General features: G+C 60.3%; 179 protein-coding genes, 1 tRNA gene and 1 pseudogene. 96 read left to right on the top strand and 85 right to left on the bottom strand.

Translation table 11 applies throughout. The features are described 5' to 3' along the window. Window positions 1–110 precede the first annotated feature (110 nt). The 3 genes from QRN36_RS07770 to QRN36_RS07780 form a co-directional block, all read right to left on the bottom strand. A complete protein-coding gene (locus QRN36_RS07770) occupies window positions 111–707 on the bottom strand; it encodes a YceI family protein (protein ID WP_093468349.1) in 597 nt (198 codons plus the stop codon). Window positions 708–739: 32 nt separating this feature from the next. Beyond that, window positions 740–1,291 carry a cytochrome b gene (locus QRN36_RS07775; RefSeq protein ID WP_285423531.1) on the bottom strand — a complete coding sequence of 184 codons (552 nt, stop codon included), beginning with the start codon at window positions 1,289–1,291 and terminating at the stop codon, window positions 740–742. A 263-nt stretch (window positions 1,292–1,554) separates the two neighbouring features. Continuing rightward, window positions 1,555–3,330 (bottom strand): flavin monoamine oxidase family protein, encoded by a 1,776-nt coding sequence (locus QRN36_RS07780; RefSeq protein WP_285423532.1) that lies wholly within the window; start codon window positions 3,328–3,330, stop codon window positions 1,555–1,557. 234 nt (window positions 3,331–3,564) lie between these two features. On the opposite strand from QRN36_RS07780, the gene QRN36_RS07785 reads away from it, so the two are divergent. Beyond that, window positions 3,565–4,971: an adenosylmethionine--8-amino-7-oxononanoate transaminase gene (locus QRN36_RS07785; protein ID WP_285423533.1), complete on the top strand. Its 1,407-nt coding sequence runs from the start codon at window positions 3,565–3,567 to the stop codon at window positions 4,969–4,971. Between the two features lie 197 nt (window positions 4,972–5,168). Then, window positions 5,169–5,888, top strand: a complete 720-nt coding sequence (locus QRN36_RS07790; protein ID WP_285423534.1) for a 16S rRNA (uracil(1498)-N(3))-methyltransferase — start codon at window positions 5,169–5,171, stop codon at window positions 5,886–5,888. A 404-nt stretch (window positions 5,889–6,292) separates the two neighbouring features. Here the strand turns inward: QRN36_RS07790 and hydA are convergent, their stop codons facing one another. The 8 genes from hydA to QRN36_RS07830 all read right to left on the bottom strand — a co-directional run bounded on the left by hydA (window position 6,293) and on the right by QRN36_RS07830 (window position 14,108). Then, entirely contained in the window at window positions 6,293–7,729 is a 1,437-nt protein-coding gene (hydA, locus tag QRN36_RS07795) for a dihydropyrimidinase (protein WP_285423535.1), read from the bottom strand. A gap of 12 nt (window positions 7,730–7,741) precedes the next feature. Continuing rightward, window positions 7,742–8,638, bottom strand: coding sequence for an allantoinase PuuE (locus tag QRN36_RS07800; protein ID WP_285423536.1), 897 nt, complete (start codon window positions 8,636–8,638; stop codon window positions 7,742–7,744). A gap of 54 nt (window positions 8,639–8,692) precedes the next feature. Next, entirely contained in the window at window positions 8,693–9,565 is an 873-nt protein-coding gene (locus QRN36_RS07805; protein ID WP_285423537.1) for a MurR/RpiR family transcriptional regulator, read from the bottom strand. Window positions 9,566–9,582: 17 nt separating this feature from the next. Next, window positions 9,583–10,830, bottom strand: coding sequence for a cysteine desulfurase-like protein (locus QRN36_RS07810; RefSeq protein WP_285423538.1), 1,248 nt, complete (start codon window positions 10,828–10,830; stop codon window positions 9,583–9,585). 22 nt (window positions 10,831–10,852) lie between these two features. Further along, on the bottom strand, window positions 10,853–11,587 hold the full coding sequence (locus tag QRN36_RS07815; protein WP_093468325.1) for an amino acid ABC transporter ATP-binding protein: 735 nt from the start codon (window positions 11,585–11,587) through the stop codon (window positions 10,853–10,855). Next, window positions 11,584–12,261, bottom strand: coding sequence for an amino acid ABC transporter permease (locus tag QRN36_RS07820; protein ID WP_285423539.1), 678 nt, complete (start codon window positions 12,259–12,261; stop codon window positions 11,584–11,586). Before QRN36_RS07820 ends, QRN36_RS07815 begins: the two co-directional genes overlap by 4 nt. Before the next feature lie 52 nt (window positions 12,262–12,313). Beyond that, on the bottom strand, window positions 12,314–13,090 hold the full coding sequence (locus tag QRN36_RS07825; protein WP_285423540.1) for a transporter substrate-binding domain-containing protein: 777 nt from the start codon (window positions 13,088–13,090) through the stop codon (window positions 12,314–12,316). A 400-nt stretch (window positions 13,091–13,490) separates the two neighbouring features. Beyond that, the gene (locus QRN36_RS07830) at window positions 13,491–14,108 is read right to left on the bottom strand and encodes a hemolysin III family protein (RefSeq protein WP_093468316.1); all 618 of its coding nucleotides are present in this window, start codon (window positions 14,106–14,108) and stop codon (window positions 13,491–13,493) included. Window positions 14,109–14,271: 163 nt separating this feature from the next. On the opposite strand from QRN36_RS07830, the gene QRN36_RS07835 reads away from it, so the two are divergent. Then, entirely contained in the window at window positions 14,272–15,192 is a 921-nt protein-coding gene (locus tag QRN36_RS07835) for a LysR substrate-binding domain-containing protein (protein ID WP_093468313.1), read from the top strand. Between the two features lie 102 nt (window positions 15,193–15,294). Here QRN36_RS07835 and madM read toward each other — a convergent pair whose 3' ends face one another. The 15 genes from madM to pilG form a co-directional block, all read right to left on the bottom strand. After that, window positions 15,295–16,059 (bottom strand): malonate transporter subunit MadM, encoded by a 765-nt coding sequence (gene madM, locus QRN36_RS07840; protein ID WP_093468310.1) that lies wholly within the window; start codon window positions 16,057–16,059, stop codon window positions 15,295–15,297. A gap of 1 nt (window position 16,060) precedes the next feature. Next, on the bottom strand, window positions 16,061–16,504 hold the full coding sequence (gene madL, locus QRN36_RS07845) for a malonate transporter subunit MadL (RefSeq protein WP_285423541.1): 444 nt from the start codon (window positions 16,502–16,504) through the stop codon (window positions 16,061–16,063). A 67-nt stretch (window positions 16,505–16,571) separates the two neighbouring features. Continuing rightward, the gene (mdcH, locus tag QRN36_RS07850) at window positions 16,572–17,507 is read right to left on the bottom strand and encodes a malonate decarboxylase subunit epsilon (RefSeq protein WP_285423542.1); all 936 of its coding nucleotides are present in this window, start codon (window positions 17,505–17,507) and stop codon (window positions 16,572–16,574) included. Continuing rightward, window positions 17,504–18,139, bottom strand: coding sequence for a malonate decarboxylase holo-ACP synthase (locus QRN36_RS07855; protein ID WP_285423543.1), 636 nt, complete (start codon window positions 18,137–18,139; stop codon window positions 17,504–17,506). The genes mdcH and QRN36_RS07855 overlap by 4 nt, the downstream gene beginning before the upstream one ends. Continuing rightward, a complete protein-coding gene (mdcE, locus tag QRN36_RS07860) occupies window positions 18,133–18,933 on the bottom strand; it encodes a biotin-independent malonate decarboxylase subunit gamma (RefSeq protein ID WP_285423544.1) in 801 nt (266 codons plus the stop codon). Before mdcE ends, QRN36_RS07855 begins: the two co-directional genes overlap by 7 nt. Beyond that, a complete protein-coding gene (locus QRN36_RS07865; RefSeq protein WP_285423545.1) occupies window positions 18,930–19,781 on the bottom strand; it encodes a biotin-independent malonate decarboxylase subunit beta in 852 nt (283 codons plus the stop codon). Before QRN36_RS07865 ends, mdcE begins: the two co-directional genes overlap by 4 nt. Beyond that, window positions 19,774–20,073 carry a malonate decarboxylase subunit delta gene (locus QRN36_RS07870; RefSeq protein WP_093468293.1) on the bottom strand — a complete coding sequence of 100 codons (300 nt, stop codon included), beginning with the start codon at window positions 20,071–20,073 and terminating at the stop codon, window positions 19,774–19,776. Before QRN36_RS07870 ends, QRN36_RS07865 begins: the two co-directional genes overlap by 8 nt. Window positions 20,074–20,075: 2 nt before the next feature. Further along, on the bottom strand, window positions 20,076–20,966 hold the full coding sequence (locus QRN36_RS07875) for a triphosphoribosyl-dephospho-CoA synthase (RefSeq protein ID WP_285423546.1): 891 nt from the start codon (window positions 20,964–20,966) through the stop codon (window positions 20,076–20,078). Beyond that, window positions 20,966–22,642, bottom strand: coding sequence for a malonate decarboxylase subunit alpha (mdcA, locus tag QRN36_RS07880; RefSeq protein ID WP_285423547.1), 1,677 nt, complete (start codon window positions 22,640–22,642; stop codon window positions 20,966–20,968). Before mdcA ends, QRN36_RS07875 begins: the two co-directional genes overlap by 1 nt. Before the next feature lie 218 nt (window positions 22,643–22,860). Continuing rightward, the gene (locus QRN36_RS07885; RefSeq protein WP_285423548.1) at window positions 22,861–23,352 is read right to left on the bottom strand and encodes a chemotaxis protein CheW; all 492 of its coding nucleotides are present in this window, start codon (window positions 23,350–23,352) and stop codon (window positions 22,861–22,863) included. Then, window positions 23,345–29,329, bottom strand: a complete 5,985-nt coding sequence (locus QRN36_RS07890) for an Hpt domain-containing protein (RefSeq protein ID WP_285423549.1) — start codon at window positions 29,327–29,329, stop codon at window positions 23,345–23,347. The genes QRN36_RS07885 and QRN36_RS07890 overlap by 8 nt, the downstream gene beginning before the upstream one ends. A 54-nt stretch (window positions 29,330–29,383) precedes the next feature. Further along, window positions 29,384–31,420: a methyl-accepting chemotaxis protein gene (locus QRN36_RS07895; RefSeq protein ID WP_285423550.1), complete on the bottom strand. Its 2,037-nt coding sequence runs from the start codon at window positions 31,418–31,420 to the stop codon at window positions 29,384–29,386. A 57-nt stretch (window positions 31,421–31,477) separates the two neighbouring features. Continuing rightward, window positions 31,478–32,017: a chemotaxis protein CheW gene (locus QRN36_RS07900; RefSeq protein WP_093468275.1), complete on the bottom strand. Its 540-nt coding sequence runs from the start codon at window positions 32,015–32,017 to the stop codon at window positions 31,478–31,480. Between the two features lie 16 nt (window positions 32,018–32,033). Continuing rightward, window positions 32,034–32,399, bottom strand: coding sequence for a twitching motility response regulator PilH (pilH, locus tag QRN36_RS07905; protein WP_093468272.1), 366 nt, complete (start codon window positions 32,397–32,399; stop codon window positions 32,034–32,036). A gap of 46 nt (window positions 32,400–32,445) precedes the next feature. Further along, on the bottom strand, window positions 32,446–32,856 hold the full coding sequence (gene pilG, locus QRN36_RS07910; protein ID WP_268798442.1) for a twitching motility response regulator PilG: 411 nt from the start codon (window positions 32,854–32,856) through the stop codon (window positions 32,446–32,448). Between the two features lie 266 nt (window positions 32,857–33,122). Between pilG and gshB the strand changes: the two genes are divergently transcribed. From gshB to QRN36_RS07945, 7 genes are all read left to right on the top strand, one after another. Next, window positions 33,123–34,076 (top strand): glutathione synthase, encoded by a 954-nt coding sequence (gene gshB / locus QRN36_RS07915; protein ID WP_285423551.1) that lies wholly within the window; start codon window positions 33,123–33,125, stop codon window positions 34,074–34,076. A gap of 251 nt (window positions 34,077–34,327) precedes the next feature. After that, window positions 34,328–35,230: a TonB family protein gene (locus QRN36_RS07920; protein WP_373568717.1), complete on the top strand. Its 903-nt coding sequence runs from the start codon at window positions 34,328–34,330 to the stop codon at window positions 35,228–35,230. 348 nt (window positions 35,231–35,578) lie between these two features. Next, complete coding sequence (locus QRN36_RS07925) at window positions 35,579–36,148, top strand: YqgE/AlgH family protein (RefSeq protein WP_093468266.1); 570 nt, start codon at window positions 35,579–35,581, stop codon at window positions 36,146–36,148. Next, window positions 36,148–36,588, top strand: coding sequence for a Holliday junction resolvase RuvX (gene ruvX / locus QRN36_RS07930; protein ID WP_285423553.1), 441 nt, complete (start codon window positions 36,148–36,150; stop codon window positions 36,586–36,588). The genes QRN36_RS07925 and ruvX overlap by 1 nt, the downstream gene beginning before the upstream one ends. Before the next feature lie 90 nt (window positions 36,589–36,678). After that, entirely contained in the window at window positions 36,679–37,200 is a 522-nt protein-coding gene (gene pyrR, locus QRN36_RS07935; RefSeq protein WP_093468260.1) for a bifunctional pyr operon transcriptional regulator/uracil phosphoribosyltransferase PyrR, read from the top strand. Between the two features lie 12 nt (window positions 37,201–37,212). Next, on the top strand, window positions 37,213–38,217 hold the full coding sequence (locus QRN36_RS07940; protein ID WP_093468257.1) for an aspartate carbamoyltransferase catalytic subunit: 1,005 nt from the start codon (window positions 37,213–37,215) through the stop codon (window positions 38,215–38,217). After that, window positions 38,214–39,485, top strand: coding sequence for a dihydroorotase (locus QRN36_RS07945; protein WP_285423554.1), 1,272 nt, complete (start codon window positions 38,214–38,216; stop codon window positions 39,483–39,485). The genes QRN36_RS07940 and QRN36_RS07945 overlap by 4 nt, the downstream gene beginning before the upstream one ends. 115 nt (window positions 39,486–39,600) lie before the next feature. On the opposite strand, the gene QRN36_RS07950 is transcribed toward QRN36_RS07945, so the two are convergent. Next, the gene (locus QRN36_RS07950) at window positions 39,601–40,020 is read right to left on the bottom strand and encodes a TM2 domain-containing protein (RefSeq protein WP_285423555.1); all 420 of its coding nucleotides are present in this window, start codon (window positions 40,018–40,020) and stop codon (window positions 39,601–39,603) included. A 250-nt stretch (window positions 40,021–40,270) separates the two neighbouring features. Here QRN36_RS07950 and QRN36_RS07955 point away from each other — a divergent pair, with 250 nt between their 5' ends. Beyond that, entirely contained in the window at window positions 40,271–41,005 is a 735-nt protein-coding gene (locus QRN36_RS07955) for a C40 family peptidase (RefSeq protein ID WP_285423666.1), read from the top strand. A gap of 140 nt (window positions 41,006–41,145) precedes the next feature. Here the strand turns inward: QRN36_RS07955 and QRN36_RS07960 are convergent, their stop codons facing one another. Continuing rightward, window positions 41,146–42,180, bottom strand: coding sequence for a type IV pilus twitching motility protein PilT (locus QRN36_RS07960; RefSeq protein WP_093468246.1), 1,035 nt, complete (start codon window positions 42,178–42,180; stop codon window positions 41,146–41,148). Window positions 42,181–42,234: 54 nt separating this feature from the next. Here QRN36_RS07960 and QRN36_RS07965 point away from each other — a divergent pair, with 54 nt between their 5' ends. The 9 genes from QRN36_RS07965 (at window position 42,235) to QRN36_RS08005 (ending at window position 48,945) form a co-directional block, all read left to right on the top strand. Next, window positions 42,235–42,921, top strand: a complete 687-nt coding sequence (locus QRN36_RS07965; RefSeq protein WP_285423556.1) for a YggS family pyridoxal phosphate-dependent enzyme — start codon at window positions 42,235–42,237, stop codon at window positions 42,919–42,921. A 24-nt stretch (window positions 42,922–42,945) separates the two neighbouring features. Beyond that, window positions 42,946–43,764, top strand: coding sequence for a pyrroline-5-carboxylate reductase (gene proC, locus QRN36_RS07970; RefSeq protein ID WP_285423557.1), 819 nt, complete (start codon window positions 42,946–42,948; stop codon window positions 43,762–43,764). A gap of 10 nt (window positions 43,765–43,774) precedes the next feature. Next, window positions 43,775–44,365, top strand: a complete 591-nt coding sequence (locus QRN36_RS07975; protein WP_093468237.1) for a YggT family protein — start codon at window positions 43,775–43,777, stop codon at window positions 44,363–44,365. 193 nt (window positions 44,366–44,558) lie between these two features. Continuing rightward, window positions 44,559–45,698: a homoserine O-acetyltransferase gene (locus tag QRN36_RS07980; protein ID WP_285423558.1), complete on the top strand. Its 1,140-nt coding sequence runs from the start codon at window positions 44,559–44,561 to the stop codon at window positions 45,696–45,698. A gap of 7 nt (window positions 45,699–45,705) precedes the next feature. Beyond that, complete coding sequence (gene metW, locus QRN36_RS07985; protein ID WP_093468231.1) at window positions 45,706–46,326, top strand: methionine biosynthesis protein MetW; 621 nt, start codon at window positions 45,706–45,708, stop codon at window positions 46,324–46,326. 22 nt (window positions 46,327–46,348) lie between these two features. Next, on the top strand, window positions 46,349–46,795 hold the full coding sequence (locus QRN36_RS07990; RefSeq protein WP_285423559.1) for a DUF4426 domain-containing protein: 447 nt from the start codon (window positions 46,349–46,351) through the stop codon (window positions 46,793–46,795). Next, window positions 46,792–47,388, top strand: a complete 597-nt coding sequence (gene rdgB / locus QRN36_RS07995) for an RdgB/HAM1 family non-canonical purine NTP pyrophosphatase (protein WP_093468225.1) — start codon at window positions 46,792–46,794, stop codon at window positions 47,386–47,388. The genes QRN36_RS07990 and rdgB overlap by 4 nt, the downstream gene beginning before the upstream one ends. Then, on the top strand, window positions 47,385–48,599 hold the full coding sequence (gene hemW / locus QRN36_RS08000; protein WP_285423560.1) for a radical SAM family heme chaperone HemW: 1,215 nt from the start codon (window positions 47,385–47,387) through the stop codon (window positions 48,597–48,599). The genes rdgB and hemW overlap by 4 nt, the downstream gene beginning before the upstream one ends. Window positions 48,600–48,621: 22 nt before the next feature. Continuing rightward, window positions 48,622–48,945 (top strand): DUF3392 domain-containing protein, encoded by a 324-nt coding sequence (locus QRN36_RS08005; RefSeq protein WP_093468219.1) that lies wholly within the window; start codon window positions 48,622–48,624, stop codon window positions 48,943–48,945. A gap of 153 nt (window positions 48,946–49,098) precedes the next feature. Here the strand turns inward: QRN36_RS08005 and trmB are convergent, their stop codons facing one another. From trmB to QRN36_RS08025, 4 genes are all read right to left on the bottom strand, one after another. Next, window positions 49,099–49,812: a tRNA (guanosine(46)-N7)-methyltransferase TrmB gene (trmB, locus tag QRN36_RS08010; RefSeq protein ID WP_285423667.1), complete on the bottom strand. Its 714-nt coding sequence runs from the start codon at window positions 49,810–49,812 to the stop codon at window positions 49,099–49,101. 55 nt (window positions 49,813–49,867) lie between these two features. Then, window positions 49,868–50,662, bottom strand: coding sequence for a thiazole synthase (locus QRN36_RS08015; RefSeq protein ID WP_285423561.1), 795 nt, complete (start codon window positions 50,660–50,662; stop codon window positions 49,868–49,870). A gap of 70 nt (window positions 50,663–50,732) precedes the next feature. Then, window positions 50,733–50,933, bottom strand: a complete 201-nt coding sequence (thiS, locus tag QRN36_RS08020; RefSeq protein ID WP_093468809.1) for a sulfur carrier protein ThiS — start codon at window positions 50,931–50,933, stop codon at window positions 50,733–50,735. A gap of 124 nt (window positions 50,934–51,057) precedes the next feature. Beyond that, the gene (locus tag QRN36_RS08025) at window positions 51,058–51,441 is read right to left on the bottom strand and encodes a DUF423 domain-containing protein (protein ID WP_285423562.1); all 384 of its coding nucleotides are present in this window, start codon (window positions 51,439–51,441) and stop codon (window positions 51,058–51,060) included. A gap of 79 nt (window positions 51,442–51,520) precedes the next feature. Here QRN36_RS08025 and mtgA point away from each other — a divergent pair, with 79 nt between their 5' ends. Continuing rightward, window positions 51,521–52,231, top strand: a complete 711-nt coding sequence (gene mtgA / locus QRN36_RS08030) for a monofunctional biosynthetic peptidoglycan transglycosylase (RefSeq protein ID WP_285423668.1) — start codon at window positions 51,521–51,523, stop codon at window positions 52,229–52,231. A 76-nt stretch (window positions 52,232–52,307) separates the two neighbouring features. Here mtgA and rpoH read toward each other — a convergent pair whose 3' ends face one another. From rpoH to ftsY, 4 genes are all read right to left on the bottom strand, one after another. Then, a complete protein-coding gene (gene rpoH, locus QRN36_RS08035) occupies window positions 52,308–53,162 on the bottom strand; it encodes an RNA polymerase sigma factor RpoH (protein WP_093468210.1) in 855 nt (284 codons plus the stop codon). A 138-nt stretch (window positions 53,163–53,300) separates the two neighbouring features. After that, complete coding sequence (ftsX, locus tag QRN36_RS08040; protein WP_285423563.1) at window positions 53,301–54,326, bottom strand: permease-like cell division protein FtsX; 1,026 nt, start codon at window positions 54,324–54,326, stop codon at window positions 53,301–53,303. After that, the gene (ftsE, locus tag QRN36_RS08045; protein ID WP_093468204.1) at window positions 54,323–54,994 is read right to left on the bottom strand and encodes a cell division ATP-binding protein FtsE; all 672 of its coding nucleotides are present in this window, start codon (window positions 54,992–54,994) and stop codon (window positions 54,323–54,325) included. Before ftsE ends, ftsX begins: the two co-directional genes overlap by 4 nt. After that, the gene (gene ftsY / locus QRN36_RS08050) at window positions 54,991–56,562 is read right to left on the bottom strand and encodes a signal recognition particle-docking protein FtsY (RefSeq protein ID WP_285423564.1); all 1,572 of its coding nucleotides are present in this window, start codon (window positions 56,560–56,562) and stop codon (window positions 54,991–54,993) included. Before ftsY ends, ftsE begins: the two co-directional genes overlap by 4 nt. Before the next feature lie 452 nt (window positions 56,563–57,014). Here ftsY and QRN36_RS08055 point away from each other — a divergent pair, with 452 nt between their 5' ends. From QRN36_RS08055 to QRN36_RS08070, 4 genes are read left to right on the top strand one after another with little or no spacing between them, the layout of a single operon-like run. Then, a complete protein-coding gene (locus QRN36_RS08055) occupies window positions 57,015–58,367 on the top strand; it encodes a pitrilysin family protein (RefSeq protein ID WP_285423565.1) in 1,353 nt (450 codons plus the stop codon). Then, window positions 58,364–59,860: a pitrilysin family protein gene (locus QRN36_RS08060; RefSeq protein ID WP_285423566.1), complete on the top strand. Its 1,497-nt coding sequence runs from the start codon at window positions 58,364–58,366 to the stop codon at window positions 59,858–59,860. Before QRN36_RS08055 ends, QRN36_RS08060 begins: the two co-directional genes overlap by 4 nt. Next, window positions 59,860–60,480 (top strand): 16S rRNA (guanine(966)-N(2))-methyltransferase RsmD, encoded by a 621-nt coding sequence (gene rsmD / locus QRN36_RS08065; RefSeq protein WP_285423567.1) that lies wholly within the window; start codon window positions 59,860–59,862, stop codon window positions 60,478–60,480. The genes QRN36_RS08060 and rsmD overlap by 1 nt, the downstream gene beginning before the upstream one ends. Next, window positions 60,464–61,480: a hydrolase gene (locus tag QRN36_RS08070; protein WP_285423568.1), complete on the top strand. Its 1,017-nt coding sequence runs from the start codon at window positions 60,464–60,466 to the stop codon at window positions 61,478–61,480. Before rsmD ends, QRN36_RS08070 begins: the two co-directional genes overlap by 17 nt. A 33-nt stretch (window positions 61,481–61,513) precedes the next feature. On the opposite strand, the gene QRN36_RS08075 is transcribed toward QRN36_RS08070, so the two are convergent. Continuing rightward, the gene (locus QRN36_RS08075; RefSeq protein WP_285423569.1) at window positions 61,514–62,368 is read right to left on the bottom strand and encodes a sulfurtransferase; all 855 of its coding nucleotides are present in this window, start codon (window positions 62,366–62,368) and stop codon (window positions 61,514–61,516) included. A 62-nt stretch (window positions 62,369–62,430) separates the two neighbouring features. Continuing rightward, the gene (locus QRN36_RS08080; RefSeq protein ID WP_285423570.1) at window positions 62,431–63,117 is read right to left on the bottom strand and encodes a TetR/AcrR family transcriptional regulator; all 687 of its coding nucleotides are present in this window, start codon (window positions 63,115–63,117) and stop codon (window positions 62,431–62,433) included. 196 nt (window positions 63,118–63,313) lie between these two features. On the opposite strand from QRN36_RS08080, the gene QRN36_RS08085 reads away from it, so the two are divergent. From QRN36_RS08085 to ggt, 4 genes are all read left to right on the top strand, one after another. Then, window positions 63,314–64,738, top strand: a complete 1,425-nt coding sequence (locus QRN36_RS08085; RefSeq protein WP_285423669.1) for a coniferyl aldehyde dehydrogenase — start codon at window positions 63,314–63,316, stop codon at window positions 64,736–64,738. A gap of 95 nt (window positions 64,739–64,833) precedes the next feature. Beyond that, the gene (gene coaD / locus QRN36_RS08090) at window positions 64,834–65,313 is read left to right on the top strand and encodes a pantetheine-phosphate adenylyltransferase (RefSeq protein WP_093468178.1); all 480 of its coding nucleotides are present in this window, start codon (window positions 64,834–64,836) and stop codon (window positions 65,311–65,313) included. A 100-nt stretch (window positions 65,314–65,413) separates the two neighbouring features. Beyond that, complete coding sequence (locus tag QRN36_RS08095) at window positions 65,414–65,665, top strand: YfhL family 4Fe-4S dicluster ferredoxin (RefSeq protein ID WP_074752410.1); 252 nt, start codon at window positions 65,414–65,416, stop codon at window positions 65,663–65,665. An 82-nt stretch (window positions 65,666–65,747) separates the two neighbouring features. Then, window positions 65,748–67,490, top strand: coding sequence for a gamma-glutamyltransferase (gene ggt, locus QRN36_RS08100; RefSeq protein ID WP_285423571.1), 1,743 nt, complete (start codon window positions 65,748–65,750; stop codon window positions 67,488–67,490). Here the strand turns inward: ggt and QRN36_RS08105 are convergent. The 3 genes from QRN36_RS08105 to QRN36_RS08115 form a co-directional block, all read right to left on the bottom strand. Further along, complete coding sequence (locus QRN36_RS08105; protein WP_285423572.1) at window positions 67,472–67,810, bottom strand: multidrug transporter; 339 nt, start codon at window positions 67,808–67,810, stop codon at window positions 67,472–67,474. The genes ggt and QRN36_RS08105 overlap by 19 nt on opposite strands. A gap of 131 nt (window positions 67,811–67,941) precedes the next feature. Continuing rightward, on the bottom strand, window positions 67,942–68,754 hold the full coding sequence (gene mutM / locus QRN36_RS08110) for a bifunctional DNA-formamidopyrimidine glycosylase/DNA-(apurinic or apyrimidinic site) lyase (RefSeq protein ID WP_285423573.1): 813 nt from the start codon (window positions 68,752–68,754) through the stop codon (window positions 67,942–67,944). A 38-nt stretch (window positions 68,755–68,792) separates the two neighbouring features. Next, window positions 68,793–69,605 carry an HDOD domain-containing protein gene (locus QRN36_RS08115; RefSeq protein WP_285423670.1) on the bottom strand — a complete coding sequence of 271 codons (813 nt, stop codon included), beginning with the start codon at window positions 69,603–69,605 and terminating at the stop codon, window positions 68,793–68,795. A gap of 221 nt (window positions 69,606–69,826) precedes the next feature. Between QRN36_RS08115 and QRN36_RS08120 the strand changes: the two genes are divergently transcribed. The 3 genes from QRN36_RS08120 to ilvD all read left to right on the top strand — a co-directional run bounded on the left by QRN36_RS08120 (window position 69,827) and on the right by ilvD (window position 74,067). Beyond that, window positions 69,827–71,023, top strand: coding sequence for a class I SAM-dependent rRNA methyltransferase (locus QRN36_RS08120; RefSeq protein ID WP_285423574.1), 1,197 nt, complete (start codon window positions 69,827–69,829; stop codon window positions 71,021–71,023). A 462-nt stretch (window positions 71,024–71,485) separates the two neighbouring features. Then, window positions 71,486–71,947, top strand: coding sequence for a transposase (locus QRN36_RS08125; RefSeq protein ID WP_285423575.1), 462 nt, complete (start codon window positions 71,486–71,488; stop codon window positions 71,945–71,947). 272 nt (window positions 71,948–72,219) lie between these two features. After that, window positions 72,220–74,067, top strand: coding sequence for a dihydroxy-acid dehydratase (gene ilvD, locus QRN36_RS08130; protein ID WP_285423576.1), 1,848 nt, complete (start codon window positions 72,220–72,222; stop codon window positions 74,065–74,067). 91 nt (window positions 74,068–74,158) lie between these two features. On the opposite strand, the gene QRN36_RS08135 is transcribed toward ilvD, so the two are convergent. Next, the gene (locus tag QRN36_RS08135; RefSeq protein ID WP_285423577.1) at window positions 74,159–75,214 is read right to left on the bottom strand and encodes a haloacid dehalogenase-like hydrolase; all 1,056 of its coding nucleotides are present in this window, start codon (window positions 75,212–75,214) and stop codon (window positions 74,159–74,161) included. A 216-nt stretch (window positions 75,215–75,430) separates the two neighbouring features. Beyond that, window positions 75,431–75,943, bottom strand: coding sequence for a dihydrofolate reductase (locus tag QRN36_RS08140; RefSeq protein WP_285423671.1), 513 nt, complete (start codon window positions 75,941–75,943; stop codon window positions 75,431–75,433). Window positions 75,944–76,046: 103 nt separating this feature from the next. Here QRN36_RS08140 and QRN36_RS08145 point away from each other — a divergent pair, with 103 nt between their 5' ends. From QRN36_RS08145 to QRN36_RS08155, 3 genes are all read left to right on the top strand, one after another. Continuing rightward, window positions 76,047–77,426 (top strand): DUF2868 domain-containing protein, encoded by a 1,380-nt coding sequence (locus tag QRN36_RS08145; RefSeq protein ID WP_285423578.1) that lies wholly within the window; start codon window positions 76,047–76,049, stop codon window positions 77,424–77,426. Beyond that, window positions 77,419–78,804, top strand: coding sequence for a GTPase/DUF3482 domain-containing protein (locus QRN36_RS08150; protein WP_285423579.1), 1,386 nt, complete (start codon window positions 77,419–77,421; stop codon window positions 78,802–78,804). Before QRN36_RS08145 ends, QRN36_RS08150 begins: the two co-directional genes overlap by 8 nt. Window positions 78,805–78,945: 141 nt before the next feature. Next, window positions 78,946–79,401 (top strand): YkgJ family cysteine cluster protein, encoded by a 456-nt coding sequence (locus tag QRN36_RS08155; protein WP_093468145.1) that lies wholly within the window; start codon window positions 78,946–78,948, stop codon window positions 79,399–79,401. Between the two features lie 203 nt (window positions 79,402–79,604). On the opposite strand, the gene typA is transcribed toward QRN36_RS08155, so the two are convergent. Both typA and thiI read right to left on the bottom strand, forming a co-directional pair. After that, window positions 79,605–81,425 carry a translational GTPase TypA gene (gene typA / locus QRN36_RS08160; protein ID WP_093468142.1) on the bottom strand — a complete coding sequence of 607 codons (1,821 nt, stop codon included), beginning with the start codon at window positions 81,423–81,425 and terminating at the stop codon, window positions 79,605–79,607. A gap of 139 nt (window positions 81,426–81,564) precedes the next feature. Beyond that, window positions 81,565–83,019 carry a tRNA uracil 4-sulfurtransferase ThiI gene (gene thiI / locus QRN36_RS08165; RefSeq protein WP_285423580.1) on the bottom strand — a complete coding sequence of 485 codons (1,455 nt, stop codon included), beginning with the start codon at window positions 83,017–83,019 and terminating at the stop codon, window positions 81,565–81,567. Window positions 83,020–83,350: 331 nt separating this feature from the next. Here thiI and glnA point away from each other — a divergent pair, with 331 nt between their 5' ends. The 8 genes from glnA to QRN36_RS08205 all read left to right on the top strand — a co-directional run bounded on the left by glnA (window position 83,351) and on the right by QRN36_RS08205 (window position 91,808). After that, window positions 83,351–84,757 carry a glutamate--ammonia ligase gene (gene glnA / locus QRN36_RS08170; RefSeq protein WP_093468136.1) on the top strand — a complete coding sequence of 469 codons (1,407 nt, stop codon included), beginning with the start codon at window positions 83,351–83,353 and terminating at the stop codon, window positions 84,755–84,757. A gap of 216 nt (window positions 84,758–84,973) precedes the next feature. Next, window positions 84,974–85,525, top strand: a complete 552-nt coding sequence (aroQ, locus tag QRN36_RS08175) for a gamma subclass chorismate mutase AroQ (RefSeq protein WP_285423581.1) — start codon at window positions 84,974–84,976, stop codon at window positions 85,523–85,525. After that, window positions 85,522–85,950 (top strand): cupin domain-containing protein, encoded by a 429-nt coding sequence (locus QRN36_RS08180; RefSeq protein ID WP_373568718.1) that lies wholly within the window; start codon window positions 85,522–85,524, stop codon window positions 85,948–85,950. The genes aroQ and QRN36_RS08180 overlap by 4 nt, the downstream gene beginning before the upstream one ends. Before the next feature lie 45 nt (window positions 85,951–85,995). Beyond that, entirely contained in the window at window positions 85,996–86,520 is a 525-nt protein-coding gene (locus QRN36_RS08185; RefSeq protein ID WP_285423582.1) for a DUF4124 domain-containing protein, read from the top strand. 10 nt (window positions 86,521–86,530) lie between these two features. Next, entirely contained in the window at window positions 86,531–87,154 is a 624-nt protein-coding gene (locus QRN36_RS08190; RefSeq protein ID WP_285423583.1) for a DUF4124 domain-containing protein, read from the top strand. Window positions 87,155–87,460: 306 nt separating this feature from the next. Next, complete coding sequence (gene glnL / locus QRN36_RS08195) at window positions 87,461–88,546, top strand: nitrogen regulation protein NR(II) (RefSeq protein WP_093468121.1); 1,086 nt, start codon at window positions 87,461–87,463, stop codon at window positions 88,544–88,546. Next, on the top strand, window positions 88,543–89,979 hold the full coding sequence (gene ntrC / locus QRN36_RS08200) for a nitrogen regulation protein NR(I) (RefSeq protein WP_093468118.1): 1,437 nt from the start codon (window positions 88,543–88,545) through the stop codon (window positions 89,977–89,979). Before glnL ends, ntrC begins: the two co-directional genes overlap by 4 nt. A gap of 89 nt (window positions 89,980–90,068) precedes the next feature. Continuing rightward, window positions 90,069–91,808: an amidase gene (locus QRN36_RS08205; RefSeq protein WP_285423584.1), complete on the top strand. Its 1,740-nt coding sequence runs from the start codon at window positions 90,069–90,071 to the stop codon at window positions 91,806–91,808. Between the two features lie 150 nt (window positions 91,809–91,958). Here the strand turns inward: QRN36_RS08205 and mgrA are convergent, their stop codons facing one another. Next, entirely contained in the window at window positions 91,959–92,996 is a 1,038-nt protein-coding gene (gene mgrA / locus QRN36_RS08210; protein WP_093468115.1) for an L-glyceraldehyde 3-phosphate reductase, read from the bottom strand. Window positions 92,997–93,129: 133 nt separating this feature from the next. On the opposite strand from mgrA, the gene QRN36_RS08215 reads away from it, so the two are divergent. Beyond that, window positions 93,130–93,975, top strand: coding sequence for a LysR family transcriptional regulator (locus tag QRN36_RS08215; RefSeq protein WP_285423585.1), 846 nt, complete (start codon window positions 93,130–93,132; stop codon window positions 93,973–93,975). 21 nt (window positions 93,976–93,996) lie between these two features. Here the strand turns inward: QRN36_RS08215 and betT are convergent, their stop codons facing one another. After that, window positions 93,997–95,991: a choline transporter BetT gene (gene betT, locus QRN36_RS08220; protein WP_285423586.1), complete on the bottom strand. Its 1,995-nt coding sequence runs from the start codon at window positions 95,989–95,991 to the stop codon at window positions 93,997–93,999. A gap of 343 nt (window positions 95,992–96,334) precedes the next feature. Continuing rightward, window positions 96,335–97,279 (bottom strand): serine O-acetyltransferase EpsC, encoded by a 945-nt coding sequence (gene epsC / locus QRN36_RS08225; RefSeq protein ID WP_306470280.1) that lies wholly within the window; start codon window positions 97,277–97,279, stop codon window positions 96,335–96,337. A gap of 217 nt (window positions 97,280–97,496) precedes the next feature. Here epsC and QRN36_RS08230 point away from each other — a divergent pair, with 217 nt between their 5' ends. From QRN36_RS08230 to QRN36_RS08290, 13 genes are all read left to right on the top strand, one after another. Next, a complete protein-coding gene (locus tag QRN36_RS08230; protein WP_285423588.1) occupies window positions 97,497–98,498 on the top strand; it encodes a D-cysteine desulfhydrase in 1,002 nt (333 codons plus the stop codon). Between the two features lie 237 nt (window positions 98,499–98,735). Then, on the top strand, window positions 98,736–99,533 hold the full coding sequence (tcyJ, locus tag QRN36_RS08235; protein ID WP_285423589.1) for a cystine ABC transporter substrate-binding protein: 798 nt from the start codon (window positions 98,736–98,738) through the stop codon (window positions 99,531–99,533). Continuing rightward, window positions 99,530–100,198 (top strand): cystine ABC transporter permease, encoded by a 669-nt coding sequence (tcyL, locus tag QRN36_RS08240; protein WP_093468101.1) that lies wholly within the window; start codon window positions 99,530–99,532, stop codon window positions 100,196–100,198. Before tcyJ ends, tcyL begins: the two co-directional genes overlap by 4 nt. A 3-nt stretch (window positions 100,199–100,201) precedes the next feature. Next, window positions 100,202–100,945: an L-cystine ABC transporter ATP-binding protein TcyN gene (gene tcyN, locus QRN36_RS08245; protein WP_285423590.1), complete on the top strand. Its 744-nt coding sequence runs from the start codon at window positions 100,202–100,204 to the stop codon at window positions 100,943–100,945. Window positions 100,946–101,527: 582 nt separating this feature from the next. Beyond that, the gene (locus QRN36_RS08250) at window positions 101,528–102,262 is read left to right on the top strand and encodes a hypothetical protein (RefSeq protein ID WP_285423591.1); all 735 of its coding nucleotides are present in this window, start codon (window positions 101,528–101,530) and stop codon (window positions 102,260–102,262) included. Window positions 102,263–102,742: 480 nt separating this feature from the next. Then, window positions 102,743–103,984, top strand: coding sequence for an SfnB family sulfur acquisition oxidoreductase (locus tag QRN36_RS08255; RefSeq protein WP_285423592.1), 1,242 nt, complete (start codon window positions 102,743–102,745; stop codon window positions 103,982–103,984). 23 nt (window positions 103,985–104,007) lie between these two features. Then, window positions 104,008–105,240, top strand: coding sequence for an SfnB family sulfur acquisition oxidoreductase (locus QRN36_RS08260; protein ID WP_285423593.1), 1,233 nt, complete (start codon window positions 104,008–104,010; stop codon window positions 105,238–105,240). Beyond that, entirely contained in the window at window positions 105,240–106,604 is a 1,365-nt protein-coding gene (locus QRN36_RS08265) for an LLM class flavin-dependent oxidoreductase (RefSeq protein WP_285423595.1), read from the top strand. The genes QRN36_RS08260 and QRN36_RS08265 overlap by 1 nt, the downstream gene beginning before the upstream one ends. A gap of 168 nt (window positions 106,605–106,772) precedes the next feature. Next, window positions 106,773–107,567, top strand: a complete 795-nt coding sequence (locus QRN36_RS08270) for a MetQ/NlpA family ABC transporter substrate-binding protein (RefSeq protein ID WP_285423597.1) — start codon at window positions 106,773–106,775, stop codon at window positions 107,565–107,567. 2 nt (window positions 107,568–107,569) lie between these two features. Further along, window positions 107,570–108,697, top strand: a complete 1,128-nt coding sequence (locus QRN36_RS08275; RefSeq protein WP_285423598.1) for a methionine ABC transporter ATP-binding protein — start codon at window positions 107,570–107,572, stop codon at window positions 108,695–108,697. Then, window positions 108,687–109,331, top strand: coding sequence for a methionine ABC transporter permease (locus QRN36_RS08280; RefSeq protein ID WP_285423599.1), 645 nt, complete (start codon window positions 108,687–108,689; stop codon window positions 109,329–109,331). The genes QRN36_RS08275 and QRN36_RS08280 overlap by 11 nt, the downstream gene beginning before the upstream one ends. Window positions 109,332–109,522: 191 nt before the next feature. After that, window positions 109,523–110,149: a bifunctional 2-polyprenyl-6-hydroxyphenol methylase/3-demethylubiquinol 3-O-methyltransferase UbiG gene (locus QRN36_RS08285; protein ID WP_285423600.1), complete on the top strand. Its 627-nt coding sequence runs from the start codon at window positions 109,523–109,525 to the stop codon at window positions 110,147–110,149. 214 nt (window positions 110,150–110,363) lie between these two features. Then, window positions 110,364–110,810, top strand: a complete 447-nt coding sequence (locus QRN36_RS08290; protein WP_285423601.1) for a hypothetical protein — start codon at window positions 110,364–110,366, stop codon at window positions 110,808–110,810. 66 nt (window positions 110,811–110,876) lie between these two features. Here the strand turns inward: QRN36_RS08290 and QRN36_RS08295 are convergent, their stop codons facing one another. From QRN36_RS08295 to QRN36_RS08305, 3 genes are read right to left on the bottom strand one after another with little or no spacing between them, the layout of a single operon-like run. Next, window positions 110,877–114,014, bottom strand: coding sequence for an efflux RND transporter permease subunit (locus QRN36_RS08295; RefSeq protein ID WP_285423602.1), 3,138 nt, complete (start codon window positions 114,012–114,014; stop codon window positions 110,877–110,879). Beyond that, window positions 114,011–115,081: an efflux RND transporter periplasmic adaptor subunit gene (locus QRN36_RS08300; protein ID WP_285423603.1), complete on the bottom strand. Its 1,071-nt coding sequence runs from the start codon at window positions 115,079–115,081 to the stop codon at window positions 114,011–114,013. Before QRN36_RS08300 ends, QRN36_RS08295 begins: the two co-directional genes overlap by 4 nt. Continuing rightward, window positions 115,078–116,205, bottom strand: coding sequence for an efflux RND transporter periplasmic adaptor subunit (locus QRN36_RS08305; protein WP_285423604.1), 1,128 nt, complete (start codon window positions 116,203–116,205; stop codon window positions 115,078–115,080). Before QRN36_RS08305 ends, QRN36_RS08300 begins: the two co-directional genes overlap by 4 nt. Before the next feature lie 159 nt (window positions 116,206–116,364). Between QRN36_RS08305 and QRN36_RS08310 the strand changes: the two genes are divergently transcribed. Then, window positions 116,365–117,531, top strand: a complete 1,167-nt coding sequence (locus QRN36_RS08310) for an AAA family ATPase (protein ID WP_285423605.1) — start codon at window positions 116,365–116,367, stop codon at window positions 117,529–117,531. Window positions 117,532–117,995: 464 nt separating this feature from the next. Here QRN36_RS08310 and QRN36_RS08315 read toward each other — a convergent pair whose 3' ends face one another. The 4 genes from QRN36_RS08315 to QRN36_RS08330 all read right to left on the bottom strand — a co-directional run bounded on the left by QRN36_RS08315 (window position 117,996) and on the right by QRN36_RS08330 (window position 121,913). Then, complete coding sequence (locus QRN36_RS08315) at window positions 117,996–119,015, bottom strand: ABC transporter substrate-binding protein (RefSeq protein WP_285423606.1); 1,020 nt, start codon at window positions 119,013–119,015, stop codon at window positions 117,996–117,998. An 87-nt stretch (window positions 119,016–119,102) separates the two neighbouring features. Further along, a complete protein-coding gene (locus QRN36_RS08320; protein WP_285423607.1) occupies window positions 119,103–119,969 on the bottom strand; it encodes an ABC transporter permease in 867 nt (288 codons plus the stop codon). Between the two features lie 135 nt (window positions 119,970–120,104). Further along, on the bottom strand, window positions 120,105–120,986 hold the full coding sequence (locus QRN36_RS08325; RefSeq protein ID WP_373568719.1) for an ABC transporter ATP-binding protein: 882 nt from the start codon (window positions 120,984–120,986) through the stop codon (window positions 120,105–120,107). 30 nt (window positions 120,987–121,016) lie between these two features. Then, window positions 121,017–121,913: a TauD/TfdA family dioxygenase gene (locus QRN36_RS08330; protein WP_285423608.1), complete on the bottom strand. Its 897-nt coding sequence runs from the start codon at window positions 121,911–121,913 to the stop codon at window positions 121,017–121,019. 264 nt (window positions 121,914–122,177) lie between these two features. On the opposite strand from QRN36_RS08330, the gene QRN36_RS08335 reads away from it, so the two are divergent. Continuing rightward, a complete protein-coding gene (locus QRN36_RS08335; protein WP_285423609.1) occupies window positions 122,178–122,330 on the top strand; it encodes a hypothetical protein in 153 nt (50 codons plus the stop codon). A gap of 244 nt (window positions 122,331–122,574) precedes the next feature. On the opposite strand, the gene QRN36_RS08340 is transcribed toward QRN36_RS08335, so the two are convergent. The 4 genes and pseudogenes from QRN36_RS08340 to QRN36_RS08355 form a co-directional block, all read right to left on the bottom strand. Further along, on the bottom strand, window positions 122,575–123,363 hold the full coding sequence (locus QRN36_RS08340; protein ID WP_285423610.1) for a MetQ/NlpA family ABC transporter substrate-binding protein: 789 nt from the start codon (window positions 123,361–123,363) through the stop codon (window positions 122,575–122,577). A 208-nt stretch (window positions 123,364–123,571) separates the two neighbouring features. Continuing rightward, window positions 123,572–124,387, bottom strand: a pseudogene (locus QRN36_RS08345) (sigma-54-dependent transcriptional regulator); the annotation flags it as partial. Window positions 124,388–124,519: 132 nt separating this feature from the next. Next, window positions 124,520–125,101 carry an alpha/beta hydrolase gene (locus QRN36_RS08350; RefSeq protein ID WP_285423611.1) on the bottom strand — a complete coding sequence of 194 codons (582 nt, stop codon included), beginning with the start codon at window positions 125,099–125,101 and terminating at the stop codon, window positions 124,520–124,522. Between the two features lie 272 nt (window positions 125,102–125,373). Continuing rightward, window positions 125,374–126,456: a fatty acid desaturase gene (locus tag QRN36_RS08355; RefSeq protein WP_285423612.1), complete on the bottom strand. Its 1,083-nt coding sequence runs from the start codon at window positions 126,454–126,456 to the stop codon at window positions 125,374–125,376. Between the two features lie 111 nt (window positions 126,457–126,567). Between QRN36_RS08355 and QRN36_RS08360 the strand changes: the two genes are divergently transcribed. Beyond that, window positions 126,568–127,575 carry an AraC family transcriptional regulator gene (locus QRN36_RS08360; RefSeq protein WP_285423613.1) on the top strand — a complete coding sequence of 336 codons (1,008 nt, stop codon included), beginning with the start codon at window positions 126,568–126,570 and terminating at the stop codon, window positions 127,573–127,575. Window positions 127,576–127,587: 12 nt separating this feature from the next. Here the strand turns inward: QRN36_RS08360 and QRN36_RS08365 are convergent, their stop codons facing one another. Then, entirely contained in the window at window positions 127,588–128,265 is a 678-nt protein-coding gene (locus QRN36_RS08365) for a Crp/Fnr family transcriptional regulator (protein WP_285423614.1), read from the bottom strand. 137 nt (window positions 128,266–128,402) lie between these two features. Here QRN36_RS08365 and QRN36_RS08370 point away from each other — a divergent pair, with 137 nt between their 5' ends. Beyond that, on the top strand, window positions 128,403–128,939 hold the full coding sequence (locus QRN36_RS08370) for a DUF962 domain-containing protein (RefSeq protein ID WP_285423615.1): 537 nt from the start codon (window positions 128,403–128,405) through the stop codon (window positions 128,937–128,939). Window positions 128,940–129,008: 69 nt separating this feature from the next. Here the strand turns inward: QRN36_RS08370 and QRN36_RS08375 are convergent, their stop codons facing one another. The 6 genes from QRN36_RS08375 to dibA all read right to left on the bottom strand — a co-directional run bounded on the left by QRN36_RS08375 (window position 129,009) and on the right by dibA (window position 135,399). Then, window positions 129,009–129,998 (bottom strand): sulfate/molybdate ABC transporter ATP-binding protein, encoded by a 990-nt coding sequence (locus tag QRN36_RS08375; protein ID WP_285423616.1) that lies wholly within the window; start codon window positions 129,996–129,998, stop codon window positions 129,009–129,011. Between the two features lie 3 nt (window positions 129,999–130,001). Then, window positions 130,002–130,874 carry a sulfate ABC transporter permease subunit CysW gene (gene cysW, locus QRN36_RS08380; protein WP_093468025.1) on the bottom strand — a complete coding sequence of 291 codons (873 nt, stop codon included), beginning with the start codon at window positions 130,872–130,874 and terminating at the stop codon, window positions 130,002–130,004. Window positions 130,875–130,885: 11 nt separating this feature from the next. Continuing rightward, entirely contained in the window at window positions 130,886–131,707 is an 822-nt protein-coding gene (cysT, locus tag QRN36_RS08385) for a sulfate ABC transporter permease subunit CysT (protein WP_285423617.1), read from the bottom strand. Between the two features lie 189 nt (window positions 131,708–131,896). Beyond that, on the bottom strand, window positions 131,897–132,907 hold the full coding sequence (locus QRN36_RS08390; protein WP_093468019.1) for a sulfate ABC transporter substrate-binding protein: 1,011 nt from the start codon (window positions 132,905–132,907) through the stop codon (window positions 131,897–131,899). A 99-nt stretch (window positions 132,908–133,006) separates the two neighbouring features. Then, complete coding sequence (oscA, locus tag QRN36_RS08395; protein WP_081565193.1) at window positions 133,007–133,189, bottom strand: sulfur starvation response protein OscA; 183 nt, start codon at window positions 133,187–133,189, stop codon at window positions 133,007–133,009. Window positions 133,190–133,476: 287 nt separating this feature from the next. Continuing rightward, complete coding sequence (dibA, locus tag QRN36_RS08400) at window positions 133,477–135,399, bottom strand: phosphodiesterase DibA (protein ID WP_285423618.1); 1,923 nt, start codon at window positions 135,397–135,399, stop codon at window positions 133,477–133,479. Between the two features lie 177 nt (window positions 135,400–135,576). Here dibA and desA point away from each other — a divergent pair, with 177 nt between their 5' ends. Then, window positions 135,577–136,761, top strand: a complete 1,185-nt coding sequence (gene desA, locus QRN36_RS08405) for a delta-9 fatty acid desaturase DesA (protein WP_285423619.1) — start codon at window positions 135,577–135,579, stop codon at window positions 136,759–136,761. 298 nt (window positions 136,762–137,059) lie between these two features. Further along, a complete protein-coding gene (locus tag QRN36_RS08410) occupies window positions 137,060–138,037 on the top strand; it encodes a sensor domain-containing diguanylate cyclase (protein ID WP_285423620.1) in 978 nt (325 codons plus the stop codon). A gap of 48 nt (window positions 138,038–138,085) precedes the next feature. Here QRN36_RS08410 and QRN36_RS08415 read toward each other — a convergent pair whose 3' ends face one another. From QRN36_RS08415 to gabD, 4 genes are all read right to left on the bottom strand, one after another. Next, entirely contained in the window at window positions 138,086–138,526 is a 441-nt protein-coding gene (locus QRN36_RS08415) for a hypothetical protein (RefSeq protein ID WP_285423621.1), read from the bottom strand. A gap of 194 nt (window positions 138,527–138,720) precedes the next feature. After that, a complete protein-coding gene (locus QRN36_RS08420) occupies window positions 138,721–139,944 on the bottom strand; it encodes an HDOD domain-containing protein (protein ID WP_285423622.1) in 1,224 nt (407 codons plus the stop codon). A 154-nt stretch (window positions 139,945–140,098) separates the two neighbouring features. Then, window positions 140,099–141,379 (bottom strand): 4-aminobutyrate--2-oxoglutarate transaminase, encoded by a 1,281-nt coding sequence (gene gabT, locus QRN36_RS08425; protein WP_093467999.1) that lies wholly within the window; start codon window positions 141,377–141,379, stop codon window positions 140,099–140,101. Between the two features lie 297 nt (window positions 141,380–141,676). Continuing rightward, the gene (gabD, locus tag QRN36_RS08430) at window positions 141,677–143,119 is read right to left on the bottom strand and encodes an NADP-dependent succinate-semialdehyde dehydrogenase (RefSeq protein ID WP_285423623.1); all 1,443 of its coding nucleotides are present in this window, start codon (window positions 143,117–143,119) and stop codon (window positions 141,677–141,679) included. Window positions 143,120–143,460: 341 nt separating this feature from the next. Between gabD and QRN36_RS08435 the strand changes: the two genes are divergently transcribed. Beyond that, window positions 143,461–143,537, top strand: a tRNA-Arg gene (locus QRN36_RS08435). 292 nt (window positions 143,538–143,829) lie between these two features. On the opposite strand, the gene tagQ is transcribed toward QRN36_RS08435, so the two are convergent. From tagQ to tagH, 12 genes are all read right to left on the bottom strand, one after another. Then, window positions 143,830–144,759 (bottom strand): type VI secretion system-associated lipoprotein TagQ, encoded by a 930-nt coding sequence (gene tagQ, locus QRN36_RS08440; protein ID WP_285423624.1) that lies wholly within the window; start codon window positions 144,757–144,759, stop codon window positions 143,830–143,832. A gap of 84 nt (window positions 144,760–144,843) precedes the next feature. Next, window positions 144,844–146,523 (bottom strand): SUMF1/EgtB/PvdO family nonheme iron enzyme, encoded by a 1,680-nt coding sequence (locus tag QRN36_RS08445; RefSeq protein WP_285423674.1) that lies wholly within the window; start codon window positions 146,521–146,523, stop codon window positions 144,844–144,846. A gap of 43 nt (window positions 146,524–146,566) precedes the next feature. Continuing rightward, entirely contained in the window at window positions 146,567–147,769 is a 1,203-nt protein-coding gene (locus tag QRN36_RS08450; protein WP_285423625.1) for an ABC transporter permease, read from the bottom strand. After that, the gene (locus QRN36_RS08455) at window positions 147,769–148,485 is read right to left on the bottom strand and encodes an ABC transporter ATP-binding protein (protein ID WP_285423626.1); all 717 of its coding nucleotides are present in this window, start codon (window positions 148,483–148,485) and stop codon (window positions 147,769–147,771) included. Before QRN36_RS08455 ends, QRN36_RS08450 begins: the two co-directional genes overlap by 1 nt. Then, entirely contained in the window at window positions 148,485–151,508 is a 3,024-nt protein-coding gene (locus QRN36_RS08460) for a serine/threonine-protein kinase (protein ID WP_285423627.1), read from the bottom strand. The genes QRN36_RS08455 and QRN36_RS08460 overlap by 1 nt, the downstream gene beginning before the upstream one ends. 11 nt (window positions 151,509–151,519) lie before the next feature. Continuing rightward, window positions 151,520–152,251 (bottom strand): PP2C family serine/threonine-protein phosphatase, encoded by a 732-nt coding sequence (locus QRN36_RS08465; RefSeq protein WP_285423628.1) that lies wholly within the window; start codon window positions 152,249–152,251, stop codon window positions 151,520–151,522. Next, on the bottom strand, window positions 152,252–152,902 hold the full coding sequence (gene tagF, locus QRN36_RS08470) for a type VI secretion system-associated protein TagF (protein ID WP_285423629.1): 651 nt from the start codon (window positions 152,900–152,902) through the stop codon (window positions 152,252–152,254). Further along, a complete protein-coding gene (gene tssM, locus QRN36_RS08475) occupies window positions 152,899–156,402 on the bottom strand; it encodes a type VI secretion system membrane subunit TssM (RefSeq protein ID WP_285423630.1) in 3,504 nt (1,167 codons plus the stop codon). The genes tagF and tssM overlap by 4 nt, the downstream gene beginning before the upstream one ends. Then, on the bottom strand, window positions 156,399–157,712 hold the full coding sequence (locus QRN36_RS08480) for a DotU family type VI secretion system protein (RefSeq protein ID WP_285423632.1): 1,314 nt from the start codon (window positions 157,710–157,712) through the stop codon (window positions 156,399–156,401). The genes tssM and QRN36_RS08480 overlap by 4 nt, the downstream gene beginning before the upstream one ends. A 6-nt stretch (window positions 157,713–157,718) precedes the next feature. After that, window positions 157,719–159,053: a type VI secretion system baseplate subunit TssK gene (gene tssK / locus QRN36_RS08485; protein WP_285423633.1), complete on the bottom strand. Its 1,335-nt coding sequence runs from the start codon at window positions 159,051–159,053 to the stop codon at window positions 157,719–157,721. Between the two features lie 15 nt (window positions 159,054–159,068). Continuing rightward, window positions 159,069–159,572, bottom strand: a complete 504-nt coding sequence (gene tssJ, locus QRN36_RS08490; RefSeq protein WP_285423634.1) for a type VI secretion system lipoprotein TssJ — start codon at window positions 159,570–159,572, stop codon at window positions 159,069–159,071. 50 nt (window positions 159,573–159,622) lie between these two features. Further along, the gene (gene tagH, locus QRN36_RS08495) at window positions 159,623–160,984 is read right to left on the bottom strand and encodes a type VI secretion system-associated FHA domain protein TagH (protein WP_285423635.1); all 1,362 of its coding nucleotides are present in this window, start codon (window positions 160,982–160,984) and stop codon (window positions 159,623–159,625) included. Between the two features lie 392 nt (window positions 160,985–161,376). Between tagH and tssA the strand changes: the two genes are divergently transcribed. From tssA to QRN36_RS08565, 14 genes are all read left to right on the top strand, one after another. Beyond that, entirely contained in the window at window positions 161,377–162,393 is a 1,017-nt protein-coding gene (gene tssA / locus QRN36_RS08500; RefSeq protein ID WP_285423675.1) for a type VI secretion system protein TssA, read from the top strand. A 100-nt stretch (window positions 162,394–162,493) separates the two neighbouring features. After that, window positions 162,494–163,024, top strand: coding sequence for a type VI secretion system contractile sheath small subunit (gene tssB, locus QRN36_RS08505; RefSeq protein WP_285423636.1), 531 nt, complete (start codon window positions 162,494–162,496; stop codon window positions 163,022–163,024). 15 nt (window positions 163,025–163,039) lie between these two features. Then, entirely contained in the window at window positions 163,040–164,533 is a 1,494-nt protein-coding gene (gene tssC / locus QRN36_RS08510) for a type VI secretion system contractile sheath large subunit (protein WP_285423638.1), read from the top strand. Between the two features lie 72 nt (window positions 164,534–164,605). Continuing rightward, entirely contained in the window at window positions 164,606–165,094 is a 489-nt protein-coding gene (locus QRN36_RS08515; RefSeq protein ID WP_285423639.1) for a type VI secretion system tube protein Hcp, read from the top strand. 290 nt (window positions 165,095–165,384) lie between these two features. After that, a complete protein-coding gene (gene tssE, locus QRN36_RS08520) occupies window positions 165,385–165,897 on the top strand; it encodes a type VI secretion system baseplate subunit TssE (RefSeq protein WP_285423640.1) in 513 nt (170 codons plus the stop codon). Further along, window positions 165,894–167,753, top strand: a complete 1,860-nt coding sequence (tssF, locus tag QRN36_RS08525) for a type VI secretion system baseplate subunit TssF (RefSeq protein ID WP_285423641.1) — start codon at window positions 165,894–165,896, stop codon at window positions 167,751–167,753. The genes tssE and tssF overlap by 4 nt, the downstream gene beginning before the upstream one ends. Next, on the top strand, window positions 167,717–168,796 hold the full coding sequence (gene tssG / locus QRN36_RS08530; RefSeq protein WP_285423642.1) for a type VI secretion system baseplate subunit TssG: 1,080 nt from the start codon (window positions 167,717–167,719) through the stop codon (window positions 168,794–168,796). Before tssF ends, tssG begins: the two co-directional genes overlap by 37 nt. Then, a complete protein-coding gene (gene tssH, locus QRN36_RS08535) occupies window positions 168,789–171,467 on the top strand; it encodes a type VI secretion system ATPase TssH (RefSeq protein WP_285423643.1) in 2,679 nt (892 codons plus the stop codon). Before tssG ends, tssH begins: the two co-directional genes overlap by 8 nt. Window positions 171,468–171,527: 60 nt before the next feature. Continuing rightward, window positions 171,528–173,471, top strand: coding sequence for a type VI secretion system Vgr family protein (locus QRN36_RS08540; protein WP_285423644.1), 1,944 nt, complete (start codon window positions 171,528–171,530; stop codon window positions 173,469–173,471). A gap of 26 nt (window positions 173,472–173,497) precedes the next feature. Then, complete coding sequence (locus QRN36_RS08545; RefSeq protein ID WP_285423645.1) at window positions 173,498–173,932, top strand: DcrB-related protein; 435 nt, start codon at window positions 173,498–173,500, stop codon at window positions 173,930–173,932. 30 nt (window positions 173,933–173,962) lie between these two features. Then, window positions 173,963–178,333: an RHS repeat-associated core domain-containing protein gene (locus tag QRN36_RS08550; RefSeq protein WP_285423646.1), complete on the top strand. Its 4,371-nt coding sequence runs from the start codon at window positions 173,963–173,965 to the stop codon at window positions 178,331–178,333. Between the two features lie 9 nt (window positions 178,334–178,342). Continuing rightward, window positions 178,343–178,630: a hypothetical protein gene (locus QRN36_RS08555; RefSeq protein WP_285423647.1), complete on the top strand. Its 288-nt coding sequence runs from the start codon at window positions 178,343–178,345 to the stop codon at window positions 178,628–178,630. Window positions 178,631–178,825: 195 nt separating this feature from the next. After that, window positions 178,826–179,086 carry a hypothetical protein gene (locus tag QRN36_RS08560; RefSeq protein WP_285423648.1) on the top strand — a complete coding sequence of 87 codons (261 nt, stop codon included), beginning with the start codon at window positions 178,826–178,828 and terminating at the stop codon, window positions 179,084–179,086. A 171-nt stretch (window positions 179,087–179,257) separates the two neighbouring features. Further along, a complete protein-coding gene (locus tag QRN36_RS08565) occupies window positions 179,258–180,388 on the top strand; it encodes a mechanosensitive ion channel family protein (protein WP_093467984.1) in 1,131 nt (376 codons plus the stop codon). Window positions 180,389–180,460: 72 nt separating this feature from the next. Here the strand turns inward: QRN36_RS08565 and QRN36_RS08570 are convergent, their stop codons facing one another. Further along, window positions 180,461–181,948 carry a YdgA family protein gene (locus QRN36_RS08570; protein WP_285423649.1) on the bottom strand — a complete coding sequence of 496 codons (1,488 nt, stop codon included), beginning with the start codon at window positions 181,946–181,948 and terminating at the stop codon, window positions 180,461–180,463. 228 nt (window positions 181,949–182,176) lie between these two features. Between QRN36_RS08570 and QRN36_RS08575 the strand changes: the two genes are divergently transcribed. From QRN36_RS08575 to QRN36_RS08590, 4 genes are all read left to right on the top strand, one after another. Beyond that, entirely contained in the window at window positions 182,177–182,869 is a 693-nt protein-coding gene (locus tag QRN36_RS08575; protein ID WP_285423650.1) for an HAD-IA family hydrolase, read from the top strand. Between the two features lie 210 nt (window positions 182,870–183,079). After that, window positions 183,080–183,586 carry a sigma-70 family RNA polymerase sigma factor gene (locus tag QRN36_RS08580; RefSeq protein WP_285423651.1) on the top strand — a complete coding sequence of 169 codons (507 nt, stop codon included), beginning with the start codon at window positions 183,080–183,082 and terminating at the stop codon, window positions 183,584–183,586. Then, window positions 183,586–184,551 (top strand): FecR domain-containing protein, encoded by a 966-nt coding sequence (locus QRN36_RS08585; RefSeq protein ID WP_285423652.1) that lies wholly within the window; start codon window positions 183,586–183,588, stop codon window positions 184,549–184,551. Before QRN36_RS08580 ends, QRN36_RS08585 begins: the two co-directional genes overlap by 1 nt. Window positions 184,552–184,685: 134 nt before the next feature. Continuing rightward, complete coding sequence (locus tag QRN36_RS08590; RefSeq protein WP_285423653.1) at window positions 184,686–187,130, top strand: TonB-dependent receptor; 2,445 nt, start codon at window positions 184,686–184,688, stop codon at window positions 187,128–187,130. 126 nt (window positions 187,131–187,256) lie between these two features. On the opposite strand, the gene QRN36_RS08595 is transcribed toward QRN36_RS08590, so the two are convergent. Beyond that, on the bottom strand, window positions 187,257–188,222 hold the full coding sequence (locus tag QRN36_RS08595; RefSeq protein WP_285423654.1) for a LysR family transcriptional regulator: 966 nt from the start codon (window positions 188,220–188,222) through the stop codon (window positions 187,257–187,259). 309 nt (window positions 188,223–188,531) lie between these two features. Between QRN36_RS08595 and QRN36_RS08600 the strand changes: the two genes are divergently transcribed. The 14 genes from QRN36_RS08600 to QRN36_RS08665 all read left to right on the top strand — a co-directional run bounded on the left by QRN36_RS08600 (window position 188,532) and on the right by QRN36_RS08665 (window position 206,516). Further along, window positions 188,532–189,410 carry an amino acid ABC transporter permease gene (locus tag QRN36_RS08600; RefSeq protein WP_093467967.1) on the top strand — a complete coding sequence of 293 codons (879 nt, stop codon included), beginning with the start codon at window positions 188,532–188,534 and terminating at the stop codon, window positions 189,408–189,410. Window positions 189,411–189,446: 36 nt separating this feature from the next. Further along, window positions 189,447–190,211 carry an amino acid ABC transporter ATP-binding protein gene (locus tag QRN36_RS08605; RefSeq protein ID WP_285423676.1) on the top strand — a complete coding sequence of 255 codons (765 nt, stop codon included), beginning with the start codon at window positions 189,447–189,449 and terminating at the stop codon, window positions 190,209–190,211. A 22-nt stretch (window positions 190,212–190,233) separates the two neighbouring features. Further along, a complete protein-coding gene (locus QRN36_RS08610) occupies window positions 190,234–191,055 on the top strand; it encodes an ABC transporter substrate-binding protein (RefSeq protein ID WP_093467964.1) in 822 nt (273 codons plus the stop codon). Between the two features lie 229 nt (window positions 191,056–191,284). Next, window positions 191,285–192,460, top strand: coding sequence for an MFS transporter (locus tag QRN36_RS08615; protein WP_285423655.1), 1,176 nt, complete (start codon window positions 191,285–191,287; stop codon window positions 192,458–192,460). Window positions 192,461–192,693: 233 nt separating this feature from the next. Continuing rightward, entirely contained in the window at window positions 192,694–193,698 is a 1,005-nt protein-coding gene (locus QRN36_RS08620; protein ID WP_285423656.1) for an aldo/keto reductase, read from the top strand. 431 nt (window positions 193,699–194,129) lie between these two features. Beyond that, window positions 194,130–194,873: a GntR family transcriptional regulator gene (locus QRN36_RS08625; protein WP_285423657.1), complete on the top strand. Its 744-nt coding sequence runs from the start codon at window positions 194,130–194,132 to the stop codon at window positions 194,871–194,873. 172 nt (window positions 194,874–195,045) lie between these two features. Beyond that, window positions 195,046–195,801: an alpha/beta fold hydrolase gene (locus tag QRN36_RS08630; RefSeq protein WP_285423658.1), complete on the top strand. Its 756-nt coding sequence runs from the start codon at window positions 195,046–195,048 to the stop codon at window positions 195,799–195,801. A 729-nt stretch (window positions 195,802–196,530) separates the two neighbouring features. Next, window positions 196,531–197,307, top strand: coding sequence for a DUF3050 domain-containing protein (locus QRN36_RS08635; protein WP_093467950.1), 777 nt, complete (start codon window positions 196,531–196,533; stop codon window positions 197,305–197,307). A 48-nt stretch (window positions 197,308–197,355) separates the two neighbouring features. Continuing rightward, complete coding sequence (locus tag QRN36_RS08640; RefSeq protein ID WP_285423659.1) at window positions 197,356–198,300, top strand: diiron oxygenase; 945 nt, start codon at window positions 197,356–197,358, stop codon at window positions 198,298–198,300. Beyond that, on the top strand, window positions 198,297–201,749 hold the full coding sequence (locus QRN36_RS08645; RefSeq protein ID WP_285423660.1) for a non-ribosomal peptide synthetase: 3,453 nt from the start codon (window positions 198,297–198,299) through the stop codon (window positions 201,747–201,749). The genes QRN36_RS08640 and QRN36_RS08645 overlap by 4 nt, the downstream gene beginning before the upstream one ends. A 40-nt stretch (window positions 201,750–201,789) precedes the next feature. Then, window positions 201,790–202,278: an SRPBCC family protein gene (locus tag QRN36_RS08650; protein ID WP_285423662.1), complete on the top strand. Its 489-nt coding sequence runs from the start codon at window positions 201,790–201,792 to the stop codon at window positions 202,276–202,278. A 139-nt stretch (window positions 202,279–202,417) separates the two neighbouring features. Next, window positions 202,418–202,918, top strand: coding sequence for a sigma-70 family RNA polymerase sigma factor (locus QRN36_RS08655; RefSeq protein ID WP_285423663.1), 501 nt, complete (start codon window positions 202,418–202,420; stop codon window positions 202,916–202,918). 10 nt (window positions 202,919–202,928) lie between these two features. Beyond that, window positions 202,929–203,924: a FecR domain-containing protein gene (locus QRN36_RS08660; RefSeq protein ID WP_285423664.1), complete on the top strand. Its 996-nt coding sequence runs from the start codon at window positions 202,929–202,931 to the stop codon at window positions 203,922–203,924. A 168-nt stretch (window positions 203,925–204,092) separates the two neighbouring features. Then, window positions 204,093–206,516, top strand: a complete 2,424-nt coding sequence (locus QRN36_RS08665; RefSeq protein WP_285423677.1) for a TonB-dependent siderophore receptor — start codon at window positions 204,093–204,095, stop codon at window positions 206,514–206,516. Here the strand turns inward: QRN36_RS08665 and QRN36_RS08670 are convergent. Then, window positions 206,513–206,697 (bottom strand): hypothetical protein (locus QRN36_RS08670; protein ID WP_285423665.1); only part of this gene is annotated, 185 nt, incomplete at its 5' end. The genes QRN36_RS08665 and QRN36_RS08670 overlap by 4 nt on opposite strands.

The following is a 206,697-nucleotide window of genomic DNA, read 5'->3' on the forward strand; positions in this document are numbered from 1 at the left end:
ATTGGTTCCTCCTGAGGAAAGGTCAGAAGGTGTAAACCTTATTCAGGACGGGACAGCACTCACAAAAACGCCGACCCAAAGGTCGGCGTTTTTCATTGCAGCAGCCCGAATTACTTGGCTTTGACGCCTTCGAACGTGATGTCCAGGGTCATGGTGTCGGACTGTGGACCCAGGTCCATCATCTTGCCGAAATCAGAACGTTTGATGGTGGTGGTACCTTCAAAGCCTGCACGGTAGCCGCCCCATGGATCCTTGCCTTCGCCCAGGAAAGTGGTCTTGACGGTGACAGGTTTGGTCACGCCGTGCAGCGTCAGGTCACCCACCACGTCAGCCGTGGTCTTGCCATCGGCGTTCTTGCCGACGTTGGTGATTTTGGTCGACACGAACTTGGCGTCCGGATAGGTCGCGACGTCCAGGAAGTCCTTGCTGCTGATGTGCTTGTTACGTTCAGCATGGTTGGTGTCAACGCTGGCGGTTTTCACGTCGATGCTGATTTTGCTGTCTTCAGGCTTGGCAGCATCGAAGCTGAACGTACCGCTCCAGTCCTTGAACGTACCGTAGATGAAGCTGTAGCCCAGGTGGCTGATTTTGAAGTTGATGAAGGCGTGCTGACCTTCCTTGTCAATGGTGTAGTCGGCAGCCATCGCCTGACCAGCCGACAGCAGAGCGGTACCGAGGGCCAATGCAGCAAACGTCTTTTTCAACATGTGTCGTGTTCCTTCTGAGTTGAGAGTGAGCATCAGGCCTTGCGGCCAAGCATACGAACAAGGGTCGCATCACGATCGATGAAGTGATGCTTCAAAGCGGCCAGCCCATGGAGTACGGCAAAAATCACCAGGGTCCAGGCGAGGTACAAATGCACTTCACCGGCAACGTCTGCCTGGTCGGGCAGTCCGCTGATCAGCGCGGGCACTTCAAACAGGCCGAATACCGGAATCCCCACGCCTTCTGCGGTGGAAATCAGGTAACCGGCGAACATGACCAGAAACAGATCCAGATACAGGAACGCATGACCGAGTTTGGCGGCGACCCGTACGAAGCGGCTGTGATTGGCCGGTGCTGGTGGCGGCGGGCTGATGAAGCGCCAGACCACCCGAATCAACATGAACAGGAACAACGTGATCCCGATGCTTTTGTGCAGATCAGGACCCGCCTTACGCCAGGCGTCGTAATAACCCAATCCAACCATCCACAACCCCAACGCAAACATTCCGAAAACGGTCAGTGCGACGCCCCAGTGTAGGACGATGCTGACCCAGCCGTATCGAGAAGAAGAGTTGCGTAACTGCATGCTGAATATCCTGTAAGAGCTGAGTGAAAGACTAGCGTTTTACCTATCGAAAGAAAGCGCAAAATATTGCTTTGAAATATCAGGAAATCCGATGGAAATCTCCTGTCATATTTTCTTTCGCGCTGGATTAACGCAACGTTATTCCACAAGTGCGTGGGACCGTTTGCGCGAACGGATCGGCCCCCGTTCAAGCACAGTACTTTTTAGCAGACGAAAAAAAGGCGCGGTAAAAACCGCGCCCTCCTCATGTCAGCAAGCGCTCATCAATTCTTGCTCTCAGTGGCCGGAGCGGCCGGGGTTGCTGCCTTGGCCGGAGCCTTCTTGGCCGCGTCGGTCTTGGCCGGAGCCTTATGGGTGGCAGCCGGTTTTGCCGGCGCCTTTTTGGCGGGCTCTTTCTTGGCTGGCTCTTTTTTGGTCGCGGCCTTCTTCGCAGGCTCGACCGCCGGCTTGGCTGGCTCCACGGCAGGAGCAGGTGGCGCAACCACCGGAGCAGGTGCAGGCGCAGGAGCGGGCGCCGGTGCAGGCTCTGGCGCTTTTTCAGCCGGTTTCGGCTCGGGTTTCGACCCGCCAAACAGGTTCGAGAAGAAGCCGCCGATGCCGCCGCTCTCTTTAGGCGCTGCTTCAGGTGCTTTTGGCGGCGCGACTTTCACAGGCTCGAACGACTTGCCAGCGGCCAGATCCTGCACTTGGCCGGCAGCACGTTGACCGGTGCGCAGCGCACCTTCCAGGGTGCCCGGGTACAGGCTGTCGGTGTGTTCGCCGGCAAAGGCTACACGCTGCAGGGGTTTTTCCCACAGACGCCAGTATTTGCTGATCTGGCCCGGACCAAAGGCCAGGTACGCGCCGCCGGTTGAAGGGTCGACGCTGGAGCGTCGGATTTCATAACCGGTGAAAGCGCCGCGAGCCTGTGGATAGAAAGCGTGCAGACGAATCAGCACCTGATCCACCAGTTGTTTGTCGCCGAACGCCTGCATGATGCGTGCGTTATCGCCCGACAGGTTGATGACCGCGTTGGCGCCGCCTTTCAGTGCAGGCTCAATCCACAGCATGCCCAGGCCCGTGTTGCTGTAGATTTCGCCGGACATGCGCGCCTTGCTGTCCCACACAGGGTTCTTGAATTTGAGCATGATCTGGTCATGCCAGCCGTAGTTCGTGCTCTTGATAGCACCCTGGTGCTGAGCATCCAGCGCCGGGGTCAGCTGAATCTTGCTCAACGCGCGCAACGGCACGGCGAGCACGACGTACTCGGCCTCGTAGCCCACCGAACCCACCTTGACGGTGACGCCGTCCTTGTCCTGGTTGATGGCCGAAACCGGCGAGTTGGTCTTGATCACTTTCAGCTGTTTGACGAATTCCTCGGCCAGCACTGCGCTGCCACCGGGCAGGCGTGCTGCACGACGGTCGCGGTCGTCGACGTTGCGATTGACCCGCGACTGCTGTGCGAAATACAGCAACGACAGGCGCGATGGTTCGTCATAGCGCGTACGAATCTGCTGATTGATGAGCTGGCGCGCCGTCGCTGGCAGACTCAGACGGTCCAGCCAGTTGGCCACGTTGATCTGGTCCAGCGCGAAAAGCGTGCTGTTGGCCGCAGGATTTTCGGGATCGGTGATCGAGCGGGCCATATCGTCCAGCGCCGCTTCGTAGCGTTTGATGGCTTCCGCGGTTGCAGGCTGTTTGGTGGCAAGATCAGCAGCCGAGAAATATTCGCCGTCGATCAGATAGCCCGGCGTGCGCACGAACTCAGGTGCAGGCACGGGTTTAATCTTGAAGCGGTCCAGATACTGGTTGAGGACCGGCTGGGCCTTGGCGTTGCCGATCCACTCGCCGCCCGCCAGACCCGAACGACCGCCAACCGCCGGCTTGGCCTCGAGCAGCGTGACCTGCCAGCCCTTGTTCTGCAGCTCATAAGCGGCTGTCAGGCCCGCCAGGCCGCCCCCGACGACAATCGCCGTATGCGGTTTATCAACGGCAAGCGCCGAAGCGCTGACCAGCCCAACCATCACCAGCGCACAGGCGCGCAGCCAACCAGAAAGCATTCAGCGAACTCCGGAATAAAACGGGGGGAATTGTCGGATTTTGTGTCCGATTCTTCGAAGAGCGCGAAGGATACGCCAGCCGCGAAACGCCCGCCAGCAATGTCCGTCGGGCTTGTTTGCGGCGCCAGCAGGCAGCGAAAGAATGCGCTAAAGGTTGTCCCGCTGCCGTCCATTGCATAGGCTTGCGCGATTGTTTGCCCTCGCGCCATGCGAGTCGTCACCAGGAGAATACAGATGGGCCTCAACGATCAGTGGATGCAACGTGACCTCAAGGTCCTGTGGCATCCCTGCACCCAGATGAAAGACCACGAAAACCTGCCGCTGATCCCGATCAAGCGCGGTGAAGGGGTTTGGCTGGAGGACTTCGAAGGCAAGCGTTATCTGGACGCCGTCAGTTCCTGGTGGGTCAACGTGTTCGGCCATGCCAATCCGCGCATCAATCAGCGCATCAAGGATCAGGTCGACCAGTTGGAGCATGTGATCCTGGCGGGCTTCAGCCATCAGCCGGTGATCGAACTGTCCGAGCGCCTCGTCGCCATGACGCCGGAAGGACTGACGCGCTGCTTTTACGCCGATAACGGGTCGTCCTGCATCGAAGTCGCGCTGAAAATGAGCTTTCACTACTGGCTCAACCGCGGCAAACCGAACAAAAAACGCTACGTCACGCTGACCAACAGTTATCACGGCGAGACCGTGGCGGCGATGTCGGTGGGCGACGTGCCGCTGTTCACTGAAACCTACAAAGCATTACTGATGGACACCATCAAGGTGCCCAGCCCCGACTGCTATCACCGTCCCGAAGGCGTGAGCTGGGAAGAACACACGCGCACGATGTTTGCGGTGATGGAGCAGACGCTCGCCGAAAACCACGAGACGGTCGCGGCAGTGATCGTCGAGCCGCTGATTCAGGGCGCAGGCGGCATGCGCATGTACGACCCGATCTACCTCAAGCTGCTGCGCGAGGCCTGTGACCGATACGGCGTACACCTGATCCACGATGAGATCGCCGTGGGCTTCGGCCGTACCGGAACGATGTTCGCCTGCGATCAAGCCGGTATCCGCCCGGACTTCCTGTGTTTGTCCAAGGCGCTCACGGGCGGTTATCTGCCGCTGGCGGCGTGCATCACCACCGATGACGTTTACGACGCGTTTTACGATGACTACCCGACCTTGCGCGCGTTCCTGCATTCCCACAGCTACACCGGTAATCCCTTGGCGTGTGCGGCCGCACTGGCAACGCTGGATATCTTCGAGCAGGACAACGTCATCGAGAACAACAAGGCGCTCGCACAGCGCATGAAGACCGCGACGGCCCACCTGGTCGATCACCCTCATGTGGCCGAGGTGCGCCAGACGGGAATGGCCATCGCCATTGAAATGGTGCAGGACAAGGCAACCAAAACGGCGTACCCGTGGCAGGAACGTCGCGGCCTGAAAGTCTTCGAGCACGCCCTGACCCGAGGTGCGCTGCTGCGTCCACTGGGCAGCGTGGTGTATTTCCTGCCGCCGTACGTGATCACGCCGGAGCAGATCGACTTCCTCGCCGAGGTCGCCAGCGAAGGCATCGACATCGCTACGCGAAGCAGCGTGAACGTGGCCGTGAGAGAGAATTTCCACCCAGACTTTCGTGATCCGGGCTGATTGAACTACGCGACTCACTGGGCCGATGATTCCCATGCTCCGCGTGGGAACGTCGATCTGGACGCTCCGCTTCCGCCTGTGTGGCGCTGAGCGCCACGGGATGCATCACCACGCGCAGCGTGGGAACGATCAGCATCGCGAGCAAGCTCACTCCTACAATGGATCGCAGCAACAATACAATTCACTGAGAAACAACCATGAGACTGTCCCGCTTTTTCATCGATGCCCCGCTGAGCACCGGCGAGCACGAACTGCCCGAGGCCCAGGCGCATTACATCAGTCGGGTTTTGCGGATGTCCGAAGGCGATGCGGTGCAACTGTTCGACGGCTCCGGCCAGGAATTTCGCGCAACGCTGGCCGAGGTCGGTAAAAAGCGCGTGCGCGTGCAGGTCACCGAAAGTTTCGCCGGCCAGGCCGAGTCGCCCTTGCAGGTGCATCTGGGCCAAGGCTTGTCGCGGGGCGAGCGCATGGACTGGGCGATTCAGAAAGCCACTGAGCTGGGCGTGACGCAAATCACCCCGATCATCAGCGAGCGCTGCGAAGTGCGCTTGAAGGACGAACGCGCCGAAAAACGTCAGGCCCACTGGCAGCAGATCGCGATCAGCGCCTGCGAGCAGTGCGGTCGGTCGGTGGTGCCATTGGTGAACGCGCCGGTGACACTGGCAGACTGGCTCAAACACACCGAAGCGGACCTGAAGCTGGTACTGCACCCGGTTGCGGAGCCACTGACCAGCCATGAAAAACCGGCCAGCCTGGCGTTTTTGATCGGGCCAGAAGGTGGCTTGAACGACGCCGAGGTGGATCAAGCGCAAGATGCCGGCTTCCACGCCGCCCGCCTGGGCCCGCGTGTGCTGCGCACTGAAACCGCGCCGGTGGTGGCGTTGAGCATCGCGCAACAGCTGTGGGGAGATTTCTAGTTTCTGGACGGCACCGCCGCACACCTGTAGGACCACCTACCGTGCACCCCGTAGGACCGGCTTTAGCCGGGAACCTGTCACAAATCCCATCGCGAGATTGATGGTGCGCACACCGGCCTCTTCCCGGCTGAAGCCGGTCCTACGGATTACCCGCCTACCCCGCACCCCGTACGACCGGCTTTAGCCGGGAACCTGTCACAAATCCCATCGCGAGATTGATGGTGCGCACTCCGGCCTCTTCCCGGCTGAAGCCGGTCCTACGTATTACCCGCCTACCCCGCACCCCGTAGGACCAGCTTTAGCCGGGAACCTGTCACAAATCCCATCGCGAGATTGATGGTGCGCACACCGGCCTCTTCCCGGCTGAAGCCGGTCAAACCCACACCTACAGGGTCGCGTTGTCATCAATCCGGCAGTTCCGATATCCGCCGCCGCGCTTTTGCAGGTTCCGGGCGGGCGCAGGGCAGAAACTCGCCGCGCCCAGGTTCACCTGACGCACTGCCGTCCCACACGCATTCCCCTCGGGCAAAGGTCATCGCAGGCCAGGCACTCAAACGTATACCCTCATACGGGGTGTAATCGACGTTATGGTGCAGCCGCTCGTTGGTCAGCTCGACGTCCAGATCCTCATCCCAGATCACCAGGTCCGCATCGGCGCCAATGGCGATGCTGCCTTTGCGCGGATACAACCCATAAAGCCGCGCGGCATTGGTGGCCGTCAGGGCAACAAACGCCTGCGGGCTGATCCGCCCCTTGCGAACCCCTTCCGACCACAACAGCGCCATGCGCGTTTCGATTCCCGGAATGCCGTTGGCGACCTCGGAAAATGGCGGCGCATCGCCGTGGGCGCGCTTGCCGTCATGGCCCTCGTAGCGAAATGGCGCGTGATCTGAAGAGAACACTTCAAACGAGCCATTCTGCAGACCGTCCCAGATCACCTGCTGGTTTGTCGAATCGCGAGGCGGCGGGCTGCAGATGCATTTCGCGCCCTCGAAACTGTCGTCGCAGCCGAGCGAATCCGCTGTCAGAAACAGATACTGCGGGCACGTCTCGCCATAAACCTTCAGCCCTTGGCTCTGGGCCCAGCGAATCTGCTCGATCGCCTCACGCCCGGAAACATGGACGATCAGGATCGGCACATCGACAAGCTCGGCCAGTGCAATGGCACGATGGGTGGCTTCGCGTTCGACCAGCATCGGCCGTGACGTGGCGTGATAGCGAGGGGCGCTATGCCCGGTGGCCAGCAATCGTTCGGTCAGCCAGGCAATGCAATCGCTGTTTTCTGCGTGGAGCATCACCATCGCGCCTTCGGCCCGAGCTACCGAGAGCGTTTCCAGGATCTCCCGGTCATTGAGCTTCAGCGCGTCGTAGGTCATGTAAATCTTGAACGAGGTGTACCCCTCGGCGATCAGTTCGGGCAGTTCGCGGCGCAACACGTCTTCGGTGGGATCGGTGACGATCAGGTGAAACGCGTAATCGATCAGCGCCCGGCCATCGGCGCGTCGGTGATAATCCTCCACCGCTGCACGCAGGCTCTGCCCTTTTTGCTGGCAGGCAAAAGGAATGACCGTTGTGGTCCCGCCGCACATGGCGGAGCGGGTGCCGCTTTCGAAATCATCGGCCATGACTGAGCCATCACCGGTCGGCTGATCAAGGTGGACGTGGCTGTCCACACCGCCTGGCGTCACGGTACGACCGCCAGCATCGACTTCCCGCGAGGCGCCTTGCAACGCGAGCCCCAGAGCGGCAATGCGCCCGTCACGCACGCCGATGTCGCACAAAAAGCTGTCTGCGGCGGTGACCACGTTGGCATTGCGGATGATCAGATCGAAAGCCTGCATGTCGTGTTCCCCTCAGGCGCGTGCCAGCCAGGCCTTGGCAATTTCTTCCCGAGTGGTGAACCAGACGCCCTCGTGGGCCTGGGCGTACTCGATGAATCGCTTGATCGCGCGCACGCGCCCCGGGCGTCCGACCATGCGGGGATGCAGTCCGATGGACATCATCCGCAGCCCGTCGGCGGCCTCTTCGTACAGCACGTCGAAACTTTCCTGCATGTATTCGAGGAAATCGGAAGCCTGGGACAATCCCGGAGAATTCCAATAGCGGAAGTCGTTGACGTCGCTGGTGTAAGGCACCACCAGATGCTGCTTGCCTTCGACTTCCACGAAATACGGAACATCGTCGTTGTAGGCGTCGGAGTCATACAGAAAGCCACCCTCCTCAGCCACCAGCCGCCGTGTGTGAACGCTGGCGCCGTAACGGCAGTACCAACCCACCGGACGCTTGCCGCACGTCCGCTCGAAGGACTCGATCGCCAGCCGAATGTGCTCGCGTTCCTCAGCCTCGCTCAGGCGGAATACCTCCTCCCAGCGGTAACCGTGACTGCAGATTTCGTGGCCCAGTTCGACCGCTGCTCTGGCGACGTCAGGGTTCTGTTCGAACGCGACGGCGCAGGCATGAAAGGTCGCCGGGACGTTGGCCTGTTGCAGGATGTCGAGGATGCGCCAGATACCGACGCGGGCGCCGTATTCGTACATCGATTCCATCGCCAGATTGCGCACGCCTTCGGGAAACTGATAGCTGCCCCATTCGGTCATGCTTTCCTGATCAGCGTCGCCCATGGCGAGCGAGCGTTCAGAGCCTTCTTCGTAGTTGATGACGAAATTGACGGCCAGACGCGCACCATTAGGCCAGGTGCCACGTGGCCGTTGCCGGCCATAGCCGATCAGATTGCGAAGGGGTAGCGCCATAGAACCAGTCTCCTGCAACGTTCGAACAGCCCGTAAAAGTGCCGAGCCCCAGGCTCAGCAATCGATATTTTTCAGTGCATCGTGATCAGGGCCGTCGAGGTTCTGGCCATTGCGAAAGGCCAACCCCATGGCCAGCGTCTGCGCAATGCAGAATGCTGCGGTAAGCGAGCGGAAGCCCAGCAGCTCGGCGTCGTTGACCTCGATCATCACCGACGCTTTCTGTCCGACAGGGCTCAGGATGCTGTCAGTAATCGCCACGATCGGCGTACCCGCAGCGACTGCCTGCTGGCAGGCATCGATGGTTTCCTGCGCGTAGGGTGGAAAACTCACCGCCACCAACACGTCATCGCCATGCAGTGCGCCAACCTGTTCGCGCAGGCTGCCGCCCAGACCGCTGATGTGTACGGCGCGGCGTCCTACACGGCTGAGGGCGTAGCTAAGATAGGCCGCCATGGGAAACGAGCGACGCATGCCGACCACAAAGGTGGTGCGCGCCTCTTGCAACAGACCGATGGCTTTCTCGATGGCCTGAACCTGTTCGCCCTCGGCCAGATGCTCAAGGGAAACGATGTTGGCGCGGCTGAACGCGCCAAGCATCGCGCCGACATCGGTTGGGTCATCCAGCAGCTGCTCGCCCCGATAGTGGCGAATTCGCTCTTTGAAACTGCCTTGCCCGGCCTGCTGCAACGGCTGCTTGAACAACCGCTGCAGGTCGCTGAAACCACCAAACCCCAGCGCCTGCGCCAGTCGTATGAAGGCCGATGAAGGAATGCCAGAGATTTTTGCCAGGGCTGCCACGGTGTTCAACGCAACGTCGTGAGGGTGTTCGTTCAGGTAGTGAGCGGCATCACGCTGACGCGCAGTCAGGCGTTCCTGATGTTCGACGATGGCAGAACGCAGCTCGGCCAGGGTTTGAGGTACAGGCATAAAATCGCTCGATAAATTCAGGATGGACGCAGTTCCGAGATTGCCTGGGCCAGATGCGCCACCAGACGATTCAACTCATCGACGCTGTTGTAATGGGCAATCGATACGCGAACCACGCCGCCGTAGGGGGTCAGGCCCAGTTGTTCGATCAGGCGCCGAGCGTAGAAGTCACCAAAGCGGATACCCATGCGGTGGTCATCGACACGACGCACGATGGCTTCGGACTGCACGCCTTCGACCACAAAGCTGATCGTCGGCACGCGATCGCCATGATTCACACGGGATTTTCCGATAATTCTTACGCCCGGTGTCTCTCGAAGAAACGCCAGCAACGTCTCGGCGAGCAGGTCTTCCTGCGCTTCGAAAGCGTCGAACGCTGCCTGCATCAGTTGACGCGGTGTGCCGCCGGCGCCGAGCCGCTGACCAATGTCGATCAGGTAGTCGCTGATGCCGATGCAGCCGTAGGACAGCTCGTAGTTCAGGTTGCCCGGCTGCAGTTTGTACGGGATGACGTCCCGACCAATGAAGAAGTGGTTCAGGCTTGGCAATTCCAGCAACGCTTCGCGCTTGCCCCACAGGACCGCAAAATGCGGGCCGAAGGTCTTGTAGAAACTGAAGACGTAGTAATCGGCGCCGCTGGCTTGAACATCGACCAGTCGGTGAGGGGCATAGGCCACCGCATCGACACACAATTTGCCGCCCACCCCATGCACCCTGCGCGCGACTTCGGCGACCGGATTGACACTGCCAAGAATGTTCGACGCGTGGGTCATGGCGACGTAGCGGGTGTTGTCGTTGAGGAGGCTGTCCAGGTCGTTCAGCTCCAGCTCCATGCTGTGCGGGTCGACTTCCCACACTCGCAGGGTGGCGCCGCGCTCTTCGCAGAGGCGTACCCAAGGGCCGATGTTGGCTTCGTGGTCGCAGTTGGTGACGACGATCTCATCGCCTGGCTGGATGGACGGCGCAACGGCGCGGCAGAGGATCTGCAGCAGGTGCGTGGTCGAGCCGCCCATCACGCACTCTTCCGGATAACGCGCATTGATCAGTTGCGCCACCGACTCACGCGCCGCCATCACCCGCGCGCCGGCGTCCACCGATTCGCTGTAGGAGGCGCCCAGTTGCACGGCGCTGTTGAGCAGGTAGTCGCTGATGCGATCGGCCACCGGCTTGAGCACGGCCGACCCGCCCGCGTTGTCCAGATACGCGTAACCGCTGCTCAGTGCGGGAAATTGGCTGCGAACGTAATCGATGTCCAAGGCATTCAAGGCAGTGCTCTCCAAAGTCTGTTCAGTGATGCAGGATGGCCTGCAAAAACGCACGGGTTCTGGGCTCTTGCGGGGCCGTGAAGAAGTCGTGCGGGTTGTTCTGTTCGATGATTCGCCCGTTCTCCATGAAGATCACCCGGTCGGCGACCTTGCGCGCAAAACCCATTTCATGGGTGACCACGACCATCGTCACGCCAGAGCGGGCCAGGTTCTGCATCACGTCCAGCACTTCGCCGACCATTTCCGGATCGAGCGCCGATGTGGGTTCGTCGAACAGAATCACGCGCGGCTCCATCGCCATGGTGCGAGCAATGGCAACGCGCTGCTGTTGCCCGCCGGACAACTGCCCAGGATATTTCTCGGCGTGAGCGCCCATGCCGACTTTCTCCAGCAGCAAGCGAGCGCGCTCGTTGGCGTCACGCCGCGACATGCCCCGCACGCGCACAGGCGCCAGCGCGACGTTGGCCAGCACGGTGAGGTGCGGATACAGGTTGAAGTTCTGAAAGACCATGCCGACTTCACAGCGGATGCTTGCCAGCTTCGGGCCGTTTTCAACCCGCTGGCTGGCCACGCGAATGTCACCCTGCTGATATTCCTCCAGCAGGTTGATGCAGCGGATCAGCGTCGACTTGCCTGAGCCCGACGGTCCGAGAATCACCACCACTTCACCCTGATCCACGGTCAGGTTGATGTCGCTGAGCGCCTGAAACGGCCCGTAAAACTTATCCACGCGCTCGATTTCAATCACGGTACTCATGAGTTTTTCCTCCCGGCGCCATTTCGGCGCTCGTTCCAGCTCACCAGTTGCACCAGCGGCAACAGCAACAGCAGGTACATGACCGCAGCGCCCACCAGCGGAGTCGGATTGGCCGCCAGCGCCTGAGCCTGCGTGGCTTGCTTGAGCAGATCGGGCATCGCCACCACTGAGGCCAGCGCGGTATCTTTCATCACGTTGATGCAGTTGCTGGTCATTGGCGGCATGACGATGCGCATCGCCTGAGGCAGGATGATGTCGCGCATGGTGTTGAAGAAGCTCATGCCTTGCGACGCAGACGCTTCGAACTGGCCCTTGGGAATGGCCTCGATGCCGGAACGGAAAATCTCGGCCGAGTAAGCGCAGGAGACCAATGACAGGGCTGCGGTCGCTGCGGCGAACGACGAGAGGCGAATGCCCACGAAGGGCAGCGCGTAGTAGATCAGCACCAGCAGAACCAGCAGCGGAATGGAGCGCAACACGTCGATGTACACACGCGCCAGAAAGCGGATCGGCGCGTATGAATAAAGCCGCAGCATCGCCAGCATCAGGCCGCCCACGAGGCCGAGCAAGATGCTGACCACGCCCAGCATCACTGTCACGCCCAGGCCGCGCAGCATCAGTGGCAGCGCGTCGACGAACACGCTCCAGTTGAAGAAAGTCTGTAACAACTCCATTGCGATTCCTTGATGGCGGGCAGCGGCCGGGACCGGCAGGTTCGATCAAGCGTTACTTGAGGACGTCGACCACTTTGACGGTGCTCGACTCGGGATCCGCGTCAGCGCCGAACCATTTCTTGTGCAGGCCGGCGATCACACCCTCCTTCTTCATCGCAGTGATGATGTCGTTGACCTGCGTGGCGGATGCCCAGCCCTTGGCGTGCATCAACGAGTACTTTTCGCCGGTAGGAATACGCGCAACCACTTTGTACTGCGGCTTGTCCTTGATGTAGTACAGCACCGCCGGGATGTCGCTGACATAGCCGTCCATGCGCCCCGAAGCGAGGTCGAGCATCGCCGGAGACAACCCTTCGTAGCGTGAGACTTCCTTGAACTTGTACTCGGCCTGATGGGCGTTCACCCACATGTCGCCGGTGGAACCGGTGTCGACGCCGACCACCTTGCCATCCATGTCCTTGAGCCCGGTGATGCCCGACTTGGCCAGCACGGACAGGGACTGATCACTGTCGTAGTACGGCTGAGCGAAACCGACGGATTCGAGGCGTTTAGGCGTGATGGTGATCGAGGAGATGGCGATGTCTGCACGTTTGGACTGAACGGCACTGAACAGGCCGTTGAACGGAATGTTGACGAATCCCACTGTCTTGCCAGCGCGCTTGGCGACTTCCTTCACGACATCGACTTCGAAGCCGACGATCTCGCCTTTGGCGTCCTGGAATTCCCAGGGCACGTTGCCGACGTTGGCGCCCACGGTCCAGTCGGCGGCCCACGTGGAGGCGGAAAATGCGGTTGCCACGGCCATGCTCAAGAGTACTTTCACATTCATGTCTTGCTCCCCGATTAATCAGTCAGTCCAAGAAGGCCGCCATACCACCTGAGCAGGCGATTCGAGGATCAGACTAGGATGGCGAATCAAATAATTCAAGAAATAAAATTAATGAATTAAATGCTTCAATCAGGTGCGAAATCCTTCTGATTTGGTGCGCGGTCGGAGCGCATGCGGGCCGGGGATTGGACAGAAAATGAGCAGTTAACGGCTGGGTCAGGTGCACTGAAGCAGAGCATTCAATCACAAGGTTTTGACTGCGCCTGACAGCTCTTAAGTGAGGTGCAGGAGCGCGCTTGCCCGCGACGGGGTCAGTTCAAAGGCTTCGATGTAACTGACCTGCCGCAGTCGCGGGCAAGCGCGGGTTTACAGGTGCATGGCCGGTTCGGGCAAGCGTTTGTCAGAGCACATACGCGGTGATCGCCACGAAATGCAGCAAGCTTCCGGCGATCACGAACAGGTGCCAGATGCCGTGGGCATGGCGCAGCCGATGATCCAGCGCGAAGAAAATGATGCCGACGGTGTAGAACACGCCGCCCAGCGCCAGCCAGGTAAAACCGGCCGTTCCCAGCGCGGCCATCAGTGGCTTGACAGCCACAAGCACGATCCAGCCCATCACGGCGTAAATGACGATGGACATCACCCGCGCTTCAGATCGCGGCTTGATCTCCTGAAGCACACCGATCACCGCCAGGCCCCAGACGATGCCGAACAGTGTCCATCCCCACGGCCCGCGCAGGGTGACCAGACAGAACGGGGTGTAGCTGCCTGCAATCAGCAGATAGATCGAAAAATGATCGACCTTCTGCATGATCGCTTTCGCCCGCCCACGGACGCTGTGGTAAACCGTCGAGGCGCTGTACAACAGCACCAGCGCCACGCCGTAAACCGCGACGCTGACGATCTTCCACACATCACCGGCCAGGCTTGCGATCACCAGCAACCACACTGCGCCGATGGACGCCAGGACTGCACCCACCAGATGGGTCCAGGCGTTGAATTTTTCTCCGTAGTACATCCGCAAACCACCTCTCTCAATGCACAACACCCAACAAGGCTCCAGCTTATGACGCCAAAGCGCAATGCATGTGCCAGTGTGAATGAGAATTTCATGCAGCCAGCGGCGCACGACTTCGGCACAATCGGACGCTGAACAACGAGATCAGTCCTAGGAAAACGGCATGCAGATCGACGAAGAACTGACCCTCAAGAAGCTGGAAATCTTCCTGGCGTTCATGCGCACCGGTAACCTGGCTCGCGCTGCGGCCGAGCTTCAGACCAGCACGGTCAGCGTGCACCGGGCGATTCACTCGCTGGAAAGTGCGCTGCGTTGTCCGCTGTTCAAACATGAGGGGCGCAACCTGACGCCGATGGAAAGCGCGTATGTGCTCGAAGAGCGGGCGCAGAAACTCGTGCAGGACGTGCTGAGCACGGTGGAACAGACCCGCGAGGCAGCAGGTTTTTCAGCCGCGCGCTTCAAGCTGGGAGCGTTGTATTCGCTGACCGTCAAAACCGTTCCGCAACTGATCATGGGGTTGAAGATCCGCCGCAGCGAGCTGAATATCGACCTGATCCTGGGCTCCAACATCGACCTGTTCTACAAGCTCAAGAACATGGAAGTCGACGCGATTCTGGTGTCGCTCAACGAGAGCGTGCACGATCCGGACTGCGAGCAGCTGCCGCTGTTTTCCGATGACATTTTCCTCGCCACGCCTGCCGACTCGCCGTTTGCCCATCAGAGCGAAGTCGATCTGAGCGACTTGCGCGAGGCGACGTTCATCACGCTGACGCAAGGCTTCGCAACCCATCGCGACGGGGCGATGGTGTTTCAGCAGGCCGGGTTCGAGCCAAAAGTGGCGATGCAGGTCAATGACATCTTCACGCTGCTGAGCATGGTCAGTTCAGGGGTGGGTTATGCGCTGCTGCCCGGCAGGATCGCGGCGGTTTATGAGAACCGGGTGCGGCTGATTCCGCTGCAATCGCGCTACCGTATGCAGCAGCACATCGGTCTGGTGTTTCTCAAGGCTCGCGAACGCGACCCGAATCTGCTGGCGTTGCTGGCGGAATGCCGAATGTATTCGAATCGGTTGATCGAGGGGTAATCCCTCTACTGCTCGACCTTCCGACCTGTGGGAACGAGCCAGCTGGCGAATGCGCAGGCCTGTTCGCAAGCAAGCTCAGTCCCACAAAAAGCATCCCCGCCTTCAGCCAAGTATTCCCCGCACGATGAAATACAGCAGCGACGGCCCTAGCAGACAACCCAACCCCGTGTGGAACGTTGCAGTCAGCGCGCCGTAAGGCACCAGCCGCCGATCCGTTGCCGCAAGCCCTGCGGTCACGCCACTGACGGTGCCGGCCAGCCCCCCGAAGACCATCGCCGAGCGAGGGTTGTCCAGTCCCATCCAGCGTGCAGCCATCGGCGTGCCAACCATGACCAGAATCGCTTTGATCAAGCCCGTCGCAATCGACAGCGCCATCACATCAGACGATGCGCCCAACGCCGCCCCCGTTACTGGACCGACGATATACGTCACGGCGCCCGCGCCGATGGTGGTGATGCTCACCGCGTCCCGATAACCGAAGGCATAGGCCACGCACGACCCCACGATGAAGGGCATTACGGTGCCGAGAAACAGCGAGAACGCGCCGATCAAACCCGCCTTTTTCGCTTCGGTCGCCTGCACTTCGAAGGCCGTGGCGACGATAGCAAAGTCACGCAGCATCGCGCCGCCCATCAAACCGATGCCCGAGAACAACGCCAGATCCGCCAGCCCTTTCTGGCCGCCGGTCATCACCCCACCGACCCACGCCAGCACCAGTCCGATGACGATGGCGATGGCCGAACCGTGGATGCGCCCGAACGTCAGGCGCCTGGACAGCACGACGGAAATCCACATCACGACGCCGACCACGGCAAACGCAGTCACCAGGCCTTGGCTGATCAGGTCTTTCTGAATGAGCTCCCACATATCAGCGGCCTCCTGCCGGGGAAACGGTTGCAGCGGCATTCGGCGCGATCACCGAATCATGGTCTGCGTCTCCTTCTCTGGGCAGCGGCTCGCCTTTGTTGATCCGGCTGATGATGGCGATCGTGCAACCGCAGACCAGCACCGAACCGATGGCAGCGATCACGGCGATGGGGCCACCTTTGAGCGCGGTGACGACGTTTTGCTGGGCGGCCATCGCGACCACGACAGGGATGTACATCGCGCCCCAGAAGCCGACGCCCATCTCGCAGCCTTCGCTCATGCCGCCACGTTTTTGCATGTACAACCGGGCGCAGATCAGCAGGATCATCGCGATCCCGACGCCGCCCACGTTGGATTTGACGCCCAGCAGTACACCGAGCAGGTCACCGAGAATCACCCCAGCAAGGGTGCAGATAGCGAGTAACGCGACACCATAAATAATCATTGTTGTTATCCTCAAATTGCATCGTCGAAGTTGTTGTTTTTGTGTTCCTTCGAAAGCAGCAGTCGGTTTATGGGTGGCGACTTTCCTCCTCTCGCGACAGTGCGCTCAGCGTATCCAGCCGGGCGCCCTGGAAGGCGACTGCGGATCCTTGTTCGAAAACCTTGCGCGCCAGCCCCGTGAGCACGGTGCCGGGCGGCAATTCGATGTGCAGCCGCGCGCCTCGCTCGTAGGCGGTCTGCACGGTGCTGCGCCAGTCGATGACCCGGCACATGTTGAACGCTAGGTCGTCACGCAGTTTTTCAGCCGTATAAACCGGGCGTGCAGTGCTGCCGCTGAGGTACTTGAGCGTCGGCGCCTGGACACACACCTGCGCGAACGCTTCAGCCAGGGTTTGGGCCGACGCCGTCAACAGCTTGCAGTGGGAAGGCACGCTGACCGCCAGCCGTTTCGCCGCCGCAGCGCCTTGCGCCTTCGCCAGTGCCGCGACATGCGCCATCGCCTCATCGCTGCCCGCAATGACGAACTGGTTATCGGCATTGATGTTGGCCAGAAACACCGGCGAACGTGCGCCGTGAACCTGCTGAATCAACGCCTCGACCACGCCCTGCTCGAGCCCGATCAATGCAGTCATGCCGTAGCCCTGTGGATAAGCGTTTTGCATGAGTTCGCCGCGCAGAGCGACCAATCGCACAGCGTCGGAAAACGTCAGCGCGCCCGCCACCACGGCGGCTGGATAGGCTCCGATGGACAGCCCAGCCACAAAATCGGGCGTATGGCCTCGTGTCATCAGCAGCCGCGCGCAGGCGACGCCAGCAATCAACAGGCACAGCTGAACGGAACGGGTCGAGCGCAACGCGTCGGCGGTATCGAGCGCGAGGACGTCTTCGTTCAACGCATCGCTGGCCTCACGCAGGCATTCGCCGACCAGCGCGTCGTTCGGCAGCGCATGCAGCATGCCCGCCTGCTGCGCGCCTTGGCCGGGAAACGCCCAAAAGGTGCTCATGCTGCTCGCTCCTCTGGCAACCAAGGATTGCTGACCAGCCGTGCACCATCGTCAGCCTTGAGCAGGACCTGCCGCGACGAGCCGGCCCACTCACGTAATGCCACGGCGCCAGAAGGCGTTTGCAATTGCAGATCGATCCGGCAGGCAGCAGCCGCCAGCGCATCGCTGAGCCGGGCGGCACGTTCACGCGCGAAAAACTCCGGCGCTCGCAGAATCAGGTCCAGATCGCTGTCCTGATGCAGCACCGGCACGCCCGTCGCCAATTGAAAACCGGCACCGCCGGTCACGCCCCATGGGAGCTGCAGCGCATTCATCACGCCGCGGATCTGCCGCAATGCGCTCAGCGCAGGCCCGTCGCCGAGGTCGGCGCAGACGTCTGTGAGCTGCTCCGGGATGACGCGACGGATAATGTCAGCGATGAGCATTTGAGTGGCGAAACGCTGCTCGCGAACACGACCGCGCACACCGACCGCAATCCGCCCCGCCGCCACTTGCGCCCGCCTTACCACCACCGGATGTCCCTGCTGGATGACGTCGAACACCCAGGCAGGCGCATCGGCTGGCAACGCGGCCACCGACAAACCCCACAACAGATCGTGAGGCCGAACGGGCGCCGGGGCATTCATTACCACTGGGCCCGAAGCAGTTGGCGAACCTTTTGCGAAGCCGCACGGTTCGGCGCGCCCAGACGCCCGCTCAGATCATTGCTGCCATTCTGAGCATCCTTGATCGCAGCAATCAGGCAGTCCTGAACCGCCGACAGATCCGCCGCCGAGGGCTGTTCGATATGCTCGACCGAAAGCGTTTCCCAGAGCAGCCCAAGGCTGGCATAGCTGTCGATGTCGTAGGCCATCGGGGGCACGCTGGCGGCCAGTTTTTCCAGCTCCTCGACGCTGCGCAGCGTCACCCGCGCCGCCGAAGCCTTGCCCATGGCATGCACCATCACGCCCGGATCCCGAAGCGCGATCAGACGATTAGCCTGATACCCGTGCGCAAGAAAAGCACCGGACATTGCCTTGCCGACCAGCACCCCGATCACCGGATGCCCCGCCAACCGCGCCCGAGCGTAAGCGTCCACTGCGCCGGCCAGGGCTTGATGGATGCCCAGCGCCTCCTCGCGACGACCGTAAGCCTGACTCGGGACATCGATGATTGCGACCAGCGCCCGCTTGTCATCGCGATCGCGGTCAAGCTCGATCGCGCTGTCTACAGCCTGCGCCAGACCCCAGCCTTCAAGCAGCCCCACCTCGCCGTTGCGCGCCCTTGGAAACGGGTTGTCAGGATCAGCGACCACCGACAGAAAACGCGCCGGCCGACCGCCAAGCGTCCCGTCGGCGGCCTTCACGGATGCCGGGAGGCCCGAGACCTGCGCTGAGCCTGCGCTCAAGGCATTGAACCAGTTCAATCCGCGGGTTGATGCGCTCATGGTTGCTCTCCTTGATAGAGACTGCGAACGGCAGCGGGATCGATTTGCGCCGTGGTGTCCAGCCCGCCAAGACGCTCCAGAAACAGCGCGTACCGGCTGCTGCGCTCCTGCTCGGGCCTGCCTTGGCGCAACAGGTCCTTGATCTGCTGCGAAATGGCAACAGTGTCGTCGGCGACATAGGCGTCCACCAGACCGCTGGCGAAACGTTGTTCTCCGCCCGTCAGGCTCCAGATGAATGGCCGGTCACGGGAGTCGTACTCTTCAATGCCCGCCTCCTGCTCGATCACTTGCGGGCCGTTCAACCCCAGCCGCGCTTCCTGGGTCACGACCAGATAACTGCATAAGCCTGCTGCGATCGACATTCCGCCGAAGCAACCGACACTGCCTGCGACGACGCCGATGACCGGTTGATAACGCCGCAGATCGACGATGGCGGCATGGATTTCAGCAATGGCCGCCAGCCCGAGGTTGGCTTCCTGCAAACGTACGCCGCCGGTTTCCAGCAAAAGAATCGCTGCCGTTGGAATGCCCTTGCGATTGTCTTCGGCTGCCAGCTCCAGCGCGCCCGCCATTTTGGCGCCGCCGACTTCACCCATGCTGCCGCCCTGAAAACCTCCTTCAATCGCGCAGACAACCACGGGCTTGCCGGCAATCGAACCTTTGGCGATGACAACGCCGTCATCGGACTGAGGCACGACGCCCTGTTTCGCGAGCCAGGGCGAAACCAGCCGCTCGAACGGGTCGATCAGTTCACGAAAGCTGCCCTCGTCCAGCAACGCGCGGGCACGCTGACGTGCGCCCAGTTCAACGAAGCTGTGCTGCTTCAACAGGCGAGCGCTGTCAGTCATGGCCCACCTCCTCAAAACCCTGCTCCAGCCGCAGCCGGACAACGCCGGGCGTTGCGCCGAAATCGTGAATATCGATGCTCAGGGCCGGCGGTGTCTGGCCGTCGAACATGCGCTGAAACAGATGCTCCCAGCGTGCCGAACTGCCGTTCACCGAGGTCATGACCTGGATGCTCAGCTTGCCGGGCACGCCAGGTTCCAGCAGCACTTCCAGGTCGCCCGACCCCACACAGCCCACCAGCGCACGTCCGCGCGGCGGCTGACCGGCGGGAAATTCAAAAGACAAGGTTTCCATGATCAGACGTTCCTCTTTTCATTGCCGAGCGCAGGCTCGAGGCAATCGATGAACAGACAGGCAGCGAGCAGATCCGCAGCGCCACCCGGTGACGCATTCAGACGCAGCAGTTGCTGGTCCAGCTCATGCAGCGCCCGACGCCCGCTGAGGGTCGCGCTGCCACCGGCGTCCAGAACGCGCTGAGCGCCTTGCTGCATGGTCTGCAGCCCTTGCTCGCCAGCGCGATACAGCACGCAGGTGTCGGACAGTTCGGTCATGATCGCGAGCAGCGCATCGAGCCTCGCATTCTGCTCGCCACTCTGTCTGGCGCGGCTGCGCTTGAGCTGCACAAGTCCCGATTGGGTGACAGCGGGGAACCCCATTTGCGCCTGTTCGCGCGCGCCCATTGCGCCGTATTTGCGCGCTACTTGCGCACCATGGCTTTGCGTGTGCGAAGACGCGTGGCGGTCTTCGATCAACGCCAGACATCCGGCTCGCAGGCCAAGTCCGGCAGGCGAAAGATCGTCAGGATCCAGCGCCGCCGCAGTCACCAACAGGCCCAGTGCCCAGATCGCACCGCGATGGGTGTTCACGCCATTGGTGGTGCGCATCATCGCTGCCTCGCCTTCGCGACCGATACGACCGATGGCTTCACGCAGCGGCTGGCCGATCTCGCCGATCGAGAGGGCGGCCTCGGCCATCTCCTTGAATGCCGGCCAGAGCGCCAGCGCTGAGGCGTGCATCAAACCGAGGTGCAGATCGTCATGCGCGCCGCTGCTGCGCCTGTCCACCAGGGCGGGCTTGGGCGACAGGTCGGCCTCATCGATGAGGGCTTCGACGGCCAGGTCCGCCAGGCTTTCAGCCAAAGAAACGGTACGCGGTGCTGCATCGAAAGATACGTTGAATGCGTGCATCACCAACTCCTGAATTTAGCGGGCGGGTTGTACAAACCACCGGACCATTCCACCAGCTCGGCAATGCTCTTGGCGGCCAACAGCTCGCGGCTGGCGTCGGTGCGACGGATACCCAAGTCTTCCGGCAGCGCGATAAGGCCTTCACGACGCATGCGGGCAGTGTCTTTCGGATCATGTCTGAGCCCGATCGACGTCACGCCGGCCACGGCGGCGATCATCGCCTGACGCTCTTGCAGACTGCGCGCCTTGTACAGGTAAGCGATGCCTTCTTCGGTGAGCAAATGGGTGACGTCGTCGCCGTAGATCATGATGGGCGCCAGCGGCATGCCGCTTTTTTTCGCGACCTCAACGGCATCCAGCGTCTCGACGAAGGTCGGTTTGCCGCCCTCCTGGAAGGTTTCGACCATTTGCACGACGAGCTTTTTGCCGCGCTCAAGGTAGGCATCCGGTCCGTCGCCGCTCAGCTGGCGCATGTCCAGCCAGGCAGGCGTGCCGTGACGTCGACCGCGAGGGTCATGGCCCATGTTCGGCGCGCCGCCAAAACCGGCAAGCCGCCCGCGCGTGACTGTCGAGGAATGCCCGTCGCCGTCGACTTGCAGCGTCGCGCCGATGAACAGGTCCACGGCGTACTGACCGGCCAGCTGACACATCATGCGGTTCGAGCGCATGGAGCCGTCGTGGCCGGTGAAGAACACGTCAGGCCGGGCGGCGATGTAATTTTCCATGCCCAGTTCGGTGCCAAAGCAATGCACGCTTTCGACCCAGCCGCTTTCAATGGCCGGAATCAGCGTCGGATGTGGGTTGAGCGTCCAGTTGCGGCAGATCTTGCCTTTCAACCCCAGCGATTCGCCGTAGGTCGGCAGAATCAGCTCGATCGCGGCAGTATTGAAACCGATGCCGTGGTTGAGCGACTGGACATTGTGTTTTTCGTAGATGCCGCGGATGGCCATCATCGCCATCAGCACGTGGACGGGTTTGATGTGACGAGGGTCGCGGGTGAACAACGGCTCGATATAGAACGGTTTGTCGGCCACCACTACGAAATCGACCCACGAGGCAGGAATGTCGACGCGCGGCAGGTCGCCCACGTCCTCGACCAGCTGGTTGACTTGCACGATGACGATGCCATCGCTGAACGCTGCGGGTTCGATCAGGGCGGGCGTGTCTTCGGTACTGGCTCCGGTGTAGATGTTGCCTGCGCGGTCAGCCATGAAACCGGCAGACAACACGACGTTGGGTATCAGATCGACCAGCAGGCGGGAGTACAGCTCGATGTAGGTGTGAATCGCGCCGATCTCCAGCAGCCCATCTTCCAGCAACTGGCTGATGCGCAGGCTCTGCGTGCCGGCAAACGAGAAGTCCAGCTTGCGCGCGATGCCACGCTCGAAAAGATCCAGGTGTTCAGCACGACCGACGCTGGGCATGATCATGTGCAGATCATGAAGCTTGCCGGGATCAGCCTTGACCAGCGAACGGGACAGGAAATCTGCCTGTTTCTGGTTGTTGCCTTCAAGCACTACACGGTCACCGGGCGCGATCAACGCCTCGAGCGCCGCGACGATCTTGTCGGTGGGCAGAACGACGCCATCGGCGAAGGAACGCACCAGATCGAGCCGCCGCTGCTTTTCGCTGCGACGACGCGACCAGCGCGGGTCTAGTTTCGTTGTTGTAGTCATGCTGACTCCACGAGTTCGCTGTCGTGGGCAACATTAGGAGCTATCGCGTCGCAGCATCAATCAAGCACGGCGGCCGATCGTTACGGTTGGAGTAATGATTGCCAGCGTGCCGTCATCACCATGCTCACGCCGGTATTCAGACGAGCAGCGGAGCGGATGACTGCTGCACAGCGGCAGCCACCTGGCGCAAGGGTCTGACTTAAGCAGGGCAACTCGGCTCAGATCGCAGGCCCGGCCACTGGCACCAAGCTCGCGTCCACCAGCCACTGCTCCAGCGCGATCAGGTCGGGGATTTTCGCGACGGTATCACCGACCTGCACGGCCGCCAGTTCCAGCTCGGACAACGGCACGTCGACGTAACTCAGCTGGCTGTCGAGCTTGCAGGACCGGGGTATGCCCTGAGTCAGCAAGGCAATGAACTTGAGATCGGGACGCGCGCCCAGCGCGTTGAGCACGACAATGCGCGCTCGACCGCCAACGCGGGCGCGGCTTCCGCAAGCCGCTTCAAAGCTGAGCAGGGGCAAGCTGCGGTGACGCCAGTTGATCGGCCCCAGATACCACTGAGGGGCGGCGGGGTCGGTGACGGTGTCCTGATAATCGATCAGTTCGGCCACCGCGACGTTCGGCAGCAGCAAATGGCGGTCGCTGAGCGGAATGAGCAAACCGGTGAGGCTGGTCAGACGCGCCGTTTGCGTGGTTGTGTCAGACATGCACGTGACTCCAGTGCGCGATGCTCTCCAGCAGCGCCGCTTCCTGATACGGCTTGCTCATGTACTCGTTGACCCCCAGCGCCATGGCGCGATCCCGGTGTTTCTGGCCAGAGCGGGAGGTGATCATGATAATGGGCAGATGTTTGAGCGCCTCGTCTTCGCGAACCTTGCTCGCGACCTCGAAGCCGTCCATGCGCGGCATTTCGATATCCAGCAGCATGACATCCGGCGTGTGTTCCTGCAGCAGCGCCATGGCATCGACACCGTCCTTGGCAGTGAGCACATTCATGCCGTTGCGCTCCAGCAATCGCCCGGTCACCTTGCGCACCGTCACCGAATCATCCACCACCATCACCAGCAGCGGCCGGATCTGCTCAGCTTCCACATACTGCGCCGGGGCCTGCCCCGAGACTTGCAACGCAAGCATCCGCGCATGCAAGCGACGAATGTGCGCAAACAGATCCAGGATCAGCACAACGCGGCCATCGCCGAGGATCGTCGCCCCGGCGATGCCCTGCACACCGGAAAACTGCGGCCCCAGGTTCTTCACGACGATTTCCCGCGAGCCCGCAAGCGCATCGACCTGCACGGCCACCCACTGATCATGCACGTGCACCAGCAACACCGGCAGCGGCTGTGTCTGGCCGATCAATCGGGGCGGTTGACCGTTGTTCAGCAGTTCGCCCAGATAGCGCAGCTCGTAAGTCCGCTCGCCGTACTGATAACGCGGCGGCGTGGACTGGTAATACGCCTCCAGCTCATTGGGCATCACGCGCACGATGCCTTCGATACTGTTCAGCGGCACGGCGTACTGCTCTTCGCCGCACTGCACCATCAGCGCCCTGTTGACCGAGACCGAGAACGGCAGGCGGATACGAAAACGCGCGCCCTCGCCGGACTTCGAATCGATGACCATCGAACCGCCCAGCTCTTTCACCTCGGCGTGCACCACATCCATGCCCACGCCACGCCCGGAAATCTGCGTGATCGTCTCGGCGGTAGAAAAACCGGCCTGCAGGATGAACTGCAGCGTGTCGTGCTCACTGAGCTCGGCGTCCGGGCCGATCAGCCCGCGCTTGACGGCTTTGCGGCGCACGGCCTCGAAATCGACGCCTGCGCCATCGTCACTCATCTCGATCACGATATCGCCGCCTTCATGCGCAAGGCTCAACACGATGTGCCCCACCTCGGACTTGCCCGCAGCGAGACGCTTTTCCGTGCTTTCCAGGCCATGATCGATGGCGTTGCGCAGCATGTGCTCCAGTGGCGCGACCATACGCTCGAGGACGTTGCGGTCCATTTCGCCTTCGGCGTTGACCACGTCGAACTTGACCTTCTTGTTCAGCTCGCCAGACACCTGACGGACGATCCGGCGCAGACGCGGCACCATACGCTCGAACGGGACCATGCGCGTGCGCATCAGGTTTTCCTGCAGCTCGGTGTTCACACGCGCCTGTTGCAACAGCAATGTTTCGGCTTCATGGGCACGCGTATCGAGGGTTTCCTTGAGCTCCATCAAGTCCGACGCGGACTCGAACAGCGCCCGCGACAGCTGCTGCAATTGAGAATGCCGGTCCATTTCCAGCGGGTCGAAATCTTCGTAACCCAGGCGTTCGGCCTGATGATCACGACTGAGGATCCGCCCTTGGGTTTCAATATCCAGACGCCGCAGCTGGTCACGCATCCGCTCGATAGTGGTTTCCATTTCGGCCAGCGTGACCTGAGCGTCACTGACCTGTTGCTCGATGCGGCCACGGAAAATCGAGGTCTCGCCGGCCAAGTTGACCAGATCCTCCAGTTGCTCGGCCGGCACCTTGACCATCTCGGGCCCCGTTCGCTCAGCCTCCGCATCAGCGGGCGGCATCACAGGCTCGGCCGCAGGCAGCGGCGCCACCGGCAGCACGTCCAGGGGCTTGCTCACAGATTCCTGAGCGGCGCCAGGCGACGAGTATTGCGCGATGCTCTCGATCAGCAACGCCGGATTGGGCAGCGGCTCATAACCGCGAACGGCATCGACCATGTCGGCGAGCATGTCGTGACCGCTTTGCAGCAGACCGTTGAGCAGCGCGCTGTTTTTCAGCGTGCCCGACGACAACCCTTCATAAAGTGATTCCATCTCATGGGCCAGATCACCGATCGGGGCAATCTCAACCATGCGCGCGCCGCCCTTGAGGGTGTGCAGATCACGCAGCAGGTTTTCCACTTCAAGGCTGTTCTGCGGATCGGCCTGCCAGCGCACCAACGCTGCGCTGGTGCTCTCGATAATGTCATCGGCTTCTTCGAGGAAGATCTCCAGCAGCTCCGGGTCGCGCTCGTCCAGCGCCTGAATCATTGAACCGACATTGCGCGGCTCGGCGTCCTGAGGCTGCACATAACAATTTTGCTGGCGGAACTCGCGAATGGCCTCGATCAGCGGCTGCGGGCTGGTCAACGCAACACGGTTCTGCAATTGCTCGAGCATCAGCGCCAGATGATCGTGACTGCGCACCAGAAGATCGGCGAGCGTCGGCGAGTGGCTGCAGCGACGGTCGATAAGGCATTCGTAAAGCGATTCAAGCTCATGGCCCAGATCACCGACCGGCCCGATTTCGGCCATCCGCGCGCCACCTTTAAGGGTGTGCAGATCACGCTGCAGTGACGACAGCGGCAGCGGGTTTTCCGGGTCATCGAGCCAACGCTGCAACGCCTGGCCCGCGCTTTCGAGAATATCGACCGCCTCTTCGAGAAAGATATCGACAATCTCTTGATCCAGCTCATCGCGAACCGGCTGCTCAGGTTCTGCGTTCAGGCTTTCGGTGGCTTCCTGCAGATCAGTGACGCGAGTCGGCAGCCCGCCTTCGCTGCGAATCAGGCCCGTGGCGCCGGGGTCCAGCGCCTCGTCGAGCAAGTCGCGCAATGCCTGGACGCGCTCCGGACAGGCCTGAACCTGCTGGCCGGCGGCAACCTGATCGAGCATGTTGATCAGCGCCTCGTGAGCGTTTTGCGCCTCATCGAAGAAACGCTCGCTGACCGCCAGGCTGCTTTCCTCCACCGCACCGTACAGGTCCAGCAGCGCTTCACACAGCTCATCGACCTGAGGCAGATCGGCCATGTGCGCACCGTGGCCGAGCATCGTCAGTTCATCGAGCAGCGCATTGAGTTCCTGACGCTCGCCCGGATGCTGCCGCCAACGCTCCAGCAGACTCTCGGCGTCGAGCAGGATGTCCATGCCTTCGGCCAGAAAGCTGGCCAGCACCTGCGGATTGCGCCGCGTGCGCAGGCCGTTGTCATCGGCGGCCAGGGCCTCAGCCATGCGCTCTTCAAGCAACCGATTGGCCGATCGGATCAGCTCGTCCGCGCCGGCGATCGACATCAGCGGATCGACGGTCAGTTGCGCCAGCCCCTGATGAAACAGCGGCTCAGCGGCTGACAGCAAATCCAGCTCAGGTTCGCCGACGGCAATCTGGTTGGTCTTGAACTCGCGCACCAGTTGATCGAGCGGACCGGCGAGCTCCGCCATCGGCAGCACACCGGCCATGTAGGCGCTGCCCTTGAGCGTGTGCAACGCGCGCAGCAAGTCATCGCTGAACGAGGGCGACTCCTCGCCTCTGGCGGTGTCGAGGCAACGATTGAGCGTGTCCAGGTGGGTCTGGGCTTCCTGACGGAAAATCTCCAGCAATTGCGGATCGAATGCTTCCGACGGGCCGTCCTGCGCAATCGGCGAGGCCTGCGGTTCAAGGTTTTCACCCTGAGCCAGGGCATGAGCGCGGGCGGCGAGCTGATCGACATCATCGCGTTGGCGCTGAACGTCTTCGGCAAAATCCCGGATGACATCCGGCAGCAGCACAAGCACATCGGTGAGCAGTTGCTGCACATGCGCATCCGGCTCGACGCTGCGTTCGAGCACGCGGTTGAGCAGGTTCTCCACTGCCCAGGCCAGCTCGCCGAGAATCAGCGCGCGGACCATTCGCCCGCTGCCTTTGAGCGTATGAAACGCGCGGCGTATTTCAGTCAGGGCAGCGCTATCGTCCACGCTGGCCAGCCAGCGCGGCAGGTATTCGCGCAGTGCATCGAGCATTTCATCGGTTTCTTCGAGAAACACATCGCGCAGCTCGTCATCCACAGGCGGCTCGCCCTTGGGCGGCGGCAGCAGGCTGGCGGGAACGTGCCGCGCGGGCGGGTTCACCGCCGAGACCGGACTGGCCAGCACCTCGGCGATGCTCGGGCTCGGACTGACCAGCGCCTGACGCTCGTGCAGTTCATGCAGCTCCTCATGGCTGATGACTTCTTCGAGCACAGGCACTTCGACAGCGTCGGGCACAGGCGAATAACCGAGCCGAGCCAGACTTTCCTGCGCCAGATCCAGCACATGCTCGCCGGGCGCTTCGGGGTCTTCGGCCATGCGTTCCAGGTAATACTCGACGCCGATGATCACATCGGCCAGGTGATCGAGCTGCGAGGAGGCGGGAGGTTCTGCGCCGCCCAGCAGATGCTCGGTGATGTATTCGTTGCACGCTGCGAGCATGCCCGACGCACGCGCCAGCGGAATCATCGCCAGGGCGCCACGCACCTGAACCAGTTGTGCACTCAGCGGCTCCAGACGCTCGCGAGCGAGGTCGCCATCGACGTAGTCGTCGATCACGTCCTTGGCCTGCTGCAGGACGACGCGCGCTTCCTTGATGACCAGCTGATGAATCTGACTCAGGTCGGTGGTCGGCAAACGGCTCTCTTCCGGACTGCTCTGGTCGACCGACCCGGCCATGCCTGCCAGTGTCGCTTCCACATAAAGCAGAGCGCCTGCAACATCCATCAACGTGGCGTCATCGGGCTCGCGCTGCCCTTGCGCCATGCCCTGCACCACCGCCAATTGGTCGATGATCACTTTGCGCGGCTGACCGAAGCCCAGCACCGCGAGCGTATCGGCGATCTGCCGCAGTGGCGGAAGCAGCGCATTGAGTTCACTGACGTGCTGGCGATCGCCCCGCACGAACACGTCCAGCCGCTCCTTGGTGCGCACCAGTTCGTCACACAGCGCAATGATCACCGAGCGCATGGCATCGCGATCCGGACCCGCCATCCGCGCGCGCTCCTCATCGACCAGCGCGTTCTCCGGCAAGGCCTCGGCCAGCGCGTACTGATCTTTCAACTCGATCATCCTTTGCGCCTGGCTGTCGGATTTGGCGATGTAGAACAGCAGGCTCTTGAGCAACTCATCTGGCGCCGGCTGATTGATGCCGGCAATGCCTTGCTCCAGCAGGCGCTTGAGTTCTTTGTCGGCATCCTTGAACAGACTGCGCAGCGCGGGGCTGTTGGTGAAGTTGCCGCTGGCCATGGTTTCGACCAGTGCAGATGCGATGCGCCACAGAGGCTCGAGCGGCGCGTCCTTGCATAAGGCCTCAAGCTTGGCGAAGACCTTGGTCATGTACGCGAGCTGCGTCTGCACATCCTGCTCACGCAGCAGCCCGACCAGCGCGGTCTGCAAGGTCTGACGCAGCTTGCGCAGCCTGGCGCCGAGCTCCGGGCTGTCACGTTGCGCGAGCATCTGCGCATCCAGCGCCGGGAGCGAGAGCAGTTGCGGCGAAAACAGACTGGTTTCCGAAAGCAGGCTTTCGCCCCGGGCACTGCGCAGGTCGTTGAGCAGCGGCAGCACCACCAGCGGCAGATCGCGCCGGGCAGAATGAATGCGCTCCAGATACACCGGCAACTGGCTCAGCGCCTGATGCAACAGCTGTACGGCCTCGGTTTCCTGAGGCACGCGACCTTGCTGGAACGCCAGGGCCAATTGCTCGATTTCCTCGGCGAACAGCGCGGCACCGTAGAACTCGATCATCTGCAGGCTGCCGTGCACCTGATGAATGAAATCCAGGCACACTTCCATCGCTGCCGGGTCGTGGGGCCGGGCAACGAACGTATCCAGCGCCTGTCGAGCGTGTTTGAGGGTTTCGGCTATTTCGCCCTTGACCCATTCCAGGGCCACGTAGTCGTGACGGTCAGCCATGATGACTCCGGTTGCCTTTGCCTTGACGCTTCGTGTTTCGCACCGACGGGGACATCAATGCCGCGAGGCCGGCAATGTGAATCCGGACACCGAGCGGCGCATTTCGCTGGCCATTTTCGCCAGATTGCCCATGCTCTGCGCAGTGGCGGCGGTCCCGGACGTGGTTTGCGTGGTGGTTTGCTGAATCACAGTCATGGTCGTGGAAATCTGTTGCCCCAACGCGCCTTGCTGCTGCGCGGCATTGGTGATGCTTTCGATCAACGCAGCCAGCACCTTGGAAACCCCTTCGATTTCCTCCAGCGCAACACCGGCATCCTGCGCCAAACGCGCGCCGCGTACCACTTCGGATGTCGTCTGCTCCATCGAGATGACGGCTTCGTTGGTGTCGTTCTGAATGGCGCGGACCAGGGTTTCGATCTGCTTGGTGGCCGACGACGAGCGCTCGGCAAGACGTTGTACTTCGTCGGCGACCACGGCGAAGCCGCGACCGGCATCGCCCGCCATGGACGCCTGAATGGCGGCGTTCAGCGCCAGAATGTTTGTCTGGTCAGCGATGTCGTCGATCAGGCTGACAATGTCGCCGATTTCCTGAGATGACTCACCCAGGCGCTTGATCCGTTTGGACGTGTCCTGAATCTGCTCACGGATGTTGTCCATCCCATTGATGGTGTTGTGCACCACCTCGTTGCCCTTGTTGGCAATGGCCACCGAACGCTCGGCCACGGCGACCGACTCGGAGGCGTTGGCCGACACTTGAGCAATGGAGCGCGACATGTCGTTTACCGCATTCGACGCCGCGGCGATCTGCAACGCCTGATGCTCGGACGCTGCTGCCAGCTGGGTGGCGGTTGTCTGGGTGTCCTTGACCGCGCCGAACACCTGCTCGGCCGTCAGGTTGATGGTCGCCACCAGTTCGCGCAGTTGGTCGATGGAATAATTGATCGAGTCTGCAATGGCGCCGGTGAAGTCTTCCGTCACCGAAGCGGCCACTGTCAGGTCGCCGTCCGCGAGGTCTTCGATCTCGTCGAGCAAGCGCATGATCGCGGTCTGGTTACGCTCGTTTTTCTCGGCGGTTTCGCGCAATTGCCGGTTGGTTTCACGCACCATCACAAGACCGATGAGAATGATCGACGCCAGCGCCAGCAAGCCCAGCATATAGCCGCCGTAGCTGTTGATGGTCCGACCGCCAGCCATGTGCTCGAAGCTGTTGGCCAGCACCGATGCTTCGTCGAGCAGCGTTTGCGAAAGATTGAAGATATTGCTCGCCGCCTCTCGTACTTCGAGCAATTCCGGTGACGTCTCCAGAATTTCGTCCACAGAGCCCGACACGAACTGGAACAGCTCGGCAATCTCGGCCAGCCGCGCGCGGGCGTCACGGTCCTCGACCTGAGCGATCCTCAGTGACGCGTTGCCTTCGAGCATGCCGTTGAGCACGCGACCGAACTGGCTGGCATCACGCCCGAATGCGTCGGCGGCCTGAACCGCCGTCTCATCGCCCGACAGCACGGTGTTTACCGCGCCAAGAATCCGCTCGGCCAGCAGCGACTGGCGCTGAGCAAGTGCGACCTGACTGGCAGGTGCACGGTTCTGCAGAAGAATGTCGACGACTTTTTCCGACTCGATCTGCAATTGAGGGATGGTTTCGGCCAAGGTCGCTGCCACCTGGTGAAGCGACAACACAGTCTGCTCGCGTGAAAGAATGACATCGGTGCTCTTTCGCAGATTTTCCCAGTCGTTCTGCACCGCTTTCAATTCATCGCCCACCTCGGCAGGAGCCGCGGGAAGACCGGTGTTCTTGTCGCCTTTCTTCAGATACTGCCAGCGCGTGTCGAAATCGTTGCGCGCATCCGCCAGCAACTTGAACGCCGCGGACTTCCCCGCCGCTGCCTCGGTGGCGTTCTTGGCAATGCGTTGCGACAGCACGCGCAGCTCGCCGGCATGGCCAATGTACTGTTTGTCGTAGTTGGACTGGGTGCTCAGGTACGCGAAATTGACGAAGAGCAGGATGATCGAAATGATCAGGACGACAAACAACGCGATGATTTGTGATCGGCTGCGCGCGCCTTCCAGGGACTTGCCGGTATTACTCATTGCTCAGGGCTCCGCCTGCGAAGACGGCGAACGTCCTCGATGCTGTGCAAGACAGTATTAAAGTGCGACATCCATGAACCCCGGCGACTGCACCAGCGTTCTGGGACTGAAAACCCGCCAGGCCTGTTCGCGCAGGAAACGGCCCTGAATGTACGGCGCGATTTGCGCGTCGCTGTCATCCAGGGTCTCAGGCATCAGGCTGCGCTCGCTGAAATGCTGCATGCCGAGGACTTCGTCCACCAGCAACCCGGCAAACACGTCCTGGTCATCGATGACCAGCACACGCCGCTGTTTGCGCAAGGGCGACAGCTCATGGCCGAAGAATGCACACAGATCCATGATCGGCAACAGCCTGCCCCGCAGATTCGCGATGCCGCGCACCCACGGCTTTACACCCGGCAACGCGGCGTAGCGGGGTTCATGAAGAATCTCATCGACCTCGCCCATGGGCGCCACGTAGAAACGCTCGCCCATGCGAAAGCCGATGCCGCTCCAGCCCTGCTGTCGGGTTTCCTGCAGCGGCAATCCGGCGGCGAGCGAGCGGCAGCGCTGGTCGATATCGAGCAGCAGCTGAAAAGCAGTTTGTGACTGAGCCATGAACGCCAGCCGGGCGTCAGCCCGCCAGAACCGCGTTCAGGGTTTTCATGAGGGTTTCTTCATCCACCGGCTTGGTCAGGTAGTCCCGCGCACCCTGGCGCTTGCCCCAGACCTTGTCGGTTTCCTGATCCTTGGTGGTGATCATGATCACCGGGATCATGTTGGTGTCGGCATCCTTGGTCAGCTGGCGGGTCGCCTGAAAACCGTTCAGGCCGGGCATGACGATGTCCATCAACACCGCATCAGGCTTTTCCTGACGCGCCAGCGCCACACCGTCTGCACCGTTTTCGGCCTTGAGGACCTGATGGCCGTGCTTTTCCAGCATCCCGGTCAGCTTGTACATTTCGGTCGGCGAATCATCGACGATCAGAATTCGAGCCATGGTGCTTCCCCATAGAAACAGCCGTCCCCGGGCAAGGGGACCGACTTCAAGATAATTGTTGTTCTACTGCAACGAACCCCGGCACGTGGGCCTTGATTGCACTGAGCAGCTCTTCCTTGCTAAACGGCTTGGTCAAAAACTGATCGGACCCGACGATTCGCCCCTTGGCTTTGTCGAACAGCCCGTCCTTGGAGGACAACATGATCACCGGCGTGGACTTGAACGCCCGGTTGTTCTTGATCAACGCACAGGTCTGATACCCATCCAGCCTGGGCATCATGATGTCGACAAATATGATTCTCGGATGATTATCGGCGATCTTGGCCAGCGCATCGAAACCGTCTATGGCAGTGATCACTTCACAACCGACATTTTTCAACAGGGTCTCGGCGGTGCGACGAATCGTTCGAGAGTCGTCGATGACCATCACTTTCAATGGGGCTGAATGCTGTTCCATATCTGCTCTACCATCGCCGCGGCGATTCAGATGGGTCTGCCTTCGGCCGGGCCTATGGTGCTAGTCGGGATCGCTGAACCCCCATCTAGAGGGGTGCAAAGGCAACCGTCATGATGGCGGATGCCGAGCCTTTTTAGCACACTCTAAAGGCGCAATCCATAAAGCATCTGCGCCGCCCTTGCCCCTTGACCCCAAGCGTGCGCAGCGCCACCCTGACGCCTGTTTTCAGGCCGGTCGCGGCCATTACCGATCAGAGGATATTGCCCATGAGCATTCGCCTGGGAATTGTCATGGACCCCATCGAGCGCATTTCCTATAAAAAGGACAGCTCGCTGGCCATGCTCCTGGCAGCGCAAGCGCGCGGTTGGTCGCTGTTCTACATGGAACAGCACGATCTTTATCAGGATGCAGGACAGGCCCGTGCCCGCATGAAGCCGCTCAAGGTCTTCGCCGATCCGGCGCACTGGTTCGAACTGGAAGCCGAAGTCGACAGCGGCCTGGATGAGCTGGACGTTATCCTGATGCGCAAGGATCCGCCCTTCGACATGGAGTTCGTCTACTCCACCTACCTGCTGGAGCAGGCCGAGCGCGCGGGCGTGCTGGTGGTTAACAAACCGCAGAGTCTGCGTGACTGCAACGAAAAACTGTTCGCAACCCAGTTCTCCCACTGCACGCCGCCAACGCTGGTGAGCCGCCGCTCGGACATCCTGCGCGAGTTCGCCGCCAAGCATGGCGATGTGATCTACAAGCCTCTGGACGGCATGGGTGGCGCATCGATCTTCCGTCATCGTCCGGAAGATCCGAACCTTTCAGTCATTCTCGAAACCCTGACCAACCACGGCCAGAACCAGATCATGGCTCAGGCCTACCTGCCTGCAATCAAGGACGGCGACAAGCGCATCCTGATGGTCGATGGCGAGCCGGTTCCGTATTGCCTGGCACGCATTCCCGCCGCAGGGGAAACCCGTGGCAACCTGGCCGCCGGTGGACGTGGCGAAGCACGCCCGCTGACGGACCGCGATCGCTGGATCGCCGCCGAAATCGGCCCGAGCCTGCGGGAAAAAGGTCTGTTGTTTGTAGGCCTGGACGTCATCGGCGAACACTTGACCGAAATCAACGTCACCAGCCCGACGTGCATTCGTGAGATCGACAACGCGTTCGGTACGGACATTGGCGGAATGTTGATGGATGTGATCGAGAAGAAGCTGCAGGCCCGGTAGCGCAGCTTTTCTGCAGGAGCACGTTTGCCCGCGATCGCGATTAAGGTGCGTCGGTAACAACGATGTCGAATGTTCCGACGTCATCGCGGGCAAGCGCGCTCCTACAGTGACGATGCATCGCCTGTACTGCCCACTAATCGGCCCGCCGATATCAAAGCCCAAGCACCGGCTGACATTGCGGTATCATGCGCGGCCTGAATTTCGCGTTAGGTGGGTTCTGTAATGCTGGCATTCGTGCTTCCGGGGCGTCGATGAACGCTGCGGTCGACAAAGATCTTCCCATGGCTCTGACCCGCACCGGCGTGCGCCCGGCTGATCGCCTTGGCTTTACCCTGATGATCGCGGCGCTGATCCATCTGGCGCTGATCCTTGGCGTCGGCTTCACCTACGTCAAGCCGGAAAAAATCAGCCAGACGCTGGAAATCACCCTCGCGCCCTTCAAAAGCGACACCAAGCCCAAAGACGCCGACTTCCTCGCTCAGGAAAACCAGCAGGGCAGCGGCACCCTAGACAAGAAAGCGGTGCCCAAGACCACGGAAATCGCCCCGTATCAGGACACCCAGATCAACAAGGTCACGCCTCCGCCTGCCGCCAAACCGGTGGTCAAGCAGGAAGCGCCCAAGACCGCCGTGGCGACCAAGGCTCAGGCGACGCAAAAGACTGTCGCCAAGCGTGATGAGGTCAAGCCGGAAGAACAGAAGAAGGCCGCGCCCACCTTCGACAGCACGGAGCTGAACAGCGAAATCGCCAGCCTTGAGGCCGAACTGGCCGATGAGCAGCAGGCTTATGCCAAGCGCCCCAAGATTCATCGACTGAGCGCCGCATCGACCATGCGCGACAAGGGCGCCTGGTACAAGGAAGACTGGCGCAAGAAGATCGAGCGCATCGGCAATCTCAATTATCCCGACGAGGCACGGCGCAAGCAGATCTACGGCAGCCTGCGCATGATGGTATCGATCAACCGGGACGGCTCTTTATATGAGGTGCTGATTCTTGAGTCGTCGGGCCAACCCTTGCTGGATCAGGCAGCACAGAAGATCGTGCGGCTGGCGGCGCCGTTTGCGCCATTCAGCGGTGATCTGGCCGACATCGACCGTCTGGAAATCATCCGAACCTGGAAATTCGCCAAAGGCGACAAGCTTTCCAGCAATTGATCGCGCGCCTCACTAACGCCACGCTTCCCAGGCGCAGTGAGCCAACTGTCTCCAACGCCCCATCGATCGATGGCGTAACACCCGACGCCTTCCCGGCTGAAGCCGGTCCTACGAAAAACATGCGGCGTCTGTAGGACCGGCTTCAGCCGGGAAAAGGCCGGTGAATGCGGTGGAGATGCATTGGTTGGAAATCATTCTTCGCGGGCACGCTCGCCCCTGCAACGCTTGCCGATACATCGCGCGGTGCAGGCCTGTCGAACATGAAACCTGAAACCTGTCGCGATTTATCCACCCTCGAGTCGGTTCTGCCAGTTGTCACAGCAGCCCCACAGCGCCACACTAGGGCTCATGAAAAACGTCACTCCGTCGTACCTCAAGCATCAATTTCTGATCGCCATGCCCCACATGCACGATGAGAACTTCGCTCAGACCTTGACCTACATCGTCGAGCACAATGCCAATGGCGCCATGGGCCTGGTCATCAATCGACCGCAGAGCCTGTCGCTGGCCGATATTCTCGAGCAGCTGCGTCCCGAAATGACGCCACCTGCCCGCTGCCAGCAGATCCCCATTCATGTCGGGGGGCCCGTTCAGACGGATCGCGGCTTCGTGTTGCACCCCACCGGTCAGATATTTCAGGCCACCGTGGACTTGGGCGGCATCTCGCTTTCCACCTCGCAAGATGTCCTGTTTTCCATCGCTGACGGCTACGGGCCTGATCAAAATCTGATCACCCTCGGCTATGCAGGCTGGGACGCCGGGCAACTGGAAGCCGAATTCGCCGCCAACGCCTGGCTCAACTGCGCATTCGACCCCAGAATCCTTTTCGAGCTCGACAGTCACGAGCGCCTCGATGCCGCCGCCGCGAAACTGGGGATCAACCTCAATCTGCTGACCAGCCAGGCGGGACACGCCTGATGGCCGCACTGCGCCTGTTATTGGGGTTCGACTACGGCAGCAAGCAGATTGGCGTGGCCGTCGGCCAAGTGATTACTGGCCAGGCGCGAGAGTTGTGCACATTGAAGGCACAGAATGGCGTTCCCGACTGGACCAAGGTTCAGGCGCTGATCACCGAATGGAAGCCGGACGCGATCGTTATCGGACTGCCGCTGAACATGGACGGTACGCCCAGCGAAATGAGCGCCCGCGCCGAAAAGTTCTCACGTCAGATCAACGGCCGCTTCAACCTTCCGGTTTACACCCACGACGAGCGCCTGACGACCTTTGAAGCCAAAGGCGAGCGCATGTCCCGTGGCGGTCAGCGTGGCAGTTATCGCGACAACCCGGTGGACGCCATTGCCGCAGCGCTCTTGCTGCAGGGCTGGCTGGAAGCCAATAGCGCACTGTTCGAAACCTGATCGATTTACACTGCATCGAGTTGAAAGCACCGAATTCGAGTTTCAGCCCGCGCCGACGAGCAGTCCGGCCGGGCCTCTGAAGGAGCGACCATGACCCTGCCCAATCCCGCCGAACTGATTCGCCAGATGGCGAACGATCTGAACGCGCACCTGAACAAACGCGGCATCAGCGAGCCTCGCTTCATTGGCATCCGGACCGGCGGTGTCTGGGTCGCGCAGGCGTTGCTCGAAGCGATGGGCAGCCAGTCGCCTCTCGGCACGCTGGATGTCTCTTTTTATCGCGATGACTTCAGCCAGAACGGTCTGCACCCGCAGGTGCGCCCTTCGGAGTTGCCGTTCGAAATCGAAGGCCAGCATCTGGTGCTGATCGATGACGTGCTGATGAGCGGCCGCACGATACGCGCGGCGCTCAACGAACTGTTCGACTACGGCCGCCCTGCGAGCGTGACACTGGTTTCGCTGCTCGATCTGGACGCCGCCGAGTTGCCGATCCGCCCGAATGTGACCGGCGCGACGCTGGACCTGTCTCCGAACGAGCGAGTCAAGCTCTCCGGCCCGACGCCGCTGACGCTCGAACTGCAAGACCTTTCCACCGATTCCGCCGCCCTCTAAGAGTCCTTTGCGATGACGCCTCCCGACGCCAAGCGCCCGCTGCAGCTGAACCATCAGGGTCAACTGCAACATTTCCTCTCGCTCGACGGTTTGCCCCGCGAACTGCTGACCGAAATCCTCGACACCGCCGACTCGTTCCTTGAAGTCGGCGCCCGGGCGGTGAAAAAAGTCCCGCTGCTACGCGGCAAGACGGTGTGCAACGTGTTCTTCGAGAACTCGACGCGGACCCGCACCACGTTTGAACTGGCGGCACAGAGGCTGTCGGCGGACGTCATCACCCTGAACGTGTCGACATCTTCGACGAGCAAGGGCGAGACGCTGTTCGACACCCTGCGCAACCTTGAGGCCATGGCCGCCGACATGTTCGTCGTACGCCATGCCGACTCGGGTGCGGCGCACTTCATCGCCGAGCACGTCAGCCCGCAGGTGGCGATCATCAACGGCGGTGACGGCCGGCACGCTCACCCAACCCAGGGCATGCTCGACATGCTCACCATCCGCCGCCACAAGGGCAACTTCGAGAACCTCTCGGTCGCCATCGTCGGCGACATTCTGCACTCGCGGGTTGCGCGCTCGAACATGATCGCCCTCAAGGCGCTGGGTTGCCCGGACATCCGCGTCGTCGCCCCCAAAACGCTGCTGCCGATCGGCGTCGAGCAGTACGGCGTCAAGGTCTACACCGATCTGGCCGAGGGCTTGAAGGACGTAGACGTGGTGATCATGTTGCGCCTGCAACGCGAGCGCATGTCCGGCGGTCTGCTGCCGAGCGAGGGCGAATTCTATCGGCTGTTCGGCCTGACCACGGCCCGCCTGGCGGGCGCCAAACCTGACGCCATCGTCATGCACCCGGGTCCGATCAATCGGGGCGTGGAAATCGAGTCGGCGGTGGCCGATGGCCCCCATTCGGTGATTCTCAATCAAGTGACGTACGGCATCGCGGTGCGCATGGCCGTATTGTCCATGGCCATGAGTGGCCAAACCGCACAACGCCAGTTCGAGCAGGAGAACGCGCAGTGAAGTTCAGCATCCTCGGCGCTCGCGTCATTGACCCTGTCAGCGGTCTGGATCAAGTCATCGACGTTCACCTGGAAGCCGGCAAGATTCTCGCCCTTGGCGTGGCGCCTGCCGATTTCGAACCGTCGCAAACCATCGACGCTGCCGGCCTGATCGCCGCTCCCGGTCTGGTCGACCTGAATGTTTCCCTGCGCGAGCCGGGCTACAGCCGCAAAGGCTCCATCGCCAGCGAAACCCGCGCAGCGGCGGCCGGCGGCGTGACCAGCCTGTGCTGCCCTCCCCGGACCAAACCGGTGCTCGACACCTCGGCGGTTGCCGAACTGATTTTGGACCGCGCCCGGGAAGCCGGGCACAGCAAAGTGTTCCCCATCGGGGCGCTGAGCAAAGGGCTTGAAGGTGAGCAACTGGCTGAACTGATCGCGCTGCGAGACGCAGGCTGCGTGGCATTCACCAACGGGCTGATGAATTTCCGCAGCAACCGCACGCTCTGCCGCGCCCTGGAATACGCAGCGACCTTCGACCTCACGGTGATCTTCAATTCGCAGGACGACGACCTGGCTCAAGGCGGTCTGGCGCACGACGGTCCAACCGCCGCATTCCTGGGCTTGCCGGGCATTCCAGAAACCGCCGAAACGGTCGCGCTGGCCCGTGACCTGTTGCTCGTCGAGCAGAGCGGCGTTCGCGCGCACTTCACTCAGTTGACCAGCGCGCGCGGCGTGGCGCTTATCGCCCAGGCTCAGGCACGCGGCCTGCCGGTCACTGCGGACGTGGCGCTGTATCAGTTGATTCTGACCGACGAAGCGCTGATCGACTTCTCCAGCCTGTACCACGTCCAGCCGCCGCTGCGCACCCGCGCCGACCGTGACGCGCTGCGTGAGGCAGTGAAGTCGGGCGTCGTTCAAGCCATCTCCAGCCACCACCAGCCTCATGAACGCGACGCCAAACTGGCGCCCTTCGGCGCCACCGAGCCGGGCATCAGCAGCGTCGAGTTGTTGTTGCCACTGGCGATGACCCTGGTTGAAGACGGCCTGCTGGACCTGCCAACGCTGCTCTCACGCTTGAGCGCAGGCCCGGCAGCGGCGTTGCGCCTGCCCGCCGGCCAACTGGCCGCCGGTGCGCCCGCCGACCTGGTCTTGTTCGACGCAGCGGCGTCTACCGTCGCAGGTGAAAAGTGGCTGTCCAAAGGCGAGAACTGCCCGTTCCTCGGCCACTGCTTGCCGGGCGCGGTGAAATACACCTTCGTGGACGGCCGGATCAGTTATATCGGCTAAGTCGACGCGCCGCTCTGTCCTCGCAGGAGCGCGCTTGCCCGCGACGGCATCAGGTCAGACCCTGAAAACTCAGGTCTGACGCCTCGCGGACAAGCACGTTCCTACAGTTCAGCGTTTACCGGCGCTGCACGTTCTTCACCGAAATCTGGTCGTTGAGCGTCCAGAAGTCATACAGCACCCCGATGAACGCCAAACCGCCCGTCAGCAGGTAGAGGATCCCGGTGATCCATTTGCCCTGATACATGCGATGCACCCCGAACACGCCCAGAAACGTCAGCAGAATCCACGCGACGCTGTAGTCGGTCGTGCCGGCGTTGAATCTCAAGTCGGCCTCGCGATCCATCGAGGGAATCAGAAACAGGTCGATCAACCAGCCGATTCCCAACAGACCAAGCGTGAAAAACCAGATCGTGCCGGTCACTGGCTTGCCGTAATAGAAGCGATGAGACCCCGTGAAGCCAACGATCCACAGCAGATAACCCATGAGCTTACTGTGGGTGTCGTGATGCGGAGCGTCGTGCTGATAGGTGTTCATTGGTAACCTCTTTCGTCGCGATAGAAAAAAATATGCGTAACTTTTGTGACTTTGGTGACCCCGTCCGACGTATGGCTTGAACCTATCCTCGTTCGTGCAAACCCTTGTTCTTCAAGGCGATGATCATACCAACGTGACAGTTTGACTGCCGAAACTGACTTTCAGGGCAGTAAATTGTTCGACAAATGGCCTCGGCAACTGGAAAAAAGCTGTTATAAAGTTGCGCGCTGACCAATATGAGCCCTGCCTAATGCGTCCATTTTTGAAGACATGGCTAACTATTTGCCTATTTATGCCACTGGCCGCCCACGCCACCAATCGTGAGCAACCGCTTCCTTCGAGTTTCACCGGCTTCACCGCACGAGCCGAGTCACCGGAAACCGTTTCACGCAATATCGCCGCTCAGCGAGCCGCGATGGCTGCAATCGAAGAGACAGCAACACCGCTTGCAACTTCCGGCAAAAAGTCGCGAGCCACCAAAAGCAAGAACACTTCGGGTTCTCGCAAGATTTCGCAAAACACGGTCGCCCTCGCCGCTTCGGCGCAGATGGGGACCAAGCAAAGCAGCAACGTGGTGAACCGTGCAGTGAAAGCCATCGGTACACCTTATCGTTGGGGCGGCACCAGCCCGACTAAAGGGTTCGACTGCAGCGGACTGGTTAAATACGCGTTCAACGACGTGAGTGAAGTGGATCTGCCGCGCACCTCGAACGCCATGGCCGAAGGTCACGGGCAAAAGGTCGATCGCAAGGATCTTAAGCCGGGCGACTTGTTGTTTTTCAACATCAAGAGCCGCAAGGTGAACCACGTCGCCATCTACCTGGGTGACGATCAGTTCGTTCACGCGCCGCGTCGTGGCAAGTCCGTGACGATCGATACGCTGAAAAAGCCGTATTGGGACAGCCATTACGTGGTCGCCAAGCGCGTGCTGCCCAAGCAGCCGCCTAGCCGCAAAGGCACGACGGTGCGGATCGCTCAGCGCTGATCTGCGACGTTCTGTCTGACGACGGAGAGCCCTGTGGGAGTGAATTCAGTCACGAGCGGATCGTACAGCCGATAGAAACCTGTCGGACGTACGGCCAATCGTGAGTGCATGCACTCCCACAGTCGTTCAAGGCGATCGAATCAGAAGTTATCCGGTGTCTTTGCCTTCTCGCGAGCGCTTTCCCGCGTGATCAGCCCTTTGGCGATCAAGTCCTTGAGGCACATATCCAGCGTCTGCATCCCCAGCGAGCCCCCCGTCTGGATCGACGAGTACATCTGCGCCACCTTGTCCTCCCGGATCAGGTTTCGGATCGCCGAGGTGCCGATCATGATCTCGTGCGCCGCCACCCGGCCACCGCCGACCTTTTTGAGCAGCGCCTGGGAAATGATCGCGTGCAGTGACTCGGAAAGCATCGAGCGAATCATCGACTTTTCCTGAGCCGGAAACACGTCGACGATACGGTCGATACTTTTGGCTGCAGACGTGGTGTGCAGCGTGCCAAACACCAGGTGACCGGTTTCGGCTGCCGTCAGCGCCAGGCGAATGGTTTCCAGGTCCCGCAGCTCGCCGACCAGAATCACGTCCGGGTCTTCACGCAGCGCCGAGCGCAGGGCCTCTGCGAAACCGTGGGTGTCACGGTGAACTTCGCGCTGGTTGATCAGGCTTTTCTTGGACTCGTGAACGAATTCGATCGGGTCTTCGATGGTGAGAATGTGGTGGTGCTTGTTGCTGTTCAAGTAATCGACCATCGCCGCCAGCGTGGTTGACTTGCCCGATCCGGTGGGCCCTGTCACCAGAATCAGGCCACGCGGGACGTCGGTAATCTTGCGAAACACTTCCCCCATGCCCAGCTCTTCCATGCTCAGGACCTTCGAGGGAATGGTCCGGAACACAGCGCCCGCGCCACGGTTCTGATTGAACGCGTTGACCCTGAACCGCGCCACGCCGGGCACTTCGAAGGAGAAGTCCGTCTCCAGATCTTCTTCGAAATCCTTGCGCTGCCTGTCGTTCATGATGTCGTAAATCAGCGCCTGAACCTCTTTCTGGTCCAGCGCGGGCAGGTTGATCCGCCTTACATCGCCATCGACGCGGATCATCGGTGGCAGGCCGGCAGAGAGGTGTAAGTCCGACGCGCCTTGCTTGGCACTGAAGGCAAGCAGCTCGGTAATATCCATACAGCTCCTCATCACATAGAATGCCGCAGACTTTAGCCCTGCTGGCGCAAATCAATGTCCACGATAGCAGAGAACATTTCAACGCTCGCGGAGCGAATTCATAACGCCGCGCAGGCCGCTCAGCGCGACCCGGCATCCGTCGGCCTGCTGGCCGTGAGCAAGACCAAACCGGCAAGCGACCTGCGTGAAGCTCACGCGGCAGGTCTTCGCGACTTCGGCGAAAACTACCTGCAGGAAGCCCTCGGCAAACAGGCTCAATTGAGCGACTTGCCCTTGATCTGGCATTTCATCGGCCCCATCCAGTCAAACAAGACGCGCGCCATCGCCGAGAATTTTGCCTGGGTACATTCAGTGGACCGCCTGAAAATCGCACAACGTCTGTCCGAACAACGCCCCGCCGAACTGCCGCCGCTCAATATCTGCATTCAAGTGAATGTTAGCGGCGAAGCCAGCAAATCGGGTTGCACACCTGAAGACCTGCCAGCCCTGGCACACGCGATCAGCGCCCTGCCCAATCTGAGATTGCGCGGATTGATGGCAATTCCCGAACCTACAGAAGACAGCGACGAACAGAACGCTGCCTTTGCCGCTGTACGTGACTTGCAACATAACCTGAACCTGCCGCTGGACACCCTTTCCATGGGCATGAGCCACGACCTGGAAGCCGCCATCGCACAAGGCGCGACCTGGGTGCGGATCGGCACTGCCCTTTTTGGCGCCCGGAACTATGGGCAGCCTTAACTTTCGCCTCACAGGAAACCGTTCATGAGCAAAACCCGTATCGCATTCATCGGCGCAGGCAACATGGCGGCCAGCCTGATCGGCGGCATGCGCGCCCAAGGCGTCGAGGCTGAACTGATTCGCGCCAGCGATCCCGGCGCCGAAACCCGCGAACGCATCACCCGAGAGCACGGAATCCAGGCCTTCGCCGACAACGCCGAAGCAGTCGAAGGTGCCGACGTGGTGTTGCTGGCGGTCAAACCGCAGATGATGAAAACCGTCTGCGAATCGCTCAAGCCAAGCTTGAAGCCAGATCAGTTGATCGTTTCCATTGCCGCTGGCATCACGTGCGCCAGCATGAAGGCCTGGCTCGGCGAGCAGCCGATCGTTCGCTGCATGCCCAATACGCCGGCGCTGTTGCGTCAGGGCGTCAGTGGCCTGTACGCCACCGATGATGTCACGAGCAACCAGCGCGAACAGGCCGAAGCCTTGCTCTCAGCCGTCGGCATCGCCCTGTGGGTGAATGAAGAAACCCACATTGATGCAGTAACGGCGGTGTCGGGCAGCGGCCCGGCTTACTTCTTCCTGCTGATTGAAGCCATGACCGCCGCCGGCGTGAAGCTTGGCCTGTCGCCCGAGGTTTCCAAGCAACTGGCCGAGCAGACCGCTCTGGGTGCTGCACGGATGGCGACTGAGAGCGATGTCGATGCGGCCGAGCTGCGCCGCCGCGTGACCTCACCTGCGGGCACCACGGAAGCTGCGATCAAGTCTTTCCAGGCCGACGGCTTCGAAGCGATCGTGGAAAAGGCGCTCGGCGCTGCGGCACACCGTTCCGCCGAACTGGCCGAATTGCTGGGTAAATAAGGAGTAGTTCATGAATGCACTCACTGGCGCCACGATCTTTGTTATTCAGACGCTGATCAGCCTGTACCTGACCATCGTCCTGCTGCGCTTCGTGCTGCAACTGGTCAAAGCCAACTTCTACAACCCGCTCAGCCAGTTTGCCGTGCGGGCCACGCAACCGCTGCTCAAGCCCATTCGCCGGATCGTCCCAAGCGTCCTGGGTCTGGACACGTCCTCCCTGCTGCTGGCGATCGTGATTCAGGCGTTGTTGATGGCCTTCGTGCTGATGATGACTTACGGCACCATCGGCGACGTCCCACACCTGTTGATGTGGTCGATCATCGGCATCACGTCGCTGCTGCTGAAGATCTTCTGGGTCGCGATGATCATTATGGTGATCGTCTCGTGGATCGCGCCGGGCACGCACAACCCTGCCGCAGAACTGGCCTACCAGATCAGTGAGCCGATCCTGGCGCCCTTCCGCCGCATCATCCCCAATCTGGGCGGCATGGACATCTCGCCGATCTTCGCCTTCCTGGCCATTCAAGTGCTGCAGTCGTACGTCATGCCCGAACTGGCAGCGTACTCCGGCATGCCGCAGGAGCTGTGGCGGCTGATCTAAATCCCGCCCCACCCTGTAGGAGTGAGCTCGCTCGCGATGACGGTGCGTCAGATACTTAGATGGCATCTGGCACACCGCAATCGCGAGCAAGCTCATTCCTACAGGTACTCATCTGTCCACCGCCCCGTTGTTCGCTTGCCGCTACCCCCCGTGATCTTTAGACTTACGCCTCATTTCAGCGAGAGCAGGGTCGATGTCCACGGTCTTTCCCGAAGATTCTGTCGGTCTAGTCACGCCGCGAACGGCGCATTTCAGCGAGCCACTGGCTCTTGCCTGCGGTCGGTCGCTGGCCGCTTATGACCTCATCTACGAAACCTACGGTCAGCTCAACGCCGCCAAAAGCAATGCGGTGCTGATCTGCCACGCCTTGTCGGGCCACCATCACGCGGCCGGGTATCACAGCGCCGAAGACCGCAAGCCAGGTTGGTGGGACAGCTGCATCGGCCCAGGCAAGCCCATCGACACCAACACGTTCTTCGTGGTCAGCCTCAACAACCTGGGTGGCTGCAATGGCTCGACAGGCCCCAGCAGCATCAACCCGGAAACCGGCAAACCCTTTGGCGCCGATTTCCCCGTATTGACCGTCGAAGATTGGGTGCACAGCCAGGCGCGTCTGGCCGACAGCCTGGGCATCATGCAATGGGCCGCCATCGTCGGCGGCAGCCTGGGCGGCATGCAGGCCTTGCAATGGACCATCACCTATCCGGACCGCGTGCGTCACTGCCTGGCGATTGCCTCGGCTCCCAAGTTGTCAGCGCAGAACATCGCGTTCAACGAAGTCGCACGCCAGGCGATCCTGACCGATCCGGAATTTCATGGCGGCTCGTTCCAGGAACTCGGCGTGATCCCCAAACGCGGCTTGATGCTGGCCCGCATGGTCGGGCACATCACGTACCTGTCCGACGATTCGATGGGCGAGAAATTTGGCCGCGGCCTGAAAAACGAGAACCTCAACTACGACTTCCACAGCGTCGAATTTCAGGTCGAAAGCTACCTGCGTTATCAGGGCGAAGAGTTTTCCGGCCGCTTCGACGCCAACACGTATCTGTTGATGACCAAGGCGCTGGACTATTTCGATCCGGCCGCCAACTTCAACGATGACCTGGCCGCAACCTTCGCCGGTGCGAGCGCCAAATTCTGCGTGATGTCGTTCACCACCGACTGGCGCTTCTCGCCCGCGCGGTCTCGCGAACTGGTGGATGCGTTGATGGCCGCGAAAAAGGACGTCTGCTATCTGGAGATCGACGCGCCACAGGGCCACGATGCCTTCCTGATGCCCATCCCGCGCTACCTGCAAGCCTTCTCCAGCTACATGAACCGAATTGCACTCTGAGGACACCATGAGAGCCGACCTGGAAATCATCCAAGACTGGATACCGGCAGGCAGCCGCGTGCTCGACCTCGGTTGCGGCGACGGCGAATTGCTGGCCTGGCTGCAGCAGAACAAACAAGTGACTGGCTACGGGCTGGAAAATGATGCCGACAACATTGCGCGCTGCGTGTCCCGGGGCGTCAATGTCATCGAGCAGGACCTGGACAAAGGCCTGGGTAACTTTGCCAGCAACAGCTTCGACGTCGTGGTCATGACGCAGGCGCTGCAAGCAGTGCACTACCCTGACCGCATCCTCGACGAGATGCTTCGCGTGGGTCGTCAGTGCATCATCACATTCCCCAACTTCGGTCACTGGCGCTGCCGCTGGTACCTGGCGAGCAAGGGCCGCATGCCGGTTTCCGAGTTCCTGCCCTACACGTGGTACAACACGCCGAACATTCACTTCTGCACCTTCGAAGACTTCGAGGAGCTGTGCCGCGGTCGCTCGGCAAAGGTCATTGATCGGCTGGCGGTCGACCAACAGCATCGCCACGGCTGGGCAAGTAAACTATGGCCTAATCTGTTGGGTGAGATCGGCATCTATCGGGTCAGCAGCCCGACCTTGCAGGATCACCAGATAGCGGTCTGAGCCAACCGACAGGAGAATGATCATGCGTCGTTTGAGTGCAATGCTGAGTCTGCTCATCGCACTTGCAGCTCCGGCGATGGCTGCCGACAGCGCGAGTCTGAACAGGCAACAGCAGTTCGGCGACGTGACCATTCACTACAACGCGTTTGGCTCAGGAATGCTGCAGCCGTCGATTGCCAGGGACAATGGCCTGATCCGCAGCAAGGGCATGGGTGTGATCAACATCACTGCGATCAGAGACGGCAAAACCGTCACAGCCAGCGTCGACGGCTCGGTGGCAGACCTGACCGGCCGCAAGAAAGCGTTGAGCTTCAGGCCGGTCAGCGAAAACGGCTCGGTCAATTACATTGCGCAGTACGACGTCCAGCCCGACACCTCGGCCACCTACATCTTCACCATCAACGTGAAAACCGGTGACGACCAGGCCCACACGCTCAGCTTCAACCAGGAAATCTTTTCGGACCCATGATGAACTTCACCCAGCTCGTACTCGCCAGTCACAACGCCGGCAAACTCAAAGAACTTCAGGCCATGCTCGGCGGCAGCGTGCAATTGCGCTCGATCGGCGAGTTCAGCAGCGTGGAGCCTGAAGAGACGGGGCTGTCGTTCGTCGAGAACGCCATTTTGAAGGCTCGCAACGCCGCACGCATTTCAGGTTTGCCGGCACTGGCTGATGACTCGGGCCTCGCCGTGGATTTCCTCGGCGGAGCGCCGGGTATCTATTCGGCGCGCTATGCCGATGGCAAGGGCGACGCGGCGAACAACGCCAAACTGCTCGACGCCCTGAAGGATGTGCCGGAACACGCGCGCGGTGCGCAGTTCGTCTGCGTGCTGGCGCTGGTTCGTCACGCCGACGACCCGCTGCCCATTCTGTGTGAAGGCCTGTGGCATGGGCGCATCCTGACGGCCGCCAGCGGCGAGCACGGATTTGGCTACGATCCGCTGTTCTGGGTGCCGGAGCGCAATGTTTCGAGCGCCGAACTCAGTCCGGCCGACAAGAACCAGATCAGCCATCGTGCACGCGCCATGGCTATTTTGCGTCAGCGTCTGGAACTGCAATGAATCACGATTCAGACACCCGGCCGCTGATTCTCGGCGCGGCCGGATTCAGCTCCGAGCAGCCAAGAAACCCGCTGACCGAACTGCCTCCGCTTTCGCTGTACATCCATATTCCGTGGTGCGTGCGCAAATGTCCGTACTGCGACTTCAACTCTCATACCGCCAGCGCGGTACTGCCTGAGCAAGAGTACGTCGACGCGCTGCTTGCCGACCTCGATCAGGACCTGCCAAGCGTTTATGGCCGCCCGTTGAGTTCGATCTTTTTCGGCGGGGGCACGCCCAGCCTGTTCAGCGCAGAGGCACTTGGGCGACTCTTGAAAGGGGTCGAGCAACGCATTCCCTTCGCGCCCGATATCGAGATCACGCTGGAAGCCAACCCCGGCACGTTCGAGCAGGTGAAATTCAGCGCATACCGGGCCTTGGGCATCAATCGGCTGTCGATTGGCATTCAGAGCTTTCAGGAAGCCAAGCTCAAGGCTCTGGGCCGCATCCACAATGGCGACGAAGCGGTACGCGCCGCCGACATGGCGCGCCAGGCCGGTTTCGATAACTTCAATCTGGACTTGATGCACGGCTTGCCGGATCAGTCGCAGGACGATGCACTGGGCGATCTGCGCCAGGCCATTGCGCTGGCGCCGACCCATCTCTCCTGGTATCAGCTGACCCTGGAACCCAACACCGTTTTCTGGAATCAGCCGCCGACGCTGCCGGAAGACGACATCCTGTGGGACATTCAGGAGGCCGGTCAGGCGCTGCTGCGGGACAACGGCTACGCGCAATATGAAGTCTCTGCCTACGCGCAACCCGGCCGTCCGGCACGACACAATCTGAATTACTGGAGTTTCGGCGACTTCATCGGCATCGGCGCAGGGGCTCACGGCAAGCTCAGCCACCCGGACGGACGCATCGTACGCACCTGGAAAACCCGGCTGCCCAAGGATTACCTCAATCCGGCCAAGTCGTATCAGGCCGGCGAGAAGCTGCTGGCGCTGGATGAAATGCCGTTCGAATTCCTGATGAACGCGCTGCGCCTGACAAAAGGCGTGGACGCTGCATTATTTCAGCGGCGCACCGGTCTAAGCGTCGATTCGCTCGCCAGCGCGCGTCAGCAGGCTGAACAACGGGGCTTGCTCGAGCCCGACCCGATGCGTCTGGTGGCCACTGCTCGCGGGCAGTTATTTCTCAACGACCTGCTGCAGTATTTTCTTCTATAAGACTCAACGCTAAGGACACTGAATGGACCTCGTACTCGACCTGCTGGCAACTGTCTCGCGCTGGAGTCGCAGCAACCTTTCGGAAATCGCACTGGCGTTGGTGGGCTGTCTGCTGATCCTGTTCGGGGCCGACATCAAGGGCTGGATCGAAGGTCGCATCAGCAGCTTCGCCGGGGCCTTGCGCGTTCCCGTCATGGCCCTGCTGTGCACCATCGGCAGCGGCGCCGCGCTCATCTACGCCACGCCATGGGTCGTGCGCGGGCTGAGCCAGTTCAACAACTACAGCCTGGCGCCGGTGTTGTTGGTGGTGCTGGTGCTGATCGGCGTTGTGGCGGATCGGAAGTGATCCAGGGCTGACACCACGCGCTCGCACGGCGGGCACGTCACCGGTGGCAGCGAGCCTGCTCGCGAAAGCGCCAGTCAGCCAGTGCACTTCTACTAGCTGATCCGAAGCCTTCACGAGCAATCTCGCTCGCACAGTGACTCATCGGCGGATGAGTCAGGCGGTTTTTTCGAACTTCAAATCCCAGACCCCATGCCCCAGACGCTCGCCACGGCGTTCGAACTTGGTGATCGGACGTTCCGCAGGGCGCGGGACGCATTTGCCGTCTTCGGCCAGATTGCGGTAACCGGGAGCAACGTTCATCACTTCCAGCATGTATTCAGCGTAGGGCTCCCAGTCGGTCGCCATGTGCAGGACGCCGCCGGGCTTGAGCTTGCTGCGAACCAGCGCCGCAAATTCGGCCTGAACGATGCGACGCTTGTGATGGCGCGCCTTGTGCCAGGGATCCGGGAAGAACAGCATCAGGCGATCGAGGCTGTTATCGGCAATGCAACGATTGAGCACTTCGATCGCGTCGCAATCGTAGACCCGCACGTTGGTCAGGCCTTGCGTCAGAACGCCATTGAGCAGCGCACCGACACCAGGACGATGCACTTCAACGCCAATGAAATCCTGCTCGGGCGCCGCCGCTGCCATTTCCAGCAGCGAGTGCCCCATGCCGAAGCCAATTTCCAGCGTGCGCGGCGCAGAGCGGCCGAACACCTTGTCGAAATCAACCGGCTCGTCGGCCAGCGGCAGGACGAACAGCGGTTTGCCTTGATCCAGGCCGCGCTGCTGGCCTTCGGTCATGCGACCGGCACGCATCACGAAGCTCTTGATGCGTCGATGATGGCTTTCATCGCCCTGTTCTTTACCGTCTTCGTCGTTCATCACTTCGTCGTCCGGAAGTGCATCGGGCTTTTGCGAATCAATCATCAACAGGCTCTTACTTGATCAGACCGTCCAGCGGCGAGGACGCGCTGGCATAGAGTTTCTTGGGCATACGACCCGCCAGGTAAGCCATACGGCCTGCCAGAATGGCGTGTTTCATCGCTTCTGCCATCAATACCGGCTGCCCGGCGTGGGCAATGGCCGAGTTCATCAGCACCGCTTCGCAGCCCAGCTCCATCGCGATGGTGGCGTCCGAAGCAGTGCCGACACCGGCGTCGACCAGCACTGGTACTTTCGATTCTTCGAGAATGATCTGCAGGTTGTACGGGTTGCAGATCCCGAGACCCGTGCCGATCAGGCCCGCCAGAGGCATGACCGCGCAGCAGCCGATTTCGGCCAGTTGGCGCGCGATGATCGGGTCGTCGCTGGTGTAGACCATCACGTCGAAACCGTCCTTGACCAGCGTTTCCGCGGCCTTGAGGGTTTCGATCACGTTAGGGAAAAGGGTCTTCTGATCAGCCAGAACTTCAAGCTTGACCAGGTTATGGCCGTCGAGCAGCTCACGCGCCAGGCGGCAGGTACGCACTGCTTCGGTGGCGTCATAGCAACCGGCAGTGTTCGGCAAAATGGTGTAACGATCAGGTGGCAGCACGTCGAGCAGGTTCGGCTCACCCGGATTCTGGCCCAGGTTGGTACGACGCACGGCGACCGTCACGATTTCCGCGCCAGAGGCTTCGATGGCCAGACGGGTTTCTTCCATATCCTTGTACTTGCCAGTGCCAACCAGCAGGCGCGACTGGAAAGTCCGACCGGCCACTGTAAACGGCTTGTCGCTATGAACATTGCTCATCGGAAATCCTCTTTACGGTTGAGGTTCTTGCAGTTCTTTCTGGATCGGGTCGCAGCGCAGGTCGGCAGCCCTAGCCACCGCCGATGGCATGCACCACTTCGACCTGATCGCCTTCGTTCAGCGTCGTGGATGCGTGCTGGCTGCGCGGGACGATATCCAGATTGAGTTCGACTGCGATCCGACGTCCGACCAGATCCAGACGTGTCAGCAATGCCGCAACGGTCTCGCCGTCGGGCAGTTCAAAGGATTCACCGTTCAACTGAATGCGCATGCGGATGGCAGCCATCATTTTAGGGGGCGAGCATTCTAGCCCGATCAGCCTCCGGGACCAAGGCAAAGGCACGCCATTCGTCTCAGCCAAGGGGCAATGGTTTCACCTGTGGGAGGTCGGCCACTCAAAGGGTATCCACGCCGAGCCGCCAGGCCGTCCAACCCAGAATGAACCAGCCGATGAGAAAGCACAGCCCGCCTATCGGCGTGATGATGCCCAGCTTGCTCACTCCCGTGAGCGTCAGAACGTACAGGCTGCCCGAGAACAACAGGATACCGAGCGTGAAGGCGATGCCGGCGTAACTGACCAGCCGCCCCTGAATCTGAGTCGCCAGGATCGCCACGCCGAAGATCGCCAGCGCGTGAATCAGCTGATAGAGCACGCCGGTCTGGAAGATCGCAAGGTATTCAGGGGTGAGGCGGTTTTTCAGGCCATGGGCAGCGAATGCGCCCAGCGCGACGCCGGTAAATCCGAAGAAAGCGGCCAGCATCAAGAAGGTTCGTAGCATGGGTGACTCCGTCAAAAATCGTTCTATCCTGCGTGGTCTGTATAATGGCCCGCTCAACCGCTTCGGCCAAGCCATCTCTATGCTGCGTTTCCTGCTCAGTCGTATCGCCAAAGTCCTGCTCTGGTTTGCAGCGGCGAGTGTCGTGCTGGTTTTGATCTTCCGCTGGGTGCCACCCCCCTTCACCGCGCTGATGGTCGAGCGCAAGATTGAATCCTGGTTCAACGGCAAGCCCATTGATCTGCAGCGTGACTGGCAGCCATGGGACAAAATCTCCGACGATCTCAAAGTCGCGGTCATCGCCGGGGAAGACCAGAAATTCGCCGAGCATTGGGGCTTCGATATCGACGCCATTCAGGCGGCGCTGGTGCACAACGAGCGCGGCGGTTCGATTCGCGGCGCCAGCACGCTGAGCCAGCAGGTGTCCAAGAACCTGTTCTTATGGTCAGGCCGCAGTTATTTGCGCAAGGGACTGGAGGCGTGGTTCACCGGATTGATCGAGGTGTTCTGGTCCAAGCAGCGAATCCTTGAGGTGTACGTCAACAGCGTCGAGTGGGACGACGGGGTTTTCGGGGCGCAAGCGGCTGCGCAGCACCACTTCCATGTCAACGCCGGCCAGTTGTCGACGCAGCAGGCCAGTTACCTCGCCGCAGTGCTGCCAAACCCTCGCGAATGGAGCGCCAGTAATCCGAGCAGCTACGTCTCACGACGGGCCGGCTGGATTCGCCAGCAAATGCGCCAGCTGGGTGGTGATGAGTATCTGGTGGGGTTGAATCACAGCCGCAAATGGTGAGGTAGCCCAACGCTCACTGAAACCCATAAACAAAAACGCCCCGATCATCTCGGGGCGCTTCGTTTCAGTCTTTCGCTTAAGCGGCGATTGACGACTTCAGTTTGTTCATCGCGCTCTTCTCGAGCTGACGAATCCGCTCGGCAGAGACGTTGTACTTCTCGGCCAGATCGTGCAGCGTCGCTTTTTCCTCAGCCAGCCAACGCTGATAGAGGATGTCGCGGCTGCGCTCATCGAGCACGTTCAACGCTTCGTGCAGGTTGGCGGTGGAGCTGTCAGTCCAATCGGAATCTTCCAGCTGACGCGCCGGATCGTAACGATGGTCTTCCAGATAGTTGGCCGGAGACTGGAACGCGCTGTCGTCGTCGGCTTCAGCAGCCGGGTCGAACGCCATGTCGTGGCCAGTCAGACGGCTTTCCATTTCGCGCACTTCGCGCGGTTCAACGCCCAGGCTTTCCGCCACACGATGAACTTCTTCGTTGTTCAGCCAGGCCAGACGCTTCTTCTGGCTGCGCAGGTTGAAAAACAGCTTGCGCTGAGCCTTGGTGGTCGCGACTTTCACGATGCGCCAGTTGCGCAGGATGAATTCGTGAATTTCGGCCTTGATCCAGTGCACGGCAAACGACACAAGGCGGACACCCATCTCGGGGTTGAAGCGCTTCACGGCCTTCATCAGGCCGACGTTACCTTCCTGGATCAGGTCAGCCTGAGCCAGTCCATAACCGGAATAACTGCGTGCGATATGCACGACAAATCGCAGGTGGGCGAGCACCATCTGCCGAGCCGCCCCTAGATCCTGCTCGTAATAGAGACTCTCGGCCAGTTCACGCTCCTGCTCGGGCGTCAGCAGTGGAATGCTGTTTACCGTGTGCACATAGGCTTCCAGGTTTGCACCCGGAACCAAGGCATAAGCAGGTTGCAAAGAATTGGTCATACGAAAAAACCTCCGACACATGACTCGTGCAGTTCAGCACTGCGAAATTGACCGGGAACCGCTAGACAAGTTCCCTTAGCTGAAAAGTCAATAGATGAAACAAAATTTACGCTACAAAAATGACCTGAACATTAAAACTCAACGAGGTGCCAGCTCTCTCAAATGGCGTGCGACCGCAATCCACGCACCGATATAACCCAACAACACGGCTCCTAGCAAGAGCGACAGACCATCTGCCATCGGCACCCCCGCCAGCGCGAAGTTACTGCCATACAACCCGGCCAGCTTGACGACCGCCTCGTTCAGCCAATCCAGGCCGAAAGCGAGCACGCCCCATGACAGTACCCCGGCACCGAATCCATACAGTGCGCCCATATAAAGGAAAGGCCTGCGCACGTAGCTGTCCGTGCCACCCACCAATTTGATGACTTCAATTTCGGTGCGCCGGTTCTCGATGTGCAGACGGATGGTATTGCCGATGACCAACAACAGTGCACCCACCAGCAATACAGTGAGGCCGAAAACGAAGCGGTCACCCAGTTTCAGGATCGCCGCCAGACGCTCGACCCAGACCAGATCCAGCTGAGCCTGCTGCACCTTCGGCAGTTCAGCCAGGCGCGTACGTAACGCCTCCAGCGCGGCTTTGTCAACTTCCAGCGGTGTAACCAGCACAACGCCAGGCAGCGGGTTTTCCGGCAGTTCCTTGAGCGCCTCGCCCAGACCGGACTGCTGCTGAAACTCGTTCAACGCCTGATCACGACTGATGTACTCGGCATCCGCCACGCCCGGCATCTGCTTTATCTGACTGACCAGACTGTCGCCTTCGGTCGACGAGGCATCGAGCTGCAAATAAAGCGATATCTGCGCGGCACGCTGCCAAGACCCGCCCAGACGCTCGACGTTGTTCAACAGAAGCGACAAGCCCATCGGCAAGCTCAGCGCGATGGCCATGACCAGACAGGTGAAAAAGCTGCCGATCGGTTGCTTGCCCAAGCGGCGCAGACTGTCGAGCAGACTGGAGCGATGAGCTTCGATCCACGCATTGAACAGCGTGCCGAAATCCGGGCCGTCGTCATCGTCGTGTTTCTTTTTCTTCTGAGGCGCGGGATCGGCGGCCTTGGGGGCCACGCGCTCGGAAACCTTGGGACTGCGAGTCGCACTCATGCTCCAGCCTCCCCGTCGCCGATCAGTCGGCCGCGTTGCAGTGTCAGCATGCGATGACGCATGCGCGCAATCAGGGCCAGGTCGTGACTGGCGATCAGCACGCTGGTGCCAAGGCGATTGATGTCTTCGAAGACGCCCATGATTTCCGCTGCCAGCCTTGGATCGAGGTTACCGGTCGGTTCGTCCGCCAGCAGCAAGGCCGGGCGGTGAACGATGGCGCGGGCAATACCCACGCGCTGTTGCTGACCTGTGGACAAGTCGCCGGGGTACAACTCGGCCTTGTCGGAGAGCGCCACGCGCTCCAGTGCCGAATCGACGCGTTTGGTCACCTCGGTTTTGGACAACCCCAGAATCTGCAGGGGCAAGGCGACGTTATTGAACACCGTGCGGTCGAACAGCAACTGGTGATTCTGAAATACCACGCCGATCTGACGACGCAGAAAGGGAATCTGCGCCGTGCTGATCTGGCCCAGGTCCTGACCGGCCAGCAGCAACTTGCCGGTGGTCGGGCGTTCCATGGCGAGCAACAGACGCAACAGCGTACTTTTGCCGGCGCCAGAGTGACCGGTTACAAACAGAAACTCCCCACGACGTACTCGAAAGCTCAGCTCATGCAAGCCGACGTGTCCGTTCGGATAGCGTTTACCGACCTGTTCGAAACGAATCATGTGCGCTCCCGCTCTGCGAAAAGGGCCTGAACGAAGGGTTCAGCCTCGAAAGTCCGCAAATCGTCGATGCCTTCACCGACACCGATGTAACGGATCGGCAGGCCGAACTGCTTGGCCAGCGCGAAGATCACGCCGCCCTTGGCCGTGCCGTCCAGCTTGGTGAGCGCAAGTCCGGTGAGGCTGACGGTCTGATTGAACTGCTTGGCCTGGTTGATAGCGTTCTGCCCGGTACCGGCGTCGAGCACCAGCAGCACCTCGTGCGGGGCCTGCTCGTCCAGTTTGCCGATCACCCGGCGAACCTTCTTAAGCTCTTCCATCAGGTTATCTTTGGTGTGCAGACGGCCAGCGGTGTCAGCGATCAGCACATCGATACCGCGCGCTTTGGCCGCCTGCACGGCATCGTAAATCACCGAAGCCGAATCGGCGCCCGTGTGCTGAGCGATCACCGGAATCTTGTTGCGCTCACCCCAGACCTGTAACTGCTCGACCGCCGCGGCGCGGAACGTATCGCCAGCGGCAAGCATGACTTTCTTGCCTTCGAGCTGGAGTTTTTTCGCCAGCTTGCCGATCGTCGTGGTCTTGCCTGCGCCATTGACGCCGACCACGAGAATCACGAACGGCTTGTGCTCGGAGCCAATGACCAACGGCGCTTCAACCGGCTTGAGCATCTCAGTCAGCTCGCTCTGCAGCGATTTGTACAGCGCATCGCTGTCCGTGAGTTGTTTTCGCGCCACTTTCTGCGTCAGGTTGCGCACGATCAAGGACGTGGCTTCAACACCGACGTCGGCCGTCAGCAGGCGGGTTTCAAGCTCATCGAGCATGTCGTCGTCGATGGCTTTCTTGCCCAGGAACAGGCTCGCCATTCCTTCGCCGAGACTGGCGCTGGTTTTCGACAGGCCTTGTTTCAGGCGCGCGAAGAACCCGGGCTGTTTCGCTTCGACGGGCGCCTGCTCAATCGCAACCGGCACCGCGGGAGTCTCTGCCAAGGGCACGACCGGCGCAGCGACGGGCGGCGGCGTGACAGAAGGCGGGGCCAGTGACGGCAGATCATCGCCGGCTACCGGATCAGCCAGGGCGGGCGGCGCAGGCTCGACCAACGGGATCGCGTGCGTCGCAGCGGTCTGACGGGGGGCCGCTTCATCGGGAACGTTCAATGCGCCAGTCTCAGGCTGCTCCAACACGACCGCCTGCGGTGGAATCTCCGGCGTCACGTGGGGCTCGCCTTCATCCGTCAACGCGACCGGTTCTTCGGCCACTGGCAACTTCAACCAAGGCTCTGCGCCAGGCGCCTGGTCAGTGACGGGCTCGACGACAACAGGCGGCTCGTTCGAAACGAGAGACTCCGGAGCGCGCTCGGCGGGAATCGGCGGAGCGACTTGGGGCTCAGCGGCGATTTGTGGTTCAGCAGCGACCGGCGTCTCTTCAACGACGGGCTCGGGCGCTGTTTCAGGTGCGATCTGTGGCTGCTCGTTGACGGTTTCCTGCGGCTTTTTGCGCAGCCATCCGAACAGGCCTTTCTTCTCGCCAGCCGGGGCTGGGGTCTTCTTGTCGTCGTTGGAACCAAACATGGAGGACGGCTATCTCAAGGTAGCGACGCGCCAGAGCGGCGCCTCTGAAAAATTCTGTCAATGCGAAACAGACTGCTTTTATGTCTGCTTGTTCATAGCCTGCCTGGACACATCACCCGGACGTCGCGTCTGCCCTGACAAGGGTCGTCAAGGCCATTTCTTACGAAGTCCGTTTACGACTCACACATCTTAGCCGTGGTCGGCAAGCAAACTGGTCGCTATCCTAGGGCGTGTGATCACATATTTCCACCGCCGCGTTCCCGCGCAAAAGCGCGTAAGACAAGGCGCAAGCCGTGAGGGATGTGTGTTTCCCTGCCAGGATCTGTAACGCAGTATGGCGCGCTTTCAGACCACCCTCCGGAGCGCTGCGGGAAATATGTGATGATACGCCCTAACCCCTGCGCCCGCCGACGCTAAGTTCATGCAGGCCGCCTCGAAGGTTCAAATTACGAATGAATGCTCTTGCCCGCTGCGCCGCAGGCCTGCTGCTCAGCACGATCTGTTTGCCCTTTGCAGCCCTGGCTGCCGACCCTCAACCCACCTCCGAATTCACGCTCGATAACGGCCTGAAAGTCATTGTGCGCGAAGACCATCGCGCACCGGTCGTGGTTTCTCAGGTCTGGTACAAGGTTGGCTCCAGCTATGAGACGCCAGGCCAGACCGGCCTCTCCCACGCGCTGGAACACATGATGTTCAAGGGCAGCGCAAAAGCGGGTCCTGGCGAGGCGTCACTGATCCTCCGCGATCTTGGCGCGGAAGAAAACGCATTCACCAGTGACGACTACACCGCTTACTACCAGGTGCTGGCGCGTGACCGTTTGAGTGTGGCGTTCGAGCTCGAAGCTGACCGCATGGCCAGCCTGCGTCTGCCGCCCGAAGAGTTCGCTCGCGAGATTGAAGTCATCAAGGAAGAACGCCGCCTGCGCACGGACGACAAGCCCAATGCCAAGGCGTACGAGCGCTTCAAGGCAATCGCTTACCCCGCCAGCGGCTACCACACGCCGACCATCGGCTGGATGGCTGACCTGGACCGCATGACCGTTCAGGAGCTGCGCCACTGGTACGAGTCCTGGTACGTGCCGAACAACGCCACGCTGGTTGTGGTGGGCGACGTGAAACCCGATGAAGTGAAAGCACTGGCACAACGCTTCTTCGGGCCGATTCCTCGCCGCGATGTACCGCCCTCCAAAAAGCCGCTGGAACTCGCCGAACCCGGATTGCGCCAGATCACCGTGCATGTGGCCACGCAAATGCCCAGTCTGATGTATGGCTTCAACGTGCCCAGCCTTGCAACCGCCACCGATCCGCAGTCGGTAAATGCCTTGCGACTGATCTCTGCCTTGCTCGACGGCGGCTACAGCGCCCGCATCCCGGCGCGTCTGGAGCGTGGTGAAGAACTGGTGACCGGCGCGTCGTCGGACTACGACGCCTACACCCGTGGCGACAGCCTCTTCACCATCAGCGCCACGCCTAATCAGCAGAAAAAGAAAACCCTGGCAGACGCGGAAGCCGGCATCTGGCGTCTGCTCGACGAATTGAAGACCAAGCCACCGACCAAAGAGGAACTGGAACGGGTTCGGGCCCAGGTCATCGCGGGGCTGGTCTATGAACGCGACTCCATCACCAGCCAGGCCAGCACCATTGGTGAGCTGGAAACGGTGGGTCTGTCCTGGAAGCTGATCGATCAGGAACTGGCGGCGCTGCAAAGCGTGACGCCTGACGACATTCAGAAAGCAGCACGCACGTATTTCACCCGCGAACGCCTCGCCGTTGCGCACGTTTTGCCTGAGGAGAAAGCCCAATGACCAAGCGCATCGACACCCGCGCTGCACGGCCTCGGGCCTCGGTACTGCTGCTGACCGCGACGCTGAGCCTGCTTGGCGCCGCACTTGTGCAGGCGGACGCGCCAGCCGACGCACCCAAGGCAATCGACAAGGCGGCATCCACGCTGGAATCGCTGAAGGCGCTTGATGGAAAAGCCCCACCCCGCCGCGACCTGAACATTCAATCGTGGCAGACCGCAGAAGGCGCGCGGGTATTGTTCGTCGAAGCCCATGAGCTGCCGATGTTCGACATGCGCCTGCTGTTTGCCGCTGGCAGCAGTCAGGACGGCGCCACGCCTGGAATCGCACTCGTGACCAACGCCATGCTCAATGAGGGCGTAAAGGGCAAAGACGTGAGCGCGATCGCGGAAGGATTCGAAGGACTGGGCGCGGACTTCGGCAACGGCTCCTATCGCGACATGGCCATTGCTTCGCTGCGCAGCCTGAGCGCCCCTGAAAAGCGCGAGCCTGCGCTGAAGCTGTTTTCGGAGGTCGTGGGCAAGCCTACGTTTCCCGCCGACTCGCTGGCCCGTATCAAAAACCAGCTGATGGCGAGCTTCGAGTACCAGAAACAGAACCCTGGCAAGCTGGCGGGTGATGAGCTGTTCAGACGTCTCTATGGCGACCATCCTTATGCACACCCGAGCATGGGAACGGCCAAAACCATCCCGCCGCTCACGCTTGCCCAATTGAAGGCGTTTCACGCCAAGGCGTACGCCGCCGGAAATGCTGTCATCGCGCTGGTGGGCGACCTGTCGCGGGCCGAAGCGCAAGCCGTCGCGGCGCAGGTGTCGGCTGCGCTGCCAAAAGGCCCGGCGCTGGCGAAGACCGTTGCCCCTATCGAGCCCAAAGCCGGCGAAACCCACATCGAGTTTCCGTCCAAGCAGACTCATCTGATGATGGCTGAGCTGGGCATTGACCGCGCCGACCCGGATTACGCGGCACTGTCGCTGGGGAATTCGATTCTCGGCGGCGGTGGCTTCGGCAGCCGTCTGATGGCCGAAGTTCGTGAGAAACGCGGCCTGGCTTACGGCGTATCCTCTGGCTTCACGCCCATGCAGGCTCAAGGTCCGTTCATGATTGGCCTGCAGACCCGCGCTGAGATGAGCCAGAACACGCTGCAACTGGTCAAGGATGTCACCCGTGACTTTCTCGCCAATGGTCCCACGCAGAAAGAACTCGACGATGCCAAGCGCGAGCTGGCCGGCAGTTTTCCGCTCTCGACCGCCAGCAACTCGGCAATCGTCGGTCAACTGGGCGCGATTGGCTTCTATAATCTGCCTCTTACATTCCTCGAAGACTTCATGACGCAATCGCAGAGCCTGACGGTCGAGCAAATCAAGGCCGTCATGAACAAGCATCTCGACGTCGACAAGCTGGTGATCGTGACCGCAGGTCCGACCGTCCCGCAGAAGCCTCTGCCGCCACCTACTGATAAACCAGCCGAGCAACCACTCGGCGTACCGGAGCACTAATGACCTCGACTTCAAAGCCGCCGCGCATCCACAAAGGCCACAAAATCCATACGGGCCTGGGCCAGTTGCGGATCATCGGCGGCGAATGGCGCAGTCGGCGTTTGAGCTTCCCGGATGGCCCGGGGCTGCGGCCTACGCCGGACCGCGTTCGGGAAACCCTGTTCAACTGGCTCGCGCCTTATATCGAAGGCGCGCGCGTGCTGGACCCGTTCGCGGGGAGCGGCGCCTTGTACCTCGAAGCCCTGTCGCGAGGGGCGAGCATGGGCCTGGCGCTGGACACCAATTCGGCGGCCATTTCCAGCTTGCGCGAGCATCTGGGCACGTTGCGCTGCACGGTCGGCAAGACCTCCAGCGGCGACGCACTGCGCTATCTGGAGACCCAACCGGCGGAACAATTCGACGTGGTGTTTCTCGACCCACCCTTCCACCAGAATCTTCTGCTCCCGGCGTGCGCGTTGCTGGAAGAACGGGCATGGCTGGCAGATAACGCCTGGATCTACACCGAAAGTGAAACCGCGCCGTCTTCACTTGGCCTGCCCGCCAACTGGCGCTTGCACCGCGAGAAAAAGGCCGGACAGGTTTACTACGCGTTGTGGGAACGAAGTGTCATCGCCAGCTGACCGCCGCCCGTTCGTCCCCGCGTTCGGTCTCGGCAACCCGCATTTGCAGACCCTCTGGGGGCCGCTCTGGCGCCGGACCATTCATCTGGACCGGCGCCGTGAGCGGATATGGCTGGACGATGGCGATTTTCTCGACATGGACTGGCACGGGCCGCACGACGCCCACGTACCGGTCGTTCTGGTCCTGCACGGGCTGACCGGATCGTCCAATTCGCCTTACGTGGTCGGCCTGCAGCAAGCCATGGAAAAACTCGGCTGGGCGAGCGTGGCGCTCAACTGGCGAGGTTGTTCTGGCGAGCCGAACCTGTTGCCGCGAAGCTATCACTCAGGCGTCAGCGAAGACCTTGCGGCTGTGCTCGCGCACCTCAGAGCCGCACGCCCGCTCGCGCCCCTTTACGCGGTCGGCTACTCGCTGGGCGGCAACATTTTGCTCAAGCACCTGGGCGAGTCGGGGCTGGACAGCAACCTTCAAGGCGCTGCTGCCGTGTCGGTCCCGTTCAGGCTCGACGAGTGTGCCGACCGTATCGGTCTGGGCTTCTCGCGGGTCTACCAGCGCCATTTCATGCGGGAAATGCTCGGTTACATCAAAGACAAGCAGCGCCGGTTTCAGCACGAGGGGCTCAGCGACGGCCTGGCGGAGCTCGCCGCTTTGGGCTCGCTCAAAAACCTGCGCACTTTCTGGGAATTCGACGGGCGGGTAACGGCGCCACTCAATGGCTTCGTGGATGCCCATGACTACTACCGTCGCGCCTCAAGTCGCTATTTCCTCGGCGCGATCCGGACGCCGACGTTGCTGGTGCAATCGCTCGACGACCCATTCGTGTTCAAACACAGTCTCCCTGATGCCGGTGAGTTGTCGGCAAGCACGCGATTCGACCTGCAAAACCGTGGCGGGCACGTGGGTTTCGTCGGCGGAACGATCAGAACGCCGTCTTACTATCTGGAACAGCGCATCCCCGCCTGGCTGCTGGACGTGCATGGCGCTCAGACCCACCTCTGAATCGTATCGGCGAGCCCGATTGCCGGGCGAGAATCAGTCGCCCGTTGCGACGCCACGGGCCGGATCGTTGATCCATTCGCTCCAGGATCCGGCGTAGAGCCCACCGAGCGGATAGCCCGCCAGGCACAGGGCAAACAGGTTGTGGCAGGCCGTGACGCCCGAGCCGCAATAGGCGACCAGCGCCTGCGGCGCCCTACCTTTCAATGTCTCGGCGAAGCGTTGTTTGAGCTGCTCGGCTGGCAAGAAGCGACCATCGGGGCCGAGGTTGTCAGTGAATGCGGCGCATTGAGCACCCGGAATATGGCCTGCGATCGGGTCGATGGGCTCGACTTCTCCGCGAAAACGCGCGGGTGCCCGGGCATCAATCAAGGTCAGGTCAGCCTGCCCCAGCCGGGCCTGCAGCTGCTCGGCGCTGAGTACCAGCGCATCGTCGGGCTGCCCCTGAAATGTGCCCCTTCGTTGCAGCGGCGGATCCAGGCTCAGCGGCAGACCGGCGGCATGCCAGGCCTTGAGCCCGCCATCGAGCAGATAGACGCCTTCTCGCTTGCCCAGCCATGCCAGTAACCACCACGCCCGGGCGGCATAAGCGCCGGGGCCATCGTCGTACAGCACGATATCGCTGTCCGGGTTGACGCCCCAGAACTGCAGCCGCTCGGTCAGAATCTGAGGATCCGGCAAAGGGTGTCGCCCCGTCACCCCTCTGACGATTGGCCCACTCAGGTCATTGAGCAGGTCAGCATAGGACGACCCTTCGATATGGCCTTCCGCGTAGCTGCGCTGGCCGTAGTCCAGATCATCGAGCGAGGAGCGACAATCGAGAATGACAAGACCCGGTTGCTTGAGGCGGGCTTCCAGTTGTTGCGGGCTGATCAATTGCGCGATGGACATGACGGGCTCCTGCAGACAGTGAAAATGGGGCAATATGACGATCGATTCGAGGCCTGCCGGTCTCAGCCGGCGTCCTCCAGTGCCTTGTTCAGCGGCACATAAAATTCTGCGCACAGCGCATGCACGGCCTCGTGCGCCTGGGGCGTTACGTAAGCCAGTTCCAGCATCAAAACCTGATAAACGCCCCGACGAATCGCGTTTTCGCTCAAATGCGTGGCGTTCTCTCTGGTCGTGCACAGGAAGCGAACCCACGACGTCAGAATGATCCAGGCATTGAGCGTCAGCGACTCGATCTGCACCTGATTCATGCTCAGGATCTGCGCTTCGACGAACCCGCCATAGATAGACATCGCCTTGATCAGACAATGCTGGGAAAACCGCCGATAACGGGCTGCCAGCTCTGGATCGGCGTCGAGCAAGTGTTCGAGATCGCGATGCAGGAAGCGATAACGCCACATGCCATTGAGGATCGCCACCAGGTAATGGCGCTTGTCCTCGACGCCGGGAAGGCGACCTTTGGGCGGGTGAAGAAAGCTGTCGACGAGGGTTTCGTATTCAGTGAACAGCTCGGCGATGATCGCCTGCTTGTTGGGGAAGTGGTAATAGAGATTGCCTGGCGAAATCTCCATGTGCGCCGCGATGTGGTTGGTGCTGACACTGCGCTCGCCTTGCTGATTGAACAGCTCCAGGCTGCTCTGCACGATGCGTTCGCGGGTCTTGATGCGTAAGGTTTTGATGCGCGGCGCCATGCTCAGCTCAAACGTCAGGACGTAACAGGATTGTGCTGGATCTTAACGCAAGCTTCAGGATCGCGGGCAGTCTTCACGGCTCGAACTGCGCCCTGCTGCACGAGAAGCACATCGCTGCGGCGCCGATTGACTTTTTAGAGTGATGACTCTAAAAAGGCTCAAACCCAAGAGCGCCGCCGCGATGCCTGCCGAATCCATGCGTCTACCACTGCCGGAAAACTCAGATCCGCAGCACGATGAGCTTGCCGTGCAGTTCGACGCGCAGCGTCGAGCCTTCGCCGCCAATCCGATGCCGACGGCGAGTCAGCGACGACAGTGGCTCGACGGCCTGCATCGCGCGCTCAGCACCGAACGACAGGCGATCATCAATGCGATCAGCGCCGATTTCAGCCATCGCAGTGCGGACGAAACACTGCTGGGCGAACTGATGCCCAGTCTTCACAACATCCGATACGCCCAGCGTCAGCTGAAAAGGTGGATGCGACCGTCTCGACGCCGCGTCGGCCTGGCGTTCCAGCCGGCCAGCGCCAAAGTGATCTATCAGCCCCTCGGCGTGGTAGGCGTGATCGTGCCGTGGAATTACCCGCTGTTTCTGGCGATCGGGCCGCTGGTGGGCGCGCTGTCAGCGGGTAATCGCGTGATGCTCAAGCTCAGCGAAGCCACGCCTGCAACCGGCCAGTTGCTGAAAACCTTGCTAGGACGGGTGTTCTCAACAGATCTGGTGTCCGTGGTTCTCGGTGAAGCCGATGTTGGCGTCGCGTTTTCCAGACTGCCCTTCGACCACCTTCTGTTCACGGGCGCAACCAGCATCGGGCGGCATGTGATGCGCGCCGCCGCCGAAAATCTCACGCCTGTCACGTTGGAACTGGGCGGAAAATCGCCAGCCATCGTCTCCGCTGACGTGCCGATCGAGGACGCAGCCCAGCGGATCGCGTTCGGCAAGACCTTCAATGCAGGACAGACCTGTGTGGCCCCGGATTACGTGCTGGTCCCCAGAGATCGCATCGATGCGTTCGTCGCTGCCTACACCCAGGCCGTTACCGGTTTTTTTCCTACGCTGGATGACAACCCGGACTACACCGCCATCATCAGCCCTCGGCATGTCGCTCGTCTTGAGCATTACCTGACCGATGCTCGGAGCAAAGGCGCGAAGGTTATCTCGCTGTTCGAACGAGGTCAGGGGCGCCGAATGCCGTTCAGCCTGCTGCTGGATGTCAGTGACGATATGATCGTGATGCAGGACGAAATCTTCGGACCACTGCTGCCCATCGTGCCGTATGAGACTATCGAACAGGCCTTCGATTACATCAACGCCCGACCTCGCCCACTGGCGCTGTATTACTTCGGCTACGACAAGGCTGAACAGAACCGCGTGCTGGAGCAGACACATTCCGGCGGCGTGTGCCTGAATGACACGTTGCTGCATGTCGCCCAGGACGACCTGCCTTTCGGCGGCATAGGCGCCTCTGGCATGGGGCATTACCATGGCCGCGAAGGATTTCTGACGTTCAGCAAGGCCAAAGGCGTGTTCATCAAGCAACGCTTCAATGCGGCACGTCTGATTTATCCGCCTTACGGCAAGGCCCTTCAGAAGCTGATCCATAAGCTGTTCATACGCTGAAAGGCGAACCGGGACCTGCACCGAGCCGACTTGGCCCACCCGACGCGCTGCGATACCATCCCAGTCCCTTTACGGACTCCGACCAGGACGACGCGATGAACCGAGTGTTGTACCCAGGCACCTTCGACCCCATCACCAAGGGCCATGGCGATCTGGTCGAGCGCGCATCGCGCCTGTTCGATCAGGTCATCATTGCCGTCGCCGCCAGCCCGAAGAAAAACCCGCTCTTCCCGCTGGAACAACGCGTCGAGCTGGCGCGTGAAGCCACCCGGCACCTGCCCAATGTCGAAGTCGTCGGATTCTCCAGCCTTCTGGCGCATTTTGCCCAGGAACAGAACGCCAACATCCTGTTGCGCGGCCTGCGGGCGGTGTCTGACTTCGAGTACGAATTCCAGCTGGCGAACATGAACAAACAGCTGGCACCTGACGTAGAAAGTCTTTTTCTCACGCCGTCCGAACGTTATTCGTTCATATCATCTACGCTGGTCAGGGAAATCGCAGCGTTGGGGGGTGATATCACGAAGTTCGTCCACCCTGCGGTCGCACAGGCGCTGAGTGAAAGGTTCAAGTCCTGATCCCATGCGTCACGGCTTAGGTGCATACCGAGCGCTAATGCGGCACAATTCGCCGCATTAGTTTTGATATGCCCCGGTGTCGACCGCGGCAGGAGTATCCATGTCCCTGATCATCACCGACGATTGCATCAACTGCGACGTCTGCGAACCCGAGTGCCCGAACGAAGCAATTTCCCAGGGGGAAGAGATCTATGTGATCAATCCGAACCTGTGCACCGAGTGCGTCGGCCATTACGACGAGCCGCAGTGTCAGCAAGTCTGCCCCGTGGACTGCATCCCGCTGGATGAAAACCACGTCGAGAGCAAAGACGAACTGATGGCCAAGTACCAGTTGATTACCAGCAAGGCATAAAAACCGAAGGCATATTTGTCGGCATACGCGCTTTCGCCGAAGACACTGGCTGTAAATGCCTGTTGAAATGAGCGAGATACGCATGACATCGAAGTCAACGCCGATACTTTCCTTGTTTGGCGCAGCCATTCTGCTGTTTGCCGTTTCGGTCCACGCGCAACCTGACCATCCTGATCAGGCCGCAATTGCCAGCCCACATCCCCTCGCTACTGCCGCCGGTCGGGAAATTCTGATCGATGGCGGTAACGCATTCGATGCCGCCATTGCCATCAGCGCCACCCTGGCAGTGGTCGAGCCATACGGTTCAGGCTTGGGCGGTGGCGGGTTTTTCCTGCTGCGGCAAGCGGGCGATCCCGTTCAGTATCAGTTTCTGGATGCGCGCGAAAAAGCCCCGCTCAAGTCCCGGCCCAAAATGTTCCACCGCAACGGCATCGTCCAGCCTGACCTGTCTCTGAACGGGCCATTGGCGGCTGCGATTCCGGGCATGCCTGCGGCGCTGGTCGAACTGGCCGAGCGATACGGCCGTCTGCCGCTGTCTATCTCCCTCGCGCCCGCGATACGCACGGCATACCGCGGCTTCAAGGTCGACGAAGTCTATCGGGAGCGCGCCAGCTGGCGGTTGTTCGCGCTGCGCAGCAACAAGGAAAGCGCGCGCCTGTTCTTGCGTAACAACGATGTGCCGAACCTGGGGGACGTCATCACTCAACCCGAACTGGCGCAAACGCTGGACCGTCTGGCGGACAAAGGGCGAGCGGGCTTTTACAGCGGCCTGACAGCGCAGGCGATGGTCAGCGGTGTGCGGCGCGCAGGAGGCATCTGGAATTACCACGATTTTGAAGAGTACAACGTCATCACGCGCACGCCGCTGCGCTTTCAGATGGCCGACCAGCGCGAGCTGATCAGCGCGCCGCCGCCCTCAGCCGGCGGCATTGCCCTGGCGCAAAGTCTGTTCATGCTTCAGCAGCTGCCATGGCGCGAGTCCGCCAAGGTGCAACGCGCACACTACGTGGTGGAAGTACTACGCCGCGCCTACCGCGACCGCGTGCTGTTCGGCGACCCGGACTTCGTGCCCAACCCCATTGCGCAGGTGCTAGCTCCGGATTACCTTTTTCAGCTGTCCACCAGCGTCGATCCTCACCGCGCGACACCGAACAACACGCTGCCTCCGGCACCTCGCTGGCGTGAAGGTGACAACACCAGCCACTTTTCCGTGCTCGACAGCGAAGGCAACGCCGTTGCGGCAACGCTCTCACTCAATCTGCCGTTCGGCTCGACGTTCACGGTTCCGGGGACCGGCGTAGTGCTCAACGATGAGATGGACGATTTTTCGATCGATCCCAAGGGCAGCAGCACCTCTGGCCTGCCAGGCAGTCAGGCCAACATCATTGAACCGGGCAAGCGCCCGCTTTCGAGCATGAGCCCCAGCTTCATCGAGAGCCCCCACGCCTTTGCAGCGTTCGGCACACCTGGTGGCAGCAGAATCCCAAGCATGGTGCTGCTGTCGATGCTGCAATATCTGGACGAGCAACCGATCGCCAACTGGGTATCGGCGCGTCGTTATCACCATCAGTACACGCCTGACGTGGTGGAGTACGAATCCGGCGCTTTCAATGAGGCGGAACTGGCTGACTTACGTGAGCGCGGCTACCCGCTGAAGGAAGCCAAACGCGACTTCGGCAATCAGCAAGTGCTCCTGTGGAACAAAAACAGCGCGAAGGTCGAAGCCGCCAGCGATCCACGTGGCGTAGGAGTTTCGAACACGTTCAGCCCTGACAGCCGACTGAGGCTGGTGCGGACCTGCGCCGATCAGTCTTGCTTGCCGTAGCCGCTCGTCGTGCAACCGAGGCAGCGGACGAACGCTGCCTTGCCTGGATCGACCACCAGCGCTTTACCGGTAGCGCCCAGGTTGCCGCCCGCAGCGGCGAAAGGCGAGGCAACCACGAAAAGCCCGGCCCCGATCACAGTGGCGACGATCAACAAGGGGCGCGCGATCAGCAGGTCGCCGATCATCGCGTATGCAGGAGGATTCTGGATTTCGTAGACCGGATCGCCACTGCCGGACACTTCGACCTGTGCCCAGGCCGGCGCCATCTGCAAGCCGAAGAACAGGGCCAGGGTAGCAGCGAGAATACGAAACGGGCTCATGGCAGATCCTTCGGGCTCAGCAGAAAAGTGATGCTGCTCACTATAAACAGGGATCGGGGTTACGCAAGGGGCCGTGTGTTTCATTCCCGACACAGAGGTTGCACCGACCGCCGAGGTTGACGACCTCGATCTTACTTCTGACATTTGGGGCAATAAACGCTGGCGCGCTGCCCCAGTTTGATCTCGCGCAGCGTCGTACCGCAGACCTTGCACGGCTGTTCGCCACGCCCGTAAGCAAAGAGATCTTGCTGAAAATAACCGGGCTGCCCGTCACCCCCGATAAAGTCCCGCAGCGTCGTGCCGCCGCGCTCGATGGCGGCGGCCAGGATGCGCTTGATCTCGATTGCCAGCTTGATATAGCGCGCCTTGGAAATACTGCCGGCCGCTCGACGCGGGTCGATGCCGGCAGCGAACAGCGCCTCTGTCGCATAAATGTTGCCGACGCCCACGACAACGGCGTTATCCATGATGAACGGCTTGACCGCCATGACGCGACCGCGAGAAAGCTCGAACAGGCGCAGACCATCGAACAGATCGGTCAACGGCTCAGGCCCGAGGCGAATCAACAGCTCATGATTGTGCGGGTCAAGACTCCACAGCATCGCCCCGAAACGCCGAGGATCGGTGTAGCGCAGTGCCAGCCCCGACTCCAGTTCGATATCGACATGTTCGTGCTTGAGCGCGGGTAGCCCCGCCTCTACCAGACGAAGATTCCCAGACATCCCCAGATGGCTGATCAACGTACCCACTTCGGCCTGAATCAACAGGTACTTCGCGCGGCGCTCGACCACCACAATCTTCTGCCCCGACAGGCGCACATCGAGGTCTTCCGGGATCGGCCAGCGCAGGCGTCGATCACGCACGATCACGCGACTGACGCGCTGACCTTCCAGATGAGGCGCGATGCCCCGACGGGTGGTTTCGACTTCAGGTAATTCAGGCATTGGGGGCTCGACGCAGGATTGAGCGAGGGCGCGCAGGATCAGTGCGCGCTCAGCTCGCGAATGCTTTCCTTGAGGTTTTCAAAGTCGTAATCGGACAGACCGACGTAGTCCAGGACCAGATGGCCGATGCTGTTCCATTCATGATCGATGGTCTGATTACCCAGCACGCGATGCGACGAGCAGATGTGTTCGGCCATCTTGAGGATTGCCAGCAGATTTTTCAGCGGCGCATTGCGGCCCGAATCATCTTGAAAGATTGCCAGCGCGTTGTGATGGTTGGCGATTGCATTGCTGACATGTTCCGGCAAACGCCAGGACTTGGCAGTGAAATAGCCAACAACCGCATGGTTCGTATTGAGGATGCGGTTTTCTGTGTCAACCACGCGGACATCTGGGCTAGCCTTGGCGTAAGCCTCTTCAAGCACGTTCATGTATTCGGGGAAACGCTTGAGCATGAGCGGAATGCCGCAGTCGTGAAACAGGCCCAGCGCATAGGATTCGTCGACCGTCTGCGAGCCGATGCGCTTGGCCAGCGTCAGGCTCGTCATCGCGACGTCTTGCGCGGTGTCCCAGAAGCGGTTGAGCACCACGATGGTCTCGTCGCTCATCTCGCCCTTGATCGACTGGGCGTTGATGAGGTTGATCACCGAACGGCTGCCCAGCAGGTTGACCGCACGCTGGATCGAGGCAATTTTGTTGGCGAGGCCGTAATGCGCCGAGTTGACGATCTTCAACAGCGCGCCGGACAAGCCAGGGTCCTGCGCAATCAACCGGGCGATCACACCCAGATCAGGGTCGGGCATGTACTGCTCCATCTGCAAATCCACCATGATTTGCGGCTGGGGCGGCACGCTGATGCCTTGCAACGCCTGCTGAATCTGCTCGGAAGTAAGCTCTTGGGACATAAGTACACACTCAAGGTCAGGGGGCGATTCTAACCCTTACCGCCCATGCTTCGACAGCCGTTGAAACACTTAATGGATCCGACCGGCTGCTTGTTTGTAAATTCATCCGGACCGCCCGCGTGCCGGATCACGGGTTATAATCCCGCTCTTTTCTTCGGAGCGACGTCATGTCCCTGCCCAGCTTGCGCCTCAAGCCCAACGCCGACCGTCGCCTGCGCGCCGGTCACCTGTGGATCTACAGCAACGAAATCGACGTTGCCGCCACCCCGCTCAACGGCTTTGCACCAGGCGCCCAGGCGATCCTTGAAGCAGCGGGCGGCAAACCTTTGGGCATCGTCGCGATGAGTCCGAATAACCTGATCTGCGCCCGCTTGCTGTCGCGCGATATCAAGTTGCCGTTGGACAAGTCGTTGCTGGTACATCGCCTGAACGTCTGCCTGTCCCTGCGCGAGCGCCTGTTCGACAAACCTTTTTATCGCCTGGTGTACGGCGATTCCGACCTGCTCCCCGGTCTGGTCGTCGACCGTTTCGGCGATATTCTGGTCGTGCAGCTGGCATCGGCCACCATGGAGCAGCATAAGGACGACGTGCTGGCTGCGTTGATTCAAGTGCTCAAGCCAAGCGGCATTCTGCTCAAGAACGATTCGGCTGCGCGCGACGCGGAAGGCTTGAATCGCTACGTCGAAACCGCATTCGGCCTGGTGCCTGAGTGGGTCGCGCTGGAAGAGAACGGCGTGAAATTCGAAGCGCCGGTCATGGAAGGCCAGAAAACCGGCTGGTTCTACGATCACCGCATGAACCGCGCGCGTCTGGCGCCGTACGTCAAAGGCAAGCGCGTGCTGGACCTGTTCAGCTACATCGGCGGCTGGGGCGTCCAAGCGGGCGCTTTCGGCGCGAGCGAAGTGTTCTGCGTCGATGCGTCAGGCTTTGCACTGGACGGCGTAGAGCGCAACGCGGCGCTCAACGGTTTTGCCGAGAAAGTCACCTGCATCGAAGGCGACGTTTTCGAAGCCCTTAAAGAGCTCAAAGCCGCCGAAGAGCGCTTCGACGTGATCGTTGCCGACCCGCCCGCGTTCATCAAACGCAAAAAAGACCTGAAAAACGGCGAAGGCGCCTACCGTCGCCTGAACGAGCAAGCGATGCGCCTGCTCAGCAAGGACGGCATTCTGGTCAGCGCATCCTGCTCGATGCACCTGCCGGAAGACGATCTGCAAAACATCCTCCTGACCAGCGCCCGCCACCTGGACCGCAACATCCAATTGCTGGAACGCGGCGGCCAAGGCCCGGACCACCCGGTCCACCCAGCCATTCCGGAAACGCGATACATCAAGAGCATTACGTGTCGGTTGTTGCCGAATAGTTGAGGAGATGCTGCGTCTGGAAGGACGCCATCGCAGGCAGGCATGCTTTTAAAGGAATTTGAATGCCCTGCCCCACATCTCTAGAACCCTTCCAGACCAGCCAGACCGGATAGCATCGAATCAACTCATTCCTACAACCATTACGGACAACCTGTAGGAGTGAGCTTGCTCGCGATGCTTTTTCAGAGCCACTTGCCCGCCCTAATAGACCGCCCGGTAGGAGCGTGGCTTGTCTCTGGGCCGCATCCGGACGATCTGTTGCGCAGCAACAGCAAATCCAGCGAATACATGCTTCCTGACATACCGCAATGGCTGGTTGCACTTCTGGTTCCCGGCAGATCGTCCGGATGCGGCCCAGAGACAAGCCACGCTCCTGCAAGTCGCGCTTTCTGAAACACAATTTCGCGAGCCCATCTATTCCTGACCGCTAACGTTATCCTCAACGTTGATTGACGAGGCGACGGAATGTCTGAGATGTCACCCGGAGGAAATCGTCTCCGCTTGGGGCGTTACTCCGAATCCGGACGTATTTATCTTCTAACGAGCGTCACGCGAGATCGCTCACCGTTTTTTGGCGACTGGCGGATGGGGCGGCTGCTCGTGGATGCTTTTCGCCAGGCAGAAGAAGAAGGGGCGGCAAGATCATTAGCATGGGTGGTCATGCCAGATCATTTCCATTGGTTGGTCGAGCTCCAGAATGTCCATCTCGCGGTTCTGATGTGTAAAACAAAATCGCGAACGGTGCGGGCGTTCAACAACGCAGCCGGAAGCAATCACCGCCTCTGGCAAAAGGGTTATCACGACCGAGCAGTTCGACGAGAGGAGGATCTGCAGGCGATTGCGCGCTACATTGTCATGAATCCAGTCAGGGCAGGGCTAGCCAGGCGGGTGCATGACTACCCTCTGTGGGATGCTATCTGGATCTGAGGCAGTCTCTCGATCCATCGCGGGACAAGCCACGCTCCTACAGGGCTCTGCGTACGTTACAAGGTCGCTTGCCCATTCCCTCCCGCCCCCACAGGTGTAGAATCAGCGCTATTCATCGCCAGTCATCCCCCGGCGGGTTTATGAGCTCAGGCTGAGCGTACGGTGATCCCGTGTCGTTCGGTTTCTTCGCTGCATCCGGTCACTGCCTTTTGCAAACGACGTCACTAGAAGCTCACTCCCTTCCTTATTAGCCGATTAGCCGGAGTGCTCCAATGCCTGATTACCGTTCGAAAACGTCCACCCACGGCCGCAACATGGCCGGTGCACGCGCCTTGTGGCGCGCCACGGGCATGAAGGACGAAGATTTCAAAAAGCCGATCATCGCCATCGCCAACTCGTTCACCCAGTTCGTGCCAGGCCACGTGCACCTCAAGGATCTGGGGCAACTGGTTGCCCGCGAGATTGAAAAGGCAGGCGGCGTTGCCAAGGAATTCAACACCATCGCCGTGGACGACGGCATCGCCATGGGTCACGACGGCATGCTGTACTCGCTGCCAAGCCGCGAGATCATTGCCGATTCGGTCGAATACATGGTCAACGCTCACTGTGCCGACGCGATCGTGTGCATCTCCAACTGCGACAAGATCACCCCCGGCATGTTGATGGCTGCACTGCGCCTGAACATCCCGGTGATCTTCGTTTCCGGTGGTCCGATGGAAGCCGGCAAGACAAAGCTCGCCAGCCACGGCCTGGATCTGGTTGACGCGATGGTCATCGCGGCAGACTCCTCGGCCTCCGATGAGAAAGTCGCCGAGTATGAGCGCAGTGCCTGCCCGACCTGCGGTTCGTGCTCCGGGATGTTCACGGCCAACTCCATGAACTGCCTGACCGAAGCCCTGGGCCTTGCTTTGCCTGGCAACGGTTCGACGCTGGCCACCCACTCCGACCGCGAGCAACTGTTCCTGCAGGCTGGCCGTACCATCGTCGAGCTGTGCAAAACCTACTACCGCGACAACGACGACTCGGTTCTGCCGCGCAATATCGCCAATTTCAAAGCGTTCGAGAACGCGATGACCCTCGACATTGCGATGGGTGGCTCGACCAACACCATCCTGCACCTGCTGGCAGCGGCCCAGGAAGCCGAAATCGCGTTCGACCTGCGCGACATCGACCGTCTGTCGCGCAAAGTGCCGCAACTGTGCAAAGTCGCGCCGAACATCCAGAAGTACCACATGGAAGACGTCCATCGCGCGGGCGGCATCTTCAGCATTCTCGGCGAACTGGCGCGCGGCGGCCTGCTGCACACCGACCTGCCGACGGTGCACGCTCGCTCCATGGAAGAGGCGATCGCCAAGTGGGACATCACGCAGACTGACGACGAAGCGGTGCATACCTTCTTCAAGGCAGGCCCGGCCGGCATCCCGACGCAAACCGCATTCAGTCAGTCGACCCGTTGGGAGACGCTGGATGACGACCGCGATAACGGCTGCATCCGCAGCGTCAAGCACGCCTATTCGCAAGAAGGCGGCCTGGCCGTGCTGTACGGCAATATCGCGCAGGACGGTTGCGTTGTGAAAACCGCAGGCGTCGACGAGTCGATCCACGTGTTCGAAGGCAACGCGAAGATCTTCGAAAGCCAGGACAGCGCGGTGCGCGGCATTCTCGCTGACGAAGTGAAGGCCGGCGATATCGTGATCATTCGTTACGAAGGTCCGAAAGGCGGTCCGGGCATGCAGGAAATGCTCTACCCGACCTCGTACCTGAAATCCAAAGGTCTGGGCAAAGCCTGCGCCTTGCTGACTGACGGCCGTTTTTCGGGCGGCACTTCGGGCCTGTCCATCGGCCACGCTTCGCCTGAAGCCGCTGCCGGTGGCGCGATCGGTCTGGTGCGCGACGGCGATAAAGTACTGATCGACATCCCGAACCGTTCGATCAACCTGTTGATCGACGATGCGGAGATGGCCGAGCGGCGTGCAGAACAGGACAAGAAAGGCTGGCGGCCTGTCGAAACCCGTCCGCGCAAGGTGACCACGGCGCTGAAGGCTTATGCCCTGCTGGCGACCAGTGCCGACAAAGGCGCGGTACGAGACAAGGCGATGCTGGACAAGCTGGTGCCGTAACTGGCCTTAGCGCGCAGCGAACCAAAAAGAAGCCCGGCAGCGATGCCGGGCTTTTTTTCCACCGCGTATCAGCACGCTCCCGCGAAAGTCTTTACTGGATTTGGTCGGGCTTGACGATCACCCAGTTCTTGTCGGCCGTCACTGGCAAGCCCTCTTTGGCCTGAGCGTCGGCGTTGGATTTGATCATGCCGTTGAGTTGGGTCATGTATTTGTCTTTGCGGTTCACCCACAGATGAATCCCGCCTTTGTTGACGTCGACGCTGTGAAACAGCATGTAACCATCGCTCGTCGGCGTGTCGCCACCCACCAGAACCGGTTTTTTCCACTGATCGATATAGGTCAGGATCGCCGCCTGCTTGCCGGCCATCCAGGTCGCCGGAGTCCACAGATAGGGCGTCAGTTCGAGGCCAAGGTTGGCTTTCTCGTCGTATTTGCCTGCGGTGATCTGCTTGCGCGCGGTGGTGAGCTCGCCGGTTTCGCGATTTTTCAGCAACGTGGTCACGCCAATGACGTTCTGCGGTTTGACGTTGTAGCCATATTTGGGATCGGCGGCCACCATGCGCACCAGTTCTTCGGACGCCGCGGTCATCACGTAAACCTCGATGCCGTTCTCCATCAATTTGTTGAACAGCTCCGCCTGACCGGTGAACACCTTGGGCGGCTGGACTTCGATGGTCTTGACCACGTCACCCTCGTAGTACGTACTCGGCACCGGCTTGCCTGAAGCCATCAGCTCGTCGACGTAGCCCTTGAGTTCCTTGAGGGTGAAACCGGAAAACACCTGCGCAACCCATGGGTAACAGACCATGTCGTCGACTTCGCAGAGGCGATAGTAATAACTGAACAGGCTTTCCTTCTGGTCCGCCGTGTCTTTGAACGGGATGAGCTTAAGGGAGGGGTCGAGCTTGTCGCGGGTGATCAGCCCTTTGTTTTCCATGAAAGGCAGCAGCGATTCTTCCAGATCGTTGCGGTAGCTGGTGTTATCCATGTCGAAAACCGCGAAATTACCTTTATTGGCATTCGCCGCGATCATGGCGTTCAACTGCTTGGCGGCAGGCTCCGGCCAGTGCGTGAGCTCCGTCGAATACGCCTGAGCGGCAAGCCCCAGACAGAGCGCAGCGGCCAACAATTTCGGTGCGAGCTTCATTACGGTGTCCTCCCCTGTTTCAGTTCGAGGCTGGACCGTAACAAAAAGCTGTTGCTGTTTTAATGCGTCAGCGACTGTGTGCGTTCTGATGACGTCATGTTGAAAACCGTTCGCGACAGATGACATAAAAACGACATGTTTGTGACAGCGGGAACACCCGTTGCGCCGTCGCCTGCAGGAATCGGCCGCTCTGGGCCGTGTCCAGACGATTCGATATCAGATCCGCTCCCACACCTCAAAGTGGTAGGCAGGCTTGCCATCCAGTGCGGGGTTCGGCGTGTCGGAAACCAGTTTCCAATCAGTCGGATCAAACTCGGGAAACCAGGCGTCACCATCAGGACTCAGCGCGACGCGAGTGAGGTACAGACGATTGGCCTGCGCCAGGCTTTGGGCGTACAGCTGCGCGCCACCGATCAGCATGACTTCATCGACGTTCTGCTCAATCGCCCATTGTTCTGCGCGCGCGACAGCCGCATCCAGTGAGGTGAACACCTCGGCACCTTCAAGCGTGAGATCGGCCTGGCGAGTCACCACGATGTTCAGGCGGCCCGGCAGCGGACGGCCCAGCGAATCCCAGGTCTTGCGACCCATGATGATCGGCTTGCCCAGCGTCGTCGCCTTGAAGTATTTGAAATCGCCCGGCAGATGCCAAGGCATGGAATTGTCGATGCCGATGACGCGGTTTTCACCGAGAGCGGCAATCAGGCTGAGGGGGAGATGATTTTTCATGTCGGCGAGAATAACAGCACACATGCACACACGCATGCACGGAAGCGCGCGATAGCGGTCACACCAGTTATGCTCCCACCTGAACTCACCAACGAGACGCCGCGTGACCGCACTGACCCCACTCGATGAACTGTGGCTGACCGAAGCCGTGCGCTTGCGTGAACAACACGCAGGTCCGCTTGAGGATGACGAAGCCTGCCGCCGTGCCCGCAACACCACGGGCGACTTGCTGACCCGCGTCAAACACCGTGCCTTGTGGCTGGCCGAGCGTGACGGCATGATCGCCGCTTTAAGTCACTGGAAACAGGGAGCACGGCTGGGCCTGATCCTGTTAACGATCCTGGCCGTAATCAGTGGCGCCGGGCTGGCCTTTGCTGCGCTGGGCGACGGACAAACGCCGGTCAATGTGTTCTGGGCCTTGGGCAGCCTGCTGGGCCTCAACCTGATTCTGTTGATCAGTTGGGTGCTGGGCCTGATGTTCGCAGGCGAAAGCGCTGCCAGTCTGGGCCGCTTGTGGCTATGGCTGAGCGAGAAGCTCGCCCGTGACGCTCAGGCTGCACAACTGGCTCCCGCGCTGGTCCTGTTGTTACAGCGCAAGCGCCTGAACCGCTGGTTATTGGGCACGTGCGTCAACGGCCTGTGGCTGATTGCATTACTCAGCGCCCTCACTCTGCTGCTCTTACTCATGGCGACGCGACGATACGGATTTGTCTGGGAGACGACCATTCTGGGCAGTGACACGTTTGTCGGCCTGACCCAAAGCCTGGGCGCGCTGCCCTCGTGGCTAGGATTCGACGTGCCCAGCGAGTCGATGGTGCGAGCCAGCGGCGAAGGGGCGCTGGTCATCGAAAATGCGCGACAAGTGTGGGCCGCCTGGTTGGTGGGCGTGCTGGTGGTGTACGGGATCGCGCCACGCCTTTTGCTGACGCTCTTTTGCTACGGACGTTGGCGAGCAGGACGCCAGGCACTGGATCTGGATTTGAGTCAGCCCGGTTTCGCCGAGCTGCGAGCACGCCTGATGCCCAGCAGCGAACGGTTGGGCATCAACGATGCCGCACCGGCGCAGCTCCATTCGGTGCAGCCCGGCCCTCGCGCCAGCGAAAGCGAGGGCGCATTGGTCGTGGCCATCGAACTGGACGACCAACACCCTTGGCCGCCCGCGCTGCCCGAAGGTGTGACGGACGCAGGCATACTCGACAGCCGCGAATCACGACGCAAGCTGCTGGATCAGCTGACTCGATACCCTCCTGCACGACTGGTGGTTGCTTGCGACCCTCGACGCTCGCCTGACCGTGGCAGTCTGGCCCTGATCGCGGAGCTCGCACGCTGCGCCGCAGACACACGCATCTGGCTGCTGCCAGCGCCCTCCGGCCAGGCACTCGATGCGGATCGCCTGGGCGACTGGCACGCCGCGCTGCATCAGCTGGAGCTGAACTGGACGCAAGGCTCGCCCCTGACCTGGCTGGAGAAAGGACATGACTGAGACCGCAACCCGCGCGCTGAAGCTGGCGGTGGTCGGCCACACCAACGTCGGCAAAACGTCTCTGCTTCGCACCCTGACGCGCGATGTCGGATTTGGCGAGGTGTCACATCGCCCCAGCACGACCCGCCATGTAGAAGGGGCGCGATTATCGGTGGACGGCGAGGCGTTGCTGGAGCTGTACGACACGCCCGGCCTGGAAGATGCGATCGCGTTGCTCGACTATCTGGAACGACTCGACCGGCCGGGCGAACGGCTTGACGGGCCGGCGCGACTGACCCGCTTTCTGGAAGGCAGCGAAGCGCGGCAGCGGTTCGAACAGGAAGCCAAGGTGCTACGCCAGTTGCTGGCGTCGGATGCCGGCCTTTACGTGATCGACGCCCGTGAGCCGGTGCTGGCCAAATACCGCGATGAACTGGCGGTGCTTGCCAGTTGCGGCAAACCGTTGCTGCCCGTGCTCAATTTTGTCAGCAGTCCTCAGCAGCGCGAGCCTGACTGGCGCGAAGCGTTGGCGCGCCTTGGGCTGCATGCGCTGGTGCGTTTCGACAGCGTCGCCCCGCCCGAGGACGGCGAGCGGCGACTTTACGAAAGCCTGGCACTGCTGCTGGAGGACTCACGCCCACGCCTTGAGCGCTTGATCACTGACCAGCAAGCACAGCGTCAGGTTCGCCGTCAGAGTGCAGCGAGACTGATTTCGGAATTGCTGGTCGACTGTGCAGCGTGTCGTCGTAGCGTTGCGACGACTTCTGAGCCTATGCAGGCGGCGATCCAGGACCTGCGCGCAGCGGTGCGCAAGCGTGAACAACGCTGCGTCGAGGCGCTGTTGACGCTCTATGCGTTCCGCCGTGACGACGCCTCTGCCAGTGACCTGCCGTTGCTCGATGGTCGCTGGGGCGATGACTTGTTCAACCCGGAAACGCTTAAATTATTGGGTGTCAGGGTGGGCGGCGGCATCGCTGCCGGCGCCGCCGCGGGCGCTGGCGTGGATCTGCTGGTGGGCGGAATCACCCTTGGCGCTGCGGCGCTGGTGGGTGCGATTGCCGGCGGCGCATTGCAGACAGCGCGCAGTTACGGCGGGCGTCTGCTGGGCAAGATCAAAGGCCAACGCGAACTGACCGTGGACGATGCCGTGCTGCGACTTCTCGCGCTACGCCAGCGACAATTGCTGAGTGCGCTGGAGGCAAGGGGTCATGCGGCGATGGACAGCATCAAGCTTGATGCCCCACAGGACAAGAACTGGCGCGAAGGCAAGCTGCCGGACGCGCTGCGCAAAGCCCGGGCACATCCGCAGTGGTCTTCGCTGAATCCACACGCCAAGCTCAATCAGGCAGAGCGGCAGGAACAGATCGAGCGATTGGCCGAGGTCATCATTCGCACGTGAAAAGCTGTGGAGCTTTGAAGCATGCGCAAGCTCACGCCGCCTTCAATATCCTGCCGACAGTCGCGTCGATCATTTTGCGATAGGGGAAATGCGCGCGGCTCGGTATGATCGCGCGCCCGATACACCCGGAAGCACAACGCCATGAAACCCACCTTGATCGCCGCTGCAGAAATCGACCGCCTCGAGACCTGGCAGAAATACTCCAGCCACATGTGCGGAGGCTGCATTTCCAGCTGCTGCACGTTGCCGGTGGAAGCGAAGATCAAGGACCTGATACGTATCGGCGTCGTCGACGAATTCGAAATGGGCGACAACCCGAAGAACATTGCCAAGCGCTTGCAGAAGGAAGGCATTGTCGAGCGCTTCAATCAGAAGTCCGGGATTTTCACGCTTCAGCGGATGAGCAATAACGACTGCCTCTATCTGGATCGCAAAAGCCGACTGTGCACGATCTACGACAAGCGCCCGGACACCTGCCGTAATCATCCAAAGATCGGTCCACGGCCGGGCTATTGCGCATACAAGCCAAAAGAGGTCGTGCGCGAGAAAAGCGGCACATTGAATTCGAACTCTGGCCGGGTACCGTTGAAGTTCTAAAACTTATACAGCAATCGCGTTCGCCTTCCCGCCTTAAGCTGGCCCTACTGACGACGCGGCGCAGCGCAGGACTGGTTTTAGCCGAGAAGAGACCAGTTCGAGCGCCGTTGGTATCTGCTGCCCCCCGAACCAGACCAAATCCCGCACAAACAAAAACGCCCCCGGCCTTTCGACCGGGGGCGTTTTCGTTCAGCCGGGGCTAGTTACGCCTTGGCTTTCTTGGCAGCGCGGGTACGCTCGCTTTCGTCGAGGATCTTCTTGCGAAGACGGATCGACTTAGGCGTGACTTCGCACAGCTCGTCTTCCTGGATGTATTCCAGAGCCTGTTCCAGCGTGAAGCGAACAGGTGGGACCAGCGCGATGGTTTCGTCTTTACCCGAAGCACGCATGTTGTCGAGCTTCTTGCCCTTGGTAGGGTTGACGCCCAGGTCGTTGTCACGGCTGTTCTGACCAACGATCTGGCCGTTGTAGATTTCCTGACCGTGTTCAACGAACAGCTTGCCACGTGCCTGCAGGGTTTCCAGCGAGTAGGTCAGTGCCTTACCGGTTTCGACCGATACCAGCACGCCGTTCTGACGGCCGGACATGTGGCCCGACTTGACGGTGTCGTAGCGATCGAAGATCGAGGTCAGGATGCCAGCACCGTTGGTCAGGGTCAGGAACTGGTTACGGAAACCGATCAGACCGCGAGCAGGGATGTTGTATTCCAGACGAACACGGCCCTTGCCATCCGGCACCATGTTGCTCAGGTCGCCTTTACGCAGACCCATTTCTTCCATGACCTTGCCCTGCGATTCTTCAGGGATGTCGATGGTCACGTTTTCGTACGGTTCCTGCTTGACGCCGTCAACTTCACGGATGATCACTTCAGGACGGCCCAGGGCCAGCTCGAAACCTTCGCGACGCATGGTTTCGATCAGTACCGACAGGTGCAGCTCACCACGGCCGGAAACCTTGAACTTGTCAGCCGAGTCGCCTTCTTCAACGCGCAGTGCAACGTTGTACAGCAGCTCTTTGTCCAGACGGTCCTTGATGTTACGGGACGTCACGAACTTGCCTTCTTTACCGCAGAATGGCGAGTCGTTTACCTGGAAGGTCATGGAAACGGTCGGCTCGTCAACGGTCAGCGGCTTCATCGCTTCTACAACGGTCGGGTCGCACAGGGTGTCGGAGATGAACAGCTCTTCGAAGCCGCTGATGCAGACGATGTCGCCGGCAGCTGCTTCTTCGACGTCGATGCGGTGCAGACCGTGGTGACCCATCAGCTTGAGGATACGACCGTTGCGACGCTTGCCGTCAGCGCTGATCGCCACAACCGGGGTGTTCGGCTTGACGCGACCGCGAGCGATACGGCCAACACCGATAACGCCCAGGAAGCTGTTGTAGTCCAGAGCCGAGATTTGCATCTGGAAAGGACCGTCACGGTCAACTTTCGGCGCAGGAACGTGGTCGACGACCGCTTGGTACAGCGGGGTCATGTCTTCGGCCATGTCGGTGTGATCCAGACCGGCGATGCCGTTGATCGCCGAGGCGTAGACGACTTGGAAATCCAGCTGTTCTTCAGTGGCGCCCAGGTTGTCGAACAGGTCGAAGATCTGGTCCAGAACCCAGTCAGGACGCGCGCCCGGACGGTCAACCTTGTTGATGACCACGATTGGACGCAGGCCGGCTTCGAAAGCCTTCTTGGTCACGAAACGGGTTTGCGGCATAGGGCCGTCTTGAGCGTCGACCAGCAGCAGAACGGAGTCAACCATCGACATCACGCGCTCTACTTCACCACCGAAGTCGGCGTGGCCCGGGGTGTCGACGATGTTGATGTGGTAGCCATTCCAGTTGATCGCGGTGTTCTTCGCGAGAATGGTAATACCGCGCTCTTTCTCCTGGTCGTTGGAGTCCATCACGCGCTCGTCGTTGAGCTCGTTACGCTCAAGGGTGCCGGACTGGCGCAGAAGCTTGTCGACGAGGGTGGTTTTACCGTGGTCAACGTGAGCAATGATGGCGATGTTACGTAGATTTTCGATCACTTGTGTGTCTCGATCAGAGGATTCGGTCAGCTACCAATAATAGGCAGCTATGAACGGTAGAGTCGGCTAAAGCCGTTACGGCTGACGACTGGTGTCGGGGGGCCGGTGACGCAAGCCACAGGCAAACAGCCCCGGGCACTTAGCTCGGTCGATAAACGCGCACATTGGCATGCCCCTCACTGAGCAAATGATGAGCATGCAGGCGACTCATGACGCCTTTGTCGCAATAAAGCAGGTACTGGCGCGTGTCATCCAGCTCCTTGAAACGGCTGTTCAATGCAAAGAACGGCAGCGTTTGTACTTCGATGCCAGTCAGTTCCAGCGGGTGGTCCTGCGCTTCATCCGGGTGACGGATGTCGATGACCACTTGCCCGGCCAGCGCCTGACTGACTTCTTCGACCTGAACGTCCTGACCCAGCTCCTCGATCACGCGATCGATAGGAACGAGGCGGGCGTTTTCGAGCGCGCGCTCGAGCACGGCCATGTCGAACTCTTTTTCTTCATGCTCCACGCGATGGCGTTTGGCCGCGGTCTTTGGGTTGACCGAGATGACACCGCAGTATTCGGGCATGTGCCGGGCAAAATCGCCGGTACCGATCTGATCGGCCTGATCGATGATGTCCTGCTTGTGACTGGCGATCAGCGGGCGCAACACCAGCTTCTCTGTCACGCAATCGATGACCGACAGGTTGGGCAGCGTCTGGCTGGACACCTGGGAAATCGCTTCACCTGTCACCAGGGCATCGATCTCCAGCCTGTCTGCAATATTGGTCGCAGCGCGCAACATCATACGCTTCAATACTACGCCCATATGACTGTTATCGACTTTTCCGAGAATTTCTCCCAGAACCTCCTCGAACGGCACGCTGACGAACAGCACGCGCTGTGAGCTGCCGTACTTCTTCCAGAGGAAGTGCGCAACTTCCATCACGCCCAGTTCATGCGCCCTTCCGCCCAGGTTGAAGAAGCAGAAATGGCTCATCAGACCGCGGCGCATGATCTGGTAAGCGGCCACGGTCGAATCAAAACCACCCGACATCAGCACCAGAGTCTGCTCAAGCGAACCCAACGGGTAACCACCGATGCTGTCGTGCTGGCTGTGAATCACGAACAGACGCTGATCGCGGATCTCGATCCGGACCTCGACCTCCGGCGCCTTGAGCGAAATACCGGCAGCGTTGCACTCACGACGCAGCTTGCTGCCGACGTATTTCTCGACGTCCATGGAGCTGAAGTCGTGGTGACCGGCGCGCTTGCAGCGCACGGAAAAAATCTTACCTGGCAGAGCGTCACCGAAATGCAGTTTGCACTTCTCGTAGATGTCGTCCATGTCGCCCAGCGGGTACTGATCGACCTGCAGGAAGTGCGCGATGCCGGGCATGCAGCTCAGCCGCTCGGTCATTTCGTGCAGAACCTTGGGATCCTCGACCCTGGTTTCGACCTCGAGGTTGTCCCACACGCCATCCACCACCAACGCCGGGTCCAGATCGCGGAGCACCGTACGGATGTTCTTTGCCAGCTGTTTGATGAAGCGCTTGCGCACAGGCCGGCTTTTGATAGTGATTTCAGGGAAAACTTTGACGATTAATTTCATGAAAACAGCGCGCGAGGTGCCGGTCGAAAAAGGGGGGCGCGGATTATAGCGGAAATTGCTCAAGGTTTAACCAGTTATCGTACAGCCGATCATCAGCGCACCAAAATGGGACTGTATACAATTATCGAGCACCAACAAGGTGCGCCCGTTTTCACAATTGCGACGTTTAACGCCGGAAATAACGGGGTTTTCCGAAGAAATCCCAACACGGGGCACTGGCATGCAAATTGCTCCCTTGTGAGGCAGGTTGCCTTGGCCGACTATCGCGCCCGGCATCACCCATATTTAAGGGCTAACAACTATCAGGCCCTAATCCACCCCGGAGGACAACATGTCGAAGTCGGTTCAACTCATCAAAGATCATGACGTTAAGTGGATTGATCTGCGCTTCACTGACACCAAAGGCAAGCAGCAGCACGTCACCATGCCAGCGCGTGATGCTCTGGATGACGATTTCTTCGAAGTCGGCAAAATGTTCGACGGCTCCTCCATCGCTGGCTGGAAAGGCATCGAAGCTTCCGACATGATCCTGCTGCCGGACGACGAAACCGCCGTTCTGGATCCGTTCACCGAAGAGCCTACGCTGATCCTGGTTTGCGACATCATCGAACCTTCGACCATGCAAGGTTACGACCGCGACCCACGCGCCATCGCTCACCGCGCTGAGGAATACCTGAAGTCCACCGGTATCGGTGACACCGTATTCGTCGGTCCAGAGCCAGAATTCTTCATCTTCGACGAAGTAAAATTCAAATCCGACATCTCGGGTTCGATGTTCAAGATCTTCTCCGAACAAGCTTCCTGGATGACCGATCAGGACGTCGATGGCGGCAACAAAGGCCACCGTCCAGGCGTCAAAGGCGGCTACTTCCCAGTGCCTCCGGTCGACCACGACCACGAAATCCGCACTGCAATGTGCAACGCCCTGGAAGAAATGGGCCTGACCGTCGAAGTTCACCACCACGAAGTGGCAACTGCCGGCCAGAACGAAATCGGCGTCAAGTTCAACACCCTGGTGAAGAAAGCTGACGAAACCCAGACCCTGAAGTACGTCGTCCACAACGTCGCTGACGCTTACGGCCGCACCGCTACCTTCATGCCTAAGCCTCTGTACGGCGACAACGGCTCGGGTATGCACGTACACATGTCCATCTCCAAAGAAGGCAAGAACACCTTCGCTGGCGAAGGCTATGCCGGTCTGTCCGACACCGCTCTGTACTTCATCGGCGGTATCATCAAGCACGGTAAGGCTCTGAACGGCTTCACCAACCCGTCGACCAACTCCTACAAGCGTCTGGTCCCAGGTTTCGAAGCGCCAGTGATGCTGGCTTACTCGGCCCGTAACCGCTCTGCATCGATCCGTATTCCATACGTTTCCAGCCCTAAAGGCCGTCGTATCGAAGCTCGCTTCCCGGATCCGGCTGCCAACCCGTACCTGGCATTCTCGGCTCTGCTGATGGCTGGCCTGGACGGTATCCAGAACAAGATCCACCCTGGCGATGCCGCTGACAAAAACCTGTACGACCTGCCGCCTGAAGAAGCTGCAGAGATCCCGCAAGTTTGCGGCAGCCTGAAAGAAGCTCTGGAAGAGCTGGACAAAGGCCGTGCATTCCTGACCAAGGGCGGCGTATTCAGCGACGACTTCATCGACGCTTACATCGCTCTGAAATCGGAAGAAGAAATCAAGGTTCGCACCTTCGTACACCCACTGGAATACGACCTGTACTACAGCGTCTGATCCAGTCGCGTCAGCGATAACTGCGTAGAGAGGCCTCCTTCGGGAGGCCTTTTTTATGGGCGCGATAACGTGATCAGTCAACCCGGAGCAGTTGCTCGGCGAGGAGTCAGGTTATCCGGATCAACGACGTGAGAGGTAATACATATGTACCGCACCTGAGGATCGCTATTCGGGCAACCTGCGCGCTATGCCAAACCAAGCACCAGGAGGTTGTACATGCTCAGGGAGATCACTCTTCTATTACCCGCCGTTCTTGCGCTGACCACGCCCCACGCCAGCGCCAGCGCCAGCGAGGCGCCACCATCGCTTGAGCCACTGATCAAGGTCATCAGGGAGCGCCTCGATCTCGCCGAGAGCGTGGCGCGTTTCAAACTGCACCACAAACTCCCCGTGACCGACCGCGGCCGCGAAGACACCGTCATCGCCAACGCCAAGCGCGAAGGCGAGCCGCCACTTGAACGTGAAGAAATCCGCGAGCTGTTCGTTGCCCAGATCGAAGCGAACAAGCTGGCGCAATATGCATTGCTTGCCCGATGGCAGTCACTGGGCGTCACACCCAAAGCGCCAGGAGACATCAGCGCAGTCCGCTCGCAGCTCGATCAGTTGCAGACGCGACTGTTGCAAACCTACGCCGACTTCGCGCCGCACCGGCGTGACCCGGATTGCATCAGGTGGGTGACACGGGCGAGAGACAAGCAAACCCTCAACCCGATTCAGGACATGGCGCTCATACGAGCCGTGGGCGAACTGTGCGTGGTGAACAAATGAGCGTCAGCAGAATGATGAAACGGACGTCATTGATCGCCATGGCCCTGCTGTCTGCAGGGTGCAGCGCCATTCCCTCAGCCCCCCCAGCCATCGAGTCCCGCGTGTTGCTCAAAAGCACGACGTCCTGGGAAGGCAGTGCTTATCAGGCTTATCCCGCCGGTCAGCCGGAGCTGACCGTCATGCGCATCAACATTCCCGCGAACACTTCACTCAAGTGGCATCAACACCCGATGCCTAATGCAGCTTACGTGGTGTCAGGGCAGCTGCGCGTCGAAACACGGGACGGCGGCAAGTCGATCATGCTCAAACCAGGCGATGTGCTGCCGGAAATCGTCGACAGACAGCATCGCGGAGTGACGGGAGATAGCGCAGTCGAACTGGTAGTGTTCTATGCTGGCACCCCGGGGCTGCCGCTTTCACAGTAGGTCCAGCTACCTGTCGTTGACCTTGTCGTTGTCATTGGAGTGTTCATGCGTCAAAGCCTCGCCCTTCTGCTGCTGATGCTCGCGTTGCCTGCAGTTGCGCAGATCTATAAATACACCGATGCCAACGGCAACACGGCTTACAGCAGTCAGCCGCCAGACGGCACCAAAGCCGAAACGGTCGAACTGCCGCCGCTTAACAATGTGAATACCGCCGCACCCCCTCCAGGGCCGTCCGCGCCGCAGCCCCAGAATCAGCAACAGCCCAGTGCGGCGGCGTATCAGGTGCTGGAACTGACGGACTTGCCGCAGGATGAAGCGCTGCGGGCCAATAATGGGAGCTTCACGGTAGGCGTCGCAATTCAGCCCCGCCTGCAACCCGGCCATGCGCTGCAACTGCTGGTGGACGGAGAGCCTTACGGCCAGCCCACCAACGTTCCTCGTATTCAAGTGATGCAACTTGATCGCGGCGAGCACAGTCTTGCAGTGCAAGTTCTGCAGGACCAACAGTCGATTCAGCAAAGCCAGACCGTCACGCTGACAGTGCAGAGAGTCCATGTCGGCAAGCCTTGAACGCAGCTGGATGCACGGCGTGCTGCTGTGCCTGCTGCTTGCACTCAGCCAATCGGCGCTTGCAGAGGTGTACATGTACATCGACGGTGAAGGTAACCGCGTGTTCACTGACCAACCCCATCGCAACGCTAAAAAAGTCGACATTGCGCCGAGCAACCGCCTATCGCAGCCAGACCAAACGATAAGGAAACCGCCCCGGGCATCAAGTGCCAAGGCCACGCCGGGCCCGATCTTCCACTATCAGCTGCTGCGTATTCTGGCGCCTGAGCCAGATGCCACGATCCGCGATATCCAGGGCAACCTGAACGTCACGGTCAGCAATGATCCGGAACTGCAGCCAGGTCACGCCTATCGTTTGCTGGTGGACAGCAAGCCGTATGGAGAAACCGGGCGCAGCCCGGTCTTCCCTCTGACGAACATAGACCGAGGCACGCATCAGCTGTCCATCGAAATCGTTGACCAGTACGGCCGCGTGGTAGAACGCACGCCGAACCAGCCATTCCACATGATGCGCATTTCCCTTGCGCAGAAACGCCTTGCCAACCCGTGCAAGCCAGACGAGTTCGGGGTGCGCCCGGAATGCCCTATCAAGGATAAGCCCGAGGAAGAAAGCAGCATCCTGCCATTCTTCTGATTGCCATACGCAGCGCAACAGCCCCACGATGGTGCACAACATGAACGAAAGCGTAGAGAAAGATCCCATTTTGGTTCATGCACCGTGTTGCCCTGCGCCCTGATTGGGCTCAAGGTGCAAAAAAAGCCCGAAATGTCTCAATTCGCGCTTCTTTTCGGAGCCTTGGTTTGGTTTTTGCATTTTCCAGACTTCAAGCGAGGGAAAACCCGGCCGAAGGTCGCGTCCGACGCTGGCGAAGACCAACCAGAGCCTGCACTTTCGGGCCCGGCCCCCAGTGCAATGTGCCAAAAGAGGTCAACGAGATTCATGACTATCAGCGATACGTTGCATCGACTGTTACTCGATAACCTGACCACTGCCACGATTCTGCTCAATTCGGACCTGCGCCTGGAGTACATGAATCCGGCAGCCGAAATGCTGTTGGCCATCAGTGGTCAGCGCAGCCATGGGCAGTTCATCAGCGAGCTGTTCACCGAGTCGGCTGAAGCACTCAGCTCTCTGCGACAGGCGGTTGAGCAAGCACATCCTTTTACCAAACGTGAAGCCATGCTGACCGCGCTCACGGGTCAGACGCTGACGGTCGACTACGCCGTAACGCCGATCCTGTCGCAGGGCGAAACCATGCTCCTGCTGGAGGTGCACCCGCGCGACCGGTTGCTGCGCATCACCAAGGAAGAGGCTCAGTTGTCCAAGCAGGAAACCACCAAGATGCTGGTGCGTGGTCTGGCGCATGAAATCAAGAATCCGCTGGGAGGCATCCGCGGAGCAGCGCAATTACTGGCGCGCGAGCTGCCGGAAGAGAGTCTGAAGGACTACACCAACGTCATCATCGAAGAAGCCGACCGCCTGCGTAATCTCGTCGACCGGATGCTGGGCTCCAACAAACTGCCCTCACTGGCAATGACCAACGTGCATGAAGTGCTGGAGCGTGTGTGCAGCCTCGTCGAGGCCGAAAGCCAGGGCTGTATCACGCTGGTTCGCGACTATGACCCGAGCATCCCGGATGTATTGATCGACCGCGAACAGATGATCCAGGCGGTGCTCAACATCGTGCGCAACGCCATGCAGGCCATCAGCGGACAGAATGAGCTTCGCCTTGGCCGCATCAGCCTGCGTACCCGCGCGATGCGTCAGTTCACGATCGGCCACGTGCGCCATCGTCTGGTGAGCAAGATCGAGATCATCGACAACGGTCCCGGGATCGCGCCGGAACTTCAGGAAACCATTTTCTACCCAATGGTCAGCGGCCGCCCGGACGGTACCGGGCTGGGCCTTGCCATCACCCAGAACATCATCAGTCAGCACCAGGGGCTGATCGAGTGTGACAGCCATCCTGGCCACACAACATTCTCGATCTTCTTGCCGCTGGAACAAGGAGCAGCTTCGACATGAGCCGTAGTGAAACTGTCTGGATCGTCGACGACGACCGTTCCATCCGCTGGGTACTGGAAAAGGCCTTGCAACAGGAAGGCATGACCACGCAAAGCTTCGACAGCGCCGATGGCGTGATGAGCCGTCTGGCCCGTCAGCAACCGGACGTGATCATCTCCGACATCCGCATGCCCGGCGCCAGCGGACTGGACCTGTTGGCGCGCATTCGCGAACAGCACCCGCGTCTGCCGGTCATCATCATGACTGCACACTCGGACCTCGACAGTGCCGTGGCTTCGTATCAGGGCGGCGCCTTCGAATACCTGCCCAAACCATTTGACGTCGACGAAGCGGTTTCGCTGGTCAAGCGCGCCAACCAGCATGCTCAGGAACAGCAAGGCATGGACGTCGCGCCGACCCTGACCCGGACGCCGGAGATCATCGGTGAAGCGCCGGCCATGCAGGAAGTGTTTCGCGCCATCGGTCGTCTGAGCCATTCCAACATCACGGTGCTCATCAACGGCGAATCGGGAACGGGTAAAGAGCTGGTCGCTCACGCCCTGCACCGCCACAGCCCGCGCTCGGCCTCGCCTTTCATCGCGCTGAACATGGCGGCGATCCCGAAAGACTTGATGGAATCCGAGTTGTTCGGTCACGAAAAGGGCGCGTTCACCGGCGCTGCCAACCTGCGCCGCGGACGCTTCGAACAAGCCGATGGCGGAACGCTGTTCCTCGACGAAATCGGCGACATGCCTGCCGATACCCAGACGCGCCTGCTGCGCGTACTGGCCGATGGCGAATTTTATCGGGTGGGCGGCCATGTGCCCGTCAAAGTCGATGTGCGCATCATCGCCGCCACGCACCAGAATCTGGAAACGCTGGTTCAGGCCGGCAAATTCCGTGAGGACTTGTTCCACCGCCTCAACGTCATCCGCATCCATATTCCGCGTCTCTCTGACCGCCGCGAGGACATTCCGACGCTGGCCAAGCACTTCCTCAGCCGTGCCGCGCAAGAACTGGCGGTCGAACCGAAGCTGCTGAAGGCCGAGACCGAGGAATACCTCAAGCATCTGCCATGGCCGGGTAACGTGCGTCAGCTGGAAAACACCTGCCGCTGGATCACCGTAATGGCTTCAGGCCGTGAGGTGCACATCAGCGACCTGCCGCCAGAGCTGCTCAGCCTGCCGCAAGATGCCGCGCCAGTGACCAACTGGGAGCAGGCGCTGCGCCAATGGGCCGATCAGGCGCTGGCGCGTGGCCAGTCCAGCCTGCTGGACAGCGCGGTACCGACCTTCGAACGCATCATGATCGAAACAGCCCTGAAACATACGGCCGGACGTCGCCGCGACGCGGCAGTGCTGCTGGGCTGGGGCCGCAACACCTTGACGCGCAAGATCAAGGAGTTGGGCATGAAGATCGATGGTGGGGATGACGACGAAGGAGACGAAGCGTAACCGTGCTGTCATTTGTGACAGTTTACGCCGTCTTGTAACAGTGATTAGCTCCCTGAGTGTCATGCGCAACGGGCAGGGAGCTCTATTACGTGAACGGATTCTGGCAACACCTCTACCGTTGGGGCCTCAGCGAACGCGTTCGTCGTTCGCTTATTACCAAGCAGGAGCGCCTGGTCGACTATTCCCTCGTGGAAATGGCTGCACTGCTGCGCACTGGCGAACTGTCGTCCAGGCAGATCACCCTGGACTACCTCGCGCGCATCGACCAGCTCAACGGTCCCCTTGAAACCTATAACGACAATGGCGGCTATAACGCCTTTGTACGTATCGACCGCGAGCAGGCGCTGGCACAGTCAGCCGACGCCGATGCGTGGCTCAACAATCCCAATGATCCTCGCGGCACCGCCCCGCCACTTTGCGGGATACCGATTGGCGTCAAGGACTCCATCGGTATCGTCGGCCTTGAGAGCAAAAATGGCGCGCCGGAATTCAGCACCAATTTTGCGCTGCGCAATGCCACCGCCGTTGCCCGGTTACGCGATGCAGGCGCCGTCGTGCTGGGTCACACGATATGCTCCCGCTTTTCAGGCAGCACCCACGGCGATTTCGGCTGCAATGCCTGGGACATCGACAAGGTGCCCGGCGGCTCAAGCTCTGGATCGGCCATCGCGCCGGTCGCGCGACTCTGCGTTGCGACGCTTGGGGAAGAAACCGGCGGTTCCATGATCATCCCTGCAGCGGCCAATGGCGCCAGCGCCATCAAGCCCTCGCTGGGCTATGTATCAACCGGCGGCGTGATGCCGCTGCGTATAGGTTGGGACGTGGTCGGGCCGATGGCGCGCTCGGTACAGGACGCCGCTCATGTGCTGGCTGCGATACAGGGACCCGATCCCGATGGCGACCCGCAAACTCTGCATACGCCGCTGCCTTTTCCGCAAATGCCGACTGCACCGCGTCCGGGAGCGACGCCGCTGGCTGGACTGACGATCGGCATCCCCCAAACGGACTGGATGACGCAATCCGTAACGCCTCCTGCACAGACCTACGACTCCGACTACGGCGCGGCCTTCGAGCGCTTCAAGGGCCAATTGCAACAGCTGGGGGCGCGAGTGATTGAGTTCGCTGGGGTGGACATGATGGATGAGGCCAACTGCCTCTATTACGCGGGACCCATTCTATGGACGATCGAAGAGCCCTTCACGTCCGTAACGCCAGCCATGGCGACAACCTATTGCCAGCAATACGAAGCAAACTATTGGCAAGCCGTCGAGACCTTCGCCGCAACTCGTCCCGAGGACGACCAAGCAGTGCTTTTGCGTTATTACAGCAGGGAGCACGCCCACCCGGTGGTGGAGCAGCTCCCATGCGTCGTGCGAATTGAGGCGGAGCAACGTCGTCGTATGCAGATGACACTATGGCAAGACGCCTTGGATGAAGCGGGCGTGGATTTCATGATGGTCATGCCGTTGGGTGCGCATGTGGGGTTCAGAATGGGAAGAGGGGAACCCATCGGCCTGCAGAACCAACGGTCGTTTTACGACCTGCCCAACGCTCTGGGATGGCCGATGGTCACCTTTCCCATCGGCCACGGCAGTTCGGGCATCGATAGACGATTGGCGATAAATGCCGCGTTTTGGGGACCTCGATTCAGCGACGCAAGCCTGGTGCAGGCGGCGATGGATTTTCAGCACCATCTCCCCGAATACCATCGTGCAGCGCCAGATGATCCATCGCTTCGAACGCCGGTACCGCTTGCGCGACCTTATTGGCCAGTGACCCGCGACAGCTCGACTGATCCGCTGGTCAGGGAAGGGACTCTGCAGCCATGAACAGCGACTCAGGTTTCTTTGTAATTGACTGGCGCCCCGCGAACGCGCCGATTCGGCTTGTGCCTGATCGCAGCGCGCCTCATCTGACCGTGAGATGGCGCGCGCCGCTGGGGGCGGTCAGCTATGACCGTCCCCACCTTTTGCAGCCTGTTACTGCGCCGAAGACGGCTTCTCCCACAGATTGATCCCGCCCTCCACTGCGAAACGATCGATTTCGGCCAGTTCTTCCTGGCTGAACTGGAGATTGTCGAGGGCCGCCACGTTCTCGATGATCTGTTCTGGCCGGCTGGCACCAATCAGCGCAGACGTCACCCGCGGATCGCGCAAGGTCCAGGCGAGGGCCATTTGCGCCAGGCTCTGCCCTCGCCGCTTGGCAATCTCGTTCAAGGCGCGCACGTGTTCGATGTTCTGCTCGGACAAATGCGACGCCTGCAGCGAACCGCCGCCCGGACGATTGACGCGTGCGTCCTTCGGAATGCCGTTCAGGTATTTGTCCGACAACAGGCCCTGCGCCAGCGCGGTAAAGGCGATGACGCCCGCCCCCAATTCCTCGGTGGTCTCCAGCAGATCTTTTTCGACCCAACGGTTGAGCAGGTTGTAAGCCGGCTGATGAATCAGCAGCGGGACTTTCCACTCTTTGAGCAGCCCGGCAATTTCGCGGGTCTTCGAGCCCGAGTACGACGAGATACCGATATACAGCGCCTTTCCCTGCTGAACGGCAGTCGCCAGCGCGCCAGCGGTTTCTTCGAGCGGCGTGTCAGGGTCGAAACGGTGCGAATAGAAGATATCCACATAGTCCAGGCCCATGCGCTGCAGGCTCTGATCCAGGCTCGCCAGTACGTATTTGCGCGACCCGCCGCCCTGACCGTAAGGCCCGGGCCACATGTCCCAGCCGGCTTTCGTCGAAATGATCAGCTCGTCGCGATACTGCTTGAAGTCTTCGCGCAGCAGGCGGCCGAAGTTGATCTCGGCGCTGCCGTAGGGCGGGCCGTAATTGTTGGCGAGGTCGAAGTGGTTGATGCCCAGGTCGAACGCTGTGCGCAGCATCGCGCGCTGGGTGTCCATCGGCGTACTGTCACCGAAGTTGTGCCATAACCCCATGGACAAGGCCGGCAGGACCAAGCCGCTTCGGCCTACGCGGCGATACGGGACGCGCTCGTAGCGGTTTTCGGCAGCGATGTAGGTCATTCATTCCTCTCTTTATTTTCCGAATGGCAAGGAGCGATAAGTAGCGCTGATGAATAAGCTGTAAAGCGAGTATATTCAGCGCTCCTTACGGCAGAAAAATGCTTTATTGCTCTGGCAGCCATCGGTTCCTGATATGGATATTCGTCAACTCAACGCATTCGTGGCGGTGTTCGAGGAACGCAACATCACCTCGGCCGCACAGCGTCTGTTCACCAGTCAACCGACGTTGTCGGTCACCATTCGCCAGCTCGAAGAAGCGCTCGGTACCACGTTGTTCGAGCGTCTGCCCCGCGGCGTCGACGTGACCGACGATGCGCGAACCCTTTACCCGCAAGCGCGTCGGTTACTCGCTGAAGCCCAAGCTTTGAGCAGTCAGTTCCGCCAGCGCAATGATCGGCTGACGCTTGAGATCGGCGTCGAAGGCGAGATTGCCGCGAGCCATCTGGATGCATTTCTGACGATGGCGTATCGCGTCGTTCCCAATCTGATGCTGACGCTGCACGATGGTTGCAGTGGCGATGCGCGACTGTCGGTGGAAGACGACTGCTGTGAGGATGAGCTGTTCATGCCGCTGTGGGAGGAACCCTATGTGCTGAGCATGGGCGTCGGCCATCCGCTGGCGGCGCGAGACAGGCTCGATGTAGCCGACCTTGCAACCGTGCAGTGGATCACCTGCCCGACGCACTCTTCGCATCAGCGGCTGATGGAACTCTACAATCGAAGTTCGGGCTTCGTCGCCGCCACTGCGGGGTCGTTGAACCTTGCCTTGCGGCTGGTCGCGGCGGGGGCAGGTCTGGCGATGCTGCCCCAGTCCATGGCCTCCAGGCACGCGGGGGTCGTCACTCGCCCCGCACGCACGCCGAACCTCATTCGCCGGGTCGGGCTGTGCTATGCCGCGCAGGCGCTGGACGTGCCCGCGTTGCGCTTGCTGCACGCACACCTGCAGGGCAAATCCCTCGAGACCACCACCGCCCTGTAGCAGCGCCGAGGGTTGCACCGCTTAGCGCACCAGATGCAAAAACTGCATGTGCCGTTCGTACTGGTCGAGAATGTCGTTGATCACTTGCTCTTTGGTGTAGCCCACCAGATCGTAATCCTGACTGCCCTCGCTCAAATGCACCTCGGCGCGGTAGTAGCGACGGTTGTTCAGCTGTTTTGATCCCATCCCGGCGCGCGCGAAGGAAGGCGTGAAGTAGCCGCGCATGGTTACTTGATAGATGAACGGGCGCTCTTCTCCGTGGCCGATTTCCAGACCGACCGTGTGATTCGCCGGATCAGGTTGCGTGACCACGCTCAATCCCTTTTCGACGAAGACGGCGGTCACTTCTTCGATGGCTGGACGTACGGTCTGATCGAGGAATCGATAGACCTCGTCACGTGACGGGAAATGCACGGCCTGGCTCAATCGCTGCCGCCACCCGCCGCGTCGCGCGCCAGATACGGGCGCCAGTGAATAGAGCTGCGCAATCTGCCGCTGCGATTCCATGTGAAACGCCTTGTGCAGGCCCCACATCATCGTCAGCAGGATCAGCGAAAACGGCAGCGAAGTCAGCACGACGGCCGACTTGAGCGCGTCGATGCTCCCCGAGAACAACAGCCCGCTGGTCACCAGCGCGGTCATCACGCCCCAGAATACGCGCAACCACTTGGGACCGTCCTCGTCAGGACTTCCGCCTTTGGCCGAGAGCGTCGACAGCACCACGGTGCCGGAGTCGGCTGAGGTGACGAAGAAAACGAAGCTGATGAACACCGTGACCGCAATGACGGTTTTGCTCCACGGATAGTGTTGCAGCATCAGGTAAAGCGTCATCGAGGGATCGTCGATGGCCGACTGGCCCAGGGCGACCATCCCGTGGTTGAGCACCTGATCGATTGCGCTATTGCCGAAGATCGACATCCAGGCGAGGGTGAAACCCAACGGTATCAACAGCACGCCGCAAACGAACTCACGAATGGTACGACCGCGCGAAATGCGCGCGATGAACAAGCCAACGAATGGTGACCAGGCGATCCACCAGGCCCAGTAAAACACTGTCCAGCCGCCCAACCAGTCACTCGGCCCGTTGTAGGCATAGACATCGAAACTCTTGGTCGGCAATGCGCCGAGGTAATCGCCGACGTTCTGCACAAGGGTATTGAGCAGGTGCTGCGTGGGTCCGGCGAACAGCACGAACAGGAGCAGCGCGCAGGCCAGCAGCATGTTGATGTCGGACATGACCCGCACGCCTTTGTCGACACCCGCAACGGCAACGAGGATAGCCGCACCCATCATCAGCGTGATCAGCCCGACCTGAATCCATTGCGTGTGAGGCACCCCGAACAGGTAATCCAGACCAGAGTTGAGGTGCAAGACACCAAAGCCCATGTCAGCGCCCAGGCCGAAAATGGTTGCGATGATGCCGAACCCGTCGACCGCATAGCCGATAGGGCCGTTGATGCGTTTGCCGATCAGTGGATACAGCGCCGAACGCAGCGCCAGCGGAAGGTTGTGTCGGTAGGCGAAATACGCCAGCGCCATGCCGACAAAGGCGAAAACGCCCCAGCCATGCAGGCCCCAGTGCAGGAACAGCAACTGCATCGCCTGACGTGCCGACTCAGTCGTCCCGCCCTCGCCCTGGGGCGGCTGCAAGAAGTGCGTCAACGGTTCTGAAACGCAGAAGAAGAACAGCGTGATGCTGATGCCAGCGGCGAACAGCATGCCCGCCCACGACAGATAACTGAATTCAGGCTCGTCATGGTCGGCGCCGAGTTTGATCTTGCCGTAGCCTGAAATGGCCGTGACCACCACGAACACCAGGTAAAGCGTCATGGCGAGCATGTAATACCAGCCGACGGTATTCGCCGCCCAGTTCTGAGCAGAAAGAAGCCACTGTCCAGCGGCGTCAGGGAAGCTGATGACCACCACCCCGAAGATGAGGATAAAGCTGGCAGCGAAGTAGAAAACAGGGGCATTCATGCGTACGGGTGCGCTGTTTTGAGCGCTCGGCACACTCATGCGAACACCGCCGCGCGGGCGGAAAAATCGATCATGCAAAACAGATGCGGCAAGGGTAGGCCTCCTGATATGAGCGGTCAGCGAACCACCGGTTTAACTTGATTGAACGTTCAATTAAAACACGGAAAGCAGGTGAAGGACCAATCGCCAGACCCTGGACGCTAGCTCACGCGACGGTAGGACGCACGCTGAGACGCTTTCGTTCCGCGGGCTGGAGGGATGAATGAGGGCCTGAAAAGGCAGTCAGGTCTTGCCCGTGAAAGGCTGGCGCGGATGAAGAAAACCGCTGACAGGAAGGGCGGCGTCCGGACAGACGCCGCTACGTGTGGCCGACGTTGACGACTTACTTCTGCGAGCCGTCGTCGGTCTGCAGGCTCGCCTGATTGACATTGCTGCCTGCCGGCACATTGCGCGTCAGCCAGACATTACCGCCGATGGTCGAACCTTGGCCGATCGTGATTCGCCCAAGAATCGTTGCGCCTGCGTAGATCACCACATCGTCTTCCACGATCGGGTGCCGGGCATGGCCTTTTTGCAGCTGACCGTCTTCATCCGCCGGGAAGCGTTTGGCGCCAAGGGTCACGGCCTGATAGATACGCACGCGTTCGCCGATGATTGCGGTTTCGCCAATGACCACGCCCGTCCCGTGGTCGATGAAGAAACTCGGGCCGATCTGCGCGCCAGGATGAATGTCTATCCCGGTGGCAGAGTGCGCCAGCTCCGAACTGATCCGCGCGAGCAAGGGCAAACCATTGTGGTAGAGGTGATGCGCCAGACGATGATGGATCACTGCCAGAATCCCGGGGTAGCACAGCAGCACTTCGTCGACACTGCGCGCGGCCGGATCGCCGTGATACGCCGCCAGCACATCGGTATCGAGGATCCGGCGGATCTGCGGCAGGGCGCTGGCAAAGTCCTGAATCAACCGTTCAGCGTGAACATCGGCGCAACCGGCGTCTTCGCCGCGCTGCCGGGCGACATAGCGCAATTCGAGGCGCGCCTGCGCGAGCAACGCGTTCAACGCCACGTCCAGCGTGTGACCGACGTAGAAATCCTCGCTTTCTTCACGCAGATCCACAGGCCCCAGTCGCATGGGAAACAACGCACCGCACAACGCCTCGAGGATATCGCGCATGGCCTCGCGGGATGGCAGTTCACGACCGCCCTTTTCCCCGCTGATGCGATTGTTGCTGTTGCGCCAGTCATCACGCGCAGCGCGCAACTCACCTACGATCCGCTGCAGCTGCCAATGGCCGGTCACGCCCTCGGCACAGGTTTCCGGGGACAGTTCGGGAATAGTGCTCACGCAGATTTCTCCTCAGTTCAATGGCTCGTCAGGCTGGACACGACCATGGTCGGTTCACTCTACGGCAAACATTTGTGGCACAAAAATAACAATTTTCGTGAGGCTTTAGCTCGGGCGCTGTGAGATATCGCCCGGTTGCCCTGTGGGAACGGTCTGCCTATAGTCCTGCGACTCACTTGCTGACGTATCGAAAACCGACATGATCAAACAACAGCTCGCCCGTTTTGACCGCCTGGATCTGCTGGGCGCCCCGACACCGCTGGAAAAGCTCGAACGGCTATCCGCGTGGGCCGGTCGGGACATCTACGTGAAACGTGACGACATCACGCCATTGGCGATGGGCGGCAATAAGCTGCGCAAGCTCGAATACCTCGCCGCCGATGCCCTGGCCCAAGGCTGCGACACGCTGATCACCGCAGGCGCGATTCAATCCAACCATGTTCGCCAGACCGCAGCGCTGGCCGCCCGGCTGGGACTGGGTTGCGTGGCACTGCTGGAGAACCCGATCGCCACGACGGACAGCAATTATCTGGGCAACGGAAACCGTCTGCTCCTGGACCTGTTCGATGCCAAGGTCGAACAGGTGGATAACCTCGACAACGCAGACGAGCAGCTTCAGGCGTTGGCTGCGCGACTGCGCGCCAGTGGCAGAAAACCTTATCTGGTCCCGATCGGTGGCTCCAGCCCCACCGGCGCATTGGGCTACGTGCGCGCAGGCTTCGAGCTGGCCGAGCAGATCGAACAGACCGGCGAAACGTTCGCCGCCGTGGTCCTGGCCTCAGGCAGTGCAGGCACTCACAGCGGCCTTGGCCTGGCGCTGGCGGAGGCCTTGCCGCAATTACCCGTGATCGGCGTGACTGTGTCGCGCCCTGAAGAAACCCAGGCGCCCAAGGTTCAGGGGCTGGCCGAGCGTACTGTGGAGCTGTTGGGCGAGGCGCTGCCCGCAGCGTTCAAAGTCAACCTGTGGGATGAGTATTACGGCCCACGCTATGGCGAACCGAACGCGGGCACATTGTCGGCAATCAAGTTGGTGGCCAGCCACGAAGGGCTGTTGCTGGACCCGGTTTACACCGGCAAAGCGATGGCGGGCTTGCTCGACGGGATCGGACGGCAGCGTTTCGAAGACGGTCCGATCATTTTCCTGCACACCGGCGGCGCCCCGGCACTGTTCGCTTACGCGGGTGTGTTTTCCGCGCAGTGAGTGCTGTAGCTCTCGATCCTGCAGATCGGGGGCTGCCACCGGCTTTCATATGCACAAAACAGATAAGTGCTTCGTTTTTAATTATTTTTATTCCTAAAAAGCTGCCCTTATGATCGCCGCCAGCGCCGCGCGAAATCCCGGCAGAGTACTGAAAAAGCTGGATAAACGCGTGATGCCACAGTAGTTTCGTCAGGTCTGACGCTGACCTGACATTCCAATTAAAAACAGGGGATTTTCATGAACATGTCTGCAATCCGCCGCACCTTCCTGCTGTCGGCATTCAGCCTGGTGCTGGGCACCGGTCTGGCGACCCAAGCCGTCGCTGGCGAGCAACTGAAAACCATTAAAAAGAACGGCACCCTGAACGTCGGTCTGGAAGGCACTTACCCGCCCTTCAGCTTCGTTGGCGAAGACGGCAAGCTGACCGGTTTCGAGGTCGAGTTCTCCGAAGCGCTGGCCAAGGAGCTGGGCGTGAAGGTCAAGCTGAGCGCCACCCCATGGGCTGGCATCCTGGCTGCGCTGGAATCCAAGCGTCTGGACGTCGTGATCAACCAGGTCACCATCTCCGACGAGCGCAAGAAGAAATATGACTTCTCCGAACCCTACACTGTCTCCGGCATTCAAGCACTGGTGCAGACCAAAGACGCTGGCGTGATCAAGACCGCTGCCGACCTGAAAGGCAAGAAGGTCGGTGTCGGCCTGGGCACCAACTATGAAGAATGGCTCAAGGCGAACGTGCCTGACGCCATCGTCAAAACTTACGACGATGATCCGACCAAATACCAGGACCTGCGTGTAGGCCGTATCGACGCCATTCTGGTCGACCGCCTCGCCGCGCTGGAGCTGATCGCCAAAACCAAAGACAAACTGGCCGTTTCCGGCGAACCCTTCTCCCGTCAGGAAGCCGGCATCGCGCTGCGCAAAGGCGAGCCGGAGTTGCTGGCAGCGATCAACAAAGCCATCGACAAACTGCGCGCCGATGGCACCCTGGCCAAGTTGTCTGAAAAGTACTTCAAGGCTGACGTGACCAAATGATTCCAGAGAGCCTACAGCTCGCGCTGGACTCCGCGCCTTTTCTGCTCAAGGGCGCGTATTACACGGTGGGCCTGAGTCTCGGATCGATGTTTTTCGGATTGGTGCTGGGCTTCGGCCTGGCACTGATGCGTTTGTCGAAAGTCTGGGTCATCAGCGCCATCGCCAGGGTCTACGTGTCGTTCTTTCGCGGCACGCCCCTGCTCGTTCAGCTGTTCATGATTTATTACGGCCTGCCTGATCTGGGCATCGAACTGGATGCCATCACCGCAGCGCTCATCGGCTTGTCGCTGAACATGGCAGCCTACGCCTGCGAAATTCTGCGCGCAGCCATTGGCGCCGTGGACCGGGGCCAGTGGGAAGCGGCCGCCAGTATCGGCATGACCCGCGCGCAGACCATGCGCCGGGCAATCTTGCCGCAAGCTGCCCGAACCGCCCTGCCGCCGCTGGGCAACAGCTTCATTTCGCTGGTCAAGGACACCGCCATGGCCGCCACCATTCAGGTGCCGGAAGTGTTCCGCCAGGCGCAGCTGATTTCGTCGAGAACGCTGGAGGTCTTCACCATGTACTTCACCGTGGCGGTGATCTACTGGGTGTTGTGCACGGTGCTGGCGCATGTTCAGAACCGTCTCGAAGCGCGGGCCAACCGCCATGATGTGGAGTCTTGAGGCATGATCACCGTTGAAAAACTGACCAAGGAATTCAAGGGCAATCAAGTTCTCAAGGGCATCGATCTGAAAGTCGAGCCCGGTGAAGTCGTCGCGATCATCGGACCCAGCGGGTCCGGCAAGACCACTTTCCTGCGTTGCCTGAATTTCCTCGAAGAACCCACCAGCGGCACCATTGTGGTGGGCGACATCCGGATCGACGGCAGCAAGCCGCTCAGCCAGCAGCAGGCGCTGGTCCGGCAGTTGCGACAGCACGTCGGCTTCGTCTTTCAGAACTTCAATCTGTTTCCCCATCGCACAGCACTGGAAAACGTTATCGAAGGCCCGATCGTGGTCAAGAAGATGCCACGCGATCAGGCTGCCGAGTTGGGTCGCAAACTGTTGGCCAAGGTCGGTCTTGCCGGCAAGGAAGACGCTTACCCACGCCGTTTGTCCGGTGGTCAGCAGCAACGCGTGGCCATCGCGCGGGCGCTGGCGATGGAGCCGGAAGTCATTCTCTTCGACGAACCCACTTCAGCCCTCGATCCTGAACTGGTGGGCGAGGTGCTCAGCACCATTCGTGCACTGGCCGAAGAGAAACGCACGATGGTCATCGTCACGCATGAGATGAGCTTTGCGCGGGACGTCGCCAACCGTGTTGTGTTCATCGACAAAGGGGTCATTGTCGAGCAAGGAGAAGCCAAAGCGTTGTTCGCAAATCCTGAAGAGGAACGCACTCGGCAGTTTCTCGAACGCAGCCGGAATTAATCCCACGCTGTATGTATCCCAAACGGCGCTCATGAGCGCCGTTTTCTTTCACTTCAATATTTAGAAAAGTCTTGATGGACTAATAGTCTTTCTATTTCCATTCGGAAAACCGGTTGTCTATATATCTATTTTTCCGATCCAAGTGCGACTTCGTGGTTTTCTCGGCACATCGAGTTTATTGACGAATTCGACACCCACAAATAATCCTTCACGCCCCTTCACCCACCTCCATCTGCCGTCCGCAGAGAGCACCGCCGCCTGTGCGCAATGCAGCCGTAGGACGTCACACCTGTTGCACCCACCATTGAGTGAAAACCTCTCGTAGGAAAGTTCTGCTTTTCCCGTACATATAGTTTTATGAGTTATTTACCATTGACACAAATGCCGCAACACAATTAGCTCAAAAGCACTTGGGAAGACTCTATCGAAACCAATAACAAGTCCGAAATTGCGACCGGTTGTAATGTTTGCCATGACTGGCCATCGAGCGTGTACTAACAACATCGTTTTCCAAGTTGCATTCGCGACAACCACTGTCGTGACACGCCTTGATAAAGGCCTACGTTCAAAGAGTATTCGAAGATGATCCAGACACCCGTCAATCACACCCCTATCAAGCTTTTCGCCCCGTATCTGCCGCAGTCGAACAAACAGGGCATCGGTGCCCTGGCGGCTGCGCAGCTGTTGGTGAACATCGATCCCTATCCGAACATGGAATGCGCCGATCTGATCGAGCTGTTCTGGGGAGGCTGCTACGTTGCGTCAAAACTTTTGTCGGAGGACGACATCGGTCACACATCGGTCCTACATGTACCCGAAAGTTTTCTCCGAAGTGGCAAGGTGAAAACTTACTATCGGGTCACGAAAATTGGCTGCGAATCAGTCAAATCGCCCAGCACAAAGCTCTGGGTCAAACTGGAGACGCCTGGCGGTCATTTGGTCAGTGGCGACGCTGACGAGAATCAAGGGCTGGCGCCTGTGGTCATCTCAACGCCTGACGCGAGCACAGAACTGAGCGCCGAGCACATCGCAGGCGGCGTTGAAGTCGTCATCGACACTTACCTGAACATGGACGCCTACGACGAGATCACATTGCGCTGGGGTGATGTGCGCATGGACCTGCCCGCGCTCAGCCACGAAGACGTCGGCAAACCGGTCATCGTGCGAGTGCCAGCCGCCCTGATCAGCGAAGCGGGCGATGATGCCCATCAGGAAGTGACCTACTGCGTGATCGATCGGGTGGGCAATAATTCTCGCTGGGCACCACCGAGGTTGATCAACGTTCGTGCCGATGGCTTATCCAGGCTTGAAGCTTGATCTGCACGTCCTCGGGCGTGGCTGTCGCAGTATCGCGGCTCGTGACTGCGACAGCGCCCGGTCGGCACAACGTGAGCGATAGCACAAATCCGGCGCTCCCAAGACAGTTCCCACTTGCGGCTCAGCCCTTTCCTACAGGGCAGCCCAAATTCGACAAAAGAGCGCTGCTAGCCTGCGGTTAAAACCCTGTGAGGGACATCCGCATGCGCAGCCGACCCTTCTTCAAATACCTGATCCTGATACTGGTTTTCAGCTCATGCCTGACATACGCACAGTCCGTCTGATTGGCAGCCGGACAGCCGTGATCACCTTCTATGCTTATTCCCAAATGTAAGTTTATTTAATTTTTATACACGCTTAGGGTATATGCACCGGACCACCGGATCATCGTCAGCTTCCCTGCCGCCCTGCGGCGTTGATTCGAGGTTCGAATGGTCACGCACAACCACCCTAGTGCTCGCGTTCACGCAGGTCACCACCATGACTGATCTGAACGCCCTTTCAGTCCAGCACACCCTGGACATAGCTCCTCCTTTGTTGCCCGCCAAAGTGCTGAGCAGCGACGCCGAGGCGATTGCAGCCGCCCATGGACTGGCGGCCGTTGTCCGTTCCAACGCAGCCGCGCGTGATCGCGAGCGGCAACTGCCATGGTCTGAAATTTCATTGTTCAGCCAGAGCGGCCTGGGCAGTATTTCCGTCCCACGAGCGTACGGCGGGCCTCAGGTGTCGTTCGTGACCGTCGCTGAGGTGTTCGCCATCCTGTCGGCAGCAGATCCTGCGGTGGGACAGATCCCGCAGAATCATTTCGGCATCCTCAATTCCCTGATCGGCAGTGCCAGCGACGCTCAGCTGAAAACGCTGTTCGAGAGTGTTCTGAAGGGCGCACGAATCGGCAACGGCGGTCCGGAACGCGGCACGAAAAACACCCTCGACGTCAAAACACGACTGACGGCTGACGGTGATCAATTTTTGCTCAACGGTCGCAAGTTCTATTCAACGGGCGCCCTGTTCGCGCACTGGGTCGCAGTGAAAGCCATCAATGACGATGGCAAGCAAGTTCTGGTATTCGTGCCGCGCGGTGCGCCGGGCCTGCACATCATCGATGACTGGTCCGGGTTCGGTCAGCGCACCACCGCAAGCGGCAGCGTGCTGCTGGAAAACGTGCGGGTCAGTGCCGATCTGGTCGTAGAGAACTGGAAACTGGCGTTGTCGCCCACTATTCAAGGCGCCGTCTCTCAATTGATTCAGGCCGCCATCGACGCCGGAATTGCCCGCGAAGCCGTCGACGAAAGCATCCGTTTCGTGCGTGAACGCTCCCGTCCCTGGATCGAAGCCAACGTCGAGCGCGCCAGCGATGACCCTTATGTCATCGCCGACATCGGCAAGCTGAAACTCGAATTACATGCCGCCGAAGCCCTGCTGCGCAAGGCCGGCCGTGTGCTGGATGAAATCGCCGCAGCGCCCATCGACGCGCAGTCGGCGGCGCGAGCTTCCATCGCGGTCGCCGAAGCCAAGGTGCTCACGACGCAGATTGCCCTGCAGGCCAGCGAGAAGCTGTTCGAGCTGTCTGGCAGCCGCGCGACGCTGGCCGAATTCAATCTGGACCGGCACTGGCGCAATGCACGTGTCCACACGCTGCACGACCCTGTCCGCTGGAAGGTCCACGCCGTAGGCGCCTGGCACCTCAACGGCGCACTGCCTGCCCGCCATTCCTGGATCTGAACCAGACAACTGGAAGCACTGATATGAGTCTTCAAACCTTGCCCCGCGACCGCCAGGCACACGCGCCGACTGCAACCCGGACGACCTTGATCCGTGACGACGCCCAAGCGCTGGAGAGCGCCCGGGCACTGGCCGAAACGTTCAAGGCACAAAGCGCCGAGCGAGACCGCGAGCGACGCCTGCCGCACGAAGAACTGGAGGCGTTCACCCGCTCCGGGCTGTGGGGCATCAGCGTACCGAAAGCGTTCGGCGGCGCGGGCGTTTCCAGCGCGACGCTGGCCGACGTCATCCGCCTTATTTCCGCCGCCGACGGCTCGCTGGGGCAGATACCGCAGAATCACTTTTATGCGCTGGAAGTGTTGCGCGTGAACGGCAGTCCCGAACAACAGAAGCGACTGTACGCCGAAGTGCTGGAAGGCCGGCGATTTGGTAATGCGCTGGCTGAACTGGGCACCAAAACCGCCCATGACAGAACCACGCGATTGAGCCGCGACGGAGCCGGCTGGCGCATCAATGGTCGCAAGTTTTACGCCACCGGCGCCCTGTACGCGCAGCGCATACCCACGTCTGTCATCGATGATGACGGCATCCAGCAACTGGCGTTCGTCCCAGCCGATTCAGCCGGCCTGAACGTCATAGACGACTGGAGCGGCTTCGGTCAGCGCACGACCGGCAGCGGATCGGTGGTGTTCGACAATGTGTATGTCGAGGACGAGGACGTGGTGCCGTTTCAGACAGCCTTCGAACGACCGACCACCGTCGGCCCGCTCGCGCAGATTCTTCACGCGGCGATCGACACTGGCATTGCCCGGGCTGCCTTTGAAGACGCTTTGCACTTCGTCCGCACCCGCACGCGGCCATGGATCGATTCGGGCATCGAGAAAGCAGTGAATGACCCGCTGACGCTGCACAGTTTCGGCAAACTGGGCATACGCCTTCATGCCGCCGAGGCGCTTTTGCAGCGCGGCGGAGAATACCTTGATCGTGCGCAAGCCCTGACGACGCCGGAAAACCTGGCCCAGGCGTCGATCGCGGTGGCAGAAGCACGCGCCATCAGCACCGAAATTTCCCTTGAAGCGGGCAGCACGCTGTTCGAACTGGCAGGCTCGCAATCGACGCTGGCCGAGCATGGTCTGGATCGTCACTGGCGTAATGCAAGGGTCCACACGCTGCATGACCCCGTGCGCTGGAAGTATCACGCCATCGGCAACTTCTACCTCAACGACGTCAATCCGCCTCGCCGGGGGACGATCTGATGAGCAAGAAAAAGATCCTCCTGAATGCGTTCAACATGAACTGCATCGGCCACATCAATCACGGTTTCTGGACCCATCCGAGGGACACTTCGACCCAGTACAAGACGATTGAATACTGGACCCGTCTGGCGCAATTGCTGGAGCGCGGATTGTTCGACGGCCTGTTTATCGCTGACATCGTCGGCGTCTACGACGTGTATCAACAGTCGGTGGATGTGCCGCTGCGAGAATCCATCCAGCTGCCGGTCAATGACCCCTTATTGCTAGTCTCGGCGATGGCGGCAGTGACAAAAAACCTTGGTTTCGGCCTCACTGCCAACTTGACCTATGAGGCGCCGTACCTGTTTGCGCGTCGCATGTCGACGCTCGACCACCTGTCCGGCGGACGGGTCGGCTGGAACATCGTGACCGGTTATCTGGACAGCGCCGCCAAGGCCATGGGCCTCAAGGAGCAGATCGAACACGACCGCCGCTACGATCAGGCCGATGAATACCTGGAGGTGCTTTACAAGCTCTGGGAGGGAAGCTGGGAGGACGACGCGGTGATCGAGGATCGCCAGGCCCGGGTCTACGCCCAGCCGGAAAAAGTCCACTACGTGCGCCACAGCGGCGAGTTCTATCAGGTTGAGGGTTATCACCTGTGCGAGCCGTCGCCCCAGCGCACACCGGTTCTGTTCCAGGCGGGCAGTTCAGAACGTGGCCTGCAGTTCGCGGGCAGCAACGCCGAGTGCGTGTTCATCAGCGGCCAGAACAAGGCGGCGACGCGCGAGCAGGTCGACAAGGTTCGCGCCAGCGCCGTGGCGGCCGGTCGTAATCCGGACGACATCAAAGTGTTCATGGGCCTGAACGTGATCGTCGGGGCAACCGAGCAGCAAGCGCGCGCCAAGTATGATGAGTACCTGAAGTACGCCAGCGCCGAGGCGGGACTTGCCCACTTCTCGGCCTCCACCGGCATCGATTTTTCCGCCTACGAGCTCGACGAGCCGATCCAGCACGTGAAGGGCAACGCCATTCAATCGGCGACGAAGATTCTCAAGAACAACGACTGGACACGCCAGAAACTGCTCGACCAGCACGCCCTTGGCGGCCGCTACATCACCGTGATCGGCTCACCGGAACAAGTCGCCGACGAGCTGGAATCCTGGATCGCCGAGACAGGCCTGGACGGCTTCAATCTGACCCGCATCGTCACACCGGAAAGCTACGAAGACTTCATCGATCTGGTCATCCCGGAGCTGCAACGACGCGGATCCTACAAGACCGCCTACGAGCACGGGACCTTGCGCGAGAAGCTGTTTGCCGAGGGTTCGGCCCGGTTGCCCGAGCGGCATGCGGGAGCCAGCTTTCGAATTTCAAACTCATGACACGGATCGGCCTGCCTTATTCGTGAGCAAGCTCACTCCCACAGTGGGATTGAGTTGTTTGCAACGGGCGGCGGCAAATCTGAACCCTTAAGGGAGTGAGTTCGCTCACGAAAACAGCCTTACAGGCACCCAAAAAACAAAACCGAACACTCACCCGGACAACGACACATGAGCAAAACACTCCTTACCCTGGCCCTCTCTCTTGGCCTGTTCACCGGCATCACCCAGGCCGCCGACCAACCTTTGAAAGTCGGCACCACGGCCGCGTTCGCCATTCCGCTGGAAGCGGCCGTCGCTGAAGCCGACAAGCAGGGCCTGAAGGTCGAGCTGGTGGAATTCACCGACTGGATCGCGCCCAATGTCAGCCTCAATGCAGGCGACATCGACGTGAATTACTTCCAGCACATTCCTTTCCTGGAAAACGCCAAAGCCGCCTCGGGCTTCGATCTCGAGCCCTATGCGCCCGGCATCATCAACAACGTCGGCCTGTATTCGAAGAAGTACAAAAGCTTCGATGAGCTGCCGACCGGCGCCACCGTGGCGATTGCCAACGACCCGATCAACAGCGGCCGGGGCCTGCAACTGCTGGCCAAGGCGGGGCTGATCACACTCAAGCCGGGCGTCGGCTACAAGGCGACCGAAGACGACATCACTGCCAATCCCAAGAAACTCAAGCTGATTCAGGTAGAAGCCGTGCAATTGGTGCGCGCTTACGACGACGCGGATCTGGTGCAGGGCTATCCGGCTTACATCCGTCTGGCGAAGACCTTTGACGCTGGTTCAGCAATTCTTTTCGACGGCCTGGATCATCCGGAATACGTGATTCAATTCGTGATCAAACCGGATCACAAGAACGATCCGCGCCTGGCCAAATTCATCGACATTTATCAACACTCCCCGGTAGTGCGCGCTTCGCTGGACAAGGTCAACGGCTCGCTCTACCAGGTTGGCTGGAAGAACTGATCATGAATGCAACCGCGCAACGATCCCTGCCGCTGCATACCGATCTCCCGACGTCTGCCGAGCAGGCCGAGCTGCATCCGGGCAAACAGCGCGCGCATGTACGCTTCATCAACCTGGGCAAGGTCTACCAAGGTCAGCAAGGGCCTGTGCCTGCGTTGCAGGGCATCGATCTGGATATCCAGCGCGGTGAGGTATTCGGCATCATCGGCCGCAGCGGCGCGGGCAAGTCGTCGCTGATCCGCACCATTAATCGTCTGGAGCAACCCAGCAGCGGCCGCGTGCTGATCGATCAGGTAGACATCGGAGAATTCAACGAAGACCATTTGGTGGCGCTTCGCCGACGCATCGGGATGATCTTCCAGCACTTCAATCTGATGTCGGCGAAAACCGTATGGCAGAACGTCGAGCTGCCGCTGAAAGTCGCGGGCGTTCCCAAAGCGCAACGTCAGCGCAAAGTCGCTGAGCTGCTTGAGCTGGTGGGCCTGGAAGGCAAGCACAAGGCCTACCCGGCGCAGCTGTCGGGTGGGCAGAAACAACGCGTGGGCATCGCCCGCGCGCTGGTGCATGACCCGGCTATTTTGCTATGCGACGAGGCCACCTCGGCGCTCGACCCCGAAACCACTCAGTCAATCCTTGGCTTGCTGCGCGAGATCAATCAGCGCCTGGGCCTGACGATCATCCTCATCACCCATGAAATGGCTGTCATCCGAGAGATCTGCGACCGCGTCGTGGTCCTTGAAAAGGGCGAGATCGTCGAACAGGGGCCGGTCTGGCAGGTATTCGGCAATCCGCAGCATGAGGTCAGCAAAACCCTGTTGGCGCCCCTGCAACATGCGCTGCCGGAAGATCTGCAAGCCCGCCTGCAAGCGCAGCCGCCTCACCCGCACGCCAGCGTCGTGCTCGATCTGCAATTCACGGGCAGCGAGGGCAACGAACCTGATTTGTCTGCGCTGTTCAGTGCATTCGGCGGGCGAGTGAGCCTGCTGCACGGCGGCGTAGAACGTATTCAGGGACGGGCGCTCGGCCACCTGCTGCTGGCGATCAGTCATTCGCCGCTGTCCCTGGAAGAATTGCTCAACCGCGCCCGCAAACAGGCGCAGCACGCGGAGGTACTGGGTTATGTGGGTTGATCGTCTCTGGCAGGGCGTCATCGACACGTTCCTGATGGTGGGTGTGTCATCGTTGATCGCGCTGCTGCTGGGCATTCCGCTGGCTGTGATTCTGGTTACCAGCGGCAAGGGCGGCATCTTCGAGGCACCCCATATCAATCGGGTGCTGGGCGCCTTCGTCAATATCTTCCGGTCGGTGCCGTTCCTGATTCTGATGGTCGCGCTGATCCCCTTCACGCGGCTGATCGTCGGAACCACTTATGGCGTGTGGGCCGCCGTCGTGCCCCTGACCATCGCCTCGACACCGTTCTTTGCCCGCATCGCGGAAGTCAGCCTGCGCGAAGTCGACCACGGCCTGATCGAAGCGGCACAAGCGATGGGCTGCCGTCGCTGGCATATCGTCTGGCATGTCCTGCTTCCTGAAGCACTGCCAGGAATCGTCGGCGGCTTCACCATCACGCTGGTGACCATGATCAACTCCTCGGCCATGGCGGGCGCTATCGGCGCAGGCGGCCTGGGCGATATCGCCTACCGCTATGGTTATCAGCGTTTCGACACCCAAGTGATGCTGACCGTGATCGTACTGCTGGTGGCGCTGGTCGCGGTCATCCAACTGGGCGGCGATCGACTGGCGTTACGGCTGAATAAGCGTTAAACCGGGGAAGTCCTCCCTTCAGGACTGGCTTTAGCCGGGAAGGCGTCAGGTGTCACGCTGCGGGACTGATGACGTCAGCACAGGCCTCTTCCCGGCTGAAGCCGGTCCTACAGGATATGCGCGGTCCGCAAGGAGATTGCGGCTCGTGAGCGGGGTATATTGGCAGCCTTATTCGCCCAGACACTCGCCCCATGAAACTTGACTCAGAAGACCTCGCTCAGATCACGGCCACTACGCTCGGCAACTACAACGATGCCGCCGAAGGTTTTCGCGAAGGCACACGCGATCACGACGTCAGCCAGAACATCGATGCATTACTGCGCAATATTCAGGGTTCGCCGCCGTTCCAGATTCTCGATTTCGGCTGCGGGCCGGGGCGTGATCTGCAGACATTTGCGGCTATGGGGCACATACCCACCGGCCTTGACGGCTCCGACCGCTTCGCTGAGATGGCTCGTGTCGACAGCGGCTGCGAAGTACTGCACCAAAACTTCCTGGAGCTGAACCTCCCCGCCGAACGCTTCGACGGAATCTTCGCCAATGCCTCGCTGTTCCACGTGCCACGTCAGGAATTGCCTCGGGTGCTGCGGGAATTGCGAGCCGCACTCAAGCCCGGGGGCGTGCTGTTCAGCTCTAATCCGCGGGGCAACAATCAAGAAGGCTGGAAGGGCGAAAGATACGGCGCCTTTCATAGCGCTGAAGCCTGGAGCGAACTCATGACCGAGGCGGGATTCGTCGAAGTCGAGCATTACTACCGACCATCCGGATTGCCGAGAGAGCAGCAGCCCTGGCTGGCGAGTGTGTGGCGCAAGGGCTGAGGCCGCGGTCCGGCAAAGAGCCATGCGGTCAGAGGGCTCAACCGTGGCTGCCAGCGTAAACAAACACGTTCACTCATTCGAAAAAAGTCCGTGACTGTCATTTCTGACAGTATCCCGTGCCGTCTACCGCGCGCACACTAAACCCGCGCCGTTGGCGTCAGCCCGGATGCTGGATGAGCAAGGGCTGTCAATAATGATGAGCAAGGGAATGACCATGGACAATATTCTGATAAATGGCGACTTCGGTACCGGCAAACTAACGCCGTGGACAAGTGCTTCCGGCGAGGAAACCTGGGAGATCAAGCCGGAAGGCGCGGGTTACTACATCCAACTGACGAAGGCAGCCAATCTGACTCAGATCACGCCTGAGGGCAGCTACAAACCCACTGTTCTGACATTCGATGTCCGGGCGGGCCAAACCGTGAGACCCGGCGATTACGTGATGTTCAGTTATTCGGCTGTCGTCACCACGGCGGAGGGAGCAGCGGGGCACGGCGACTTGGGCGGAGCAACCGAGAAGTGGCAGACAGTGACGCTCAACATCCCCCACACGCCGTCCCCTGCCACTACAGTGACCGTGCAGGTAAATACCGCTTCCGATCCTGAAAAACTAGGCGGTCAGCCAGGGCAGGTGCATTTCAGGAATTTCCGAGTCGTTTGACCGCACCCCGTTGTCCGAAGTAAGAAGCGAAAGCGGCACGTTATCGCCTTCGCTTCATCTGCCTGTTCAATGCGCGGGTGAAGACGCGCCGTCGTCCGAGTCGCCAGTAAGGTGATTATCTTCCTGTTTGCTTTGCTGATGCTTGCGTCGCTCCTCGTCAGTCGGCTCTTTGATCTTGTACCAGGCCACATAGAGCGCGGGCAGGAACAGCAGCGTCAGAAGCGTGGCAATGATGATGCCACCGATCATCGCGTAGGCCATCGGGCCCCAGAATACTTCGCGGGCGATGGGGATCATGCCCAGGCTTGCCGCCGCAGCGGTCAGCAGGATGGGTCGGCGACGGTGCTCGGTGGCCTCGGCCACCGCATCCCAGGGCAGATACCCCGCAACTTCGTATTCATGAATCTGCGTCACCAGAATCACCGAGTTACGAATGATGATCCCGATCAGCGCCAGCACCCCGAGGATGGCCACAAAACCCAGCGGCGTTCCCGTCGGAACCAGCGCCAGCACAACACCGATCAAGCCCAGCGGCGCGACACTGGCGACGAGAAACATCTTCTGCACGCTGTGCAGTTGAATCATCAAAAAAGTCGCCATGAGGAAGATCATCAGCGGGACGACTTTGGCAATCGGACCCTGAGCCTTGCCGCTCTCTTCCACCGTGCCGCCTGTGGCGATCTTGTAGCCCACCGGCAGACCGGCCGCGAATTTGTCGATCTCAGGTTTGAGCTCTTTGACCAGATCGGTCGGCTGCATCTCATCCCGTACCGCCGCCTTGATCGTGATCGTCGGCTTACGATCGCGACGCCAGACCAGCGGCTGCTCCAGCTCGTATCGAACATTGGCGAAGGCCAGCAGCGGAATCGACGTGCCCTGTGGCGTGACGATCTGCAGGTTTTGCAGGGTTTCCGGCGAGCCGCGCTCCGAGTCGACGGCGCGACCCACCACGTTGATCAGGTAGATATCATCGCGTACCTGAGTCACCGATGAGCCTGTGACGATGCTGTTCATGAGCTGCGCAACGTCTTCGGACGACAGCCCGAGCTGCCGCGCCTTGTCCTGGTTGATATCGATGCGCAGCACCTTGCCCGGCTCGTTCCAGTCGTAAATCATCTCGCCGATGTGCTGGTTCTGGTCCAGCAGCGTGGCGAGCTCGATGGCATGCTGACGCACCTTGTCGATGTTTTCCCCGCTGACCCGATACTGAATCGGACGCCCGACCGGCGGCCCCATTTCCAACGGTTGAACGTAGGTGCCAATGCCGACGAACTCGTCCCTCAGCCGCTTGTTGAGGCGCGCCATCAACGCGCCGCGCGCTTCCAGGTCCTTGCTGACGATCACCAACTGCGCGTAGTACGGGTTTTCCAGTTGTTGATCGAGCGGCAGATAAAACCGCACGGCGCCCTGACCGATGTAGGTGCTCCAGCGCACGATATCCGGATCGTCCTTGAGGGAGGCCTCCAGCTTGTCCACCGCCCTGCGCGTCTCGTTGATCGACGCGTTCTGCGGCAGGTTCAGGTCCACCAGAATCTCGGGACGGTCCGACGACGGGAAGAACTGGTTCTGCACGAACCGCATACAGAACAAGGCCGTCGCAAACAGCGCGATGGTGATGATGATGGTCAGCCAGCGATTGCGCATGGCCCAGAACATCGACCCGTTGAAAGCCCGGGCAATGCGGCCCGGCTTGGCATGCTCGTCTTTTTTCTTCACCTTTTCGCTGAGGATGTGCACCCCGATCACTGGCGCGAACAGCACCGCGACGACCCAGGACACCAGCATGGCAACGGCAATAACGGCGAACAGGGTGAAGGTGTATTCGCCCGCCGAACTTGCGTTGAGGCCGATGGGCACAAAACCTGCGACCGTCACCAGCGTGCCGGTGAGCATTGGGAACGCAGTGGAGGTGTAAGCGAAGGTCGCCGCCTGCTCTTTGCTGTCGCCCAGCTCCAGACGCGAGACCATCATCTCCACGGTGATCATGGCGTCATCCACCAGCAGCCCCAGCGCAATGATCAGCGCGCCCAGCGAGATCCGTTGCATCGTGATGCCGCTGTACTCCATGAACACGAAGACCATCGCCAGCACCAGAGGAATCGAGCAGGCCACCACGAGCCCGGCGCGCATGCCAAGGCTGATGAAGCTCACGATCAGCACGATCACGACCGCTTCAAACAGCGCACTGGTGAAGCCGCCTACCGCTTTCTCGACCACCTGTGCCTGATCCGAGACGTTGTGGACGCCCACGCCAATGGGTAAGTCGGCCGTGGCCGCATCCATGCGCTCGTGCAGCTGTTTGCCGAACTCCTGAACGTTGCCGCCCTTCTTCATGGCGATGGCCAGACCGATCGCCGGTTTGCCATCGAAACGGAACAGTGGCTTGGGCGGGTCAACGTAGCCGCGCGTGATCTCGGCGATATCGCTCAGGCGGTAGAACCGGTCGTTGAGGCGCAGATTGACCGTTTCCAGGTCCTTTTCCGAAGCGAACTGTCCGGAGGTGCGCACCGAAATCCGTTCAGGCCCGGCCTCGATAACGCCTGCTGGCGTGACGGTGTTCTGCGACTGAAGGCTTTGCACGACTTGCCGTTGGTCCAGCCCCAGCGCCGCGAGTTTGCGCGTGGAAAAATTGAGGTACAGCACCTCGTCCTGCTGGCCGATCATCTCGACCTTGCCCAGTCCGGGCACGTCGCGGATCTGCACGCGCACTTCTTCAACGTAATCGCGTAACTGGCGAAGCGTCAGGCCATCGGCCGTGAAGGCGTAGATCGAGCCGTAGACGTCTCCGAACTCGTCGTTGAACGCCGGCCCTTGCAGCCCCTGAGGGAATGTGCCGCGGATGTCGTCGATCTTCTTGCGCACTTGGTACCAGATATCTGGAATCGCGCCCGCGCTGGTGGTGTCGCGCAGGTAGACGAAAACCGTGGACTCGCCGGGGCGGGTATAACTCTTCACGTAATCGAGGGAATCGAGCTCTTCGAGCTTTTTCTCGATGCGGTCAGTGACCTGCTCCAGGGTTTCATCCACCGTAGCGCCCGGCCAGCGGGTCTGGATGACCATGGTTTTGATGGTGAACGAAGGGTCCTCCTCGCGACCGAGGTTCATGTAGGAAAACACGCCCATCAGTAGACCGACGAACATCAGGTACCAGACGAAGGATTGATGCTTGAGCGCCCAATCGGAGAGGTTGAACGTCCCTTTCATCGCGGGCTTTCCTTATCGACTTTGACTTTCTGCCCCGGCTTGAGGCTGTTTACCCCGGCAGTGACGACCAGATCACCGCCCTTCACGCCACCTGCCAGCACCACGCTGCCGCTGGCGCGGCTGACGACATTGGCCGGGCGCGGCGAAACGGTCTGGTTCTGCTGGTCGATGACCCAGATCTGCGTCTTGCCATCGACCTCTTGCAGCGCCGTGTCGGGCAACTGAATGCGAGGCTCAATCGCCGAGCTGAGGGTGACGCTGATCGCCGTGCCCAAGCGAAAGGACGGCGGCGTGTCGGCCAGCGTCAGTCGAGCGCGACGGGTGCGCGTCGTGCTTTCTGCCTGCGGCTCGAGCTCTCGCACGGTGGCGGTGGTGTTGATGTCCGGCTCAAGCTGACTGGCGACCTTGAACACGACGTCCTTGGGCAGTTGATCGGCAAGCTGTGCAGGCAGGTCGATCACGGCCTCCTTGATGTCAGGCCGCGCGAGGGTCACGACCTGCTCGCCGGCGCTGACCACCTGGCCGGCTTCGACCTTCCACTCGGTCACCACCGCATCGTGGTCGGTCCGTAATTCGCTGTAGCTCAACTGGTCCTTGGCCTGTTGCAACGCGGCTTTGGCTTGATCGTAAGAAGACTGAGTGGTCTTCAGATCCGTGACCGCGACATCGAGCGCGGCCTGTGCGCCCACGCCCCGATCAAACAGTTCCTGCTGCCGCCGGGCATTGGCCTGCGAGTTGATCAACTGCGCCTCGACCCGCGCCAGATCGCCCTGCGTGGAGCGCACCTGGTTCTGCTGATCGGTCGGATCGAGCACGGCGAGCATGTCGCCCTTTTTGACCTGTGCGCCGACATCGACGCTGCGCTGAGCAATGCGACCGGAAACCCGGAAACCCAGCGTGCTCTCGTAGCGTGCGGCGATATTGCCAGCGAAGCGTCCGAGGCTTTCTTCGGCTTGGGGTTTGACCTCCACGAACAGCACGGGACGCACAGGCTCGGGCGGCGGCTCTTCCTTGCTGCACGCGCCCAGTAACAAACCACTCAGGAGGATCCCCGAAAATCGCTTCATTGCGGGGCTCCCGTCAGGTCCTTGTAGACATCGGCCAGTTCGACCTGCATGTCCGGGTGCAGCAACTGGTTACCGGCAACGACCACTTTCTCTCCGTTTTTCAGACCGTCCACGATGATCACTTTGCCTGTCAGATAACGCCCGACCGTGACCGTCCGCAGGCTCACCTTGTTCTGCTCATCCACCACCCAGACCGCTGGCTGCCCGAGGTGATCGCCCAGGCCCTTGGTCAACGCTGACCACGGCAGCTCGACACTCGCCTTGGCCGGCACGCTCAACGCAGCACTGACCACCGAACCCAGCTCCATGCCAGGCGGCAGCGACGACAGCGCGATCTTCACCTGCAGCGTGCCGGTCTGTGCCGACACCGCAGGCGTGACTTCGCGCACCTTCCCGGTGGCCTTGATTTTCGGGTTATCCAGCAAGGTGACTTCGACCGGCTGATCGGTTGGCGGGTTGACGAAGAGGGATTCGTACACATTGAACACAGCATCACGCTCGCCGTCGCGGGCCAAACTGAAAATCGGCATGGTCGCCTGAACCACCTGCCCGACCTCGGCCTGCCGCGCCGTGATGATGCCCGGTGCATCGGCGATCAATGCGGTATACCCCAGCTGCTCGCGGGCGTTTGCCAACTGGGCCTGGGCCGCCCGCAACGCGCTCTGGCTGCTGCGCAGGGCAGCCTGGGCCGAATCGTATTCGCTGCGGCTGGTGTAGCCCTTGGGCAGCAGTTTTTCCTGACGCACGAATGCCGCGGCGGTCTGTTTCACGCGGGCCTGCTCTGCGGCTTCGGCGGCAATGGCCGAGTCGACGTTGGTCTGCAGGTCTTTGGGGTCGAGCCTGGCGAGCACCTGTTTGGCCGAGATTCTGTCGCCGACATCGACCGAGCGCTGAATGATCTTGCCGCCGACGCGGAACGAAAGCTGAGTCTGCACGCGCGCCTGAATGTCGCCTGTGAGGGCAACATCGGCAGCGAATTCGGCCGTTTTGACTTCTTGCGCCTGCACGCGCGGGCGAACGGGCTCCTTGGGTTTTTCCTTGCCGCAGCCGGGCAGCACAGCCACGCACAGGCCGAGCGCCAGCGCAGCCAGGCTGGAATGAATTACCGAGGGTTGAGCGGGCATGCAGACTCCTTGTGCCAATGCCGTTGCATACAGTCATCGGCACCCCTTTCATGCTTGGGTCTGCGCCGCGATGATCATGCGACTATGAGCGTAGATCAGGGTTCCTTACGCCGCTAAACTGCGCAGATCCTCCTGCCTGCACACAGCAAGGAATGCTCGATGCTCACCACCCTCGCCGTCGCCAACTACCGATCAATCAACACGCTGGTTGTTCCGTTGCAACGACTGAATCTCATCACGGGGCCCAACGGCAGCGGCAAATCCAACCTGTATCGAGCGTTACGGCTGCTGGCGGAGACCGCACAAGGCGGCGTCATCAATGCGCTGGCCCGGGAAGGCGGCCTGAAGTCGACCTTCTGGGCTGGGCCGGAAAACATCAGCCGGCGCATGCGCAATGGCGAAGTGGATATTCAGGGAGGTCCGCGCAAGGAGGTCGTGCGCTTGCGGCTGGGATTCGCCGCCGAGGACTTCAGTTACGCCATTTCGCTGGGCCTGCCCCCACCGCCAGCGGCACCGACGGCCTTTGCACTGGACCCGGAGATCAAGCGTGAATGCATCTGGGCAGGTCCCGTGTATCGTCCGGCGAGCCTGCTGGTCGACCGGGCCGGCCCCATGATCCGGGCCCGCGAGGGACGCAGTTGGGATGTGCTGGCGCAACACACGCCAACGTTCGACAGCCTGTTCGATCAGGTGGGCAACCTTCGCTCGTCGCCGGAAGTGCTGCAGTTGCGCGAGAACATTCGCGGCTGGCGATTTTATGATCACTTTCGCAGCGACGCCGATGCGCCCGCTCGCAAGGCTCAATTGGGCACGCGGACGCCCGTTCTGCATCACGACGGGCGCGATCTGGCGGCCGCGTTGCAAACCATCCGGGAAATCGGCGAGCCCGAGGCGCTCGACGCCGCCATCAGCGACGCCTTCCCCGGCGCACGCATACACATCAACGCTCAAGGCGGCGGGCTGTTCGCGCTTGAGTTTCATCAACACGGATTGCTGCGCCCGTTGTCAGCGGCAGAATTGTCGGACGGCACGCTGCGCTATCTGTTGCTGATCGCTGCGCTGCTCACGCCCCGACCGCCCACCATGATGGTACTCAACGAACCCGAAACCAGCCTGCACCCGGATCTTCTGCCCGCTTTGGCGAGGCTGATCATGCGCGCATCCCACAGCTGCCAGGTGTGGGTCGTCTCCCACGCGAACCGGCTCATCGCCGCATTGGAACAAGACCCTGAGTGCAACTGCATCGTGCTTGAAAAGGACCTGGGCCAGACCGGCATTGTGGGCCAGGGCAGGCTGGATGAACCGGCGTGGCACTGGCCGGATTGAACATCGCGGGGTCTCCCACGGAGATCGCGGGGGCAGCACCGTTCGGCGATACACCCTAAAACCCGCAGGAGCGAGCTTGCTCGCGAAGGCTGATGCCGGTTCGCTGCGGCTCCCACGGCATGCACCGGCCTCTTCCCGGCTAAAGCCGGTCCTACAAACGCCGCAAGCTTTTCGTTGTACCGGCTTTAACCGGCCCTACAAACGCCGCAAGCTTTTCGTTGCACCGGCTTTAACCGGTCCTACAGACGCTGAGAGTTTTCGTAGGACCGGCTTTAACCGGCCCTACAGACGCCGCAAGTTTTTCGTAGGACCGGCCTTAACCGGCCCTACAGACGCTGCGAGTTTTTCGTAGGACCGGCTTCAGCCGGGAAGGCGTTGGGTCAGGCAATGAATTTATCGCAGCATGACCGGACGTTTCGCGAGCAAGCTCATCCCAAGGTTGATCCCGAGATCGATGGCCTCCATCAGCTACCCGCCCCGCCGTGGGCCTCTTCGAAGAAGAAATCTTTCCAGCTGTCGGCCTTGTTCTTCAGCACGCCGATTTCATGAAGCTTCTCGGCATAGATGAAGGTGCGTTGCGGCACGACGGTGAAGTCGATTTCCGGATCGTTGACGATCTTCTCCACGAGCGGCAATGGCAACTTGGATTTCTCGACCTCGATGTAGGTCTTCGCCGCTGCGTTCTTGTCGGCCTTGATGATCTTTTCGGCCTCGGCCAAAGCGTCATAGAACGCTTTATAGGTTTTCGGGTTCTCGTCGTGGAATTTCTGTGTGGTGTAAAGGACGTTGAACGTCGCTTGGCCGCCCAGCACGTCGTAAGAACTCAGCACTTTATGCACGTTCGGGTTTTCCAGTTCCTGATACTGGAACGGCGGGCTGGAGAAGTGCGCGCTGATCTCGGAACCGCCTGCGATCAACGCCGAGGTGGCGTCAGGGTGCGGCAGGCTCACGGAGATGTTGTCGAATTTCTTGTAGTTGTCGTTACCGAACAGCTTGGCGGTTTCGATCTGCAGGGTACGCGACTGGAAGCCCACGCCCGCGGCCGGCACAGCGATGCGATCCTTGTCGGTGAAGTCCTGGACTGTCTTCACGTTCGGATTGTTGCTCAGCAGATAGTTCGGCATCGAACCCAGCGAAGCGATGGCCTTGACGTTCTGTTTGCCCTTGGTGCGGTCCCAGATGGTCAGCATCGGCGGCACGCCTGCCGATACCACATCCAGCGCGCCAGCCAGCAGCGCTTCGTTCATTGCCGTTGCGCCGGAGATGCTGTTCCAGTCGACCTTGATGTCCAGGCCCTGCTCTTTGCCGTGCTTCTCGATCAGCTTCTGCTGCTGCACGACATCGAGGATCAGGTAGCCGATACCGAATTGCTGGGCGATGCTGATCTTGCCTTCGGCGTGCGCGCCGCTGCTCAACAGTGCGCCGAACAGACCGACCGTGGCTGCCAGTGCGGTGAGCACTGGACGTTTGCTTGAAGTCCCCATGAATTCCTCACAATGAAAGCGAAAGTGTTGGAAAGCTTCATGTCCGGCGATCCGGTCCACTCAGCGAAATGTTCTTCTAATAAGCGATCAGCGCTGCATGCCCCAACGTTTGACGGTCAGGCGCTCGACATTGCTGAACAGCAGGTTTTCCACCAGCAGACCGATGATGATCACAGCCGCGAGGCCCGCGAACACCTTGTCGGTGTACAGCTCGTTGCGGTTCTGGAAGATGTACCAGCCCAGTCCGCCCTTGCCCGACGACGCGCCAAACACCAGCTCGGCAGCGATCAGGGTGCGCCAGGCGAACGCCCAGCCAATTTTCAGGCCCGCCAGAATCGACGGCAGCGCCGCCGGAATCAGGATGTACCAGACAAAACGCAGCCCTTTGAGCCCGTAGTTGCGACCGGCCATGCGCTGGGTTTCCGAAACGCCGAGAAAACCTGCGTAGGTGTTGAGCGCCAGCGCCCACAGGACCGAGTGCACGAGGACGAAAATCAGGCTGTTCTCGCCCAGACCGAACCACAGCAGCGACAGCGGCAGAAGCGCGATAGCCGGCAGCGGGTTGAACATCGCGGTCAGCGTGCCGAGCAAGTCCCGCCCCAACTGGGTAGAAACCGCCAGTGTGGTCAGGCCGAACGCGAGGACGATGCCAATGAGGTAACCCTTGACCAGCACCGTCAGGGAGATCCAGACCTTGCCCAGCAGTTCGCCGGTTACGATGCCGTCAATGAAAGCCTGCGCGGTTTGCAAAAAGCTCGGCAGCAACAGGTCATTGCCCTGGATGCGCGCGGCGATTTCCCAGATCACGGCCAGCAGGACGAGGATCACGGCTTTGCGAACCCAGCTCAATTGCCAGATGCGTTGAACAAGGGGAATGTCGCGGGCCAGGTCTTCCTGAGTGAAAGGCTCCAGCGCGACTTCGTATTCCTCGCGAATCGGAGGTGAAAGGCTCATGGTCTTGTCTCATTTGGGCCAACGTCCTCTGTAGGAGCGCGCTTGCCCACGATAACGGTGTGTCAGGCGATCTAAACGTCACAGGCACATCGCAATCGCGGGCAAGCGCGCTCCTACAAGAGTGAAGTAGGCGCATTAATAGGCGATACGAATATCCTGAAACCGCAGGTCTTGCTCCACTGCGGGCGCTTCGCCTTCATCGAACAGCAGCCGGTGGATGCGCTGCGCTGACGCCTGGAAATCCACGCCACCGAGGCTTTTCAGATCGTACTGATGGCTGTTGATCTCGGCCCGCACGCGTCCCGGATGCGGGGACAGCAACAGAATCCGGTTGCCCACCACCAGCGCTTCTTCGATGGAGTGAGTCACGAACAACAACGTGAAACGCACCTCTTCCCACAGCTCGAGAAGCTCTTCCTGCATCTTGCGACGCGTCAGGGCGTCGAGCGCTGCGAACGGCTCGTCCATCAACAGGATCTTCGGCTGCATCGCCAGTGCACGCGCAATGGCCACGCGCGCTTTCATGCCGCCCGACAGGGTGTGCGGGTACGCATCGGCAAACGCGCTCAAGCCTACTTTTTCCAGGTAATGCCGCGCGCGCTCTTCTGCGTCCCGGCGCTTGAGCGTGCGCGAAGCCAGCAACGGGAACATCACGTTCTCGATCACCGTTTTCCACGGTGGCAGCTGGTCAAATTCCTGGAAGACCACGATGCGGTCCGGCCCAGGTTCTTTGACAGGCTGGCCGGCCAGACGAATCTGCCCTTCGCTGGGCTGAATGAAGCCGGCGACCGCTTTGAGCAACGTTGACTTGCCGCAGCCCGATGGGCCGAGCAGGACAAAACGGTCTGCAGGATCGATTTCGAAACTGACTTGATGAGTGGCCCGCACCACGCGTTCCGGGGTGCGGTATTCAAGGCTTACGCCCTGGACTTGCAACAGCGCTTCAGCGGTAGGCTGATTGGCCTGTTGCGCATTCAAGCGATCGCTAGCCGTGTGGCTTTGCAGAACAGCGTTCATGGAACGGTCTCCGGATCAGGACGGCGTAAATCAGAACGGCGCATCGCCCTGAATGGTGGTGCGATGCAGACGACGGCGAAGATGGTCCGGGGTCCCACCGGCCAAGTGAATCAGGGAGCGGTTGTCCCAGAACACCATGTCGTTTTCCTGCCATTTATGCCGGTAGACACCTTCGGGGCGCACGCTGTGTGCGTACAGCTCGGTGAGAATCTGCTGACTTTCGTCTTCTGGAATACCCACGATATGCGTGGTGAAGCCTTCGCTGACGAACAGTGCCTTGCGTCCGTTTTCCGGGTGCGTGCGCACGATCGGATGGCTGACCACCGCCACTTGAGCCAACTGCTCGGCGCTGAGGGTCGGACGCCAGTTTTCGGCGTTATGGCCATCGCGATAACGCGAGGTGTAGCTGTGGACGGCCTTGCGGCCTTCGACCGCTTTACGCAGATGCTCAGGCAGCGTGTCCCAAGCCAGGTGCATGTCGGCGAACAGCGTGTCGCCGCCTTCGCTCGGCAGCTCCTGGGCGTAGAGCATCGAGCCCAGGCTTGGAAGCTCTTTGTAAGACAAATCCGAGTGCCAGTACTTACCGGCGTCACCCAGACCGACCGGCTGGCCGTTCTCGACGATGTTGGAAACGATCAGAATTTCCGGATGGTTGGCGAGCAGAAACTGCTTGAGGACGTGAATCTGCAGCACGCCGAAACGACGGCTGAAATCGATCTGTTGTTGCGGGGTGATCTGCTGATCGCGAAAAACCACCACGTGGTAATCCAGATGAGCACGATGCACGCGCGCGAAGTCAGCGTCATTGAGCGGACGGGACAAATCCAGCCCGACGATTTCCGCGCCCACCTTTTCGGCGAATGGACGCACATCGAACTGCTGATCCGGCGCTTGCGCGGACGTGGAAGCTTGGGAGGCTGCTGGCATGAGAACTCCGACTCCAAAAAGGCGTGTGACTGAAGAGTCGGAACTTTAAAGCTATAAGAAGATAAATTTAAATATCGTTAGAGCATATGCATAGCGCTGAACGAACTAGCAGCGGCTTAGTGCCATTATCGGTAACCGCATCGATACCAAATTCTTATCTTTGGATGCGAACCTGACGCGCATGATTGCGGTCTATTCCGCATCTCGCAGCGGGCATTGCCTGCGCTGGAGCAGATGTCAGGGATAACAAAAAGAGGACCAATCATGCCGGAACGCGCCAGCTTCAATGACCACTCGCAGGACAAACTTCTCGAAGACAACATGAAATTGCTGATCGCGCTGCGTCGCGCGCTGGGCACACATGCAAAAACGCCGACGCAGGTACAGGCCGTCGGCGTGAAAAACGTGGGTCAGTAATCCGACTCTTTTCCGGCTTGCGCCAGACATGCATGAGCGAGCTTGCTCGCGAAGACTGACTTCCAGCCGCCAGATCTTCACCAGACACGCCAGCCTCTTCCCGGCTGAAGCCGACCCTACAGACGCTGCAAACTTTTCGTAGGACCGGCTTTAGCCGGGAAGGCGTCGGGTATTACACCGTCGATCGAAGGGGCGTGGAAGACCGTTGGCTCACGCCCCCAGTGGTCACTGCGCCCCTGCCCCATCAGAACGCTGGCAATACCGCGCCGTCGTACTTCTTGTTGATGAAGTCTTTGACCTGCTGGCTGGTCAGCGCCTTCGACAGCTTCTCGATCGCGTCGGTGTGGGCGTTTTCTTTACGGGTCACCAGATAGTTCACGTACGGCGAATCAGAACCTTCCAGAATCAGCGCGTCTTTCTTCGGATTCAGCTTGGCTTCCAGCGCGTAGTTGGTGTTGATCAGGTCCAGGTCGACTTGATCCAGAGCGCGTGGCAGCAGCGCGGACTCCAGCTCGCGGAACTTCAGTTTTTTCGGGTTGGTGGCGATGTCTTTCGGGGTCGCCAGCGCATTGGTCGGGTCTTTCAGGGTGATCAGACCGTTCTTCTGCAGCAGCAACAGAGCACGACCGGCGTTGCTGCCTTCGTTAGGGATGGCAACGGTTGCGCCTTCAGGCAGTTGGTCGATGGACTTCCACTTTTTCGAGTAGCCGCCGAACGGTTCGACGTGTACGCCAACGCCGAGAACCAGCTCCGCGCCCTTACCTTTGTTGAAGCCCTCCAGGTATGGCTTGGTCTGGAAGTAGTTGGCGTCCAGACGCTTCTCGTTCAGCTGCACGTTTGGCTGCACGTAGTCAGTGAAGACTTTGATCTGAAGGTCCACGCCTTCTTTGGCCAGCTCAGGCTTGATCAGCTCCAGGATTTCGGCGTGCGGAACGGCAGTTGCGCCGACAACCAGTTTCTCGGCCGCTTGCGCAGCACTGATGCCGAGAGAAAGAGCAGCCGCCAATGCGGTGAACAAAAACGTCTTTTTCATGCAATGTCCTTGGGTAATCCGATCGCTCTGATGGCGATGAAGGGAAAGTGGTCGCCGCCGAACTGTCGCAATCGTGCAGCACGGCGGCGTGGGGCGAACATTACCCGGATTTTTTATTCCATTAAAAGACTTTTTAATCGAATGCTTATACCAATTTGGAAGGTCATTCGAAGTCGGCGTACGGCCCGCGTTCTTGCAGCTAGCGCTGAGGCAGATTCAGATGCTCCGGCAAGACTTCTGCCCCGCTGCTCACCAGCAGCGCAAAGTGAATGACGTTCTCAAGTTCCCGCGTGTTTCCTGGCCAGTAATGCGCTTCGAGCACACGCTGAGCCGCATCGCTGATCAGCGGCATCGGAAAGTCCAGACGCTGGCTGTAGATGCCAAGGAAGTATTCAGCCAATGGCAAGATGTTACCCGGTTGTTCCCTGAGCGCCGGCAGGTCCAGCCGACCTTCGCTGAGATACCGATACAGGCGCTCGTGAAATTTTCCCGCCGAGACTGCCAGTCTCAGGTCAATGCTGGTGGCCGCAACCAGTCTGACGTCCACCGGGCTTGGCTGCGACGCGCCCACGCGGGTGACCTCGCGATTTTCGAGCGCTGCCAGCAACTTGATCTGAATGGACAGCGGCAAATCGGCAATCTCATCCAGATACAGCGTGCCGCCGGTGGCCGAGCCGAACCAGCCAGCGCGGCTGCTGGCCGATCCGGCATAGGCACCTGCAGCGTGACCGAACAGCTCGGCATCGGCATACGTCGGGCTGATGGCTCCACAGTTCACGGACACGAACAAACCCGAACGGTCGCTGCCACGATGAATGTGCCTGGCGAGCAACTCTTTGCCGGTTCCCGGCTCTCCTCGGATCAACACGGGCAGTTCAAGCGGCGCGAGTTGCTCCATCTCTTCACGCAGCTGACGCGAGCGTGGATCGATGAAGACCAGCGCTTTGGCGCGAATACTGAGGGGGCTTTTTTCGGCTTCGGGGAAGGTCAGCAGCGGGTTGTTCAAAACATCAGGATGGCTCATGGCAGTCTCCCGCCCAAGCCTTCCGATGACCTGAGCGTTAAAAAAAAGGCCGCAGCGCCTGTGCGTTCGCTGCGGCCAAAAAAGTGATCATCAGTGCAGGCTCAGAGGTGCCGACAGCCGAGCAACATGCCTTCACGCGCGACGCCGGGTCAGCTGTTCGATGCGTCCTTGCAAGCGATAAAGATACGCAAAGCCCTGTTCCCATCGTTGATGGCCGGATTTGACGTTGATGTGCCCGGCGCCACTGAGGATGCCGATCTCGGCGCCCCAGTTGCGCGCCATTTCCATGGCTCGCAGGGCGCTCACGGCCGAATCGTTGTCAGAGCTGACGACCTGAGCAGGGAACGGCATCAGGTGTTCGGGAATCGGCGCAAAATTGCGAATGGCAGGCGGGCAGTTCGCACGTTCGACATCAGCAGGTGCCACCAGCAACGCACCGCGCACCTGACGCAGGGTTTCCAGGGGCGCCAGTTGCGCCCAATGGGCAACCGTCACGCAACCCAGGCTGTGGGCAATGAGGATAACGGGCGAGCTGTCCGCCGCGATCACGCGCTGCAGCTCACCCACCCAGTCTTCGCGGCGTGGCTTGAGCCAGTCGGCCTGCTCCACACGCACACTGTTCGGCAGACTGTTCTGCCAATGGGTTTGCCAATGGTCGTCGGCAGATCCTTGCCAGCCTGGCACGATCAGGTAACGGATCGATTCGTTATGCATGGCCTTCGCCTCCTGCATGTTGCGTTCATGGGGGCGAGTATAGGGACGAGACATATATTCGAAAAAGAATAAGAAGATATTTATTAATAGCTCAAATACATATGCCGCAGCCTCAGGCATCTGCGCGCAAAAAAAGAGGGCCACCCCCTGCCTTAAGGAGTGGCCCTGATAAATCACGCTGTCTGCCCCCAGCTCGCCGGGGATGAGTGAAGAATACGGGCGAGTTGTTACAGAATTTTTATCGACGAAAAATCCCGAACGCTACCTGAGCATCAGCTTTCGCGAGCGAGCCCGCGCCCAGAGGCTGCACCCGTTTTCACGCCCGTCGGGGTGAACCGGTTCGCGCGACCGAACGTCCCGAAATCATTGAACCGAACGCCCATTTGCGCCATGACCTTATGCGCGACGGGCGCCGTCATCTGGCGGATGTAAAAAGGCTCCTTGACCACGAAATGGTGAATCGCGTGAGTGCTGCCGAAGTTGAAGCAGAACGCCTGCAGCGGCCACATCCACCAAGGATTGAGGACCTGAGTCTGTTGCATCACATTGCCGGGTTCGACATCACCGTAGTAGTGCATGTTCGAGCTGACGAAATGCAGGCAGAAGGTGCGCAAGACGTTGGGCCCGACGATCACCACCACTGCAACGTCGATGGCGTGCATGAATGCCAGCGTGCTCTGCGACCAGTCAATCGAGTTACCTGCCAGGGCCGCGATGCCGTTGATCCCGTGAAAGCCCAGAAACACATACCAGGCGCTCCAGTTCAGCAAGGCCAGCGGGGCATAAACCCGGAGTGTCCGCTTGAGAATGCTGAACCGGTGAGCCCAGGTTTGCGCACGCAACATCCGGATCAACGACGACATCACGTTATCGCCGACCATCAACAATCGGGCGAGCCCCCAGGGTTCGCCGTTGGTGATCGCGCGTTCTTCCAGGTCGGCCTCGGTGCCGGACACCTTGTGATGATTCAAGTGCAGATGCCGACGAATCCACGGGTTGATGGTGCTCGGCCGGGCCATCCACACCAACGCCAGCATCAGGTTGTGCGGCACTCGCTGCTTGCGGAAATACATGCTGTGAATCAGGTCGTGCTCCAGCTCATGGGTCAGCGACGCAAAGAACGCATTGAGCAACAGGCAGGCCCACCACGCGACGTGGCCCTCGATGTAGAGCGCCGCGCTGAGCGTCATGCCGCCGAGCGCAAACATCAGGATGCTCACGCCAATGGCATCTTGATGTCGAAGGATCGGATAACGCGCACGCAGGATCTCGCCATGGGCCATGACCGCCGCGCGAATATGGGCTGATCGCTGCTGTGCATTCAGTCCGGCTGCACTTGCAGAAGTGTCGTGCATGCTTCCATCTCCGGTTTTATGATTCAGAAAAACACGACATCACTGTGCCGAGCGCGGCGCACAACCGCCCTGCCGTGAACGCCAACCTGTTGACCGGAAGCGCCAATCTGTATGCCTGAGCCGAGCATTCTCGCCAGTTGGACCCGCGCCCTGCGCAAGCAACTCGACGCCCTGGGCCTGGACAGTCTCGCGCTGAGTGAAGCGGCGGGCCTGGACTCACAGTTGATGGACGACCCTAACGCGCGCTATCCGGTGGCAGCCACGACCCGTTTCTGGCAACTGGCCGTGCAAGCGAGCGGCGATCCCGCGCTGGGTTTGCGCGTGTCGCGCTTCGTCAGCCCCACCACTTTTCACGCACTCGGCTATGCACTGGTTGCCAGCGGCTCGTTGCGCGAAGTGTTCGAGCGCATCGTGCGCTACCACCCGGTGGTCAGTGACGCGCTGGATCTGAGCTTCGTGCGTGAGGGGGATCACTACGCGTTCCGTTTTCGGGTGCCGGAGGGCGGACCGATGCCGGCCAACGAGGCCATGGACGCGTTTGCCGCCATCTACGTGCGGACCTGCCGTAACCGGCTCGGGCGGCATTACGCACCTTTGGCCGTTCACCTGATGCGCCCTCAACCCGAAGACCCGAAGCCGTGGCACGACGTGTTTCGGGCGCCGCTGCATTTCGCTGCGCGGGAAAATTTGCTGGAGTTTGCGTGCGCCGACTTCGACAGCCATCTGGACGATGCCAATCCGGAACTTGCCGAGCATAACGAAGCGGTCCTCAATCGCACGCTGGAGCAGCTCAGCCCGTTGACGTGGGAGCGCAAGGTGCGTGGAGCGATCGAAACCCAGCTGCCGGAAGGTGAGCCGTCAGCCGAGCGCATTGCCCAGAACCTGCACTTGAGCCTGCGCAGCTTGCAGCGCCATCTGGCAGACGAGGGCTGCAGTTACGATCTGCTGCTTAACCAGTGTCGGCAGAACCTGGCGCTGCAGCACATGCGCGAGCCTGGTACGTCACTCAGCGAGATCGCTTACCTGCTGGGATTCTCTGACACCAGCAGTTTCAGCCGCGCATTCAAGCGCTGGACCGGCATGACGCCCAGCCAGTACCGCGACGGCCTGTTGCGCTGACACCTAGCCCGGTCAGGCCTTCACTTCCGTCAGCCGGTGCAACGCCGCACGGCGCAGCCGACCAGTGTCCAGCACGTGGATCAAGTTACCTTCGCGCCGCACAATGTTGCGCTCGGCCAATTCCCCCAGCACGCGCTCGACCACTTCACCGCTCAGTCCCAGACAACGCTGCGAGGCCATGTTCGAGAGCGCTACGACCCGCACGGAGCGGTCCAGCTCGCCGTATCCCTCGGTCAGCATCAACAGACGAAACGCCACTCTCTCGACGGTCGGCAACAGTGTCATCTGTTCAGGGAGCGGAACCAGCAGACCGAGTTTTTGACTCAGCAACGCGCAAAAGTGACGCCACAGCGCCGGGCGCTCTTGCAGCAGTTGCCTGATCGGCGCGTGAGGCATGTGCAGGAGGATGATCGAGCCTTCGGCAAAGCCGTCCAGCGCGCTGGGCTGATCGTCAAACAGCGCCCGTTCGCCAAACCAGTAAGGCCGCTTGCCAACGGGACGGGGAAGGTCATGACATTGCTGAGCGGGATCGCCGAAGCGGATCGATCCATCCAGCAGCGCGTACAGTCCGGTGACCGGCTGACCGCGCTCGAACACGGTCCTGCCCGATGTGAAGCGTCGCTGCTGCATACCGCTCAGCAGGCTATCCTGCAATGAGGCGGGCAACTCGGTGAACCATCGGTCGTTCATCAACCAAGAGCTCCATTGCGTTCCATTCGTCATGTGAATCTCCTTTTTATCAGCAGCGTTTTATTGCAGGCTGAACCGGCAGTCGCGGCTCATCCAAAAATCAGCGGCATGATCCACGCATCACCAGAGGAATAACAATGAAAAACCTCGTCGATCACTTAAGCCAATACGCGTCTTACCATCGCGACACCCGAAATATCGCCACCCACTTCGTCGGCGTTCCGCTGATCGTGCTGGCCGTGGCGATACTGCTGTCCCGGCCGGGCTGGAGCAGCTGGGCGCTGGCCGATCTGTGGATTTCACCGGCCTTGCTGGCAACGGTCGCGGCCACTGCGTTCTACCTGCGGCTGGACAGGCCTTTCGGCATCGCCATGGGCATCGTGCTTGCGCTGTTTCTGTGGATCGGAGCGCACCTGGCGCAGCAGAGCACGATGGTGTGGCTCGGCTCAGGCGTCGGGCTGTTCGTGGTCGGCTGGGCGATCCAGTTCGTGGGCCATTATTACGAAGGTCGCAAACCGGCGTTCGTCGATGACGTCACAGGCCTGATCATCGGCCCGCTGTTCGTGGTCGCCGAAGCGGCCTTTCTGATGGGAATGAGAAGGAAGTTGCAGAACAGCATCGAGGGTAAAGCGGGCCGCGCGCACAAGCGCAACCTGAAGAAGGCGGCTGTGTAGCAAACACAGCCTTTTTGCAGAGCGCGCTTGCCCGCGAATGCGGTTTGTCTGTGACAAGCCAGAACCGACTTAGATACTCTCGACCTTCTGCCAGACCTTCGGCTTGAAGAACAGCGTCTCGCCGCGGGCCAGGCCGATCAGGCTGTCGTGGTCCTTGACCACTTCAGCTTCGATCAGCTCCGGCTGACCTTCGACCTTCAAGGTCACGCGGGTGGTTGCGCCCAGCGGACGGATGTCACGCACTTCAGCGGCGTGATGCCCTTCCACTTCATGACGCGACAACGACACTTCATGCGGCCGGAACAGCACGTGGTTGTCTTCGCCCAGGTGCAAGCGGTTCGAATCCCCGAGGAAGTGATACACGAAATCGCTGGCCGGGTTCTCGTACACCTCGCCCGGCGAGCCGATCTGCTCGATCACGCCCTTGTTCATCACCACAATGCGGTCGGCGACCTCCATGGCTTCTTCCTGGTCGTGGGTCACGAAAACCGAAGTCAGGTTGATGTCTTCGTGCAGGCGCGCCAGCCAGCGACGCAATTCCTTGCGCACCTTGGCGTCCAGCGCACCGAACGGCTCATCCAGCAGCAGCACTTTGGGCTCTACCGCCAGCGCCCGCGCCAGCGCGATACGCTGACGCTGACCGCCCGACAGTTGCTCGGGGTAGCGATCGGCGAGCCAGTCCAGTTGGACCATGTTGAGCAGCTCATGCACTTTCGCCGCGATCTGGCTTTCGTTCGGCCGCTGGTTCTTGGGCTTCATGCGCAGGCCGAACGCGACGTTGTCGAACACCGTCATGTGGCGGAACAGCGCGTAATGCTGGAACACGAACCCGACGTTGCGATCACGCACATCGTGACCGGAGACGTCTTCGCCGTGGAATACGATGCTGCCCTGATCAGGGGTTTCAAGCCCGGCGATGATGCGCAGCAGCGTGGTCTTGCCACAGCCTGAGGGCCCCAGCAAAGCCACCAGCTCGCCACTCTGGATGTCCAGACTGATGCTGTTGAGGGCCTTGAAGGCATTGAAGTTCTTGCTGACGTTACGGACTTCGATCGACATGAATTATTCCTCCGCCGCGCTTTGGCGCAGACGGCTAATGCGCGCTTCGCTCCACTGCTTGAGCAGCAGGATGAACAGCGCAAGGATCAATAACAGGCTCGCCACGGCAAAAGCAGCCACGTGGTTGTACTCGTTGTAGAGAATCTCGACATGCAGCGGCAGGGTGTTGGTCACGCCGCGAATGTGGCCGGAGACCACCGACACCGCGCCGAACTCACCCATCGCCCGGGCGGTGCACAGCACCACGCCGTAGATCAGGCCCCATTTAATGTTCGGGACGGTCACGTGCCAGAACATTTGCCAGCCATTGGCGCCCAGCAGCCGGGCGGCCTCTTCTTCCTGCGTGCCCTGCTCCTGCATCAGCGGGATCAGTTCACGCGCCACGAACGGTACGGTCACGAAGATGGTCGCCAGAACGATACCGGGCAGCGCAAACACGATCTGGATGTCGTGATCCTGCAGCCACGGCCCGAAAACGCCGCGCGCGCCAAACATGAGGATGTAGACCAGACCGGCAATGACCGGGGATACCGAGAACGGCAGGTCGATGAGCGTGACCAGAATGGCTTTGCCGCGGAACGAATATTTGCTCACGCACCAGGCGGCAGCCACGCCAAACACCACGTTCAATGGCACAGAGATGAGCACGGCATACACGGTAAGTTTCAGCGCCGACAGCGCGTCGGGCTCAAGAATCGCCGTGAAGAAGCCGCCGATGCCGTTCTTCAGGCCCTGACTCACGACCACGAACAGCGGCAGCAACAGAAAGAGCGCGAACACCAGCCACGCGAGGCCGATGAGAATACGCCGCGACACTGCGCTGCCACGACGGGATGCATTGGCCGAAGAAGCGGCAATAAGCGATGGACCGGACATGATGCGCCTCCTCAGTTAGGGGTTTCGATACGTCGCTGCAGCAGGTTGATCAGCAGCAACAGAATGAATGAGACCACCAGCATCAGCACACCAATGGACGTTGCCCCCGCATAGTCGTACTGATCAAGCTTGACCATGATCAGCAGCGGCAGGATTTCGGTCTTCATCGGCATGTTGCCGGCGATGAAGATCACCGAGCCGTATTCACCGACGCCCCGCGCGAACGCAAGCGCAAAGCCGGTCAGCCAGGCAGGCAGCAATGCAGGGGCGAGGATGTAACGGAACACTTGAATCGGCCGCGCGCCAAGGCACGCCGCCGCTTCTTCGACTTCACGCGGGATGTCGGCAAGCACCGGCTGCACGGTCCGGACTACGAACGGCATGGTGACGAACGTCAGCGCCAGCGTAATACCGAAAGGCGTGTAGGCGATCTTGATGCCCAGGTCGGTGGCGAACTGACCGACGAGGCCTGCGGGCGTGTACAGCGCTGTCAACGCGATGCCCGCCACGGCTGTGGGCAGGGCGAAAGGCAGATCGATCATCGCGTCGATGATTTTGCGGCCCGGGAAGGTGTAACGCACCAGCACCCAGGCGAGCAGGGTACCGATGATGCCGTTGATGATGGCCGCATAGAACGCAGTGCCGAAGCTCAGTTTCAGCGCAGCCAGCACACGTGGCGCCGTGACGATGGTCCAGAACTGCTCAGCGCTCAGTTGGGAGGCGTGGATGAACATCACCGCAAGCGGTATCAGCACAATCAAGCTGAGGTACACCAAGGTGTAGCCCAGCGTCAGCCCGAAGCCGGGTATGACGGGGGATATGCGTCGAGACATAAGTGTCCTTGGTTGATACACGTAACCCGGAACGGGTCCGGGTCAGTTGGTTTTTCGCCGTGGAAAACGTCACGGAATTTATCAGATCCCGGGACGTTTCATGCAGGAGCGCGCATGCCGCGATGGCGATCTGTCCATGTCAATCGCATTCATTGACATACCGTCTCGCGGGCAAGCGCTCCTACAGGCTTATTTAGGAATGTAAATCTGGTCGAAGATACCGCCATCGTTGAAGAACTTGGGCTGAGCCGATTTCCAGCCGCCGAAATCCTTGTCGATGGTCACCAGTTCCAGTTTCGGGAACTGCTTCTCGTACTTGGCGGCCACTTCTTTGTCGCGAGGACGGTAGAAGTTTTTCGCGGCGATTTCCTGGCCTTCCTTGCTGTACAGGTGCTTCAGGTATTCGGTGGCGATTTCGGTCGTGCCGTGTTTCTCGGCGTTCTTCTCGACGACGGCTACCGGAGGTTCGGCCAGGATCGACAGCGAAGGTACGACGATGTCGAACTTGTCAGCGCCACCGTCTTCCTTGAGCGACAGGAAGGCTTCGTTTTCCCACGCGAGCAAGACGTCGCCCAGGCCGTTGTTGGTGAAGCTGATGGTTGCGCCGCGCGCGCCGGTGTCCAGCACAGGAACGTGCTCGAACAGCGTTTTGATGTATTCCTTGGCTTTGGTCTCATCGCCGCCGTTGGCTTTCAGGCCGTAGGCGTACGCAGCGAGGAAGTTCCAGCGGGCGCCGCCAGAGGTTTTAGGGTTTGGCGTGATGACGGCGACGTCTTTCTTGATCAGATCCGCCCAGTCATGGATGCCCTTAGGGTTGCCCTTGCGAACCAGGAAGACGATCGTCGAGGTGTACGGCGTGCTCGCGTCCGGCAGCTTGGTCTGCCAGTTTTCAGGGATCGATTTCCCCAGCTTGGAGATTTCGTCGATGTCGCCAGCCAGCGCCAGCGTCACGACGTCCGCAGGCGAACCGTCAATGACGGACCGACCCTGCTTGCCCGAACCACCGTGGGACTGGTTGATCTTGACGGTGTCGTCCGGATGGGCTTTTTTCCAGTAGTTGATGAACTCGGCGTTGTAGTCCTGATAAAGCTCGCGAGTCGGGTCATAGGACACGTTCAACAACGTGTAATCCTTTGCGACTGCAGAACCGGCAAACACGGCACTGGCGAGAGCGGCCAGCGCGTAACGACGAATGGACATGTATCAAGCTCCTGGAATTTATGTGTTGTTGGCTTTTTCTAGTTTTGATTTCGGTTCAAGCAAATCGGTAACCCATGGCCGCACGCGCTGAAGCGTCCCTCAGCCTTGCTGTTTGCCCGGATTCTGCAGACGGAATTTTTCTTTGCGTTCGATCTGTACCACTTGTGCGTTATGCACAGTGATTTCAACCGCGCCAAAGCGCAGGTCGCGCAAAGCGCTCTGAATTTCACGCAGAATGCTTGCTTCGTCCTGGCCATCGACGCTACGTAGAGATGCGCTCATGATCGTGCTCCTTGAAAAGTTTGCCCGCAGCGGCGTGGGAGAAGCGGCTGCTCGTGGCGTAAGCGCGATATTAGAGAGGGAGGGTTATTCTTAAAAATACTATTTAAGAATGCAGATATAACCAAAGTGAATTTGGTGTTCTGAGCGGCTCGAAACCTTGTGGAGTGAGCTTGCTCGCGATAGCGTTTTTTCCGTCAGTAAACGACAGACTGACCCAGCGCCATCGAGCAAGCTCACTCCTACAAGATCAGCACGATTTTCCCTGTAGGGGCTCGGCGATCTGACGATCAGCTCAACCCAAAAACCGGCGCATGCTGCCAGTCGATCTGCTCGGCCGGCATTGGCCGGGCGAACCAGTAGCCCTGACCCAGCTCGCACTGATTATTCAGCAGAAAGTCAGCCTGCCCGGCCTGCTCGATCCCCTCGGCCAGCACGCGCATCCCCATGGCCCGCGCCAGCGCAATGATCGCGTGTACGATCGCCACGTCGTCCTCGTCGTCCGGCAGGCCCGCAACGAACCCCTGGTCGATCTTCAACTTTTGCACAGGCATGCGCTTGAGACGCAGAAGAGAGGAATACCCCGTGCCGAAATCATCAATGGACAGTTTCAGGCCGAGCTCGCGCAGACGATGCATCTGCTCGATGGCCTGATCGGGGTCATCCATGATTGCGCTCTCGGTGACCTCGAGCTCCAGATGTTCAGGCGCCAGCCCTGTTTCTGCGAGGACCCGAGCGACTCGACGATCAAGATCGCCCCGGGCGAACAGCCGACTGGAAACGTTCACCGCCACGAAGGATATCTGTATGCCGCTTTCGAGCCAGCGGCGCATTTGCAGGCACGCCTGGGTCAACACCCAGTTATCGATGTCGGCTATCAGGCCGCTCTGCTCGGCGATCGGGATGAACTCACCTGGCGAAACCATGCCTCGGTTCGGATGCTGCCAGCGGACCAGCGCCTCGACGCCTTCGATCCCGCGGTTATGCAGGTTATGGATCGGCTGATAAAACACTCGCAACTGGTTCTGCGCGATGGCCTGACGCAGTTCGTTGGTCAACTCGACACGTCGCTGGGCATGGGCCGTCAACTCGGCGGTGTACAGCGCGTAGCTCTCCCGCCCCTGATTCTTGGCCTGAAACAACGCAGCATCAGCGTTGCGTAGCAATTGCTCAGCGTTCTCGGCATCGTTGGGGAAAACGCTGACACCGATGCTGGCCGTCAGAAACAGCGATTGGTCGTTGACGAAAAAGGGCTCGCGCAGGCCATTGAGAATCCCCTGCGCCACTTCGGCAGCCTGTGCCGCTTGCTGCGCGTTTTCGAGCAAGACGGCAAATTCGTCACCGCCCAGCCTGGCCAGCGTCACGCCTTTCTCCAACAGGCTTTTCAGTCGTTCGCCGACGGCTTTGAGCACTTCGTCGCCGATGTTGTGACCCAGACTGTCGTTGATGTGCTTGAAGTGATCCAGATCCACCAGCAGCAGCGCCAGACTCTGGCGATTTCGGCGCGCCTGGGTGTGCGCCTGTTCGGTCCGCTCAGTAAACAGAAGCCGGTTCGGCAGACCGGTGAGCGCGTCGTAATGAGCCAAATGGGCCAATTCGCGCTCGGAATGCTTGACGGTGGAGATGTCAGAAAACACCGCCACGAAATGAGTGATTTCGCCGCGATCATTCTTGATCGAGCGAATGCTCTGCCACTGCGGATAGATCTCCCCACTCTTGCGCCGATTCCAGATTTCTCCGCTCCACTGCCCGGCGCTGAGGATGCTCTTGTACATGCGCTCGTAGAATTCAGGCCCATGACGCCCTGACTTGAACGTGTTCGGCTTCTCGCCCAGCACTTCGTCCTGCTGATAGCCCGTGATTTCCATGAACGCCCGATTGACGTGCACGATCACGCCATTGGCATCGGTCACCAGCACGCCTTCCAGCGTGGTGTCGAATACCGCGGCTGCCAGCCGCAGGCGCTGCATGTCCTGATCACTGCGAACCGGCGCCTTGACGCCCATGAAACTCAACAGCCGGGATCTGGCGAGGTAGACGAGCAGCGCGCTGAGGGCCAGCCAGGCATAGCCGCTCATCAGTTGGGCGCGAGCCAGCTGGACCGGGTCTTCGATCAGCCGGGGCAGCAAGAAGTCGGTGATCCCCAGCCAGATGATCGACAGCAGCCCATACAACAGTGCGGTTCGGAGCGCATCTCGGGTAATGGTCGACATAAAAAGGAAAGACCCTACGAAAATCCGGGATTATAGAGTAAGAAACATCTTGCGACTCTTATCTAAAACACCGACTGGTTTTATCTGGTGGCTAAGTGATAATGCGCGCTGCCGCACCGGGGTCGCACTCTCGACCCCACACACTCGCACGCGTTACAACCGAGGGCAACTCAGCCTATGTGGAACAACGGTCTGCTTGACCTTTCCGTCTGGCAATTGGTCGCAGTCACTCTGGCGATGACACACGTCACTATCGTCAGCGTCACGGTCTATCTCCATCGCTACTCTGCTCACCGCTCGCTGGAACTCAACGCCGGCCTCAAGCACTTTTTCCGTTTCTGGCTGTGGCTGACCACGGCGCAGAACACCCGCGAGTGGACCGCCATCCACCGCAAACACCACGCTAAATGCGAAACAGCCGATGACCCGCACAGCCCTGTCATCAAGGGCCTCTCGACGGTGCTGCGCAAAGGCGCCGAGCTGTACCGCGCCGAAGCCGAGAATCCGGAAACCCTGCGCATCTACGGCAAGAACTGCCCTGAGGACTGGATCGAACGCAATCTCTATTCCCGTTACCCACGCCTGGGCGTGATGATCATGGGCGCGCTGGATCTGGCGTTCTTCGGCGTGATCGGCATCACCGTCTGGGCGATTCAGATGATGTGGATTCCAGTGTGGGCGGCCGGTGTGGTCAATGGCCTGGGGCACGCCGTCGGTTATCGCAATTTCGAATGCCGAGACGCTGCGACCAACCTGGTGCCTTGGGGCATCCTGATCGGCGGCGAAGAACTGCATAACAACCATCACACCTATCCCAACTCGGCGAAGCTGTCGGTCAAGCGCTGGGAGTTCGACATGGGCTGGGCGTGGATCAAGCTGTTTTGCTGGCTGCGTCTGGCCAAGGTCCAGCGGGTCGCGCCGATCGCCCACCGGGTCGAAGGCAAGGGCCATCTGGACATGGACACCGCGATGGCGATCCTCAATAACCGCTTCCAGATCATGGCCCAGTACCGCAAGCTGGTAATTGCACCGCTGGTCAAGCAGGAACTGGCCAAGGCCGACGAGTCCGTCCGCCACCAGTTCCGTCGCGCCAAGCGCCTGCTGTCCCGCGAAACCAGCCTGCTGGAAGACAAGCATCAGCTGCGCATCCAGACCATGCTCGAGCACAGTCAGGCGCTGAAAGTGATCTACGAGAAGCGTCTGGCACTTCAGCAGATCTGGGCGAAGACCAGCAGCAACGGTCACGACATGCTCGCGGCCATCAAAGACTGGGTCCACGAAGCCGAGGCCAGCGGTATCCAGTCCCTTCGCGACTTCGCCGACCAGCTCAAGACTTACTCGCTTCGCCCGCATCACGCCTGATGCCGTTGATCGGCTCCTTCCTCCAGATGGGGTAGAAAACGTCATCCGCGAAGATGAGGCAAGGCAGATCAGGCGAAAAACGACCGGGGTCGCGACCCGACTCCGGCCGCTCTAAATGAGCCTTTCTCGCCTGTTTTCCTCGCAGCATCATCAAGCGGAGTCGTTTTCAGTCAGTCTGGCCGGCTGCGCGCCTGTCGGAACTTCCTGCCTCTGGATCAATCTCATTAGCACCTTCGCACTATGCTTTGTGTGACATGTTGTGGCTGTGCGCCGCACCTTATTTTGAGATGCAGTGCTCATGGACAACCAGAACGCTTCTATCGAGATTCCCGCAGCAGCAGAAACCTTGCTGGCGCTGATGCACGCCCAAGCTGAAGTGGCCCGGCTCAGCGAGCGGGAGCAGCTCTTCAGCTCTCTGCTGGTCAGCGTCAACGCGGTGTTGTGGGCGTTCGACTGGCAAACCCAGCGCATGATCTACGTCAGCCCCGCTTACGAGCGAATCTTCGGCCGCTCCGCCGGCCTGTTGCTCGCAGACTTCGGCGAATGGCGTGACAGCATCTACCCCGACGATCTGGATTACGCCGAGCGCAGCTTGAGCGAAGTGCTGGAAAAAGGCTCCATCGAAGACCGCGAATACCGCATCATTCGCGCCGATGGCCAGGTGCGCTGGTTGAGCGACAAATGCTTCGTCAGTCATCAGGCCGAACACGGCCAGCGGCTGATCGTGGTCGGGATCGCTGAAGACATCACTGAAAAGAAACAACTGGAAGACGAGCTGCAGCGGCTGGCCACCACGGATGTGCTGACCCAGAGCAGCAACCGTCGTCATTTCTTCGAGTGCGCTCAGCGCGAGTTCGAACAGGCACGTCTGCAAGGCACGCCCATGGCGTTTCTGCTGCTGGACGTGGATGACTTCAAGCTGGTGAACGACACCTACGGTCATCAGGAAGGCGACACGGTGCTGCAGCGCATCGCCGAATGCGGGCGCAAGACCCTGCGTCGTGGCGACCTGTTTGGGCGCATCGGTGGCGAGGAGTTCGCGGCGGTGTTTCCGGGCTGCGCGCCGGACATGGCCAAGCAGATCGCCGAGCGACTGCAGCGGGAGATTCAGCGTCTGAGCTTCCAGTGCAACGACAAGACATTCGGAATTACAGCCAGTCAGGGCCTGACCAACCTGGGCACTCAGGATCAAAGCCTGGAAGCCCTGTACGCCCGCGCAGACGCGGCGATGTATCAGGCCAAACGTCAGGGCAAGAATCAGATCGTGTTGGTGTGAAAGCCAGGCGGTGAGTTCAGCAAGACACCACCGCCAGCCTCTCAACGATCAGCGTATGTTCTGGATGCTGCCTTTGTTGCCCATGACCTTGACCTTCACCTGCTTGAAGATGAAGTAATCATTGACCGTGACCTCGTAACGAGGGGCAACGATCAGGTCCGACCCCGAGGACTTCACCGCTTTGTAAGCAGCGGCGGCCTTTGCGTTGGAGACTGGGTCAGGAAGAGGCAGACCCATTGCGGAACCGCTGCCTGCACCATAAGTCACGCCGTCGGCAAACTTGTTGTCGCCGCCTAGCGCCAGCCATCCAAACAGAATATTGGTGGAGGATTCGCCGCTGATGGCCTCGCCCACTTTTACGTCCGCTTTCAAGTCAGTTCTGACTTCACCCGAGAGCGGCGCGGTAGGCTGGCTGACGTTGTAGCTCACGCAACCACTCGTGGTTGCGATCAATGTGCCGACTGCGGCCAATGTCCATAATTTCTTCATCTGTGTTTCCCTTGCTCATGATCAGATAGTTGCAGCGGCGCAACTATGGAGAGGGAATACGGAAAAAAAAGTCAGACACTTCCGAACAGAAAGTAGGCGCTGTCAGCCATCACCCGACGGAGATTTCATACACAAACCACTTCAAAGGCTGTCCTCGAAGCAGTGAAGCCTTTCTGATCGCCTTCGCGGCAAACTCAAGCCACCAGCTTGTTTCGCACCCGCTCAAGATCCGAGGCACCGATTTTCAGGAGCCGCGCCGACTTGCTCTTGGCCAATGCCTCCAGCGGATCCTCCACACCCAACCGCCCCATTTGTCCTGCCAGATTCATCGCCAGCACTTCGCGGGTGTACACGCCGGTGTTGTACTGATAGACCGCCGCGATCAATTCACGCAATTCCAGCGGCAGGCGCCAGCGGGTGCGAAGCGCCGAGCCGAACGCCGCCGAGTACTGCTCGAGCGCGCGGGCAATGGTCGCATCGTCCAGCGTACCGCCCGCGTGCAGCCAGTCCTGCAGGCAACGTATGACGGCCAGATCGCCAAGACCTCTGAGCAATCCGGCGCAGTAGCAACGTTCGTGGTCCAGCTCGAGTGTGCGCGCCAGAATGCGCGCGTAGCCGGCGGTACGCCGTGAGACATCCCAGATCTCGCTCGCCTGAAGTATCAGCGAAGGGTCGGTCAGGATCGCGCCACGCTTGAGCGCCAGCCCCTGAACGAGGTTCGCGCTCTGGGTAGCGCCCAGCAGCGCCAGCGCCTGGCCCAGTGTCTGTTGCGGCTTGCCTTGATGTTGCGAAGCGCTGTTGGCGGCAGCAATCAAAACCGCCGTGACATGAGGATCGTTGATCAGCTCTTGCTCCAAGAGCTTCAGATCGACACCGGCGGCACCCTTGCTACGGGCAACGGCCTGCGCGACATCGACGAACAACGGGCCGCCGTCCGCCACTTCCCGACGCTTTTCCAGAAACCCGTCAAGCCCGACGCCCGGCGCCAGTGCCGGAATCTCGCACGCCACCTGCGCGCCGTCCTGCAACAGCAGCGTCTCAAGCCGATGCCGCAGGCCTTCCATATTCAGGGGTTTGGTGAGATAGGCAGTCGGTGCGAGCTGCACCGCCTCGCGCACGCTGGCGCTGTCATTGCGGTTGCTCAGCAGAATGAAACGGACCGGGGGCTGGCGTCTCAGCAGGCGCACGCCGCGTAACAGGCTGAGCCCGTCGACGCCCGGCAGCTCGCGGGACGCAATTACCAGATCGGGGATGTATCCGCGCATGAGTTCAACCGCCTGCTTCCCGTCCGAACACACGTCGAGTTGTGCGTCGCAGCGCACATCCAGAACGAGTTCATTGAGCATCTCGCGAGCCCAAGGGTCAGCTTCAGCAATCAATACACGAGGAACGGAAGGCGCCTCAACAACGGTCATCATGACTCTCCGGCATCAGTCTTCGTACATTAGTCAAAGAGAACCGCGGGAGACAGGCTTAAAGCGCTTTTTCTGACGTCAATAAACGAAAAAACCTGCCGAAGCAGGTCTTTTCTGATGAATTGGTCACTTTTTGATCAAACGCGACCCGCTTCCATCACGCGATTTCAGCGAAGCACTCTTCGATGATTTTCAGGCCTTTGTCCAGTTGCTCGTCTGGCGAGGTCAGCGGGACCAGAACGCGCAGCACGTTACCGTAGGTACCGCACGACAGAAGGATCAGACCTTTGTCGCGTGCCTTAGCGACCACCTGAGCCACCGCTGCAGCGTTGGGCTTATGGGTGTCGCCGTTTTCGAAGCACTCGACAGCAATCATCGCGCCCAGGGCACGGACTTCGCCGATTACCGGATTCTTGGCCTGAATGGCACGCAGGCCCGTCACCAGACGCTCGCCGACAGCCTTGCAGCGGTCCAGCAGGTGCTCTTCTTCGAACACTTCCATGACGGCCAGTGCAGCCGCGCAGGCAATCGGGCTACCGGCATAGGTACCGCCCAAGCCACCTGGCGCGATCGCGTCCATGTATTCGGCCTTGCCGCAGACGCCAGCGAGCGGGAAACCGCCTGCAATGGATTTGGCGAATGTGGTCAGGTCAGCGGTGACGCCCATCTGCTCCATGGCGAAGAAAGTGCCGGTACGGCCAGCGCCGGTCTGCACTTCATCAGCGATCAGCAGAATGCCATGCTTGTCGCACAGTTCGCGCAGGCGAACCATGAACGCTTTAGGCGCGACGTAGAAACCACCTTCGCCCTGAACCGGCTCGATGATGATCGCTGCAATGTCTTTCGGCTCGGCGTCGTTCTTGAAGATACGCTCGATGCTGGCGATGGAGTCGTCAACGCTCACGCCATGCAGCTCGTTCGGGTACAGCGCGCGGAAGATGCCGCCTGGCATCAGGCCCATGCCGGCCGAGTAAGGCACGACCTTGCCGGTCAGACCCAGGGTCATCATGGTGCGGCCGTGGTACGCGCCGGTGAACGCGATGACGCCAGCACGGCCAGTGGCAGCGCGAGCAATCTTGACGGCGTTCTCTACTGCTTCTGAACCGGTGGTGACCAGCAGGGTTTTCTTGGCGAAGTCGCCCGGCACCTTGGCGTTGATTTTTTCGCACAGCTCAACGTATGGCTCGTAGGCCAGCACCTGGAAGCAGGTGTGCGTCAGCTTGGTCAGTTGCTCTTGTACCGCGGCAACGATTTTCGGATGCAGGTGACCCGTGTTGAGCACCGCGATGCCGCCTGCGAAATCGATGAACTCGCGGCCTTCAACGTCAGTGACGGTCGCATTTTTCGCGGAATCGGCGAAGATCGGGTGAATTTGACCAACGCCACGCGGAACAGCGGCTTCGCGGCGTTTCATCAGAGATGCGTTTGTTTTGCTCATGTTTTCCTCATTCGCCGCTCATCGGGCGGCGTGGTTCAAGGATCAAGCGGCGGGTTCGACAGCGGCAGCATACGATGATCGACTGCCGCGGCCTCCCGGCCAGCAAATGGGTTTTGCTGCTAAAAACACCCGCGTAACGTCGCTCTCGCGCTGCGCGGGTTGAATCTTCTACCGCAATTTGAAGCGTCGCGAGCGACGGTCAGGCAAGGCGGCAAGGTTTGAAAAAAACGGAGTTGGCTCCAGCCAATGAGTATTTTTTCGAACCTTGCCAACGCAGCCTCACCGAGCGCAGCAGCTTCAAACGCTCAGGCAGAGGTATTTGATTTCCAAGTAATCTTCGATGCCGTACTTGGAGCCTTCACGGCCCAGGCCCGACGCCTTCACACCACCAAACGGGGCGACTTCGTTGGAGATCAGGCCGGTGTTGATGCCCACCATGCCATATTCCAGCGCCTCAGCGACACGAAACACGCGGCTCATGTTCTGAGCATAGAAGTACGACGCCAGACCAAACTCGGTGTCGTTGGCCATGGCGATGACTTCGGCTTCATCTTTGAAGCGGAACAGCGGCGCCAGCGGACCAAAGGTCTCTTCCTTGGCCACGGCAGCGTCCTTGGACACGTTGACCAGAATGGTCGGCTCGAAGAAGTTGCCTTCCAGGCTGTTGCCGCCGCTCAGCACCTTCGCACCTTTGCCCAGCGCATCCGCGATGTGCTCCTTGACCTTGGCGACGGCTTTCTCGTCGATCAGCGGGCCGGTGGTGGTGCCTTCGGTCATGCCGTCGCCGACTTTCAGCTTGGCGACCGCCGCCTTCAGTTTTTCGGCGAATGCATCGTAGACCGAGTCCTGCACGTAGATGCGGTTGGCGCACACGCAGGTCTGACCGTTGTTGCGGTATTTGGAGATGATCGCGCCTTCGACTGCCTTGTCCAGATCGGCGTCGTCGAACACGATGAAGGGCGCGTTACCGCCCAGCTCCAGCGAGACTTTCTTGATGTCGTGGGCACATTCGGCCATCAGCTGACGACCGATTTCGGTCGAGCCGGTGAACGACAGTTTGCGCACGATCGGGTTACTGGTCAGCTCGGTGCCGATGTCGCCTGCGCTGCCGGTCACGACGCTGAACACGCCAGCCGGAATGCCTGCGCGCTCGGCCAGCTCAGCCAGCGCCAACGCCGAGTAAGGCGTCTGCGAAGCCGGCTTGAGGACCATCGTGCAGCCAGCGGCCAGCGCGGGGCCGGCCTTGCGGGTGATCATCGCCGCCGGGAAGTTCCATGGCGTGATGGCGGCTGTCACGCCGATTGGCTGCTTCAGCACGATCAGGCGCTTGTCCGGCTGATGGCCCGGAATGACATCGCCGTAGACGCGCTTGGCTTCCTCAGAAAACCACTCGATGAACGAAGCGGCGTAGGCGATTTCACCCTTGGCCTCAGCCAGCGGCTTGCCTTGTTCGAGGGTCATCAGGCGACCGAGGTCCTCCTGGTTTTCCATCATCAGTTCGAACCAGCGACGCAGCTTGGCGCCACGCTCCTTGGCGGTCAGCGCGCGCCAGGCCGGCAGCGCCTTGTCAGCGGCTTCGATGGCGCGGCGGGTTTCGGCAGCGCCCATCTTCGGAACAGTGCCGAGAATTTCGTTGTTGGACGGGTTGTTGACCTTGATGGTCTGGCCACTGTCGGCATCGGCCCAGGCGCCATTGATGTACGCCTGCTGGCGGAACAACTTCGAATCTTTGAGCTGCATGTCGGCCTCCTAAACAGCACCGCGCGCGGCGGAGCGAATTTTATTGATTATTCAAAGGCGCCTCGACCGAGGCTGCCGTCAGGAAAACAGGGGTCGGACCTGCGCGCAAAGAAAGGTAAAGCGCAGAGAAACCGAAGGTGAGCGTTTGAAATCTCAAACGAATCCTAGGGACAACAGGGGTAAAGGACAATACTCCGTTCGAGAAAAAGAACGCAAACCCCGGCAATCCCGAACTTTTCTGATCAACGTCACTTCTGACACGCGCAAACGTGCGAAATCGACAACAGTCACTCGCCAGCATGGACGCACGCAGGTCAGATGAGTATCATGGCGCCCGCGTTGCACTTGTAGCTCAGCTGGATAGAGTACTGCCCTCCGAAGGCAGGGGTCGTGGGTTCGAATCCCGCCAAGTGCGCCATTTTTGATTTCAGGTCGTTCGACACGTTCTGAAAACCGCCGTATATAAAGAAGCCCGCCGATGTGCGGGCTTTTTTGTGGCCGACGCATCGCGGCGCCGCGGGTCGTTCGAGCTTTCAGACAGCGCGTGCCGCTTCGGTCGCTGACGGCTGCGGAGAGGTTTAATGCCGATGGGCGACGGACGATCCACAGCGCGGATCACGATGAACGTGAAGCTCTGAACCGTCCAAACCGGCGCTGCCGATGAGACAGGGCCGGCGTGGAAGGACGAGCTACCGTTCAGGAATGCCTGATCAGACGTTCGGGCAAGGCACCGGGGCCCAGTCGCCCAGATCCGCATTTTTGCACATGGCATTGACCTGCGATTGTCCGCTGGCCGCGATCTGCTCGCTTGCAGCTTGCTTGACCTTGGCGTCCTGCAGAGTCTTCTCGGTGCTCACCGCTTCCTGCGGGACGCTCGGCCGTTTTTTCTTCACCGCCGTCTTTTTCTTGTGAGTCTTTGCAGCGGGTGGCGCGGTGTCTGCAGCTGCAATGACCACGACATCGGCACGTTGAACGCCTACGTTCTGCAGATCCTTTTCATACGCTTGGGTGTAACTGTCGAGGTTCTCAGCCGATCTGCCGTTAACCGCCGCTATCAGGTCGTTGGACTCCTTCAGGCCCGCGACGATTTCAGCCAGTCGCTTGCGACCCTCGGTGTCATCAATGGTCTTGGCCTTGCGGGCGCTGATCAATCGGGTGAACTCACCCTGATAGCAAGACTGAGATGCCTGGGCGTAGGCAGTGCTGCGATCAAGATCGGCCGCGCTGTGGTTGATATCGGTGGCATAGGAACCGATGCGCTGACGGTCATCGACGATCTGTTTCTGTTTCTCGGTGTAGTACCCCGCAGCTCCGCCCACCAGTGCGCCCCCTGCGGCGCCGATGGCGACATTACGGGCGCGGTCTTCGGAATTGCCGACCAATGCACCCGCCAAAGCGCCGCCCACTGCGCCAACGGCAGCGCCGCCGAACATCGATTGGGTGGTGTCCGAATCGGTGCCTCGCAGATGCTTCACCGGTTCGTAGCAGGTCGGGTAGTACTCGACTTGAGTGCTCGCGCCGACTTTGGAAACCGGCGAGCTGGCACAGCCTGCCGTCAGCACGGCGCTGAACCCGGCACAGGCCAGCAGCAGCGCGCGACAGGTGGAGGTCGAGATAACGAAGTTACGAGGAAACTGCATGGTGATGCTCTCTTTTCTGGTTTTTACAACGCCGGTAGGCAACGGGCCGCCCGGACTCCCTTTCAGCTCGCTGAACGACGGCCGTCATGGCTGACTGGCCGACGCGAGCAACTCCTTTAGAATTTTTTGTGGATCCGCTCGGTTGTGTTGGCGGTAATGCTCCACATGACTGACGAAAAGCGTGGCCCGCGCCACCAGGCTCTTGCCCAGTACCGGCTTGCGAATAAGGTCTTCCCGGACCCGCTGAAATTGCGCGCGAATGACCGCATCGGTGTAGCGGGTGCCGGTGGCAAGGTTGTCGAGATAGATGGCGACCGCGCCGTCCAGCGCACTGGTGCCGTTGCGGATGGCGGCGGCGAACAGCCTGGCGCTGGCGTGGTCGTTGCCGTCGGTCGCAAGCTGCTGGCTGTTGCGCAGATTGGTCAGGCGGATGTTGTAGTTGCTGATGGTCTCGGCGACCAACGCGGAGGACTGAATCAGGTTGCCAGCCGCCTCCTCGCGCTGCCGGGCGATCAGCGAGACGTTGCGTTTGAGCTCTTCATTCACCCGCCCCAGCTCAGCCTGGAGCTTGGGGTCGGCGCTGGCGGCGATGATGCTGTCCAGGCGCTTGGTCGGGTCTTCGGCGTCATCGATGGCGTCGGTGAGCGACGCCAGCCTGCCTTCTTTCTGCCACTGCTCGAAGAGCTCCTTGTAGCGCGAACGCGGCGCCGATAGCGCACCGATCGCGATGCGCAGACCCGTGGTCTCGTTGCGCTGCTCACTACCGTCGGCAGCGAAGAGCGGATACTCACGGCGCATCCCGGTGAACAGCGTGCCCTCGCCTTCCAGGTAATTGCCCCCCTTGGCGATGAAGCCGCCGTAACTGCCATGGCGACGCCCGGCATGCACCAGCTGAAACGACTCCTGGACCATTTCCGCGGCGTTACCGATCACATCGAACAGACCGATGGGATTGGGCTGGCGAGTGCCGACGGGCATCAATCGCGCGGCCTGCCCGGTACCGCCTGCCACTTGATTGAACACCGCCCAATCGCCCAGCGGCCCGTCTTCTTCACTGCCTTCCCGGCGGCGAGGGAACAGTCGGCCTTCCAGTTCCTGGCGAGTCACTGCCTGGCCGCCACGGGCGGCATATTCCCATTCGACTTCCGTGGGCAAGCGGACGAAACCGACCCCGCCGTCATCGCGTTGGTCTCGCCCGCTGACCGGCAACAGGTCGGGGTGATTTCTCATCAGCCAGCCGCTGTAGACCGCGGCAAATCGCTCGGCCTCAAAGCGCGACAGCCTGACCTTCGGCAAGCGCCCGAGCATGCCCTCAGGGTCCTGGCATACCGGCGACGATTCATCGCTGGCGGTCGATCGAGCCTGCGACATGACGTGCGCGTACTGCCGCGCGGTGACTTCGTACTTCCCGATGAAATACAGCATTGGCTTGAGGGGCGTGGAAGCGTCGGTCTTTGGCAGCAGCGGCTTGATGATCTTGCGCCAGGCGGCCGGCAGATCGTCGGGCGTGAACTGGCCGTTGATGAAATCGCGTCGGTAGCCTGAAATGAAGGGCTGCTTGTAACCCGGCTCGTCTTCGCTGAACGGATAGCCAAGGCTCACCTCGCGATCGTCCAGCGAGCCCTGGGCCAACACGTAGACGTAGCGCAGTACCATTTCACCACCGCAAGGTAACGGCAGGAACACATCACCCGTCAGCGGCTTGGGGTTGTCCGCCGTGCTCCCGTTATCGGCGAGTGTCGGCGCGCCGTAGGCCAGTGACATGCACAGTGTGGCCAGGGCCAATGCTTGAAGAGCAGCACACCGCTCAGACATCTCTGATCCCTTCTGCCGCTTCGATACGGGCGACGCGCAGGCCGCCCATCCCTGCGGCCAATGCGCTGGCGCCTAGCACAGCGAGCACCGTCGCGCTGTAGTGGCGCATCAGCAGGTGGCTGGCGTATTCGCCGGATGCCGGCATGAACAGGTCGTTGAGGCCGCGCTCGGCCAGTCCATAGAGGATGATGCTGATCAGCGCCGCCAACGCTCCGCTGTACAAGGCCTGCAGCACGACGAACAGCAGCAGCGCGCCGGTGCTCAAACCCAGTAGGCGCAACACTGAGAGCTCTCGACGCTTGCGCTCCACCGCCGCCAGCGCGCCGGCGAACACTGCGGCTACGGCGCCCAACATCGCCAACGCCGCGATGATCCAGAACACGATCGTGAGGTTGCGGCTCAGGGATTTGACCTGTGAGATGGTCTGCGTCTGGGTGGAGACCAGCACGCTGTTCTGCGCGAAGTACAGGCGCAGCGGTTCGACGTCATCGAGATTGCGGGCGTACAGGCGAAACGCCGGGTAAACACGTTGTCGGCTGCTCGCAGACACATCCCCGGTCCAGCCGAAAGCCTCCACGGCCTGGCCGTCGCGGTAATCCTCGACCGCCTCCAGCAACGCCACTGGCGCAAACATTCCGTCACGGCCAAATGCGTCCAGCGGCAACACCGATGCGACCTGCAATCGAGCGTGCTGTGCCTGTGCGACGCCCGACTTCTGCCGAGTGAGTCGCGCGTCGAGCCAGTCACCCGCTTTGGCACCGAGCTTTTCGGCAGCTGTCTGGCTGAGCAGGATCCGGTTCGGTTCGGCGGGAGGAAGAATATCGCCCAGCAGCGGATCGCCGGCGGCCGTCGGGATCATTTCGACATTCACCACGGACGCCGTCGGGGCCAATGACAGATCGGCGGTGCCAGCAATCTGGCGGGTGCGGCCCACGACGAAACCCACATCGGGCCTGCGTCCAAGGGTTTCAACGAACGCAGCACTGAAGCGCCCGCCGCCCATGGGAATGACTTCCCGCACGGCCGGATCGCGCTCAAGCCGATCCGTGAGACTGCCAATCAGCCCGAATTTGAGCCCGAACAACACCATAAGCGGTGTGATCACGGCAACCAATGCCAGCACCGTACAAGCCGAAAGCCGCGCATCGGCGCGATAGTCCTGCCAGGCCAAGGACGTCAGCATCGCCATTCGCATCAGCATTCGTCCTCAAGCGTGGCAGTGACACCGCCATCGGCATCGCGTACGCAATCAAGGCGCAGAATGCGCATTCCGCTTTCTCGGGCGAGGCGCTCGTCATGGGTCGCGACAACGCAGCAAGCGCCGTACTCGCGGACGCGCTGCAACAACAACTTCATCACGCGCACGGCATTGAGAGGATCAAGTGCAGCAGTAGGCTCATCGGCCAGCAGAAGCTGTGGATCGTGAACCAGCGCTCGAGCGCAACTGACGCGCTGACGCTGCCCGACCGAGAGGGCCCGAGGCTTTTTATTGAGCTGTTCGGTCACTTCGAGTTGCGCCGCCAGCCGCCCTACGCTGCCATCGTCGTGCAAACCCAGTATTCGTCGGGACAGCCCGATGTTGTCGCGCACCGTGAGGTAATCCAGCAACCCGCCGGTTTGCAGCACATAGCCCATCTGGTGGCTGCGCACTGCGGCGAGGCGGCTATGTTGTCCACGACGCCAAAGGCTGGCGATGTCGACGGCGCCCTCATCGGTGGCGAATTCAAAACGCTCGCAATCGTCCGGCGACAGCACCAACGCCAGTATTTCCAGCAGCGTGCTCTTGCCACAGCCGCTGGGACCGACCACAGCCCATTGGTCGCCGGCAGCCAGATCCAGCCGCGCAACCACCAGGCTGTAACGCTGGCTGCCCTGGCCTCGCGTTTTTCGCACATTTCGCAGACTCATCATCACGGCAACGTCGACAGCGGCACGCGATACAGGGCGTCACCCGGCCCGGCATCACCAAAACGGACCCAATTGGCGAGGTCGTTGTGAAAGGTTTCGTAGAGGCGGATTTTCGAATCCAGCTCGTCGATGAAATCTTCCTGCTCGGCCACACTGAGCGACAGCCATAAATCCTGACTCATGCTGAGTGATTTGCTGCGGTATGGCAGCCCTTCCAGATATTCGCCGAGCACGCCACCTTGGGCGAGGTTGCCGCCTTTGGTCAGCGCTGCGGGATCCCGACTCATATACGCACTGGCGCTGGCGATTTCCTGAAAGAAATCCTTGGGCGAACTCAGGGTTTTGCGCGCGGTATCCACGATCAATTTCAGCGACTGTTGAAGATCGTTGAGTTGCAGCTTGCTGAGCATCACGCAGACCTGGAATTGCGGCAGCGTTGTATCGGTGAGGTCGCGATCAGCCGTCCAGGCGCTGACGAGCTGCGGCGCGCGGACATCGGACTGTTTGCCAAGGAAATCCATGCGCATGGCGTAACCAATGGCCGACGATTTGTCGGCCACGCTCGGCGTTGCTGACAGAGCAGGCACGGTGGGCGTCTTATTGTTGCGCACCTGATAAGCCAGGTCCGCGAACACCGAACCGATTTCGGACACCCGCTGACCGAACTTTTCTACGTCGCCCCCCGGAACCGGCACATACAGGTCGCCGATCTGCGGATTGTCGTCGGCGGTCAGCGTGCGGTATTGCTGCTCGGCGAAGGCATGATTGCTCTTGCCCGCGTCGGTTTTCACATGCAGCGCGTAAATCTTGATCTGCTTGCCGAGCGCGGCTTGGCGCACTTCGGCCTCGTTCATCCGGGTGCTGCCATAGGGGTCATTCTTGCGCAATGCCCCCGCGTCGGTGACCAGCAAGATCACGCGTCCGCCGTAGCCCGACCAGTCCATGCCGTTGACGGCCTGCATCACGCCGGCGAACGCGTCTTCGTTGAAAGAATGACTGGAGACGGTGGTGGCCTTGATCTGCTGAGCCAGTCTCAGAAAACGCGCCGGATCGCGGCCCTGATCCAGCGTGATCAAGGTCTTGCTGAGGTAACCAAGGCCAGGCGTTTTGCTGACATCGTTTCGATAACCCACGAGCCCGAAGCTGACGTTGTCCAGCTCGCCATGCCGGGCCAGCTGACTTTGCAGCTCAGCAACCACGTCGCGCACCTGATCGATATAGGGTTGCATCGACACAGACGTATCCACGACAAGCACGACCCCGGTGCGGAAAGCATCGCTCGCCGCTGCAGGCTTAAGGGGTGTGCCTGCGTCGTTCGGCTGTGGCGTATGACCAGGGTCGATGGATGCGATTTTTAGCAACTGAACAGGCTGGCCGTTCGGGTCGAAGGCCTCTTTGGCATCGAAGATCGGCAGCAAATAGAACTGACCGTGCGGCACGGCACTGCCAGCGGGCTCAAGCGCAAGCACCTGCCTCGACTCATCGGCGTTCTGCTGCGCGTTGAACAGCAGTGTCCTGGCTGCTTCCGGGTCATTGAGCAGCCGCTCCACCTCGCGGGCGTCGCGCACAAACATGGCCGGCGCCCGCCCGGAGCGCTCGCTGAACTTCAGCACCAGACTCTGCTTCCAGTCGCTGACCTGATCGGCCGACAACCAGCCTTCAGTGCGGCCATCGCTGGCCGAACCGACCTGCAACCATTCACTGCCAGCAAGTTTTTTGCGCTGGTACACATACAGCACCGAAAACGCAGGCAGCGGCTGCCTGCCCGCTGCCGCACCCGCATTGCTGGAAAGCGTCGCGCCGGGCTTGCTCAGCACGCGTTGAAACAGGGTCTTCTTTCCCGCCATCAGCAGCGGACGGTTGCCGACGTTCAGCTCTGAAACGGAAGGCTGCGCGGGTTCGGCCGGGATCTTAGGCGCAGAGGCCAGCGAAGGCTCGGAAGCGTCGGACGCGGCAACGATTGGCGCGGCCTTGGCCCTGTCTCCACTCAGCCATCCATAAACGCCTAGCCCCAGCGCCGCAGCGATCGCGACTGCCAGCAATGCCACAGCCAGCCCTTTGCGCCGCTCAGATCCGCTCCCAGTTTTGTGGAGCGGATCGCGCTCACCCGGGGACGTCCACGGCGCAGCCGACGCGCCCGCGATGTGATTGGAGCCCTCTTTCGGCGCAGGCTCAGTCATCACGTCGTCAGGCCGCAACGGCACCGGATGAATCATCGTCGCGTCGGCAGGCTCGGGTGGCAGACTGTCCAGCGCGGCGATCAGCTCGGCAGCATCGGCAAAGCGATCGTTACGCTCCTTGGCCAGCAGCTTGCTGAGGATCTGTTGATATCGTCCGTGCTGAATCGGCAGCTCCGGAAGCGGCTCGGTCAGATGCGCGAGCACCGTGGACAACGCATCCGTGCCGCTATACGGCAAGCTGCCGACGAGTATCTCGTGCAACACGACGCCCAGCGCGTACAGGTCGGCGCGCCCATCGATCTCCAGCCCGCGCGCCTGTTCAGGGCTCATGTAGCTGGGGGTGCCAATGGCTAGCCCGGCCTGGGTGAACTGCGTGCGATCATCCAGCGATTTGGCGATGCCGAAGTCCGAGAGCACCGCCGAGCCATTGGCGCGAAAGAGAATATTGGCCGGTTTGACGTCGCGATGAACGAGCCCTTGCGAATGGGCATAACCCAGCGCCGAGGCAATCTGACGAACGTAGATCAGGCCCTGTTCCGCGCTCATGCCCGCCGCGATACGCTCTTTCAAAGTGCCATTGGGCAGGTATTCCATGGCCATGTAGTACAGATCCCCGACATTGCCGATGTCGTGAATCGTCACGGTGTGCGGGTGGGAAAGCCGCGCCAGCGTCCTGCCTTCACGCAGAAAGCGCTCGCAGAACGTTGGATCCGCCGAGAGCGCCGCTGCCATGATCTTCAGCGCGACCTGACGTTCCAGTGAGCGTTGCGTGGCGAGGTAGACGGTGGCCATGGCGCCTTCGCCAATCTCGGCCACGGTGTCGAATCCGGGTATCAGTATGTCCATTGCTGAGGTCTTCACGAGGCTTTGACGACGATGGCCGTGATGTTGTCGGGTGCGCCACGAGCCAGCCCCATATGCACAAGGCAGCGCACGACTTGATAGGGGTCCGGATGACGCAGCACATCGCAAATTTCATGGTCTTCGGCGGTCTTGTTGAGGCCATCGCTGCACAGCAGATAGGTGTCGCCAGGCAGGATCTCCAGGTTGATCGCCGCCAGATCCAGCGTGCCGTCCACGCCGACGGCGCGAGTCACGATGTTGGCCCGGGGATGCACGCGAGCCTCGGCTTCGCTGAGCAAGCCGCTGTCTTGCAGGTCCTGGACGTAGCTGTGGTCGCGCGAAATGCTTTGCAGCTCGTCGTTGCGCAGACGGTAAAGGCGACTGTCTCCCGCCCACAGGCAGACGCCTCGGTCGCCCTGCACCGCCAACGCCACCACCGTGCTACCCATCACGCCGAGTCCACGCAGCACCGCTTCCTCACGTACGGCTGCGTTGACGTGAGTCAGCGCCTGACGCAGCGCGTGGGTATACCGTGACAGCGCGTCGACAGGCGCAACGCGCCGCAGGCTGTCGACGATCAGGCTGGCGACATAATCTCCCGCCGCGTGCCCGCCCATCCCGTCGGCGACGACCCAGAGACCGTTCTCGGGCAACTCCAGAAACGCGTCTTCGTTGATCTGCCGTACCATGCCAACATGACTGCAACTGGCGGAGCGGCACTGAAGGGTTTCACGTCGAGCAAGCATTTAGACACACCCTCCCTGCCCGAGCAGACAGCTGAAAGAGGCGACATCCGGCAGCCCTGAGCAGCGCATCAGTCCCGGCGCGATGCGCTCCGATCCTTTACCCCACCAGAGACTCACTCCGTCGCAGGCAAGGTCAGCGAGCATCTGCTGCCGTGAACGCGGATCGGCGGCGCCTGAGTGCTGCAAATTGGCAACCTGATGCACTGGCTGAGTCGACGTCGTCGGCAAACTACCCAGCGCGGCGACAGCGCCCTCGAACTGCGTGAAGTCCGCACCCTCTTCAAGAGTCGCCAACAGCAAGGCCTCAACGTGCTCGAACCAATCCTCGGGGCCGCTTACCAAGGCCGCCAGCGACTGTTCGGGCTCGATGAGCTGTGCGACGGTCAGCGGAAAATAGCGACCGACCCGATCAACGCTCGGCATCGACACGCCGACCACGGCATCAACACCACAGACACCTGACGCCAAGGCGAAGCGCCACAACGGGCTGATCAAATAGGCACTGAGCCAGTCGTCGCCTAACTGCTGCCGACTGGTGTGCAAGCCTGCCGCCAGCCAGGCATCCCAAGGCCGAATGAAGCTTTCCGGTAGACCACGGCTGACGAAATCACCGCGACTGGCCACCTTGCCGTAGAAACCCAGCTGCGTCATAACCGCTCCGGCAAGCTGAAACCGCTCAGCACACGGCTCTTGAACGGGTTGAAAGCGCTGTTCGCCCGCAGCTCATAGGTAATGCCCGCGCTGCCAACCCGCAGTCGAAGTGTGAAGCGGTCTGGCGAACCACCGGAAACAAGATCCGACTGATCCAGCAACCGGAACCACGCCCACGGCCCTTCCAGCGTCGATGCGGACCGACCGTCGGCCGCAGGCGGGGAAATCGATAGGCGCACCACGCCAATGCTGCCGGGGTTGGGCCACTGCATCGCGGCGGAGCGGCTCGGGCCGTGGTCGTAGCTGATTTGCTGACCGTCCAGGTCGAGCAGGAACTGATTGACCGAAGCATCCATCGTCACTGGCTTGAGCTCGAAACGCACCGCGGGTTGCATGCCACCGGCGCGGAACAACGCCTCGCGAATCGCAGCAGCACGCTGGAAGGTCTGCAGCACGGACGGGTTGATACCGAGTTTTTGCGCGGCCCCCGGTTGCCAACGCCAGGTCGATGCCGAGGTGTCGACGTAGTCCTGCAGGTACTTGCGGAAGTAGTTGTCCATCACCCCGCCGACGCCGAAGAATTGGCCGAAATCGTCCAGCGTCGCGTCTCGGGCGCTGCCGGGGGTCAGCGGATAACGACCGCTCAGGGATTGGCGGTACACGTTCACCACGTCACTGACCCACGCGGCGTTCAACTGATTACGCACCCCACCCATCATGGTGTTGGTGGAAGCACTGACCATGGACCTGACCAGCCGCTGGACAACCGGTGGCTGCCGGTCGGCATTCAGACCGACCCGTGTGGCTGCGGCACTGGCCGAGGTTCTTGCCTGGCCCAACAATGCCTCGCCGCTGGCATCGACCAGAGCGCTGATCTGGACGTACAGCGCGTTCATGTCCGCCAGCAGGCCATCGATAGCCGCAGGCTCGTCTTCGGCCCTGTTGACGAAAGCGTCGAGCGCGGCGAAATGCTCGCTGACCGGATCTTGCTCAGCGCCAGATCCTGAAACGGGGCGGGCCGGCTCCTGGCCCAACATCGATCCCAGCCGGTTCTTCAGTTGGTCGACACTGCCCTCAACCTGCTTGCCATGCTCGGCAAGCAGGTTGTCGTCCTGTTGCAGACGGGTTTGCCGGGCTACGGCCAGCAGCAGCTTTTTCAGCGGAGAGCTGGGCCCGGAGACCAGCCGTAGCAGATCGGCCGCCTGCGCCACATGAGTGATCGACACCAAATCAATGTCTTCCAACAGGGCATCCCACTGACGCTGGTAATCCCGGAAGTAGAGACGACGCACATCGGCTGCAAGGATGGCGGCGTTCTGCCGGGCAGCGGGATCGATGCCCAACACCCATTGTTCCTCGGCAAGGGTTGCCGCCTGCTTCAGGGTGCTCGCCAAGAACACCTCGCGGTAGCCCTTGACGGTGAAGAACCCGCTAAGCGGATCATCCAGCGGCTTACCGCTCTTGCGCCGGAACACCAGCGCGGCGTCGCGTCCCACGGCCTCGGTCAAACGGAAGTCCGGCACCCCTTCGGGGAGTTTCTGTCGCTTGATGCGCTCGTAGACGCGCTGCGCCACCGGCAGTTGTTGCAGTTGGCGACGCAGATCATCGATCAGTCGCTGATCCAGGCGGGCGTCCGGTGGGCGACGTTCGAACAGTGCCTGCAAATGCGCGCTCAGCGCCTGGCGCTGGTCAGGCGCAAGGTCGCGAGGCAAAGTCTGATCCCAATCCAGCGCTATCCATGCCTTGATGAAGTCGGGCGCGTGATGTTCACCGTCAGCGAACATCAGATACGTCTTCAGTCCCTCATAGAGGAAGTCTGTACTGGCGCCGCTGCGCAATTGCTCTTCGATGCGCGCCACCAGACGTGGCGCAAAGACGGCGATCAGCAGCTTGCGATACACGCCTGCTGATTCCGCTTCCAGCATGTCGCCCTGATACAAACCCAGTCCCTGAGTCATATCGGGCGGGGTGCTCGCCAGATGGCGCGCCCCATCAAGCAGCGGCAGCACTGACAATACGTCGCGCTGCGCTGGGCTCAGTCGCCGAACCGCTTGGCCCAACGACGCGACCTTACGGTCGACCTGGGCGATGTACGCTTGGTTGGCGCGATAACTGACCAGCCATAACACGCTGATCAGCACGACCAGCGCCGCGGTTGCCGCCAACGCGCCTCGGCCCAACCACTTGCGCCGACGCTCGACCTTGACGTTGACGCCCACCAGCCCGCGCTCCGCGAAGGCGACTGCGGTGAACAGCTTTTCGATAAAGTAACTGCGCCCTGTGCCGGTCTGCCGCGCCAGATGCTGACGATCCAGATTCATGCTCTGAGCCATCGCGCCAATCAGCCGATCGATCGGGCTGCCTTCCTGCGTGCCGCTGGTGAAATAAACACCCCGCAGCAGCGACCGGTCTTCGAACGCATTGGGCTTGAACACATCCTCGAGGAAGCTTTGCAGCGTGTCTTTCAGTGCACCGAACTGCTGCGGGAAACCGTAGATCAGGTCTCGCCGCGCCGGGTCACGCTCCTGCTGCAGACGCTCGACCAGCCGGGCATTGAGACGCTGCTCGATGAGGGTGAATTCGCGCTGAAAATGCGTCAGCGGGCTGGCGCTGTGTTGGCCGTCATCCAGCGCGAAGGTCATGCCCCACACCTGCGCCCTCTCCTCCTTGCTCAGGGCATCGAAAAACTCCATGAAGCCCGGAACCAGGTCGAGCTTGGTCAGCATGAAGTAAACCGGAAACCTCACGCCCAACTGGCTGTAGAGTTCCTGAACCCTTGCGCGAATGGCAGCCGCGTGAGCGGCGCGCTCGGCGTCACTGCCGGACAAAAGATCGCCCAGGCTGATGGCGACGAACACGCCATCGATGGGCCGGCGCGCACGCTGTTTTTTGAGCAGATCGAGAAAACCAAGCCAAGCGGCCTTATCGACCTGTGCGTGGCTGTCTTGCGTCGTGTATCGGCCAGCGGTGTCGAGCAGAACCGCTTGATCGGTAAACCACCAATCGCAATGGCGTGTGCCGCCCACACCGCGAATCGCCTGCGCGCCCATGTGCGCGGCCAGCGGAAAATGCAGACCGGAGTTGACCAGCGCCGTGGTTTTGCCCGAGCCCGGAGGCCCGATGATCACGTACCAAGGCAGCTCGTAAAGGTTGCGTCGTTCGTCACCGCCCAGGCGCGCTTTTTTCAGCAGCTTGAGGGCGTCGTCCATGCGCTGGCGCAACGTGGCCAGTTCCTCGGCCGTAGCGATGCTGGCCGGATCTGGAGGAGTTTGCGCAGCCAGACTTTCCATGACTCGAGCAGCCTTACGTCGCGCCTGAATCACGCGATATACCCGCCAGCCGATCCATGCGGCGAAAAGCATGAAGATCAACACCCAGCGCCGAGCTTCCGGGATCAGCAGGTCCAGCGAGGGTCCGACGAACCAGATGATCAGACTCAGCGCCAGCAGACCGAGGACGGGCGCCGCCCAGCGAAAGATACATTTGAAAAACGCCTTCACTCGACCCCCTCCGCCAATACCGATATTTCTATCCGCCGATTTTTTGCTCGCCCTTCAGCCGTTGCGTTCGAAGCCAATGGCTCGGTATCGCTACGTCCCTCGGCAGCGAAGCGTTCGGGCTGTCCGGTCCTGGCTGCCAGAATGTGCATGACCTGCTCGGCGCGCGCGCGGGACAGCGCCCAGTTCGACGGGAACCGCAGGGTGGCGATAGGACGGTTATCGCTGTGGCCGGTGATGCGCACCTGGCCCTTGACCTTGGCGATGGCATCGGCGATGCGAAGCATCAGTGGCTGAAGATCGTCAACGATGGCGGCGCTGGCCGAGGAAAACACCTGATCGCCACGAAGGGTCACGACCGACCGGTCCACGGCGTCTTCAACGGCCACCCGACCGAGCCGGATGTCTTCAATCAGATAGCCTGCCAATCGAGGCCGCTCGACAGCTCTGGGCTGCACAATCGCAGGGATGACGGATTGAACTGGAATCTCGCCCAAGGCATGGATATTCCCGAACACCGGCTCAGCCTCGGAGGCCAGCTCCAGGCGCAAACCGAACAGCAGAACCAGCAGGAACGCCAGTCCGATGGCGACGCCCACCCACGGAGGAAGGAACTGTGACAGCCGATCCCGCATTTCTTCGTGGCCACGCCAATGCGGCGACAGATCACGCTCAAACTCGCCACGGGTGCTGCGAATGGCCGCACTGGTGCGCTCGCGCAGGGCATCCAGTTGTCGACGGCCGTCGTTCATTACTCGATAACGGCCTTCGAAACCCAGGCACATGCACACATACAGAACCTCCAGCAAATACAGGCGCTCGCGGGGGCTTTGCAGGCAATGCTCCAATAACTGGAATACCTTTTCGCCACCCCAGGCCTCGTTGTGCACCGTAATCAATAGGCTCTGCTTGCCCCAGTCACTGCTGCTGCCCCAAGGGGTACTGAGCACCGCTTCATCAAGCGCGGCGCACAAGACATATCGCGCCAACAGCACTTCGTTGCGGGCAATACCGGCAGCTTCCGCACGCGCCTGAAACTGGCGCAGGTACCCGAGCAACTGAGCACGCAAACTGCTTGGCGCAGGATGAGCGATGGTGTTGCGCAGGCGAGGCAGCAGCGCAAGCAAAGAGGCTGCGGCCGATTCGAGCGGGTTCAGACCCAGCGCGCTGCCAATCTGCAAGGGCGGCGCCGGCACCGATAACGGCTCGGGAGCACCCGCCGGTTGCGAACTTCGGCCGCCGGGACGCGGGATGAATTGCGTACGGTCGTTGGAGAACGACGGCGTGCTGAGCGGGTCATTGAGCAAAGGCATCGCGTCTTATCCCCGTATCGCCCAGAAGGCCAGGCTCAGGCCTGGAAACTCACCCGCGACGTGAAAGGCAAAGCCTCCGGAATTTGCCAACTGCTTCCAGTGCTCACTGCCGCGATCGAGTTCGTAGTAGGTCGAACCTGCGTGAAACGGGATCTGCCGTGGCGCCACGGGCAGCGGCAGCAAGCCGATGCCCGGCAATTGCAAATTGACGAGATCACGAATGTGCTCGACCGGGCCGATCTTGCTCTGCTGTCCGAAGCGAGCGCGGAGGGTTTCGCTGGGCATGTCTGCGCGCACGACCAGCACGAAACTGGCGTTGTCGATCAGGCTGCGATCGTTAAGCGTCGCCACGTGCACGCCATGGGTTTTTTCTTCAATCGGAATCGGCGTGGCCTTGCTGTCGATCAGCGTCGACAGCGCCTCACGAAGCGCCTCCACGACGGGCGCGAAACTCAGCGCCAGCTCGTCGTGTCGGTACGGCCCGAACACATCAGGCCGGCGCCCTGACGCGGTGAACGTGGCGAAATCCCCCGCCAGGCTGACCAGCTCGCTGTAGAGACGCTCGGGATGCAGCGGCCTCAACTGAGTCAGATGATTGATCAGCGGCTCGGCGCGATTGACCAGTTGCAGCAGCATGAAATCAGCGATCTCCGAAGCCCCGCCTGCACCGGACGCCACAACACGACCCGCCAAGGCCTCACCACGCTGATGCAGCAGACCCAGCAGTTCGCTGCACAACGCGCTCAGCTGTCTGGACGCGGTGACATCGAGCACCGGCGGGATGTAGTTGTCGTCGATAATAACGGCGTGATCGGCGCGCTTTTCCTTGATGCGAGCCAGCCCGAGAGCCGCGTAGTCGCTCAAGCCGTCCCTGGACGTCACCAGCCGTAAGGCGCGCGCGCCGACGGCAACCGGCGTACGGTTTTCGAAGGGCGCGTTGTCATCGCGGACCTCCCGAACCCGGCTGACATAACGCGCGCCAGCCAGCGCTTCCCCTTCGTCCACCGTGTCACGCTGGCCCACCCGCTTGAGCGGCAGCGCCAGGTAAACCAGCCCGTCACGCAGGTCCTCATCGATGGTCAGAGGGCTAGGCGCCATATCGTCGTCGGGAATGCTGAACGGCGTGCCGTCAGGCAGTAATCCCCGCGCCGACACGATCGCGAGCTTGCCCTGCGCCAGCAGACCTTGGTCCAGCATCAGCTCGGAAAACCCCCAACATGCGGCCGACAGTGGGCGGCAACGAGCGTCGATCAGGTTCTCCAGGTAACGGTCATGCTGCTGGAAGTGCTGCGTTGCGATGAACATGCCTTCCGACCAGACCACTCGATTGTTCCAGGACATAGGTTCTCCGATTGCCTAGTGGTGACGATTTGGGTTGGCGGCGGGTACGCCACTGATGGCGCGAGCATCCACGGCAATATGAAAATCCGAGGCCTGGTGCGGTGCGACGGTGAGCACGGCGCGCCACTGCGCTTGATCGATTTCGCGAAACCCCACCGCCAGGCCGATGTGCCGGGCAGCCGAGTGCGGCCCACGCTCGACGGTCAACTGCTCGCCCGGCTGGAGAAGAAGCTCGTCCTGATCGAGCAGGTCGGCACCCAAGGTCGACTGCGTGCGTTCAACCAACGCGAAATAATCGGCACGGGCGAAACTTGCGATGTTCTTCAGTTCGAAAATGCGCACTCGAACGGGCGCTGCGACACCACTGACGCCTGGGTTAAGCCCTACGCCTGCCGTAAAGTGCAGCGCAACAGTGGTGGCCTCAACCGGCGCTTCGACCGGCGGCGAAGTCGGCGCATTGTCTGCGCACGAAACCAGCAGCAACGCCGTGGCGATTGCCGCTACAACTCTTCCAAACATCCTTCGTCCTCATGACGTACTGACTTTCTGTCCGTTTTTCCTGACTGCTTTTACGAGCGACCCAGCCGCGCGCTGTGCGCTTCGTAAGCACGGCTGAACTCGCGACCGAACAGGTCTTGAAAATCTTCCTCTGCCTCGCGGGAAATGCGCGCGTACAGCTCGGTGAATTGCTGCCAGTTCTGCGCTTGCCGCGAACCAAAGAAATTCGCCAGGGCACCTGATTTGCCCATGCGCGCCTCAAGCTCTGCGGGCTCGAAACGTTTGAGCAGCGACTTGATCGCCGCCTCGACACCTGCCATCACGGCAAGCTGGTGCGCGCGCAGATCGTCGAAGCTGTCGGCAATCGCCTGATCTGGCGGCAGGAAAGCCCGATTACCGTCACGGAGCAGCAACAGCAGCGCCTCATCGGCATTGGGCGCAAACTTCAGGGGATTGTTTTCAACCGGGCGAATCAGGGTCTGCTGCATCCGAAACTCGCCTTTGAGGCTGCTGCGCGCACGCAAAACGTCGATAAGGCCCTCGACCATCAACCGATAGCTACGGCCGATCGATGCCATTTGGGCGGGCGCTTGAGCCGGGTTTATCCGCAGCCGCTCAAGCCCTGCGCCGCGCAAGAAAGCCTTGAGAAGATCAGACGGGTCGTCAGGTGCGGCCGGATCGACAGCGGCAGCGACAGCGGCAGTGGCAGCGGTCGGAGGCGAGTTGCCCGGATCTGCGTTGCCTGCTTCGACGGGTTGAGCGCAAGCGGGACCGGACGTTGAGGAAGACACATCCCAGTCCTCAGGAATAACGTTCACGAACGAAGCCGACGCTGGGGCATCAGGCGAGACAGACGGCGTCAGAGGCTCGGGTGGACGGAAAGCGTGGCGATCGGCAGGCACATGGTCCGGCTGGGTGGCAGCAGGCGCTTTTGGAGGGATCAGGAAATCGAACAGATCAGGAAGCGTGTCCTGTGCGCCGGGCCCTTGAAAACACGCGGCCGGATCAGCAGCGGCGAGGAACGGTGAAGCCGGAATCTGCTGCCCCATCAGCGCTTCAAAGCTGCTGGCGAAGTCAGCATTTGAGGACGCCGGACTGGACAGTTTCATATCGACGTTAATGCGCGCGAGAATCTCATATTCACCAATGCGGATAACTTCGCCGTCTTCAATGGGCTCACTGTTGCCGCGCCGCAAGCGAATACCTGCATTAACAAGCTCCACGCCGTTAGTACTGCAGTCCGTCAGGTAATAGCGGCCGTCCTTGAATTGAACGATGCAATGCCGGGAAGAAATCAAACGCTCCGGATCCGATAATATCCAGTCACACTCTTTTCCCCGGCCAATAGCCATCACCCCGTTATCCAAGGTTTTCTCGGACAGTTGGCCAGGGGTTATCTTTTGATAACTGGTTATCGTCATAAAGAGTGACACTTTGCCTCCTTGCTCGCACTGCGCGACGTTCGCACAGACAGTTCCACCTGCGCGCGACGGCCCGGCATCGCGCGGAAAACCTCGAAAATTAACAGCCATACCGTTCTGTTACGGGCGTTTTCAGCACATTCGGTACGCTTTGGCCCAGCGCTCTGAACTGCAATCGAATCTCGACAAAGAGAGGCGGCAGCCCCATCAAAACTTTCACCGAGGAAACATAGCTTACCTTGACAACGGATAACTTTCACAACAAAAATGCACAACTTGTTAAACATTGCCAAGCCCTAGCGACATATTCCGACTTATAAAAGTCAGAACAATCTCTAGTTATTGTAGGAAGTTTCCTCAATACCTGATTTTTATGCCTTCAGCCGATAAGGATATCGATTGTGTTGGATATTCCATTACTACTCGCCGCAGTTTCAGATCACTCTTCCTGTGGCGATGATCTGGAATACGACGCGGATTTTCTGCAGTTGGAGCGCGATGCTCAAGGCAAGCCGGCACGCATGATGGGCGACGCCATTCACCCTGAAGAACTCCCCCAATGGCGGCATGTCGCACAGTCCGCCACTGCGCTTTTGCAGCGCAGCAAAGACCTGCGGATCACCCACTTCATGCTGCAGAGCGCGCTGGCCCTCGAAGGGTTTCACGGTCTCGCCAGTGCCCTGACGCTGGTCCACGATTTGCTGGGCCGGTACTGGCCGATCATCCACCCGCGTCTGGACGCTGAAGACGACAACGATCCCACCGCCCGCATCAACGCGCTCACTGCAATTGCCTGCGAAACCAACCTTCGCTTGCTGCGCGAAAGCGAACTGACGAACTCACGCGCCTTTGGCCCGATCAGTCTGCGTGCCGCGCTCCACGCCTCAGGCCTGCAGACTTTCTCCGACGAAACCCTCAAATCCGAGGAGCTCTGCGGGGCACTGCGTGACAGTGATCCGGAGCACCTCAATGCGCTGCGCTCCACGTTGCGCCAGGCTCACAGCACCGTCGACGCCATCGAGCACTACGTCAGTGAACAGGTGGGCGGTGCGCACGGGGTCGATCTTTCAGCGCTGAAAGGGCTGCTCAAACAAGCCCTGCACATCCTCGTCGAGCACGCGCCGGACGCAAGCGTGGGCGAAATGAATCCAGATCGCGTCAGCCCGTCTTGTGACGAGACGCCGCCTGGCCCCGCGACCGAATCGCGCCCGGACGCTGAGATCTCCGGCCGGGAGGACGTGGTCCGCAGCCTGGACCGGATCCTTGACTATTACGCCCGCCACGAACCTTCGAGCCCGCTGCCCGTGTTGTTGAGCCGGGCGAAGACGCTGGTCCACGCAGACTTCGCGGCCATCGTGCGCAACCTGATTCCAGACGGGTTTTCCCAGCTCGAACATCTGCAAGGCCCCGACGCACATTGAGCGAACGCGACGGCAAGTCGATCAGGGAAAGCACACAACCCCGTGACCGGTTACGACCGATGACGGCAATCACGTCGCAAGAGCGACCAGGAGGAGCAACGTGGCGAACAGCAGTTCTCAGAAATTCATTGCGCGCAATCGCGCCCCGCGCGTCCAGATCGAGTACGACGTCGAGCTCTATGGCGCGGAAAAAAAGGTCCAGCTGCCGTTCGTGATGGGCGTGATGGCAGACCTTGCGGGCAAGCCCGCCGAGCCCTTGGCCGCCGTGGCTGAACGCAGGTTCCTGGAAATCGACGTCGATAATTTCGACTCGCGCCTGAAAGCCATGCAGCCGCGTGTCGCCTTTCACGTACCGAATGAGCTGACCGGCGAAGCCAACCTGAGCGTGGATATCACCTTCCAGAGCATGGACGACTTCAGCCCGGCTGCGGTCGCACGCAGGGTCGATTCGCTCAATCAGTTGCTCGACGCCCGCACTCAGTTGGCGAACCTGCTGACCTACATGGACGGCAAGACGGGTGCGGAAGAAATCATCATGAAAGCGATCAGGGATCCGGCCCTTCTGCAGGCCCTGGCGAGTGCGCCAAAACCTCAGGATACCGATGCTCATTCCACCGAGCCGACAGCGTAATCAGGACGAACGAACATGACTCAGTCACTCAATGAGCAGGCGGCTCAGCCGGGCTTCACTGACAATGCCAACGAGTTCGCCTCGTTGCTGCTGCAAGAATTCAAACCCAAGACAGAGCGCGCCCGCGAAGCGGTCGAAACCGCGGTTCGCACGCTGGCCGAACAGGCGCTGGCACAGACCGATCTGATCTCTAACGACGCGATCACCTCGATCGAATCGATCATTGCGGCCATCGACGCCAAGCTCACTGCACAAGTGAATCAGGTGATTCACCACCCTGAGTTTCAGCAGCTCGAAAGCGCCTGGCGTGGCCTTCATTACCTGGTTAACAACACCGAAAGCGACGAGCAGCTGAAGATTCGCGTACTGAACATTTCCAAGCCGGAGCTGCACAAAACGCTGAAAAAATTCAAGGGCACGGCGTGGGACCAAAGCCCGATCTTCAAAAAAATGTATGAAGAGGAATACGGCCAGTTCGGCGGCGAGCCTTACGGCTGTCTGGTCGGCGATTACTACTTCGATCAGTCGCCCAAAGATGTCGAGCTGCTGGGCGAGCTGTCCAAGACCTGCGCGGCGATGCACGCACCGTTCATCGCAGCAGCTTCTCCGACGGTGATGGGCATGGGCTCATGGCAGGAACTGTCGAACCCGCGCGATCTCACCAAAATATTTACAACACCGGAGTACGCCGGCTGGCGCTCACTGCGTGAGTCGGAGGATTCGCGCTACATCGGCCTGACGATGCCGCGCTTCCTGGCGCGTCTGCCTTACGGCGCCAAGACCGATCCGGTGGAAGCCTTTGCTTTCGAAGAAGACACCGATGGCGCCGACAGCGCCAAATACACTTGGGCGAACGCAGCCTACGCGATGGCGGTAAACATCAATCGCTCGTTCAAGCACTACGGCTGGTGCTCACGGATTCGCGGCATCGAATCCGGAGGCGAAGTGCAGAACCTCCCCGCCCATACATTCCCCACCGACGATGGTGGCGTGGACATGAAGTGCCCGACTGAAATCGCGATTTCCGACCGTCGCGAAGCCGAATTGGCCAAAAACGGGTTCATGCCACTGTTGCACAAGAAAAACACGGATTTCGCGGCATTCATCGGTGCGCAGTCGTTGCAGAAACCTGCGGAATACGACGACCCGGACGCGACTGCCAACGCCAATCTGGCCGCGCGCCTGCCGTACCTTTTCGCCACCTGCCGCTTTGCTCATTACCTCAAGTGCATCGTGCGCGACAAGATCGGCTCGTTCAAAGAGAAGGACGAAATGCAGCGCTGGTTGCAGGGCTGGATTCTGAACTATGTCGACGGCGATCCGGCGCACTCGAGCGAAACCACCAAGGCCCAGCATCCGCTGGCCGCAGCCGAGGTTGTGGTCGAGAACGTCGAGGGCAATCCCGGCTACTACAACTCGAAGTTCTTCCTGCGTCCGCACTATCAGCTGGAGGGCCTGACTGTGTCGTTACGTCTGGTTTCCCGGCTGCCGTCAGCCAAGGGCGTCTGATCATAAAACTGGACGGGTCGCATTCTGCGGCCTGACCGAAATCAACGTGGTGAAGACCACATTGGAGAAAACATGGCAGTTGATATCTTCATCAAGATCGGCGACATCAAGGGCGAGTCCATGGACGAGACCCATAAGGACGAGATCGATGTATTGAACTGGAGCTGGGGCATGACCCAGTCCGGGAACATGCACACAGGCGGTGGCGGCGGCGCGGGCAAGGTCAACATTCGCGACCTGTCGTTCACCAAACACGTCGACAAGTCCACTCCGAACCTGATGATGCTGTGCTCCAGCGGCAAGCACATCGACAAAGTCACCCTGACCGTCCGCAAGGCGGGCGGTGAGAGCCAGGTCGAGTATCTGGTGATCAATCTTGAAGAGGTCATCGTCACTTCCCTGGAAACAGGCGGTTCGGGATCGGCGGACCGGATGACGGAGAACGTCTGCCTGAACTTCGCTCAGGTACTGGTTGATTACCAGCCACAGAAAGCTGACGGCACCAAGGACGGTGGCCCGGTCAAGTACGGCTGGAATATCCGCACGAACACCAAACGCTGATCCCCTTACGCGCCCGGGTATCTGCCGGGCGCGTATCCCACACCGACTTATCCGCAGGACGCAGAAACCGTGGCGAGACCTTCGTTTATCAATTTGTGGAGAGCCTGTTCCGAGGTTCCGACGAGCCGCCCGGACGGCAATCCCTGCGTTGGCCCTCGGGAAAACCACAAGGCGACACGCATGCAGCCCATCCGATACTGGAAAGACATGATAGAAACAGCGTCCATACGCTGGGTTGCATGTCTGCCTCGGTTTTGGGATCAAAAAGACTTCACCTGGCAGCTCAACGGGTGAACAGCCTGACCCTGCGTGAGCGTCTGCAGCCTTCACTCCTCGATCGTCTGACCGATGACGAGCCCGGCAATCTTCAAGAAGGCGCCGATAGACGCGTCCTCACCCTGAACCAGTTGAAGGCGTCGGTATTGCGTGACCTGACGTGGCTGCTCAACACCACTTCGCTGTTAGACGCCGATGCCACGCTGAACACGCAGGCGGGCACGTCAGTGGTGAATTTCGGCCTGCCTCCGCTCACCGGGACCAGCGCGTCGAACATAGACGTCAGCCTTCTGGAACGGCTGATTCATCAAGCCATCGCCACGTTCGAGCCCCGGATTCTGCGGCACACGCTGCGCGTTCGCGCTCAGGCCGTGCCCAATCGGATGAACCACAACGCGTTGAGTTTCGAGATCGAAGGCGATCTTTGGGCTCAGCCGGTTGCATTACCACTGTTGCTTCGCACCGATCTGGACCTGGAGTCCGGTCATGTACAGGTCGCCCCGGCCGAACAACGGAGGCGCCCATGAATCCGCGCCTGCTGGAGTTGTACAACCAGGAGTTGCTGCACGTGCGCGAAAGTGCGGCGGAGTTTGCCAGGGAATACCCGAAGATCGCCGGGCGCCTGACGCTGTCCGGGATCGAATGCGCCGACCCTTACGTCGAGCGCCTGCTGGAAGGTTTTGCGTATCTCACTGCTCGGGTGCAGCTCAAACTCGATGCCGAATACCCGACATTCACCCACAACTTGCTGGAAATCGCTTACCCGCACTACCTCGCGCCAACACCGTCGATGACTGTGGTGCAGATGCAGATCGACCCGGATGACGGCTCCTTGAGCAGTGGCTTCACCCTGCCTCGCGACAGCATTCTACGCGCCGCGCTGGGCCGCGACTCCCAGACATCCTGCGAATACCGCAGCGCTCATCCTGTGACGCTGTGGCCGTTGAAGATCAGTCAGGCTGAGTATTTTGGCAATCCCGCGACCGTGCTGGGCAGAATGGCCGCCGGCGAGCCGAGAGCCAAGGCTGGCCTGCGTCTCACGCTGCGTACGGGCGCAGAATTGCCGATCAACAGCCTGGGCCTCGAACATCTGCCGCTCTATCTCAACGGCGCGGATGAGCAGCCCTTCAAGCTGTACGAGCAATTGCTCGGCAATGCCTGCGCTGTATTTGCGCGCCAGCCCGACGGCGACTGGATCGAGCGCCTGCCTGTCGACGCATTGAAGCCCTGCGGTTTCGATGACCGCGAGGCGGCGATGCCTGTGGTCCCGCAAGCATTTCAGGGTTATAGGCTGCTGCAGGAATACTTCGCGCTGCCGCAACGCTACCTGTTCGTCGACGTCACGGCGCTTGGCACAGCGGTAAGCCGGTGCTCAGGTCAAGAGCTGGAACTGGTCGTACTTTTCGACCGATTTGACCAAAGCCTGGAAGGAAGTGTCGGGCCTCAACAGTTTGTGCCGTTCTGCACACCGGCGATCAACCTGTTTGCGCGACGCGTCGACCGAGTTCACGTGTCTGATCGAGTCAACGAGCATCATGTCATCGCCGATCGAACGCGGCCGATGGATTTTGAAATTCACTCGATCACCGCCGTGACCGGGCACGGCGCCGGGCCTGAACAACCGTTCCTTCCGTTCTACGCCGTGCGCGATCCCTCACGCTATGGGCGCAACACCGCCTTTTACACCCTGCGTCGTGAGCCCCGTGTGCTGTCCAGTGAGCAGCGTCGCACCGGCACACGCTCAACCTACGTGGGCAGTGAGACGTTCATCAGTCTCGCGGACAGCAATCAAGCGCCTTGGCGCACCGACCTGCGCCAATTGGGTATCAGTGCGCTGTGCACGAATCGCGACCTGCCGCTGTTCATGACGATCGGCGGTGGCAAGACCGACTTCACGCTCGCCGACAGCGCACCCGTGGTGTCGATTCGTTGCCTGATCGCACCGAGCCGGCCCCGCGCCAGCCACGCCCACGACCAGAAAGCCTGGCGCCTGATCAGTCAGCTTTCGCTGAATTACCTGTCGCTGAGCGAGCACGGTCAGGGTGCGGCTGCGCTTCGCGAACTGCTCCGCTTATACGGCGACAGTAATGACGCCGCGTTGGCCTTGCAGATCGAAGGCCTGCGCGAGGTCAGCAGTAAAGCGTGCACCCGTCGCTTGCCGATGCCGGGACCGATCGCGTTCGGGCGCGGCCTCGAAATCACCCTGGAGTTCGACGAAAACGCTTTTCGCGGCACCGGTGTGTTCTTGCTCGGCGCCGTGCTTGAACGCTTCGTGGCGCGCTACGTATCCATCAACAGTTTTACTGAGACCGTTATTCGCACCAGCGAACGCGGCGAGATCATGCGATGGAAAGCCAAGCCCGGCCGCCGTCCGGTCCTGTGAGCACGCTCACCGCTACACCGGTCGAAGCGTGGGAATATGATTTTTTTCAGGCGCTACGACGCATCGAATGCCAGTCACCGCAGCTGCCACGATGGGGCCATTCCCTGCGGCTGGCCGACGACCCACTGCGCATGGGCCAGCAACCCGATTGCGCCTTCGCGCCCTCGACGCTGGCAGCGCTGACGCCTGCAGAAGACGACAAGCCGGCGCGGCTGGAGCAGCTTTTTTTCGGCCTCGGTGGCCCCAATGGCCCATTACCGCTGCATCTGACCGAGTACGAGCGCGAGCGCCAGCGCAACCATGCCGACAGCACGAGCAAACGTTTTCTCGACATCTTCCATCATCGCCTGCTCAGCCTGTTCTATCGGGCGTGGGCCGAAGCACGACCGGCGGTCAGCCACGACCGGCCGGATGATGATTACTGGGCCGCGCGTCTCGCCGCCTTGAGCGGTCGCGGCATGCCGAGCCTGCTGGATCAGGGGCTGATTCCGGACACCGCCAAGTTGCACTTCAGCGGCCATCTGGCAGCGCAGACCCGTTACCCGGACGGCCTGAAGGCAATTCTGGAGGACTATTTCGGATTGCCGGTTGAGATCGAAGAGTACGTCGGCCAGTGGCTGGAATTGCCCGAGCGCAGTCGCCTGGGAGTCAGCGCCAATCAACTGGGCGTGGATTTCTGTCTGGGCGCTCAGGTCTGGGATCGCCAGCACACGTTTCGGTTGCGACTTGGTCCGCTCAAGCTCGACGAGTACATGAGCATGCTGCCCGACAGCGAAGCCTTTTCGCACCTTGTCGCCTGGGTCGCCGAGTACCTGGGCCATGAGCTGGACTGGGACCTGAATCTGATTCTCGGACAAGCGCACGTTCCCGCCTTACGGCTCGACGGCCAGTTCCGCCTGGGTTTCAACACCTGGCTCGGCCAGCCCTCAGAAGATGCCCAGGACCTGATTCTGGCCCGTCATTACGCCGAACAGGCGCGCTCGATGCAGCCGCCGTCCGCAACTTCCAAAGACCCTCACGCAAGGAGCACGAAACATGGGTGAAATCCGTCGCGCAGCGCTGTTTGGCAAGCTCAACAGCCTTGGTTACAAGGCCATCGAATCCGCCACCGTGTTCTGCAAGTTGCGGGGCAATCCATATGTGGAACTGGCCCACTGGATTCATCAACTGCTGCAATTGCAGGACTCGGACCTGCACCGGATCGTGCGGCAGTTCGAGGTCGAACCGGCGCGCCTGGCCCAAGACCTGACCCAGGCACTGGATCGCCTGCCAAGAGGTTCTACATCGATCACTGATCTGTCCTCACACGTCGAGGAAACGGTCGAGCGTGGGTGGGTTTACGGCAGCTTGATGTTTGGCGATGCGCAGGTACGAACAGGCTATCTGCTGGTCGGCATTCTCAAAACTCTAAGCCTGCGTCGCGCCCTGATGGATCTGTCTTGCGAATTCGAAAAGATCAAAGTCGAGGCGTTGAGCGAGCGCTTTGACGAATACGTAGGTGATTCCCCGGAAAACGCGCTGAGCGCCAACGACGGTTCCAATGCAGGGGCCGCCCCGGGTGAGGCCAGCGGCGCGATCGCGCCCAGCGTCATGGGCAAGCAGGAAGCGCTCAAGCGTTTTACGGTGGACCTGACCGAGCTGGCGCGCAGCGGCAAGCTTGACCGCATTGTCGGACGCGACGAGGAGATCCGGCAGATGGTCGACATCCTCATGCGTCGTCGACAAAACAACCCGATCCTTACTGGCGAGGCCGGGGTTGGCAAGACTGCGGTGGCGGAAGGCTTCGCATTGCGCATCGTCGCTGGAGACGTTCCGCCCGCGCTCAGAGATGTCGAACTGCGCAGTCTGGATGTCGGCCTGTTGCAGGCAGGCGCAAGCATGAAAGGCGAGTTCGAGCAGCGTTTGCGCCACGTGATCGAGGAGGTTCAGGCATCACCGAAACCCATCATTCTGTTCATTGACGAGGCCCATACGCTGGTTGGCGCGGGCGGGCCGGCGGGCACTGGCGACGCGGCCAATCTGCTGAAACCTGCGCTGGCGCGTGGCACCTTACGCACGGTAGCCGCGACGACATGGACCGAATACAAAAAGCACATTGAGAAAGACCCTGCCCTGACCCGCCGCTTCCAGGTGGTGCAGGTCGATGAGCCCTCGGAAGACAAGGCGCTGCTGATGATGCGTGGGGTTGTCAGCGCCATGGAAAATCACCATCAGGTGCAGATTCTCGACGAGGCGCTGGAAGCCTCGGTCAAGCTTTCACAGCGCTACATCCCAGCCCGGCAACTGCCCGATAAATCCGTCAGCCTGCTCGACACCGCATGCGCACGAGTTGCTGTCAGTCTGCATGCGGTGCCTGCCGAAGTGGACGACAGCCGCCGACGCATTGAGGCGCTGGAAACCGAGGTGCGGATCATCGCGCGAGAACATGCCCTGGGCGTCGAGACGGGCACGCGTCACGGGGACAGCGCCAACCTCCTGAGCCGCGAGCGCGCACGTCTGGCCGAGCTGGAAACTCGCTGGCTTGACGAAAAGTCGCAGGTGGATGAGCTGCTGGCCACGCGCGAGCAGCTCCAGGAAGTCGCAGCCGTCGCGAACCCGGATGACGACGCAGACCCGCGTCACGCACTGCGCGAAAAGCTGATCGTCATGCAATCGCGCCTGAATGCCCTGCAGGGCGAAAATCCGTTGATTCTGCCGACCGTTGATTATCAGGCCGTGGCCTCGGTGGTCGCCGACTGGACCGGCATTCCGGTCGGTCGCATGGCGCGCAATGAGCTGCAGACCGTGCTCAATCTTGATCGCTACCTGAGCAAGCGCATCATCGGACAGGACCACGCGCTGATGATGATCGCCAAGCGTGTCCAGACCTCCCGCGCCCGCCTGGATAATCCGGGCAAACCCGTTGGGGTGTTCATGCTTGCCGGGACCTCAGGCGTCGGCAAGACCGAAACGGCTTTGGCACTGGCCGAAGCAATGTATGGCGGTGAGCAAAACCTCATCACTATCAACATGAGCGAGTTTCAGGAAGCCCATACCGTTTCGACCCTCAAGGGCGCACCGCCCGGGTACGTCGGTTACGGCGAAGGCGGCGTGCTGACCGAGGCGGTGCGGCGCAAACCGTATAGCGTCGTGCTGCTGGACGAGGTGGAAAAGGCCCATTCGGACGTGCACGAGCTGTTCTTCCAGGTCTTTGACAAGGGCGTCATGGAGGACGGCGAAGGCCGGTTGATCGACTTCAGGAACACGCTGATCCTGCTGACCACCAACGTCGGGACTGAGCTGATTTCGCATCTGTGCCAGGACACCGGGAACGTGCCGAATCCGCAAGACATCGCCAAAGCCCTGCGCGAGCCGCTGCTTGAGATCTTCGCGCCTGCCCTGTTGGGGCGTCTGGTGACGATCCCGTACTACCCGCTCAACGACGCGATGCTCAAGGCGATCACCCGTCTGCAACTCGATCGCATCAAAAACCGGGTGGAAGCCACGCACAAGGTGGCGTTTGCCTATGACGACACGGTGGTTGACCTGATTGTCTCGCGCTGCACCGAAACCGAAAGCGGCGGGCGAATGATCGACTCCATCCTCACCAACACATTGCTGCCTGACATGAGCCGCGAGTTCCTGACCCGAATGCTCGAAGGCAAGCCGATGGCCGAAGTGCAGATCCGCGTCCGAGATAACCGCCTGGATTACCAGTTCAGCGATGTCGATTGACCGCCGCTGTTACAGACCCGCCCGCCCCCTGCGCCGGCCACAACGGTATTGAGATAACCCATGCTATTCACCCAGATAACGCGTCAGGCCCAAGTCAGCAGCCCGCTGGGCCCGGACGTCCTGCTCCTGAAACACATGGACGGCGCCGAGGAGCTGGGGCGTCTGTTCGAGTATGAGTTGCAGTTGACGTCCAGCGACCACGCGATCGACCTGAACCAGCTGCTGGGCAAGCCGATGAGCGTGGCGCTGCAACTGAGTAATGGCGGCAGCCGCTATTTTCATGGGGTGGTTTCACGCTGCAGCCAGAACGTCGACATCGGTCAGTTCGCCAGCTATCAGGTCACGCTGCGGCCCTGGCTGTGGCTGCTGACTCGCACCTCCGACTGCAAGATCTTCCAGCATCTGAGCATCCCGCAGATCATCAAACAGGTGTTCCGCGATCTTGGTTTTTCCGACTTCGAAGACGCCCTCAGCCGGCCTTATCGCGAGTGGGAATACTGTGTTCAATACCGTGAAAACAGCTTCGATTTTGTCAGCCGCTTGATGGAGCAGGAGGGTATCTACTACTTCTTCCGTCACGAAAAGGATCGCCATGTATTGGTGCTGGCCGATGCCTATGGCGCGCATCTTCCAGCACCCGGTTACGAGTTCGTACCGTTCTTCCCGCCGGATGGGCAGCATCGCGAGCGTGATCACATCAGCGACTGGCATCTGGCCCAGCAGGTCCAGCCAGGCTCGCTTGAGCTCAACGACTATGACTTTCAGCGGCCAAGCGCCCGCATCGACGTGCGCTCGCAGATACCGCGGCCACACAGCGCCGGCGACTATCCACTGTACGACTATCCCGGCACCTACGTGGACAGCGAGGACGGCGAGCACTATGCGCGCACGCGCATCGAGGCGATTCACAGCCTGCATGAACGGGTTGAACTGAGCGGCAATGCGCGTGGCCTGGGCGTCGGTCACGTATTCAGCCTGACCGGATTCAGCCGTCAGGACCAGAACCGCGAATACCTGATCGTTGGCTCGCGCTACCAGATTGCCCAAGAAAGTCTGGAGAGCGGCACCCATTCCGCAGGCGCGCAGTTCGACAGCGCATTGACCTGCTTGGACGCGCAGCAGAGCTTCCGCCCGCTGCCCACCACCGCCCGCCCCATCGTCAAAGGGCCGCAGACAGCCGTGGTGGTCGGCCCCGTCGGTGAGGAGATCTGGACCGATCAATTTGGCCGGGTGAAGGTGCATTTCCATTGGGACCGTCACGACCAATCCAACGAAAACAGCTCGTGCTGGATTCGCGTGTCTCAAGCGTGGGCCGGTAAAAACTGGGGGTCGATGCAGATTCCGCGCATCGGGCAGGAAGTCATCGTCAGCTTTCTGGAAGGCGATCCCGACCGGCCGATCATTACCGGCCGCGTCTATAACGCCGAGCAGGCCGTGCCTTACGACCTGCCCGCCAACGCCACGCAAAGCGGCATGAAGAGCCGCTCGAGCAAAGGCGGCACGCCTGCCAACTTCAACGAAATCCGCATGGAAGACAAAAAAGGCGCCGAGCAACTGTACATCCACGCCGAGCGCAATCAGGACATCGTGGTCGAGGTGGATGAAAGCCATTGGGTGGGGCATGACCGTCGTAAAGGTGTCGGAAACAACGAATTGGTCACGATCGGTCAGGACAGAGTGCGCGCGGTCAAGCACGACGACGTTCTGCTGGTGGGTTCCCGCAAGGCAGACAGCGTCAGCTGCAGTTACCTGATCGAGGTGGGCGAAAACCTTCGTCTGGTCTGCGGGAAAAGTGTGCTGGAGCTCAATGCGAGTGGGCAGATCAACCTTACAGGCGTGCAGCTCAACGTAAACACCGAGGGCAGCGCCCAGATCAATACCGGCGGCCAGCTGCACTTGAACATCGGCGGCGGTCCCGGCGCCACGCCGGACGGCCAGGGCAACAAAAGCAGCATCGATGCCGCCGTCAACGCGATGTTTCCCAAGCCGAAATCCAGCCAATAAAGACTAGCCTGAGAGAACCCGTCGCCATGACGTATCGCATCAACGAATTTCAGTTCGCCCTGCCCGACGCAGAGCTGCAGGACGCCTCGATCAACATCCTCACGTTCCCGAAGCTGGAGACGTCGTTGATCGTCAGCCGAAGCCTGCTGACTGACGAAGAGACCTTGCACAGCAATTTTGATGACCAGCTCAAGCGGCTGGAGAAACAAGTCAACAACCTGCGTCATCAGCCCGTTCAATTGATTCGGCTCGGCGCTGGGGAGCCAGTCGAAGCGCTGGAATTACGGAGCCAGTTCAACAAAGGCGCCGAGGATATCTTTCAGTATCAGTTGGCGCTGGTACTCCCCGGGACCCGCAAAATGCTCGCCCTGAGCTACGTCAAAACCCAGCCGTTGGGTGATGCCGAAGCTGTGCATTGGGCGCAGATCAAAGCATCACTGCAATTCGACGTCAGCCAATGAGCGGTCAGGTTTCGTTCATGAGTGTCGCCGATGTCTGATGCACTCTGGGCCGCCCGGGTCGGCGATGCGTTGTCGCACACCTCACTGATGGCCGACGTGTTCGGCGGGGTTCTTGAAGTAGCTGCGAACATCGCCATTGGTGCAGTGGCCACGGCTGCAGTCGTTGCAGCGACCGGTCTCACGGTTGCCACAGGCGGCATCGGCGCTTGCGTGCTGGGTGCCGTGGTCGGCCTGGTTGTCGGCGTGGCAATGAGCAAAACCGGGGCAGATAAAGGTTTGGGGTCGTTATGCGAGGACATCGGTAACGGGCTGTTCCCGGCCACGGTTCAGGCCAACATCTCGACCGGCTCCAGCGACACCTTCATCAACGGACTGCCTGCGGCGAGGGCGGCGGGTAGCGTACCGTTCACACCGGCAGCCGCGGGCTCGTCTGACAGCTCGCAAACCGATGGTTTTGCGGCAACGCCCGAAGACGAATCAGGCTTTCTCGACATGGCCATGGGTTTCTTCTCGCAGATGTGGCGTCCCACCGTTGCGAGACCCGGGCCGGGCGTCGCGCCCAAGCCGCTGGACCTGCTCCTTTGCACCCGCCATCCACCAATGCCGCCGCAAATGCTCGCTGAAGGTTCGGCCAAGGTCACCATCAACGGTCAACCCGCCGTGCGCAGCGGCGACCGCAGCACGTGCGATGCCACGGTCGTGTCGTCGGGGCTGATCTCTCCCAATGTGCGCATTGGTGGCGGCAAGGTCGTGGTGCGCGAAATCCGCAGCGGCAAGACGCCCGGCGTCGGTCTGGCGGTCACCGCGCTGATGATGCTCAAGGGCCGCAGGGGCACGTTTCAGAGCAATCTGCCCTGCATGCTGCTTGGCGGTGTAAACGCCTTCGCCGTCAGTTCGGCGATGGGGGCGTTGACCCACGCCATCGCTGGCTCGCCAAATCCGGTGCACGCAGCGACCGGCGCCAAGGTCTTGGGCGGTGCCGAGGAGCTGGATTTCGTGCTGCCAGGTATTCTGCCCATCGACTGGCAGCGCTTTTACAACAGCCGCGATGAACGCCGCAACGGGATGTTCGGCACTGGCTGGAGCGTCGCCTACGAAGTCAACGTGCGTATCGACGTTCATCCAGACGGCGGTGAGCGCCTGATCTACATCGATGAGCAAGCTCGGTCCATCGACATGGGCTCTGTCCCGCCGGGCGGCGCTGTCTTCAGCGCAGGCGAGGGGCTTGCGGTGCGGCGGCATGACGACGGGCAGTTGCTGATCGAAAGTCAGGACGGGATATATCGGCTGTTCGAGCCCGCACCAGGCGACGCCACGTACCTGCGCCTCACCCAGTTAGGCGATCGCAACGACAACCGTATTTATCTGAACTACGACAGTGATGGAAGGCTGATTGAGCTGCGAGATACGTTCGACCTGCTTCGCGTATCGCTGGTGTATTCCGGACAGTGGCCGAGTAGGGTCGAGCGCATCGAGCGTACGCTCGACGATCAGACTCACCAGATTCTGGCGAGCTATGCCTACGATGCATGCGGCGATCTGGCTGAGGTTCGTGATGCGCTGGGCGCCGTGCAGCGACGCTTTGTCTATGACCCCGGCGGGCGCATGGTTGAGCATCGGTTGCCGACGGGCCTGCGCTGTTTTTATGAATGGGCGCTGCTCGATGGGCTTGAGTGGCGGGTGATTCGCCACTGGACCGACGAGGGCGACGAATACCACTTTGATTATGACCTGAACGCTGGCAGCACGCGGATCACCGACAGCCTGCATCGATGCAGCACTCGCCTGTGGAACAGTCAGCACCAGATCACCGAATACGCAGACACGCTGGGCCAGACCTGGCGGTTTATCTGGAATGACGAGCGGCAGTTGCTCTCGGCCGTCGATCCACACGACGGAGAATGGCGATACAGCTATGACGACGCAGGCAATCTCATCGGGACTCAAGACCCATTGGGTCGCCAGGATGCGACCGTCTGGCTGGAGCATTGGTCGCTGCCGAGAGTGGCAACGGACGCCGCGGGCAACAGCTGGCACTACCATTACGATTCGCGGGGGAACTGCACCCGGGAAACCGATCCCCTGGGCCACGTCACGCGCTATCGCTACGACGAGCGCGGTCAGGTGGTCGAGATCGTTGATGCCATCGGCAAACGCAAGCAACTGCGTTGGAATGATTTCGGTCAGTTGACCGAACACGTGGATTGCTCAGGCTATTCCACATCCTTCAACTACGACTCGCGCGGCTACTTGCAAGGCATCACCGACGCGCTGGGCGAGTGCACGACGTTTGAGCATGACGCACAGGAACGTCTCTTACGCAGCCACCTTGCAGATGGTCGGGTCGAGCACTACCTGCGCGATGCCAGTGGGTTGCTCACCGGCTATACCGATCCAGCTGGCCACACCACGCGTTATGAGTACGACCGTCGCGGCCAGGTGCGCCAGCGTCTCGATGCGCACAATCGCCGGGTGCGTTTCAGTTATGACGCCTATGGCCGACTGCACGCCCTGAGTAATGAAAATGGTGAAAGCTATCGCTTCGCCTGGGACGCCGGCGATCGACTGGTCGCGCAACAGGATCTGGACGGCAGCCAGCGCCACTACAGCTACGACGGTCTGAACAATCCGGTTCGGGTCGAGCACCTGCCTGCGCCTGATGATGACCCGCGGATGCCCGCATCGATTGTTCATTCGCTGGAGCGTGACCCAGTAGGTCGGCTCACCGCCAAGATTACTGCCGATGGCCGCACCGAATACCGATACAACGCGATGGATCAGCTTATCGAGGTCACTTTTACCGATGTGCAGAACGGTCAGCAGTGTCTTGGCTTCGATTACGATGCGGCGGGTCGCCTGCGGGGTGAGCGAAGCGCCGGAGGATCGTTACAGCATCACTACGACGAACTGGGCAATCTGATTCAGACGCACTTGCCCGATGGCCGTTGGCTCAATCGGCTGCACTACGGCAGTGGTCATCTGCACCAGATCAACCTCGACGGACAGGTCATCAGCGATTTCGAGCGCGATCGTCTGCATCGCGAGGTGCTGCGCAGTCAGGGGCAGATCACGACGCGCAGCCAATACGATCGCTGCGGGCGTTTGCGCGCAAGAATGCGTCGCCCGACTCATCAACCGCCGCAACTGCCTGCGCAATCCAGCCAAGAGTTTCAATACGATCCGTGCGACAACCTGACCGGTCGGCTGTATCGAAGCCGCCCTCAGGATCGCCGAACGCTGCTGCACTACGATGCGACAAGCCGAATCATCGCCAGTCAGGACAGTATTCGGGGGGACAATGAAACCTTTGCCTACGACGCTGCGGCCAACCTGCTCGATGGTTCGCATCCAGAGGCGGGCCTGATACGTCATAACCGATTGCTGACCTATCAGGACAAGCGCTATCGCTACGACGGCTTCGGGCGGCTGATCGAAAAACGCAGCATGCGTCACGGTATCCAACGCTTCGCATACGACGCAGAAAGCCGACTGATCGAGGTGCACAACCCGAACGGCCATGTCGTGCGCATGAGCTACGACCCACTGGGTCGGCGCATCGGCAAAAGCGAATACAACGGGCGTGGGCAGCGGCTCAGCGAAACTCGTTTTATGTGGGATCGCCTGCGTCTGCTGCACGAACAGCGCAACAGCCTGAGCAGCCTGTACGTCTATGCAGACGGCAGCCACGAACCCCTCGCCCGTATCGACGGCAGCGGCGCCCTGCAAACGATTCGCTACTACCACAACGACCTGAACGGCTTGCCCGAACAACTCACCGAAACCGACGGCCGCACCGTGTGGCAAGCGCGCTATCACGTCTGGGGCAACACCTGCGAAGAAACCCGCGAGCCGTACTTCATCGAGGAGCAAAACCTAAGGTTCCAGGGCCAATACCTTGATCGCGAGACCGGACTGCACTACAACACCTTCAGGTTCTACGATCCAGATATCGGACGCTTCACCACGCCGGATCCGATCGGGTTGCTGGGCGGACTGAATTTATATCAGTACGCGCCGAATCCGGTTGGGTGGGTGGATCCTTGGGGGTTAGCCGCTTGTGGCAAAAACATAGACGCGCTACGCAATGGACCTCAGAAGACAACGGTGAGTGTGAAAACTAAAGGTGAAGCTCACGAACTTGTGATGGAAGCGTTTCCTGACGCTCAGAAAGTCCGTGGCATTGGTTCACAAGATGCGGCGGGTATTAGAAAGAAATTCAAAATGGAGCAGTTCAAGAAGAAAGACGGCAAGGTCCGCTACAGGAAGGACTACCCAATCGACAGAGCGACCGGACGTGTATTTGGTCATGACGATCCAAAAGGAACAGGACACGGCGAACTCCCACATATAAACATCAAACGTGCGGACGGAACGATGGTCCGCATCGACATAACTAGCTGAGGCCCCTCAATGGACAACCTGATCAATGCTCTCAATTCAGGAAAACGACGTGGGTACGACGAGATCCGCACAAGCGAATCGACCCAATATCTTTACCAATATGCAATTAAAAAAGAGAAAGACGCTTACATCATCTATTTTATGAAAATAGAAGAATCCAAGCTGGATGTTTTTGAAGACTATGCAGAAGAAGTAATGACGACATTCACCGAATTACGAGATGCGTTGCAATACCTGCGAAGGGTAGGCGCAGAAATTGAAAAACTCGGCCCCATCAAAGGGACTTTACCTTTCTGATTTCAGGTAATTCAAAATGCACAGACTCCCGAAACCAGTGCAATCGTACGGACTAGAGTTATGAAAAAGCGCCTTGTACGCTCAAGTTAAAATTTGGAGAAAGCGCTAGCGGACGAGGTGAGTGCTCACTGGTACACGCTGCTAATTGACAATGGTGAGTCAGCGTCTGGCACCAGAAACCCTTGGAATCAGGACGTGGCTGAGCTGGAAAAAACGGTGTACTTGGCGGACGACTGCGTGATCACGATACGTCCGGCTCGATATGCGTTATCAGAGGGTGCTTACGCCGATTATGAAAAAGATCGTTATTTATTAGAGATCTCGAATCAAGACAGCTCCATGGTACTCAATTCGGCGCGTGTCTATGCCTGGGAGGAAGTGACGATGTTGGCTTCTTTTTTCAAAGGAATCTCTTTCACCGCCGCGAGTCGAGTCTGGAAGGTAAAAAAGCTCTGACACCCCAGGTTTTCTTTCTTGGGCTGCCGCCCCCGCTGACTCGGAATGCAGGGCCTCGTTGAACCTAGCCGTAAGCCAACGCGGCTCAATATCCCGCATCCGGGGAACGATTGGGCGGCGGGGAGGTTCACACTTCTTGTCTTTGAACCGTCTTCCAAGCGAGCTCCCTGTATGGAACACGTCCTCCCGGACGCCTGGCTGAACGCTCTGCCGTTGCCATGGCTGAACACACTTATCGCCGCGACCGCCGCTGTCTGCATCGCCCTGTTGGGGCGCTGGTTCGCACTGGTGGTACTTCGACGATTTGCCAATTCCTTCGTTTTTGCGCAGCAACTGATACTGCGCGCCGAGCCGCCCAGTTTGTGGCTGATCCCGTTATTGGCACTGCAAACCGTCTGGACCTCCGCGCCGGATGATCTGATGTTGATCAACGGCGTCAGGCATCTCAACGGGATGTTGGTGGTGGCAGGCTTTACCTGGCTGGCGCTCAGTTGCGTGAGAGCGATCGGCGAGGCCGTGGCGATCCGCAATCCGCTGGATATCGAGGACAATCTGCAGGCCAGGCGCATTCAGACGCAGGTGCGCGTTCTGGTTCGCTGCCTGAACGTGCTGGTGCTGCTGTTCGGGACGGGCTTGATCCTGATGAGCTTTCCGCCGGTCAGGCAGATCGGTACGAGTCTGCTGGCGTCTGCGGGGCTGGCGGGACTGGCTGCGGGCTTCGCCGCCAAGCCGGTGCTGGGTAACCTGATTGCCGGGCTGCAGATTGCGATCTCTCAACCGATTCGGCTGGACGACGTGGTCATCGTGGAGGGCGAGTGGGGTCGGATCGAGGAGATCAGCGGCACGTACGTGGTGGTGAAAATCTGGGACGAGCGGCGGATGGTGATTCCGTTGCAGTACTTCATCGAAAAGCCCTTCCAGAACTGGACGCGCAGCACGTCGAGCCTGATTGGTTCGGTCTTCTTATGGGTCGACTACGCACTGCCGCTGGAAGAGTTGCGCGAAGAAACAGAGCGCATCTGCAGGGATATTCCGCATTTGTGGGATGGGCGCGTGTGCGTGCTGCAGGTCACGGACACCACCGCCAAAGCCATGCAGCTGCGGGTGCTGCTGAGTTCGGCCGATTCGTCGCGCAGTTGGGACGCCCGCTGCCACATGCGCGAGCGGCTGATCAGCTTTGTCGCCAAGCAATACCCGCAATATCTGCCGCAGCTGCGCGCCGAGATGTCATCGCGTACGGTTCAGCCCGAACGAGAAGGTCACGAAACGCCGACCGAGATTGCCCGTCAGCCTCCGGTTTGAGCAGCCTCAAGGCGCGTGACGCGCTTGATGTGAAATGTTCAGCGGGGCGCCGAGTCGGTGCCCCGCTTGAACTCACTGCCCCTGATTGAACATCACGAACTTGCCCATCATCGCCGCCGCGAACTGCTGGGCGGTCATCTTGATGCCGTTGAAATCCACCATGTCATCGGCGTAATGCAGGTTGGAGACGATGTTGTCGCCCTCGACGTTGCCCACCTGCAGCATCACAGCCATGCCACTTACGGATTCGGCGGCGCCCTGGGCTTGCTGGGCAATCGCCACGGGATCGGTCAGGCCCGCCGATTTTGCCTGCAACGCTGCCAGGTCCCGGATCATCGGCTTGGAGACCACCAGTCGGGCGTCCAGCCGGGTCAGCAATTGCTTGAGCAAGGCGGCGCCCGGCTGGTCGAGAGAACTCGGATTGCCCAGGTCCATCGACAGGTTGAAATGGCTCTCGCCGCTGGCAGTCTTCAGGGAGAACTTTTCCAGCTCGATGTGTGGCTTGGCGGTCAGCAGCTTGCCGATCTCAGCTTGAATCTGAGCTTGATCCGCTGCGCTCAGATGCGGCGTATAGGACTGGCCTGTCGCTGCGGCCGCCTGCGCCTGTGGCTGGATTTTCTCCTGGTACAGCTGGAACAGCGACTTGGTCGCGGCGATATCGAAATTGGCAAACTTCCACAGCATCTGCGAGGAGCCAATGCTCTGCCCGTCGAAGCTGATATTGCCGACGTCGTAACTGACCTGCGCGTTGAGGTTGCCTTCCACTTCCTGCAGCAGGCTGGTGTTGACGAAGTCCTTGAATTCGATTGCAGGCTGACCGGCGGCCTGGAATGTAAACGCGCCCACTCTGGCGTCGCTGTGGCCCAGGTAGAAGCCAGACTGGCCCTTTGTGCCGCCGGTGTTGAACGTGAAGTCTTTCATCGACAGTTTGACCGGCCCCTCTTCGGACGTCGCGGTGACATCCAGGCTGCCCAGCAGACCGTTGGCTTCGAGCTTCTCGCCGTTGCCGCTGGCTGAGGCGTTGAGGGTCAGCCCGGAGAACTTGAAATCCCCTTCCTGACTGCTGAATTCGAATGGCAGAAAGTCGATGCGGCCCAAGCCAGCGCGATCGTAGCCCATGCTGAAGTGGCCCGTCAGCGGCGACTGGTCATGGGTCATGGCGAACCATTTTTCGGCGTAGATGTTCTTTTCCAGCTGCACGTTGCTGGCCGCCATGACCGGCACCAGTTGCAACGACTTCACCCGGCTCCACGGCAGCGGGCCATGCTCGATGTTGTCCACGAACAACAGCTCCACGGGTTGATCGTCGGTAAGCTGACGGTCGCGGAACGTCAGTTTGTAATGGGCGGTGCTGGTGAAAAAATGGCGATCCAGTGACAGCAATTCGATGCTCGCGCTGGCTTCCTGGCCAACGAGCGCGGCCTGCATCTGCTGATTACCTTGCTGAACGACATCACCCAGCACGCCTTCAAGACGAACTCCCGTATACCAGGCACCGGCGGTGACCAGAGCGCCTGCAACCACGATGACGCCTACGGCAATGTTGACTGATTTTTTCATGTGTCGACTCGAAGATGTCCGTTCTTGAAGAGGGGTCGTGTCTTCCGTGACCCCGCAGGGTTTCAACGCATCGGTGCGCGCGCCGGGCAGCATTTCTGGCTGCCGATAGCGCGCGAGATTAGCACTTGATGAGGACGTTTTGCAGCCGCGATGAACGGGAGTCGCCCCTAGCCACAGCGTTCCTCGAAACGTTAGGCTGAACGTCAATTTGCAAACGGGATCGATGAGATGAGCGATGCGCAAAAGCCCAAGGGACCGATCAAAGCGGTGATCTTCGATATGGATGGCCTGTTGCTGGACACCGAAGGCATCTACACCGAGGTGACCAACACCATCGCTAACTGGCACGGGAAAACCTTCGACTGGGCGGTGAAGCAGCATTCCATCGGTCGTGGCTCACAGGATTTCGCCGACTACGTGATCAGCGCTCTGGAATTGCCGATGTCCGCTGAGGAATTCCTGACCGTGCGCCAGCCGATGCTCGACGAGCGCTTTCCCCACGCGCAACCGATGCCTGGGGCCGAGGCTCTGGTGCGGCATCTGGCTGAGCACAATATTCCGATTGCCGTGGGCACCAGCTCCTCGCTTCATTACTTCAATGTGAAAACGAGCAATCATCGTCCGTGGTTCGAGCTGTTTCGGCATGTCGTGACGGCTGATCATCAGGACGTGACAGCTGCCAAACCTGCGCCGGATATCTTTCTCGTCGCCGCTCGCTTCCTGGGCGTGGACCCGAAGGACTGCCTGGTGTTCGAGGACTCGCCTTTCGGCGTGACAGCCGCGAAGACTGCAGGCATGTATGCGGTGGCCGTTCCGGATTCGCATATGCCCGTCGAGCAGTATGCCCATGCCGACCTGATCCTGGGTTCACTGGCGCAATTCCCGCTGGAAGACTGGGGCCTGCCGGGTTACCGCGATTGATTCTGCCAGCTGTGTGAAAACGCCAGCAGTACATAGGTTGTGAATGCGCTCGCAACGCGGCTGTTCGGTCATTGAATTGCCTGAACAGCCGTCTTGCGGACGATACCGCCTGCGCAGAATGAAATTGCCAGCGCTCTCGTGTCGACTATAGAATGCGATCAATTCTTAATTACATCCGGCAAGGATGCCCGGTATGTTCTAGTGGTCCCTATGTCGTCAATCGATCGATCGCTCAATCTGCATGTCCAGAACCTGTATTGCGAACACCATGGCTGGCTACAGCGCTGGCTGGATCGCAAGCTGGGCAATCGCTGCGATGCAGCCGATCTGGCCCATGACACGTTCATCCGCCTGCTCACCCGACAAAGCCCCGCCAACCTGGGCGCGGAGCCACGCGCGCTGCTGACGCACATCGCCAAGGGCCTGGTGATCGATCGCTGGCGCCGACAGGATGTCGAGCGCGCGTATCTGGAGACCATTGCCCACCTGCCTGAGCCTGAAGTGCCGTCGCCGGAAACCCGCTGGCTGATTCTCGAAGCGCTGTATCGCATCGACGCCATGCTCCGTGAAATGCCGGAAAAGACACGTCAGGCGTTCTTGATGTCGCAGATCGACGGCATGACCTATGCGCAGATCGCCAGCGAACTCAACGTGTCCCTGATCACGGTCAAGCGCTACATGCGCGACGCATTCCTCGCCTGCCTGAGCGTGGCGTGATGAATCATCCGATCGATCCGCAGATCCTGGGCGAAGCCGCTGACTGGCTGGTGCAGCTGCAATCCGGCGCCGCGACTGAGGAAGACCACCGCGCTGTAGCGCTCTGGCGCGGTCGCAGCGCTCAACATGCTCAGGCCTGGCAGCGTGCAGAAGCCATCATCGGCGACTTCCGCGCGGTGCCTGGCACAATTGCCAGCGATACGATCAAACGCATTGGCCGCAATAAAAGCATCGGTAGACGTCAGGCGCTCAACCGCATCGGCCTGTTTCTGCTGGCGGGCCCGGCAATCTGGCTGGCGCAGCGCGAGCTGCCGTGGCAGGAATGGATGGCCGATCAGCACACCGCCATCGGCGAGCAGAAAAACCTGACGTTGCCGGATGGCACGCAGATGCTGATCAACACTGGTAGTTCACTGAACATCGCCTTCAACGCCAATGAGCGACGCATCAAATTGCTCACCGGCGAAGTGCTGATCACCACAGCAAAGGACCCGTCGCCGACCTATCGCCCTCTCATCGTTCAGACGCGGCACGGCACGGCTCGGGCGCTGGGCACGCGTTTCAGCGTGCGCGTCGAGGATCAGATGAGCCGCCTGGCGGTGGTGGAAGGCGCAGTGGAAATGCGGCCGGTCAGCGGCGGTCAGGCGGTGATCGTCAAGGCAGGCGAGCAAAGCGCGTTCGGTTCTGTCAGCGCCTATCCCGTGCAGCCGCTGGATAGGGCGAGCATGACGTGGGAGAACGGCATGATGGTCGCCACAAACATGCGCTTGGCGGACTTGCTGACGGAGCTGGGTCGCTATCGCCCGGGTGTCTTGCGCTGTCACGATTCGGTGGCGGATCTGAGGGTTTCCGGTGCATTTTCGCTGCGCGATACCGACGCCAGCCTGCGCCTGTTGCAGCAAACGATGCCGATCAACGTCAGCAGCCTGACACGGTATTGGGTGGCGGTTGAGCCGCGCGGCTGAACCGGTCGTCACGACTGACAAGCCCCGAATTGGCTGCATACCAAAAAAACTATCGACTTTCGCTGATACCTTTTTTCCTGTCGTTCGGTGTGCAAGAGACCCCCACACTTTCTTTGCGTCGACAGGATTGCCGAATGACTTTCAGGCCGCACCATCACTCTCCAAGAATGAGTCCTACTCGCTTTAAGGTTAAGGCACTGAGTCTGGCCGTGGCCCTGACGGCGTTGCTGCCGACCCATAGCGTGATGGCGGCAGAGGCTGCACAAACCAGCGGGGTGCGCAGTTATTCCATCGCGCCCGGTCCGCTGGGCAATGTGCTTGCGCAATTCGCCGCGATGTCCGGCGTACCGCTGTCGTTCGATGCCAAGCTGCTCAATGACCACAACAGTGCTGGCTTGCAGGGCGAATACACCGTGCAATCTGGCTTTGCACAGCTGCTCAACGGCAGCGGATTCTCACTCATCAGCACCGGCGCCAATGGCTACACGGTCGCTCCGCAAGTCAATGTCGGCGACGCTGTGCAACTGGGCGCGACGACTGTCGACGGTGAACTGGGTGCTCAGGCGGATACTTACGCTGGCGGCCAGGTCGCGCGCTCGGCTCGGCTCGGCGTACTGGGCAATCAGGACATCAAAGATGTGCCTTTCAGCGTGGTCAGCTACACCTCCAAGACCATCGCTGATCAGCAGGCCAGAACGCTGGGCGACGTATTGCTCAACGACGCCTCGGTGCGTCAGTCGGCAGGCTTCGGCAACTTCTCTCAGGTCTTCACGATTCGCGGCTTGCCGCTGCAGACGGACGACATTGCGTTCAACGGCATGTACGGCCTGCTTCCGCGCCAGATCATCACCACTGAAGCGGTCGAGCGCGTCGAGCTGTTCAAGGGTCCGAACGCCTTCGTAAACGGTGTTGCCCCGCAAGGCAGCGGCATCGGAGGCAGCGTCAACATCGTGCCCAAGCGCGCCGAAGACAAGCCGACCCGCAGCGTGACGCTGGACTACACCGGCGACAGTCAGGTGGGTGGCCACCTGGACCTGGGCACGCGGTTCGGTGAAGACAACCGTTTCGGCGCCCGCGTGAACCTCGCCCAGCATGGCGGCGAGACAGCGATTGATGACGAAACCAAACGTTCGCAGTTGATTGCTGTGGCACTGGACTACCGAGGCGAGCGACTGCGTCTGTCCACCGATTTCGGCTACCAGAAAGAGCGCATCAATCAGGGCCGCTCTGTGGTTTATCCCAACGGCACGGCCGTACCGCACGCGCCTTCTGCCAAGGACAATTACACCCAGGACTGGACCTGGTCGCAGCTGGAAGACACCTACGGCATGGTCAACGGTGAATACGACCTGAACGACTATTGGACGGCCTACGCAGGCGCTGGGGCGAAACATACCCGTGAGAACGGCGAATACTCGTCCCTGTATGTCAGCGACAAGTCCGGCACGGCCAAGACCGGTTTCCTTTACTCTCCTCACGACGAGGACAACAAGAGCGCCATTGCCGGGTTGAACGGTCACTTCAATACAGGTCCGGTTACCCACCAGATGAACTTTGGCCTGTCAGGCATCTGGGGCGAGCAACGTTCCTCGTTCGAGGCGATTCTGCAGGCTAATCGTCCGCCGAATAATATTTATGATCCCGTGCAGCTTCCGCGGCCGACCAACACCTACTTTGGCAGCGACATTCATGATCCGCGGATCGTTGGTAAAAACCGCATCAAGAGCGCTGCCGTGTCCGATACGCTGGGGTTCATCGATGATCGGGTGCTGCTGACCGTGGGTGTGCGTCGGCAGACGATGGAAATCGACTCGTGGAACACGTCGTCCGGGGCGCGTAATCCGTCCTTCGACAAATCCATCACCACCCCGGTGTATGGATTGGTGGTCAAGCCTTGGGAAAATGTGTCGTTCTACGCCAACCGCATTGAGGGCCTGGCCCAGGGGCCAACGTCGCCCGCCAGCGCCGCGAATCCCAACGAGGTGTTTCCGCCAAAGCGCAGCAAACAGGTTGAAGCGGGCGTGAAGTTTGATGGGGACACTTACGGTGCGACGCTGGGCGTGTACCGCATCGAGCAGCCCAACAGCTCGACCAGCCGCAGCAATGTATTCAGCGTCGACGGCGAACAGGTCAACAAAGGCGTCGAGATGAACGTCTTCGGCGAGCCTGTCGACGGCCTGCGTCTGCTGGCCGGTGCAACCTTCATGCACACCGAACTCGACAAAACCAGCGGCGGTGCCACCGACGGCAATCGCGCGGCCGGCGTACCGCGCTTCCAGTACAACCTGGGCGCCGACTGGGATGTGCCGGGCATCGAAGGCGCGGCGTTGAGCGGGCGGATGCTGCGCACCGGCGGCGAGTACGTCAATGCCGACAACACCTTGAGCATCCCGTCCTGGACGCGGGTGGATCTCGGCGCGCGTTATGGCTTCAAGGCGGACGACAAATACATCACGCTGCGCGCCAACGTCGAGAACGTCGCGAACAAAGCGTATTGGGCCTCCGCATCGACCGCCAACAACTACCTGACCCAAGGTGAGCCGCGGACGTTGAAGGTGTCGGCGACCGTTGATTTCTAAGCCTTGAGCGCAAGTCCCGCGGCTCTCTGAGCGGGATTCCCGACGCGCTCCGGTTTGCTTGCCCGGCGTCGCGAATCCAGCGCAACCGCAGATCCGTGCGCAGGGTGCGCGCGCACGCCATCAGCTTCAAACCAGCCGTTTCAGGTCTACGCCTAGCGCCTGTGCGAAGGCTTTGACCAACGGGCTGCGCGGAGCGTTATGGCGCAGGATGAGGTTGAAAGGCGTGCTCAGGTGAATGAGATCAGGGCGCAACGCGCGCAACTGCCCATCGCGCACCAGTGGCTGGGCGTAGTGCTCGGGCAGAAAGCCGATGAACCGACCCGTCAGGATCAACATTGCAACGGCCTCCACCTGCGAGGCCGACGCGGACTGACTGTCGTGATTGACGAAACTGGCCTTGTCGCGATGGATCGCGTAGCGATGATTGACCACCTGACAATGACGCAGGCTGTCGATATCCAGCGTGCTGTCGTCGGCCTCGAACAACGGGTGGCCCTGTGCGCAATAGGCGTGCGATGTTTCTTCATAGAGCTCGAAATAATCGAATTCTTCGCGGCGCTGATAAACCGGCACGATGCCAAGACTCAACCGACCCTCGACCATGCCCCGCTCGATTTCATCGAGTTGCGACGCTTGCAGACGCAATCTTACTTTTGGCGCTTCGTCGTGCATTATTCTGAGTGCGTTAATTAACGATGAACTTTTATCGGACAGCGTATTGTCGATAACGCCAATACTCAGATCACCAATCAACTCGTTCTGCGCCGAACTTATCCGATCTCTGAAACTGTCCACAGAGGCAAATAGTTCGATGGCCGCCTGATAGACGAGCTTGCCTTCCTCGGTGAGATGAAACCCTTCCCGGCCACGCGTGCAGAGGCGCATGCCAATGCGAATCTCAAGGTCGGAAATCTGCTTGCTGATCGCTGCCAGGCCCACGTTCAGCTCGTTCTGCGCAGCGCTGAATCCTCCCGCTTCAACCACCGCCTGGAAAACCCGAAGCAGCTTGAAGTCCATCCCGCTCAGAGTAAGCGCAGGACGGTTTCCCGGTCTGGATGGCAAGTTTCCAGAAGTGGAAAGTGGAGTTTCCATAATGCTTATTTACCTCGCCCGTTATATTCAACAGGCTTTGCCCCACAACAAAAACATGCCCGATAGATAATAAAGAACACAGAAAATGGCGATTGGCAACCATCCGCTCGACGCCCTGCTCAGTGAACCGGGCCTTACTCTAACGATAATAAACCTGACACTTCGATCAGGACTCGCAACGCTCAACTGCCCTGGATCCTCAGCGAATGCCCCGCCTCAGGTGCGTGTTCACGCCGCCCCTTGATGCCCGGACCTCGCCTTCGCTGCGGATGATCATGCGCGGCCTGCACACAGCTTCGGAGACTCACCATGAACCAGAACCAGGCGGAACGTTTGCAAGCCGAACGCAAGAAGACTGAAAACGAGTTCGACATCACTCAATACGAGCACGTCCCGCGTCGCTATTACGGACGGATTTTCTTTGCCACGCTGATCGTCGTTGCCTTGGCCGGACTGGCCCGCGCCTTCGCCAACGGGCAGATCGAGTGGGCCTATATCGGCCAGTTCCTCACCTCACAGGCGATTCTGTGGGGGCTGCTCAACACCATCATCATGTCCATTCTGGCGATGATCCTCGGCGTGGTGATTGGCGTGATCACTGCGATCATGCGCATGTCGGCCAATCCTATCCTGCGCTACGTGGCGATTACCTACACCTGGCTGTTTCGCGGCACACCGCTGATCCTGCAACTGTTGCTCTGGTTCAACCTGGCGCTGATCTTCCCGGTGATTGGTATTCCTGGCGTGTTTCAGCTCGACACCGTGAGCCTGATGACGCCCTTCGTCGCGGCCCTGCTGGGGCTGAGCATCAACCAGGGAGCCTACACCGCCGAAGTCGTGCGAGCCGGGCTCTTGTCGGTGGACACCGGTCAGTACGAGGCTGCCAAGTCGATCGGCATGCCACGCCTGCAAGCGCTGCGCAGGGTGATTCTGCCTCAGGCCATGCGGGTGATCATTCCGCCGGTGGGCAACGAATTCATCAGCATGGTCAAGATGACCAGTCTGGCAAGCGTGATCCAGTATTCCGAATTGCTGCACAACGCGCAGAACATCTATTACGCCAACGCCCGGGTCATGGAGCTGCTGATCGTCGCAGGGATCTGGTACCTGGCCGTGGTCACGGTGCTGTCGTTCGGCCAAAGCCGTCTGGAGCTGCGTTTTGCGCGCGGCGCCGGCAAGCGTTCGTAAGTCAGGCCCAGGAGCTGCCCCATGAACAAAAGTCACATGAGAAGCATCGTCAAAGCTGTCGGCCTGAACAAATACTACGACCAGTTCCACGCCCTCAAAGACGTCAGCATCGAGGTCGAGCAAGGCGAAGTGCTGTGCATCATCGGCCCCTCGGGATCGGGCAAGAGCACGTTGCTGCGCTGCGTCAATCAGCTGGAAAAGATCGACAAGGGCGGCCTGTGGGTCGACGGCGAGCTGGTCGGCTACCGCATCGTCGGCAACAAGCTGCATGAACTGACCGACGCACAGATCGCGCGCCAGCGTCTGAGCACCGGCATGGTGTTTCAGCGCTTCAACCTGTTTCCGCACATGACGGCGTTACAGAACGTCGTCGAAGGCCCGATTCAGGTGCTCAAACGATCGCCCAAGGAAGCTCACGACGAGGCGGTCGAGTTGCTGGCTCGCGTCGGCCTGGCAGACAAGCGTCACTCGTATCCCGTCGAACTGTCCGGCGGCCAGCAGCAACGCGTCGCGATTGCCCGGGCGCTGGCGATGCGTCCCAAACTGATGCTGTTCGACGAACCCACTTCCGCCCTCGATCCAGAGTTGGTGGGCGAGGTGCTGTCGGTCATGCGCGACCTTGCGCAGAGCGGCATGACGATGATCGTCGTGACCCATGAACTGGGCTTCGCCCGCGAAGTGTCCAACCGCATGGTGTTCATGGACGGCGGCCAGATTGTGGAGGCCGGAAGCCCCGAAGACATTCTAATAAGTCCACAAAACCCGAGAACCCAAAGCTTTATTTCTGCCGTTCGCACCTAAACCAGAACAAACGAGAACGACCATGAAAAAGATCATCATCCCCTCCCTGCTCCTCGGCCTGATGGCCTCCACTTCCGCATTCGCGCAAGTGCCGGCCAGCATCAAGGACAAAGGCGAAATCACCGCCGCTATCGTGCCGAACTACCCGCCGATGGATTTCAAGGACACCAGCACCAACACGCTGACCGGTCTGGACGTCGATCTGGGCAACGCCCTCGCCGAGCGCCTGGGCGTGAAAGTCACGTGGCAGGAAACCGCGTTCGAGCAGATGGTCAGCGGTCTGGTCACCAAACGTTTCGACATCATTCTGTCGGGCATGACCGACACTGCCGAGCGTCAGAAGTCGGTGACCTTCATCGACTATTTCACCAGCGGCCCGCAGCTTTACACGCTGACCAAAAATACCGAGCTGAACCAGCCTGAAGACCTGTGTGGCAAGAAAGTCGGGACCAGCCGTCGCACCACATGGCCGGCGGAGATTGCCGCGTGGAGCAAGGAGAACTGCGAAGCGAAGGGCAAGCCAGCCATCGTCGTCAGCGGTTCGGAAGGTTCGGCCGACGCCCGCGCGCAGCTGCGTCAGGGTCGTCTGGATGCGGCCATGCAAGGCAGCGAAACCCTTCCGTACCTCATGTCTCAGGAGAAGGACACGTACAAGCCGCTCGGCGTGGCGATATCCAAACAGTTCACCGGGCTTGGCGTCAGCAAGTCCAATCCGGAACTGGCCAAAGCCATCGCCGAAGCGATGCAGTCAATGGTTGACGACGGCACCTACGGCAAGATCCTGAAGAAGTGGGATCTTGAGCACGGCGCCGTGAGCAAGATCGAGATGAATCAGGGCAAGTAAGCAACGCCGCGAGCCCACATGGACGATTTCGCACGACGATGCCGGTAGAAGCACGCTTGCCCGCGATGGCGTGGTGTCATTTAACCCCTGCGTATCTGACCCATTGCGATCGTGAGCAGGCCTGCGCCTTCAAGGCCGCGCCAGCCTCCAGGCCGCCGACAATCAGCCGAGCCGCTGAGGCATGCGTCGCCTGTCGTGCCAAGGTTTGGACAAGGACATAGGAACAACAGTGGCCACCTACTCCCTCGTCATTCGCCGGCTGATGGTCTGCTCGCTCACGATCGTCATGAGCCGGGCGATGACCAGCCCTCTGCTGACGCTGTTTCTTAGTACCCGGCTCGGCCTGAATCAGCAGGACGTCGGGCTGCTGATGGGCGTGGCGGTGTTCCTCGCGACGCTGCTCGGGCTGTATGGCGGCTACATCATTGATCGGCTCGAAAAGCGCAAACTGCTGATCCTCGCCATGCTCTCAAGCTCGGTCGGGTTCACGCTGCTGACCTTCGCCCACGATGTCTACCTCACCACATTGACGCTGGTCATTACTGAAACCGCTTCAGCGCTGTTTCTGATCGGCTCCAAAGCGATCATCAGCGAGAATTTGCCCATCGGCCAACGGGCCAAGGTGTTTTCGCTGCGATACACGCTCACCAATATCGGCTATGCGACAGGCCCGATGCTCGGCGTCGTGATCGCCGGGCAATTGCCGCTGGCACCGTTCCTGATCGCCAGCGCCATTGCATTCGTCAGCGTCTTTCTCATGATCGGCATCCCGCCCACCACCGGGAATCGGGAGAACCCGCCGCGCAGCTTCGTCGATACGCTCATCACGTTGAAAAACGATCGCACGCTGATTCTGTTCACCGGCGGCAGCTTGCTCAGCACGATTGTGCATGGGCGTTACACGCTCTATCTGTCGCAGTTCCTGCTGGTCACTCACACCCCGGAGCAGGCGCTCAAGATCCTCTCGGCGGTACTGGCCTGCAACGCAGTGACCGTCATCCTGATGCAGTATCAGATCGGTCGCTTCCTCAAGCGCGAGCAGTTGCCCTACTGGATCTGCCTGGGCACGGCGCTGTTCGCCATCGGCCTGATCGGCTTCAGCTTCGCCCACACGATCCTCGCCTGGTGCGTGGCAATGTTCGTGTTCACGCTGGGGGAAATGATCATCTACCCGGCCGAATATCTGTTTGTCGACACCATCGCGCCTGAGCATCTGCGCGGCAGCTATCTCGGCGCGCAAAACCTGGCCGCCTTCGGGGGCGCCATGAGCCCGGTCATTTGTGGTTACTTATTAATCAACGCGCCCGCGCCGACGATGTTTTATGTGCTCGCGTGCCTCACGGCGGTCGGCGGAACGCTGTGTTTTCTGGCGGGGCGCAACGCAAGGCCAGCGACTCACTTGTAGGAGCGCGGCGTCTCCGGGATCGGCGACAACGTCGTTGTAGAACCGATGCTCGCGGGACAAGCCACGCCCCTGCACGATCGGATCGGAGCAAAATTGTCACTTTTCAAATCCGTCACAAACAGGCGAGTATGTCCGGCCCAGAGCTGTCGGTCTGAATGGCCTTTACAAGACCTCTTGCGAGCCTGACCCAGACTGTCCTGATTTCCACTTCCTGACGAAAAGGATATCGAGCAATGAATCACCGCATTCTTGGCCAATCCGGCCTCAAGGTATCGACGCTGACGCTGGGCTCCATGATGTTCGGCGTGCAGACGAGCACTGAAGAATCCCTGCGCATCATCGACAAGGCATGGGATCAGGGCGTCAACTTCATCGACACGGCCAACGTCTATAACGCCGGACGCTCGGAAGAAATCGTCGGCGAAGCCATCGCCAAACGTCGCAGTGAATGGGTCTTGGCCACCAAGGTCGGCAGCAGCTCAGGCAACACGGCTCCCAACACCAGCGGGCTCAACCGCAAGCACATCTTCAACGAGATCGAGTCAAGCCTGCGCCGGCTCGATACCGATTACATCGACATTCATTACCTGCACAAGGAAGACCACAGCACGCCGTTGGAAGTGACCGTTTCGGCGATCGGCGACTTGATCCGCGAAGGCAAGATTCGCTACTGGGGCGTGTCCAACTTCCGTGGCTGGCGCATCGCCGAAGTGGTCAACGTCGCCCAGCGTCTGGGTGTCGACAAACCGGTGATCAGCCAGCCGCTGTACAACATCGTCAACCGCCAGGCCGAGCTTGAGCAGATCACTGCCGCCAAGTTCTACGGTCTGGGCGTAGTGCCTTACAGCCCGCTGGCACGTGGCGTGCTCAGCGGCAAATATGCGCCCGACGTAACGCCCGACAGCAGCACCCGCGCCGGGCGTCAGGACAAGCGCATACTTGAAACCGAATGGCGCCAGGAGTCGCTGCACATCGCGCAGAAACTGCAGGCTTACACCAAAGACAAAGGCGTCGGTCTGGTCGAATTCGCCATCGCTTGGGTTCTGAACAATCAAGCAGTGACGTCGGCTATCGTCGGGCCACGCACCGAAGATCAATGGGACAGCTACACCAAGGCCCTGTCGGTGAACATCACGGCTGAGGACGAGGCGTTCATCGATTCGCTGGTGACACCGGGCCACGCCTCGACGCCAGGCTTCAATGATGTTCAGCACTTCGTCACCGGCCGATACGTGTAACCCGGCCACGCCCGACAGCCTGCGACTTACCGGCGGCAGCCCATTCCCAACCTGCCGCCGGTCTTGCCTGAACGCCTGCCACAACTTCTGCTCCCACTCATTCTTCCAGCTGGTCAAGGATCGACCAGAGGTACTCGCTGAAAGCCCACCAATAAAGCGAGAATACTGGCATCTGGCGATCATTGGCTTGCGATTCAATGACTTTGATTGGCTGTGCGTGCAAGCGTTGATAATCAACGCATTGGCGCCTGTTTTCCGTCGCGCGATGGTTTTCCCGAGAGGAAACAACGCACGCACATGACTGCCAGAAAGCCTTGTAGAATGCCGCGCCCGACGGGCCAGTAAACCTGTTTCAAGGTTTGACAACGCTCGCTGAGGAATCTAGTGTTCTATTGGATCCAAAGCCTGATCAATGGAAGAAGAATTAGTCGATGCGCAGGACTGAGAAAGAACAATTTCTGCGGGAAACGCTGGGCGACGAACAGCCGCCTGCTCATCTGGCACGAGCTGTCATTGAGGAGAAGCTGCGCAGCGCAATTCTCGATGGCCGTCTTCCAGCGGGTATCGCGCTGCGTCAGCAAGAACTGGCGACGCTGTTCGGGGTCAGCCGCATGCCCGTGCGCGAAGCATTGCGCCAGCTCGAAGCGCAATCGCTGCTGCGGGTAGAAACCCACAAAGGTGCCGTGGTCGCGCCGCTGATCAACGAAGACGCGACCGACGCCTACGCCCTGCGCATCCTGCTGGAGTCAGAGGCGTTGCGCCAATCGATTCCGTTGCTCACCGCAGAGGACATCGGCAAGGCTCGTGAGTACATCGAACAGCTCGAAACCGAAACCGACTACACGAAAATGGGCACGTTCAATCGCCTGTTTCACATGACGCTGTACTCGCGCGCTACGAATAAAAGGCTGCTCAAGCTCGTCGAAGACGGCTTGAACGAGGAGGAGCGTTTTCTGCGCTTCAATCTCAAGTACATGAATCTGGGCAAGTTGTCTCAGCATGACCACCTGGATCTGCTTCAGCTGGCTGAATCAGGCGATGTGGCTGCAACCGTCGACGCCCTGACTCATCACCTCAATCGCGGTGTGGAAGCGATCAACACCTATCTCAAAGACCGTCCAGCGGAAGTCGCCAGACCCGCCACGGCGTCAAGGAAGCGCGCCCTCGCTCAGTGAGGGTTCAACGGGAGTGAGCGGCGACTGCTTACCCTCCCTCTATCGCTCCCCTGCTTGCGGTCAGCCCGCCTGACCGCATGAGGCACGGGGATACCGAGCGCTGCTGGTCGGCGCTCGCGCCGAAGGACCCGGCCCCACTCAAAAAGCCTGCCCGGCAGGTTGGGGAAGCCTTGTGTACGCCGTAAAGAACAAATGGTTGATGGTGGTCAATTCCGGACAACCTGTCAGGACGCGCCTGATCTGCTTTCCCCGCGCCGGCGGCGATCCAGAGCAGTTTCGGGACTGGTCGAACAGCCTCGCCGATCACATCGAACTGGTCACACTGCGCCTGCCTGGGCATGGCAGCCGTCGCAAGGAAACGCCCTACGATCAATGGGCGCCATTGATCGAGGACACTTTCCTAGCTCTGAAACCCTATCTGAATGAGCCGCATGCGTTTTATGGGCAAAGCTTTGGCGCAAGGGTCGCCTATGAAATGGCGAGGCTGGCGCAGGCTCAATACCCGAACATGACGCGCCACCTCTTTATCGCCGGATGCCGCAGCCCGGACAGCCAGCAGCCGTCGCCCTATCTGCATACGCTGCCCAAGGATGATTTCATCCAGGCACTGATCAAACTCGGGCTGCTGCCGCAGACGACCCTTCAGGACAAACGGCTGATGGCATTGTTCGAGCCAGTGGTGCGCAACGATCTGAAACTCGCGGAGCTTTGGTCCCGTTGCCCTGACGAGGACCTGGACATTCCGCTGACGGCCCTTTATGGCAGCGACGACAACATCGACACCGCCGCCAGCATGATGAACTGGCGCAGCTTCACCCGTCGCGAGTTCGAGCTGATCGAACTGCCCGGCACCAATGACTTCTTCAAATCCCAACGTAACCGGCTCCTTCACATCATCAATACCCACCTGGGATTGCTCAGCAACTGACAATTCCGGGCCGGCCTGCGACTGCAGCGGTTCACCCTCCTTCCCGGCAAGCCTCCTGTTCATGAAGCTCGCTTCTCCACATCCTGAATTTCCCACTCAATGATTTCTGCGCGCCGCCATGCGGCGCGCTCTCGTCTTTCAGGCAAACTCGAGCGGTGGACCGGTCTGCAGTCGGTTTCCGCAAACGCGTTCGTCATGGAGCTGCGAAAAGGAGCAATGCATTGGGCGGGACGATGGAGGATGCCCTTCACGTTGCCCAGACCAAAAAAATCCCTAATCCGATTGTTCAGTAAAAGCGCAGCTCTGAACGAGGTATTCGTTCATTATTTCCATTCTGACTCTAATAAGTTGGAAGGGCGGCGCTCGACCCAATAAAACTTTTTATTAAAGTTTTATCAGCCCACTTCATGCGTGAATTAGGGTTATTAAAAATAGTGTGAAAAAGTGTTTGCAGACTTATTTGAAAGTGCATTAACGTTTTCTCGTCGCCCTGCAAACCTGCGGACCTTTTATCCGGCCCCGCATACCGAAGAGCGCCAACGCCTGTAAAACAAGGGCTTCCAAGCTGTAGCACCAACCATTCACGAAGTAAGTGTTCGCGGCCCCGGCTCGCCGAAAGTTTATGTTCAGTCAATCATGCACCGTATTAACCGCATGACTCGAACATTGAATGACATGGCAAAAACAATGGCCGACGCGAGGCATATTTATACTATCAAGGACGTCAACATGAACGAACAAAAGCAACTTCTATCGCGCAAGAAATCGGAACTAAGCTCGCACCCGATATTTTCCGAAATCGATTCATTGGATGTTCTAAGACGGTTTATGGAGGCACACGTTTTCGCCGTCTGGGATTTCATGTCGCTGACCAAACGCTTGCAGCAGGAGCTCAGTTGCACGCAGTTGCCCTGGCTTCCACCCAAGGATCCGAAAGCCGCACGGCTGATCAACGAGATCGTGCTGGGCGAGGAGTCCGACGACCGACTGGATCATGGCCATTACAGTCATTTCGAGCTGTACCTGGACGCCATGCGAGAAGTCGGCGCCAGCACAGCACGGGTCGAGCGTTTCGTGGCGCTGCAACAAGAGGGCGTGCATTACGAAACGGCGCTGGACAGCGTGGGCGCCAACCGAGCGGCCTCCCGCTTCGTGAAGGACACGCTCGACATCGCACTCAACGCGCCTGCCCACAAAGTGGCGGCTGCTTTTCTGCATGGGCGCGAGAGCGTTATCCCACAGATGTTTCAGAGCATTCTCGACGACTGGGGCATTACCGCCAATCAGGCACCAACCTTTCGCTATTACCTGGAACGCCATATCGAGGTGGATTCCGAAGATCACGGCCCTGCCGCCGAGTCCCTGCTGGACCGGTTGGTGGACGGTGACGCGCAGCGCGAGCTTGAGGTCTACGACGCCGCCATCACTGCAGTGGAAAGCCGCCTGGCCTTGTGGGACGCGCTGCGCGTGAGCATGCGCGAGCCGGCGCGGGAGGTCAGCGCATGACCCTCTCGCTGCGTCAGTTCCCTTCGTTCTCCACACAAGGATGACATCATGAAAGCCGAAGACTACCTGTCCTTCGTCGATGCCTGGGAAGGCCGTGCAACGATCCGCACTCGCCCGCGCCGCATCGTCGAAAATGATGAAAAACTCATCTACCCGCTGAGCCGCCAGCCGCTGGTGCTCAGCGAAACGTTCACCCGTGAATGCCCTCAACTGCGCGATTTCGCACTGGTTCAGAGCCTGTACAAGTTCATCAACGACGTGGTGATTTTCGAGACGGAAATCGTCGACAGAACTGCGCGCAGTATCGCCAAGGACAACTTCGCGATCCGTTTTCCCTTCGCCTGCCGCTATGACGCAATGACGGTGGTGGTGGACGAGGACTATCACGCGCTGGTTGCCATGGACTTCATGCAGCAGACCATCGCACTGACCGGTATCCAGCCGATTCAGTTGCCGCTGGAAATCGAGCTCAGCCGAGCCATTCCCGCAGCGCTCGATCTGGCGCCGGACCACTTGCGCAGCGCCGTGGAGCTGATCTGCGTTGCCATTGCCGAAAATACGGTGACCAATGATGTCGCCGCGTTCGCCAAGGACGACACGGTAAAGCAATCGATCAAAGGCCTGATGGCCGATCACTTGCTCGATGAGGGTCGCCACTCAGGCTTCTGGGCCCGGCTGGTCCGCATCTACTGGCACGCCGCGCCTGAGCAGGACAAGCAGACCATCGCGCAGATCATGCCGGTATTCATTGCTCAATATCTGACCAACGACATTCAAAAGTCCTTCGATTTCGTGCTGATCGACAGCTTGCCCATTGAGGAGACGATCAAACAGGCGCTGAAGGACGAAACCCAGGCGATGAGTTTCCCGATCAATCGCCACCACCCGTTGGTGGGTAACATCGTGCGGTTTTTCAGAACCAGCTCGATGCTTGAATCCGCTTGCGTGCAACACGCTCTGGCCGACTATCTGCCGGCAGGAGGCGTGCAATGAAACGCCTCGAGATCGTCCTCATTGGCCGCAGCCGCGCCTTGGCCGAACTGAGCGAAGAACTGGATGCCCACGGGCATCTCATTCACCTGCTGAACGACATCCACCCACTGGAACAGACCCCGTTGCGCCAGGCTTCGATCGTTATCGAGGACGGCACCCTCGACGCTGCGGACGCCGTCATCAAAGCGATCGGATCGGACGTTCATCTGGGACTGCGAGTCGGCGTGACAGCCGGTCTTCAACCCGGTCTGCCGTGTCTTGAGTTGCTGTGCTGGGCAGGTTCGGCAACCGCACAACGATTGATCGTCCGCGAGCCTGTGGCGCCTCAATCGTCAGGCAATGGTCGCATGCTGGCCGACGCGGCCACGGCAAGGCTGATTGAAACCGTGGCGTTACTGGTCAGCCGCTTTTCTCGGGATCCTGAACACTTCACCCGCCTGGCGCGCGTCGAGCCACCTCACAGTGAATGGCAGGAAAGCCTGCAACGGCTTGACCGGCTGGCATTCGAGCATCGCTTCAATCACACCGCGCAGCCGCATTTGCTCAGCGTTGCGCAGCAGCCTCTGGTCACGCGGCTGGACAACAGCTTCAGCCGTTTCGGCGGCCGAATCGCGCTGACCGTCGACGGTGAGCGCATCAGCTACGACCGCCTGCGCGCGCACAGTGTCGCGATCCAGAAGCGCATGCAGACGTTGATCACGTCGTCCGTTGGCGAACCGCCGGTGATCGGGATCTGCCTGCCGAAATCTACCGCGCTGTTTGCGGGGATTCTCGCCATTCTCGGAAGCGGCGCCGTTTATCTTCCGCTCGATCCCAGCCAGCCGCTGCAGCGCCAGCAGTACATTCTGGACAACTCAGGGGCCTGCCTGCTGCTGCACGACGGGCAACATCCGCTGGCCGGTCAATGCCTGCCGGGGCTGGACATCAGTGACATCGATGCCACCCCGACGCCTCAGTCGCTGATGCAACGGCATCCGGAAAGCGACGCGCCTTGCATGGCGTTATACACCTCCGGCACAACGGGCCATCCGAAGGGGGTCATGCTCAGTCAACGCAATCTCAGCCACTTCACGGCCTGGTACGCGGACTATGTCGGTCTGTCCGAGCACAGCCGCGTGCTGCAGTTCTCGACGCTGAGTTTCGACTCGTCGGTGATCGACATTTTCCCGACCCTGCTCAGCGGCGCCGAACTGGTAGTCGCCAGCGAAGACCAGCGCCGCGATCCGCTGCAATTGGTCGAGTTGCTGGATCAGCACCTCAGCCATGCGTTTCTGCCCCCCGCGCTACTGAGCATTCTGCCGACCGACCGGCCGCTCAAGCTTGAACACCTCTGCACCGGCGGCGATGTCTGCGAGCCATTTGTGATCGATCGTCTGGCCGCGCAGTGCCAATTCCACAACCTCTACGGCCCCACCGAGGCCACGGTGCTGATCACTGCCGGACAATTCCAGCCGGGCAGCAGTAACCGCAATCTGGGCCGTCCCATCGCCAACAGTCAGGTGCTGATCCTGGACGAGCAGCTGCAACCGGTTGCCGATCACAGCTCGGGCGAGCTCTACATCGTCGGGCCTGGCGTGTGCCTGGGCTACATCCACAATCCAGCGCTGACCGAAGAGCGCTACGTGCAGATCGACGTGGGCGGCGAGCAGAGCCTGCGCGCTTATCGCACCGGGGACATCGGAAAATGGACAACCGAGGGGATCGAGCTGTCCGGGCGCCGGGACAATCAGGTGAAGATTCGCGGATTCCGGGTCGAGCCCGAGGAAATCGAGCATTGCCTGCGCGACAGTCAGCTGTATCGGCAGGTGGCCGTGGTGGTCGATGAGCAGCGACGGATTCTGGCGTTTGTTGCGCAGCCGCACGGTGTCGAGCCCGACGCTGCACGCCCGTTGCTCAAGGCCCATGTCGAACGCCTCTTGCCTGACTACATGCGTCCTGCGGCTTATACGGAACTGGCGAAAATGCCATTTGCCAACAACGGCAAGATCGATCGTAAAGCGCTTTTGCAGCTGCCGGTCAACATGCTCGAACGAGCGCCGCTTCGTCAGCCTGAAAGCGAGAATGAGCGGCTGTTGTTGACGCTCTGGGCAGATCTGCTGGAACTGCCGCCCGGTGATATTTCAACCGACGAGAGCTTCTTCAACCTCGGTGGCCACTCGATCCTGCTCTCGCAAATGCTGCTCGGGATTCGTGAGCACTTCGGACGCAGCATTCCGATCAACCGCTTCATTGAAGCGCCGACCCTGGTGAATCTGGCGTCGCTGCTCGACAGCGATGGCTCGTCAGCGTGGACAGTCAGTCCGCAGGCCATCAAAGACGCCAACTCACCGGTCGAGATTGCCGTGTTGCCGGTCGACAGGCTGGGGGATGTTCACAAAGTCATCGTCACCGGGGCAAACGGTTTTCTGGGTGTTCACATCGTCGAAGCATTGCTGGCGTGGGGCGCGACGGAAGTGGCGTGTCTGGTGCGCGAAAGCGGCGCAATGACGGCGCAGGATCGCTTCGTGCAATCCCTGCGCGAGAACCGCCTGGAGCATCTGGATCTGTCCCGGGTGCGCGTTTATGCGGCCGACATCACCCGCCCGCAGATGGGGCTCAGTGACGAAGTGTATGAACGACTGGATCGCGAATTCGGCGCGCTGGTCCACAACGCTGCCAACGTGAACCACGTGCAGGACTACGAGACGCTGGCCAGAGACAATGTTGCGCCCATCTTCGAGTGCCTTCGGCTGTGCGAGGGACGCAGTAAAAAGGTGTTCAATTTCGTCTCGACCCTTTCAGCTTCCAGCGCCGTCGACAGCGCGGGCAATGTGCTGGAGGCGCCGGCCGCCGAGACGCCGCCGATCTACATCAAAAATGGCTATAACCTCTCCAAATGGGTGGCCGAGCGGATTCTGCAACACGCTCGCGAGCAAGGCGCATGGGTGAACATCTACCGCCCCGGCAACATCGCTTTCAACAGCGTCACTGGCGTCTGTCAGCCACACAAGAACCGTTTGATGCTGATGCTCAAAGGCTCGATGCAACTGGGTCAGGTGCCGGAGTTCTCGATGACCTTCGACCTGATGCCGGTGGATTTCCTTGCCCGGTTCATCGGTTTCCACAGCAGCCGTTATCAGCCGACCCGCGCGGTGTTCAACCTGCATAACCCAGAACCTCTGAGCTGGAACAGCTACGTCAGCGCATTTCGAGAAGCCGGCAGTGAATTCGAAATGGTCAGCGTTGCGCACTGGCAGACGCAGTTGAACCGCGTCGATAGCCACAACGCGCTGTTTGGCGTGCTGGGTTTCTACCTCGACGGCTTTGAGGAGGACATCGGAGACATCTCGATGATCGCCTATCAGAACGCTGAGGCGGGCGTTCAGCGCATGGGCGAGCGCTATCCCCAGAAAACCCCGGCACTGCTGCGCAAGGGGTGCGATTACCTGAAAGAAATCGACTTCATCTGACCCTTCCACCGCAACACCTACTCACGCAATGGAGAACGACATGAACGCAATCAATACATCCAGCGACCTCAAGCCCGACACGCTCATCACCAACCCGAACGGCACGCCGGTGATTTCATCCGTGCAAGTGGCAGCGTCCGCCGCTGATGTGTGGAAGGTCGTTGGCGATTTCGGCGGTTTCGAGAAATTCATCCCGGCGCTGGCCAGCATTAGCGTGATCGGCGAAGGCGTTGGATCTGTACGTCACAAGATATTCAAAGAGGGTGGCCTGGAAGTGGTCGAGCAGCTGAACTCGCGCGACGACCGCGCGTTTTCGATGACCTGGACGACGATCCATAACAACCTGGGTGTCCGCCATCTGTGGGCGTCGATGACGGTCGTTCCCGTGGCAGACCTCAGCTGCAAAGCGACCTGGACAATCATCGCCGAGCCTGCCGAGGGCAACCCTGCAAGCGCTGCTGAGTTCCAGAGCTTCTTGCAGGGTTTTGCTGATGACGCCATGGGCAACGTCAAAAAAATCTTTGAGTGATCAACCCGCTGGCTGATTGCCCCGCCCGGCTTTGCGCCGGGCGGGGCCTTGGCGTTTGGATAGACAGTTGCAAAATATGACGGCGCTTCCCACAATGCGACTAATTATCATTTGAATGGCGCTGGGACGGCGCAGCTTCATGCTTTCTCACGACGCAACGCTGCGCACTTTGTATAGCGATCACCACGGCTGGCTCAACGGCTGGCTGCGCAGCAAGCTCGGTAACGCCGCCGATGCGGCGGATCTGGCACAGGACACCTTCCTGCGTCTGCTCACTCGCAGCGAGCTGCTCGAGCTGAAGACACCGCGTGCATTTTTGCGCACCGTCGCGCGCGGCCTTGTGATCGATCACTGGCGTCGGGAAGAGCTGGAGCGCGCTTATCTCGAAGCGCTGGCCAACATTCCCGCGCACGAAACGCCGTCGCCCGAATCGCGCGAGCTGGTGTTCGAGCTGCTGGAAAGCATCGCCAGAATGCTCGACGGCCTCAAACCCAAGGTACGTCGTGCCTTTCTGCTGGCTCAGTGTGAAGGGCTGACGCACCAACAAATCGCCGAACAGATGGGTATTTCACTACGTTCGGTCGAGCGCTACGTCGCCGATGCCCTGTACCACTGTTATCTGCTGCGTTACGCATCGTGAGTCGTGATCAATGAATCCTTCTCCCGCGCGGGATAATCGCCAGCCCTCTGCCGCCGTTGTTCGCCAGGCCATCGAATGGATGCTGCGCCTGAACAATCAAGCCGCGAGTGCCCGGGTGATTCAGCGCTGTGAACAATGGCGCGGCGCGCATCCCGACCATGAATGTGCCTGGCAGCGCGTGCTGTCGCTCAACGTCGACCTCAAGCACCGTTTTCAGGCGCTGCCTTCGGGCGGCGTCGCGTTCGAGGCACTGGAAAACAGCGCGCAGCGCATGGGCCGTCGGCAGGCAATGAAGCTGCTTACCGGGTTACTGGTCGCAGGCTCAAGCGCTTGGGTCGCGCGCGATGTGACGCCATGGCAGCAATGGACAGCCGATTTCGCAACACAGATCGGCCAGCGCAGCATTTTCCAACTGGCCGACGGCAGCCGGCTGCAGTTGAATACCGATAGCGCCGTGAATCAGGACTTCAGCGCGACGCGACGGCTTATCCAGCTGACCAAGGGCGAAATCCTCGTCACCTGTGCAATCGGCGCACAACATCCTGCGCCCGGCCCGCTTCTGGTCAGCTGTCAGCATGGCGTGCTCGAAGGCCAGTCAGGGCGCTTTGTCGTGCGGCAGGAATCGGACCACACACGCGTGAGCGTGATCGACGGGCGTGTGCTTCTTCGGTCGCCCGGGGCTTCTGCGATCACAGTTCAAGCCGGAGAAAGCTATTCGCTGACAGAGCAGCGTGCCGATGCGCTGCCTCATCTGGACATGGAACCAGGTGCCTGGGCCGATGGATTGATCGTGACCCGAGATATGCGTCTGGGCGATTTTCTGGCCGAGGTCTCGCGCTATCGCCGTGGACACCTGGCCTGCGATCAGGATATCGCCGGGCTGCGGTTGTCTGGCGTGTTCCGGCTCGAAGACACCGACAAGCTGCTGGCGGTCCTCCCACAGACGCTGCCTGTCCGTCTGCAATACCGCACTCGGTGGTGGGTCACGCTGCAGCGCAATGCATAAAAATATTTTGGCGGGTTTCGCTCCCCGGTTCGGCTTAGAGATCAGCACCCTCCTCTTCACCGACTTGAACGGAATCGCGCAATGACCCGGCTTCAACGTACACCGCAGCGCCTACATACCCACAATGCTTGCCACGCCAACGTCAAACCCTCCGCGCTGCATACCGCCATGCGCGCCGCGTTGCTCTCGACCACGTTGACCACCTGCGTACTGCCCCTTCATGCGCTGGCCGAGGAATCAGCGCCAGTCTTGCGTCCGGCGCGCAGCTATTCGATCCCGGCCGGACCGCTGAACGAGGCGCTCAACCAGTTCGCGCGCCAGGCTGGCATCACGCTCTCGGCCACCCCTGATCAGACATCCGGCGCACATTCTCCGGGTCTGCAGGGCAGCTACTCGGTCGATCAGGCTTTGGCCATTCTGCTTGGCAGCAGTGGCTTGCAGGCTGTGAGCCAGGACGGCAGCAGTTATGTGTTGCATCGAGCTGAGGGCGAAGCCATGTCGTTGCCCAGCACCGATGTGCGCGGGTTCGCGCTGGGTAACGCACTGGGAAGCATGGAGGGCTACAACGCAACCCACAGTCAGATCGCCACTAAAACCAGCACAGCGCTTCTGGAGACTTCTCAATCCGTGTCGGTCGTCACCCGCGAACAAATGAATGACCAAGGCTCGCAGACGGTGGCTCAGGCAATGCGTTACACGCCCGGTGTACTGACCAATCCATACGGCGCAACCCATCGTTACGACTACGTAGCGATGCGCGGCTTCAACGACGGCTCGGTTGACAACATCTACCTCGACGGCCTGAAGTCCATGGGCGACAGCGGCACATACAGCACGATGCAGGTCGATCCCTATTTTCTCGAGCGCGTCGACATCCTTAAAGGCCCGTCTTCGGTCCTTTACGGCCGCAGCTCGCCGGGCGGGCTGGTGGCCCTGACCAGCAAGAAGCCTCTCTACGAGCCCCATCATCAGATTCAGGCAACCATAGGCTCGAACAATCAGAGCGGCGTCGGTTTCGATTTCAGCGGACCACTTGATGAGGACAAGCGCGTGGCTTACCGATTGGTAGGGCTGACAGATAAATCTGACACGCAGTTCGACCACACAAAGGAAAAACGCTACGCGCTCGCTCCGACGTTGAGCATCGATTTCACCGAAGACACGTCGTTGACCCTCCAAGCCTATCTGCAGCACGACCCTGAGGGTGGCTACCACGGCGGCAACCCGGCAGACGGTTTACTGCATCAGCGCAACGGTCAGCGCATCTCCGAGCACTTCTTCGAAGGTGAACCTGGTGTCGATGGGTATAGCCGCGACCAGCAGTCCGTCGGCTATCAGTTTGAACACCGATTTAATGATGTCTTCACTGCGCGGCAAAACTTCCGCTACCTGGATTCGAAGGTAAGTCTGGATCAGGTCTACAGCTATGGCTGGACCACGCCGACCAGCAACGAACTCAATCGATACTACTCAGGCGCTAATGAACACCTGCATTCATACATCGTCGATAACATGCTGCAGGCCGAGTTCTTCACCGGTTCGGCGAAACACACAGCGCTGTTCGGCGCGGATTATCAACGCCGCAAGACTGTGGTCGATTGGCAGAGCGGCTCACTGGAGCCGATCAATGCCTTCAATCCGGCGTATCGCGATTCGCAGATTACCTATTTCGATCCGACCAGTTATCTACGCCGCCTTGAACAGACGGGAGCGTATGCACAGGATCTGATCGAATGGGATAAGTGGCGCTTTTCCCTGGGGCTGCGCCATGACTGGGTCGAAACCTCTGACGAGAATCGGATCGGTGAAGCCGGTCGCCCGCAAGGAACAGAAATCAACGACAAGCGCACCAAGACCACTGGCCGCGCTGGCGTGCTTTACCTGTTCGACAATGGCATCGCGCCCTACCTGAGCTATTCGGAATCCTTCAACCCGAACTCTTACTCCGACAGCGCCGGCAACCCTCTGGCCCCTACGGACGGCAAGCAGTGGGAAGCGGGTATCAAGTATCAGCCGCCCGGTACCGACAATCTGTTCACCGCTTCGGTGTTTCGCATTGATCAGGAAAACCTGGCAACCAAGCTCCCTCAGGAAAACTTCTACCGCGCGATCGGTGCTGTCCGCTCTCAAGGTCTGGAGCTTGAAGCGCACATGCAACTGACCGACAACTTCAAAGTACTGGGCAGCTACACCTTAACCGACATCGACTATTCGAAATCGATGCCGAGCACTGTCAGCGACACCGACAACAAAGGCAATTCGCCCACGCAGGCCCCCAAGCATATGGCATCGGTTTGGGGCGACTACAAATTCAGCAGCGGAGTCCTTGATGGACTGCGGCTGGGTAGCGGGCTGAGGTATGTGGGCTCAAGCTGGGTCGATGCGGAAAACACGATGAAGGTGCCCTCCTACGTGCTCTGGGATGCATCGATGGGGTACGACCTGGGTAAGTTGGGACTTAAAGGCGTCGATGTGCGGCTCAACGCCAATAACCTCACCGACGAATCCTATATCGCTTCCTGTGCAAGCTTGAACTTCTGTTACGTGGGCGAGGAGCGCAACGTTAGCGCGACCGTCAGCTATCAATTCTAAAACGCCGCCTCGCTGCATAAGGCCAGCTCCCGAGCGCGGGGGCTGGCCTTTTTATCGGCTTTGCACGCTACGGTTTCAACGTGCTGATCGCTTGTCGGATTGACACGTATTCTTGATCCAGAAACGACAAAACCCCATCTGCTTTCGCAAATGGGGTTCTGGAATTTAATCTTGACGATGA

Source organism: Pseudomonas sp. efr-133-TYG-103a (assembly GCF_030209235.1).
Lineage (GTDB): Bacteria > Pseudomonadota > Gammaproteobacteria > Pseudomonadales > Pseudomonadaceae > Aquipseudomonas.

What these genes read in the sequence shown, in the direction of transcription:
- QRN36_RS07770 (WP_093468349.1), bottom strand. Translation starts at nt 707, where the DNA reads ATGTTGAAAAAGACGTTTGCTGCATTGGCCCTCGGTACCGCTCTGCTG.
- QRN36_RS07775 (WP_285423531.1), bottom strand. Translation starts at nt 1,291, where the DNA reads ATGCAGTTACGCAACTCTTCTTCTCGATACGGCTGGGTCAGCATCGTC.
- QRN36_RS07780 (WP_285423532.1), bottom strand. Translation starts at nt 3,330, where the DNA reads ATGCTTTCTGGTTGGCTGCGCGCCTGTGCGCTGGTGATGGTTGGGCTG.
- QRN36_RS07785 (WP_285423533.1), top strand. Translation starts at nt 3,565, where the DNA reads ATGGGCCTCAACGATCAGTGGATGCAACGTGACCTCAAGGTCCTGTGG.
- QRN36_RS07790 (WP_285423534.1), top strand. Translation starts at nt 5,169, where the DNA reads ATGAGACTGTCCCGCTTTTTCATCGATGCCCCGCTGAGCACCGGCGAG.
- hydA (WP_285423535.1), bottom strand. Translation starts at nt 7,729, where the DNA reads ATGCAGGCTTTCGATCTGATCATCCGCAATGCCAACGTGGTCACCGCC.
- QRN36_RS07800 (WP_285423536.1), bottom strand. Translation starts at nt 8,638, where the DNA reads ATGGCGCTACCCCTTCGCAATCTGATCGGCTATGGCCGGCAACGGCCA.
- QRN36_RS07805 (WP_285423537.1), bottom strand. Translation starts at nt 9,565, where the DNA reads ATGCCTGTACCTCAAACCCTGGCCGAGCTGCGTTCTGCCATCGTCGAA.
- QRN36_RS07815 (WP_093468325.1), bottom strand. Translation starts at nt 11,587, where the DNA reads ATGAGTACCGTGATTGAAATCGAGCGCGTGGATAAGTTTTACGGGCCG.
- QRN36_RS07820 (WP_285423539.1), bottom strand. Translation starts at nt 12,261, where the DNA reads ATGGAGTTGTTACAGACTTTCTTCAACTGGAGCGTGTTCGTCGACGCG.
- QRN36_RS07825 (WP_285423540.1), bottom strand. Translation starts at nt 13,090, where the DNA reads ATGAATGTGAAAGTACTCTTGAGCATGGCCGTGGCAACCGCATTTTCC.
- QRN36_RS07830 (WP_093468316.1), bottom strand. Translation starts at nt 14,108, where the DNA reads ATGTACTACGGAGAAAAATTCAACGCCTGGACCCATCTGGTGGGTGCA.
- QRN36_RS07835 (WP_093468313.1), top strand. Translation starts at nt 14,272, where the DNA reads ATGCAGATCGACGAAGAACTGACCCTCAAGAAGCTGGAAATCTTCCTG.
- madM (WP_093468310.1), bottom strand. Translation starts at nt 16,059, where the DNA reads ATGTGGGAGCTCATTCAGAAAGACCTGATCAGCCAAGGCCTGGTGACT.
- madL (WP_285423541.1), bottom strand. Translation starts at nt 16,504, where the DNA reads ATGATTATTTATGGTGTCGCGTTACTCGCTATCTGCACCCTTGCTGGG.
- mdcH (WP_285423542.1), bottom strand. Translation starts at nt 17,507, where the DNA reads ATGAGCACCTTTTGGGCGTTTCCCGGCCAAGGCGCGCAGCAGGCGGGC.
- mdcE (WP_285423544.1), bottom strand. Translation starts at nt 18,933, where the DNA reads ATGAGCGCATCAACCCGCGGATTGAACTGGTTCAATGCCTTGAGCGCA.
- QRN36_RS07865 (WP_285423545.1), bottom strand. Translation starts at nt 19,781, where the DNA reads ATGACTGACAGCGCTCGCCTGTTGAAGCAGCACAGCTTCGTTGAACTG.
- QRN36_RS07870 (WP_093468293.1), bottom strand. Translation starts at nt 20,073, where the DNA reads ATGGAAACCTTGTCTTTTGAATTTCCCGCCGGTCAGCCGCCGCGCGGA.
- QRN36_RS07875 (WP_285423546.1), bottom strand. Translation starts at nt 20,966, where the DNA reads ATGCACGCATTCAACGTATCTTTCGATGCAGCACCGCGTACCGTTTCT.
- mdcA (WP_285423547.1), bottom strand. Translation starts at nt 22,642, where the DNA reads ATGACTACAACAACGAAACTAGACCCGCGCTGGTCGCGTCGTCGCAGC.
- QRN36_RS07885 (WP_285423548.1), bottom strand. Translation starts at nt 23,352, where the DNA reads ATGTCTGACACAACCACGCAAACGGCGCGTCTGACCAGCCTCACCGGT.
- QRN36_RS07890 (WP_285423549.1), bottom strand. Translation starts at nt 29,329, where the DNA reads ATGGCTGACCGTCACGACTACGTGGCCCTGGAATGGGTCAAGGGCGAA.
- QRN36_RS07895 (WP_285423550.1), bottom strand. Translation starts at nt 31,420, where the DNA reads ATGAGTAATACCGGCAAGTCCCTGGAAGGCGCGCGCAGCCGATCACAA.
- QRN36_RS07900 (WP_093468275.1), bottom strand. Translation starts at nt 32,017, where the DNA reads ATGGCTCAGTCACAAACTGCTTTTCAGCTGCTGCTCGATATCGACCAG.
- pilH (WP_093468272.1), bottom strand. Translation starts at nt 32,399, where the DNA reads ATGGCTCGAATTCTGATCGTCGATGATTCGCCGACCGAAATGTACAAG.
- pilG (WP_268798442.1), bottom strand. Translation starts at nt 32,856, where the DNA reads ATGGAACAGCATTCAGCCCCATTGAAAGTGATGGTCATCGACGACTCT.
- gshB (WP_285423551.1), top strand. Translation starts at nt 33,123, where the DNA reads ATGAGCATTCGCCTGGGAATTGTCATGGACCCCATCGAGCGCATTTCC.
- QRN36_RS07920 (WP_373568717.1), top strand. Translation starts at nt 34,328, where the DNA reads ATGAACGCTGCGGTCGACAAAGATCTTCCCATGGCTCTGACCCGCACC.
- QRN36_RS07925 (WP_093468266.1), top strand. Translation starts at nt 35,579, where the DNA reads ATGAAAAACGTCACTCCGTCGTACCTCAAGCATCAATTTCTGATCGCC.
- ruvX (WP_285423553.1), top strand. Translation starts at nt 36,148, where the DNA reads ATGGCCGCACTGCGCCTGTTATTGGGGTTCGACTACGGCAGCAAGCAG.
- pyrR (WP_093468260.1), top strand. Translation starts at nt 36,679, where the DNA reads ATGACCCTGCCCAATCCCGCCGAACTGATTCGCCAGATGGCGAACGAT.
- QRN36_RS07940 (WP_093468257.1), top strand. Translation starts at nt 37,213, where the DNA reads ATGACGCCTCCCGACGCCAAGCGCCCGCTGCAGCTGAACCATCAGGGT.
- QRN36_RS07950 (WP_285423555.1), bottom strand. Translation starts at nt 40,020, where the DNA reads ATGAACACCTATCAGCACGACGCTCCGCATCACGACACCCACAGTAAG.
- QRN36_RS07955 (WP_285423666.1), top strand. Translation starts at nt 40,271, where the DNA reads ATGCGTCCATTTTTGAAGACATGGCTAACTATTTGCCTATTTATGCCA.
- QRN36_RS07960 (WP_093468246.1), bottom strand. Translation starts at nt 42,180, where the DNA reads ATGGATATTACCGAGCTGCTTGCCTTCAGTGCCAAGCAAGGCGCGTCG.
- QRN36_RS07965 (WP_285423556.1), top strand. Translation starts at nt 42,235, where the DNA reads ATGTCCACGATAGCAGAGAACATTTCAACGCTCGCGGAGCGAATTCAT.
- proC (WP_285423557.1), top strand. Translation starts at nt 42,946, where the DNA reads ATGAGCAAAACCCGTATCGCATTCATCGGCGCAGGCAACATGGCGGCC.
- QRN36_RS07975 (WP_093468237.1), top strand. Translation starts at nt 43,775, where the DNA reads ATGAATGCACTCACTGGCGCCACGATCTTTGTTATTCAGACGCTGATC.
- QRN36_RS07980 (WP_285423558.1), top strand. Translation starts at nt 44,559, where the DNA reads ATGTCCACGGTCTTTCCCGAAGATTCTGTCGGTCTAGTCACGCCGCGA.
- metW (WP_093468231.1), top strand. Translation starts at nt 45,706, where the DNA reads ATGAGAGCCGACCTGGAAATCATCCAAGACTGGATACCGGCAGGCAGC.
- QRN36_RS07990 (WP_285423559.1), top strand. Translation starts at nt 46,349, where the DNA reads ATGCGTCGTTTGAGTGCAATGCTGAGTCTGCTCATCGCACTTGCAGCT.
- rdgB (WP_093468225.1), top strand. Translation starts at nt 46,792, where the DNA reads ATGATGAACTTCACCCAGCTCGTACTCGCCAGTCACAACGCCGGCAAA.
- hemW (WP_285423560.1), top strand. Translation starts at nt 47,385, where the DNA reads ATGAATCACGATTCAGACACCCGGCCGCTGATTCTCGGCGCGGCCGGA.
- QRN36_RS08005 (WP_093468219.1), top strand. Translation starts at nt 48,622, where the DNA reads ATGGACCTCGTACTCGACCTGCTGGCAACTGTCTCGCGCTGGAGTCGC.
- trmB (WP_285423667.1), bottom strand. Translation starts at nt 49,812, where the DNA reads ATGAACGACGAAGACGGTAAAGAACAGGGCGATGAAAGCCATCATCGA.
- QRN36_RS08015 (WP_285423561.1), bottom strand. Translation starts at nt 50,662, where the DNA reads ATGAGCAATGTTCATAGCGACAAGCCGTTTACAGTGGCCGGTCGGACT.
- thiS (WP_093468809.1), bottom strand. Translation starts at nt 50,933, where the DNA reads ATGCGCATTCAGTTGAACGGTGAATCCTTTGAACTGCCCGACGGCGAG.
- QRN36_RS08025 (WP_285423562.1), bottom strand. Translation starts at nt 51,441, where the DNA reads ATGCTACGAACCTTCTTGATGCTGGCCGCTTTCTTCGGATTTACCGGC.
- mtgA (WP_285423668.1), top strand. Translation starts at nt 51,521, where the DNA reads ATGCTGCGTTTCCTGCTCAGTCGTATCGCCAAAGTCCTGCTCTGGTTT.
- rpoH (WP_093468210.1), bottom strand. Translation starts at nt 53,162, where the DNA reads ATGACCAATTCTTTGCAACCTGCTTATGCCTTGGTTCCGGGTGCAAAC.
- ftsX (WP_285423563.1), bottom strand. Translation starts at nt 54,326, where the DNA reads ATGAGTGCGACTCGCAGTCCCAAGGTTTCCGAGCGCGTGGCCCCCAAG.
- ftsE (WP_093468204.1), bottom strand. Translation starts at nt 54,994, where the DNA reads ATGATTCGTTTCGAACAGGTCGGTAAACGCTATCCGAACGGACACGTC.
- ftsY (WP_285423564.1), bottom strand. Translation starts at nt 56,562, where the DNA reads ATGTTTGGTTCCAACGACGACAAGAAGACCCCAGCCCCGGCTGGCGAG.
- QRN36_RS08055 (WP_285423565.1), top strand. Translation starts at nt 57,015, where the DNA reads ATGAATGCTCTTGCCCGCTGCGCCGCAGGCCTGCTGCTCAGCACGATC.
- QRN36_RS08060 (WP_285423566.1), top strand. Translation starts at nt 58,364, where the DNA reads ATGACCAAGCGCATCGACACCCGCGCTGCACGGCCTCGGGCCTCGGTA.
- rsmD (WP_285423567.1), top strand. Translation starts at nt 59,860, where the DNA reads ATGACCTCGACTTCAAAGCCGCCGCGCATCCACAAAGGCCACAAAATC.
- QRN36_RS08075 (WP_285423569.1), bottom strand. Translation starts at nt 62,368, where the DNA reads ATGTCCATCGCGCAATTGATCAGCCCGCAACAACTGGAAGCCCGCCTC.
- QRN36_RS08080 (WP_285423570.1), bottom strand. Translation starts at nt 63,117, where the DNA reads ATGGCGCCGCGCATCAAAACCTTACGCATCAAGACCCGCGAACGCATC.
- QRN36_RS08085 (WP_285423669.1), top strand. Translation starts at nt 63,314, where the DNA reads ATGCGTCTACCACTGCCGGAAAACTCAGATCCGCAGCACGATGAGCTT.
- coaD (WP_093468178.1), top strand. Translation starts at nt 64,834, where the DNA reads ATGAACCGAGTGTTGTACCCAGGCACCTTCGACCCCATCACCAAGGGC.
- QRN36_RS08095 (WP_074752410.1), top strand. Translation starts at nt 65,414, where the DNA reads ATGTCCCTGATCATCACCGACGATTGCATCAACTGCGACGTCTGCGAA.
- ggt (WP_285423571.1), top strand. Translation starts at nt 65,748, where the DNA reads ATGACATCGAAGTCAACGCCGATACTTTCCTTGTTTGGCGCAGCCATT.
- QRN36_RS08105 (WP_285423572.1), bottom strand. Translation starts at nt 67,810, where the DNA reads ATGAGCCCGTTTCGTATTCTCGCTGCTACCCTGGCCCTGTTCTTCGGC.
- mutM (WP_285423573.1), bottom strand. Translation starts at nt 68,754, where the DNA reads ATGCCTGAATTACCTGAAGTCGAAACCACCCGTCGGGGCATCGCGCCT.
- QRN36_RS08120 (WP_285423574.1), top strand. Translation starts at nt 69,827, where the DNA reads ATGTCCCTGCCCAGCTTGCGCCTCAAGCCCAACGCCGACCGTCGCCTG.
- QRN36_RS08125 (WP_285423575.1), top strand. Translation starts at nt 71,486, where the DNA reads ATGTCTGAGATGTCACCCGGAGGAAATCGTCTCCGCTTGGGGCGTTAC.
- ilvD (WP_285423576.1), top strand. Translation starts at nt 72,220, where the DNA reads ATGCCTGATTACCGTTCGAAAACGTCCACCCACGGCCGCAACATGGCC.
- QRN36_RS08135 (WP_285423577.1), bottom strand. Translation starts at nt 75,214, where the DNA reads ATGAAGCTCGCACCGAAATTGTTGGCCGCTGCGCTCTGTCTGGGGCTT.
- QRN36_RS08140 (WP_285423671.1), bottom strand. Translation starts at nt 75,943, where the DNA reads ATGAAAAATCATCTCCCCCTCAGCCTGATTGCCGCTCTCGGTGAAAAC.
- QRN36_RS08150 (WP_285423579.1), top strand. Translation starts at nt 77,419, where the DNA reads ATGACTGAGACCGCAACCCGCGCGCTGAAGCTGGCGGTGGTCGGCCAC.
- QRN36_RS08155 (WP_093468145.1), top strand. Translation starts at nt 78,946, where the DNA reads ATGAAACCCACCTTGATCGCCGCTGCAGAAATCGACCGCCTCGAGACC.
- thiI (WP_285423580.1), bottom strand. Translation starts at nt 83,019, where the DNA reads ATGAAATTAATCGTCAAAGTTTTCCCTGAAATCACTATCAAAAGCCGG.
- glnA (WP_093468136.1), top strand. Translation starts at nt 83,351, where the DNA reads ATGTCGAAGTCGGTTCAACTCATCAAAGATCATGACGTTAAGTGGATT.
- aroQ (WP_285423581.1), top strand. Translation starts at nt 84,974, where the DNA reads ATGCTCAGGGAGATCACTCTTCTATTACCCGCCGTTCTTGCGCTGACC.
- QRN36_RS08180 (WP_373568718.1), top strand. Translation starts at nt 85,522, where the DNA reads ATGAGCGTCAGCAGAATGATGAAACGGACGTCATTGATCGCCATGGCC.
- QRN36_RS08185 (WP_285423582.1), top strand. Translation starts at nt 85,996, where the DNA reads ATGCGTCAAAGCCTCGCCCTTCTGCTGCTGATGCTCGCGTTGCCTGCA.
- QRN36_RS08190 (WP_285423583.1), top strand. Translation starts at nt 86,531, where the DNA reads ATGCACGGCGTGCTGCTGTGCCTGCTGCTTGCACTCAGCCAATCGGCG.
- glnL (WP_093468121.1), top strand. Translation starts at nt 87,461, where the DNA reads ATGACTATCAGCGATACGTTGCATCGACTGTTACTCGATAACCTGACC.
- ntrC (WP_093468118.1), top strand. Translation starts at nt 88,543, where the DNA reads ATGAGCCGTAGTGAAACTGTCTGGATCGTCGACGACGACCGTTCCATC.
- mgrA (WP_093468115.1), bottom strand. Translation starts at nt 92,996, where the DNA reads ATGACCTACATCGCTGCCGAAAACCGCTACGAGCGCGTCCCGTATCGC.
- QRN36_RS08215 (WP_285423585.1), top strand. Translation starts at nt 93,130, where the DNA reads ATGGATATTCGTCAACTCAACGCATTCGTGGCGGTGTTCGAGGAACGC.
- betT (WP_285423586.1), bottom strand. Translation starts at nt 95,991, where the DNA reads ATGAGTGTGCCGAGCGCTCAAAACAGCGCACCCGTACGCATGAATGCC.
- QRN36_RS08230 (WP_285423588.1), top strand. Translation starts at nt 97,497, where the DNA reads ATGATCAAACAACAGCTCGCCCGTTTTGACCGCCTGGATCTGCTGGGC.
- tcyJ (WP_285423589.1), top strand. Translation starts at nt 98,736, where the DNA reads ATGAACATGTCTGCAATCCGCCGCACCTTCCTGCTGTCGGCATTCAGC.
- tcyL (WP_093468101.1), top strand. Translation starts at nt 99,530, where the DNA reads ATGATTCCAGAGAGCCTACAGCTCGCGCTGGACTCCGCGCCTTTTCTG.
- tcyN (WP_285423590.1), top strand. Translation starts at nt 100,202, where the DNA reads ATGATCACCGTTGAAAAACTGACCAAGGAATTCAAGGGCAATCAAGTT.
- QRN36_RS08250 (WP_285423591.1), top strand. Translation starts at nt 101,528, where the DNA reads ATGATCCAGACACCCGTCAATCACACCCCTATCAAGCTTTTCGCCCCG.
- QRN36_RS08255 (WP_285423592.1), top strand. Translation starts at nt 102,743, where the DNA reads ATGACTGATCTGAACGCCCTTTCAGTCCAGCACACCCTGGACATAGCT.
- QRN36_RS08260 (WP_285423593.1), top strand. Translation starts at nt 104,008, where the DNA reads ATGAGTCTTCAAACCTTGCCCCGCGACCGCCAGGCACACGCGCCGACT.
- QRN36_RS08265 (WP_285423595.1), top strand. Translation starts at nt 105,240, where the DNA reads ATGAGCAAGAAAAAGATCCTCCTGAATGCGTTCAACATGAACTGCATC.
- QRN36_RS08270 (WP_285423597.1), top strand. Translation starts at nt 106,773, where the DNA reads ATGAGCAAAACACTCCTTACCCTGGCCCTCTCTCTTGGCCTGTTCACC.
- QRN36_RS08275 (WP_285423598.1), top strand. Translation starts at nt 107,570, where the DNA reads ATGAATGCAACCGCGCAACGATCCCTGCCGCTGCATACCGATCTCCCG.
- QRN36_RS08280 (WP_285423599.1), top strand. Translation starts at nt 108,687, where the DNA reads ATGTGGGTTGATCGTCTCTGGCAGGGCGTCATCGACACGTTCCTGATG.
- QRN36_RS08285 (WP_285423600.1), top strand. Translation starts at nt 109,523, where the DNA reads ATGAAACTTGACTCAGAAGACCTCGCTCAGATCACGGCCACTACGCTC.
- QRN36_RS08290 (WP_285423601.1), top strand. Translation starts at nt 110,364, where the DNA reads ATGGACAATATTCTGATAAATGGCGACTTCGGTACCGGCAAACTAACG.
- QRN36_RS08295 (WP_285423602.1), bottom strand. Translation starts at nt 114,014, where the DNA reads ATGAAAGGGACGTTCAACCTCTCCGATTGGGCGCTCAAGCATCAATCC.
- QRN36_RS08300 (WP_285423603.1), bottom strand. Translation starts at nt 115,081, where the DNA reads ATGAAGCGATTTTCGGGGATCCTCCTGAGTGGTTTGTTACTGGGCGCG.
- QRN36_RS08305 (WP_285423604.1), bottom strand. Translation starts at nt 116,205, where the DNA reads ATGCCCGCTCAACCCTCGGTAATTCATTCCAGCCTGGCTGCGCTGGCG.
- QRN36_RS08310 (WP_285423605.1), top strand. Translation starts at nt 116,365, where the DNA reads ATGCTCACCACCCTCGCCGTCGCCAACTACCGATCAATCAACACGCTG.
- QRN36_RS08315 (WP_285423606.1), bottom strand. Translation starts at nt 119,015, where the DNA reads ATGGGGACTTCAAGCAAACGTCCAGTGCTCACCGCACTGGCAGCCACG.
- QRN36_RS08320 (WP_285423607.1), bottom strand. Translation starts at nt 119,969, where the DNA reads ATGAGCCTTTCACCTCCGATTCGCGAGGAATACGAAGTCGCGCTGGAG.
- QRN36_RS08325 (WP_373568719.1), bottom strand. Translation starts at nt 120,986, where the DNA reads ATGAACGCTGTTCTGCAAAGCCACACGGCTAGCGATCGCTTGAATGCG.
- QRN36_RS08330 (WP_285423608.1), bottom strand. Translation starts at nt 121,913, where the DNA reads ATGCCAGCAGCCTCCCAAGCTTCCACGTCCGCGCAAGCGCCGGATCAG.
- QRN36_RS08335 (WP_285423609.1), top strand. Translation starts at nt 122,178, where the DNA reads ATGCCGGAACGCGCCAGCTTCAATGACCACTCGCAGGACAAACTTCTC.
- QRN36_RS08340 (WP_285423610.1), bottom strand. Translation starts at nt 123,363, where the DNA reads ATGAAAAAGACGTTTTTGTTCACCGCATTGGCGGCTGCTCTTTCTCTC.
- QRN36_RS08350 (WP_285423611.1), bottom strand. Translation starts at nt 125,101, where the DNA reads ATGCATAACGAATCGATCCGTTACCTGATCGTGCCAGGCTGGCAAGGA.
- QRN36_RS08355 (WP_285423612.1), bottom strand. Translation starts at nt 126,456, where the DNA reads ATGCACGACACTTCTGCAAGTGCAGCCGGACTGAATGCACAGCAGCGA.
- QRN36_RS08360 (WP_285423613.1), top strand. Translation starts at nt 126,568, where the DNA reads ATGCCTGAGCCGAGCATTCTCGCCAGTTGGACCCGCGCCCTGCGCAAG.
- QRN36_RS08365 (WP_285423614.1), bottom strand. Translation starts at nt 128,265, where the DNA reads ATGAACGACCGATGGTTCACCGAGTTGCCCGCCTCATTGCAGGATAGC.
- QRN36_RS08370 (WP_285423615.1), top strand. Translation starts at nt 128,403, where the DNA reads ATGAAAAACCTCGTCGATCACTTAAGCCAATACGCGTCTTACCATCGC.
- QRN36_RS08375 (WP_285423616.1), bottom strand. Translation starts at nt 129,998, where the DNA reads ATGTCGATCGAAGTCCGTAACGTCAGCAAGAACTTCAATGCCTTCAAG.
- cysW (WP_093468025.1), bottom strand. Translation starts at nt 130,874, where the DNA reads ATGTCCGGTCCATCGCTTATTGCCGCTTCTTCGGCCAATGCATCCCGT.
- cysT (WP_285423617.1), bottom strand. Translation starts at nt 131,707, where the DNA reads ATGTCTCGACGCATATCCCCCGTCATACCCGGCTTCGGGCTGACGCTG.
- QRN36_RS08390 (WP_093468019.1), bottom strand. Translation starts at nt 132,907, where the DNA reads ATGTCCATTCGTCGTTACGCGCTGGCCGCTCTCGCCAGTGCCGTGTTT.
- oscA (WP_081565193.1), bottom strand. Translation starts at nt 133,189, where the DNA reads ATGAGCGCATCTCTACGTAGCGTCGATGGCCAGGACGAAGCAAGCATT.
- dibA (WP_285423618.1), bottom strand. Translation starts at nt 135,399, where the DNA reads ATGTCGACCATTACCCGAGATGCGCTCCGAACCGCACTGTTGTATGGG.
- desA (WP_285423619.1), top strand. Translation starts at nt 135,577, where the DNA reads ATGTGGAACAACGGTCTGCTTGACCTTTCCGTCTGGCAATTGGTCGCA.
- QRN36_RS08410 (WP_285423620.1), top strand. Translation starts at nt 137,060, where the DNA reads ATGGACAACCAGAACGCTTCTATCGAGATTCCCGCAGCAGCAGAAACC.
- QRN36_RS08415 (WP_285423621.1), bottom strand. Translation starts at nt 138,526, where the DNA reads ATGAAGAAATTATGGACATTGGCCGCAGTCGGCACATTGATCGCAACC.
- QRN36_RS08420 (WP_285423622.1), bottom strand. Translation starts at nt 139,944, where the DNA reads ATGATGACCGTTGTTGAGGCGCCTTCCGTTCCTCGTGTATTGATTGCT.
- gabT (WP_093467999.1), bottom strand. Translation starts at nt 141,379, where the DNA reads ATGAGCAAAACAAACGCATCTCTGATGAAACGCCGCGAAGCCGCTGTT.
- gabD (WP_285423623.1), bottom strand. Translation starts at nt 143,119, where the DNA reads ATGCAGCTCAAAGATTCGAAGTTGTTCCGCCAGCAGGCGTACATCAAT.
- tagQ (WP_285423624.1), bottom strand. Translation starts at nt 144,759, where the DNA reads ATGCAGTTTCCTCGTAACTTCGTTATCTCGACCTCCACCTGTCGCGCG.
- QRN36_RS08445 (WP_285423674.1), bottom strand. Translation starts at nt 146,523, where the DNA reads ATGTCACTGGCCTACGGCGCGCCGACACTCGCCGATAACGGGAGCACG.
- QRN36_RS08450 (WP_285423625.1), bottom strand. Translation starts at nt 147,769, where the DNA reads ATGCGAATGGCGATGCTGACGTCCTTGGCCTGGCAGGACTATCGCGCC.
- QRN36_RS08455 (WP_285423626.1), bottom strand. Translation starts at nt 148,485, where the DNA reads ATGATGAGTCTGCGAAATGTGCGAAAAACGCGAGGCCAGGGCAGCCAG.
- QRN36_RS08460 (WP_285423627.1), bottom strand. Translation starts at nt 151,508, where the DNA reads ATGGACATACTGATACCCGGATTCGACACCGTGGCCGAGATTGGCGAA.
- QRN36_RS08465 (WP_285423628.1), bottom strand. Translation starts at nt 152,251, where the DNA reads ATGCTTGCTCGACGTGAAACCCTTCAGTGCCGCTCCGCCAGTTGCAGT.
- tagF (WP_285423629.1), bottom strand. Translation starts at nt 152,902, where the DNA reads ATGACGCAGCTGGGTTTCTACGGCAAGGTGGCCAGTCGCGGTGATTTC.
- QRN36_RS08480 (WP_285423632.1), bottom strand. Translation starts at nt 157,712, where the DNA reads ATGCCTTTGCTCAATGACCCGCTCAGCACGCCGTCGTTCTCCAACGAC.
- tssK (WP_285423633.1), bottom strand. Translation starts at nt 159,053, where the DNA reads ATGTCCTGGAACAATCGAGTGGTCTGGTCGGAAGGCATGTTCATCGCA.
- tssJ (WP_285423634.1), bottom strand. Translation starts at nt 159,572, where the DNA reads ATGTTTGGAAGAGTTGTAGCGGCAATCGCCACGGCGTTGCTGCTGGTT.
- tssC (WP_285423638.1), top strand. Translation starts at nt 163,040, where the DNA reads ATGACTCAGTCACTCAATGAGCAGGCGGCTCAGCCGGGCTTCACTGAC.
- QRN36_RS08515 (WP_285423639.1), top strand. Translation starts at nt 164,606, where the DNA reads ATGGCAGTTGATATCTTCATCAAGATCGGCGACATCAAGGGCGAGTCC.
- tssF (WP_285423641.1), top strand. Translation starts at nt 165,894, where the DNA reads ATGAATCCGCGCCTGCTGGAGTTGTACAACCAGGAGTTGCTGCACGTG.
- tssG (WP_285423642.1), top strand. Translation starts at nt 167,717, where the DNA reads ATGGAAAGCCAAGCCCGGCCGCCGTCCGGTCCTGTGAGCACGCTCACC.
- tssH (WP_285423643.1), top strand. Translation starts at nt 168,789, where the DNA reads ATGGGTGAAATCCGTCGCGCAGCGCTGTTTGGCAAGCTCAACAGCCTT.
- QRN36_RS08540 (WP_285423644.1), top strand. Translation starts at nt 171,528, where the DNA reads ATGCTATTCACCCAGATAACGCGTCAGGCCCAAGTCAGCAGCCCGCTG.
- QRN36_RS08545 (WP_285423645.1), top strand. Translation starts at nt 173,498, where the DNA reads ATGACGTATCGCATCAACGAATTTCAGTTCGCCCTGCCCGACGCAGAG.
- QRN36_RS08550 (WP_285423646.1), top strand. Translation starts at nt 173,963, where the DNA reads ATGTCTGATGCACTCTGGGCCGCCCGGGTCGGCGATGCGTTGTCGCAC.
- QRN36_RS08555 (WP_285423647.1), top strand. Translation starts at nt 178,343, where the DNA reads ATGGACAACCTGATCAATGCTCTCAATTCAGGAAAACGACGTGGGTAC.
- QRN36_RS08565 (WP_093467984.1), top strand. Translation starts at nt 179,258, where the DNA reads ATGGAACACGTCCTCCCGGACGCCTGGCTGAACGCTCTGCCGTTGCCA.
- QRN36_RS08570 (WP_285423649.1), bottom strand. Translation starts at nt 181,948, where the DNA reads ATGAAAAAATCAGTCAACATTGCCGTAGGCGTCATCGTGGTTGCAGGC.
- QRN36_RS08575 (WP_285423650.1), top strand. Translation starts at nt 182,177, where the DNA reads ATGAGCGATGCGCAAAAGCCCAAGGGACCGATCAAAGCGGTGATCTTC.
- QRN36_RS08580 (WP_285423651.1), top strand. Translation starts at nt 183,080, where the DNA reads ATGTCGTCAATCGATCGATCGCTCAATCTGCATGTCCAGAACCTGTAT.
- QRN36_RS08585 (WP_285423652.1), top strand. Translation starts at nt 183,586, where the DNA reads ATGAATCATCCGATCGATCCGCAGATCCTGGGCGAAGCCGCTGACTGG.
- QRN36_RS08590 (WP_285423653.1), top strand. Translation starts at nt 184,686, where the DNA reads ATGACTTTCAGGCCGCACCATCACTCTCCAAGAATGAGTCCTACTCGC.
- QRN36_RS08595 (WP_285423654.1), bottom strand. Translation starts at nt 188,222, where the DNA reads ATGGAAACTCCACTTTCCACTTCTGGAAACTTGCCATCCAGACCGGGA.
- QRN36_RS08600 (WP_093467967.1), top strand. Translation starts at nt 188,532, where the DNA reads ATGAACCAGAACCAGGCGGAACGTTTGCAAGCCGAACGCAAGAAGACT.
- QRN36_RS08605 (WP_285423676.1), top strand. Translation starts at nt 189,447, where the DNA reads ATGAGAAGCATCGTCAAAGCTGTCGGCCTGAACAAATACTACGACCAG.
- QRN36_RS08610 (WP_093467964.1), top strand. Translation starts at nt 190,234, where the DNA reads ATGAAAAAGATCATCATCCCCTCCCTGCTCCTCGGCCTGATGGCCTCC.
- QRN36_RS08620 (WP_285423656.1), top strand. Translation starts at nt 192,694, where the DNA reads ATGAATCACCGCATTCTTGGCCAATCCGGCCTCAAGGTATCGACGCTG.
- QRN36_RS08625 (WP_285423657.1), top strand. Translation starts at nt 194,130, where the DNA reads ATGCGCAGGACTGAGAAAGAACAATTTCTGCGGGAAACGCTGGGCGAC.
- QRN36_RS08635 (WP_093467950.1), top strand. Translation starts at nt 196,531, where the DNA reads ATGAACGAACAAAAGCAACTTCTATCGCGCAAGAAATCGGAACTAAGC.
- QRN36_RS08640 (WP_285423659.1), top strand. Translation starts at nt 197,356, where the DNA reads ATGAAAGCCGAAGACTACCTGTCCTTCGTCGATGCCTGGGAAGGCCGT.
- QRN36_RS08645 (WP_285423660.1), top strand. Translation starts at nt 198,297, where the DNA reads ATGAAACGCCTCGAGATCGTCCTCATTGGCCGCAGCCGCGCCTTGGCC.
- QRN36_RS08650 (WP_285423662.1), top strand. Translation starts at nt 201,790, where the DNA reads ATGAACGCAATCAATACATCCAGCGACCTCAAGCCCGACACGCTCATC.
- QRN36_RS08655 (WP_285423663.1), top strand. Translation starts at nt 202,418, where the DNA reads ATGCTTTCTCACGACGCAACGCTGCGCACTTTGTATAGCGATCACCAC.
- QRN36_RS08660 (WP_285423664.1), top strand. Translation starts at nt 202,929, where the DNA reads ATGAATCCTTCTCCCGCGCGGGATAATCGCCAGCCCTCTGCCGCCGTT.
- QRN36_RS08665 (WP_285423677.1), top strand. Translation starts at nt 204,093, where the DNA reads ATGCGCGCCGCGTTGCTCTCGACCACGTTGACCACCTGCGTACTGCCC.